The 218,170-nt window shown below is 33.5% G+C and carries 149 protein-coding genes, 1 tRNA gene, 1 rRNA gene and 1 pseudogene; 97 read left to right on the forward strand and 55 right to left on the reverse strand.

Features of this window, described 5'->3' with window-relative positions:
* Window positions 1–149: 149 nt before the first annotated feature.
* Window positions 150–257: ribosomal RNA gene (gene rrf, locus Q0739_RS09290) — 5S ribosomal RNA — on the forward strand.
* Window positions 258–572: 315 nt separating this feature from the next.
* Window positions 573–3,011 carry a helix-turn-helix domain-containing protein gene (locus Q0739_RS09295; protein WP_298238447.1) on the forward strand — a complete coding sequence of 813 codons (2,439 nt, stop codon included), beginning with the start codon at window positions 573–575 and terminating at the stop codon, window positions 3,009–3,011.
* A gap of 135 nt (window positions 3,012–3,146) precedes the next feature.
* Here Q0739_RS09295 and Q0739_RS09300 read toward each other — a convergent pair whose 3' ends face one another.
* Window positions 3,147–4,289 carry an acyl-CoA dehydrogenase gene (locus Q0739_RS09300; protein ID WP_298238448.1) on the reverse strand — a complete coding sequence of 381 codons (1,143 nt, stop codon included), beginning with the start codon at window positions 4,287–4,289 and terminating at the stop codon, window positions 3,147–3,149.
* Window positions 4,290–4,387: 98 nt separating this feature from the next.
* Here Q0739_RS09300 and Q0739_RS09305 point away from each other — a divergent pair, with 98 nt between their 5' ends.
* The 10 genes from Q0739_RS09305 (at window position 4,388) to Q0739_RS09350 (ending at window position 15,127) form a co-directional block, all read left to right on the forward strand.
* Entirely contained in the window at window positions 4,388–5,446 is a 1,059-nt protein-coding gene (locus Q0739_RS09305; RefSeq protein ID WP_366140785.1) for an anhydro-N-acetylmuramic acid kinase, read from the forward strand.
* Window positions 5,447–5,603: 157 nt separating this feature from the next.
* Complete coding sequence (locus tag Q0739_RS09310) at window positions 5,604–6,830, forward strand: Glu/Leu/Phe/Val dehydrogenase dimerization domain-containing protein (RefSeq protein ID WP_298238450.1); 1,227 nt, start codon at window positions 5,604–5,606, stop codon at window positions 6,828–6,830.
* Window positions 6,831–6,930: 100 nt separating this feature from the next.
* Window positions 6,931–8,331, forward strand: a complete 1,401-nt coding sequence (nhaD, locus tag Q0739_RS09315) for a sodium:proton antiporter NhaD (protein ID WP_298238451.1) — start codon at window positions 6,931–6,933, stop codon at window positions 8,329–8,331.
* A gap of 151 nt (window positions 8,332–8,482) precedes the next feature.
* Window positions 8,483–9,184: a MotA/TolQ/ExbB proton channel family protein gene (locus Q0739_RS09320; protein WP_298238452.1), complete on the forward strand. Its 702-nt coding sequence runs from the start codon at window positions 8,483–8,485 to the stop codon at window positions 9,182–9,184.
* Window position 9,185: 1 nt separating this feature from the next.
* Entirely contained in the window at window positions 9,186–9,578 is a 393-nt protein-coding gene (locus Q0739_RS09325) for a biopolymer transporter ExbD (protein WP_298238453.1), read from the forward strand.
* Window positions 9,579–9,642: 64 nt separating this feature from the next.
* Window positions 9,643–10,491: an energy transducer TonB gene (locus Q0739_RS09330; RefSeq protein WP_298238593.1), complete on the forward strand. Its 849-nt coding sequence runs from the start codon at window positions 9,643–9,645 to the stop codon at window positions 10,489–10,491.
* Between the two features lie 6 nt (window positions 10,492–10,497).
* Window positions 10,498–11,715 (forward strand): folylpolyglutamate synthase/dihydrofolate synthase family protein, encoded by a 1,218-nt coding sequence (locus tag Q0739_RS09335; protein ID WP_298238454.1) that lies wholly within the window; start codon window positions 10,498–10,500, stop codon window positions 11,713–11,715.
* A 62-nt stretch (window positions 11,716–11,777) separates the two neighbouring features.
* A tRNA-Val gene (locus tag Q0739_RS09340) sits at window positions 11,778–11,852 on the forward strand.
* Between the two features lie 257 nt (window positions 11,853–12,109).
* Entirely contained in the window at window positions 12,110–12,880 is a 771-nt protein-coding gene (locus Q0739_RS09345) for a LuxR C-terminal-related transcriptional regulator (RefSeq protein WP_298238455.1), read from the forward strand.
* Window positions 12,881–13,174: 294 nt separating this feature from the next.
* Entirely contained in the window at window positions 13,175–15,127 is a 1,953-nt protein-coding gene (locus Q0739_RS09350) for a T9SS type A sorting domain-containing protein (protein WP_298238456.1), read from the forward strand.
* Window positions 15,128–15,335: 208 nt separating this feature from the next.
* Here the strand turns inward: Q0739_RS09350 and murF are convergent, their stop codons facing one another.
* Window positions 15,336–16,610 carry a UDP-N-acetylmuramoyl-tripeptide--D-alanyl-D-alanine ligase gene (murF, locus tag Q0739_RS09355; protein WP_298238457.1) on the reverse strand — a complete coding sequence of 425 codons (1,275 nt, stop codon included), beginning with the start codon at window positions 16,608–16,610 and terminating at the stop codon, window positions 15,336–15,338.
* Between the two features lie 270 nt (window positions 16,611–16,880).
* A complete protein-coding gene (gene gldJ, locus Q0739_RS09360; protein WP_298238458.1) occupies window positions 16,881–18,569 on the reverse strand; it encodes a gliding motility lipoprotein GldJ in 1,689 nt (562 codons plus the stop codon).
* Between the two features lie 265 nt (window positions 18,570–18,834).
* Here gldJ and porU point away from each other — a divergent pair, with 265 nt between their 5' ends.
* From porU to Q0739_RS09385, 5 genes are all read left to right on the forward strand, one after another.
* Window positions 18,835–22,767, forward strand: coding sequence for a type IX secretion system sortase PorU (porU, locus tag Q0739_RS09365; protein WP_298238459.1), 3,933 nt, complete (start codon window positions 18,835–18,837; stop codon window positions 22,765–22,767).
* 84 nt (window positions 22,768–22,851) lie between these two features.
* Entirely contained in the window at window positions 22,852–24,090 is a 1,239-nt protein-coding gene (porV, locus tag Q0739_RS09370; RefSeq protein ID WP_298238460.1) for a type IX secretion system outer membrane channel protein PorV, read from the forward strand.
* Between the two features lie 98 nt (window positions 24,091–24,188).
* Window positions 24,189–24,671 (forward strand): cytidine deaminase, encoded by a 483-nt coding sequence (gene cdd / locus Q0739_RS09375; protein WP_298238461.1) that lies wholly within the window; start codon window positions 24,189–24,191, stop codon window positions 24,669–24,671.
* 175 nt (window positions 24,672–24,846) lie between these two features.
* Window positions 24,847–25,845: a pyruvate dehydrogenase (acetyl-transferring) E1 component subunit alpha gene (gene pdhA, locus Q0739_RS09380; RefSeq protein WP_298238462.1), complete on the forward strand. Its 999-nt coding sequence runs from the start codon at window positions 24,847–24,849 to the stop codon at window positions 25,843–25,845.
* 3 nt (window positions 25,846–25,848) lie between these two features.
* Window positions 25,849–27,489 (forward strand): pyruvate dehydrogenase complex dihydrolipoamide acetyltransferase, encoded by a 1,641-nt coding sequence (locus tag Q0739_RS09385; protein WP_298238463.1) that lies wholly within the window; start codon window positions 25,849–25,851, stop codon window positions 27,487–27,489.
* A 105-nt stretch (window positions 27,490–27,594) separates the two neighbouring features.
* Here Q0739_RS09385 and Q0739_RS09390 read toward each other — a convergent pair whose 3' ends face one another.
* A complete protein-coding gene (locus Q0739_RS09390; protein WP_298238464.1) occupies window positions 27,595–30,006 on the reverse strand; it encodes an outer membrane beta-barrel family protein in 2,412 nt (803 codons plus the stop codon).
* 140 nt (window positions 30,007–30,146) lie between these two features.
* On the opposite strand from Q0739_RS09390, the gene Q0739_RS09395 reads away from it, so the two are divergent.
* The 6 genes from Q0739_RS09395 to Q0739_RS09420 all read left to right on the forward strand — a co-directional run bounded on the left by Q0739_RS09395 (window position 30,147) and on the right by Q0739_RS09420 (window position 35,628).
* Window positions 30,147–31,079 carry a M28 family peptidase gene (locus Q0739_RS09395; protein WP_298238465.1) on the forward strand — a complete coding sequence of 311 codons (933 nt, stop codon included), beginning with the start codon at window positions 30,147–30,149 and terminating at the stop codon, window positions 31,077–31,079.
* The gene (locus Q0739_RS09400; RefSeq protein WP_298238466.1) at window positions 31,072–31,755 is read left to right on the forward strand and encodes an SDR family oxidoreductase; all 684 of its coding nucleotides are present in this window, start codon (window positions 31,072–31,074) and stop codon (window positions 31,753–31,755) included. Before Q0739_RS09395 ends, Q0739_RS09400 begins: the two co-directional genes overlap by 8 nt.
* Window positions 31,756–31,758: 3 nt before the next feature.
* Complete coding sequence (locus Q0739_RS09405; protein ID WP_298238467.1) at window positions 31,759–32,394, forward strand: HAD family hydrolase; 636 nt, start codon at window positions 31,759–31,761, stop codon at window positions 32,392–32,394.
* Window positions 32,395–32,478: 84 nt separating this feature from the next.
* Window positions 32,479–33,087, forward strand: a complete 609-nt coding sequence (locus Q0739_RS09410; RefSeq protein ID WP_298238468.1) for a SprT-like domain-containing protein — start codon at window positions 32,479–32,481, stop codon at window positions 33,085–33,087.
* The gene (locus Q0739_RS09415) at window positions 33,080–34,159 is read left to right on the forward strand and encodes a mannose-1-phosphate guanylyltransferase (RefSeq protein ID WP_298238469.1); all 1,080 of its coding nucleotides are present in this window, start codon (window positions 33,080–33,082) and stop codon (window positions 34,157–34,159) included. Before Q0739_RS09410 ends, Q0739_RS09415 begins: the two co-directional genes overlap by 8 nt.
* A 2-nt stretch (window positions 34,160–34,161) precedes the next feature.
* A complete protein-coding gene (locus Q0739_RS09420; protein ID WP_298238470.1) occupies window positions 34,162–35,628 on the forward strand; it encodes a DUF389 domain-containing protein in 1,467 nt (488 codons plus the stop codon).
* On the opposite strand, the gene Q0739_RS09425 is transcribed toward Q0739_RS09420, so the two are convergent.
* Window positions 35,625–36,392: an ATP-binding cassette domain-containing protein gene (locus Q0739_RS09425; RefSeq protein ID WP_298238471.1), complete on the reverse strand. Its 768-nt coding sequence runs from the start codon at window positions 36,390–36,392 to the stop codon at window positions 35,625–35,627. The two genes, Q0739_RS09420 and Q0739_RS09425, sit on opposite strands and share 4 nt — an antisense overlap.
* A complete protein-coding gene (locus tag Q0739_RS09430) occupies window positions 36,392–37,129 on the reverse strand; it encodes an ABC transporter permease (protein WP_298238472.1) in 738 nt (245 codons plus the stop codon). The genes Q0739_RS09425 and Q0739_RS09430 overlap by 1 nt, the downstream gene beginning before the upstream one ends.
* Window positions 37,130–37,237: 108 nt before the next feature.
* Here Q0739_RS09430 and pafA point away from each other — a divergent pair, with 108 nt between their 5' ends.
* The 3 genes from pafA (at window position 37,238) to Q0739_RS09445 (ending at window position 42,200) form a co-directional block, all read left to right on the forward strand.
* The gene (gene pafA, locus Q0739_RS09435) at window positions 37,238–38,899 is read left to right on the forward strand and encodes an alkaline phosphatase PafA (RefSeq protein ID WP_298238473.1); all 1,662 of its coding nucleotides are present in this window, start codon (window positions 37,238–37,240) and stop codon (window positions 38,897–38,899) included.
* Window position 38,900: 1 nt separating this feature from the next.
* Window positions 38,901–39,710, forward strand: coding sequence for a DNA/RNA non-specific endonuclease (locus Q0739_RS09440; protein ID WP_298238474.1), 810 nt, complete (start codon window positions 38,901–38,903; stop codon window positions 39,708–39,710).
* A 96-nt stretch (window positions 39,711–39,806) separates the two neighbouring features.
* Window positions 39,807–42,200 (forward strand): T9SS type A sorting domain-containing protein, encoded by a 2,394-nt coding sequence (locus Q0739_RS09445; protein ID WP_298238475.1) that lies wholly within the window; start codon window positions 39,807–39,809, stop codon window positions 42,198–42,200.
* Between the two features lie 142 nt (window positions 42,201–42,342).
* On the opposite strand, the gene Q0739_RS09450 is transcribed toward Q0739_RS09445, so the two are convergent.
* The 4 genes from Q0739_RS09450 to gcvP all read right to left on the reverse strand — a co-directional run bounded on the left by Q0739_RS09450 (window position 42,343) and on the right by gcvP (window position 47,834).
* The gene (locus Q0739_RS09450) at window positions 42,343–43,203 is read right to left on the reverse strand and encodes a glycosyltransferase family 2 protein (protein ID WP_298238476.1); all 861 of its coding nucleotides are present in this window, start codon (window positions 43,201–43,203) and stop codon (window positions 42,343–42,345) included.
* A gap of 24 nt (window positions 43,204–43,227) precedes the next feature.
* On the reverse strand, window positions 43,228–43,749 hold the full coding sequence (locus Q0739_RS09455; RefSeq protein WP_298238477.1) for a methyltransferase: 522 nt from the start codon (window positions 43,747–43,749) through the stop codon (window positions 43,228–43,230).
* Between the two features lie 74 nt (window positions 43,750–43,823).
* Window positions 43,824–44,882 (reverse strand): ketoacyl-ACP synthase III, encoded by a 1,059-nt coding sequence (locus Q0739_RS09460; protein WP_298238478.1) that lies wholly within the window; start codon window positions 44,880–44,882, stop codon window positions 43,824–43,826.
* A 102-nt stretch (window positions 44,883–44,984) separates the two neighbouring features.
* Window positions 44,985–47,834, reverse strand: coding sequence for an aminomethyl-transferring glycine dehydrogenase (gene gcvP, locus Q0739_RS09465; protein WP_298238479.1), 2,850 nt, complete (start codon window positions 47,832–47,834; stop codon window positions 44,985–44,987).
* 132 nt (window positions 47,835–47,966) lie between these two features.
* Between gcvP and Q0739_RS09470 the strand changes: the two genes are divergently transcribed.
* Window positions 47,967–48,779, forward strand: coding sequence for a hypothetical protein (locus Q0739_RS09470; protein WP_298238480.1), 813 nt, complete (start codon window positions 47,967–47,969; stop codon window positions 48,777–48,779).
* Here Q0739_RS09470 and Q0739_RS09475 read toward each other — a convergent pair.
* The 8 genes from Q0739_RS09475 to Q0739_RS09510 form a co-directional block, all read right to left on the reverse strand.
* Window positions 48,776–49,039: a hypothetical protein gene (locus Q0739_RS09475; RefSeq protein ID WP_298238481.1), complete on the reverse strand. Its 264-nt coding sequence runs from the start codon at window positions 49,037–49,039 to the stop codon at window positions 48,776–48,778. The genes Q0739_RS09470 and Q0739_RS09475 overlap by 4 nt on opposite strands.
* 1 nt (window position 49,040) lies before the next feature.
* Window positions 49,041–49,595: a sigma-70 family RNA polymerase sigma factor gene (locus Q0739_RS09480; RefSeq protein ID WP_298238482.1), complete on the reverse strand. Its 555-nt coding sequence runs from the start codon at window positions 49,593–49,595 to the stop codon at window positions 49,041–49,043.
* 63 nt (window positions 49,596–49,658) lie between these two features.
* The gene (locus Q0739_RS09485) at window positions 49,659–50,054 is read right to left on the reverse strand and encodes a hypothetical protein (RefSeq protein WP_298238483.1); all 396 of its coding nucleotides are present in this window, start codon (window positions 50,052–50,054) and stop codon (window positions 49,659–49,661) included.
* A gap of 11 nt (window positions 50,055–50,065) precedes the next feature.
* Window positions 50,066–50,815 (reverse strand): methyltransferase domain-containing protein, encoded by a 750-nt coding sequence (locus tag Q0739_RS09490; RefSeq protein ID WP_298238484.1) that lies wholly within the window; start codon window positions 50,813–50,815, stop codon window positions 50,066–50,068.
* The gene (locus Q0739_RS09495; protein ID WP_298238485.1) at window positions 50,806–51,531 is read right to left on the reverse strand and encodes a DUF2071 domain-containing protein; all 726 of its coding nucleotides are present in this window, start codon (window positions 51,529–51,531) and stop codon (window positions 50,806–50,808) included. The genes Q0739_RS09490 and Q0739_RS09495 overlap by 10 nt, the downstream gene beginning before the upstream one ends.
* The gene (locus Q0739_RS09500; RefSeq protein WP_298238486.1) at window positions 51,515–51,904 is read right to left on the reverse strand and encodes a DoxX-like family protein; all 390 of its coding nucleotides are present in this window, start codon (window positions 51,902–51,904) and stop codon (window positions 51,515–51,517) included. The genes Q0739_RS09495 and Q0739_RS09500 overlap by 17 nt, the downstream gene beginning before the upstream one ends.
* A 59-nt stretch (window positions 51,905–51,963) precedes the next feature.
* Window positions 51,964–52,467 (reverse strand): ArsR family transcriptional regulator, encoded by a 504-nt coding sequence (locus Q0739_RS09505; RefSeq protein WP_298238487.1) that lies wholly within the window; start codon window positions 52,465–52,467, stop codon window positions 51,964–51,966.
* A gap of 83 nt (window positions 52,468–52,550) precedes the next feature.
* Window positions 52,551–53,546, reverse strand: a complete 996-nt coding sequence (locus Q0739_RS09510; RefSeq protein WP_298238488.1) for a helix-turn-helix domain-containing protein — start codon at window positions 53,544–53,546, stop codon at window positions 52,551–52,553.
* Between the two features lie 126 nt (window positions 53,547–53,672).
* Between Q0739_RS09510 and Q0739_RS09515 the strand changes: the two genes are divergently transcribed.
* Genes Q0739_RS09515 through Q0739_RS09530 form a run of 4 tightly spaced genes read left to right on the forward strand, consistent with a single transcriptional unit; the run spans window position 53,673 to window position 55,450 of the window.
* A complete protein-coding gene (locus tag Q0739_RS09515; protein ID WP_298238489.1) occupies window positions 53,673–53,987 on the forward strand; it encodes a hypothetical protein in 315 nt (104 codons plus the stop codon).
* Window position 53,988: 1 nt separating this feature from the next.
* Window positions 53,989–54,651 carry a DUF2461 domain-containing protein gene (locus tag Q0739_RS09520; protein WP_298238490.1) on the forward strand — a complete coding sequence of 221 codons (663 nt, stop codon included), beginning with the start codon at window positions 53,989–53,991 and terminating at the stop codon, window positions 54,649–54,651.
* A complete protein-coding gene (locus tag Q0739_RS09525) occupies window positions 54,648–55,022 on the forward strand; it encodes a DUF1801 domain-containing protein (protein ID WP_298238491.1) in 375 nt (124 codons plus the stop codon). The genes Q0739_RS09520 and Q0739_RS09525 overlap by 4 nt, the downstream gene beginning before the upstream one ends.
* A gap of 56 nt (window positions 55,023–55,078) precedes the next feature.
* The gene (locus Q0739_RS09530; protein ID WP_298238492.1) at window positions 55,079–55,450 is read left to right on the forward strand and encodes a nuclear transport factor 2 family protein; all 372 of its coding nucleotides are present in this window, start codon (window positions 55,079–55,081) and stop codon (window positions 55,448–55,450) included.
* 102 nt (window positions 55,451–55,552) lie between these two features.
* Here the strand turns inward: Q0739_RS09530 and Q0739_RS09535 are convergent, their stop codons facing one another.
* The 3 genes from Q0739_RS09535 to Q0739_RS09545 all read right to left on the reverse strand — a co-directional run bounded on the left by Q0739_RS09535 (window position 55,553) and on the right by Q0739_RS09545 (window position 59,462).
* The gene (locus tag Q0739_RS09535; RefSeq protein WP_298238493.1) at window positions 55,553–57,592 is read right to left on the reverse strand and encodes a M3 family metallopeptidase; all 2,040 of its coding nucleotides are present in this window, start codon (window positions 57,590–57,592) and stop codon (window positions 55,553–55,555) included.
* Window positions 57,593–57,739: 147 nt separating this feature from the next.
* Window positions 57,740–58,219: a 5-(carboxyamino)imidazole ribonucleotide mutase gene (gene purE / locus Q0739_RS09540; protein WP_298238494.1), complete on the reverse strand. Its 480-nt coding sequence runs from the start codon at window positions 58,217–58,219 to the stop codon at window positions 57,740–57,742.
* A gap of 88 nt (window positions 58,220–58,307) precedes the next feature.
* Entirely contained in the window at window positions 58,308–59,462 is a 1,155-nt protein-coding gene (locus Q0739_RS09545) for a 5-(carboxyamino)imidazole ribonucleotide synthase (protein WP_298238495.1), read from the reverse strand.
* A gap of 139 nt (window positions 59,463–59,601) precedes the next feature.
* Between Q0739_RS09545 and Q0739_RS09550 the strand changes: the two genes are divergently transcribed.
* From Q0739_RS09550 to Q0739_RS09560, 3 genes are all read left to right on the forward strand, one after another.
* On the forward strand, window positions 59,602–60,711 hold the full coding sequence (locus Q0739_RS09550) for an adenylate kinase (RefSeq protein WP_298238496.1): 1,110 nt from the start codon (window positions 59,602–59,604) through the stop codon (window positions 60,709–60,711).
* Window positions 60,712–60,864: 153 nt separating this feature from the next.
* Entirely contained in the window at window positions 60,865–61,863 is a 999-nt protein-coding gene (gene obgE / locus Q0739_RS09555; protein ID WP_298238497.1) for a GTPase ObgE, read from the forward strand.
* A gap of 63 nt (window positions 61,864–61,926) precedes the next feature.
* Window positions 61,927–62,634: an ion transporter gene (locus tag Q0739_RS09560; protein WP_298238498.1), complete on the forward strand. Its 708-nt coding sequence runs from the start codon at window positions 61,927–61,929 to the stop codon at window positions 62,632–62,634.
* Between the two features lie 437 nt (window positions 62,635–63,071).
* Here Q0739_RS09560 and Q0739_RS09565 read toward each other — a convergent pair whose 3' ends face one another.
* The 3 genes from Q0739_RS09565 to Q0739_RS09575 all read right to left on the reverse strand — a co-directional run bounded on the left by Q0739_RS09565 (window position 63,072) and on the right by Q0739_RS09575 (window position 66,237).
* Window positions 63,072–63,947, reverse strand: coding sequence for an aldose 1-epimerase family protein (locus tag Q0739_RS09565; RefSeq protein WP_298238499.1), 876 nt, complete (start codon window positions 63,945–63,947; stop codon window positions 63,072–63,074).
* Window positions 63,948–64,390: 443 nt separating this feature from the next.
* Window positions 64,391–65,260 carry a hypothetical protein gene (locus Q0739_RS09570; protein WP_298238500.1) on the reverse strand — a complete coding sequence of 290 codons (870 nt, stop codon included), beginning with the start codon at window positions 65,258–65,260 and terminating at the stop codon, window positions 64,391–64,393.
* A gap of 17 nt (window positions 65,261–65,277) precedes the next feature.
* Window positions 65,278–66,237 (reverse strand): Ig-like domain-containing protein, encoded by a 960-nt coding sequence (locus Q0739_RS09575; protein WP_298238501.1) that lies wholly within the window; start codon window positions 66,235–66,237, stop codon window positions 65,278–65,280.
* Window positions 66,238–66,526: 289 nt separating this feature from the next.
* Between Q0739_RS09575 and Q0739_RS09580 the strand changes: the two genes are divergently transcribed.
* Both Q0739_RS09580 and Q0739_RS09585 read left to right on the forward strand, forming a co-directional pair.
* A complete protein-coding gene (locus tag Q0739_RS09580; RefSeq protein ID WP_298238502.1) occupies window positions 66,527–68,254 on the forward strand; it encodes a phospho-sugar mutase in 1,728 nt (575 codons plus the stop codon).
* 429 nt (window positions 68,255–68,683) lie between these two features.
* The gene (locus tag Q0739_RS09585; protein ID WP_298238503.1) at window positions 68,684–69,565 is read left to right on the forward strand and encodes an AraC family transcriptional regulator; all 882 of its coding nucleotides are present in this window, start codon (window positions 68,684–68,686) and stop codon (window positions 69,563–69,565) included.
* Between the two features lie 18 nt (window positions 69,566–69,583).
* Here Q0739_RS09585 and Q0739_RS09590 read toward each other — a convergent pair whose 3' ends face one another.
* Window positions 69,584–70,483, reverse strand: coding sequence for an AraC family transcriptional regulator (locus Q0739_RS09590; RefSeq protein ID WP_298238504.1), 900 nt, complete (start codon window positions 70,481–70,483; stop codon window positions 69,584–69,586).
* Window positions 70,484–70,590: 107 nt separating this feature from the next.
* Here Q0739_RS09590 and Q0739_RS09595 point away from each other — a divergent pair, with 107 nt between their 5' ends.
* From Q0739_RS09595 to Q0739_RS09615, 5 genes are read left to right on the forward strand one after another with little or no spacing between them, the layout of a single operon-like run.
* The gene (locus Q0739_RS09595) at window positions 70,591–71,325 is read left to right on the forward strand and encodes a hypothetical protein (RefSeq protein ID WP_298238505.1); all 735 of its coding nucleotides are present in this window, start codon (window positions 70,591–70,593) and stop codon (window positions 71,323–71,325) included.
* Between the two features lie 26 nt (window positions 71,326–71,351).
* Complete coding sequence (locus Q0739_RS09600; RefSeq protein ID WP_298238506.1) at window positions 71,352–71,849, forward strand: hypothetical protein; 498 nt, start codon at window positions 71,352–71,354, stop codon at window positions 71,847–71,849.
* 39 nt (window positions 71,850–71,888) lie between these two features.
* Window positions 71,889–72,101 (forward strand): hypothetical protein, encoded by a 213-nt coding sequence (locus Q0739_RS09605; protein ID WP_298238507.1) that lies wholly within the window; start codon window positions 71,889–71,891, stop codon window positions 72,099–72,101.
* Between the two features lie 26 nt (window positions 72,102–72,127).
* A complete protein-coding gene (locus Q0739_RS09610; RefSeq protein WP_298238508.1) occupies window positions 72,128–73,117 on the forward strand; it encodes an aldo/keto reductase in 990 nt (329 codons plus the stop codon).
* A 29-nt stretch (window positions 73,118–73,146) separates the two neighbouring features.
* Window positions 73,147–74,106 (forward strand): zinc-binding dehydrogenase, encoded by a 960-nt coding sequence (locus tag Q0739_RS09615; protein ID WP_298238509.1) that lies wholly within the window; start codon window positions 73,147–73,149, stop codon window positions 74,104–74,106.
* A 79-nt stretch (window positions 74,107–74,185) separates the two neighbouring features.
* On the opposite strand, the gene Q0739_RS09620 is transcribed toward Q0739_RS09615, so the two are convergent.
* Together Q0739_RS09620 and Q0739_RS09625 are read right to left on the reverse strand one after the other, a co-directional pair.
* The gene (locus Q0739_RS09620; protein ID WP_298238510.1) at window positions 74,186–74,608 is read right to left on the reverse strand and encodes a PIN domain-containing protein; all 423 of its coding nucleotides are present in this window, start codon (window positions 74,606–74,608) and stop codon (window positions 74,186–74,188) included.
* Complete coding sequence (locus Q0739_RS09625) at window positions 74,605–74,853, reverse strand: DUF6364 family protein (RefSeq protein WP_298238511.1); 249 nt, start codon at window positions 74,851–74,853, stop codon at window positions 74,605–74,607. Before Q0739_RS09625 ends, Q0739_RS09620 begins: the two co-directional genes overlap by 4 nt.
* Window positions 74,854–75,194: 341 nt before the next feature.
* Here Q0739_RS09625 and Q0739_RS09630 point away from each other — a divergent pair, with 341 nt between their 5' ends.
* The 21 genes from Q0739_RS09630 to Q0739_RS09730 all read left to right on the forward strand — a co-directional run bounded on the left by Q0739_RS09630 (window position 75,195) and on the right by Q0739_RS09730 (window position 104,555).
* Window positions 75,195–75,824, forward strand: a complete 630-nt coding sequence (locus tag Q0739_RS09630; RefSeq protein ID WP_298238512.1) for a copper homeostasis protein CutC — start codon at window positions 75,195–75,197, stop codon at window positions 75,822–75,824.
* A 182-nt stretch (window positions 75,825–76,006) separates the two neighbouring features.
* Window positions 76,007–76,213: a glycoside hydrolase family 47 protein gene (locus Q0739_RS09635; RefSeq protein WP_298238513.1), complete on the forward strand. Its 207-nt coding sequence runs from the start codon at window positions 76,007–76,009 to the stop codon at window positions 76,211–76,213.
* 354 nt (window positions 76,214–76,567) lie between these two features.
* Complete coding sequence (fucP, locus tag Q0739_RS09640; RefSeq protein WP_298238514.1) at window positions 76,568–77,872, forward strand: L-fucose:H+ symporter permease; 1,305 nt, start codon at window positions 76,568–76,570, stop codon at window positions 77,870–77,872.
* A gap of 310 nt (window positions 77,873–78,182) precedes the next feature.
* Window positions 78,183–80,672 (forward strand): glycoside hydrolase family 2 protein, encoded by a 2,490-nt coding sequence (locus Q0739_RS09645; protein WP_298238515.1) that lies wholly within the window; start codon window positions 78,183–78,185, stop codon window positions 80,670–80,672.
* A 29-nt stretch (window positions 80,673–80,701) separates the two neighbouring features.
* Window positions 80,702–82,282 carry a sodium/solute symporter gene (locus tag Q0739_RS09650; RefSeq protein WP_298238516.1) on the forward strand — a complete coding sequence of 527 codons (1,581 nt, stop codon included), beginning with the start codon at window positions 80,702–80,704 and terminating at the stop codon, window positions 82,280–82,282.
* Window positions 82,283–82,303: 21 nt separating this feature from the next.
* Complete coding sequence (locus tag Q0739_RS09655) at window positions 82,304–83,188, forward strand: carbohydrate kinase (protein ID WP_298238517.1); 885 nt, start codon at window positions 82,304–82,306, stop codon at window positions 83,186–83,188.
* Between the two features lie 18 nt (window positions 83,189–83,206).
* Complete coding sequence (locus Q0739_RS09660; RefSeq protein WP_298238518.1) at window positions 83,207–84,289, forward strand: ankyrin repeat domain-containing protein; 1,083 nt, start codon at window positions 83,207–83,209, stop codon at window positions 84,287–84,289.
* Between the two features lie 4 nt (window positions 84,290–84,293).
* Entirely contained in the window at window positions 84,294–84,860 is a 567-nt protein-coding gene (locus Q0739_RS09665) for a peroxiredoxin-like family protein (RefSeq protein ID WP_298238519.1), read from the forward strand.
* Window positions 84,861–84,882: 22 nt separating this feature from the next.
* Entirely contained in the window at window positions 84,883–85,398 is a 516-nt protein-coding gene (locus Q0739_RS09670) for a lactoylglutathione lyase family protein (RefSeq protein ID WP_298238520.1), read from the forward strand.
* Between the two features lie 15 nt (window positions 85,399–85,413).
* The gene (locus tag Q0739_RS09675) at window positions 85,414–86,682 is read left to right on the forward strand and encodes an AGE family epimerase/isomerase (protein WP_298238521.1); all 1,269 of its coding nucleotides are present in this window, start codon (window positions 85,414–85,416) and stop codon (window positions 86,680–86,682) included.
* Between the two features lie 252 nt (window positions 86,683–86,934).
* The gene (gene bglX, locus Q0739_RS09680) at window positions 86,935–89,247 is read left to right on the forward strand and encodes a beta-glucosidase BglX (protein ID WP_298238522.1); all 2,313 of its coding nucleotides are present in this window, start codon (window positions 86,935–86,937) and stop codon (window positions 89,245–89,247) included.
* 65 nt (window positions 89,248–89,312) lie between these two features.
* Window positions 89,313–90,827, forward strand: coding sequence for a calcineurin-like phosphoesterase family protein (locus Q0739_RS09685; protein WP_298238523.1), 1,515 nt, complete (start codon window positions 89,313–89,315; stop codon window positions 90,825–90,827).
* Window positions 90,828–90,860: 33 nt separating this feature from the next.
* The gene (locus tag Q0739_RS09690) at window positions 90,861–92,696 is read left to right on the forward strand and encodes a cellulase family glycosylhydrolase (protein WP_298238524.1); all 1,836 of its coding nucleotides are present in this window, start codon (window positions 90,861–90,863) and stop codon (window positions 92,694–92,696) included.
* Between the two features lie 322 nt (window positions 92,697–93,018).
* On the forward strand, window positions 93,019–94,419 hold the full coding sequence (locus Q0739_RS09695; protein ID WP_298238525.1) for a sulfatase: 1,401 nt from the start codon (window positions 93,019–93,021) through the stop codon (window positions 94,417–94,419).
* A 45-nt stretch (window positions 94,420–94,464) separates the two neighbouring features.
* The gene (locus tag Q0739_RS09700; RefSeq protein ID WP_298238526.1) at window positions 94,465–95,598 is read left to right on the forward strand and encodes a family 43 glycosylhydrolase; all 1,134 of its coding nucleotides are present in this window, start codon (window positions 94,465–94,467) and stop codon (window positions 95,596–95,598) included.
* A gap of 24 nt (window positions 95,599–95,622) precedes the next feature.
* The gene (locus Q0739_RS09705; protein ID WP_298238527.1) at window positions 95,623–97,095 is read left to right on the forward strand and encodes a sulfatase; all 1,473 of its coding nucleotides are present in this window, start codon (window positions 95,623–95,625) and stop codon (window positions 97,093–97,095) included.
* Between the two features lie 5 nt (window positions 97,096–97,100).
* Window positions 97,101–98,747, forward strand: a complete 1,647-nt coding sequence (locus Q0739_RS09710) for an arylsulfatase (protein WP_298238528.1) — start codon at window positions 97,101–97,103, stop codon at window positions 98,745–98,747.
* Between the two features lie 28 nt (window positions 98,748–98,775).
* On the forward strand, window positions 98,776–99,999 hold the full coding sequence (locus tag Q0739_RS09715) for a 1,4-beta-xylanase (protein WP_298238529.1): 1,224 nt from the start codon (window positions 98,776–98,778) through the stop codon (window positions 99,997–99,999).
* A 47-nt stretch (window positions 100,000–100,046) separates the two neighbouring features.
* The gene (locus Q0739_RS09720; protein WP_298238530.1) at window positions 100,047–101,534 is read left to right on the forward strand and encodes a hypothetical protein; all 1,488 of its coding nucleotides are present in this window, start codon (window positions 100,047–100,049) and stop codon (window positions 101,532–101,534) included.
* Between the two features lie 5 nt (window positions 101,535–101,539).
* Window positions 101,540–102,997: a sulfatase gene (locus tag Q0739_RS09725; protein WP_298238531.1), complete on the forward strand. Its 1,458-nt coding sequence runs from the start codon at window positions 101,540–101,542 to the stop codon at window positions 102,995–102,997.
* A gap of 31 nt (window positions 102,998–103,028) precedes the next feature.
* The gene (locus Q0739_RS09730) at window positions 103,029–104,555 is read left to right on the forward strand and encodes a sulfatase (RefSeq protein WP_298238532.1); all 1,527 of its coding nucleotides are present in this window, start codon (window positions 103,029–103,031) and stop codon (window positions 104,553–104,555) included.
* Between the two features lie 35 nt (window positions 104,556–104,590).
* On the opposite strand, the gene Q0739_RS09735 is transcribed toward Q0739_RS09730, so the two are convergent.
* From Q0739_RS09735 to Q0739_RS09745, 3 genes are read right to left on the reverse strand one after another with little or no spacing between them, the layout of a single operon-like run.
* Window positions 104,591–106,018 carry a sulfatase-like hydrolase/transferase gene (locus tag Q0739_RS09735; protein ID WP_298238533.1) on the reverse strand — a complete coding sequence of 476 codons (1,428 nt, stop codon included), beginning with the start codon at window positions 106,016–106,018 and terminating at the stop codon, window positions 104,591–104,593.
* Between the two features lie 8 nt (window positions 106,019–106,026).
* Window positions 106,027–108,060 carry a cellulase family glycosylhydrolase gene (locus Q0739_RS09740; RefSeq protein WP_298238534.1) on the reverse strand — a complete coding sequence of 678 codons (2,034 nt, stop codon included), beginning with the start codon at window positions 108,058–108,060 and terminating at the stop codon, window positions 106,027–106,029.
* A gap of 4 nt (window positions 108,061–108,064) precedes the next feature.
* Entirely contained in the window at window positions 108,065–112,078 is a 4,014-nt protein-coding gene (locus tag Q0739_RS09745) for a hybrid sensor histidine kinase/response regulator transcription factor (RefSeq protein ID WP_298238535.1), read from the reverse strand.
* Window positions 112,079–112,230: 152 nt separating this feature from the next.
* On the opposite strand from Q0739_RS09745, the gene Q0739_RS09750 reads away from it, so the two are divergent.
* The 6 genes from Q0739_RS09750 to Q0739_RS09775 all read left to right on the forward strand — a co-directional run bounded on the left by Q0739_RS09750 (window position 112,231) and on the right by Q0739_RS09775 (window position 122,359).
* Window positions 112,231–115,389 carry a TonB-dependent receptor gene (locus Q0739_RS09750; protein ID WP_298238536.1) on the forward strand — a complete coding sequence of 1,053 codons (3,159 nt, stop codon included), beginning with the start codon at window positions 112,231–112,233 and terminating at the stop codon, window positions 115,387–115,389.
* Between the two features lie 11 nt (window positions 115,390–115,400).
* Window positions 115,401–117,008 carry a RagB/SusD family nutrient uptake outer membrane protein gene (locus Q0739_RS09755; protein ID WP_298238537.1) on the forward strand — a complete coding sequence of 536 codons (1,608 nt, stop codon included), beginning with the start codon at window positions 115,401–115,403 and terminating at the stop codon, window positions 117,006–117,008.
* A gap of 181 nt (window positions 117,009–117,189) precedes the next feature.
* Window positions 117,190–118,164, forward strand: a complete 975-nt coding sequence (locus Q0739_RS09760; RefSeq protein WP_298238538.1) for a LamG-like jellyroll fold domain-containing protein — start codon at window positions 117,190–117,192, stop codon at window positions 118,162–118,164.
* A 189-nt stretch (window positions 118,165–118,353) separates the two neighbouring features.
* Window positions 118,354–119,535: an aldose epimerase family protein gene (locus Q0739_RS09765; protein ID WP_298238539.1), complete on the forward strand. Its 1,182-nt coding sequence runs from the start codon at window positions 118,354–118,356 to the stop codon at window positions 119,533–119,535.
* Window positions 119,536–120,095: 560 nt separating this feature from the next.
* On the forward strand, window positions 120,096–121,067 hold the full coding sequence (locus tag Q0739_RS09770; protein WP_298238540.1) for a phosphotransferase: 972 nt from the start codon (window positions 120,096–120,098) through the stop codon (window positions 121,065–121,067).
* Complete coding sequence (locus Q0739_RS09775; protein ID WP_298238541.1) at window positions 121,064–122,359, forward strand: ADP-ribosylglycohydrolase family protein; 1,296 nt, start codon at window positions 121,064–121,066, stop codon at window positions 122,357–122,359. Before Q0739_RS09770 ends, Q0739_RS09775 begins: the two co-directional genes overlap by 4 nt.
* Before the next feature lie 9 nt (window positions 122,360–122,368).
* On the opposite strand, the gene Q0739_RS09780 is transcribed toward Q0739_RS09775, so the two are convergent.
* Complete coding sequence (locus Q0739_RS09780; RefSeq protein ID WP_298238542.1) at window positions 122,369–122,959, reverse strand: RNA polymerase sigma-70 factor; 591 nt, start codon at window positions 122,957–122,959, stop codon at window positions 122,369–122,371.
* Window positions 122,960–123,079: 120 nt separating this feature from the next.
* On the opposite strand from Q0739_RS09780, the gene Q0739_RS09785 reads away from it, so the two are divergent.
* From Q0739_RS09785 to Q0739_RS09800, 5 genes and pseudogenes are all read left to right on the forward strand, one after another.
* Complete coding sequence (locus tag Q0739_RS09785; RefSeq protein ID WP_298238543.1) at window positions 123,080–124,213, forward strand: FecR family protein; 1,134 nt, start codon at window positions 123,080–123,082, stop codon at window positions 124,211–124,213.
* Window positions 124,214–124,315: 102 nt separating this feature from the next.
* On the forward strand, window positions 124,316–127,543 hold the full coding sequence (locus tag Q0739_RS09790) for a TonB-dependent receptor (RefSeq protein ID WP_298238544.1): 3,228 nt from the start codon (window positions 124,316–124,318) through the stop codon (window positions 127,541–127,543).
* A 27-nt stretch (window positions 127,544–127,570) separates the two neighbouring features.
* On the forward strand, window positions 127,571–128,944 hold the full coding sequence (locus tag Q0739_RS09795) for a RagB/SusD family nutrient uptake outer membrane protein (RefSeq protein ID WP_298238545.1): 1,374 nt from the start codon (window positions 127,571–127,573) through the stop codon (window positions 128,942–128,944).
* 657 nt (window positions 128,945–129,601) lie between these two features.
* Window positions 129,602–129,763 (forward strand): annotated as a pseudogene (locus tag Q0739_RS15060) (AraC family transcriptional regulator); the annotation flags it as partial.
* A gap of 191 nt (window positions 129,764–129,954) precedes the next feature.
* Window positions 129,955–133,926, forward strand: a complete 3,972-nt coding sequence (locus Q0739_RS09800; RefSeq protein WP_298238546.1) for a hybrid sensor histidine kinase/response regulator transcription factor — start codon at window positions 129,955–129,957, stop codon at window positions 133,924–133,926.
* A 415-nt stretch (window positions 133,927–134,341) separates the two neighbouring features.
* Here Q0739_RS09800 and Q0739_RS09805 read toward each other — a convergent pair whose 3' ends face one another.
* The 5 genes from Q0739_RS09805 to Q0739_RS09825 form a co-directional block, all read right to left on the reverse strand.
* Complete coding sequence (locus Q0739_RS09805; RefSeq protein WP_298238547.1) at window positions 134,342–135,874, reverse strand: RagB/SusD family nutrient uptake outer membrane protein; 1,533 nt, start codon at window positions 135,872–135,874, stop codon at window positions 134,342–134,344.
* Window positions 135,875–135,899: 25 nt separating this feature from the next.
* Window positions 135,900–138,944 (reverse strand): TonB-dependent receptor, encoded by a 3,045-nt coding sequence (locus Q0739_RS09810; protein WP_298238548.1) that lies wholly within the window; start codon window positions 138,942–138,944, stop codon window positions 135,900–135,902.
* 702 nt (window positions 138,945–139,646) lie between these two features.
* Complete coding sequence (locus Q0739_RS09815; RefSeq protein ID WP_298238549.1) at window positions 139,647–140,837, reverse strand: cellulase family glycosylhydrolase; 1,191 nt, start codon at window positions 140,835–140,837, stop codon at window positions 139,647–139,649.
* Window positions 140,838–141,204: 367 nt separating this feature from the next.
* Window positions 141,205–145,242, reverse strand: coding sequence for an FG-GAP-like repeat-containing protein (locus Q0739_RS09820; RefSeq protein WP_298238550.1), 4,038 nt, complete (start codon window positions 145,240–145,242; stop codon window positions 141,205–141,207).
* A 155-nt stretch (window positions 145,243–145,397) separates the two neighbouring features.
* Complete coding sequence (locus Q0739_RS09825) at window positions 145,398–146,801, reverse strand: TlpA disulfide reductase family protein (protein ID WP_298238551.1); 1,404 nt, start codon at window positions 146,799–146,801, stop codon at window positions 145,398–145,400.
* A gap of 370 nt (window positions 146,802–147,171) precedes the next feature.
* Here Q0739_RS09825 and Q0739_RS09830 point away from each other — a divergent pair, with 370 nt between their 5' ends.
* Window positions 147,172–149,988 (forward strand): M16 family metallopeptidase, encoded by a 2,817-nt coding sequence (locus tag Q0739_RS09830; protein ID WP_298238552.1) that lies wholly within the window; start codon window positions 147,172–147,174, stop codon window positions 149,986–149,988.
* Window positions 149,989–150,367: 379 nt separating this feature from the next.
* Here Q0739_RS09830 and gndA read toward each other — a convergent pair whose 3' ends face one another.
* The 3 genes from gndA to nagB all read right to left on the reverse strand — a co-directional run bounded on the left by gndA (window position 150,368) and on the right by nagB (window position 156,322).
* Window positions 150,368–152,248 (reverse strand): NADP-dependent phosphogluconate dehydrogenase, encoded by a 1,881-nt coding sequence (gndA, locus tag Q0739_RS09835; protein ID WP_298238553.1) that lies wholly within the window; start codon window positions 152,246–152,248, stop codon window positions 150,368–150,370.
* A gap of 96 nt (window positions 152,249–152,344) precedes the next feature.
* Window positions 152,345–154,381 carry a family 20 glycosylhydrolase gene (locus tag Q0739_RS09840; RefSeq protein WP_298238554.1) on the reverse strand — a complete coding sequence of 679 codons (2,037 nt, stop codon included), beginning with the start codon at window positions 154,379–154,381 and terminating at the stop codon, window positions 152,345–152,347.
* A 12-nt stretch (window positions 154,382–154,393) separates the two neighbouring features.
* Window positions 154,394–156,322: a glucosamine-6-phosphate deaminase gene (nagB, locus tag Q0739_RS09845; RefSeq protein ID WP_298238555.1), complete on the reverse strand. Its 1,929-nt coding sequence runs from the start codon at window positions 156,320–156,322 to the stop codon at window positions 154,394–154,396.
* Window positions 156,323–156,816: 494 nt separating this feature from the next.
* Between nagB and Q0739_RS09850 the strand changes: the two genes are divergently transcribed.
* Genes Q0739_RS09850 through Q0739_RS09865 form a run of 4 tightly spaced genes read left to right on the forward strand, consistent with a single transcriptional unit; the run spans window position 156,817 to window position 160,998 of the window.
* Window positions 156,817–157,779, forward strand: coding sequence for a histidine kinase (locus Q0739_RS09850; protein ID WP_298238556.1), 963 nt, complete (start codon window positions 156,817–156,819; stop codon window positions 157,777–157,779).
* A gap of 45 nt (window positions 157,780–157,824) precedes the next feature.
* Window positions 157,825–158,547 carry a LytTR family DNA-binding domain-containing protein gene (locus Q0739_RS09855; protein ID WP_298238557.1) on the forward strand — a complete coding sequence of 241 codons (723 nt, stop codon included), beginning with the start codon at window positions 157,825–157,827 and terminating at the stop codon, window positions 158,545–158,547.
* Window positions 158,548–158,570: 23 nt separating this feature from the next.
* Window positions 158,571–159,902 carry a sugar MFS transporter gene (locus Q0739_RS09860; RefSeq protein ID WP_298238558.1) on the forward strand — a complete coding sequence of 444 codons (1,332 nt, stop codon included), beginning with the start codon at window positions 158,571–158,573 and terminating at the stop codon, window positions 159,900–159,902.
* Window positions 159,903–159,912: 10 nt separating this feature from the next.
* Window positions 159,913–160,998: a heparan-alpha-glucosaminide N-acetyltransferase domain-containing protein gene (locus tag Q0739_RS09865; protein ID WP_298238559.1), complete on the forward strand. Its 1,086-nt coding sequence runs from the start codon at window positions 159,913–159,915 to the stop codon at window positions 160,996–160,998.
* A 7-nt stretch (window positions 160,999–161,005) separates the two neighbouring features.
* On the opposite strand, the gene Q0739_RS09870 is transcribed toward Q0739_RS09865, so the two are convergent.
* The 13 genes from Q0739_RS09870 to Q0739_RS09930 form a co-directional block, all read right to left on the reverse strand.
* Window positions 161,006–162,898: an arylsulfatase gene (locus tag Q0739_RS09870; protein WP_298238560.1), complete on the reverse strand. Its 1,893-nt coding sequence runs from the start codon at window positions 162,896–162,898 to the stop codon at window positions 161,006–161,008.
* A gap of 48 nt (window positions 162,899–162,946) precedes the next feature.
* Window positions 162,947–164,260 (reverse strand): gluconate:H+ symporter, encoded by a 1,314-nt coding sequence (locus tag Q0739_RS09875; RefSeq protein WP_298238561.1) that lies wholly within the window; start codon window positions 164,258–164,260, stop codon window positions 162,947–162,949.
* Between the two features lie 444 nt (window positions 164,261–164,704).
* On the reverse strand, window positions 164,705–165,634 hold the full coding sequence (locus Q0739_RS09880) for a glycoside hydrolase family 43 protein (RefSeq protein ID WP_298238562.1): 930 nt from the start codon (window positions 165,632–165,634) through the stop codon (window positions 164,705–164,707).
* A 101-nt stretch (window positions 165,635–165,735) separates the two neighbouring features.
* Window positions 165,736–167,346 (reverse strand): altronate dehydratase family protein, encoded by a 1,611-nt coding sequence (locus Q0739_RS09885; protein ID WP_298238563.1) that lies wholly within the window; start codon window positions 167,344–167,346, stop codon window positions 165,736–165,738.
* Window positions 167,343–168,794 carry a tagaturonate reductase gene (locus Q0739_RS09890; RefSeq protein ID WP_298238564.1) on the reverse strand — a complete coding sequence of 484 codons (1,452 nt, stop codon included), beginning with the start codon at window positions 168,792–168,794 and terminating at the stop codon, window positions 167,343–167,345. Before Q0739_RS09890 ends, Q0739_RS09885 begins: the two co-directional genes overlap by 4 nt.
* A gap of 8 nt (window positions 168,795–168,802) precedes the next feature.
* Window positions 168,803–170,098, reverse strand: coding sequence for a TRAP transporter large permease (locus Q0739_RS09895; RefSeq protein WP_298238565.1), 1,296 nt, complete (start codon window positions 170,096–170,098; stop codon window positions 168,803–168,805).
* Entirely contained in the window at window positions 170,098–170,562 is a 465-nt protein-coding gene (locus tag Q0739_RS09900; protein ID WP_298238566.1) for a TRAP transporter small permease, read from the reverse strand. Before Q0739_RS09900 ends, Q0739_RS09895 begins: the two co-directional genes overlap by 1 nt.
* A gap of 31 nt (window positions 170,563–170,593) precedes the next feature.
* Window positions 170,594–171,568: a TRAP transporter substrate-binding protein gene (locus tag Q0739_RS09905; protein ID WP_298238567.1), complete on the reverse strand. Its 975-nt coding sequence runs from the start codon at window positions 171,566–171,568 to the stop codon at window positions 170,594–170,596.
* Window positions 171,569–171,575: 7 nt separating this feature from the next.
* Complete coding sequence (gene uxaC / locus Q0739_RS09910; RefSeq protein ID WP_298238568.1) at window positions 171,576–172,982, reverse strand: glucuronate isomerase; 1,407 nt, start codon at window positions 172,980–172,982, stop codon at window positions 171,576–171,578.
* A 12-nt stretch (window positions 172,983–172,994) separates the two neighbouring features.
* The gene (locus tag Q0739_RS09915) at window positions 172,995–174,569 is read right to left on the reverse strand and encodes a solute:sodium symporter family transporter (RefSeq protein WP_298238569.1); all 1,575 of its coding nucleotides are present in this window, start codon (window positions 174,567–174,569) and stop codon (window positions 172,995–172,997) included.
* 36 nt (window positions 174,570–174,605) lie between these two features.
* Window positions 174,606–175,478, reverse strand: a complete 873-nt coding sequence (locus Q0739_RS09920; RefSeq protein WP_298238570.1) for an inositol oxygenase family protein — start codon at window positions 175,476–175,478, stop codon at window positions 174,606–174,608.
* Window positions 175,479–175,489: 11 nt separating this feature from the next.
* Window positions 175,490–176,671, reverse strand: a complete 1,182-nt coding sequence (gene uxuA, locus Q0739_RS09925) for a mannonate dehydratase (protein WP_298238594.1) — start codon at window positions 176,669–176,671, stop codon at window positions 175,490–175,492.
* Between the two features lie 23 nt (window positions 176,672–176,694).
* Window positions 176,695–177,567 (reverse strand): SDR family oxidoreductase, encoded by an 873-nt coding sequence (locus tag Q0739_RS09930; protein WP_366140788.1) that lies wholly within the window; start codon window positions 177,565–177,567, stop codon window positions 176,695–176,697.
* A 262-nt stretch (window positions 177,568–177,829) separates the two neighbouring features.
* Here Q0739_RS09930 and Q0739_RS09935 point away from each other — a divergent pair, with 262 nt between their 5' ends.
* The 8 genes from Q0739_RS09935 (at window position 177,830) to Q0739_RS09970 (ending at window position 196,991) form a co-directional block, all read left to right on the forward strand.
* Window positions 177,830–180,919, forward strand: coding sequence for a TonB-dependent receptor (locus tag Q0739_RS09935; protein WP_298238571.1), 3,090 nt, complete (start codon window positions 177,830–177,832; stop codon window positions 180,917–180,919).
* An 18-nt stretch (window positions 180,920–180,937) separates the two neighbouring features.
* Window positions 180,938–182,599 carry a RagB/SusD family nutrient uptake outer membrane protein gene (locus Q0739_RS09940; RefSeq protein WP_298238572.1) on the forward strand — a complete coding sequence of 554 codons (1,662 nt, stop codon included), beginning with the start codon at window positions 180,938–180,940 and terminating at the stop codon, window positions 182,597–182,599.
* 126 nt (window positions 182,600–182,725) lie between these two features.
* On the forward strand, window positions 182,726–184,807 hold the full coding sequence (locus tag Q0739_RS09945; protein WP_298238573.1) for a GH92 family glycosyl hydrolase: 2,082 nt from the start codon (window positions 182,726–182,728) through the stop codon (window positions 184,805–184,807).
* 3 nt (window positions 184,808–184,810) lie between these two features.
* Entirely contained in the window at window positions 184,811–186,436 is a 1,626-nt protein-coding gene (locus Q0739_RS09950) for a glycosyl hydrolase family 28 protein (RefSeq protein WP_298238574.1), read from the forward strand.
* Between the two features lie 11 nt (window positions 186,437–186,447).
* Window positions 186,448–188,754: a GH92 family glycosyl hydrolase gene (locus Q0739_RS09955; protein WP_298238575.1), complete on the forward strand. Its 2,307-nt coding sequence runs from the start codon at window positions 186,448–186,450 to the stop codon at window positions 188,752–188,754.
* Between the two features lie 107 nt (window positions 188,755–188,861).
* Complete coding sequence (locus Q0739_RS09960; protein WP_298238576.1) at window positions 188,862–189,929, forward strand: phosphatidylinositol-specific phospholipase C1-like protein; 1,068 nt, start codon at window positions 188,862–188,864, stop codon at window positions 189,927–189,929.
* Between the two features lies 1 nt (window position 189,930).
* A complete protein-coding gene (locus Q0739_RS09965; RefSeq protein ID WP_298238577.1) occupies window positions 189,931–192,891 on the forward strand; it encodes a glycosyl hydrolase 115 family protein in 2,961 nt (986 codons plus the stop codon).
* 98 nt (window positions 192,892–192,989) lie between these two features.
* Window positions 192,990–196,991 (forward strand): hybrid sensor histidine kinase/response regulator transcription factor, encoded by a 4,002-nt coding sequence (locus Q0739_RS09970; RefSeq protein ID WP_298238578.1) that lies wholly within the window; start codon window positions 192,990–192,992, stop codon window positions 196,989–196,991.
* Between the two features lie 42 nt (window positions 196,992–197,033).
* On the opposite strand, the gene Q0739_RS09975 is transcribed toward Q0739_RS09970, so the two are convergent.
* Both Q0739_RS09975 and Q0739_RS09980 read right to left on the reverse strand, forming a co-directional pair.
* A complete protein-coding gene (locus Q0739_RS09975; RefSeq protein WP_298238579.1) occupies window positions 197,034–197,630 on the reverse strand; it encodes a gluconate 2-dehydrogenase subunit 3 family protein in 597 nt (198 codons plus the stop codon).
* Window positions 197,631–197,641: 11 nt separating this feature from the next.
* On the reverse strand, window positions 197,642–199,366 hold the full coding sequence (locus Q0739_RS09980; protein WP_298238580.1) for a GMC family oxidoreductase: 1,725 nt from the start codon (window positions 199,364–199,366) through the stop codon (window positions 197,642–197,644).
* Window positions 199,367–199,615: 249 nt separating this feature from the next.
* Here Q0739_RS09980 and Q0739_RS09985 point away from each other — a divergent pair, with 249 nt between their 5' ends.
* The 8 genes from Q0739_RS09985 (at window position 199,616) to Q0739_RS10020 (ending at window position 213,623) form a co-directional block, all read left to right on the forward strand.
* Window positions 199,616–200,596: a sugar phosphate isomerase/epimerase family protein gene (locus Q0739_RS09985; protein WP_298238581.1), complete on the forward strand. Its 981-nt coding sequence runs from the start codon at window positions 199,616–199,618 to the stop codon at window positions 200,594–200,596.
* Between the two features lie 31 nt (window positions 200,597–200,627).
* Complete coding sequence (locus Q0739_RS09990; RefSeq protein ID WP_298238582.1) at window positions 200,628–201,791, forward strand: MFS transporter; 1,164 nt, start codon at window positions 200,628–200,630, stop codon at window positions 201,789–201,791.
* 11 nt (window positions 201,792–201,802) lie between these two features.
* Window positions 201,803–202,546, forward strand: coding sequence for a DUF1080 domain-containing protein (locus Q0739_RS09995; RefSeq protein ID WP_298238583.1), 744 nt, complete (start codon window positions 201,803–201,805; stop codon window positions 202,544–202,546).
* A 127-nt stretch (window positions 202,547–202,673) separates the two neighbouring features.
* Window positions 202,674–204,143, forward strand: a complete 1,470-nt coding sequence (locus Q0739_RS10000) for an FG-GAP-like repeat-containing protein (RefSeq protein ID WP_298238584.1) — start codon at window positions 202,674–202,676, stop codon at window positions 204,141–204,143.
* A 224-nt stretch (window positions 204,144–204,367) separates the two neighbouring features.
* Complete coding sequence (locus tag Q0739_RS10005; RefSeq protein WP_298238585.1) at window positions 204,368–207,589, forward strand: SusC/RagA family TonB-linked outer membrane protein; 3,222 nt, start codon at window positions 204,368–204,370, stop codon at window positions 207,587–207,589.
* A gap of 10 nt (window positions 207,590–207,599) precedes the next feature.
* Entirely contained in the window at window positions 207,600–209,348 is a 1,749-nt protein-coding gene (locus Q0739_RS10010; RefSeq protein WP_298238586.1) for a RagB/SusD family nutrient uptake outer membrane protein, read from the forward strand.
* A gap of 82 nt (window positions 209,349–209,430) precedes the next feature.
* The gene (locus Q0739_RS10015; protein ID WP_298238587.1) at window positions 209,431–212,718 is read left to right on the forward strand and encodes an FG-GAP-like repeat-containing protein; all 3,288 of its coding nucleotides are present in this window, start codon (window positions 209,431–209,433) and stop codon (window positions 212,716–212,718) included.
* Window positions 212,719–212,819: 101 nt separating this feature from the next.
* Window positions 212,820–213,623, forward strand: a complete 804-nt coding sequence (locus Q0739_RS10020) for an HAD family hydrolase (RefSeq protein ID WP_298238588.1) — start codon at window positions 212,820–212,822, stop codon at window positions 213,621–213,623.
* A gap of 19 nt (window positions 213,624–213,642) precedes the next feature.
* Here Q0739_RS10020 and Q0739_RS10025 read toward each other — a convergent pair whose 3' ends face one another.
* Window positions 213,643–214,818 carry an MFS transporter gene (locus tag Q0739_RS10025; RefSeq protein WP_298238589.1) on the reverse strand — a complete coding sequence of 392 codons (1,176 nt, stop codon included), beginning with the start codon at window positions 214,816–214,818 and terminating at the stop codon, window positions 213,643–213,645.
* A 523-nt stretch (window positions 214,819–215,341) separates the two neighbouring features.
* On the opposite strand from Q0739_RS10025, the gene Q0739_RS10030 reads away from it, so the two are divergent.
* The 3 genes from Q0739_RS10030 to Q0739_RS10040 form a co-directional block, all read left to right on the forward strand.
* The gene (locus Q0739_RS10030) at window positions 215,342–216,658 is read left to right on the forward strand and encodes a T9SS type A sorting domain-containing protein (protein WP_298238590.1); all 1,317 of its coding nucleotides are present in this window, start codon (window positions 215,342–215,344) and stop codon (window positions 216,656–216,658) included.
* Window positions 216,659–216,793: 135 nt separating this feature from the next.
* Window positions 216,794–216,928 (forward strand): hypothetical protein, encoded by a 135-nt coding sequence (locus Q0739_RS10035; protein WP_298238591.1) that lies wholly within the window; start codon window positions 216,794–216,796, stop codon window positions 216,926–216,928.
* A 4-nt stretch (window positions 216,929–216,932) separates the two neighbouring features.
* Window positions 216,933–218,170, forward strand: a 1,238-nt coding sequence (locus tag Q0739_RS10040) for a hypothetical protein (RefSeq protein WP_298238592.1), incomplete at its 3' end; no start/stop codon positions are given.

The following is a 218,170-nucleotide window of genomic DNA, read 5'->3' on the forward strand; positions in this document are numbered from 1 at the left end:
AGTAGTACTAATAACCCATAGGCTTATTGTACGCCTGTTTTTTTAGAGTACAAATAATTATTACAAACCATGTTCTTATTTTCAATATGTTAAGATATTTATCTTTCTTTAAAAGAAAGAGATCCCGCATCAAGTGCGAGATTAAAGCTTAAGGTGGTTATAGCGATGGGGCTCACCTCTTACCATTCCGAACAGAGAAGTTAAGCCCATTAGCGCCGATGGTACTACATTTGTGGAAGAGTAGGTCGTCGCCTTTTTTAGAGAGTCTAATTACAGTATGTAGTTAGACTCTTTTTTTTGTGATATACTTTAGCAAAAAGAAAAACTTCTTTTATTTAATACTGAACTCTAGCGGATAGTTGCGGGAGCGATAGTAACGGCATCCTTTTTATGGCTTGATATGTACTGTTGTTTGTTAGGAGGTAGGATTTGACAGATTGCTACGTCGGTTCCTCCTCGAAATAACATAATAAAAAGATACAGTGGATAGCGCGGTTTTAATTTTTCTTTAAAACCCGCCCAAAAAAATATTCAATATTAGTATCTTAAACATCTAAATTTTTAAGTGTTTGATGGCTAAAAATAAGGAACTAGAATTGGCGTGGGCATTTGTAAATAATACAAATCGATCTATTTTTTTAACGGGTAAGGCGGGTACTGGTAAAACTACTTTTTTGCATCGTTTGAAAATGAATAGTTTGAAACGTGTGGTGGTGGTTGCGCCTACGGGTGTGGCTGCTATTAATGCTAAGGGTGTGACGATACATTCGTTTTTTCAGATGCCTTTTGGTCCGATTTTACCTGATACGGATTTGAATGCTTCAAAAGGATTTAATAGAAAATTTAGTAAAACAAAAATCAATATTATTAAATCGATGGATTTATTGGTTATTGATGAAATTAGTATGGTTCGCGCCGATTTGTTGGATGGCATTGATAGAACCCTGCGACGTTTTAGAAATAGAGATAAAGTGTTTGGCGGTGTACAGGTTTTGATGATTGGTGATTTGCAACAACTATCGCCAGTAATTAAAGAGCAAGAGTGGGCGTTGTTGAAGCATGTGTATAGTAATGGCTTCTTTTTTAGTAGTCTGGCTTTCCAGAAATGTGATGCAATTACTATAGAGTTGAAACATATTTATAGGCAGGAGAACCCGAAGTTTATTGAAATCTTGAATGAGATTAGAAATAATAGCTTGACAGATGCAGGTGCTGCGGAATTGAATAAACGCTACGTTCCAGATTTTACGCCTGCACCAGATGCAGGGTATATATCCTTAACAACTCATAATAATAAAGCAGAGGCAACCAACAGGACGGAGTTGGAGAAGTTAAAAACCAAGACATTTACTTATAATGCTGAAGTGGATGGTAAGTTTCCTGAATATGCGTACCCTAATAAGGAGTGTTTGGAGCTTAAAGTTGGAGCGCAAGTTATGTTTGTAAAAAATGATAGTAGCCCAGAGAAGCGATATTTTAATGGTAAGATTGGTAAAGTAATGCATTTGGATGGTGATGAAGTGGTTGTGCATTGTCCTGAGGACGATTTTAATATTATTGTAACTCCTGAAATATGGGAGAATATAAATTATTCTGTAAATGCAGAAACTAAAGCTATTACTGAAGAGAAAATAGGGAGTTATACACAAATGCCATTGCGTTTGGCTTGGAGTATTACGATTCATAAAAGTCAGGGCTTAACTTTTGAAAAAGCAATTATTGATGCGCAGGGAGCTTTTGCTCATGGGCAAACTTATGTAGCGTTGAGTCGATGTAAATCTTTAGAAGGTTTGGTTTTGAAGAGTAAAATTCATTCCAATCAGATTATTAGTGATAAAAATGTAATGTCTTTTAACGCGCATGCTGAACAGCATGCGCCTGATGAAACAATTTTAAAGGATTCTCAAAAGAATTTTCAATTGGATTTAGTTGCTGAAGTGTTTGAGTTTTATGGGTTTTTATATCCTTTAAATAGAATTTTAGATATTTATTACAAGAATAGAACAGTTGTTGAAGGTTCGATTGAAAGTACTTTTTTACCAATTAAAGATTGTATAGCGAACTTTTTGAAAGTTGCTAATAGTTTTAATTCGCAGTTAAAACAACTTTCTGAGAGCGAAGGTCTAGCAGAAGAAAGTCCTGTAATTCAAGAGCGGTTTAAAAAAGCCATTGCTTATTTTAAAACTGAAACTGAAACAAAAATAGTAACACCTTTAAAAACATTTGGATTTACTACAGACAATAAGGCTGTTGGTGGTGAAATAACGAAGCATTTGGATGGTTTTGAAGATTTACTAACAGTAAAACAATTATTTTTTAAAGGTTTAGCTAATGGTTTTTCGGCAAAAATTTTTCTAGAGTTACGTGCTAAATCAATATTTACAGGGAAAGATAAACCAAAGAAACCTAGAAAGACAGTTATAGAAGGTACTAGTAATGTAGCGTTATTTGAAAAGCTTCGTATGCTTAGAAATGATATTGCTCACGAGAAAGATTTAATTCATTATCAGATTTTTGCACAAAAAACACTTTACGAAATGTGTGAAACCTTGCCAACTAACAAACAGGAGTTGCTTAAAGTGAATGGCATGGGAAAAACTCGTGTTGAAAAATATGGGGCTGCTATTTTTAAAGTGATTAAAGCGTATTGTGAAGAGCATGATATTGAAACGTCTAATGATGCCACCATTTTTGATGAACCTAAACCGAAACGCAAAAAAGGAGATACTAAAAAGGAATCGTTGCGTTTGTTTCAATCTGGAAAATCGGTTCAAGAGATTGCTGATGAACGAGAATTGAATACCAATACTATTATTGGACATTTAGCAAGTTTTATATCTTCAGGTCAGGTGAAAATTACAGACTTAATACCTGAGACTCATTATTTAGAGTTGAAAACTTTAATTCCTAAAAAGAAATATGAGAATTTATCGGATTTGAAGCAACAGGTTGATGAAAAATATAGTTATGGTGAGTTACGGTTGGTTTTAGAGGATTTAAAAAAAGAATAAAGCGTTGTTGTGAGAAATGTAATGACGTAAGAATCTTATCAATGTAAGTTCTATTCGAAATTAAGATTCATAAAAAATTTAGAAATATAATTAAAACAGATTCTTACCTCACTTCACTCCTTAGAATAGTGTAACTTAATCTCTCAAAATGCTTCTCGAGATTACAATCTTCTGGATTTCAGAAGTGCCTTCATAAATTTGGGTAATTTTTGCATCACGCATTAAACGCTCAACATGGTATTCTTTAACAAATCCATTACCTCCATGAATTTGCACCGCTTCAACGGTGTGTTCCATAGCAATTTTTGATGCGTATAATTTAGCCATGGCACTGGACATATCGTAATTATTTCCTTGATCCTTATCCCATGCCGCTTTCATAACTAAATGCCTAGCAGCAGCAATGTCTGTATACATATCGGCGAGTTTAAAAGCTATAGCTTGATGATTACAAATTTCAGTACCAAATGCTTTACGTTCTTTAGAATATTTTAAAGCCAACTCATAAGCACCCTGTGCGATACCCAAAGCTTGAGAAGCAATACCTATACGTCCACCAGATAAGGTTTTCATAGCAAACCGAAACCCAGAACCATTAGCACCAATTCTGTTTTCTTTTGGAATTTTCATATCATTAAACTGAAGTGTATGTGTATCACTCCCTCGAATACCAAGTTTGTCTTCTTTAGGGCCAATATGAAAACCTTCTGTGTCTTTTTCAACAATAAAAGCATTAATACCGTGTGATCCTTTATCGCGATCTGTTTGTGCAATTACTAAATAAACATCGGCGCGTCCACCACTTGTAATCCAGTTTTTAGTGCCATTTATTAAGTAATAATCACCTTTATCTATAGCAGTAGTTTTTTGTGAAGTAGCATCACTTCCTGCTTCTGGTTCACTCAAACAAAAAGCACCAACAAATTCACCTGTAGCAAGTTTAGTAAGGTATTTTTGTTTTTGTTCTTCAGAACCATAGGCTTCTAGTCCGTAGCAAACTAATGAATTATTAACAGAAACTATAACAGAAGCCGAGGCGTCAATTTTAGATAATTCTTCCATAATAAGAACATAAGAAATAGCATCCATACCACTTCCTCCGTATTTTGGATCAACCATAATACCCATAAAACCTAAATCGCCCATTTTTTTAACTAATGCATCTGGAAATTGTTGTTTATTGTCACGTTCAATTACACCTGGGAGTAGTTCGGTTTGAGCAAAATCGCGAGCCGCATCACGAATCATTATGTGTTCCTCTGAAAGACTAAAATCCATAACCTTAAAATATTATTGATATGATAAAAAATATGCACAAATATAAATTTTTAATGTGATATGTTTAATAGAAAATACTATTTTTACTTAATATGATAATGAAAGAATATAATGTGATTGGTGTCATGTCTGGAACATCTTTAGATGGTTTAGATTTAATTTATGTTTCCTTTAAATTCGACAAAAAGTGGCAATTCAAAATAAATAGTTATAAAACGGTTGAATATAACAAAAAATGGAAGGTTACTTTAACTACTTTGGTAGACTTAACTTCTGAGGAGCTAGAAGAAGTTGATAATGACTATACAAAATACCTAGCTAAGGAAATTAGGCAATTTATTGAAGAGACTAAGATTGATAAGTTAGATGTAGTTTCATCACATGGTCATACAGCATTGCATAAGCCAGATGAAGGAATTACATATCAAATCGGAAATAAAGCAATACTTTCAAAATTATTAGGCGAAGTAGTTGTTTGCGATTTTCGTGTTCAAGATGTATTACTTGGTGGACAAGGTGCTCCTTTAGTTCCTATTGGAGATAAATTATTGTTTTCGGCATATGAGTTCTGTTTAAACCTTGGTGGATTCGCTAACATTTCATTTGATAAAAGTAGCCACAGAATTGCCTACGATATTTGCCCAGTTAATATTGTGCTAAATCACTATATAAAGACTTTAGGATTCGATTATGATGATGAAGGGCAAATGGCTTCAACAGGAAAGATAAACACAAACCTATTAAAGAAATTAAACGAATTAACTTTTTATGAAGAAGCTCACCCAAAGTCGTTAGGGTTAGAATGGGTTAGTTTAAACATTTTCCCTTTAATTGATTCGTATAAATTAGAGGTTATAGATATTTTAAGAACGTTTATAGAGCATATAGCTATTCAAATTGCTTCAGCAATTAATGATAATAAAAAAGGCTCGGTGTTAGTTACTGGTGGTGGCGTATACAATAAGTTTTTAATGAAGAGAATAAAAACCCTTTCAGAAATTAAAACAATTGTACCTTCCCGAAAAATTATTGAGTTTAAAGAAGCACTTATTTTTGCATTCCTAGGAGTCTTAAAGCTTAGGAATGAGGTTAATTGCCTTAAAAGTGTAACAGGGGCTGTTAATGACCATAGTTCTGGAAATATTTTCTATCCATAAAGTTTTCATAATTTAATATTTAAGCTTTTTAGTTTTTTATATTTGTTACCTTAATATTTTAATCTTTTTTAGAATGAATCAGTTATAGCTACACTTAATCCTAAATCTCATGTATCATGAAGTGTTAAGTTAAATTGAATTAAAAATAAATCTAAAAATGAAAGAATTATTAAAAAAATATGAAAATAAAGACCCTGAGATTGTATTTAATTGGAAAGATCCAGAAACAGATGCCGAAGGTTGGACGGTTATAAATTCTTTGCGTGGTGGTGCAGCAGGTGGTGGAACTAGAATGCGCAAAGGTTTAGACATGAACGAAGTTTTGTCCTTAGCAAAAACTATGGAAATTAAATTTACCGTTTCTGGGCCTGCTATTGGTGGTGCAAAATCGGGAATAAATTTTGATCCAACTGACCCACGTAAAAAAGGAGTATTAGAGCGGTGGTATGCTGCAGTTTCACCATTGCTTAAAAGTTATTATGGAACAGGAGGCGATTTAAATGTAGATGAAATTCATGAAGTAATCCCAATTACAGAAGAAAGCGGTGTATGGCATCCCCAAGAAGGCGTTTTTAATGGTCACTTTAAACCAACGGAAGCAGATAAAATAAATAGAATTGGTCAATTACGGCAAGGGGTTATAAAAGTTATTGAAAATCCTGATTATTCCCCATCAGTTTCCAGAAAATATACTGTAGCAGATATGATTACTGGTTTTGGTGTTGCAGAAGCTGCCAAACAGTATTATGATATTTATGGCGGCTCAATTGAAGGCAAACGTGCTGTAGTACAAGGTTTTGGAAATGTAGGAGCAGCAGCAGCCTTTTACTTGTCTAAGATGGGAGCTAAAGTGGTTGGCATAATAGATATTGCTGGAGGATTAATTAAAGAAGATGGTTTTTCTTTTGAAGAGATTACTAACTTGTTTCTCGCAAAAAAAAGTAATACTTTAGTTAGCGATAATTTAATTCCTTTTAAAGAAATAAACGAGAAGATATGGTCAATTAAAACAGAAATTTTTGCACCATGTGCAGCATCTCGTTTAATTACTATTCATCAAATTGACGAAATGATAGATAGTGGTTTAGAAGTTATTTCATGCGGAGCTAATGTGCCATTTGCTGACAAAGAAATCTTCTTTGGGCCAATTATGGAACATACAGATTATCGGGTTAGTTTGATACCAGATTTTATATCAAACTGTGGAATGGCGAGGGTATTTGCTTATTTCATGGAACGTCGTGTGTTAATGACAGATGAAGCCATATTTAATGACACATCAAATAAAATTAGAGAAGCAATCCAAAAAGTGTATAATAAAAATCAGTCTAAAACTGGAATAAGTGAAGCAGCTTTTGAAATAGCTTTGGAACAATTAATTTAAAACAAAACAAGCACTAGAATAAGTTATTAATTAAATCAAAAAGGCGCATCAAAATTTAAGGCGAAAGACAATTTAACAACAACCAATAATATTTTAATTTATGGAAGCAGCTATTATTTTAGTATTTGTAATGGGCTATTTGGCTATTACTCTTGAGCATAGTATAAAAATAGATAAACTTATCCCAGCCTTGGTTATGATGGCCATATGTTGGGCATTAATAGCTTTGGGATTAGATACTTTTTCGCAATGGTTTGATTCGGGAAAACATGCATTATTAGATAATTTTGGGTTGCTTGGACATGAAGAGAAGATGCACCTTATGGAAGAAACACTCTTGCACCATTTAGGTAAAACGTCAGAGATTTTAGTGTTTCTTTTAGGAGCCATGACCATTGTAGAAATAATAGATTATTTCGATGGGTTTTCAACAATTAAGGACTTTATAAAAACTAAGAAAAAAAGCAAAATTCTCTGGATTTTTGCCATATTGGCTTTTATTTTATCAGCTATAATTGATAATCTTACTGCTACGATTGTACTTATTTCAATACTTCAGAAAATAGTTAAGGATAGAAATGTGCGTATATGGTATGCTGGTTTAATAATAATAGCAGCAAATGCTGGAGGTGCTTGGTCGCCAATTGGTGATGTTACTACTACCATGCTATGGATTGGTAAAAAAGTAACAACAGGGCATTTAATGGGGTATTTATTATTGCCTTCCTTTTTATGTATGGCGGTTCCAACATTTATAGCTTCATTTTTACCCGCATTTAAAGGCGATTTAGATATTGAAGAAATTGAAGAAAAAAAGAAGTCTAAGTTTAGTAGCACGATGTTGTATTTAGGTCTTGGTGCAATTGTATTTGTACCTATATTTAAAGTAATTACACATTTACCACCTTATGTAGGGATGATGTTGTCGTTAGGAGTTGTTGCTATTTTTGCTGAAATATATAGTAGTTCTAAATTTAGTATGACTATACATGACTCAGAAGAAAGCGATGCGCATGCTCAACATAGTCCTGTACATTACTCATTATCTAAAATAGAATTACCTAGTATATTGTTCTTCTTAGGTATTTTAATGGCGGTTGCGGCATTAGAATCTTTAGGTATCTTATTTAATTTTGCTGGCTCCTTGCAGGAAAATATGCCTATGTTAGGAACTGAATTGCATCAAGGAACTCATGAAGGTGTCTCAGATTTAGTAGTTTTATTATTGGGTGTTGGTTCTGCAGTTATTGATAATGTTCCTTTAGTGGCTGCAAGTTTAGGGATGTTTCATGAGCCTATCGATAATGAGCTTTGGCATTTTATAGCTTATTCTGCTGGAACAGGAGGTAGTATGCTAATTATTGGTTCTGCTGCTGGAGTTGTGGCTATGGGGATGGAAAAAATAGATTTTTTCTGGTATTTAAAAAAAATAGCTTGGTTGGCTTTAGTAGGGTTCTTAGTTGGAGCCGTTGCATTTATGTTTACAAGAACACTATTTTAATTAGCAATCAGTTTAGTATAATGAAAACAGAAATGTTAGTGTGAATTCACTAATATTTCTGTTTTTGTATTAAGATTATAAGCTGAAATGTATTTTTGTTATACTTTAGCGTCTAAACCAGCGTTATAAAATTGCAATAAATTAAAATTATATGCTAAATACTTTATTACAAAACTCCCAAGATGGGGCAGATGTGCTAACCGATGGCGAATCTGTTGAAAAAACACTTTCGATTATTGAATTAATTAGTAGCGGGGGCACTGCAGGACAAGTTATTATTGCGGTCCTTTTTCTATTGCTTGTAGGTGCAATATATATTTATTTTGAACGCATTTTTGCAATTAAAGCAGCATCTAAAGTAGATGCTAATTTTATGAATCAAATTAAAGACCATGTTAGCAATGGTAAAATAGATTCGGCACAAGTACTATGTGCTCAAGTAAATACACCTGTGTCTAGATTAATTGGTAAAGGAATTTCAAGAATTGGAAAACCACTAGCAGATATTAATACAGCCATTGAAAATGCTGGCAGATTAGAGATTTATGGATTGGAAAAAAACGTGAGTATTCTGGCAACTATTTCTGGAGCAGCTCCAATGATTGGGTTTCTTGGTACGGTAATTGGAATGATTTTAGCAATATTTGAATTAGCAAATGCTGGTGGTTCTATAGAAATGGATGTATTGGCAAGTGGTTTGTATACAGCAATGACAACCACAGTAGCAGGTTTAATAGTTGGTATTGTTGCATACATAGCATACAATCATTTAGTTGTAAAGACAGATAAAGTGGTGTATCAAATGGAAGCTAATTCGTTAGAGTTTTTAGATCACTTAAACGAGCCAACATAATATGAACTTTAGAGGAAGAAATAAAGTAACACCAGAATTCAATATGTCGTCTATGACGGATATTGTATTTCTACTACTTATCTTTTTTATGATAGCTTCTACATTGGTAACAACAAATGCTATTGATATTTTATTGCCAAAAGCAAGTGGTAAAACCGAAAACAAAAAGTCTGTGGCAGTTAGTATTAAAAAAGATTTGACCTATTATATCGATCAAAAACGAGTTGGTGAAAGTGTTTTAGAAAACGAATTATTAGCGTTGCTTTCTTCACAAGAAAAACCAACAATTGTTTTAAGAGCAGAAAAATCTGTACCTGTAGAACATGTTGTAAAGGTAATGGATATAGCAAATAGAAATAAGTTTAAAGTTATTTTAGCAGTAAAGCCTAATTAATAATTTGTCACTTCGATTGATGCTAATTTTTTAATCAGAATTGTATCGAGAAGTTTTTATAATGATGAAGTATTTCAAAACAAAACATGAAAAGAATTCGGCAAAGTTAACAGCATTAATTGCTGTTATATTATTGCTATTATTGTTTGTTGTTGGTACAACGTATATGGATCCGCCTGAAGAATATGGTGTTGCTGTTAATTTTGGTAATTCGTCATTTGGAAAAGGTAATGTTCAGCCATTAAAGCCTGTAAAGTCTGAACCGAAGAAAATTGAAGAACCACCTCAGCCAGATGTTTCTAAATCTGAGCCAACAAAAGCTTCAGAAACCAAAGAAGAAGTTCTCACTCAAGAAGATGTTGAATCCATTGCAATTAAGAAGCAAAAAGAAGCTGAAGCGAAAGCAAAGGCCATTGCAGATGCTAAAGCTAAAGCAGAAGCAGATCGAATAGCTAAAGAAAAGCGTGAGCAAGAGGAGAAAAAAAAGAAGCTAGATGCACTTATTGGTGGTGTTAGTAAATCTGAAGGTAGTGAAACTGGAAGTGAAGGTAACGATGATAGAGCAGGAGATAAAGGGCAATTGGATGGCGACCCATATGCTCCAAGTTATTTTGGTGGACAGGGAACTGGAAGTGGTGGCGTTGGTTACGGATTGAATGGTAGGGGCAGAGCTTCTTATAAAACAATTAAACAAGATTGTAATGAGTCGGGACGCGTTGTGGTTAGAATTGAAGTTGATAAAAATGGCAATGTAACAAAAGCAGAACCAGGTGTTAGAGGTACAACCAATAATGCAGCATGCCTTTTAGATCCAGCAAAAAAGATAGCACTATCTCATAAATGGCCATCAGATTCTAAAGCACCATCAAGACAAATAGGATTTGTAAGTGTAAATTTCAAATTAAGTCAATAGTAAGTAATGACATATCAAGATACGCTTGATTGGATGTTTTCTCAACTACCAATGTATCAACGACAAGGTAAATTGGCATTCAAGAAAGATTTATCTAACACCATAAAACTTGCAAACTATTTAAATAACCCTGAGCAGAAGTTCAAATCTGTTCATGTTGCAGGTACTAACGGCAAAGGGTCTACCAGCCATATGCTCGCTTCAGTACTTCAGGAAGAAGGGTATAAAGTAGGGTTATATACTTCTCCGCATTTAAAAGATTTTAGAGAACGCATTAAAATTAATGGCAAAACGGTTAGTAAGCAATTTGTAATTAGTTTTATAAAACGGAATAGGTCTTTTTTTGAAGATAATGAGATGTCTTTTTTTGAAATGACTGTTGGAATGGCCTTCGACTATTTCTCAAAACAAGAAATTGATATAGCAGTTGTCGAAGTCGGTATGGGCGGACGTTTAGACTCGACCAATATTATTACTCCAGAAGTATCTGTAATAACAAATATAGGATTAGATCACACACAGTTTTTAGGAGATACTTTAGAATTGATAGCACATGAAAAAGGAGGTATTATAAAAGCCAATGTGCCAGTTGTTATTGGAGAAACTCAAAAAGAAACAGCTCTAGTTTTTAAGGATTTAGCTAAGAAAAATAATTCTAAGATTGAATTTGCAGATAAAAATGTATTTAGCGAATATAAATCCGATTTGGTAGGTAGTTATCAAATTAAAAACACAAAAACAGTTGTTCAAGTAGTAAAAGAACTTCGGTTAATTGGCTATAATATTTCAGAGAAACATTTAAAAGAAGGGTTGCTAAATGTTGTAAAAAATACAAACCTATTAGGGCGCTGGCAAATACTTAAAAATATACCTAAGGTTATATGCGATACGGGACACAATAGAGAAGGACTTACCTATGTTATGACGCAACTCGAAAATGAGAATTTCAATAATCTACATATTGTTTTTGGTGTGGTAAATGATAAGGATTTAGATTCAATAATTGGTTTACTTCCTAAGCGGGCTATTTATTATTTCTGCAAACCAAATATTCCTAGAGGTATGGATGTGATGAATTTAAAGCAATATTTTAACGCACATAACATGTTAGGAGCGGCTTATGAGTCTGTAAAAGAAGCTTATGAAAGTGCTTTGAGAAAGGCTACACCTAATGATTTAATATTTGTTGGAGGAAGTACTTTTGTGGTCGCTGAAATTATTTAATTTTTTATTGAAAAAGTTTTTGCAATATTAAAAACTAGGTTATATTTGCAGTCCAATTTAGAGGGCGCGTAGCTCAGTTGGTTCAGAGCACTTGGTTTACACCCAAGGGGTCAGGGGTTCGAATCCCTTCGCGCCCACAAATAAATAGAGTCTGCTTTTTTAAGCAGACTTTTTTTATGGAACAAAATGAATGTATTCAGTTTTGTGAAATAAAAATATGCTCTCAAACTATGTTTGAGCAGGCTCTATTTTCAGAATGGAGTGTTTTGTGATATACAATCCCTTCGCAATCACATAAAAATCCAAGTAATTTTATCAGGATTTTTTTATATACCATTTTCTATCCCCTTGATACTAAAATTTTTTGCTTATTTTTAGGAAAAATCTCTCGTCTATGAATGGTAGTTCTATAAAAGAAGTCTACAAAGAAATATTCAAATCACACGATAACCCGTCACTCAAACAGCATATTAAAAAAATAATAGAACTGGATGTTTATCTTCCATATAGTTCCACTTTTTTTTGCATTACAAATACTCAAGATTTATCCTTTGAATATATAAGTAAAAATATGACTGCTTGTCTTGGATTAGATAAACAGGAATTGCAAATTAAGGGAATGCGATATTTGTGGAGTAGAATGCACCCTGATGATTTAGATAAATGGTTGAAAGCATTAAATGAATTAATGAATTTTACGATAAATGAAATTAGTGTTAATGATAGAGGTAAAATGAGTTATACTTGGAATTATCGATTAAAAAACGGTAAAGATGAATATGTTAATGTAGTACAGAATACAACGCCTCTGGAGTTTGATAGTAAGGATAAGCCCGTGATTGGTTTAGCGCACTATACAGTTTTGTCAGGAAGCCTTGAGATGCAAATTTCAGCCTCTGCTAAATTATTAAATAGTAATAATGAATATGAAACCGTATATTTTAACAATTTCTCACAGAAATTATTAACTGGAGGAATTAGTAATAGAGAGCGTGATGTTATTCGTCTTTTAGTTTTAAATTATTCCAGTAAGGATATTGCTAAAAAACTGAATATTAGCCCTAATACTGTAGATACCCATCGCCGTAATATCCTTAAAAAACTTAAAATTTCTTCAACCGGAGAACTTATAGGGATGTTAAAAATGAATAAAAACATCATTTAATTAAATTTTAAACTGCGACACAAAAGAGAATTTTAAAATTTCCTTTGTATTACATCTTAATAAGAAAGTCGTTTAACGAAAACTTTACGAAATTTTATTAAAATACTCAAAATGAGTATTGTGTTTTAAACAATTATATGAGAAATTACTGAATTATTTTAGCCATCTCTAAAATACCCAAAAGTTGGTATTTTTTGATGGGTAATGTATGATTAATTTTAAGAACCCCACCTACCTACTTGAATCTCCTTGTTTATGGGTTTTTGCTATTAACCCTAATTAAACACTATTCTTATGAAAAACATTTACCTTTTTTTTATTGCATTTTGTCTTTCTCTTACAAGTTTGGGGCAAGTAATTTTTAATCACAATTTCAACTTTGGAGATACCTCTGGCGATTTAGTAACAATAAGTTCTAACTTTTGGTTTGAAGGAAATACTAATTCACCAAAAGTAGGTTACCAAGAAGGAAGCCTTTCCCTGACTAATTATGAATATTTAGTAAAAGGAGGTTCTGCAACTATTAATAATGGTGTAATTGGAGAAAGTGTTGCGACAGGTTTTGGCTCGGTTAATTCTGGGGATGTCTTTTACAGTGCTTTGGTGAACTTAAGTAGTACAGGGACAGGAGATTCTGGGTTTTTTATGCACTTAAATACAACTGGTTCAGAAATTAGAGGGCGTTTATTTGCTAAGACTGATGGAGGTGGTTTCAAATTTGGTATCATTTCACAGGGTTCAAACGCAAACATTAAATATGGCACAAACATATATAGCTTTAACACGACATATCTTGTAGTTGTTAAATATGATTTTAGTAATGGTGTATCCACTTTATATGTATTATCAGCTCCGACAGCATTAGAATCTGGGGCAACGGTAGAAGCAATATCAGATGCAGTTACAGTAGTTGCTGCTATAGATGAAATTGGCATCCGCCAACACACAAACGGTCCTGTTGGAGCCATAGATAATATACGTGTTGCAACGACATGGGCAGATATCATGCAGACTTATTTTGATTCTGCTATTGATGGGTCTGATATGCCAAAAAATTGTTCCTTGCTTACTATAGATCCAGGAACAGCAGCTAGTGCTTCAGTTTTTTTTAATACCGCTAATTTTACGGCCTCAAATGATACAGGTAGCTGCACTAGCGAAGGGAATCAGGATGGTTACATTGCCTGGGAAATAGAAGATACAAGCGATAATAGTATAATTAATAGCGGCTGTATATTTAACTCAGATTTAAATACAGATGTTCCTATTCCAGGGATGTTGGATGGAAAAACATATAAGTTTACGGCGACATTGGTTGATAATTCTGATGTAGCATTAACTAACCTAGAAGCAGAGTATAGTTTAACTATTACAGTGATCCCTTATATAGATGTTACAAATATTGGTGATCTAAGAGGTCAAACAATAAGTGAAACTCTATTCTATAGCGTAACAGGGCAAGTGGTTCTTAGTTATGGAAACGATAGCGATGGTTTGTATTTTTTTCAAGATAATTCAGGAGGTATTACTGTAACTGATGAAAATGGATTTATGCCAGTCTTAACTGTAGGCGATGTTTTTGATACGCTGAGAGGGAATTTAAAAACAGGTTCAAATGGAGAATTGATATTAGAGATTACGCAAGAGGACAGAGCAGATCCCACAGTTAATAATGGAGATGTAGCTACTCAAGAAGTAACTTTACTTGATTTAAATAATAGTTATTCAGATTATGAATCTGAATTAGTCTTAATTAAAGATGTTGATTTTATAGGAGCATCTGGAGATTTTGCACTTAATGCAAGCTATGCTATAAATGATGGTTCTAGAGGGTTTAATGTCGATACATTTTCAGCAGATTTTGGTAATGCAGATTATATTCAATCTGCTTATGCTGTACCAACTGTACCGCAAGATTTGGTGGTTTTGGTGCGTTCTAATACAGGTTCAGCAGTTACAGTCACAGCAAGGAGTACTTCAGATATGTCTAATACTTTAAGTGTTGATGATTTTAATAAACAGAGCTTTAAACTCTATCCTAATCCAACTTCGTTAGGATATATAAACATTGCAAGTAAAAACCAATCTAGCTTAAAGATTTCTGTTTTGGATGTATTAGGGAAACAAATTAGCAGTGAATCTATAAAAAGTTCTAAGTTAGATGTTTCGCATTTAAAATCTGGACTGTACTTGCTAAAAATAGAGCAAGAAGGTAATGTAATAACCAAGAAGCTTGTAATACAATAAATTTGATAATGTTAAATAATTTCCACTATAGGTGATTCATCTAAAAATTAATTTCATACAACGAAAACTGTACGAAAATTAGTGAAAATACTCAAATTGAGTATTGTAGTATAAGCAATTAAATTGCAACTTTACATTGCTATTAATTAATTCTTAGGGAGAATTATAAGAAACTAAAGTCCGTTATGAGAATAACGGGCTTGTTTTTTTAAAGCAAATCTAGTACCCGCTCTAAAGCCATACCTCGAGATCCTTTTATTAAAAGAGTTGAATTTTGAATGCTAGAGAAGTTGAAGTCAGATTTAAAATCATCAAAAGATTTGTATTGGACCCCAATGCTTTTGGACAAGTTGGACTTGTGAAAATTCTCTCCAACAAAAATAACTTTATCAAAGTTTAGAGAAACCGCTAGGTTTGTAATTTCTTGATGTTCTAGTTCTCCATCATCACCCAGTTCAAACATATCGCCTAAAATAGCTACTTTCTTTCCAGACTGTTTTTCAAGATTTAGTAAGGCAGCTCTCATACTTGTAGGGTTGGCATTATAGGCATCTAGAATAATTTGGACACCTTCTTTTTTAATTATTTGAGACCTGTTATTACTTGGTTGGTAACTTTCAATGGCTAGTTTAATGCTTTCTTTATTAATTTTAAAATAGTGCCCAATAGCAATGGCTATGGCAATATTACCAAAATTATAGTCACCAATTAATTGGGTTTTAATTTTGAGTTCTTTATAGAGTAGGTTCACAAAGGGATTAGCCTCTTTAAATTTAATGATAACATCAGATTTTAATGAGCCAAAGGAGTAGATTCTGGATTTTTTTGTTTTCTCTACCTGAATAGGGTCATTATTATTCACGAAAACAGTTTTGTCATGCGAGATTAAATAATCGTACATTTCGCTTTTACCCTTAATAACGCCTTCAACACCACCGAAACCTTCTAAATGCGCTTTTCCAAAGTTGGTAATAAGTCCATAGTCTGGTTGCGCAATATTACATAAAAAGGCAATTTCCTTTTGATGGTTAGCACCCATTTCAACAATGCCAATTTCGGTATCCCTTGTCATTGAAAGTAATGTTAGAGGAACACCAATATGGTTATTCAAATTGCCAACTGTAGCCGTTGTTTTAAATTTTCTAGATAGTACGGCATTAATTAACTCTTTGGTAGTAGTCTTACCATTACTTCCAGTAAGGGCAATAATTGGAACCTTTAAAAAATTCCTATGATAGGTTGCAAGTTCTTGTAGTGTTTCTAAAACGTTTTCAACTAAAATGGTCTGTTCATTAATATTAAATTCAGCCTCATCTACAATGGCATATTTTGCTCCAGATTTTAGAGCTGCTTCAGCATACTTGTTTCCATTAAAATTATCACCTTTTAAAGCAAAAAACATGTCGTTTTTATTAATTTTTCGTGTATCAGTAGATACTGAATTACTATTTAGAAATAGTTTATGTAATTCTGAAATATTCAATTATTTATATTTTAAAAAAGTTTAGATTCCCGTCTTCACGGGAAAGACAATTTAACAGAAAGAGGCTGTCTAAAAAGTCATTTTTAATCTGTTTTGTCAAGTTGAGCTTGTCGAAATTAATATTGATTATAAGTAAAGTAAAAAATATTTCGACAGGCTCAATATGACTTTGAACCTACTTTTTAGACAACCTCATTTTTTTGATTTTTAAATGTAACAAAAAAAGTCCTAATCGAAATTAGGACTTTTAATTATTTTTTAAACTAAATGTTAGTTTTTAGTTTTGTTTTTTCTTTTTGTTTTAGAGCCTACTCTAGACATAGCACATCTAAATCCAATATAGTCTGTTGCCATATCTTCTGGATAATAGCGTCTCTGTGCTGGGTCTAACCAGTATTCTCTGTCTTTCCAAGAACCACCTTTATATACTCTCACTTGATCGTTAATTAAAGATGTTCTATTATTACTTTTATCGTATTCTCTAATAAGGTTACCTAAAGAATCTCTCTCTACACTATGCTTAGGAGAGTTGTACATTTTTCGGGTTTCTGTATCTTCATCAGATCCATCGTCCTCGTCAAAACTTTCAAAATATCTAGAAGAACGTTTGTCGCCATCTCTAAAGTTTATTTCGTTACTCTTATCGAAATTTGTTCTTAAATACGTTTCATTGTCATCAACGGCAACTTGTAAAATTTCACCTGGTAAGTTTCTAGCGACTAATTTACCAGTAGAAAGTGTGTCATAAACAATATCTTCAGAAGTAACAATTTCAACGGTTCCATCTTCGCTTATAGAGTTCTTTGTATAAACATTACCACGGTAGTAGTTAAAGTCGTTAAATTCATCATCTACAATAGGTCTGTAAACATCGGCAACCCATTCTGCAACATTACCTGCCATATCGTATAGGCCGTAATCATTTGGATCATAAGATTTAACAGCATTTGTAATATCTGCACCGTCATCAGACCAACCAGCAATTCCACCATAATCACCCTTACCTTGCTTAAAGTTAGCCATTTGGTCACCGCGTATTCTTCGTTTTCCAGCACGGGTGTATTGACCATCCCAAGGATATTTTTTACGTCCTCTATAAACATTATAACTACGTATTTCACTTAGACCAAGTGCGGCGTATTCCCATTCTGCTTCAGTAGGTAGTCTATATTTTAAAGGAAGAATTCCAGATTCTCTTTTAGCATAAATATTAATAGGATTACCATCTGCATCTACTTGTGCATTTCTGTTTCTACCACCTTCAGGGTTAATAACTTCTTCGTTACCTCCATAAGTTAGGGTAGGAGCATTTATATAAGTATCAATATTAAAAGTTGCATCGGCTGATACATCTGTTAAATGCGAACCTCTTTTAGTATAGCCTTCTTTTTGTAAAGCCATTTCACCTACACGGTCTGATCTCCAGTTAGCAAACTCAACTGCTTGAATCCAACTTACACCAACAACAGGATATTCTGCATAGCCTGGGTGACGTAAATAGTTTTCGGTCATAATTTCGTTAAAACCTAAACGGTTTCTCCATACTAAAGTATCTGGAAGTGCCCCATGATATATAGCTTTGAAATTTTCATCAGTTGGAGGGTAAACCCTTTTAATCCAATCTAAGTACTCCAAGTACATAACATTTGTTACTTCCGTTTCATCCATATAGAATGATTGCACGTGCTGTTGGTTTGGAGTGTTATTCCAATCATGCATAACATCATCTTGTACTTTACCCATGGTAAAAGTACCACCTTCAACAAATACTAATCCTGGAGACGTTTCTTGTTCTTCAAAGCGGGTGTTGTATTGAAAACCACCTTCTCTATCGTTAATTTGCCATCCTGTAGCTCTGGAACTATTTTTAGAGCTGGTAGACTTCTTACAGCTAACTGCTGCTAACGACAACCCTAGTATTAGGAGAGCTCTGAACGTTATTACTTTTTTCATATCCATATTTTTAAGTAAGCTAAAATTCTATTTTGGTGCTGCAATATAAGAATTAAACCCAAGATTGCAAGCTAATTTATGCATTTAAACTAAAAAAAAGTGTATTTCACCTTATTTTTTATGCATTTCGTCGATGTTTTTACTGTTTTTGCACACCGATTTGTGTTGTATTAACGTTCGTTTTCCTAATTTATTATTGTATTTTTGAACTCGTTTTTAAAATTGTTATTTTTTTTGATAATATCGGTTAATTAATAGCGTTATTCAAGGAATGAAAGAGAAATTATTAATTTTTTTATTGGGTTGTTCCCTAATTGCTTTTTCTCAACAAAAAAGCTTCAATATAAAATGGGAGGGTTTTCAAACCTTATCTACTGGAAGTTTTAGTTTTAAAGTGCCTGCATTTAATGAGGAAAATTTTAGCTATCAATATGAAGATGGAGTACTTTTTGTAGCTCAGTGGGAAAATAATAGTATTATTGATGAAGGTTCAGTAAATCTTAGCAATATTAAGTATGAAACGATTACCAAAAATAGTTTAGGTGACTTAAATACTGAGATTATTAGTACTAAGCTAAAGTATTATATTAAAAATTCAAAGGCTAGAAACAAGCAATATGCCTATTTTCAATTAACACCTATAATAAAAGAGGCTGATGGAACTTATAAAAGGGTGATTTCATTTCAAATTAATTATAAAATTGGTTTAGGAAGAAATAAATCTAAAGTTAGTAGCAAAAGTTTTAACAGTTCGCGTACAATTACTAATTCCGTTTTAAGTTCTGGTGAGTGGTACCGATTTTATGTTGATACTACGGGTGTTTTTAAACTGTCCAAAAGTTTTTTACAACGACTAGGTGTTAGTGTAAACAATGTAGACCCTAGAAATATTAAGCTATATGGAAATGGTGGTCGTATGATACCTTATTCTAATGCTGTTCCATATCCTTTCGACGTCGTTGAGAATGCTATAAAATTTGTTGGAGAAGAAGATGGTGTATTTAATAATGAAGACCATATATTGTTTTATGCTCAAGGACCTCGAGAATATAATTTAGAGAGTGATACAAATATCAATTGTTATACAGACAAGACATATTATTATATTAATGTGAGTGCTGGCAACGGAAAACGTATACAACCTTTTGTACAACCAACAGGAACCCCTAACTTAATTATTGATACCTACCAGGACTATCAATTTCATGAAAAGGATGAATACAATATTGCTTCTGTTGGAAGACGCTGGTTTGGTGATCGTTTTGATGTTGAAAATTTAAAATCATTTGAATTTGATTTTCCAGGAATAGTTACCTCAGAACCTGTGAATGTTAAAGTTAGTGTTGCAGCCACTTCAGAATCTCAAAGCTCTATGCAATTAAGCGTCAATGGATTACCTGTTGCTAATTTAAATATGGCAGGTTCTTCTCAAACTAATTTAGCAAGTGGTAATTCGTATAGTGGTAGCTTGGATGTGACTTCTTCAACTGTGACAGTCGATCTTAATTTTGATAATCAAGGAAATCCAAGCGCATTGGGTTATTTAGATTATATTTCTGTTGAAGCAACTCGAGCATTGAATTTTACAAATAAACAGTTTCAGTTTAAAAACAATAGTGTTATAACTTCATCTGGAATTGGTCAATATAATATTACAAATGCTTCGCAAATTTCTGAAATTTGGAATGTAACCGATATTTATAATGTATCAAATTTTATTAACCTAGATTCAAATACCAATTTAAGTTTTACTTCTTCATTAGGTACATTAAAAACTTATGTTGCATTGACACAACTAGATTATTTCGAACCAAAAGTTGATGCTACAACCAAGATAAGTAATCAAAATATAAAAGGAACTATTTTTAATAATGATCAGGGTCAATTTCAAGATATTGACTATATAATAGTGGCACCTAATAATATGTTGAATCAAGCAGAACGTTTAGCTAGTATTAATAAAAAGCAATACGGGTTAAACGTGAAGGTTTTAGGTTTAAACGAGATTTATAATGAGTTCAGTACAGGCAATCAAGATGTTGGTGCTATTCGAAATCTTGTAAAGTATGTTTATGATAATGCGAGTACACCAGAAAATAGAATAAAATATTTATGCTTATTTGGTGATGGGTCATATGACTATAAAGACCGAATTAGGAATAATACCAATATAGTGCCTTCATGGTACTCAAAAAATAGTTTTAGTCTTACATTTTCATTTGTGTCGGATGATTTTTATGGTATGATGGATGATAATGAAGGAACTATGGCTAATAGTGATAAACTCGATATAGCCGTTGGACGTATTCTAGCTGATACTCCACAGCGAGCTAAAGAATTGGTTGATAAAGTAGAGTTGTATTATGCCAAAGAGTCTTTAGGTAATTGGAGAAATAATTTTGTTGCTATTTCTGATGATGTAGATGTTGAATGGGAGGCAATATTACAAAAAACGACGAATAACTTGGGAGATATGGTTACTCAAGAAAAACCATTCATTAATGTTATTAAGCTGCATAGTGACGCTTTTCAGCAAAGCTCATCGGCAGGAGGAGATTCGTATCCAGAAGTTGCTGAAGCTATGGTTAATGAGATTGATAAGGGAGCTTTGGTGGTTAATTATTTTGGACATGGAGGAGAAGATGGATTAGCTGGCGAACGTATTTTGCGTAAACCAGATATTGAAAACTTTCAAAATGCTTGCAAGTTAACGTGTTTCGTAACCGTTACATGTGAGTTTACTAAATTTGATAACCCGCTTAGAGAAACTGCAGGAGAGTTAACTTATTGGAAGAAAGAAACAGGAGCCATTGGCTTAATTACAACTACAAGACAAGTATTTGTAACCTTTGGTACAGGCTTCAATATTATTTTAGAACAATATTTATTTTCTTTTAGTAATGATGATAACTTCAGTGATTTCGAGTACCCAACTATGGCAGAAGCTTTAAGGCTAGCTAAAAATGATCCTTCTTTATCTCGAGAAATTCAAAGACGCTTGGTGTTCTTTATCGGTGATCCAGCAATGAAACTAGCATTTCCAAAGCCTAATATTAGATTAACTCAAATAAACGATGTTCCTATTAATCAATCAACAGAGGTGCTTCAAGCATTAGGTTATGCTAAACTTAGAGGTGAAGTCATAGATGTTTCAGAAAATGTACTTACTAATTTTAATGGCACATTGACAACTACTATTTATGATAAATCAATTGAAAGACAAACTTTAGCGAATGATCGTACGAGAGAATGTCTTGAATATGAAACAATTAATGGGGTAAGTAGGTGTGTAAGGTTTGGAAATTTAATTAAGTTAGACTTTACAACTTTAGGAGCCGTAATATTTAGAGGGCAAGCATCAGTAGTTAATGGTGAATTTGAATTTGATTTTATAGTTCCCAAAGATATAGGAATCCCCGTTGGTTACGGAAAGTTAAGTTTTTATGCTAAAAATGAAGAATTATTGCTAGATTATGCAGGAGCTAGTATAAATACAGTAAGAATTGGAGGTTTAAACGAGAATGCTGAAGAAGATAATGTAGGCCCCGTCATTTCATTATTTATGAATGACGAGAATTTTGTATCTGGCGGCATAACTAACGAATCTCCAACCTTGTTAGCAAAGTTGGAAGACTCAAACGGTATTAATACAGCAAGTGGTATAGGTCATGATATAGTTGCTATTATTGATGGAGACGAAGCTAATCCATTTGTTTTAAATGATTATTACCAAACCGAAGTAGATAGTTACCAAAAGGGAATTGTAAGTTTTCCTTTTAGAGATTTAGAACCAGGACTTCATACCTTAACATTGAAGGCATGGGATGTTTATAATAACTCGTCAATATCTGAAATTCAGTTTGTTGTATTTGATAAAGATCAAGAATTAGTTATAAACAACGTATTAAATTATCCCAACCCATTTGTAAATTATACAGAATTTTGGTTTAACCACAATAGTTCTGATGCTTTAGACGTTTCTATACAGATATTTACCGTTTCGGGTAAACTTGTTAAAACCCTTAATGGTCAGACAACGGGCGGAACAAAGGTTACAAGCTCTTTATCTCGAGATATTATTTGGGATGGTAGAGACGATTTTGGAGATAAAATAGGAAAAGGCGTATACATTTATAAGTTAACTGTAAGGTCACCACTCTTAAATAAAAAGGTTGAAAAAATAGAAAAACTAGTCATTCTTTAACAATAACCGAAGTTTTTGGTAAGTTAAACGGATTTAGAAATGACTTTTAAAATAAAATATATATTTGTTAAATAAAATTGATCCATGAAGAACAAACTAACATTATTAATAGCGCTAGTAGTTATTTTAAAAATTGAAGCACAAACAACGATTATAGTACCAAATGAAAATGATTCAAGAGTAATAACTACTGGGATTCCATTTGTATTAATAGCCCCAGATGCGAGAGCTGCTGGTATGGGTGATATGGGGGTTGCGACCTCTGCAGATGCTTTTTCGCAACAATGGAATTCATCAAAATATGTGTTTTCTGAAACGAAATCGGGAGTTGGGGTAAGTTATACACCTTATTTAAGTAAGTTGGTTAATGATATTTTCTTAGGCAACATAACTTATTTTAATCGATTAGATGAAAGAAGTGCTTTTGCAGCTAGTTTAAAATATTTTTCATTAGGCGATATCGAATTTGTCCCAGATGAGTTTGCTACACCTTTAATACAAAGACCTAACGAATTAACAATTGATGCATCCTACGCGTTAAGGCTTACAGATCAGTTCGCAATGTCTGTAGCGATGCGTTACTTAAGATCAGATTTAAGACTTCAAGGTGTTGATGGTGATATTACTGCTGCTAGTACATTTGGTGTTGACGTCTCAGGTTATTACCAAAGTGAAGAAGAAGCCTATAACGATTTTAATGGACGCTGGCGAATGGGGTTTGCAATTCAAAATATTGGACCAAAATTTAAGTATGACGAGGGAGGTCAGGAAAATTTTCAACCAACGAATTTACGTTTAGGAGCTGGTTTCGATTTTATTTTCGACGATTATAATAAAGTATCGGTTACTGCTGAGGTTGCTAAACTGTTGGTGCCAACACCGCCAATTCTAGGAACCGAAATAGTTTTTGATGACAACAATAATAATGGTACATACGAGCAAGATGAGGACACACTTATAAGTGAAACGGATAATGTTATTTATCAAGGGCAAACACAAGACGTTAATTTCTTATCAGGTATTTTTCAATCATTTGGAGATGCTCCAGGCGGTTTTAGTGAAGAGTTAAAAGAATTTACTTGGTCCTTAGGTGCAGAGTACTTGTATCAAGATTCTTTTGCATTTAGAGCAGGGTATTTTAATGAATCAGAAGAAAAAGGCGCTAGAAAATTTTTAGCTTTAGGTGCTGGGTTTAAATATAATGTGGTTAATATAGATTTATCGTATTTATTTTCTGCATCAAAAGTGCAAAGTCCTTTAGAGAATACTTTACGTTTTTCGTTAACGTTTAATATTGGAGCTGGAGAATATACAGAATACTAGATTAAAAAAAGATTTATTATAAATAAATAAAAAACTATTGTTCAATGAACAATAGTTTTTTTGTTTAAATTAGTCACAAACTCGATACTTGTTAAATTATGAAGGAGATTAAAATAGAAGCTACATTGTTTGTTTTTGAAAGGTTAGATGAGCTTCCTAAGGCTATTCAATCGCTTATGCAAGTAGCTATAAAGGCCAGAGAACAGGCCTATGCTCCTTATTCTAAATTTAATGTAGGAGCAGCCATTCTTTTAGATAATGGAGAAGTTATTATTGGTAGTAATCAAGAAAATGCTTCTTACCCGTCTGGCTTGTGTGCAGAACGTACAGCTATTTATTATGCAGGGGCTAAGTACCCAGATGTCAAAATAGTGCAAATGGCAATTTCAGCAGCTTCAAAAAGAATACAAACCACCAAGCCAATACCTCCTTGCGGTGCTTGTAGACAAGCCATTGCTGAATATGAAACAAAACAAAATACACCTATAGAAATATATTTTATGGGAGAAACAGGTGCAGTTATGAAATCTAATTCTTTGAGTGATTTATTGCCGCTTACATTCGATAAATCACAGTTATAGTTTTAAATCATTTTAAAATTTTCAATATTTCATAGTAATCCTATTGAATAATTAAAAAACCTATTCAGGAGTAAGTTTTTTAATATTTTTTATACTTTAAACGAACATGTATTTTTGCAATAACTTACAATGTATTACTTTTGTATTCCGCATAATTAAAACCCTATATTAGACTATGCAAAAAATCACAAAAGAGGTCTACCTTAAATGGTATGAAGACATGTTATTCTGGAGAAAGTTTGAAGATAAACTTGCTGCAGTTTATATCCAACAAAAAGTAAGAGGATTTCTTCATTTATACAACGGTCAAGAAGCCGTATTAGCAGGCGCTTTGCATGCTATGGATTTGACAAAAGATAAAATGATAACTGCATATCGTAATCATGTACAGCCAATAGGTATGGGTGTAGATCCTAAACGTGTTATGGCAGAGTTGTATGGAAAAGTAACAGGGACATCCAAAGGTATGGGAGGCTCAATGCATATTTTTTCAAAAGAGCATCGCTTTTATGGTGGTCATGGTATTGTTGGTGGTCAGATTCCATTAGGAGCTGGAATAGCTTTTGGAGATAAATATCATGGAGTTGATGGTGTAACATTGTGTTGTTTTGGTGATGGAGCTGCAAGACAAGGTTCGCTTCATGAAACCTTTAACTTGGCAATGCTTTGGAATTTACCAGTGGTATTTGTTTGTGAAAACAATGGATATGCTATGGGGACTTCAGTCGAACGTACTGCTAATCATGAAGATATTTGGAAATTAGGTTTAGGGTACGAAATGCCAAGTGGTCCTGTTGATGGAATGAACCCAGTTAAAGTTGCAGAAGCTTTTGATGAAGCTATCAAAAGAGCAAGAAGTGGTGGTGGGCCAACATTTTTAGAATTAAAAACGTATCGTTATAGAGGGCACTCAATGTCTGATGCACAGCATTATAGAACTAAGGATGAGGTTGAAGAATACAAAAAAATAGATCCTATTACACAGGTTAAAGATATTATTCTTGAAAAGAAATATGCTACCGAAGAAGAGATAAAAGTAATTGATAAGCGTGTTAAAGCAAAAGTAACTGAATGCGAGAAGTTTGCTGAGGAATCTCCATTCCCAGAAAAACAACAACTTTACGATATGGTTTACGAACAAGAAGATTATCCATTTATTCAACATAAATTATAAGATATGGCAATAGTTGTAAACATGCCGCGTTTGAGCGACACGATGGAAGAAGGAACCGTTGCTACTTGGTTAAAAAAAGTAGGAGATAAAATTGAAGAAGGTGATATTTTAGCTGAAATTGAAACAGATAAAGCCACCATGGAGTTTGAATCTTTTAACGAAGGAACGTTGCTTCATATTGGTGTTCAAGAAGGGGAAACCACAAAGGTTGATGAACTTTTAGCAATTATTGGTGATGAAGGTGAAGATATTTCTGGGATTTTAAATGGAGGTGGTAACGCTTCCGCGGAGGCTAAAGAAGAAACCGAAAGTTTAAATGAAGATACTGATGTCACTCTAAGCGCAGTCGAAGAGTCTCAAACAGAAACTGCACAAGAATTACCAGAAGGCGTTATAGTAGTTACCATGCCACGTTTAAGTGATACCATGGAAGAAGGAACTGTAGCAACTTGGTTAAAGAAAGTTGGAGATACGGTTGAAGAAGGTGATATTCTTGCAGAAATAGAAACGGATAAAGCGACTATGGAATTTGAATCATTCCAATCTGGGACGCTATTAGAAATAGGATTACAAGAAGGAGAATCTGCAAAAGTAGATTCGCTTTTAGCTATTATTGGTCCTGCGGGAACTGATGTTTCGGGTGTTGCGGCAAACTTTTCAGCAGCATCTGCACCAGCTAAAAAAGAAGACGCTCCTAAAGTTGAGGCTAAGGCTCCAAGTAAAGCGCCTGCTGTTACTTCGAGCGCAGTCGAGAAGTCTCAAAAACCTATACCAACGCCTGTTACTGAAAACGGACGTTTATATGTATCGCCTCTAGCCAAAAAACTAGCAGAAGAAAAAGGCATCAACTTAACTAAAGTTCAAGGTTCTGGAGAAAACGGACGTATTGTTAAGCGCGATATAGAAAATTATGAGCCAGCTGCTGGAGCGGCATCGGTTGGTAAATTTGTACCAACTGGTCAGGAAGATTTTGATGATGTTGATAATTCACAAATGCGTAAGGCTATTGCAAAAGCATTAACAAATTCTAAATTTACTGCGCCACATTATTATTTAAGTGTTGAGTTTGATATGGAAAATGCTATGGCATTCCGTGCACAATTCAATTCGATTCCAGATACTAAAATTTCTTATAATGATATTGTTGTTAAAGCTTGTGCTTTAGCATTAAAACAACATCCGCAAGTAAACTCACAATGGTTTGCAGATAAAATGCGTTTAAATAACCATGTGCATATTGGAGTAGCTGTTGCGGTTCCTGATGGTTTGGTTGTGCCTGTTGTACGTTTTGCTAATGAGCAAAGTTTGCCTCAAATAGGTGCTGAAGTTAAAGAGCTAGCTGGTAAAGCTAGAAACAAAAAATTAACTCCTGACGAAATGCAGGGTAGTACTTTTACAGTATCTAATTTAGGTATGTTTGGTATAGATACGTTTACTTCTATTATTAATCAACCTAATTCGGCAATACTTTCTGTTGGAAATATTGTTGAAAAACCAGTGGTTAAAAACGGTCAAATTGTTGTTGGTCATACCATGAAATTGTCATTAGCTTGTGACCACAGAACAGTAGATGGTGCAACAGGAGCACAATTCCTTCAAACATTAAAAGGGTATATTGAGAATCCTGTAACGATGTTAGTGTAATAAATTGTTTTGTCATCCTGAACTTGTTTCAGGATCTCATCATATAAAAACTAAAACCTGTTTCATTTAATTGAAACAGGTTTTTTTATGAATTTAAATGAAATTTTAATTTACCCTACGTCGTTCTTCCTCCGAGCCTGTTTCACGTTTTCTAGCAGATTTTAACTTGCTATTTCCAAAGTTATGTGTATAAGAAAGCATATAAGAACGATATAAAAATTTAAAATTGCTTTCGAACTTAATATTTTCTTCAGGTAGATCAGTTGATCTTCTTATTTCATAAGTATTAAATACATCGTTAAGCGCAAACTTTAAAGAACCATTATCGCCTATTTTTTTTTGAACACCTAAATTCACTCTGTATATTTCTTTGCTTTTTGCAGTGCCAGAAATACTTGGCCCTATATAAAGTGTTGTGATCTCACCTGAAAATGTATCCGATATTTTAAAAGAACTGTTTGTGTTCATCCTTAAATATCCTTGAGATAATTTGGAAGGTACATTTGTAAAAGTAGCTTTGGTTTTTTGGTTTATATAAATAAAGCTGTTTTGCATGCGCCACCAACTACTTATTTTTAAAGGAAAACCTAGTGTTGCAGAAAATGTTTTAGTGTAATCTAGGTTTTCTGACCGAAGAATAAATAAATCTAAATCTTCATCAAAACTTCTTTGAAAACGTGCTATTGAAGATTCCTCATCAGTATATTGAAATGACATTATGTAAGATTTGTAATTAATGTCATATTTAACAGAATTAGAGATCCCTGGTTGTAATGCTGCATTTCCTATGGTAATAGTAGTTGGATCCCATAATATTTGAAAAGGAGCTTGTTCATCAAAAGTGGGTCTGGTAATTCTTTTGGTGTAGGATAGATTCATGTTAAAATCGTCTGTAAATTTTCTTTGAAAAAATAAACTTGGAAACCACAGACCATATTTTCTATCAACCACTTTGCCTTGAGTATTGGTTTCAAGTTGGGAGTCTGTATATTCATACCGCAGACCAATTTTAGAACTCCATTTTTTGTTAATGGTATAATCTAATGCAAAATATGAAGCTAGAATACTTTCCTTTAAATTACTTTTATTTGTGAATGCGGGATCGAATGTCCATGCATTGTTAATAAATTCCTCTAAAGAAACATTATTGTCAAAAGTAGCATTGGTTGCTTTTAACCCCGTTTCTAATTTTAATTTTTCATCAATTTTATTATTGTAATCAAATTTTCCAACTATAGTTTTAATAGGGGTTATTTTTTCAGTTCTTAGAAGTTCATTGTTTATTAAAATGTCATTTTCATCATAAAAAGTGTTGTTGTATTTAATGGGGTTATTGTCTTTATAATATAAATAATCTAAATTTAAGACAATAAATTTCTCTGGTTGAAAATCATGTTTTAGGTTGAGATTCACACCATAATGTTTCCATTGATTCAATTCATCAAGTATTAGTTCTACAGAAGAAATAGGAGTAGTGCTTTCGGTGGTATTACTGCTGGTAATGGCATCCATAGACCATTTATTATCATATCCATTTAGTAAAACACCAACAATGGTTTTGTCGGATACTTGATAATCGAGTCCAAACCTATAATTGTGTACAATTCGTTCGGGATCTCTATCGGATATTATTGCAGTGTTAATAATGGCGTTGTTATCTGGGTATTCGTTGTTAAATTGAAAAAGGTGTTTGGTGGTTCTTAAGGAATACGAATAATTACCATAAAGGTTTATTTTATTATTCCGATAATTAAAATTAATATTATTGGAGGTTATTTCACCGTTGCCCAGTCCTGCTGAAAGTGAATAAGCTCCATTTAAACCAATATCTGTTTTTTCTTTCATAACTATATTGATGAAGCCCGCATTTCCTTCGGCATCAAAATTAGCAGGAGGTGTGGTAATTAATTCTATAGATTCTATATTATTGGCACTTAAACCGTCTAATAGCTGAACTAACGCAGATGTGGGGACATAGCTTGTTTTTCCGTTAATCATAACCACAACACCATCCTTTCCTACCAAAGAAATGCTACCATTTCCTCTATCTACATTAACACCCGGTGAGCTTTCCAATACTTCTAATGCAGTGCCTCCAGCCGAAACAATACTGCTTTCTACGTTAATAACCATTCGGTCAACTTTTTGCTGATATAAAGGTTTGGTAGCTTCTACTAAAACTTCATCTAGTTGTTCGCCTTCATTTAAAAATAGAGTCTCAGTTATATAATTTTTGCTTAAAGCAAATGGTTTGGAATAAACGGTTTGGTAACCAACAGAACTGCACATAATTAGGTAATTGCCTTTAGATGCGTTTTCTATTATGTATGTTCCGTTCTCTTTACTAATAGTCCCTTTTGCTAAGGTAGAATCTGTAGCTTTTAATAACAAAATATTGACATAAGGGACGCCTTGGTTGTTAGAGTCGTTAACCAATCCAGAAATAGAGTATGTGTTTTGAGCAAATACATGAAATGAAAATGAAAGGGTAAAAACGAATAAAATAAGACGTTTCATATTGGTTTTAGTTTAGTTGGAAGGCTAATAAAATGTTTAAGCTAGATGTGATGGTACCACCAAGGTAGGAATTAATAAGTAAATTAGAAGTTAAATGTTTTATAAAGTAGATTTCTGTATCTTTAATTTTTTAAAATTTTATGATGAGATTATTAGGTTTTTTAGTGTTTACTACACTGTTAGCTTGTGGTTCCAAGAAAGTTGTTGTTGTAAAGGAAAACGTTAAAGCTAATTTAGAATATTTAGCTTCCGATGCATTAGAAGGTAGAAATACAGGAACAAAAGGTATTGAAAAGGCAGCTGTTTTTATTGAGAACTATTTCAAGAAAAACAAGGTAGAACCCTATTTTGAAACCTATAGAGATACATTTAATATAGAAGATATTATAGGATACAATGTGGTTGGATATATTGAGGGGAATGATGCCCAATTAAAAAACGAATTTGTGATCCTTGGTGCGCATTACGATCATATTGGCACTATAAAAGCGGTAAATGGAGATAGTATTGCTAATGGTGCTAATGATGATGCTTCTGGAACAGTAGCGGTTATGGAATGGGCTAACTATTTTGCTAAAACAAAAAGTAATAAGCGAAGTATGTTATTTACGCTGTATTCTGCAGAAGAAATGGGCTTGAAAGGTTCAGAGCATCTTGCAAAACGTTTAAAAGAAAAAGGTATTGATCTATATACCATGATTAATTTTGAAATGATTGGTGTTCCTAGAGCTAAAAACGAGATTATGGCTTACATGTCTGGTTACGAAAAATCAAATATGGCTAAAAAACTTAATAGTTACATAGGTTCAGAAAATATAGGCTTCTTTCCAAAGGCAAAATCTTTCAACTTGTTTATGCGTTCAGACAATTATCCTTTTTACAATGAATTTAAGGTGCCAGCACATGCCATTTCTACATTCGATTTTACTAATTTTGAGTATTATCATCATGTAGATGATGAGGTTGATAAAATGGATTTTAATCACATGACTCAATTTATTAATACAATGATTCCCGCTATTGAAGGTATGGTGAATTCAGCTTCAAAAGAAATTAAAATGAACAATGAGTAAACACATCATAATTACAGGCACAAGCAGAGGCATTGGTTTTGAATTGGTGCAGTTGTTTGCCAAATCAGGACATAAAGTATTGGCGCTTTCGCGGAATGAAACCCCTATTCAAAACTTAAAATTAGAAAACGTGACTTGCTTTTCTTTTGATTTGAATGATAATGAAGCGTACAAAAAAGTTGAAGATTTTATAAAAACAGAATGGCAGCATGTTGATGTTTTAATCAATAATGCGGGAGCACTTCTAAATAAGCCATTTGCCGAAACTACCATTAAAGATTTTGAGAGTGTATATAAAACCAATGTTTATGGCGTTTCTGAATTAACGCGAGTGGTATTGCCTTTTATGAAACCTAGCAGTCATGTACTTACCATAAGTTCTATGGGAGGCGTACAAGGTAGTATGAAGTTTCCTGGATTAGCAGCTTATAGTTCTAGTAAAGCGGCAGTAATTACATTAACGGAGTTGTTAGCAGAAGAATATAAAGATTCAGGGATATCATTTAATGTACTGGCTTTAGGAGCTGTACAAACCGAAATGTTAGAAGAAGCTTTTCCGGGATATGAAGCACCAACAACAGCTATAGAAATGGCTGAGTATATTTTTGATTTTTCTTTAAATGGGAATAAATATTACAACGGAAAACTGCTGCAAGTTTCTAATTCTACGCCCTGATTTATGAGTAAATACAAATGCATCATTTTTGATTGTGATGGTGTTTTAATTGATAGTGAATCTATAGCTATAAAGGTTTTAGTAGATATGGCTAATGATTTGGGTGCCTATATGGATTTTGAAGCGTCGCTTATTAGTTTAAAAGGAAAGGCACTTAATGTATGTATGGATGTAATTTCCAAGCGTATTAATAATCCATTACCAATTCACTTTGAACAAGATTACCGTATTAATACGTTTGAAGCATTTCGTAAAAGTATTCAGCCTATAAAGGGCATTAAAGACGTTGTTGAAAATTTAGATATTCCATTTTGTGTCGCATCAAGCGGGCCAGAAAATAAAATAAGATTGAATCTTGAAATTACAGGCTTATTACCTTTTTTTGAAACTAATATTTTTAGTTGTTATGCCATCCAAAAATGGAAACCAGAACCTGATATTTTTCTTTGGGCAGCCAAAACCATGGGATTCAAACCAAACGAATGTTTAGTTATAGAAGATAGTGTGTCTGGGGTTAAAGCAGCAAAAGTAGGCGGTTTTGATGTTTTTGGTTATACAGAACACGATTATAATAATGAACTTGAAGCTTTAGCTACCAAGACATTTAATAGTATGGATTCACTTTTAGGGATGATTTGATTTTTGGACGAAGTTATTTTTTTTCTGACAAAGTCAAAGAAAAATCAAGTTTGTGTTTTCAATAAATCTACTATTTTAGCAGTAATGGAAAACCAGCTTCAAGAATATATTCCAATAAACGCAATGCCTTCAGTTTTAAACCTTTTAGAGCACGAGAATCTTATTGTTAAAATAAAAAAGGAACGTAAAACACGTCATGGAGATTATAAATCGCTCCCAAACGGGAAGCATCAAATCACAATTAATTCAAATTTAAATCCTTATCGGTTTTTAATCACTTTAATTCATGAAATTGCTCATTTTGAGTCTTATAAAACCTATGGTAGGTTTATAAAACCTCATGGTGTAGAGTGGAAGCTCACATTTCAGCATTTAATGTTGCCTTTTATAAATCCAGAAATATTTCCAAACAATATATTACCATTGCTAGCAAGACACTTTAAAAACCCAAAGGCAAGTAGTGATACAGATACTAATTTAGCATTAGCTTTAAAACAATTTGATGAACCTAATGATAAGACTTATATTTATCAAATACCATTTGAAGGTATTTTTAAATTGTACAATGGCAAAGTATTTAAAATGGGAAAAAAAAGAGTTAAGCGTTATGAATGTATTGAGGTTAAAACAGGAAGGCTATATTTGTTTAACCCCAATGCTGAGGTAGAATTGATAAACTATAAAAATGAATAAAAATTATTACGCCATATTAATGGCAGGAGGTGTAGGGTCTAGATTTTGGCCAGTAAGTACAAAAGATTTCCCTAAGCAGTTTCATGATATGTTAGGAACTGGCGACACCCTAATACAAAAAACGTTTCAGCGTTTAGCAGATTTAATTCCAAAAGAAAATATTTTTATTTTAACTAATGAGCGTTACAATAATTTGGTTTTAGAACAATTGCCCGAAGTAGAACAACGACAAGTAGTTTTAGAACCTGCAATGCGAAATACAGCGCCTTGTATTTTGTATGCATCATTAAAAATTCAAAAGGAAAATCCTGATGCTATTATGATTGTAGCACCTAGTGATCATTGGATTGAAGATGAAAAAGCATTTTCAAAAAATGTACAGCAAGCTTTCAATTTTTGTTCAGCGCATAATGCACTTATGACTTTAGGCATTCAGCCTACATTTCCAAATACAGGCTATGGTTATATCGAATTTGATAAATCAAATTCTTCAAGCATTAAGCCAGTAAATCAATTTAGAGAAAAACCAGATTACGAAACAGCAAAAGAGTTTATTGCTCAAGGTAATTTTTTATGGAACGCAGGAATTTTTATGTGGAGTGTAAAAAGTGTGGTTGAAGCTTTTCAGAATAACCAACCTAAATTATATAGGCTATTTGAAAATGGTATTTCGGTTTACAACACTGATTTTGAAGACGATTTTATAAGAGATAATTACCCAAAAGCAGAAAATATTTCGGTGGATTATGCCATCATGGAAAAATCAACTAATGTTTATGTGATTGCTGCTGAATTTGATTGGAATGATTTAGGAACTTGGGGTAGTTTATATGATAAATTAGACAAGGATGCATCGGGGAATGCTGTTGTAAATTCGAGAACATTAGTAGAAGATGCTTCAGGGAATATGATAAGAACTAAAGACGATAAAATAGTAGTAGTTGATGGCTTGAGTGATTATATTATTGTTGATAAAGACGAAGTTTTACTTATCTTTCCTAAGTCAAAGGAACAAGATATTAAGAAAACACTCCAGCAAGTTAAAGACAAGTTTGGAGAGCAATACAGCTAATTATGAGCGAAGAAAGTAAATTCAATTTTTCTGAAGAAGAGACAAAAAAAGATCAAACGGTTGAAGCTTCAAAACAAGCTGTTAGAAAAGATGCTCAAGGTTTATTGCAGAGTGTTAAGACATTTTTTAGTGAATTACTGGATTTTCGAGAAGATACCGACAGAGATGCAACTATACAGGCAATAAAAGAGGATATTTCTTTTAAAGGTGCGACAGCTTGGATTTTAATTTGCTCAATTTTTGTTGCATCGGTAGGTTTAAATGCAAACTCCACAGCAGTAGTTATTGGTGCCATGTTAATTTCTCCTTTAATGGGGCCTATTTTAGGAGTAGGATTATCTATTGCAATTAATGATATTGATACGCTTAAGCGTTCATTAATAAACTTGGCTACTATGATTGCCTTAAGTTTGTTAACAGCTTTCTTATTCTTTTGGTTGTTTCCATTAAGTGAAGATACCTCAGAACTTTTAGGTAGAGTGCAACCAGATATTAGAGATGTTTTAATTGCCTTTTTTGGTGGTTTAGCATTGATTATAGCAAGAACAAAACGAGGTACCATTGCCTCGGTTATTTTTGGTGTAGCAATTGCTACAGCATTAATGCCTCCATTATGTACTGCGGGTTATGGACTAGCTAAAGGGAAGTGGGATTACTTTTTAGGCGCCATGTATTTATTTACAATTAATACCATTTTTATAGCTATGGCGACCTTTATAGTTTTAAAGGTTTTACGTTTTCCAATGCTTAAATATGTAAATTCTAAAAAGAGACAATTTATTTCTAGAATGGCAACTTTATTGGCAGTCGTTGTTATGATTCCTGCTGTTTGGACTTTTGTTAATGTTTTAAATGAAAGTAACTTTTCAAGAGATGCTAGAAATTTTGTAGAAAGCGAGCTAGATGCCTTACCTCATGCAGATTATTTAAAAAATAATGTCTCATATAAGTATGATAGAAAAGGTGTGTCTTTAATAGAATTAAACACCTTTGGTCTGGATGAAATTCCAGATTCTACAATCGATTTATTACAGGGTAGAATGAAGGATTATAGTGCTTTAGAAAATACACAGTTAGTAGTTAATCAGAATCGATCTAAAAATTTAGATAATTTCAAATATATGGAAGAGCTACGCACACGAGACTCTTTAGATTTATTATCGCAAACTCAAAAAATAGCTTTTCTTGAAAGTAAAGTAAAGCAATTATCTAAGTTAGAAAAAAATTATGTGGCTTTAGACGAACTGTTAGAAGAAGTAAAAATAAACTATGAAACTATTGAGCAGTTTTCTTATGCAAATGTAATTAATTCTAACTTTTTAAAAATGGATACGCTTTCAGTGTTTTCAGTAAAATGGGTGGATTCTTTAGCAAAAGAAGAGCTAAGAAAAAAGGATAAGGAAAAACTTGAAAAGTGGCTTAAGTTTAAATTGGATCTAGATACTTTGGTCGTTAGAAGAGTTAATTAACTATTCTCTTCTATATACATTTTTCTAACCTTTTTAAACAAGTTAGAAGAATAAACAAAGTCTGTAACAACAGCGTTGTCGGTTTTAAAAATGGTTTCTTTTGAGCCCTCCCAAGCTTTATGTCCATCTTTTAAGAACACAATCTTTTCGCCAATTTCCATTACAGAATTCATGTCGTGCGAATTAATAACGGTTGTTATTTGATATTCATCTGTAATCTCTTGGATTAAATTATCAATAACTATAGCCGTTTTTGGATCTAAACCAGAGTTTGGTTCATCGCAAAATAAATATTTCGGGTTGTTTACTATCGCACGAGCAATAGCAACACGTTTTTGCATGCCTCCAGAAGCTTCACTCGGCATTTTTTTATGTGCATCGTGTAAATTAACACGTTTAAGAACAAAGTTGGCGCGATCTTCCATTTCACTTTTATTCATTTTAGTGAACATTTGTAATGGGAACATCACATTTTCTGCAATTGTCATAGAATCGAATAAAGCGCTACCTTGAAATACCATGCCAATTTCGGCTCTTAAATTACGTTTTTGGTCTTCTGTTAGTTTAGAAAAAATTTTACCATCGTAAGAAATAGATCCTTCTTCATAATCAAATAATCCCAATAAACATTTTAGAAACACTGTTTTACCAGAACCACTTTGGCCTATTATAAGGTTAGTTTTTCCTTTTGAAAAAGAAGTGCTTATGCCTTTTAATATGTGGGCATCTCCAAACGATTTATGCAAATTTTTTACTTCTATCATTAGCCTAACATCATATCTGTTAATATATAATTTATAAGAATAATGGCAACACTTGTCCAAACAAAAGCGGTTGTACTTGCTTTACCTACCTCAAGAGCGCCCCCTTTCATATAATACCCATGAAAAGAAGGAATTGTGGCTAATACAAATGCAAAAACAAAGGTTTTTATAAATGAATATATTACATGAAAGTTATCAAAATCTGTCTGTATACCTAATATGTAATCTGCTAATGTTGAATAACCTCCAAAAACACATGCTGCCATGCCTCCTAGAATACCTAAAAACATCCCGATAGCAATAGCAAAAGGATATAGCATTAAAGCGATAGTTTTTGGAAAAACTAAATAGTTTAAAGAGTTAATACCCATAACTTCTAAAGCATCAATTTGTTCTGTAACTCTCATGGTTCCAATGCTTGATGTAATAAAAGATCCTACTTTTCCAGCCATAATAATAGATGTGAATGTTGGAGCAAACTCTAAAATAATAGATTGTCTTGTAGCAAAACCAACGAGGTATTTAGGAATAAGTGGGTTGTCAATATTAAGGGCTGTTTGTATTGTTATAACACCACCTACAAAAAATGATATAAATGCTATAATGCCTAATGAACCTATAATTAAATCGTTTATATCCTTGAATATTAATGTTCGCATTACAGACCACTTGGTTGGTTTGCGAAACATCTCTGCAATCATTAAAAAATAGACGCCAATATTATGGAGGTAACTCATACGAAAATTTGTTAGTGCTAAAGTAAAAAAAACTTGCAGGTATTTAACCTTAAATTTGAATTATGATATTTTAAAATATGTATTTTTGGTGATATAATTAATCAGGTTATGTTTAAAAATGTTATAGTATTAGTATTTGTAGTTATTTCAAGTTTTTCATGTAAAGCTCAAGATGCTGCTAATGATTTGAAAAATGACAATAAGGACACGAATAAACCTAAGCTTGTCGTAGGGATTGTAGTAGATCAAATGCGTTATGATTATCTAACTAGATTCTATTCTAAATATGGTGAAGGTGGATTTAAAAGAATGATGCGTGAGGGTTTTAATTGCAAGAACAACCATTTTAATTATGTACCAACATATACTGGTCCTGGGCATGCTTCTGTTTACACGGGAACGACACCCAAGTATCATGGAGTTATTGGGAATAATTGGTATAGTAAGGAATTAAGAAAAATGGTGTATTGTTCTGGAGATGATTCTGTGCAATCTGTTGGAACAAATGCGTCTTCTGGAAAAATGTCGCCACATAGAATGAAAACAACAACATTTGCCGATGAAAACAGATTATTTACTCAAATGAAAGGAAAAACTATTGGTATTTCAATTAAAGATCGCGGAGCTATTTTGCCAGCTGGTCATACAGCGAATGGGGCTTATTGGTTTCATGGTCAAGATGAAGGTGTTTGGGTTTCTAGTTCTTTTTATATGAATAAGTTGCCAAAATGGGTAAATGATTTTAATGCTACTAACTCAGTCAAATCTTATCTAAAAGATTGGAATACACTTTACGATATTGGAACCTATACAGAAAGTGGTACAGATTTAAATATTTTTGAAGGTGGTTTTAAAGGAAAAGAGTCAGCGACTTTCCCATATCCATTGGATGAACTAAAAACACAGAATGGAGGTTTTGATATTTTAAAGTCTACACCTTACGGAAATAGTATGATTACAGATTTTGCCTTGGCAGCAATTATGGGAGAACAATTGGGAAAGGATAATATTACTGATGTTTTAACGGTTAGTTTTTCATGTACGGATTATGTAGGCCATAATTTTGGAGTAAATTCTAAAGAAATTGAAGACACTTATTTGCGTTTGGATAAAGATTTAGAACGTTTATTTAAGTACTTAGATGTTCAAGTTGGCAAAGGTCTTTATACCGTATTTTTAACTGCCGATCATGGTGCTATTAATGTGCCGTCTTATTTACAAAGTGTAAAAATTCCATCAGGATACTTAAATAAAGAGGAGACTAAAAAGAAGTTTAGGGCATTTATGAAAGATACATTTAAGTCCGACAGTTTAATTGAAAATATAAGTTATAATCAAATATTTTTAAATAGAAGTGAAATCAAGAAGTTAGGTTTGAGTTTAGGATATGTAGAGGAGACAATAGTAGATGAAATAATTACTTATGAAGGAATTTATAAAGCATATTCAGCAAAAACAATAAACTCAACTTCTTTTACCAAAGGTTTGGAAGAACTGCTTCAAAACGGCTATAACCAAAAGCGTTCAGGCGATGTATTGGTTCTAGAAGAAATAGCATATATCTCTTATAAAAAAACAGGCTCAAACCATGGGAGTGGTTTAAATTACGATACCCACGTACCTTTATTGTTTTTTGGGAAGGGTATTAAACACGGGCAAACTTATCAAAAAACAGAAATTACAGATATAGCAGCGACCATGTCTGCACTTTTAGGAATTAGTTTTCCAAATGGCTGCATTGGTCAACCTTTGGAATTTGTGTTAAATTAAATTGAGCAAGAAAACACTTTATACAATCATTATAGTACTAATTTTATTAGGTGTTTACGGATACGAACATTTTTTAAAAGAAGAGGAGGTTCAGGTAGCTGTAGAAACTGGTAAAGCTGAAAAAAAAGACACAAATTCTTATTTTCTTCCAGCAAGTACAACAGGACTCGTTATACACCACGAAGGTTATTCGTTATCTTATAGTGAAACACATGAACAAGCAGAGTGGGTAGCATATGAACTAAAGAAATCACATCTTTCAAACACAAATCATAAACGCCCATATTTTGAAATTGATGAAGCTGTAAGCACAGGTGCAGCCCATTGGCGTAATTATAAAAATTCAGGGTATGATCGTGGACATTTATGTCCTGCCGGAGACAAACGGTATAGTCAAGTAGCACATGACGAAACTTTTTTAACGAGTAATATTAGCCCGATGGAACATCAATTTAATTCTGGTATTTGGAATAGGTTGGAACAGAAAATAAGGTATTGGACTCGAATGCATGATGGGGTTTTTGTGGTTACTGGAGGTGTTTTAAAAGGTAATATGGAGACTATTGGAGATGAATATGTATCTGTCCCAAATCAATTTTATAAAATAGTATTAGATAATAATTCAGGTAAGGTTAAAATGATTGGATTCTTGATGCCACATCAAGATTCTAAAAAGCCCATATCAGAATTTGTTGTACCGGTAGATTATATAGAAAAGCTCACTGGAATCGATTTCTTTCCAAACCTTGAAAACACTTTAGAAAATACACTGGAAGCCTCAAGCAATTATAAAGCTTGGAGTCTTTACTAATAAACGAGAATATTTGTAGTTCAAATGTTAGATAGCTAACATTTTATAAAGATTTTGTAATTTATGTTTGTATATAAAATTATAAATCAGATAGTTATGAAAGAAAAAGTACACAATGATTCCCCAAATCAGATTGTAAATTCCATAAAAACCTATCTATTTTTAGCTACATTCTTTTTAGGAGCTTTAAGTTTAGTTTCAGCTCAAAATTCTAATGCAAACGAAAATGCAACTGTTTATGGCGGCGAAATTACGTTTATTGATGGCGAAACTTATACCAGTGTTTGTGTTGGTGATGGTGAAGCTGATTATGTGGACGTCGTGCTTGAGAATGCCTCAGGACGATTAAAACAATGGATTATCACAGATGAAGAAGGCTATATTCTAGGGTTACCAGATAGTCCTTCCGATGTGAATTTTGATGGAGCAGGAGTAGGGATATGTTATATTTATCATCTTTCTTATAATGGTATGAAGCCCTTAGTTGACCCTTCAGGTCAAGGAAAGTTTAAATTACATATTGATGAAGTAACTGATAAAGGTAATGGTAAAGGTAGGTCTCACTTATCTGAACCTATTATGGTTGAAAGATTTCAGCAACCAACCGCAGGTACTTTAGAAGGAGGCCCTTTTGAGTTTTGTGTTGGTGATGGAGAAGCAGATAATATTGCAGATGGCGCTATTACCCTTTCTGGCAATATGGGTACTAATGCTGCTTGGGTTGTTACTGATTCTGATGGAAATATTTTAGGTTTACCACCATCGCCTTATGCTGTAAATTTTGACGAAGCTCCGGCAGGTACATGTTTAGTTTGGCACTTAAGTTATGAAAATAATGTAAGCTTAGATATTACAAATGCTAGTGAGTTAACAGGTTGCTTTGCATTATCGAATCCTATTACAGTAAATAGATACCAACAACCAGTTGGAGGAACTTTAGAAGGAGGTCCTTTTGAATTTTGTGTTGGTGATGGAGAAGCAGATAATATTGCAGAAGGCGCTATTACACTTTCTGGAAATAGCGGTACAAATTCTACATGGGTTGTGACGGATGATCAAGGAAAAATATTAGGAACACCGCCAAGTCCTTATGTTGTTAATTTTGATGAAGCTCCAGCAGGGACATGTTTAATATGGTATTTAAGTTACGAAGACAATGTGGATTTAAGTGTTGAAAATGCAAATGATCTAACAGGTTGTTATGCTTTAACCAATCCAATTGAAGTAAAGCGTTATGCTCAACCAGTTGGCGGTTCTTTAGAGGGTGGTCCATTTGAATTTTGTGTAGGAGATGGAGAAGCAGATAATATTGCAGAAGGCGCTATTACACTTTCTGGAAATAGTGGTACAAATTCTACCTGGGTTGTAACGGACGACCAGGGAAAAATATTGGGGACGCCACCAAGTCCTTATGTTGTTAATTTTGATGAAGCTCCAGCAGGTACATGTTTAATATGGTATTTAAGCTACGAAGACAATGTGGATTTAACTGTAGAGAATGCAAATGACCTGACGGGTTGTTATGCATTAACCAATCCAATTGAAGTAAAACGTTATGCTCAACCAGTTGGCGGTACTTTAGAGGGTGGTCCATTTGAGTTTTGTGTAGGCGATGGTGAAGCAGATAATATTGCAGAAGGAGCTATTACACTTTCTGGAAATAGTGGAACAAATTCGGCTTGGGTTGTGACAGATACAGATGGTAAGATATTAGGTTTACCAGGAACTTATTCGGATGCTAATTTTGATGAAGCTCCAGCAGGTACATGTTTAGTGTGGCATTTAAGCTATGAAGACAATGTAAGTTTTGATGGAGTTGAGAATGCCTCAGATTTAACTGGGTGTTTTGCCTTAACTAACCCTATAATGGTTATAAGAAATAAGCCGAACGGAGGAACACTAACAGGCGGAACAGATAATAATTTCGATTTTACGGTAGGTGACGGTACAGAAGATAAAATTCCTGCAGGTGCGATTACACTTGAAGGAAACGTTGGAACAAACTCAGCTTGGGTTGTTACAAATGAAGATGGAACTATCATTCTTGGGTTACCAGCTAATTATGCCGATGTTAATTTTGATGAAGCTCCTGCTGGTATATGTAAGGTATGGCATTTAAGTTATGAAGATGGTTTAACAGGAACAGAAGCTCCACCTGAAGGCGATCATCTTGTTTCAAGTTTATCAGGATGTTTTAGTTTATCTAATGCTATTACTGTTACCAGAACTGCACCAAGTGCAAGTAAAGTAGGTTTGTTTCCAAATCCAGCTAAAGGTTCTGTAAATGTTCAATTTTCAGGGTTTAGCAGTAATGAAATAAACGTTAGTATTTATAATTTAAGAAACGTTCAACTGAGCAATAAGGATTATAGCTCTTCAAGTAAAAGAGCAACATTAGATATTAGTACTTATGAAAACGGTCTTTATTTTATGCGTGTAACCGATAAACAAACTGGTGAAAGCACAATAAAGAGATTAGTAGTAAACTAAACTAGGAATTATTATTATATAAATAAAAAAGAGGCTGTCTAAAAAGACTTTGTAATTTGATTTGTCAGGTTGAGCCTGTCGAAACCGATATTGATTATTAGTAAGTTAAAAATATTTCGACAAGCTCAATATGGCATCGAATTTACTTTTTAGACAGCCTCTTTTTGTTTAGTATCCCTTTCCAACGTAAATTTCGTATAAACTTACCTTCGTCTTCAGAAACCAAGAATTTTATTTTTTCTCTTTTTGCTTTAAAGTAACCTGCCATATAATCTATAAAAAGGTGAAAGCTACCTTTTTTATAGGCTAATTTTAAAGCAGATAGTAAGGTGATAATAAAACCATAGCGCATTTTGTACATCGCTTCTCCTTGTAAATATTTAGAAGCTTTATTATAGCTTATCCCTGTTGGTTTTAAATGTTTTACATGAAGGGATTCATCGGTTAAAATATGCCATTTATAATATTTAACTAATAATTCATCTACGGTATCCCAACCCATAGATGGTTTTAATTTTCCTATTTCGAGAAAACATGCTTTCCTATATGCTTTTAAAGCACCTCGAATATGATCTTTACGTGTTAAATTTTCTAATACCCAATCGCTATTCTTCTCAATATAGCAGAACCCAGATGCCATACCTAATTCTTTATCATTATTAAAATGAAAAGAAAGTTGTTCTAAATAATTATTAGGAAAAATTAAATCGGCATCATATTTACAAATTACATCATAATTATTATCCAATGAATCGTACCCTTTGTAAAAAGCATTGATGATTTTTGTACCTGGTAAATGTTGGTTAGATGATATATTGTTTATTAATGAAATCCAGCTGTACTTTTCAACATAGGCTTCTACAATGTCTTGTGTATTATCAGTCGAGTTATCATTAACAACAACTACCCGCTTAGGTAAAAGTGTCTGATTTGTTAGCGAGTCTAACGTGAGTCCAATAGAACTCTCTTCGTTATGTGCAGGAATGATGATGTAAAAATCCAAAGGGTTTAATATTAAAATATAAAGTTAAACTCTTTCAGCATAAATAATGTAATATCGAGGTGTAAACCATCTTAAAATTGGGCGAATACCAATTTTTTTAGTTGGGTTGGTCCATTTTTGTCTATCTATAATTTTCCATCCAGCTTTTTCCAATAACCAATCGAATTGCCAGTCTTCAAATTCATGATAATGACGATCTAGCATATCTGTCTTACTCCTGTATGCCGATGAGAACCATAATTTTAGTGGAATACTAGCTACTAATTTATCCGCTTGAATAGATTTTAAAACCGTATATGGAGATAATAGATGCTCAAATATTTCGAAAGCTGTTACAACTTCAGCCTTAGAATTTAATATTGTTGAGGTGTCTTCATCTAAATCTTCCCCATTTGTGTTTTCAACTTTATAACCATGATCTTGCATGATTTTACTGAACGGATTTACAATACCCAAATCTAAAATAGTTTGGGTATTTGAAATATGCTTTTCTAAAAATTGAATGGTATGCTTAAAGCGTTTGTTAGGAAAGCTTTTTTCGTACATTAAATCATTCTGTTTTTTATTTCCGTAATCCAGACAGTTATTGGGACGGAAATCTCAAATAATTAATAAATATGTTATTGCTTATAAACAATAGCATTAATATTCATCCCAGCTCCTACACTTGCAAAAATAATGATGTCGCCTTTACTTATTTCTTGATTTTCCATAGAATTATTTAAAATCATATCATACAAAGTAGGTATTGTTGCAACACTAGAATTCCCTAGTTTACCAATAGACATAGGCATAATACCATTAGGCATTTCTTTGTCGTACAATTCATAAAAACGCTTTACAATAGCCTCATCCATTTTCTCATTTGCTTGATGGATTAATATTTTTTTAACTTCAGAAATATCAATTCCACTTTCGTCAAGGCAAGATTTCATTGCTAAAGGCACATTGGTAAGCGCAAACTCATAAATTTTACGGCCATACATTTTTATGTACCTACAACTATCATTTATTTCTTGATTGTTGGTTTCTCCAAAGTATATAAAATGAGCTTCATCTAATGCAAAAGTAGCTGAGTTGTGAGTAATTATACCGCCTTCGTCACTTGTAGATTCTAATACAGCAGCACCTGCGCCATCACTATAAATCATAGAGTCTCTGTCGTGCGGATCGATAACTCTAGAAAGTGTTTCGGCACCAATTACGAGGCATTTTTTTGCAATTCCAGATTTTATAAATGCATTAGCTTGTATTAAGCCTTCAACCCAACCTGGGCATCCAAAAAGTAAATCGTAACCTACACATTTTGGGTTTTTAATGCGCAAAAGGTGTTTTACTCTTGAGGCAATACTAGGCACCGTATCGCTTTGGTTACTATCATGCCTAACATCTCCATAATTATGGGCAACAATTATATAATCTAAATCTTCGCGGTCTATTTTAGCGTTTTCAATTGCTTTTTCAGCAGCAAAAGAAGCAATGTCTGAGGTGTTTAAATGATTCTTGGCATAACGCCTTTCGTCAATACCAGTAATAGCTTTAAACTTTTTTACAATAATTTCGTTAGGAGCATTTATACTAGAACCATCACTATTTAAAAATTCGTGATTGTAGAAGTCTTCATTTTTCTCAACATTAGCAGGAATATAACTTCCAGTCCCTGTTATTTTAATATTCATAAATCGAAAATTGCCATTAATTAATATAATACAAGCAATATAATTTCTTTTAATTTAAGGCTCAAGTAATTTGCGTTTAATTTACGATGTTCAAACCTTTATTTATGCTTCTGCGTAAGCCTCTATAGGTGTACATGAGCAAATTAAATTTCTATCTCCATAAGCATCATCAACACGCCTTACACTTGGCCAAAATTTATTATCTCTAACGTAGTCTAATGGAAATGCTGCTTCTTCACGGGAGTATGGGAAATACCATTCATCTGCAGTTATCATATTTAAAGTATGAGGTGCATTTTTTAAAACATTATTCAAATCATCTTTAGATGTGTTGTCAATCTCTTTTTTAATTGAAATCATAGCATCACAGAAGCGATCTATTTCAGCTTTACTTTCACTTTCGGTAGGTTCAATCATCATGGTTCCTGCTACAGGAAAAGAAACTGTAGGTGCATGAAAACCGTAATCCATTAAACGCTTAGCAATATCTGTAACTTCAATACCATGTGTTTTAAAAGGACGACAATCAATAATCATTTCGTGTGCTGCTCTGCCTTGTTCACCAGAATACAAGGTGTTAAAGCTGCCTTGTAAACGGTGCTTAATGTAATTGGCGTTCAAAATGGCAATTTTAGTAGATTCTGTTAATCCTTTTGCGCCAAGCATTTTTATATAGCCATAGGAAATTAAGCAGGCAAGTGCCGAACCAAAAGGAGCGGCCGAAATAGCTGAAATAGCTTTAGATCCACCAGTTTTCACTAATGGGTTTCCAGGTAAAAAAGGAACTAATTGTTTAGCAACACATATAGGGCCTACACCTGGACCACCACCTCCATGAGGAATGGCAAATGTTTTGTGTAGATTTAAGTGGCAAACATCAGCCCCAATACTTCCAGGGTTCGTTAACCCCACTTGAGCATTCATATTAGCTCCATCCATATAAACCTGACCACCATTGTCATGAATTATTTGTGTGATTTCTTTTATTGCCGATTCATAAACACCGTGGGTTGATGGATAGGTCACCATTAATGCAGCAAGATTATCTTTATGTAATTCTGCTTTCTCTCTTAAATCATTAACGTCTATGTTGCCTTCTTCCGTGGATTTTGTAACTACAACTTTCATGCCCGCCATAACAGCACTTGCAGGGTTAGTCCCATGAGCAGACGATGGAATTAGGCAAACATTTCTATGACCATCACCTCTAGATTCATGATAGGCTTTAATAACCATAAGTCCAGCAAACTCACCTTGTGCACCAGAATTTGGTTGCAATGAAGTAGCGGCGAAACCAGTTATTTCTGTTAATTGATCTTCTAGTTCTTTTAAAACAGTTAAATAACCCTTTGCTTGTTTTAATGGTGCAAATGGATGAATATTCCCCCATTTAAACCAACTTAAGGGTAGCATTTCTGAAGCAGCATTTAGCTTCATAGTGCAAGAGCCTAAAGAGATCATAGAATGATTTAAGGCTAGATCTTTACGTTCTAAAGATTTTATATAACGCATTAATTCGGTTTCTGAATGGTAGGTGTTAAATACAGCATCTGTTAAAAAATCTGATTTTCTTTGAACGTTTTCCGAAATGTTATTTGCTTTTTCAATAGATGAAATAACAATGGTTTCTTTATTGGCGGCTTCAGCGAAAATTAAAATCAAGTAATTAATATCGCGTAAAGTTGTTGTTTCATTTATAGAAATAGTTACAGTATCTGAATTTGGGTAAAATAGATTCACCTTTTTTTCAGATGCCACTTTTTTTATTTTTTTTGCCTTTGTTTTTATTTGTAGTGTATCAAAATAAGAAGTATTAATTTGCTTATAACCTAATTTTTCTAAAGCTTGAGCTAAAGATGCTGCTTTGTTATGAACATCATTTGCTATAAACTTCAATCCATTAGAGCCATGATAAACTCCATACATACTCGCCATAACGGCTAATAAAACTTGTGCTGTACAAATGTTAGAGGTCGCTTTGGCACGTTTTATATGTTGCTCTCGTGTTTGTAATGCCATACGTAGCGCTCTATTTCCATTAGCATCCTTTGTTACACCAATAATACGTCCTGGCAAATCACGTTTGTATGCTTCTTTAGTAGCAAAATATGCAGCATGTGGGCCACCATATCCCATTGGAATCCCAAATCGTTGAGTTGTGCCAACTACGACATCGGCTCCAAATTTACCCGGTGCTTCGAGTTTCACTAAACTTAAAATATCGGCTGCAACTGCTACTTTAATTTGAGCTTCATTGGCTTTACTAATAAACGTTTTTATATCTGTTACTTGACCATCTTTTCCTGGATATTGTAATATAGCTCCAAAGAATTCTGATGAGTAATTAAAATCATTTTCATTTCCAATAATTAATTCAATTCCTATTGGATTTGCTCTAGTCTCTAGAAGTGATAAAGTTTGAGGTAAAATGTTTTCTGAAACAAAAAATTTGTTAACACCTGCTTTTTTCTGGTCTCGTTCTCTAACAGCAAATAACAAACTCATAGCTTCTGCAGCAGCTGTGCTTTCATCTAGAAGAGATGCGTTAGCAATTTCCATTCCTGTTAAATTAATAACCATGGTTTGAAAATTTAATAAGGCTTCTAATCTTCCTTGTGCAATTTCAGCTTGATATGGCGTGTAAGCAGTATACCATCCTGGATTTTCTAGAATATTCCTTTGAATAACAGCTGGCAGAACCGTAGGGTGATAGCCTAATCCAATATATGTTTTACGTGCTTTATTTGTTTTTGATAACTCATGAATATGTAATAGATACTCATGTTCTGTCATTGGTTCATCTAAATTTAAGTCATCCTTTAGACGAATATCATCGGGAATAGTTTCATATAAAAGCTGATCTAAAGAGTCTAAACCAAGGGTTTTTAACATTAGGTTTTGGTCTTCTTCTCTAGGACCAATGTGACGCAATGCAAAGGCGTTTGTATTCATTACAATAAAATTGATTAAATAATTCGCAAAAATACGCAATATTTAGTGCATTATTTTGCGTAAAACGGAAAGTTTTTAACTATTCACGAACGTTATCAACACTAATAAAAAAGGGATAGTTACATTTGCTAAATGAAGTTAATAAAACAGCTTTTTAATTTTTATATAAATAGTAGTATTCATGTAGCATTAGCAGTTTTTTCGTTAACATGGATTACCCTATTAGAATTAGGTTTAGAGTATAATGAACCTGTATTATATTTTGTTTTTTATGCTTCGATTACAGGCTATAATTTTGTGAAGTATTTTGGTATTGCAAAATTTCATCATAGACAGCTTGCAAATTGGTTAAAATGCATTCAATTATTGTCAGTAATTTGTTTTTTATTAATGTGCTATTATGGCCTTCTATTAAAAGCAGAAACACTAGTTTGTATTGGTGTTTTTGCTGTTTTAACTCTTTTGTATGCTATTCCTCTTTTGTCGAAACAAAGTTTACGACACATTGGGGGATTAAAAATTTATATAATTGGTTTAGTATGGGTTGGCGTAACTGTATTTATTCCAGTGATTAATGAAAGTTATGGTATAAGTACTGATGTTATGATTATAGGGTTACAACGCTTTATATTTGTTTTGGTTTTAATGTTACCGTTTGAAATTAGAGATTTGAAATATGATAGTTTAACTTTGGCTACCATCCCTCAGAAAATGGGGGTCAATCGTACAAGGTATCTGGGACTACTATTATTAATGCTATTTGTGCTGTTGGAATTTTTTAAAGATGAATTAACAGTGCAAAGAATTTTAATTTTAGTTTTTATGTCAGCAATAACAGGATTGTTCTTGTACTTTTCTAAAATTAATCAAAGGAAATATTATAGTTCTTTTTGGGTAGAAGGATTGCCTATTTTGTGGCTTGTTTTATTGTTATTAATGCCTTAAGCAGATTGCTCGTTGATGGCTTGGTCTAACTCTTTTTTCATGGATTCTTTACACTTTTTATCCAGACAGTCTACTTTAGATTCTTTAATTTTTTTGGTTAGTTTAGCGTTGTTAGTAGTGTATTCTCTACACGCTCTACAATAAAGTAAATGTATATTTAGTTTTATTTTTTCCCATAAGGTAGCCTCCTTGTATTGTGTTTTATCACAAACATGATTAGCTTCGTCGCATGGTATTGTAATTTTTAGTTTACTACTCATTTTAAAACCAATTTTCTTTTAAACAACTTGCCATAGCAGTTCGCGCTCTATGAATAATTACCCAAAGGTTAGACGCCGTAATATTTAATTCATTACAAATAACTTCGGTTTCATGACCTAAAATTGTTTTCATCTTAAAAACGTCTGCTTGTTTTTGTGGAAGCTTGCTTAAGCAGTTGTGAATAGCATCTGCTAGCTCACTATTTTGCAATTTATCCTCAGCATTTTTGTCGAATGGGTCTGCAACTCGTTCTTCTAACCAATCTCCTTCAGATTCTGAGTCTCCATTATAGGTTATTCTAACTTCTGCTTTTCCTTTTTTAGAATTTATTTTACGGTAATGGTCAATAATTTTTCGTTTTAAAATCGAAATAAGCCAAGTACGTTCACTAGCCTCACCTTTAAAGTTTTTCATCGATTTTAAACCTGCCAAAAAAGTGTCTTGAACTAAATCTTGAGCGATTTCTCTATCACTAACTCTGGAAATAGTATAGTTGAATAGATAATCGGAATATAAATCAATCCATTTATTAGGATTTATTTCGTGTTTTGGCATTTAAGGCAAATGTTTTTTGAAAACCAAAAATAAGGTAAAAAAATGAATTACTAATAATCGATTTTATTTGTAATAAATGTATAAAAATATAACAGTTATATATATCCAAAGTAAGGTAAAAAAAATATGAGCAAAAGTTTCAAATCTTTTACCTTTCCATAATTTTGGTGAGTACACAAAAAGTTGAAAGATTAAACGTATCCCCCAGAATATTGCAAGACCTAAGCATAAGGTCTTACCAAGATGCGTTGTTGTAAGTTCTTTAAATGAAATGACACAAAGTAAACCCATTAAAGCAACAGTAAGTGCTATAAAAAATGTGTGTACTATAAACAGTTGTTTGTTTATTAAACTCATGAGTTCAAGGTCTGTTTTCCAACTAAAATATTTCGGAAAAGCGATATGAATTATGGCTAATGCAATGAGTAAATAACCAATTATTTGTAAATGAATAGTCATAGTTTATTGGTTTAATTGAATTTGAAAATAGACATGAAAGGCGTGAATTTAGTTTCAGTATATGAGTTAAACCCAGCACTTTTAAATGCGTTTATCCATGTTTTCTTTGAGAAAAAGTGTGTAAAACCAATTGAAAAAGCAAAAAAGTTAGGGATATCTCTTAAATGTTCAACTAAAATCACTTGTGCATTTGGTTTACAGATGCGTTTACACTCTTTTAAAAATGATATTTTTTCTTTGTTTGACCTAATTTCATGAGCTGCAGACAAAAGAAAAACCATATCAACCGATTTATCTTTTAAAGAAATGGCACTAGTTGTCATTTGTTTGGTATCAGGATATAGTAAACTAACTTTTCTGGCTCTAACAATGGCAGCTTCTGTGTGCTTTTCAGGATTATAAAAGTCAAAAACCTGTAAGTTGGTATTTGGAAACTTACTCTTTAAAATAAAACTTGTTTCATCAAATCCTGCATTAATATTAACGATGTGTTTATTATTGGAATTTAAGATGTTCAAATCCTTTAACCATTTAAAGTTATAATACCCCGAAAAATCATAAACATATGCAGATACAATCAAAGGCATAATTAAGCCATATAAAAAAGAAATGACTATTGTCCAAAACAATATAATATTCCAGTCAATTAATAGCCTGCTCAATAAGAGCAATACAATCATACTTAATCCTATCACGTAAAAATGACGGTTAAAACTCAAGATATTTAATACGCCTTGAAATGGTTTTCTTTTTAGTTCCATAAGTCTATTCTACCTTTTTTCCAGTAATACGGAATGTTATTAATTTTAAAAGCATTTGCTAGAACCATGTGATTCAATTTTAATTCATTTAAAAACTCAATGTTGTAATGCTCAACATGTATTGGGTTTGGTTTCCAATTTCGCCTTACACCTTCAATAATTAAAACTTCTTTTGTGTCTTTATTGTAAGTAAATGTAAACGGTAATGGTCCTGCGTATCTCCTAGCTTCTTTCCAATTTGAAAATGGAGATTTACTAGGTAGGACAATAATGTCCTTTTTAGAATTCAATTTAATTTTGAAATTTGATTTTATGGAACTCATCTCTTCTCCATCAATATTTATATCAGTTGATGTATAGTTGTAATGCGTAAATATGTTTCCAATAAAAGCCATTCTTTTTTTATCTGTCTCCGACTTTAAAATGTATAAACCTCTTAAGCGTTTTCCAGTACTTGTCTTATAACGAACAAAAATGCGGTAGCCAATTAGGAAGAAGTCATTCCCTAAAAAAGAAGGAGCTCCTTTTGGTTTAAGGTTTTTAGTTTGAACCATAGCAACAGCAATAAAAGCCCACTTATTATTGAATGTATCTAGTTCTAAACATTCAGGAATTAAAGATTCTAGTTCTTCTTTTGGTACGGCAAAAGTTAAAACTGTTGAGTTTTCAAAAAATGCTTCTACCGCAAATGGATGATTTTTAAGAGTTGAAAGCATGGTGTTTAGTTTTGAAGGGGTTATTTAAATGATAATTTGTTAAATAGATAATAAGAATTAGCAGTAGTGCAAAAACACTATTTAATCGTCCCCACAATAATAAATGTGGGACCATTATGAATTCTATAATGTTCATTAGAGCAATAATTCCTATTTGAATTGAGGCATTTAGTTTTGGGTGTATTTTGCATATAATCCAAAAGAACATGAGTATTTCTAGAACTCCAATCATTATTGTTATTTCTTTAGAATATTTAGAGTTTGTTATTTCTGAAACTATTTCTCGATGTCTAGGAATAAGATTTAAAACTTTACAAAACAATCCATTAATGAGCCATATAAGAGCTATAAAAATGTTTAGTGTATTTTTCATTATACATAGTTATTAAACTTTCAGAAAATATTGAAAGTTATGTTTAAAAAAATAGTATTCTACTTCATCAACTTAAAAACCGACTTTGTTAGCCAATTTTGTTTTTGGTTGACGAGCTTATTCATTAAAGTATCCAAATCGTCTGTTAGGTCTTTTAAAGCTTTGGTTTGCTTTATCAATTCTTTTGTTTTTGCTGTACCATCATCTTTAATAGAGGAGACGTCTTCTAGAACTTTAATAACAGGTTTTATTTCTCTTCGGCTACGTTCTTTTGCTACTATTCGAGCCAATTCTTGAACATCTTTTTCAGTAGTAAAAAACTCTTTGCGTTCACCTCGAATAATTTCTTTGGTAACAATTCCCCAATCCATTAACTGACGCAAATTCATACTTGTGTTGCCTCTAGAAATTTTCAATTCCTCCATAATCTCTTCCATAGATAATGGTTTTGTTGAAATAAAAAGTAAAGACTGTATCTGCGCCATCGCTTTATTGATACCCCATAACGTCCCCAAACTTCCCCAAGTATTAATAAATTTTTCTTTTGCTTCTTGATATTCCATGACACAAAGATATAAATAATTTCTAAACTTTCAATAATTACTGAAAGTTTATTTTTTTAGAATTATTAATTAATTCATATGTTTTAATAGCTAACCAATTCTCTGTTATATTTTTGTTTATAAGCTACTGGAGTTAAGCCAGTGTATCGCTTAAACAAACCTCTAAAGGCTTTGGTGTCAGAATACCCAATTGCAAACATTATTTCGTTTATTGTTTTTTGAGATGATTCTAATTCTTGTTTGGCAGTTTCTATTTTTACACGCTGAATATATTCTAAAGGAGTATTACCTGTAGCCTTTTTAAAACGACGAATAAAATTTCTAGAACTTATTGCGAGTTTTTTCGAAAGTTCTTCAATTGATATTTTATCTGAGATGTGTGCCTCAATATAAGTTTGTGCCTTTTTTATCGATGTGTCAGAATGTTCTTTTTGACTTTTAAAAATAGCAAACTGATTTTGGTTGTCTCTATCTATTTCTATTTCAAACATTTTAGATACATAAATGGCAACCTCCTTACCACAATATTTTTGAACCAGATGAACCATAAGGTTTAAGAAAGAATATGCGCCTCCACTTGAATAAATTCCTTCTTCATCGGTAATAATTTTTTCAGGCTTTATATTAATTTGTGGATAACGCTGTTTAAACAGTTCAATACCCGCCCAATGTGTTGTGCATTGTTTATGGTTTACCAAACCTGTTTCGGCTAGTAAAAATGCACCCATGCAAAGGCTCGCAATTTCTGCATTATGTAATAATCGCTGTTTTTTTATCCATGCAACAAAATCATAATTTACTTCTAATTCTTGAAGTACAAATTGAGGTAGCACTGCTGGAATAATAATTAAATCTGTTTTCTCTATCTGCTCTATTGTTGCCGTACAGTGTATTGAAAAAGCACCATCATACAAGACCGTTTTTTCATCAATACCTACTAAGTTTATATCAAAAAGGGGTGCATCACTTTTACCAGATTGCAAAAAGAAATGATTTACACTGCTAAATATTTTGTATGGTCCAACAATACTACTCAAAATGGCGTTAGCTTTTGGTACTAGAATGCTTACATGTTTCATCTTTATGATTTTTGCAGACTAAAATACTATTATTATTTGTCGAAAACAACACCTTAAAGTGTCATTTTTGACCATGCTGATTGGTTTAGTATTTTAATAAATTTGAATAGATGATTTACAAAGGGTATGGATGCTAAATTGTATTTTGAAGACATCAGAACCATTTTTTGCTCACAAAGTGAAGTTATTACAGTAGGTAAAATGATGAGTTCTGAAGCTATTCACTATAAAGGAAAAGTTTTTGCTTTTTTTTCAACTAAAGAAAAAATGGTTTTTAAATTGGGTAAAGATTTCAATCCTGAAAGTGATACACTTCCTTTAGAAGTATTTAGTCCTTTTAAAAGTAAAAAACCTTTATCTGGTTGGTTTCAACTTGACTATTCTTACAAGCAGTCATGGTATAATTTGGCAGAAAAGGCTTTACAATTAATTCAATCATAATATGATAACAAAAGCATACACAGATTTTTTTAATGAATTAAAGGAAAGTAATACTAAAGCATGGTTTCATGCCAATAAAAAGCGTTATGAAACTGATGCGAAACTGCCTTTTCTGAATTTGCTTTCAGAATTAATTCCAGAACTGAGAAATTGGGATTCCAGAATTTTGCAAGATGAAAAGAAAGCCATATTTAGAATAAACAGAGATATCCGTTTTTCAAAGGATAAAACACCATACCATATAATATTAAAAGCAGGTTTTTCGCCTAATGGAAAAAAATCGATGCTACCAGGTTATTATTTGGGTATTACTGCAGATACTATTCATGTAGGAGGAGGGCTTTTTATGGTGAAACCACCAGAACTAAAAATGGTAAGATCTCATATTACTAAGAATACTGAGGATTTTTTGGAAATAATAAATTCTAAAAATTTTATAGATAAATTAAAAGAGTTGAAGGGTGAAACTGCTAAACGCATAGATAAGTCCTTTGAAGCATTAGCGAGTAAAACGGAACATATTTATAAGAAACAATTTTATGCTATGACAGAACTGCCACTTTCAGCATATTATGATTCTCCAAAGTTGATAACTGTTATTAAAGCCCATTTTGAAGCCATAAGACCTTTAAATGAGTTTTTGAATGCGGCATTAATTAAATGAGAGTGCTTATGAATAAAAATGATTTAGTAGAAGGCTATTTAAAAAAGAAAGCACATCCTTTAACTCAAGAAATAGAGCGGGTGAGAGAGATTATTTTAAATACACATCCAAATATTGAAGAAACTATAAAACGGAGTAGCCCTACATTTATGTATAAAGGTAATATTGCCTCATTTTTTATGAATGCGAAAAAGCATGTGAGCTTGATGTTTCATAAAGGTGCTTTAATCGAAAACTCTAATGGTATCTTGGAGGGCGATGGTAAAGAAGCAAGAACTGCCAAGTTTAAAGATATGAAGAACATAGAAGATAGAAAAGAAGATCTTGAAGCAATAATATTAGCATGGGTGAAAATGAAAGATGAAGCATAAATTCATTTTTTAATCATTGAAAAAATTAAACAATTTTAAAACTTAAAATAAAAATTATGACAACACAAGAAGTAGCAGACAAATTAGTAAGTTATTGCAGACAAGGTCAGTATGCCGAAGCTATACAAGAGTTATATGCGCCAAACATTGTAAGTGTAGAGCCAGATGGAGCTCCAGTAAAAATTTGTGAAGGATTAGAAGCGGTTATTGCTAAAGGGCAACAATTTCAAGAGATGACTGAGGAAATTCACGGTTCTGTAATATCTGATCCCATTGTTGCAGATAATTTTTTTGCATGTACGATGAAAATGGACGTAACCTTTAAAGGAGCTCCAAGAACATCAATGGAAGAAGTTTGTCTTTATAAAGTTGAAGGCGGTAAAATAGTAAGAGAAGAGTTCTTCTTTACACCAATGTCTCAGGGGTGAATTTTTAAAATCCTATTCGATTTGTAAATGCAAATGCTCAACATGTCTAATGGATTGACATTGAGCTTAATTAGACCCCCTCGTTTTTCAAAATACAGAAACTTATTTCAATAACCCCGCCCGTTTCAACAAAGCCTCAGGTTTAGGTTCTTGTCCTCTAAAACGTTTGTAAAGTGTCATTGGATTTTCAGTGCCGCCTTTACTTAACACGTTATCTTTAAATTTATCAGCAACGGTTTTATTAAAAATGCCTTCTTCTTTAAAGTATTCAAAAGCATCAGCATCTAAAACTTCGGCCCATTTATAACTATAATAACCAGAAGAATAACCTCCTTGAAAAATATGTGAAAAGGCGGTACTCATACAATTTTCAGAGACATCAGGATAAAGTTTTGTGTTTTCAAAAGCTTTGCTTTCATGGGTTTTAACATCTTTTATTGTCTCTGGCGACTCACCAGCATGCCAGCTCATATCTAATAACCCAAAACTTAATTGTCTTAGGGTTTGCATGCCTTCATGAAAGGTTGCAGAGTCTTTTATTTTTTCAACCAAATCCATCGGAATGACTTCACCAGTTTCATAATGTGTTGCAAACAACTCTAGAGCTTCTTTTTCATAACACCAATTTTCCATTACCTGACTAGGTAATTCTACAAAATCCCAAAATACACTTGTTCCAGATAAACTAGGGTAGGTGGTATTGGCTAACATACCATGCAATGCATGACCAAATTCATGAAACAACGTAGTAACTTCGTTAAACGTTAATAATGAAGGTTTTGTTTTCGTAGGTTTCGTGAAGTTGCAAACTATAGAAATATGTGGTCTGCTGTTTTCGCTGTTTTTAATGTATTGTGGTTTGTAAACGGTCATCCACGCGCCATTACGTTTTCCTGCTCTTGGGAAAAAATCAGCATAAAAAATAGATATTAAATCACCATTGTTGTCTGTAACTTTATAGGTTAAAACATCTTCATGGTATTTATCAATGCTATCAATTTCTTCAAAATTTAAATCGAATAATTTATTAGCTATTGTAAACGCCCCATTAATAACATTTTCTAATTTGAAATAGGGTTTCAGCTTTTCATCATCCAAACTGAATAATTTCTGTTTTAATTTTTCAGAATAATAAGCTCCATCCCATTTTTCTAATCTGTCAATATTATCTAATTCTTTAGCAAAGTTCTCCAGGGTTTTAAACTCACGTTCTGCAGCAGGTTTCGCTTTTTCTAATAATTCATTTGAAAACTTAAGAACCGTTTCAGGCGTTTCTGCCATACGTTCCTCTAAAACAAAATGCGCATGAGTTTTATAACCTAGTAAGTTTGCACGTTCATGTCTTAGTTTTACAATTTGAAGCACATTATTTTGGTTGTCTAAATCATCCCCTTTAAAGGCTTTTGATCCAGCAGCAAGAGATAGTTTTTTTCTCAACTCCCGATTGTCAGCATAGGTTATAAAAGGAATATAACTTGGGTAATCTAAAGTGAATAACCAACCTTCTTTAACTTTCGATTCCGCCAATTGTTTTGCAGCTTCTTTAGCGCCATCTGGTAATCCAGCTAAATCTTCTTCATCAGTAATTAGCATTTCGAATTTATTGGTTTCCGCTAAAACATTTTCTCCGAATTTTAATTTTAATTGACTTAATGTTTTGTCAATCTCACGAAGTTGTTCTTTTTTATCTTCAGCTAAATTAGCACCATTCCTTGAGAAACTTTTATATTTTTTATTTAATAAAGTGGTTTGCTCTGTGGTTAAATCTAGTTCAGCTTTAGCATTGTAAACAGTCTTAACACGTTTAAAAAGTGCCTCGTTCAAGGTAATATCATTACTAAATTCAGAAAGTAGCGGCGAAACTTCTTGTGCTATCTTTTGAATATCTTCATTAGTTTCAGCAGAATTTAAGTTGAAGAAAATACTAGATATTCTATCTAATTCTTCTCCAGAAAAATCAAGGGCTTCGATGGTATTTTGAAACGTTGGAACTTCTGGATTGTTTACTATGTCATCAATCTCACCTTTAGCCTTTACTATGGCTTGTTTAAAACCAGGTATAAAATGGATAGTATTAATTTTTGAAAAAGGCGCTGTACTATAAGGCGTATTGTAGGAGTCTAATAATGGATTTTTTGTCATTGGTAAGAAAAAATGTTAAAATTTAATTATGTTATGCGTGCATAACATAATTTTTTTATATTTGCCGCGATAATTATAGGAGTGACTAACTCTAGGAATTATTGTTAATAGCTAAGAAACCTCGAATTTATTCGAGGTTTTTTTTGTTTAAAGGTCTTTTGCAGATTCGTTTACTTTTATTTTTAGCCCTTCTTTATAAGCAATAACTTTGTCAAGCACACACGAATCGTTAGATCCAATTATTTGAGCTCCAAGAATTCCAGCATTTTTTGCACCATTAAGTGCTACAGTGGCTACAGGAACTCCCCCAGGCATTTGTAAAATAGACAAGATAGAATCCCATCCATCTATGGAGTTACTGCTCTTAACAGGAACACCAATTACTGGTAATGGAGATAAAGCGGCAATCATACCTGGTAAATGTGCAGCACCTCCAGCACCTGCAATAATAACCGAAAAGCCTCTTGTGTGAGCATACTTACCATAATCGAATAGTTTTTCTGGTGTACGGTGTGCAGAAACAATATCTACTTCTACCTCAATATCAAATCCTTTTAAGATGTCTATTGCATCTTGCATAACAGGAAGATCACTTTTACTCCCCATAATAACGCCTACTTTGTTCATAAAATTCCAAATTTAAAATTCCAAAAACCAAATTTAATTTCAACTTTCATGTTATAAGAATTGGAGTTTGGTATATGTTTTTTGTGATTTAATCACTTATTACTTTAATCACTTTTTTGACTTCTTCTGCAACACGTCTTGCTTCATTCAAATCTTCATTTACAATGGTTACATGACCCATTTTTCGGAAAGGTCTGGTTTGTTTTTTCCCATAAATATGAGGTGTTACACCTTCCATATTCATTATGGTCTCAATATTTTGATAAACGACATTACCATTATATCCTTCGGCTCCAACTAAATTTACCATCACTCCGCCAACTTTATTATCTGTTCTTCCTAAAGGTAAGTTTAAAATGGCTCTAATATGTTGTTCAAATTGTGATGTGTAACTCGCTTCAATAGTTTGATGTCCAGAATTATGAGGCCTAGGAGCTACTTCATTAACTAGAATTTCATCGTCATTAGTTTGAAACATTTCAACAGCTAATAACCCTACATGGTTAAATGATTCTGAAACTTTTAATGCTACGCTCTGTGCTTTTTCAGCAATTTTCTTATCAATTCTAGCTGGACAAATAACATACTCAACTTGATTTGCTTCAGGGTGAAATTCCATTTCTACAACGGGATAGGTTTTTATGTCACCTGCTTCATTTCTAGCAACAATTACAGCTAATTCGTTTTTAAAATTAATTAAATCTTCTGCTATACATTCGCCTTTTGGTAAACCTTCAAGATCAGAAAGTTGTCTAACAAGTTTTACGCCATTACCATCATAACCAAACTGTGCGGCTTTCCAAACAAATGGAAACTCTAGTCCACCATTATCAATAGTGTCTTCAATTTCTGAAAGGTAAGCGAATCTTGTGAAATCTGAAGTTGGGATATCATGATCTCTGTAAAATAATTTTTGAGCTCCTTTGTTTTGAATAGTTCGTAAATTTTTGGAGGAAGGGTAAACTTTTATACCTTTTTTCTCAAGAGCTTCTAATGCATCTACGTTTACATTTTCAATCTCAAAAGTTAAAACATCAACTTGTTTTCCAAAATTATAAACCGCATCATAATCCATTAAGTCACCAACATGAAATTCATCGCAAGCAGTTTTGCAAGGAGCTTCGGGATTAGCTTCTAAAACACATGTGTAAATATCAAATTTTCTAGTATTGTAGAGTAACATTTTCCCAAGTTGTCCACCGCCAAGAATTCCAAGTTTAAAATTTGAAGAAAAATAGTTCATAAAGACCTGTTTAACTGAAACTAATTTATGTTATGGCAAAAATACATTTTAATATCAAATTACTTTAGAAATCGTAAATCAAAAAATCGGTATTCGTTAATCTATTGATTATCTTTGCATCTTTTAAAACATTAAGCTGGTGATAAAGCTTCACGACAAATATTTTAAACCTTTTATTTCGGCAAAAGAAATTGATAAAGCTATTGATAAAATGGTAGCTGAAATATCTAACGACTTGGGAGATGAAGTTCCTGTTTTTGTAGGGATTTTGAACGGGTCGTTTATGGTAGTTAGTGATTTTGTAAAAAAATATCCTAAGCCTTGCGAAGTTACCTTTATAAAATTAGCATCTTATGAAGGTGTTAAATCTTCTGAAGACATTCAACGTTTAATAGGTTTAACCCAGGATTTAACTGGAAGAACCGTTGTTATTCTTGAAGATATTATTGATACAGGTAAAACACTTGCAGAGGTACACCGCATTTTTAAAAATGAAAAGGTTAAATCTTTAAAGATTGCAACCTTGTTTTATAAGCCTGATGCATATAAAAAAGACTTTAAACTACATTACGTTGGTATAGAAATTCCTAATAAATTTATAGTAGGCTACGGATTAGACTACGATAATTTAGGAAGAGATTTACCAGAGATTTATCAAATAAAAGAAACGCAACACATGACAAATTTAGTGCTATTTGGCCCTCCAGGAGCAGGAAAAGGAACGCAAGCAAATTTTTTAAAAGAAAAATATAACTTAATTCATATTTCAACTGGCGATGTTTTTAGATATAATATCAAAAATGAAACAGCCTTAGGAATGTTAGCCAAATCTTACATGGATAAAGGCGAGTTAGTTCCAGATCAGGTGACTATAGATATGTTAAATGCCGAAGTTGAAAAAAACGCTGATGCAAATGGGTTTATTTTTGATGGATTTCCTAGAACTAATGCACAAGCAGATGCTTTAGATACTTTAATGGACAGTAAAGATTCTCTAATAAATGCTATGATTGCTCTTGAAGTTGATGATGAAATTTTAGTAAAGCGTTTACTTGAAAGAGGTAAATCTAGTGGAAGAGCAGATGATGCAGATGAATCTATTATAAGAAATAGAATTAAAGAATATTATTCTAAAACAGCTATACTAAAAGAGTATTATTCTGCGCAAAATAAATATTTTGGTGTTGATGGTGTTGGTAGTATTGAAGATATTACAGTACGACTGAGTGGAGTTATAGATAAACTTTAGATTATCATTTATGTTACCTTGAGTATTGATTGAGGTGAAAACACTTTTTCATTAAAAGAAAGCACCTTGTGAAGCAAAACGAAAGGTCTTAATAATAACAACATAACATTAAAAAAAAATACCACCTTCGGGGGATGGCAAATAAACAATACAATGACTGAAGGAAATTTTGTTGACTACGTAAAAATGTATGTTTGTTCTGGCAACGGGGGTAAAGGCTCTGTGCATTTACATCGCGAAAAATATATAACTAAAGGAGGTCCAGACGGTGGAGACGGTGGGCGAGGTGGCCATATTATCTTAAAAGGTAATTCTAATCTATGGACACTTCTTCATTTAAAATATGCAAGACATACTAGAGCAGGCCATGGTGGAGATGGAAGCAAAGGCAGAAGCACTGGTGCAGATGGTGAAGATTTTTATTTAGATGTTCCATTAGGAACCGTGGTTAGAGATACAGAGACCAATGAGATACTCATGGAAATAACCGAAGACGGTGAAGAGAAAATAATTGCAAAAGGAGGTAAAGGTGGTTTAGGAAATTGGCATTTTAAATCTTCAACAAATCAAACGCCTAGATATGCTCAGCCTGGGATGCCTTTAGAAGAAAAGTATATTACATTAGAACTAAAACTACTAGCAGATGTTGGGTTGGTAGGATTCCCTAATGCCGGAAAATCTACGTTGTTATCAGTAATTACTTCTGCAAAACCAAAAATAGCCGACTACGAATTTACAACCCTGAAACCTAATTTAGGAATTGTGAAGTATCGTGATTTTCAAACTTTTGTTATGGCAGATATCCCTGGTATAATTGAAGGCGCAGCCGAAGGGAAGGGTCTTGGTTATTATTTTTTAAGGCATATTGAGCGTAATTCTGTGTTACTATTTTTAATTCCTGCTGATGCTCCAGATATCAAAAAGCAATACGATATTTTATTAGATGAATTAAGACGGTATAATCCAGAGATGCTTGATAAAGAGCGAATTATAGCGATTTCAAAAAGTGATTTACTCGATGAGGAGCTAAAGGAAGAATTAAATAGAGAACTAGAGAATGAATTACCAATTCCTTATTTATTTATATCGTCTGTGGCACAACAAGGCATTGCAGAGTTGAAGGATGTCCTTTGGAAGATTTTGAATAATTAGAATACTACTGTTCTAAAAAATTGATAATTTTCGATTACTTTGTCAAGTATTCAAGGCTTAATTATGAAGCAAGTTATTAAAAGTATTGTAGAGATTAATGATAATAAAAGAAGTAAATATTTTGCCTTTTTTATTCAAGCATTAATTTTAATATCTGTAATTACTTTTTCAATAGAAACAATACCAAGCTTAAAACCTCAAACGAGATTAATTCTTCAATCGGTAGAATGGTTTAGTGTTGTAGTATTTACTATTGAGTATTTTTTAAGAGTATATGTTGCAGATAGTAAGCCAAGATTTGTTTTTAGCTTTTTCGGTATAATAGATTTACTGGCAATATTACCATTTTATTTATCCTTTGGAGTAGATTTACGATCACTAAGAGCATTACGTTTTTTAAGACTATTCAGAATTTTAAAATTAGTACGTTATAATAGAGCAATGAGTCATTTTACTCAAGCTATTAAATCTGCAAAGGAAGAGATTTTATTGTTTATATTCATTACCTTGATTCTTATTTATTTCTCAGCAGTTGGTATTTATTATTTTGAAAATCAAGCACAACCAGAACATTTTTCTTCGATATTTGATAGTTTGTGGTGGGCTATAATTACTTTAACAACAGTAGGCTATGGCGATGTTTATCCTATTACAGTTGGTGGTAAAGTTTTTACTTTCTTTATATTAATGATTGGCTTAGGTATCGTTGCAATTCCAACTGGGATAATTTCGTCGGCTTTGACAAAGTCGGTTGATAAAAAACAAGAGTAATAAAAGAATTATTTAAGTTCGAAATAAGTTTCAAAAAATAAAACTCACATAAATCATTAATAAACAATTTTTTGTTAAGTTGATAGAGCAAAGCTGTGAGCCTTTCGACTTTACTTAAGATAAACTTCAAGATATCTCATTCAAGCGAGATTTCTCATCACAAGATCCGCTTGGTATCTTTAAACAAAAAGATTTTGTTTTCGATAGCGTTCGGAATAATACCGTTTCTATATTAAAATAGTTTAAAATTTTGATTGTCAATATTTTAATATATTGAACTCACATTAGCTAGTACTTACCTAGTAAGATGTATTTTGCTAGTATTATATTATTGAAAGAAATATAAAGCCCAATAGAAACCTAACGCAATTAAGGTATAAGCTATCCTGTATTTTTGGAAATAATTTTACAAACTTGTGTATTCAACTCCTAATTTGTTATTCTATTTCAGTTTCAATAGCGATTGAAAACCTAGAGCCAGTTTCTAAAGTTTTAAAGGTTGATTTTTTGGTTATATCGGTAGATTCATTGTCACTGTCTGGTAACCCTAACCAAGGTTCTATACAAACATAATCTGCTAATGGTTTCGACCAAAGAGCAAGATGAGGGTAGTCTGTAAACCGAACGATGATTCCTTTTTCTTCATCTTTTTTACGCAGTCGAACCCAATCACAATCAATATTAGGGAATATTAATGCATCTTCGTTAAATAACGTGTCTGAAAGCGAAAGGCGGTTTTTATTAGTTTTAATTTCACGTTTGTATTCTGATAATAACCCCGAAGCACCTAATGTACTTGCTTCAAGATTTAATTGCTTGGGGAATTCTATAACATAGTCAGATAATTTAGTATTTTCGTTTAAAGGACATGCATATGCTGTGTGTCCTCCGCAAATAAGTTGTATAGGTACAGTATCTTTGTTCTCAACGTTGTATGTCATAACTAAGTGCTTATTAGCAAGTTCAAACTCTACAGAAAATAAAAATTTGAAAGGGTATTGTTTTAGTGTTTCTTTAGAAGAATTAAGAGTGAAAGAACACTTCGAAACACCATGTTTCTGGAAAAGAAGTTGCTTGTTATTTCTAATAATACCATGTTTAGGCATATTGTAATCTTTTCCATTGTATACAACCTTATCTTCTTTAATTTTTCCAATTGCTGGAAACAATATTGGTGAGCTACTTCCCCAAATAGAGGGCTTTATTTGCCATATATATTCTTCTCCAGTTATCTTATTTTTTAGAGAGCGAATTTCTGCTCCATTTGATTCGATTGTGCAAATAAGGTTTTCGTTTTCAATAGCGTGTAGCATATTTTAATTATTAAAATAAATGAAGAATTAATAGAGCAAATATTGTGAATTTTATGTGTTTTTAGTACAAGTATAACAGCTTGCTAAATATTTTAATGGCTAAGATATAAAAAATGAAAAACTATGAGCTTATGTATAAGACATTCAATAATTCAATTTTGTAGTCAATTTTATTTTGATTTCTGTGATTTGTTGATAAAGAGTTTATGTATTCAAAGGAAATAAAATAATTGCTAAAACTTCTTTTGGTATGGCTTTTAAAGAGTTAGAATGGTAATTTTAATGTGGAAGTTTTAAGAAAAACGCTAATAAATAATAACCTGTTGTATGTTTTTTGATAAAATATACACAACAGGCTATAACTGTTTAACTTTAACTATAATTTTAGAGTAGCTTTTATGTTTGATATACAGTATTATTTTCTAACTCTATTTAAAACCGAGTTATTTTATATCTAAAAACACCCCGCCAGAATATGCTGGTGCTGCATAGATAAGTTCACCAGAGATAGCACCAGTAAAGTTAAAAGAAATCCCTAGTTTTTTAGTAATATAATACGCAACTTCAGCACCTAAACTCACATATTCAATATTATTTGCAAAAATACTTCCCTGTGCAGTTTGTGCACTTAAATCTCCATTTTGAAAGGATTCTAATAAATCTGCACGCCCTATTAACCATAACTTATTTTTTAAAAGATTGGCACCTAACTCTAAACCACCTCTAAATTCATCAGAGAAATCTTCAGTTCTATTATTGAAACCCACATAGGTTTTTGCATAAAATGGAACTGCTCCTAAGTTAAAAGATGTTCCAAGGTTGGTTTGAATTAATTGATTAAATTCTCCGTCACCAGTTTGAAAACTACCATCGCTTCCTCCTGCATTATCACCTGTTGGAATACCTAACTTTAAAGAAACAGACAAGGCAAGATAATCTGTTTTAAGTAAGCCATATCTAGCACCTATTTCAATATCACCAATACTATTAAATGCTTCACCTTCATCGATAATTTGACCTGTAGTTCCTGAAACATCATCAAATTCGACTGCTCTTGAAAAAAATGGGATATAGGTTATGACATCTAGTTTGTCTAAAAGACCATATTCTCCATAAAAACTAATATTAAATTGGCTTCTTGTAATATTTGGATCTTTTTTACCTGTATCTGTGTAATGTTTATCAGCTTCTAAATACCAAGCAGATAGCTTATAATAGCCATTACCTTTCCCTTTATTCCATTGCGAAAAAACAGTATTAGAAGTTAAAAAGGCAAGTGTTACTATTAGTATAATCTTTTTTGAATTCATCATCTTAAAATCGTAAGTTATTAATCGTTTATTTTTCCTTCTCCTACTTTAACTCCAAAAGGTTTACACCAATACAAGACATAAGAATAATCATTAATTCCCTTGTTATTTATGGTGTAAGAATGTGCGCCGTTAAAAGTGGTTACAGCGCCAATTTCAAGAGCACTACCAATAGAATTTGGGTTGTTGCTTAAATAAATATAAAGCCCTGGTAAAGCTGTTGTAGCTTCATAATTACTTTCTATAGAAAGTTTTAGGTTGCTAGTGTTTTCTATTTCTGATAGTGTAAAATCACCCTTTAAAGTATAGCTACTTGTTGTTACTATAGTTCCTGATTTTGAATTTGGATTTTGTGAGCTTTCGGTTATTGTGATATCTGTAGTATTTTCTATAGTATTCCCATTTACAATCGTTTCTGCTTTTATGGTAGCAGATCCTGCGGAAACACCTGTAACTAGACCTGAGCTATTCACCGTTGCCACAGATGGGTTGTTACTTGTCCAAGTGATAGCTGCTGCTTCTTGTTCACCTAAATCATTATAATAAGCTACATTATATTGATAAGTTTCAGAAACTTGAATACTTCCTGTTGGGTTTAGAAAAACAATTTCTTCCATTTTTGGACCAGAAGTATCTGGAGTAATGGTTATAGAAATTGTATCATCTACAGTTTTATTATCTACTATAGCTTTAGCAATTATATTAGTTGTGCCTTCAGAAACACCTGTAACCAATCCAGTTGCATTTACAATGGCAATTGAAGGGTCTTCACTAGACCAATCTATATCAACTGTTGCTTCTTCACCAATATTATTGAAGAATTTAACGTTAAGTTGAAAAGATTTGTTAGCCTCAATAGTTTCTACAGTACTTAAAATACGTACTTCTTCAGCAATGGCATCGTCTCTGATATCTTCTCCAATACAGTTGTACAAAAGGGCAGTAGTAATTAAAATAAAAAGTAAATGTATTTTTTTCATGATATGGTATTTTGAAGATATAGGTCGTCACCATTAGTTTAGCATTACATAAAAAAATTAAAAAAAAATAAATTATATGAAAACGTATGAATAGTGTCGTCTTTTTAACGAAACACAAAAAGTCAAGATGACTTCTTAGTGAAAATTGAAAGTTTTGTACATAGAATTGATGATTTAACGTAAAATTTATTTTAAAATAGTTTTTATATTGCAAACCACTATTAACAACTAAATAATAAGCTATTAACCTTGTGTTTATAGCTTAATAAACAACTAAAACTACATTATTATGACTATTAATCAATCTGAAGTTTCGGATAGAATCAATTCATGGCTAATGCCAACATTTGATGCCGATACGCAAGCACTAATTAAAGATAGTCTTGCAAACAATCCTGAAGATATTCAAGAAAGCTTTTACAAAGATTTAGAATTTGGTACGGGAGGTATGCGAGGTATTATGGGTGTAGGAACCAATCGTATTAATAAATACACATTAGGTAAAAGTACCCAAGGCTTAAGTAATTATTTACATAAATCGTTTCCTAATGAAACACCGAAAGCTGTAATTGCCTATGATTGTAGGCACAATAGTAAATCATTAGCAAAGGTTGTAGCCGATGTGTTTTCGGCTAATGGAATTGAAGTTTATTTATTTGAAGATTTACGTCCAACTCCAGAGTTATCATTTGCAGTAAGACACTTAAACTCCCATTGTGGTATTGTATTAACAGCTTCTCACAATCCACCAGAATATAATGGCTATAAAGTATATTGGCAAGATGGCGGTCAGTTGGTACCACCTCATGATGATTTAGTTATCTCAGAAATAAATAGTTTAGATTATTCAGATATTAAATTTGAAGCAAATGCAGATTTAATTCATTTAATCGGAAAAGATATAGATGCTGAATTCATTAAAGCATCAGTCAGCAATGTGAGTTTTAATACGTCTCAAGAAGCAAAAGATAATACAACTATTGTGTTCACATCGCTTCACGGAACGTCAATTACAGCAGTTCCAGACACTCTAAAACAAGCGGGTTATAACAATGTACATATTGTAAAAGAACAAGAAGTGCCAGATGGAGATTTTCCAACAGTAGTGTCTCCAAACCCAGAAGAGCCAGAAGCATTAAAAATGGCACTTGAACTTGCTGATAAAGTTAATGCAGATATTGTTATAGGTACAGACCCAGATTGTGACCGTTTAGGAATTGCTATTCGAAATTCAGAAAATGAGTTGCAATTACTCAATGGGAATCAAACCATGTTAGTGATGACTAGTTTTTTATTAAAACAATGGGAAAAACAAGGTAAAATAAAGGGTGAAGAATTTATTGCATCAACTATTGTGTCAACACCAATGCTTACTAATTTAGCGAATCATTATGGTGTAGATAGTAAAATTGTACTTACTGGCTTTAAGTGGATTGCTAAGTTGATTAAGGATTATCCTGAGCTAGACTTTATTGGAGGAGGTGAAGAAAGTTTTGGGTATATGGTTGGCGATTTTGTAAGAGATAAAGATGCAGTTACGTCAACACTTTTGGCTATTGAAATTGTAGCTCAAGCTAAGGCTAATAACAGTTCTGCTTATGATGAGTTAATTGCATTATATGTAGAACATGGCTATTATAAAGAACGATTAATTTCATTAACTAAAAAAGGAATAGAAGGCGCACAAGAGATTAAACAAATGATGATTGATGCCCGAGAAAATCCTTTAAGCGAAATTAATAAGTCTAAAGTTGTAAAAATAGACGATTATCAATTATCCATTTCTAAAAACCCAATTACTGGAGAAGAAAAGTCAATTGATATTCCAAAATCGAATGTGTTAATCTATACTACTGAAGATGGAACACAATTAGCTTTAAGACCTAGCGGCACAGAACCAAAAATAAAATTCTACATCAGTGTAAACACTAATTTAGAAAGTGCTTCTGAGTTTAAAGAAACTGAAGCTGCTATTGAAGCTAAAATTGATGCTATTGTTAAAGATATGAAGCTTTAATAATGCTTTATAAGTAATTGAACTTAATCAATAAAGAGTTAGTTTCAATATTAAATAACTTTTCTTATCTCCCGCACCACTTGCATTAATGTAATTAAACACATTTAAAGTAAGCGGTTAAATAGACACAAAAGGTGTTAAATTGTTTAGTAATGCGATAGATTCGAAAAAAAATTGTAATTTGATAAAAAAAATGATGTTTCCTATTTCATACTTTTTTATCTAATATTGATGCTTATTTACCATTAATTTCTTTTTAAAAGTATTATTAAGGTAAATTTAGATTAGTTCTTTTTTGAATGAACCTTTATATTTTTTTTATATAATAGGTATAGTTGTATTTAGTTGGCCTTCTATTTAATATTAAATTGATAGAATTAATAGGCTATAATTGTATGTTAATCTCTCTTTAATAATTTAATTAATCTTATGAGTTTTAAAAACAAGAAAGTACATCGGGAAATAACGCCTTTAATTGCTCAGGATAGTTTTTTGGTTTTAGATAGAGTAAAGACTTTTTACGAATTCCCAATTCATTTTCATCCAGAATTTGAACTTAATTTTATTTCAAACGGAAAAGGAATCAAAAGAATAGTAGGGGATAGTGTAGAAGAAATTGAAGATTTAGAACTTGTTTTGGTAGGGCCAAATTTGTATCACGGTTGGAAACATCACAAATGCACATCCAACGAAATGCATGAAATTACCGTTCAGTTTAGTGAAGATTTATTTCATGATAAATTTTTGCAAAAAACAATCATGAAACCGCTTAGAGACATGTTTAACAAATCTAATAGAGGTATTTTGTTTTCTAAAGCGGCAAGTGAAGCTATGTATCCAAGACTATGCAAAGTAGCAAAACTTGATGGTATAGACCTTTATTTAGAAATGGTTTCTATTTTGTATGATTTGGCGAATTCGAAAAATCAAGAATTATTATCATCCTTAACACTTCATATTGATAGCTTTCAGAATAGTGAGAGGATTAAAATAATAAATGATTTTATCCATCAAAATTATGATTCTAAAATAACCTTAGAGCAAGTTTCCGTATTAGTAAATATGAGTTCTGTGTCTTTTAACAGATTTATAAAAAGCAGAACAGGTAAAACCTTTATTGAATACTTAAATGATGTTCGTATTGGGTACGCGTCTAGGTTTCTTGTAGAAAAAGATTTAAGTATTTCTGAAATTGCATTTACCTGTGGTTTCAATACGCTTACAAATTTTAATAGGCAATTTAAGAAGCAAAAAGGCTGTACACCTACAGCTTATAAAGAAAACTTTAATGGTTTAAAACGGGTTATTTAACTTGCTTTTACCAGGAAATTAATTGGTAGAAACACTTGCCGATGCATTAAACTGTTTTGCGTAATCTGAAGGCGATTTATGCATAATTTTTTTAAACTGTCTATTAAAATTAGAAATATTATGAAACCCCGAAGCTTCGGCAACCTCTTGGATGCTCATGGTTTGTAATTCATTTTTTCTAATTAAATCGCTAGCATAATTAATACGCATTTCCGCAAGAACTTCTTTAAAGGTTTTAAGGGTTCTTTTTTTGAAAAATCGACAAAAAGCAGTTTCAGATAAATTGGCTACTTCGGCAACTTGTTTTAGCTGAATATCGTTTTTGAAATTTTGAATCATAAAGTTATACACCTCATTCAATCGGTGGTATCCAACCGTATGGTATTGCTTTGTAAAATGACCAGAACTTAATGTTCTGTACTCATCAGATTCAGAGAGTATATTTAGTATTTCTAATAATAAAACCAAGCGGTTGGCGTATGTGGCGTCAACCAATTGGATCATTTTTTTCTTGATGCGCTTACTTGTTTCACCATAGATAGATAGCCCACGTTTAGAGGCGTGTACCATTGCTCTTATTTTAGAGCATTCGGGCAATTCTAAAAAGGAATCTCCAAATATTTCAAAATTAAATTGCACTACGGTTAAAGCAATTGGGATGCCATTCTTTTTTACTGTGCTGTCATTTTCCTCTTCAATAAAACAATGGGGCAAATTTTTGCCAATAAATACCAAATCGTCTTTTTCCATAAGCTCAACACTATTGCCAACAAAGCGTTTCCCGCTACTATTTTCGGTTAATGTTAATTCAAATTCTGGATGGTAATGATATTGCATATGCAAAGAGGCGCAGTAATCCTTTTTAACAAAAAAAGATTGATTTGATAATTTAGGTACTTTTTCAAAAAAAGGTTTCATGAATATACTTTTTTGGCTAATAATAATACTGGATTACCTAAAATTAATGATTAATTGCGGTAGTTTGCTAATTTTAGACTATAATTTTTAAAAAAAATGATTTTGGCATGGTAGCGAATAATGAAAATAAAGTAGCAGTAATGGATTATATGAAGGTTGTAAACAGATTACAAGACCCATATATTGCAGCAGAAAAAGCTTGGAAACCCATCCATCAAGAACGTATAAATCAAGATATTTTAACAGGTTGGTATTTGTATAAAGTGCATTTTGCTTACGAAGGAAATGACTATAACTATGCCACCATAAATACCTATGATGCATTTAGTAAATTAGAAGATCCTTACCCTAGAGAGATTATAGCAAATACCCACCCAGATAAAGGATATGATGGTTTTGAAGATATTACCGAAGAAGCTAGAAAAAAAGTGAGATCAGAAATGAGTTATTTGGTAAATAATGCCATTAAAACAAATCAAAAAACACCTTCAAAATACTTAAAAGTTGCTTTTATTGAAGTCCATGAAGCTAAAAAAGATTTGTATAAACAAAACGAGGATAGCCTTTGGAAACCTGTGCAAGAAAAATTAAACGCTGATGGTGTTCAAGATTGGTGGGCTGTTTATCAATTAGAGTTTCCACATGGTACAAATGCCAATTATCAGTTTATCACAGTTAGTGCGGTTTCAGAGTTTAAAAAACTTGAAGAACTGGACTATTTTGGAGCGTTTAAAGAAGTGCATCCAGACAAAGATTTTGATGAAGCTGTGGCAAAAACCTTAGATATACGGTCTGCATATCGCGCAGAATTATGGGAACTTGTTGATTTCTTAGAGAAATAGAAATAATATAATACGTTCAACTAAATATGAAACATCTTTTAATAGTATTTGTAGCGTTAATTAGCAATATTGCCATGTCACAAGGACTTCCAGACCAGATAGCAGTGATGGACTTTGTGAAAGTGGAGTCAGGTGAAAAAGAATCCTATCTTCAGATGGAGAATACTTGGAAAAAAGTGCATCAAGAAAGAATTAAACAAGATATTATAACGGGTTGGTATTTATATAAAGTGCGTTTTGCAGGAACAGAGTATAACTATGTAACAATAAATACCTATTCAAGTTTTAATAAACTTGAAAACCCATATCCAAACGAAATTATTGCAAATGTTTCTTCTGATAAAAATCTAACTGAGAAATCTGGAAGTAAGATAAAATCAGAAATGTCTAAATTGGTGGCGTTTACAGGTAAAAACAAGCCTTCTAAATATATGTTAATGGCTTTTATTGTTGTAGATGAAAAAGATAAAGGTGCTTACGTAAAAGGCGAGAATACCATTTGGAAACCTACCCATAAAGAGTAGATAGAAAACAGCTCTCAAGATTGGTGGGCAGTCTATCAATTGCAATTTCCTCATGGGTTAAATGTAAATTATCAGTTTGTAACAATTAGTGCCGTTTCAGACTTTTCAGATATCGATAAATTAGATTATTTAGGAGCATATAATAAAGCTCATAAGAATAGAGATTTCAAAACAGATGTTACCAATACGCTAAATACAAGAACTGCACATAGAGCAGAGCTTTGGGAGTTGGTTGACTATTTAGAGAAATAAATATTTAATTCAAAAGATTTTACAAGATGAAATATAAAACGTTTTCAAATTTAGGAGAAGATAAATTACCAGTCATAGGTTTTGGATGTTGGTCTATTGGTGGCGAATGGAATAATATTGAAGATAAAGAATCTATAAAAGCCATACATACAGCATTAGATTTAGGGGTTAATTTTTTTGATACAGCACCTGTTTACGGTAAAGGACATTCCGAAACTGTTTTAGGTCAAGCCCTTAAAGGAAAAGACCGAGAGTCCTTTTTTATAGCCTCTAAATGTGGTTTGGTTTGGGATGAAAACATGCATGTAGATGTGAATTTAAGTCGTGAAAGTTTAATTAAAGAAATCGATAGGTCTTTAAAACGTTTAGGTGTAGATTATTTGGATGTTTGGCAATGCCATTGGCCAGATGTGAATACCGATTTGAAAGAAACCATTGAAGCTATGGAAGAAATTAAACAAATGGGTAAAATTAGGCATATTGGATTGTCTAACTATTCTATGGATAATTTAAAATTAGCAAATAGTTATGGAAAAGTAGCCTCATTTCAAGGCTTGTATAATATGTTAGAACACAATCCGTCATCTTATCATAATATACCGTTAACCTATAAAGCAAAAGATGAAGTGCTGCCTTATTGCGAAGCACATGGAATGATGTTTTTACCATACAGTCCATTATTTCAAGGTTTGCTAACAGGAGCATTTAAAGCTACTGGTAATTTTGATGAAAACGATAAACGTTCAGAAAACCCAAAATTATTAGGCGATTCTTTAAAACAATTTCTTGCCATTGTTGATGAGCTGAAAGTTTTTGCAAATACTATTGAAAAACCACTATCGCAAATAGCCATTAATTGGCTTGTGAATCAAAAAGCAATCGGCCCCGTAATTGCAGGATTAGATAAAGAACTTTACGCTAAAGATACCGTAGCATCGTTAGACTGGGAATTAACTCCGAGCATGCAACAAGAAATAGATAAAATATTGAATAAGTATGATTTGGATGCGATTTAAATTCTAAATGACTACGATAAATCAGAAGAATGAAAGCATACATTTTAAGAGATAAAAAAATAAAACTTGAAGAGGTTGAAATTCCTAAAATAGGAGCAAATCAAGTTTTAATAAAAACAAAAGCCTTAAGCTTAAATCCTGTAGATTACAAAGTAACCCAAGGAGCCTTTAATCTTGAAACACCCAGAATAGTAGGGCATGACGTAGCGGGAGAAGTTGTTGCTATTGGAGAAAATGTCTCTCATTTAAAAGAAGGTGAGCGTGTGTTTGGTATGGTAAATATCTTTAAAACAGGAGCCTTTGCTGAATATGTATGTGTAGATAGTGCCATTGTGAGCCGTATTCCAGAACATTTAAGTTATAAAGAAGTTGCAGGTATCCCCTGCGCAGGATTAACAGCGTGGCAAGCTATTAATGAGAAAATCAATTTAAGGCCAAACCAAACTATTTTTATTACTGGTGGCGGAGGTGGTGTTGCTGGTTATGCTATTCAATTTGCTAAATTAAAAGGCGCATCCGTAATAACTACAGCCAGTAAAGATTTTGATAGAATACGTAGCCTTGGTGCAGATTATATTATCAATTACAAAGAAAAAGATGTGGCAAAAGAGGTGATGCGTTTAACTAACGATAGAGGTGTAGATTATATCATCAATAACATTTCATCTAAAGACATAGAACAATACACTTCGGTATTACGCTACAACGGTATTATAGTGGGAATTGCGGGCATACCAAAAACTTACCCTTTTCCACCGTTTACTAAAGCCGCAGGAATTATTGAAGTTGCCTTAGGCGCGGTATATACATCAGGTGATGTGCAACAAATGCAAGAAATAGCTCAAACAGGAGAGCAGATAGCAAGCTTGATTGCTGAAGGAAAAATCAATCCAAATATTACACAAGAAATTGTCTTCAATGAAATCCCAAAAGGCTTAAATAGATTTGCTGAGGGAAGGTCTGGAGGTAAAATGGTGGTTTCTTTGTAACTTGAATTAGATTTTTTAAGAATTACCATAACTCTACAAGGTCTTTTTCTAATCTTGCAGGAGTCATTGTTGGGTGTAGTTATTTTTTACTCAAAGATTTTAAAAATTCGTCAGCTGTCATAACGGGTAACAAAGATTTTTTAAAGTCCTTTCCGTTTCTTGTTATTATAATTTCGCATTCTGATTCGGTCGCACTAAAATATTGTAAAGCATCTTCAAAATCCTTTATAGAAGAATTAAGTCCCTTTTCAATCGTTTGTTCATTCAGAGGGCATATTTCGCTTATTATTTTAAATTTTCTTAGTTTTTCCTTCGATATTTTTTCATTCTCAAATTTTGAAAGAAAATAGTTTACTGTGGCGAATGAAATAGGAGAAACAACCATTATCAATTTTTCTTTTTCTGCTAGAGTTGCTATTTTCGCAATAGATTCATAAAAAGGTTTTCGCGCTCCTAAAAAATCCAACATTACATTGGTGTCTATAAAAATCCTTTTACTCATTTATATTTCTCAATTAAAAAATCAGAATATTCTTTTTTATAGTCCAAGTCTGCTGGAATTTCAGTTCCTGTTGTAATGCTTTTCACGAATGGTGAAATCTCATATTCAGCAATGTCGTTTTCTGAAGTCAAGGATTGTAAATAAGTCTCAACAATTCTTGATAAACTCATTTTTTTGTTAGAAGCATATTTCTTGGCTTTTTCAATAACCTTTTGATTAAGCTTTAAAGTCAATTTTGTATCCATAATCAATTATTTTATACGTACAAAAATATAAAAAAAACACGTATAAATCAATTTGTTTCGACTTTTTTCGGTAAAGTCTTATTATGGCTAACATAAAGTTATGTTGGTAAAATTCAGTTGATTAAAAATATTAAAAACTCTCGTGTTAAGCATATTTTTCATAAGGCTATTCTTCAACAATACTTCAATATAACTATCACCCATAAAGTAATAGTAATATCACTAACTTTTCAATTCAGTTTTTCAATTCATACTTTTATTAATCTTCCCGCAACTGTTGTTGGTCGATTAATTTAATCGTATAATTAAGTATTTGAATAAATTTACTTAGTTGCAGAAATATGATTTATATTAAAGAAGCTTGCGTAGAAAGTGTTAATGAGGCGGTAAAGGCTGAAGAATTGGGTGCCGATAGGATTGAACTTTGTAAAGATTTGGATGTTGACGGCTTAACACCTGATTTTTCTATCATCAGAGAAGTTTCAAAAAAAGTTAAAATTCCTATGAGGGTCATGATTCGTCCAAGGACAGGCAATTTTGTTTATTCTGAAGATGAAATACATCTAATGATAAAGCAGATTGAACAGTGTAAACAGATTGGAGTAGCAGGTGTTGTGTTTGGAGTTCTAAATGAAGACCGTAAACTTGATTTGAAAGCTATTAATAGGTTGATTAAAATAACGTTACCAATGGATGTTGTTATTCATAAAGCGATTGATGTAACACCAAATATTTTTGAATCGGTAAAAGTATTAGAATCCCTAAACCAGAAATTAACCATATTAACTTCTGGAGGAAAGGCAACCGCAGAAGAATCTAAAGAGGATTTAAAACTATTGGTAAATACAGTCAATAATAATATAGAAATACTTCCTGCTGGGAGCATTACTAAATATAACGTTGAAGCACTCCATAATTTTATTGGGGCAAAAGCGTATCATGGAAAAAAAATAGTAGGCGATTTAAATTAGTAAATATGAAGAAACCACTTTTATTATTGAGTCTAGTAATAGTGCTGTTGGCATGTTCCAAAGAACAGGCAAATGATTTGACAAACTATGTTGACCCAATTCAGAAATTAATGCAGAAACTATAGAATCAACCTATTATTTATATGAAATTACAGGAAAAGAGGAATGTTTAATATGGTCTGATGTTAAAAAGTATTAGAAATAATGCTGCGCTTAATTCCATAAAAGATATAAGAACTATGAAGTCAAAAGATTATTTAACGACCAATGTGTTTGCAGAAACCTTAAAATATTTTTACATTGCTTTCTCGCAAGGTGAATTTGATTTTGATGCACATGTTTTTAATCAAAAAGAATTCCTCGACGCTCTGCGTCGGGGTTTCCATTAAAATTGTCATTCCCGTGAAATCGAAGATTCATGAATCCAATGATTTAAATATGAATTAATGAATAAAACGGGAATCTAAATATAAAATTTCGATTTTTGACCATTAAAGGTCAAAATAAAACGAGTGAAATACCCCCTATGGCTCTGCCTCGGAGATAGTTCGTTTCAAGAAATTTTTTATTACAGAAGCACATACATTTAAAAAAACAGAGTTTGACCCTGAAGAAGCCAAAAAGCGTTTGGGGTATTAATTTTAATAATCCGATATAAACTATTTTGACCTTATTTTGAGTTTTTTTTAATAAGGTCTTTTTTATATAAAAACTAAAATAAGCTACCACTTAAAAATTAATTTATGCATAAAGAAAAAACAACTTTAGTTCCTAAAAATTTAATGCTTCCATTTATTATGGTAACTTCATTATTTGCGCTTTGGGGTTTTGCTAATGCTGTAACAGACCCTATGGTACAGGCGTTTAAGAAGGTGTTAGAGTTGTCAAATTCGCAAGCAGCTTGGGTGCAAATGGCTTTTTATGGCGGGTATTTTTGTATGGCATTACCAGCCGCTATGTTTATGCGTAAATATTCATATAAAGTTGGTATTTTAATTGGGTTGGCTTTATTCGCTACAGGTGCTTTATTATTCTATCCCGCAGCAAGTTCAGAAAGTTTTGTTTTTTTCTGTATTGGACTTTACATACTTACGTTTGGTTTAGCTTTTTTAGAAACCGCTGCTAACCCTTACGCCTTGTCTATGGGGCCAAAAGAGACGGCAACCCAACGTTTAAACTTAGCTCAAGCATTTAATCCAGTCGGACTTATTGCTGGTTTGTTTGTCGCCCAACAGTTTGTGTTAAAAAGACTAGAATCTGATGATATTGAAGATTTTTCTGCTTTAGATGAAGCATCAAAAATTTTAATAAAAACCTCTGACTTACTTGTTATAAGAAACCCTTATGTGATATTAGGGCTTGTGTTAATTGGTGTTTTTATAGTGTTTGCCTTAAGCAAAATGCCGCAAGGTAAAGCAGAGGGAGATATGCCTAGTATAGGCAACACGTTTGCCAATTTATTTAAGAAACCTAAATACGCCCTTGGTGTGTTATCACAAATATTATATGTTGGGGCGCAAATTATGTGCTGGACATATATTTATCAATATGCTGAGGCTATCGGAATGGATAGTGTAACTGCTGGTTATTACCAAATGGCTGCATTTATAATTTTTACCATTGGTAGAGCAGTAGGTACAGCCATGTTAAGAACAATGAGTGGTGGGAAATTATTAATGCTATTTGCTATTGGCGCAATGGTGTGTTTATTTGCTACCATCTTTATAACGGGTATGATAGGGCTTTACGCATTGGTTGGTGTCTCGTTTTTTATGTCCTTAATGTTTCCAACTATTTACGGTATAGCTTTGGGTGATTTAACTGAAGATGAATCTAAAGTAGGTTCTGCGGGGTTAATTATGGCTATTGTTGGTGGAGCTTTAATGCCTAAATTACAAGCTATGATAATGGATATCGGTGGCGAAAAGGTTAATGATACTATTATTCTTGGTGTTTCAGAAGTTAATTTCTCGTTTGTTTTACCCTTAGCATGTTTTGTGGTTATAGCATTTTATGGTAAAATGGCAAGTAGAATGGCTGTCGTATAAATTTTTAAACTGAGGAATACATATTTAAAAATTGATACATATTTATCTATCAATCTTTCATGTTTTAAATCCTTCAAGAATAGTTTAGTTGAATAAATTATTAGGGGTTATATCTTAATAAAAATCCCCTATTGAACTATATTTCTAATAGTTACTTACATAAATACACTTTAATAAATATACTTTTTTAACGCATAGTAATACTTATTTAGCTAAAACTATTAAACAAAAATGATAATTAGCTAATTTTGGAATAGAAAAGTCAAGATGAGTTCTTCACATTGAGTGCTTTATAAAGCGTATAGAACAAATGATAAAACTTAATTTAAACCAAAATTGGCAATTTAAACAACTTGAAAAACAAGAATGGTTACCTGCCAATGTACCTGGGTGTGTACACACAGATCTTCTCGAAAACAAAAAAGTAGATAATCCTTTTTATGGTACCAATGAAAATGCACAACAATGGGTAGAATATAGAGATTGGGAGTATAAAAGTACATTTAACATAAATGAAGACCTATTTAATCAAGAAAACATCAATCTTGTTTTTGAGGGTTTAGATACCTATGCCAAGGTGTTTTTAAATGATGCCGAATTGATTGAAACCGAGAACATGTATCGCACATGGACTGTTTCGGCTAAGGAAAACCTAAAGCTTGGTAAAAATACACTACACATCATTTTTAAGTCGGCAATAAATACAGCATTGCCCATTTTAACTGAAAAGAATTTTAGATATCATGCCTTGATGGATAATGCGGTGGAAGCATCGGCTGTTACAAGAAAAGCACCTTACCATTATGGATGGGATTGGGGGCCACGTTTTGTAACCGCAGGCATTTGGAAACCTGTATTTATAGAAGCATGGTCTGAAGCAAAAATTGATAATATTTTTATTCAGCAAGGAGCTTATACACCTGAAATAGCGAAACTATCCTTACAAACAGCATTTGAAACATCAAACCTTAAAAATGGTAGAATACGTATCATTAATATTCAAACTGAAGACATTTTAAAAGAAGCGTCTATTCAGATTGAAAAAGGATTAACAACGCAAACCGTTGATTTTACTATAACAAACCCACAAAGATGGTTTCCAAACGGATATGGAGATCCTTTCTTATATCAATTAAAAGTAGAATTACTAATTGATAATAAGGTAGTAGATACCAAAACAACTTCGGTTGGGTTACGAACCGTTAAACTAAATAAACAGAAAGACCAATGGGGAGAAAGTTTTGAGTTTATTGTAAACGATATTCCTGTTTTTATAAAAGGGGCAAACTGGATTCCAGCCGATAATTTTATTTCAAGAATACCCGATAGTCAATATAAAAACCTAATAAAGTCCAGTAAAGATGCACATTTTAATATGTTGCGTGTTTGGGGTGGTGGTATTTATGAAACCGAAACCTTTTATAAGTATTGTGATGAAATGGGAATTTTAGTATGGCAAGATTTTATGTTTGCTTGTTCGTTATTTCCTGGTGATGATACGTTTTTAGAAAATGTAAAACAGGAAGCTATACAAAACGTAAAACGTTTAAGAAACCATCCATCTTTAGTGCTTTGGTGTGGTAATAATGAAAACGAATGGATTTACGATTTTGCTGGTGGCGGTATGCAGAGACGTTTTGGAATTCCAAAAGAAGAGGTAGCGAGTTTCAAAGAAGCTTATGATAAACTATATCATCAGTTATTATCAGATGTTATTAACGAATATAATCCCAATTTAACGTACTGGCCAAGTTCCCCGAGTAGTGAAGGAAAGGCTCCTGCAAATGATGAAAATTATGGTGATATTCATCATTGGGATGTATGGCACATGGGCTATCCTATTTCCGATTATAAAAAATTAACACCTCGATTTATTAGCGAATTTGGCTTTCAAGGGATGCCTGCACCAAGCACCATAGATACATACTTAGAGGAAGAACAACGCTTTTTAGGTTCGCCAGCCATGGCAACACATCAAAAGCATGCCAGAGGTTACGAGCTGATAAAACATTATATGGAGCGTAGCTATGCACATCCAAAGGATTTTGATGGATTTGCTTATTTAAGTCAGGTGCAACAAGCCGATTATATGAAAATTGCTGTTGAGCATTTTAGAAGCCTCAAACCTAAATGTATGGGCATTCTCTACTGGCAATTAAACGATTGTTGGCCAGTATGCTCATGGGCAAGTATAGACTATAATTTACAATGGAAAGCATTTCATTATTACGCAAAAAAGTTTTATGCCCCTACTTTGGTGTATCCAGAATTGGTAGATGATAATGTAAGGGTGATGATTATTTCAGATAATGTAAACCCACAAGAAGCAATACTATCATGGCAACTAATTCATTTTAATGGAAATGTTTTAGAGAATGGAAACGAGCAGTATATTGAAATAGACGCATTGTCTTGTTTAGCGTTAGAAACAATTTCAGCGAAAGCGTTTATTGAAAATTATGATACTTCAAAAATGTATTTCCGTTTTGAACTTAAAGTTGATGATGAAGTAGTATCAAGTAATCGATTGTTTTTTGAAGAACCAAAAAGATTGCAGTTAGAGAACGCCCTTATTAATGCTGAGGTTGAAGTAGCTTCAGAAGCTATTTTCGTTCACCTGTCAACAAATACATTAGCAAAAAATGTGTTTTTAGATTTTGAAGGTGATAATGGTTTCTTTGAAGATAATTACTTCGATATGGATGGAAATCAAGAGCTTACCATAAAGTACATTCCAGAGAACAAGAATTTTAAAGGTGATTTGAAAGTGGTTTCGATGAAAGACATGATAGAATCATAAGCAGAATAAACTAAACTAAAACTAAATACATGGAAAATTTGAGTGCATCTTTAGGCTGGGTAGATTTATTAGTCATGGGCGTTTACGTCATTGGTATTATTTGGTGGGGCTTAAAAAAAGGAAAAAGTAAATCAAGCGAAGACTATTTTTTAGCAGGTAAGTCTATGACGTGGCCTATAATTGGTATTTCACTTTTTGCCGCCAATGTGTCAAGTTCATCATTATTGAGTTGGTCAGGAGATGCGTATAGCAGTGGTATTGCGGTGTTTAATTATGGTTGGGCTGCGGTAATTCCTTTGTTGTTTTTCTTGGTTTTTATTCTTCCGGTATATCTTAAAAAGAATGTATTTACCATGCCAGAATGGTTGGGTAAACGCTTTGATAACCGATCTCGATACTATTTAGCAACCATGAACATGATTGGTTATGTTTTTTTAGATATCGCCCAAGCCCTATATGCTGGGTCATTAGTAGTGCGTCTTATTTTTCCAGAATTAGAAATCTGGCAAATCGTGTGGATTTTAGCCATAGTAGTAGCGGCATATACCATTCCTGGTGGATTATCATCAGTAATTCATACTGAAGTTTTGCAGGCTATTATTTTACTTTTAGGCTCAACATTAGTAACTATTTTTGCTTTAAATGAAGCTGGAGGTTGGGCAGAAGTTGTAAAACAGACGGATCCTGATATGTTGAAGTTAATTCGCCCCATGGATGATGAATCCGTCCCTTGGTTAGGTCTTGTTTTAGGAATTCCATTGTTAGGGTTCTATTACTGGTGTACCAATCAGTCTATTGTACAAAGAACCTTAAGTGCAAAATCCATTAACGAAGGAAGAAAAGGTGCTATACTAGCCTCCTTTTTAAATTTCCCCATTCTATTTATTATGGTGCTTCCGGGAGTTTTCGGATTAATCATTTATCCAGAAATTGAAAGACCAGATCTTATACTGCCACATTTAATATTTGGCTTGTTACCTATTGGTATAAAAGGGTTGATGGTAACTGCTTTATTGGCGGCAATGGCATCTACACTAAGTGCGGTTTTAAATTCGGCTTCAACAGTGTTTTCGTATGATTTTATGCCGTTGTTCAAATCAAATATGAGCAATAAAATGATGGTAAGAAGCGGAAAAATATCAGCATTGGTGATGATTGTTATTGCTTCATTATGGGCGCCAGCAATAGGCGAGTTTGATTCTATTGTAAAATATTTTCAAAGTGTATTATCCTATATGGCACCACCAATTGTAGCGGTATTTTTGTTTGGTATGTTTTGGAAACGCGTTAACGGAACAGCCGCTTTTTCTGGTTTAATGGCAGGATTGTTAGGAAGTATATTTTTAGTGTTTTTTAAAGATGATACCATTTTAGCAAATTGGCACTTTTTATTGGTAGCACCAGTCATATTTGTGTTGTCATCATCAACTATTATAGCTGTAACATTAGCAAGTGCATTTAAAGTTAATCCAGAAACTGATGCGTGGATGTGGAATACATCGTATCTGGTTGAAGATGATTTACAAGGTGTTGTATGGTATAAAAATTACCGTATTATTTCGGTAATATTATTGGTATTCACATTATTCTTTGTGTATATATGGAGATAAAGTAATTTGTAATAAATAAAAATGTCTAAAATAGTTTGTTTTGGAGAGGTGCTTTGGGATGTATTTCCAACCTATAAAAAAATAGGAGGAGCACCTTTAAATGTAGCTTTGAGATTGCAATCATTAGAGAACGAGGTTTCCATGATTAGTAGCATTGGACATGATGATTTAGGAAAGGAAGTTTTAAAATATTTAGAGGCACATCATGTAGCTGTTGAAGCTGTTCAAGAAGCCCCAAACCTTCCAACTGGAAAAGTTAATGTGACTTTAGATGATAATGGTGTAGCATCTTATGAGATTGCTTATCCCTGTGCATGGGATGCTATTCAGTTGGATGATGCATCTATCAATATAGTAAAGCAATCAGACGCTTTTGTATTTGGAAGTCTCGTTGCCAGAGATGCCCGTTCTAAAAACGCCTTGTATGCATTATTAGAGCATGCTAATTATAAAATTTTCGATTTAAACTTAAGACCGCCTCATTATTCAAAAGACACCTTATTGCATCTTATGAATCAGGCTGATTTCATTAAGTTTAACGATGAAGAATTAGTAGAAGTCTGTACCTATTTAGGAGATGAAAAAAAGTCTATAGAAGAACATCTTTTATTCATTTCAAAAAAAACCAATACCAAACATGTTTGTGTTACCAAAGGTGCTCATGGCGCAGTATTATTTTATGAAGGCTTCTTTTATGCTAATAGCGGTTACCCAGTAAAAGTGGTAGATACGGTTGGGGCTGGCGATTCGTTTTTAGCGTCGTTAGTAAGTCAGTTACTTCATAGAAATTATCCACAAGATGCTATAAATTTTGCATGTGCAGTAGGGGCTATAGTGGCACAAAGTGAAGGTGCAAATCCTAAAATTTCTAATGCTGAAATTGATAGATTCATCAATCAGTACTAAGTATAATTATTGAAAACAATGACATTTATATACATGAAAAAGCAAATGCTAATTTTAGGACTATCTGTTTTATTTCTAATGAATTGTGCAGAAAAACAGAACCAGAAAGAACACATTGCACCAAAGGTTGAAACAAGCACAGGTTTACCATTGTTGCATCAAGCCATTGTTGATGGTGATGAAGCTCAAGTAATCAAACTAATTGAAGATGGCGCAGACATCAACCAACTGGATCGTCTTATGGGAAACAGTCCTTTGCATATTGCTTGTGAGCAGGAAAACGTAAGAATTGTGGAGTTACTTATAGAAAAAGGGGCTTTTGTAAACCTGATTACACCAAGGTCTGGGTTTACACCACTTATGGTAGCTGTTTGGCACAATCAACTCGAAAATGTAAAAGCACTCTTAAAGGCCAGAGATATTAATATTTATATAAAATCACCAAGTGGAGGGTCATCTGTAAGACGTATTATTGGAGGCTGGCACCAAACACCGAATGAGACTGATACCAAACGCTATAAAGAACTGTCTGATATTCTTGATGCTTACGAAACAGACTTAAAAGAGCAAGTTGCCAACCAAAAGATTTTTCAGGTGATAGCTGATCGAAGTTTATCGGAAATTGAAAAAGAAGACCAAATAAAAGCACTCATTGAAGCAAACGAACCAGTTAATACCGAATCTTTTGTGATGAGTAAGGGGTATCCACGACATTCACCATTACTATTAGCCGCAAGAGATAACTATATGGGCATCGTAAAATTGCTTTTAGATGCTGGTGCCGATATCGGACAAAGAGGTTATCAGATGAATGCTATTGCGTTTCATAAAAGCGCTTATAGCGGAAACACAGAGATAGTAAAACTGTTGTTAAATCATAAAGATGCATCAAAATATATTAATGACCAAGGGCCAAACAACGGTTATACACCATTACATGATGCTATTTGGCATGGACATACCGAAGCTGCAAAATTACTTATTGATGCTGGCGCGCGTTTAGATTTAAAGGCTTACGATGGTGATACCCCATTAGATTTTGCAAAGCGTTATCAGTATAATGATATTATAGCCTTAATTGAAAATAGGTTAAACCGTTAAGTTTATGAGTGAATTACAAGATTTTCAAAAGTTAGTAATAGCCAATGCTATTCATATAAAAGGGCTAAAAGTAGGTGATAAAGCACCCGATTTTATTTTGCCTAATGCCTTAGGGTATTCTATTTCGCTTTCCGAGAGTTTGAAATCGGGTCCTGTTATTTTAAAATTTTACAGAGGCGAATGGTGTCCTATATGTAATCTTGATTTGCGAGAGATTCAGCAATACATAAATCAGTTTAAAGAATTGAATACGGAAGTATTAGCAATAAGTCCGCAAAAACCAGATGATGCCTTAAGTATTACTCAAAAAAACGAACTTAAATTTGAGGTGTTGAGTGACAGTAATCAAGAAGTGATTAAGGCTTATAATTTACAATTTGACCCTGGAGACGATTACCATCAAAGACGAGACCTTTCAGTTCTAAACGGTGATGGTTCTGTGACGCTTCCCGTGCCAGCAACGTTTGTTATAGACACCGATTTTACGATACTGGCTGCTCATGTTGAGGCTAATTATACGGAGCGCATGTCTCCATTAGAGATTCTAAAAGTTTTAAAAAATAGAGCATAAACCCAAAAACAAAAAAAATATTATGAAAGAAACAAAATATCCACGAACATTTTCGCACATAGGAATAACAGTGCCAGATATCAATAAAGCATTAGAGTTTTATACCGAAGTTATGGGTTGGTATCACATCATGGGGCCCGCTAAAGTAGCTAAAGAAAAAGGGACTGCCATCGGGCAAATGTGTATCGATGTCTTAGGAGAAGATTGGGAAGAATTTGAAATCGTGCACCTATCAACTTCAGACGGTATAGGAGTAGAGTTGTTCTCCTTTCCTCACGGAAAAAAAGAAGCTCCAGAGTTCAATCCTTTTAATACGGGTTTATTTCACTTTTGTGTGCAAGACCCAGATATAGAGGGGTTAACTAATAAGATTGTGGAATATGGTGGCAAACAGCGCATGCCAATTAGGGAATATTATCCTGGTGAAAAACCATATAAAATGGTATATGTTGAAGACCCGTTCGGTATTGTTTTTGAAATTTATACGCATAGTTATGAGTTAACCTATTCTTCTGGAGCTTATCAAAATGAAGACTAATTTGAAAACATAAAAATGAAAAAAATATCAATTATAATACTTGCAATACCATTTTTAATGGCATCGTGCCATAATTCAAAAAAAGAACAACCTGAACAATCAAAAGTAATGGATGACACCCATGAAGCAGTAGCTAAAAACTTGATTGGGTTTTTCAATAAAAATGCTTATCAAAATGAATTAGAAACGTATCTGTCTGAAGTTGACAACACAGGAAAAGTAATGTCTAATAAAGTGTATAATGTAGCATTAAGTCGCTTGATTTATGGACTTTCTTATGCTTCAGTTATAGATACATCCTATTTAGATAAAGCAAAAAATGCCATGAAATTTCAAATGGATAAACTTGTAGCCCAAGATTCAATAGGCGGGTATTTCAATTCATTTGTTGATGCTCAAACTAACGAAACAGATGGTGGGACTTCTATGGATGTTTGGCAACAAAGTTATGGATTATGTGGTTTATCTGAATTATATAGAAATCAACCTAATGAAGCGTTATTATCCCAAATCCACAAATTACATGATGGTTTTACAAAACGATTTCATGATGAAAACCACGGTGGTTTTTATGGGAATTATGATAGCGAAAACGGCAAAGTTTCAGGGAGTAAATCACTACAATCCTTAATGTATCCCATTACGGCTTATATGGAAAATTTATGGCTGGCGGATACAGCAAACAGACAAAAATACGAACCTTTTCTAAAAGAAAACTTAGAGCTTGTTTATAAAAATGCTTGGAATAGTAATTTAGGTTGGGTGAATATTAAGTTTGATGATGAGTGGAATGCCTGCAAGCATGAATCTGCCGAAAACCCTTGTTTTAAGGTTACACCAGGACACAATTTTCAATTAGCATCTTTGCTTTTAAGAACCAAAAATTGGGGTTTCCTAACACTTGAAGAACGAGAAAAATATCAAAAATTAGGGATAGAGATTTTGACTGCTACATTAAAAAAACAAGTCTTCCCAAATGCTGATTTATCGCAAGGATTTTATAGTGAAGTAAACCCTGTATCTAACGAAGTGACTGACAAAAGAAAAACGTGGTGGCAACATTGCGAAGCATTAATTGCACTGTCTTTAGCTGATGGTCAATTTGAAAAAGAATTAGAAGCATTAGAGTCATTTTATTTTAGTGTTTTTCCAGATAAAACAAATGGTGGCGAATATTTTTTCTTAGATGAAAACAACACACCTCAAACAGACGAATTGAAAGGTGGTATAGGGAAATCCACCTATCATACCATAGAAATGATACGGTTTCTAAATGGTAAATAAGTCCTGTAAGGATTTTAGAATTTCTTAGGTTAGTTTTTGTTTTAGACCTGTCAGGTTTCAAAAACCTGACAGGTCTTTTTTCTTACCTCTATAAATGATTGCTCAAATATTGTCATTTATACAAACTATTTTTTCAATAATTCATATTTATTTCTAAACTAATTTTAAATGAATTAACTTGTATAGCTGTTTGCTATTTTGTCAGATGATGAAAGATAGAATGCTTCAAGAACAAACTTAAAATCTATAATTATGAATAAATTAAAGTATAGTATCCGTGAATTTAAAAGCATACTAATCTTATTCCTGTTAGTTGTAGTTACAGTTTTTAGTTGTAAAAATGAGAATAATATGAAACCAGATTCCAAAAAAGACCTTATTTCACATAAAGTTGATTCCCTTTTAAAACTGATGACTGTTGAGGAGAAAGTTGGACAAATGAACCAGTATAACGGTTTTTGGGATGTTACAGGGCCTGCCCCAGAAGGGGGGAATGCTGAAACCAAATACAAACATTTACGTAACGGTTGGGTGGGATCTATGCTAAACGTAAGGGGTGTTAAAGAAGTGAGAGCTGTACAAAAAATAGCGGTTGAAGAAACCCGTCTTGGTATTCCTTTGATTATTGGTTTTGATGTGATTCACGGTTACAAAACATTAAGTCCTATTCCCTTGGCAGAAGCTGCCAGTTGGGATTTAGAAGCCATAAAAAAATCATCACAAGTTGCTGCTGCCGAGGCTTCAGCGGTTGGGATTAATTGGACGTTTGCACCCATGGTGGATGTTTCTCGCGATGCCCGCTGGGGTCGCGTAATGGAGGGTGCAGGTGAAGACCCATTTTATGGAAGTAAAGTAGCTGAAGCTCGTGTGAAGGGCTTTCAAGGCGACGATTTATCGGCTGTAAATACTATTGCCGCTTGTGCGAAACACTTTGCTGCTTATGGGTTTATAGAAGCGGGTAGAGATTATAACACCGTTGATATTGGTACATCCACACTTCACAACGTCGTATTACCTCCATTTAAATCGGCTACTGATGCGGGCGTTAGAACTTTCATGAATTCATTCAACGAGATTAACGGTATTCCAGTAACGGGCAGCTCGTTTTTACAGCGCGATATACTAAAGGGTAAATGGGAATTTGATGGTTTTGTGGTATCAGATTGGGCGTCCATTAATGAGATGATTTCTTGGGGACATGCCAAAGATAAACGTGAAGCGGCAAAAATAGCAGCCACAGCGGGATCTGATATGGATATGGAAGGGCTTGTTTACATTGAAGAATTAGCAAAATTAGTAAAAGAAGGTGTTTTAAATGAATCGATTTTAGATGATGCTGTTCGAAGAATATTAACCGTAAAATTTGAATTGGGTTTATTTGATGATCCCTATAAATATTGTGATGAAGCGCGAGAAAAGGAAGTGATAGGAAACCCAAAACATCATGAAGCGGTTTTAGATATGGCGAAAAAGTCTATTGTGCTTTTAAAGAATGAAAATAACTTATTGCCTTTAAAAAAAGAAGGTCAAAATATCGCATTGATAGGCGCATTAGCAGCCGATAAAAATAGCCCATTAGGAAGTTGGCGAATTGCCGCAGATGATAATACCGCAGTATCTGTTTTAGAAGGGATGCAGCAATACAAGGGCAATATGTTAACCTATGAAAAGGGTGCCGATTTCTTCACCAATACACCTACTTTTTTAACAGAGGTAGTTCATAACACAAATACAGATGTTGATTTTAAAAAAGCCATTTCAGCGGCTAAAAAAGCAGATGTGGTGGTTATGGTTTTAGGAGAATACGGTTTTGAAAGTGGCGAGGCACGAAGCAAAACAAATATAGATTTACCAGCTATTCAGCAAGCCTTATTAGAAGCGGTTTATAAAGCAAATCCCAATATTGTTTTAGTGCTAAATAATGGGCGTCCATTGGCTATTACTTGGGCAGACAAACACATTCCTGCTATTGTAGAAGCGTGGCAATTGGGTACACAAACAGGAAATGCAGTCGCTCAAGTTTTGTATGGCGATTACAACCCGAGTGGCAAATTGCCCATGAGCTTCCCAAGAAATGTCGGGCAAGTGCCTATATATTACAACTACAAAAATACAGGGCGTCCTGTAAATAAAGAAGGTAATGTGTTTTGGTCACATTATAGCGATTCTGAAAAAACACCATTGTATCCTTTTGGTTACGGACTGAGTTATACCACTTTTGAATATTCCAATCTAAAGTTAAATGGAAATACCTTTAAAATAGTCGATGATGTCAATGTTTCGATAGATATAAAAAACACAGGAACTGTTGGTGGTAAAGAAGTCGTGCAACTCTACATAAGAGATTTAGTGGGAAGCATTACCAGACCTGTTAGAGAATTAAAAGGCTTTGAGTTGGTTGAATTAGGAGCAGGAGAAACCAAAACCATCCAATTTACATTGAACAACGAAACCCTCGGATTTTACAATAATGATGGCGATTATATTATTGAAGCAGGCGATTTTAAAGTGTTTGTTGGCGGCAGTTCCATGGCAACATTGGAAGCAAATTTTGAACTTAATTAATATCAATCATTTATTATCTAGCTGTATGGTAATACTGGTCGTTAGTTTTTAATTGTTATAGTAAGATGAAAAAAGTAAGTAGCTTTTTTACTTTAATGATATGTAGCTGTATTTGTGTCTTAGCACAAAACAATTCCATATCAGGTGTGGTGTTTTTAGATGAGAATAAAGACGGTATTTATAATGAAGGTGAACAAAAACTGGAAGGTGTTTCTGTTTCCAATCAAAAAGATATTGTACAGACCAATAAGGAAGGTCGATATACAATTGATTTGAGGGATGGCGCATTTTTATATGTTCTAAAACCATCGGGGTATCAGGTGTCTTTGAACGCTCAAAAATTTCAACAGAACTATTATTTCCATCATACCAAAGGTTCGCCAAAACATTTAAAATATCCTGGGGTTTCAGCTACTGGAGATGTACCAAAACAGATTAATTTTCCACTTTATAAAGTAAAAGAAGAAAAACCTTTTAAAGCATTGGTTATTGGAGATCCACAAGCTGCTGATAAAGAACGAATTGATTTTTTTAGAGATGGTGGTGTTACCGATATGCTAAGGCAAAAGGCCGATTTTTACATTGTTTTGGGCGATATCGCTGATGATTACTTGGACATTTACCCACGTGAAAAAGCCATTATAAGCATGCTGAATATCCCAGGGTATCATGTGGTAGGAAACCATGATATTAATTACAAATCTAATGATGAGGTCAATCATTTTGAAACTTTCAGAAAGGAATTTGGTCCAGATTATTATGCATTCAATTATGGTAAAACACACTTTGTAGTATTGAATAATATCAATTATTTTGGATGGAATGCGGAAGAAGATAAAAGAGGAAGCTATTTTGGAGGTTTGGATGAAGCCCAATTGGAATGGTTGAAAAAAGATTTGAGCTTAGTGCCAGAAGATTATTTAATTGTTCTAAATACCCACATTCCTTTTCTTGAAGATTTTACAGAAGCAACTATTTTAGAAGACCTAAAATCACTACTAAAAAACAGAAAGTCATTGTTGCTAAGTGGTCATACACATGCTGTAAAAACCTATTGGGATCATAATGAGTTAAGCGAAGGTGTTATAGCAGGGGCAAGCTGTGGTAGTTGGTGGACAGGGCCTTATGATGAAGAAGGTATTCCCGTTGCAACCAGTATGGATGGTGCACCAAAAGGGTATTTTGTATTTGAATTTTCGGGAGCCAATTACACCTATGAATTTATTCCAGAAAAGCACCCTCAAGATTATCAGATTAGAATTAATTTGACTTCAAAAGAAGATACGAAATATATTGTCGCCAATTGGTTTATAGGGAAACCACACGAAGAAGTAATGATTTCCATCGATAATGAAGAACCAATCATTATGGAAAACTATACGGGCTTTGACCCATTTATGGAGCTTACCTTAAAGGATAGAAAAAATAAAGACGATTGGTCGCCAGGGCTATCAGAAACCAATCATTTATGGAAGATACCAGTACCAAAAGATATATCAAAAGGCATGCACAAAATTGAAGTTACGGCTGAAACAGATTCAGGTAAAATCTATAAAGGCTATAAAATATTCGAAATTTAATAACAACAATATACTACTAAACATACTACTAAAATGAGACGAGCAAACATGCTTTTTACGCTAACACTATTTTTCATTGTAAATTTGATGAATGCGCAGGGTTTTAAAAACTTTGTAAGTGTTGATGGCAACAAATTGATGGACGGCGATAAGGAATACCGTTTTATCTCTTTTAACGTGCCAACCCTTAATTTTCAGGAAGATGAAATGAATTTCAAGGAAACCAATCCTTATGGGTTACCAACTGAATTTGAAATGCGCGATGTGTTTGCTACCGTAAAAGAAATGGGCGGACAAGCCATTCGTATTTATACCATTCCAGTAAAGCATACAGGGTTTCCTAAAAATGCACCAACGTATGTAGAAGCGCCTGGGCAGTTCAATGAAGCAGCCTTTAAAATAACCGATAAAATGTTGCAATTGGCAAACGAATATAACGTGCGTATCATTTTTTCGCTTTTGAATAATAGACAATGGATGGGTGGTCGTCCAAACTATGCGGCTTTTAGAGGAAAAACAGCTGATGAGTTTTGGACAGACCCACAGCTTATCGAAGATTTTAAGGCGACTTTAAACTTCGTCATCAACAGAAAAAATAGCTATACAGGTGTTAAATATAAAGATGATAAATCCATTCTGTGTTGGGAAACTGGGAATGAGTTAACCAGCCCTATAGATTGGACCATCAACATTACTCGATACATAAAAAGCTTGGACAAAAACCACTTGATAATGGATGGGTGGTATAGTGATGATTTAGATTTTCCGTTTGTGCGAGAAGCGTCGTTAAACGAATGGTCTATCGATATGGTATCATCACATCATTATGAACGTAATGCTATTGATGTTCCAAAAAACATCAAAAAGAACATCGAATTAATCAATAAAAGAAAACCTTATTTGGTGGGTGAATTTGGGTTTATAAGTACCTCGGGTATCGAATCGGTGTTGGATTTTGTAATCGATAATAAAGATGTTTCTGGAGCACTAATTTGGAGCTTAAGGCACCATAGAAAAGACGGTGGTTTCTATTGGCATTCCGAACCTTTGGGTGCCGGATTGTTTAAAGCCTATCATTGGCCGGGGTTTGTTTCTGGAGAAAAATACGACGAGAGTAACTTAATGACCATGTACAGAAACAAAGCTTTTGAAATTCAAGGCATGGAAACCCCTGCTGTTTCTGCGCCATTAGCACCAGAATTATTACCTATTGAAAAAGCACACGCCATCAGTTGGCGAGGGGCTATGGGGGCAACGGGCTATAATGTGTATCGTTCGGAATCCAAAGGTGATCCATGGAAGATTGTGGGATATAATATTTCTGATGCCGATGTACCCTATTTTCCATTGTTTCATGATAAAACTGCCCAATTAGGAAAATCATATTACTATAGTGTTGCAGCTATAAATGCTTCAGGAACTTCAGAAAGGTCTAATATTGTTGGTCCTGTTAAGGTAAATGAATTGGCTAAAATTGACACCATGAAAAATTTGGGCTTTGTTGAAGATAGTAAAGCCGTAATACCAGTTGTTGGTAGTGATAGAAATTTTAAGGAAATCCGTAACCGTTTGTATGGTGATTATGGTTCAGAATTAACGTATAGCATTCCCGGTAAGTTAGAGGAATTTAAGCTATTTGCTTTTGAGAAAAAACGTTTTAGATATATCGCTATTCATGGTTCAAACGATGGTGAAACTTGGGTAGATTTAGATATATTTCCAGAGAGTTTTACAAATAGAGATTCCAGCTACGGCTATTGGAAACCAAAAATTTATAGCTATTCAGGTGATAAAGATTATAAATACATAAAAGTGTTATTTAAAGGCGGTATTGCGCAATTGGCAAGAGTAGAAATTACATATAAATAAGCTTAACTTTTCACAATGAGTTTTATTACAAAGTTAATATAGGGTATTAATTTTCTTTTTATTTCGGTTATTTTTAAATGAGAAATGGTATTAATACTTGTTCTACTCATTTGATAATTATTTCACAAAATCTATAGGTATTTTTACGTATTTACTAATAAATCGTGCTCTTAAATATGAATCCTGATTTCAATTAATCAATTTTACCACTTTTTTAAATAAAATTACTGGTATGATGCTTGTATCATTATTAATATTGAATATTCAATAAAATATAAATGATATATTTTCAGAAACAACGAAAGCAACGATAGGTAATTTTATGATAAAGCATCAATATGCAATCTTAATAATAGCAATATTTTGGTTTAGTGGTCTTTCAGCACAAACCAGAAACCTTCCTAATATTGTATTTTATATCACAGACGACCAAAGTCAGTTGGATTGTTCGGTGTATGGCAATGATATTATAAAAACGCCCAATACAGCGCAATTAGCAAAAGATGGATTAGTGTTTGAAAATGCTTTCATCGCTTCACCTGCTTGTGCACCAAGTAGAGCAGCTTTGCTTACTGGATTGATGCCTTCAAGAAATGGTGCAGAATCAAATCATAGTTATCCCAAAAAAGGCACTCAAATTTTAATTAAAAATTTACAAGAAAGTGGGTATGATGTTCTAAGCTTTGGGAAAATAGCCCATGAAAAAATGGGGGAATATATAGGCTTTGATTATTATAGTGAAGATCCAACAAATTTGGCAAATCATGTGACTGAGTATTTTCAAAATAACACAACAAAAAAACCGATTTGCTTATTGGTTGGAGATCGTCGTCCGCATGTACCATGGACTACTGAAAAAACCTATAATTCTGAAGCATTAGACTTGCCTCCTTATTTTATAGATACCAAAGAAACACGAAGACTTTGGAACCAGTATTATTCTGATATTACTGGAGCAGATGCCGAAATGGGCAAAATATACCAATTGGCAAAAGAAAAGTTTGGCGATAATTTTATATTCATTTATTCTGCTGACCATGGCGGGCAATGGCCTTTTGGGAAATGGAATTTATACGATGCAGGAACCAAAGTGCCTATGCTTATGGTTTGGCCAAAGCACATAAAACCAAATACGAGAACTGATGCTATGGTAAGTTGGATAGATATATTTCCAACTTTGTTAGATATTGTGGATGCAGAATTACCAGTCAATATTGATGGTAAATCTTTTAAAAAGAGCTTGCAAAAACCGAATACTTCACATCGAAAATACATTTACACAACCCATAGTGGTGATAAAAAAATGAATGTATATCCTATTAGAAGTGTAAGGAATAAAAAGTACAAGTTCATCTTAAATCTATATCCAGAGAACTATCATTCTAATCATTCCGATATTTTAAGAAAAATACATGCAGGCGCTTATTGGGATTCTTGGGATGAAACGGCTAAAACAGATAAGCGTGCTGCCGATATTGTGCATAAATACTATGTGCGTCCTGCGGAAGAATTCTACGATATAGAAAACGATCCCTATGAACAAGTGAATTTAATTGATTCACCAAAAGGTGAAAAAGCATTAAACAAGATGCGTCTGCTGTTAAAAGATTGGATGATAGTGCAAAATGACAGTAAGGCTTTATTTGAAAAGCCATATCCCATTACAGGCAAGACGCCGCATGAAATTGTAGTAAAAAATAAAAACAAACAGACTAAATATTAAGGAAACACCTTAAGTTTTCCTTTTCAACCAAGAAAATTTTATGAGATGAAGCAATATAACTATAACGATCTAAAACGTGTGATAAAAAAAATAGCAATACCCTTATTTTCTGTTTTTATTATTAGCAGCTGCAAGGGGCAGTCTAGTCAGTCAAATTTTTCGGAAACAAATGTTTCTGCAACACCTTCACTACAAAAAAAGGTGGATCCTAAAACCATTATTACAGACTATCATCGTATTTCTTACGATTGGATGCGGGATACCTATGTAACCTATATAAAAGAAGATGGGTATTATTATTTAACAGGAACCACCAGAATACCTCATAAAGCGGCCTGTTGGGATTATAACGATGGCTTGTATTTATGGCGCTCTAAAGACCTTAAAAAATGGGATTCCTTAGGGTTGGTATGGAGTTTTAAAAAAGATGCCACATGGCAAAATGAATTTAGGCCATTACCAAAAGGTAGAAGTGGTGATCTAAGTGAAGAAAAAGGCGTAGGACGACGCGCTGTTTGGGCGCCAGAGTTTCATTATATTAATGGCGATTATTATTTCACAACGTGCATGAACTGGCACGAATACCTTGACAAAGAAAAAAACGGAAGAGTGTTTTTGCTAAAAAGTAAATCGGGTAAGCCTGAAGGGCCTTATATAGACCCCATAGGAAAACCACTTGCAAATCGTATTGATTCCTCCTTATTTCAAGATGATGATGGTACGGTGTATTTTGTATGGCAGGATGGAAAGATAGCCAAAATGAAAGACGATATGTCTGGTTTTGCAGAAGAACCAAGGGATGTGCTACAATCAAAGTATTCAGATAATCCCTATATTGAAGGTGCTTTTATTACAAAAAAAGAGGATAAATATTATTTAATTCAAGCTGCTTGGATTAAAGAGAAACCCAATGGTAAACGCGGGTATTTTTCAAAAGGGAAGAAGATATCCTATGATTGCGTAGTGTCTATTTCAGATAATATTTATGGACCTTACGGTCAAAAATTCACCTCTGCACAACATGCAGGTCATAATAATATTTTTGAAGATAAAGATGGAAACTGGTGGGGCACGATGTTTGGTAATCCAAGGTCAGGGATTACACCTACCGTATATGCTAACCCAACTATTTATCCTTTAGAATGGACAGAAGACGGGAAATGTTTTCCTAAAAAGTAATTGTAATTAATTTAAAAATTCAAAATGAATAAATCACTTTATATACTTGCCTTGTTTTTAACGACTATATCGTGCAAGGCGCAACAGCAAGATTCTAAATCAAATAATACGGATAAACCCAATATTGTTTTTATACTGGCAGATGATTGTACGCATTGGGATATAGGTGCTTATGGAAGTAAAGATGCCATTACCCCAAATATTGATAAATTGGCAAACGAGGGTGTTAAATTTAACCGTTGTTATCAGGCGGCACCTATGTGTTCACCTACAAGGCATAATATCTATACGGGGCTTTATCCTGTAAAGTCAGGAGCTTATCCTAATCATGCGTTTGCTAAAGAGGGCACAAAGAGTGTCGTACATTATTTAGAACCTTTGGGGTATCGCGTTGCCTTATCAGGTAAAAGACATATAAATCCTAAAGAAAGCTTTCCGTTTGAATATTTAGATGAGGAAAAAAACATAAACTTTAATAATGTTGAAAAATTCTTAGGAGAAGTAAAGTCTTCTAAAGAGCCTTTTGCTCTGATGCTTTGTTCTAACGAACCTCATGGACCTTGGAATAAAGGGGATGCTTCTAAATATAATCCAAACAAGATTACTTTACCGCCACATTATGTAGATAATATAGAAACAAGGAAAGCGTATTGTAGTTATTTAGCAGAAATCAATTATTTGGATGATCAGGTTGGTAAAACCATGGATTTATTAAAAAAGTACAACTTTGATGATAATACCCTTGTGGTTTTTGCAAGTGAACAAGGAAACAGTTTCCCGTTTGCTAAGTGGACCACTTATGAAGCTGGTGTAAAATCGGCATTAATTGCGCACATGCCAAGTAAGATTAAAGGTGGTAAGGAATCTGATGCTATTGTTGAATATACAGATTTAGTACCCACATTTATTGAAATGGCAGGAGGAGAACCTATAGCAACTTTAGATGGAAAAAGCTTAGTTCCCATTTTTAAAAATCCTAAAAAGGATAATAAAGATTACGCCTATAGTTTACAAACCACAAGAGGTATTATTGCTGGGGCAGACTATTACGCAATAAGATCAGTTGTTGGTAAGGATTATAGATATATTTGGAATATAACTCCTGAAGCCGAGTTTTTAAATGTAGTAAACAATGCAGATACTAATGGAAAAAAATGGTTCAGGTCTTGGGAAGAAGCTGCTAAAACAGATAAAAGAGCAGAAGAGTTACTTTACAAATACAAAAAGCGTCCCAAAGAAGAATTATATCATGTTAAAAATGACAAATGGTGTATAGCTAATCTTGCTGAAGACCCTAAATATGCTGAAGTTAAAAATGAATTACGAACCGAGTTATTGGCTTGGATGGAAGCCTGTGGCGATGAAGGGCAAGCTACAGAAATGGATGCTTTGAATCATAAATCTTCAACATTAAAAAAAGGAAAAGGAAAGAAAAATAAAGGAGATAAAAAATCCAAGAAAAAAGGAAAGAAAGGGAAAAAGAAAAAATCAGAATAAGTTATATGAAGTTATCCTTTAAATCTGTTTTAGTCATATTCTTAGTAACATTAATAAGCTCTTGTGGCGTTTCGCAAAATGAAAAAAAGTCAGTTGCAGAACGACCTAATATCATTTTAATCATGTCTGATGATATGGGCTATTCTGATTTGGGTTGCTATGGTGGCGATATCAATACACCAAACCTTGACGCATTGGCTAACAACGGACTTCGGTTTACACAATTTTATAATGCTGCCCGTTGTTGTCCAAGTCGCGCCTCATTAATTACAGGCTTGTATCCGCATCAAACGGGGATTGGTTATATGACCAATTCTCCAAAAAAGCTTACCGATCAGGATTTAGGTCTGCCAGCGTATCAGGGGCGTTTACATAAAAACAATGTTACCATTGCGGAAGTATTACAAAAAAGTGGTTATAGTACTTTAATGACAGGTAAATGGCATTTGGGTTTTACTAAAGATAATGCGCCCTTAGAAAGAGGATTCGATAAATTTTATGGTTTAATAGCTGGAGCGAGCAACTTTTTTAAACCAGAAGTTCCAAGAGGTATTACGTATATGAATGAAGCTGTTACTATTACAGATGAAGATTATTACACCACAGATGCTTTTACAAATTATGCTATCGATTTTATTGATGAATCTCAAAATGAAGATTCTAAAAAACCATTTTTTCTCTATTTAGCATATACTGCACCTCATTGGCCATTACATGCACCACAAGAAGATGTAGAAAAATATAAAGGAAAATACATGAAAGGTTGGGAGCAAATGCGAGAAGAACGCTTTGCAAAAATGAAAACCATGGGATTAATAGATGAAGATTGGAAACTGTCTCCGGATGATTTTAAACCTTGGGATGCTCTTAGTAATGAAAAGAAAATCGAAATGGATTTACGCAGAGCTATTTATTCTGCTATGGTAGATAGAATGGATCAAAATATAGGGAAACTGATAAAAAATTTAGAAAAAAAGAAGATCCTCGATAATACCATTATTATCTTTTTAAACGATAATGGCGCCTGTGCAGAAGGTGGGGATTTTGGTGCAGGACCTTCAGAACAATTGGAAACTAAAGAAGGCTATTTTTTATCCTACGGAAAATATTGGGCAAATGCCTCAAACACTCCATATAGAGAATACAAACATTGGGTACACGAAGGGGGTATTAGTACACCATTTATTGTGCATTGGCCTAAAGGAATAGCAAAAGAAGATCAAGGTAAAATTATTAACGAACATGCTTTTTTACCAGATGTAATGAGCACACTTGTTGATTTAGGACAAGCCGAATACCCGAAACAATTTAAAGGTAATGACATTCCGCCTATGGTTGGGAAAAGCTTAAAGCCTTTATTTTCTGATGCAGATGCATCCATACATAATGAGCCTATTTTTTGGGAACACGAAGGGAATAAGGCTGTTCGATTAGGAGATTACAAATTAGTCTCTAAATGGTCTAAAGCACACGAAGTACAATGGGAATTGTATGATATAAAAGCAGACAGAACAGAAACTAATAATTTGGCGTCTCAAATGCCTGAAAAAGTAGAGACGATGCATGAATTGTATGCAGATTGGGCAAAAAGTAATAAGGTAATGCCTTGGGCAGATATCAAAAAACGAATTAAAGAAAAAAGAAAATCATAAACACCATCATATTAAACTAAATAAAATCATGAAAATAAGAACTCAATATATAGTAGCACTTCTTTGTCTTGTTTTGTTTTCACAAAGCTGTACTTCGCAAAAAAAACGTGATTATGCAACACCGATAAAAGGGCAATGGTCTGTTGAAAAGATTAATGAATGGTATAGTGCGCAACCTTGGCTGGTTGGGGCTAATTATTACCCAGCAACTGCCATTAACCAAATAGATATGTGGCAAGCCTCTACTTGGGATCCAGAGCGTATCGATTTAGAATTATCTTGGGCAGCAGATATGGGGATGAATACTATGAGAGTGTATTTACACGATTTGGTTTGGGGTGATGATGAGCAGGGGCTATATCAGAGAATGGATGAATTTTTAAGCATTTGTCAAAAATATCATATTCGCCCTTGGTTTGTATTTTTTGATGACTGCCACTATCCAAATCCTAAATTAGGAAAACAACCTTTACCTGTAAAAGGGTTTCATAATTCAGGTTGGTTAAACTCTCCTGCAAGACCTTTAGCGGTTAAATATGCGAATGGAAAAGCAACTGCCGAAGAAGTAGCACACTTGAAAGGGTATGTACAAAAAACCATTGCCCATTTTAAAGATGATAAGCGTGTATTAATGTGGGAGCTATACAACGAACCTGGGAGAGGCAATGGCGATGGCGGTACTATGGAAGGTGAAGTAGTGAAAGCAAAAATTGGAGATAAGTCGAAAAAATTGGTATATGATTCTTGGGTATGGGCAAGAGAAATCAATCCCTCTCAACCAATAACATCCACCAGTGCGGGCAGCGTAGGAAAAACGAATATTCAAATCAATCAAGTAAACTCAGATTTGCATTCAATCCATTCTTATCAAAACGCAGAAGAACTTGAAGTTGCTATCAAAAATTATCAGGCAGATGGTCGTCCAGTAGTAGTCAGCGAGTGGTTGGGAAGAGATCAGGGGAGCATTGTAAGCGAGTGCTTGCCAGTTATGAAAAAACTTCAATCAGGTGCTATAAACTGGGGGTTTGTGTCTGGTAAGAGTGGTACTATTTGGAATTGGAAAAGCCGATTGGAACCAAATTCAAAAAAGAAAAGAAACTTAAAGCAAGAACGTTTAGATGGCAATGTGGTGAAGCCTGGAGAAGCTTTTCCTGAACCAGAAGTTTGGTTTCATGATTTGTTAAGAATGGATGGCACACCTTATAATGCAGAAGAGATTGAAGTTTTTAAGAAACTAACAAATACAAAATAATTTAGTATTGATGTTGCTTTATTCGAACTAAGAAAAAAACTAAAAAATTGAAGAAAACAATAAAATATATAAATGTAATTCTAAGTGCATTGCTAATTAATGTCATCTTTATTTCATGTTCTTCAGAAACTGGATTAACCGAATCTTCTGAAACTGAAAAGCCTTCTGAGTCTAAAGATGTTATTTCTAATTCGCAAGAGGCAAAGGTATTTACAGATGTTACTATAAATTCTTATCCAGAAAATTCAGCCATTACTAATGTTGACTATAGAAGAGGTTTGGCTGCCCAAGATATTGACGAACCAAGAATTGCAAGAACTATGGCTGTTGGTGGTAATATTGTAATGATTCCTATTGGTCTTCAAAAGAACTCAATGTCACCTGACTTTCCTACTAAAACAACAAATAGCCCTAGTCAAAGTATTATAGATGCATTAAATGTCATAGCAACACAAAGCGAAGGTAAGGTTGATTTGTATGTGCAGATATCAGGAACTCCTAAAATATATGATACTGAAGATGTTGAAAAACCAAATAATGGCAACTTTTATCCTTTGCCAACATCATCAGATAGGGATGCATGTGTTGAAAACATAGCTAGTTGGATGTACGCCATTGAACAGCAAGTCAACATGCCAATAACGTGGTTAGGTACACAAGAACCAGGGCATACTTTAGGTGAAGACTCTAATGCACCAGGTAATAAAAAGGAGTATAATTTGGATAAGTTTATCAGTTATTGGAATCAAATTGAAGATGAGCTAAAAACTTTAAATGCAAATGCCAAATTAGGAGGCATTCAATTAAACTCTGGAAATGATGGGTTATATGACTATACCATTAATAAAATAGAATCTGAAAATTTACAATTAGATGTCATTTGTTACCAATTATACGGCGTAGGAGGATTAACTGATGGTAGTATTGGTGATGCCGTAGCTGCCACAAATAGTTACAGTGGAAATGTTAAAATGGTAGCACATAGAACACTTTGGTTAAAGGAAATGCGAAGAGCTTTAGGTATTGACCCACAAGATGTTGATGCCTTAACTGAAGAAGGGTTTAATACCTCAGAGGGGATGATTTATTTTCTTCGAACAGAAAAGCAATACCAAGCTCATGCAAGTGGTGTAGAGGGCTATTGTGTTGGTAAACCTTCAGAAGATTTAGGAAGTATGGTTTACGATGTATTGGGCTGGTTACAGAATACACCTAAAAAATTACGCGAACTTACAGATTTACCCAATGGTGTAGATGGTTTTGTTTTAGCTATAGATAAAAAATACATGGCAGCATTGTACAATACTAGCGATGTTGATTATAATATTACATTAAATCTAAATACAGATCAATATGGAGAAGCCCCTGAACTTAACTCAACTTTATTTAGTGGTACTTCAAAAATTGAAAACGGATCTGGCATACTATATGATTATGCATCACAAGCTATTAAAGAGATTGAATTAGAGAAAAACGATGTCATTCTAATAGAGTTACTAAAAGACGGTACCAGTTTATCAATAACAAAATTTTAGACAAAATGATTAAAATAAAACCCTTCTTACTTTTTTTAATAGTGACATTATTTGCGCTCAAAGTACAGGCTCAAAAAAAAGAAAATGTGCTAATGATAGTTATAGACGATTTAAATGACTATCCGCTTGCGCCAAAGTTTAATAAGGTAATCACGCCTAATTTAGATAAGTTTACATCAGAATCATTAAACTTTTCTCAAGCCTATTGTCCAGCCCCCATATGTAACCCATCTCGGGCAGCTGTACTTAGTGGTGTAGCACCAAATAGAAGTGGTGTCTACAATAATAAAGATGCTTGGGAAACCAGTGCGCCAGTAAATAATAGTTTGCCCATGCCAATGGCTTTCAAACAAAATGGCTATACAACATTGTGGTCTGGTAAATTATGGCACGGACATACTACGCCTAAAAAAGCGATGCTGGATATTTGGTTTGATGAATATATAAAACATGAAAACTTTGCACCTTACCCTGTAAATCCAGGGATTCCTGTAGATATTCTTAGAAAAAAAGATGGAAATACCAATTTTGAAGCTATGGATTTGCCTGATGAAGAGTGGCAAGATACTCGAACGGCAAACGAAACGATTGAACGGTTAAATACAGATTATGATAAGCCTTTCTTTATGGTTTGTGGTTTTGTAAGACCTCATAATCCATGGACTGCTCCTGAGCGTTTTTTCGATATGTATAATTTGGATGATATCATTCGTCCAAACATGAAAGCTGATGATTGGGACGATATCCCAGCAATTGCTGAAAAAATAAGATCACACGGTTTAGATTTTGATAAATTGGTAGCCTCAGGGAAATGGGAAGAATTGATTCGGTCTTATCTGGCATGCATATCGTTTGTAGATTGGAATTTGGGTAGAGTTTTAGATGCTTTAGAAGATAGCAAATATGCCGAAAACACAACCGTTATTATATGGTCAGATCATGGTTTTAATGTTGGAGAAAAAACACACGTTGGTAAACAAGCACTTTGGGAACAAACTACCCGAACATTGTTAAAAATAAAAACATCTAAATTAAAGCATCAAGGAGAAACAAGTGATAAGACTGTAAGTTTGTTAGACCTTTATCCTACCATGGTCGATTTGTTTAAGTTAAAAGGTGTGCCAGAAAATCAGTTGGATGGAAAAAGTATTGCGCCTCTAATTAAATGTCCAGATAAAAAATGGTCTCAGCCCGTGGTGACTACTTATTTAAAGGGGAATCATGCGGTTAGAGATAATCAATTCAGGTACATCAAATACCGTGATGAAAGTGAAGAGTTGTATGACTTAAATAATGATCCTGATGAGTTTAATAATCTGGCTAACGATGCTAAGTATGCTTCCATTAAGGCGGCATTAAAAAAGCATATTCCAACAACCAATGCCGAACCTTCAGGACAAAATGCGAAACCAAAAGGTAAAAAAAAGAAAGGTGAAAAGCGAGGTGTTAAAAAGAAGAATTAATAGTAGAATAGCCTTTGTAAAAGGTTTAAAAATGAATTATACAATTATGAAAAATTATCTTTTAATGTTATGTATGGTGTTGCCTTTGTTGGGCTGTAAGGCTCAAGTTGATACACCAAATGCAAAACCTAATGTTCTGCTTATTATGGTAGATGATTTAAAACCTGCTATCAATGCTTTTGGAGATAAACATGCCTTAACCCCAAACTTAGATAAGTTAACAAAAAAAGGAATGCGTTTTGACAATGCTTATGCAAATCAAGCCGTTTGTGCGCCTTCTCGTTTCACACTTATGTTAGGGTCTCATGGTACCAATACAGGACTGTATAGTTTAGGAAATAAGTTAAGAGAAAAGATTCCTAATGCAGTAACTATGCCTCAATATTTTGCGAAGCATGGTTATAGAACCGAATCTTTAGGGAAAATATTTCATATCGGTCATGGAAATCCTGGGGATGATCAATCGTTTAGTGTGCCACATTTTAAAGATAAAGTGGTTGAATATGTGTTGCCTGAAAGTACAGATGGCGGACAGCTTACTATAGAAGAAGCTTATTTTCAAAATAAAGCAATATTAGATGATAATGGCGCTAAATTACCTAAGGGAGCTGCTTATGAAGCTCCTGAGGTTGAAGATGAAGCCTATGCCGATGGTAGAGTAGCGAATGAAACGATTAAAAGATTAAGAGAAGCAAAAGAAAGAGGAACGCCTTTTTTCATAGCATCTGGTTATGCCAGACCACATTTGCCTTTTTGTGCGCCAAAAAAGTATTGGGATATGTACGACCCGAATATGCTTCCTGTTACCAATATTAACCAAATGCCTAAAGGCGCCCCAGAAGGTGCAGGTAAGAATATTTTAAGTGAAATTGGGAATTACAAACCAACAACCGAAGCATTGTTGCATACCGAGGAATACAAAAGAAAATTAGTACATGGTTATTATGCTTCTACCAGTTATGTTGATGCTCAAATAGGTAAGGTAATTGATGAACTGGATCGTTTAGATTTAACCAAAAACACCATTATTGTACTTTGGGGAGATCATGGTTTTCATTTAGGCGAATTAGGCATTTGGACCAAACATGTCAATTATGAAATTGCAACCCACATACCAATTGTTGTTGTTGCAGAAGGGGTTACAAAACCAAATTCATCAACCCAACAATTTGCTGAAACTGTTGATGTTTTTCCAACGCTTTGTGAATTAGCAGGATTGCCCCAACCTAAAGAAAATGTAGTACAGCCTATTGATGGTGTTAGTTTAGTACCGGTGCTAAAAGATTCTGAAGCACGTGTTAGAGATTACGCGTATCACTATTATCCTAAAAAACAATTAGGGATTGGTAGAGCGATTAGAACAAACCAATACCGAATGGTAGAGTGGACAAAGAAAGGAAAAGAACCTGTATATGAGCTTTATGATTATACAGATGGTGATTTAGAAACGGTTAACATCGCTGAACAAAATCCTGAGATAATAGAAAAACTAAGCAGTATTTTGGCGCAATACCCAAAGCCTAAGCCTAAGTTTGGTAAGAAAAAAAATAATAAATAATATAAAATATTATTGATAAAAATAAGTCCAGTTAATTAATTAACTGGACTTATTTTTTGATACCATTTCTGTAACTGTTCAGTATATGTTTTTACCTTACTAGGGTGTTTTTTCGCGACATTATTATTTTCGCCTACATCCTTTTTTAGGTTGTATAATTGTGGGTTTGTGCCATCATAATCGCAGTAAAATTTCCATGCTTTATCTCTAATAGCTAAATCAGGTAGGTTGCTATGACCTTGATATGATTTTCTGTCAGGTGGTCTGCTAAAATAAATTGGTTTACAATTTTTTGAGTTTGATTTACCTAATAATACCTTACTAAAATCTTGTCCGTCAATGCTGTTTTGTTGCCATTTTTTACCAGCAAAAGCATTTGCCAAAGCAAGTAGTGAAGGTTTAATGTCGATAGCCGAAAACACTGTTTTTGTGTTTCGGGTTCCTTGTTTTGTTTCATCTATTAATGTTGGTGCCCAAACAATTAATGGAGAACGCACACCGCCCTCATAAAGCATTGCTTTTCCGCCTTTGAGGCCTCCTGTAGAGCCTCCTAGGCCATTTTCTTTTTCAGCAGGACAACCATTATCTGAAGCTATTAAAATAATGGTATTGCCTTTTAAATATGATGAATTCTGAATATAGTCAAATAGGGGTTTGAATTGTAAATCCATTTCTTCTAAAACGGTATTGTATCTGTTTGCTCTTTTATTCCAGTTTTTAATGGATGAAAACCAAGGCCTATGAATATCGTCGGGCCAGATGTTAACAAAAAATGGCGTTTCGGATTTTTCAGAAGTTTTGATAAAATCGATGGCGGCATTTGTAAAGCCTCCTGTAATTTTAGAACGTTGCATCCAAGTTATTGGACCTCCTAAAATTTCTGCGCTTTCCCAAAGTTTACCATCAATAATTTTATCAGGATTTTGAGAATCTGGGTGTTGCGTTAAAGGGAGTAATTTTGGCCCCAAACCTTCAAAGTTTGTTAAAGACTTATCAAAGCCATAGGTAGTAATTTCTGGTGCTTCTGTTACGTCTCGTTGACCGCCCATGTGCCATTTTCCAAAGTGTCCTGTCGCATATCCTAATTTTTTTAATTCACTCGCTATGGTCGAAACATTGGGGTCTAACCAATCTGACATACCTCGTTTTTTGTTGCTTTTCTTATTGTTTAAAAACGAAGTTATTCGATGTCTTTGCGGGTAATTCCCAGTAGTTAAAGCGACTCGTGATGGCGAACAAATAGGCGAGTTTACATAAAATTGGTCAAAACAAATGCCTTGAGAAGCTAAGGCATCTATATGAGGTGTTTTTGCGTCGTTATTTCCGTAGCAAGATAAATCTCCCCAACCCATATCATCAATAAAAATGACAACAATATTAGGTGGTTTCGCTTGCTGAGCATATGCACTTGCACTGATGAAAAAAATAAATATAAAATGTTTAATGGCGTTCCAGAGGTTCATAGTTGTTATTATTTATCAGCAAAAAGTTTTACTACTGCTTGAGATTCTTTTCCTGTGTCTTGCATACAAAATGATAGCATAACTCTTCTTGTTTTGTTAGATTGCCATTTTAATGGCGCATAGGTATTGATTGGTAAAGACCAAAGTTGATTGTTGCCTATTTTTGAACCCATATTAATAGACTCGTCTGCTATTGGGTTTTTATCACCCCAAGGAAATGCTGTAGCACGATTTTTATTAAAAGTGCCATTATGTAAGATTATAGATTTAATTGATTTTCCGTCAATCATATAATCAATTTTCATTCCTAATAGGGCGTCTTTGGTTTTTTGAATATCTAAGTTGTAAGCATTGTATTTTACTTGAATAGTATTAGGAACATTGTCTAAGGTAACTCCACAAAGCCCTTTTCCTAAATCTTCTTTTATGCCCATTCTTGCTGTCCAAGTACGCCAATCAAAATCGCCATAATCCCCTGAAATATCGCCTTCTTCTGTGCGACCTGTCCATTGCCAAGAACGAATGTAATCCGCATTAAAAGGCGTTGTTAAGTCTGTCTGCTCAGTTTTTGGTTTAAACTCCAAATACAAAATTCCTGGACTTGGAATGTCTAATTCTAAAATAGTTGATGTTGCCGTTAGTTTCTCTTTTACCAAAGCATCTGTGGATGATTTTTCTTGATAACTGGAATGATTGGCATCAATTCTGTACAAATACAAATCACCTTGTTTTAGGCTCAGTCCTTCTAAAGAAAGTGTAATGGGTGTACTTTTCTTTTTATTGGTATCATTCCATAGCAACACTCCAGTACCGTGTTCATCTGATGAAGCAAAACCATGGAGTCCATTCGGTTTGTTTTTTATGACCAGCGATTTTCTTTCGGTAGGCATTTTTCCGTACAAATAAAAGGCATGATAAATAGGACGCTTTTTTAATTTAGTGTCAATTAAACCGCCATAAATCATGTGTTCGTGGTGGAGGTAGCGATTCCAAGTTACAAAGGGTATGTCAGTCTGTTCTATAAAATAGTTGAGGTCTGATAAAAACTTAACAGCTCCTGTAGTTTCTTCTCTATTATAATGAAACGAATCTGATTTTCCCACCTCCTTTCCTGTAGCATAATGCTCATATTCAGTAAAAACAAGAGGTACCGTTTGAAAATCATCACTCAGATTACGTCTCGTAGTTTCAACAATCCACTTTACTCTGTCTGCAGGTCTTTGCTTGTTAGGCTGTTTTTTATTGCGTTTCACATTACTAAACCTTCCATAAGAATGGATGGAAAAATAATCAAGAGGTAAGTTTTTTGTCTTTACATTTTGAATAAACTCACTGCTGAATTCTTGGATATACTTTTCTGAATTTGCCATAGCAGGTCCAACAATTAAAGCGTCTGGGTCTGCTAATCTAATACTTGGTGCAACATGCTCGTAAATCGTATTATATGTTTCTATTTGGTTGCCATTATTGGTGTTTAAAAACTTGTTATTTTGGGGTTCGTTCCATACTTCCCAAAGTAATGGATGCATATTTTTATGCAATTTTACGTATTTACCAATACTTTTGCTGTACGCTTTGATGTTGTTAGGAATTTCTCTTTTTGATTCTGGAAATTTATTTGTTTTATCATTTCTGAAAACCAAAGGGGTTTGATATAAAGTTAGTATTGGTAAAGTGTTGTTTTTGTGTAACTCGTTGATATAATTTATGTTATCTTTATTTTTTTGGATTTCATTTTTAGAAATGATATCTCCATTTTGATTGACTAAGGCTCGAAAACTTCTGATTTTTAAATCTGAAAGCGGTTTCATCGCTTTTTTTACACCTAACTTTTTTAATCCTTTTATTTTTGGTACACCTTCTTGAAAAAGGCTGGCTTTTCCTTTTAATAAGGGGTAATAAGCAGGTTGAGACACATCAACATTTATGGTGGCAACCGCATTTGGTGTTGCGTTATTATTGACTACAGGGGTAACCGTTTTTTGTGCGCAAGAAGTGGCGAAAATCAATAAAATAATGATGTAAAAAGTGATGTTTTTCATAAGGCTATTTTTCAACAGATTTAGATTCTTCAATATAATTACTGGGTGATATATTAAACTCTTTTTTAAAGACTTTACTAAAATAATTAGGGTCACTATACCCCACCATATAGCTTACTTCTGAAACTGATTTACCGCTTTTTAGTAAAACAGATGCTTCTTGTAAACGTATGCGTTTTAAAAACTCAGAAGCGTTGGTTTTTGCTATTTTTTTAATTTTTAAATGCAACAACGCTCTACTAATCCCCATTTCTTTAGAAAGTTTTTCTATAGAAAAAGAAGCATTCATAAAATTATCTTTTACAATTTCGCTAAGCTTACGCATAAATTCTTTGTCATGGTTGTTTTCAGGTATAATAATCTCTTCATTTTTATAGATACTCAAAAAGCGTTCCTCAAAATTCTTTCTCGCTCGTATTAAGTTTCGTATAATTAAATCGAGCTCGTTTAAGTTAAAGGGTTTTTCTAAATAGGCATTGGCACCTAGTTTTAAACTTTGTACTTTATACAACTCCTTACTATTAGCCGTTAAAAGTAATAATGGAATGTGTTTGAATTCAGCACTAGATTTTAGTTGTTTACACAGTTCTAAGCCATTCATTTTTGGCATTTTTATGTCTGATATGATAATGTCTGGATATCTTCTGTTTATCTTTTCTAGGGCATCAAGACCATTTATTGCTTTGGTAACATTAAATTTTGAACTAAAATGCGAGCTTAAAAAACTCATGAGCTCTTTATTATCTTCTACAATAAGCATATTTGGATTTGTGGTTTTGCTAATAGAGGGTTCAATATGATTATCTTCCGTTTCTAATATCAAGTTGGGTTTAAATGATAGGGTTTTATTACCGTCTATAGTTTTAACACTTTTATCATTCATTTTTAAAACCAATGGTAGTTTTAAGGTAAACTGGCTGCCTTCATCTTCTTTGGATGTTACAGAAATTTGGCCTTCTAAAAAATTAACCAAACTTTTTACTAATGCTAAACCAATACCACTATTTTCAGAACTTTTTTCCTTGGCTTCATTATAAAAAGGCATGAATATTTTGCTAGCTTTTTCTTGAGACATACCAACACCTGTGTCAGTTAAAATAAATGTAATGGTGCTTCTTTTTTTACTATCTAATTTCGATTCAATTTGGCTTTCAAATCCTATGGTTCCTCCGTTTGGTGTGTTTTTAATAGCATTAGAAATTAGGTTGGTAATTATCATTTCTATTTTTTCAGCATCAAAATAACACAAGTATTCTTTGATGTTTGATTGAAATTTATGATGGATGTTTTTCTTTTCAAATAATGGATTAAAAGCTTCAAAAGTTTCTTTTATAAACAGGATGATGTCACCGCGTCTAAATTCAATATCGGCATGATGGGTTTCTATTTTTCTGAAGTGCATCAATTGAGACACCAAATGGTGCAGTTTGTTAGCACTTTTTTTAATACTAAACAGCTCTTTGGCAGTTTCTTGGTTGTAATTTCTGTACTTAACAAATTCTTCAACAGAGGCTATAATAAGCGTAAGTGGGGTTTTGAACTCGTGGGAAATGTATGTAAAAAAATCTATTTTGTTTCTGTTTATTTCTTCAATATTGGCTTTTTCTAAATTGGCTATTTCTACCTTGTGTTTTTGTTGGTGTATAAAACGTAAAAATCTAGAATACATAAATACGGACAATATAATTAAGAGTGTATATAACAAATAGGCGGTTTTGGTTTGCCAAAAGGGTGGTAAAATGGTTAAAGATATAGCACGTTCTGCACCATCATCTAAATTTTTAACCCTAAAAACATAATCGCCTGAGCCTATATTGGTATATGTGGCACTAGTTTTGTGCCCCACGTTATTATAGTTGGTTTCAAATCCCTCTAAAAAATAGGCGTAGTTGTTTTTGTCTAAGGTGTTGTAATTAATGGTATTGTAATCAAAAGTAATGACATTTTGATTGTGTTTCAAGGTGATGTGGGATGTTTGGTTGATTTGTTTTGAGAGGGTAGCCGAACTTGACTGGCTAGGAATAATTTCTGAATTAAACAATTTGAAGCTAGATATGATTAAAGGAGATTGTCCAGTTTTGGGCTTTATATTGTCAGGATGAAAATGTGTTAATCCTTTAACAGAACCAAAATAAATACCTCCGTTTTTGTCTTTAAATGATGATTTAAAGTTGAATTGATTGGCTACTAATCCATCACTTGTGGTAAAATTTGTGAAGTTGTTGTTGGTTATGTCTAATTTAGAAAGCCCTTTATTGGTAGAACACCAAATATTACCGTTATTGTCTTCTACAATACTGTAAACTGTTTCGTTAGGTAATCCATCTTTGCTGGTCCAGTTTTTAAATTTATCGGTCGTCTTATTCCATTTAAGTAGCCCGCCTTCTAAAGTTCCAAACCAAATATTGCCATTGCTATCTAAGTGTCCATCAATAATTTTATTGTTATTCATGCCTCCAAAAGTAGTTTCGATGGTGTAGTTTATTAAGGTGTCGTTTGCTGGATTGTAAACAAAGATTCCTGATGTTATAGTACAAAACCATAACCTCTTTTGGGTGTCTTCTAAAATATCGTACACAAATTTTCTACTCAGTTCACTTTTATGGAATAAGTCAAATGTGTTTCTGCTGTAATCAAAAACATTTAAACCCAAGTGTGTTCCAGCCCATAATTTTCCTGAGGAATCTTTAAATAAGGCATATACGTTATTATTGCTAATATGATGCTTTTTTCCTTTTGTGAATACTTCATTTTTTCCTGTTTTGGGGTTGTACCTGTTGAGTCCACCCTGAAAAGTGCCTATCCAAAACTGACCATCAGTGTCTTGTAGTAATGAATGTATGTTGGTGCTACTTAGCTTTCCAAGTGTTTTATTTAAGTAACTAAATGTATTTGTTTTGGGATGGTATATAGATACGCCTCTATCTTCGGTAGCTACCCAAAGATTACCTTGGTTGTCCTCTATGATTTGAGAAATGGCTTTTCCTGATAAGGAGTTTTTGTAATCATCAGGGAGTATTTTTTCAAAAGGTTTTGGGTGTAAATTAGTAAAATTCACACCTCCAAAATAAGTGCCAATCCATAAAAAACCATCGGGAGTTATATGGATAGCATGGATAGATTTATCGGATAAACTGTTTTTTGAGTTATTAAATGATTGTTTGAAGTGCTTTTTTGTTTTTTTAAAGCTATCGATAATGTACAAACCGTCTTCAGTACCAATTAAAAGTTCGTGGTTTTTAGTGCTGTTGATGCTTCTTACATTTGACCTTTCTAAGTTGATTTTTGGGTTAAAATATTTGAAAACATCTTGCTTAGAATCCAAATAATAAAGCCCTTTAGAAGTACCTGCCCAAATGGTATTGTCATTATCTTTATACAGAATATTTACGTTTAAGGTTTTTAAAAAAGAATTTGAAGCATCATCTTTTTCGAAGACATAATTTTTTACAGATGTTCCTAATGAGTCTAGTAAAATAATACCTCTAGCTGTGGCTAATAACAATGCATTGTTTTTATAAGGTAGGCAACTTTTAGCTATTTTTCGTTTTACCAAATGTTCTAGATGCTCTTGAGTGTTCATCTTAAACACGCCATTTTTTGAAGATATGTATAAAGTGCTGTCTGTATCTTTATAAAAATGATTGATTCTTCCTAAAGAATAACCATTTATTTTAATAGCCTTAAAGTTGTCTAGTTTTTTTATGTATTTAGCTAAACCACTATCAGTACCAATAAAAAGGTCGTTATTGCTAAATTCAATTTGAGTAATAACATTGCTTGGTAAACCAATTGTGTCTCCTTTTTTACGTTGGTAATAGGTTTTAATATGATACCCATCAAAACGGTTCAACCCTTCTCTTGTAGCAAACCACATATAGGTGTTATTGTCTTGGGTAATGTCGTAAACTGTGTTATGACTTAACCCGTTTTCAGAAGTAATTTTGTTGAATTCTATATCCTGAGAAAACCCTATTGTACTGAGGAGAATTAAAATTATCAATTGTAAAATTTTCATATTATTACTTTTATGCATATAAAAATCCGTAATATGTAATCATTAAACAAAATTACAGATACTTTGGACAAAAATAGAGATTGTAATTTGATTATTAAATTATTTTAGCTCAATAACTAAATCAATTCTAAACTAAATACAGGAAAATAATTATGGTTTTCAAAAAAAATCGACCGCTAAGAAATAGTTTGTTTTTATTTCTAGCCATGGCATTAAGTTTTTCAAATGCCTCTTTTGCCCAAAATCTTACTGTAACTGGTAATATAACATCTCAAGAAGATGGTTTGCCTCTAGCGGGAGTTAACATACTTATTGCTAATACTAATAAAGGTGCGCTATCCGATTTTGATGGTAATTATTCTATAAGCAATGTGCCTACTGATGCAGTATTTGAAGTGAGTTACTTAGGGTTTGAAACGCAAACCATTATTGTGGGAGATAGGAATACTATTAATATTGTGATGAAGGAAAGCACCGAATCATTAGATGAGGTTGTGGTAATTGGTTACGGAACATCAAAAAAATCTGAGCTTACCGAGGCTGTTAGTAGCGTAAAGAGCGATGAAATAATTCGATCTACAGGAACCTCTATAGAGTCAGCTTTACAAGGTAGGCTAAGTGGCGTTAGAGTTATTAGTAATGAAGGAACTCCGGGAGGTGGTTTAAATATTAATGTTAGAGGAACAACCAGTATTAATGGAAGCAATGACCCTTTATATGTAATAGATGGTGTGCCTATACTTAAAGAAAATGTTGTATCTGATCCAGATAATGACCCCATAGGGTATAATACATTACCTGCAGATCCACTTTCAGGATTAAATCCTGGAGATATTGCGTCTATTGAAGTATTAAAAGATGCCTCTGCAACAGCAATTTATGGATCGCGTGGTGCTAATGGTGTTGTTATAATAACTACAAAAAAGGGTAAATCTGGAAAGCTAAAGGTTGATTATGATGGTGCTTTCGGAATTTCAACGTTGTCCAATAAATTAGATCTTTTAGATGCTCCAGAGTACTATGAGTATCGGTTTTTAAAAGATCCAAATGATGGTGTATTTACCAATGAAGATAATAGGAACTATATAGGAGATAATCCTTTTGATAGTAATGGTTTAGGTATAGACTGGCAGGACGTAGTGTATAGAGAAGCCTATATGCAAAATCATAAATTTGGTTTTAGTGGCGGTAATGAAACGGTGCGGTTTTATACAAGTTTAGGGTATATGGACCAAGAAGGTATTATAGTAGGGAGTGAATTTAAACGATATTCGGGGTTAGCTAATATAAATGTTAATACCGAAAAATTTAGAATGGACGCTAATGTCAATTTTTCTCAAAGCATTAGAAATGGTGCGGTTTACGCTTCTGGTGGTCCAGCAAATGCATTTGTAGGAACTGTTAATAAAGTATTTTATGCGAGTCCATTAGGGGATGAAAATACTATTAATGATGTGTTTTTTGATGAAGATGATGATGAAGACGAGTTTTTTACAAACCCGTTTCTTTTTGCTACTGAAGCAAAAAATGATAATGTACAGACACGACTTACTGGTAATGTAACAGCATATTATGATATTGCAAAAAACCTCGAAGTACAGGCACGTATTGGAGGTAATATAAGTTTTAATTCACAGGAACAGTATTTTCCAAGAGAAACTACTTCAGCAGGAAGAAGGCTTAATGGCTTTGCGCAAATAAATAAAACAGATGCTACTCGATTTATATTTGAAAACTTATTGCGTTATAAGCTTGAAAAAGATAAACATAGCTTCAAAGCTATGGTTGGTTATACTCTTGAAAAGGGTACACGTAAAATTTTAAGGGTTGCTAATCAAGGGTTTGAAATTGATAATACGGGTGTGTTTAATATAGGTCTTGGTACAGATTTAATACCTCCAAGAAGTAATTACATAGAGCAATCTTTAAATTCATATCTGTCCAGAATTAATTACAACTACAAGAAAAAATATTTTTTAACCTTAACGGGTCGTATTGATGGCTCTTCAAAGTTTCCATCGGCTAATAAATACGCGTTTTTTCCGTCAGGATCGGTTGCATGGAATGTACACAGAGAAAACTTTCTTAAAAAATCAAACATTGTTAATAATTTAAAGTTGAGATATTCTATTGGTTCTACAGGAAATCAAGCGATACCAGCCTATTCATCGTTGGCATTATTGGATGATGTTACTTATAGTTTTGGAGGAGGTATTCAAACAGGATTAGTTTTTAGTCAATTGGCAAACGAAGATCTTAAATGGGAAACTGTGTATCAAAACAACGTAGGTATTGATATGAGTTTATTTAATAACCGTGTGGGTATATCAATTGATGCTTTTAATAAGAAAACTAAAGATGCGCTATTAGCAGTACCTGTTTCATCAGTTATTGGTTTGACAGATAGTAGCCCATTTCAAAATATTGGAGAGATAGAAAATAAAGGTATCGAGTTTAGTGTAAACACTACAAATATTCAAAAAGAGAAGTTTAGTTGGAATACTAATTTTAATATCTCTTTCACTGAAAACAAAATTGTATCATTAGGAGAAATATCAGAATTCTTTGCAGGTTTTGGAGATGACGCTTTTACTAATATTATTGCTTACAGAGAAGGAGGGGAAATAGGGGAGTTTTACGGTTTTAAAACAGATGGTATTATTTTAAGTCAAGACGAATTAGATAATGCGCCAACGTACACAAGCCATAGTATTGGTAGTTGGAGGTTAAAAGATATTAGTGGGCCAGAAGGTACGCCAGATGGTGTTATAGATGAAAATGACCGCACAATAATAGGCTCTAGTCAACCTGATTTTTTTGGAGGTATTACCAATAACTTCAATATAGGGAATTTAGATTTTAGTTTCTTTTTCGAATTTTCTGTGGGTCAAGAGTTATATAATGCTAACAATGCTAATCTAGAAAATCAATTAGGGAATAGAAACAAATTAAGCACAGTGTTAACCGATGCAACCAAATTTGATGAAACAGGGAATCTAATAAATGAAGGAAGGCTTCCAGCAATTGGCTCAAACGATATTCCTACACCTTTTGATGCTTTTGTAGAAGATGCTTCCTATTTACGATTACAAAATGTAACTTTAGGCTATACCGTGCCAGTTGCTGAAAAATTGAATATTACAAAACTACGATTCTATATAAGTGCTAATAATTTATGGTTATTAACAGACTATTCTGGATACGATCCAGATGTTAATACTACTAGAAATAGTGGTCTAGTGAGAGGTGTGGATTTTGGATCTTATCCAAAAAACAAAAACATCATTTGGGGCGTTAACTTAACCTTTTAAAACATTAAAAAATGAAAATATTTAATAAGATATATGTTGTTCTTTTTGCTTTTTCAATAATCGTTTCTTGTGATGATTTTTTAGAAGAAGATCCAAAAAGTGAAATTTCTGAATTTAAAACAGAAAAAGAATTAGAGCTTGGAGCAATTGGGCTCTATGAAGTGTTAAATGATAATTTTATGTACGGATTTAACCTAGGTATTCTAGGTGAGCTGGGTACAGATACATTTACAACTGAAAGTGCGAATCTAGATTTTGAAGCTTTGGATAGGTACGAAATATCAGATACTTATGGGGAGCTTTTGGAGACTTGGAGGTCGTCTTATAGAGGAATTGCAAGAGCTAACTTTTATATAGACCAATTAGAAGGTGTCAACTTCTCAGAAACTGTTAAAAATGCTTTTGTAGCAGAAGCTCGAGGTCTTAGGGCTTTGTACTATTTTCATTTGGTGCGTATGTTTGGAGAAATACCTTTAGAGACTGAACCAGCAAAAAACTTATCAAAAATATATACGCGCGCGCCAGTAGAAGATATTTATACTCAAATTGTAGCAGATTTACAATTTGCGAAAAGTAATTTACCCATTACGGCAGAATCAGCTGGAAGAATTACCTCTGGTGCAGCCCATGGTTTGTTGGTAAAAGTATATTTAACCATGGCAGGACAACCACTTAATAAAGGAGTAGAATATTATAACCTTGCTTTACAAGAAGCTAACGAATTTATAGCATTGGCTGATGGAGGTACTTACCCTTATGGTTTATTAGATCAATATGAAGAAGTTTTTAGGGAAACTAAGGAAAATAATAAAGAAATCATTTTTGATGCACAAACCATAGCAGGTGAGTTAGAAGGTAATCGTTGGGGTAAATGGGGTGGTTATGCAGGAAATAACGCTGGAGTAGTAAATGCTATTGATAACGCAGGATTTAAACAACCAAAAGTTATGCCTAGTTTTTATGAAAGTTATGCCAATGAAGATATTATCAGACAACGAAGAAATGCAACAGATTCTAGCTATAAAACAAATGGTACATTTAAAACAAGTAAAAAGGTAGAAACATTTACCATTGCTAAGTTTAGATTAGAGCCTGATAGTTTTGATATTAATGGTGAGTTTGTTGGGTTTCAGGCACCCTTAAATATACCAATTTTGCGTTTTGATGATGTGTTGCTTATGGCTGCAGAAGCTGAAAATGAAGTAAATGGACCAGCTAACGCTTATGCAAACCTTAATAGAGTTAGATCTAGAGTAAATTTAACAGCTTTTGATGGTTCTAATTTTTCAAGTTTGTATCCTGATTGGCAAGCTGAAGATGCTGGTATAAACTTAACCGACCCTCAAGATGCATTTAGAGAAGCTATTTTTTGGGAGCGAGCATGGGAATTGTGTTATGAAGGACATCGTAGATTCGATTTGGTACGTTGGGGAAGACTGGTAAGTACTGTAAAGAATGTGGTCAGGCCAGATTTTGTTACTAAGAATAACGGTTTTAGTGATAACCTAAAAGTAGTTTCACCAGAAAACATACAAGATTTTCATGTGTTATTTCCAATACCAGCTATAGAAATGAATATTAGTAACAATAATTTTGGGCAGAACAACCCTGGCTATTAATATTTTAAGGGTAATATGTAACTTAAGTAAATGTCTAAAGAAAAAAGTGTTGGTTACAATTAGTTTCGGTGTAATTCTTATAAGTTAAACATAATTACCCTATAAGTATGATATTTTACCATTAATAATTGGTCTAGTATCTTAATTTTAATAAATTATAACTAAATAATAATTAAAAATTATGAAAAAAACTTTACTTATTTTAGGATTGGCTTTTTTTGCTGTCCAATTAAATGCACAAACAATATCGGCGAGTGATGTGTTAATGTATCTAGATTTTGAAGATGATTTTGTTGACAGTGCAGGTAATTTTGCTTTTAGTATTAGAGATGGAGCGGCTACTGATGTAACTTATAATGTGTCAGGTAAGTTTGGTAAATCTGTAGCGTTTCCTGGTGCAGGAGGTTCTGCCTATACTTCTACATCTGCGAGTAATGGAACATTTGAGAATTCAAATTCTCACACTATTGCTTTTTGGATAAAGGTTCCTGCTTTACCAACTTCTAATAATGATTTTCTTCATCAGTTTGCTGGGGATGGAACAAACTCTAGAGTTCATTTTAGATACGGTAGTGCTAAATTCTCTTCATTTGGTAATGGTAGTGCTTCACTAGTTGAAAATAACCCAGCGGTTACAGCTAATACTTGGCATCATATTGTTATTAGATTAGATGTTGAAGGAGAAGCAAAACGTAAATTGTTTTTAGATGGTACACAAATAGCAACTAACCCACTTAATGATCCTTATGATAAAACAGGAAGCGGTATAATAACTGTAGGTTCAAATAATGCGGATAGCAATGTTGTAAATGGAGAAATAGATGATTTACTAATCACATCAGAGGTTTTATCCGATGCCCAAATAACACAGATTATGACAAATGGTGTACAGGCCTCTTTAGATGGTGCATTAAGTGTTTCAAGTGTGAAAAACGACAGTTCAGTTAAGGTATTTGTTAATAACGATATTTTAACATACCAAACACCATCAAAAGTTAACTCATCAGAAATATACAGTATTACTGGGCAAAAATTAATAGACATTAAAAATGCTAGTAATAATCAAATTGATGTGAAGCAATTAAGTACAGGCATTTATATTTTACGCTTAAGCTCTGAAGATAAAGTTTCGACTAAAAAGTTTGTAGTCAACTAATCTTATTAAAATAAATTTAGTAGTTTTAAAAAACAGGTAGAGCATAAATAAATGCTGCCTGTTTTTTTTATTAAAAGAACTTTTTATCATAAGAAAACTTTAAATTGAATGATTTTGAGTAAAAGTTGAAATAAAACAATATATTAATGAGCGTATTAAATTTTAATTTTAGCATAAACTAAATAAACCATGAAGATTAATAAAACTTTTTTTACCATTTTAACCATAGCAAGCTTGTCAATTGTATCATGTAAGCAAAAGCAAAAAGAAGAGAATGCGGTTAAAAATACTGATGCTGTAGAAAGCAATATTGCAGGAAGCAAGGTATTGAATTCTAAAGATTTTGATACTGTTATAAACAACAAAACCATAAAATTATACTGGCTTAAAAATAAAGATTTAGAATTGGCCATTACAAACTATGGCGGACGTTTTGTAGGGCTTTGGACGCCAGATAAAGATGGAAAAATGACCGATGTTGTTGTGGGTATGGGTAATATCAAAGATTTTGTAACTTCTTCTGAGCCGTATTTTGGAGCAACCATTGGTAGAGTAGGCAACCGTATTGCAAAAGGTAAGTTTTCAATTGATGGTGTGGAGTATAGCGTACCAACAAATAATGGAGAAAATGCTTTACATGGCGGTTATAAAGGATATCAAGATGTAGTTTGGGATGCAGAACAAACAAATCCTTATACATTGGTGTTAACCTATAATTCTCCAGATATGGAAGAAGGGTTTCCGGGGAATTTAAATGTTAAAGTAACATACACTTTAACAGATGCAAATACTGTGAATATGGAATATGAAGCCACCACAGATAAACCAACGGTGGTGAATTTAACCAATCATGCCTTTTTTAATTTGAATGGAGAGGGTAGTGGTACTATTTTAAATCACAAAGTTCAATTTAATGCTGATGCTTTTACACCAGTTGATGAGGGGCTTATACCAACTGGAGAACTAAGACCTGTTGCAGGCACACCTTTTGATTTTACAACACCACATACCATTGGAGAGCGAATTGGTGTTGAAAATGAACAGTTAACCTTTGGTGCTGGCTACGACCACAATTATGTATTAAGAGAACAAGGAGGAGAAAACATGATACATGCCGCAACAGCTATTGGAGACCTATCGGGTATTATTTTAGAGGTTTATACCCAAGAACCAGGACTTCAATTTTACTGTGGAAACTTTATGAAAAGTAACAATACGTTTAAAGGAGGTAGTAAAGATGATTATAGAACAGCCTTTTGTTTGGAGACGCAACATTATCCAGATGCACCAAACCAACCTGAATTTCCTTCTATACGTTTAAACCCTGGAGAAACATATCATACAGTGTCTGAATATAGATTTTCTAAATAAATCAAAATTTGAAAATATGTGAGTTGTCTTAAAAAACAGCCTACATTTAAGAATAAAATTTAGATGAAACCGTTGAAGCTTGCTTCAGCGGTTTTTTGTTGAGTCCTTAGTTGTTTTATCCAGAAAGGTTTTAAAAACTTTGTAGGTCTATTTTGCTAAATTCTATACATCCAAAATCAAGACAAGATCTTTCTGGATACAAATAGTTTTGTTTTTAAATAGATTTTAGGCTATAACATTTATTGAGTCCAAATTAATAAGATTTAACTTAAAGATACTTAACTTTGATGTTATAGCAATAACCCGTTATGTGCTTTGAGTTAAAATATCTTTCGAGATGTCAGTTCGAGTGATTATTTGATAAAATAATCGTATCGAGAACTCATTTTAATTGTGAAATTTATTCGAATTGATAAAATTTCAGTAAAATGCACAACAGATAGGCTAGTATATTTTAAGAGGAAATAGAAAAAGTCGAAATGCGTTGAATATTCATAAAAGGGTTTCACTTATAATCATGTTCATTCGCAAGCGTAGAAATAACTTATAAATAGAATAATTTGCAGTATTTTGATTTAACATCATCATTATCTGAGGTAGAAACCTATCTAAAAGAAAAGGGTTTGCTTCAATTAGATGAAGGGGTGATAACTATTGAAAAACCGGGTGAGGGTAATATGAATGTGGTGTTACGTATTAAAACAAACAGGCAGTCCTTCATATTAAAACAATCGCGTCCCTATGTTGAAAAATACCAGCAAATTGAGGCGCCTATAGATCGCATTGCTGTTGAAAATGAATTCTACAGAGCTATTCAAAATACAGCTTTAAATGCCCACACACCTAAAATTTTACATTTTGATGAAGTCAAACATATCCTGCTTTTAGAAGATTTAGGCACTTGTGAAGACATGGTTACTATCTATCAAAAAACAGCCATCTCAGAAAAAGAATTAGAGAAACTCATTTCTATTGCAGCTCTTATCCATAGAGCAGTAATACCTAAGAGTTTTCCTGATAATATGGAGATGCGTCAACTCAATCATCAGCATATTTTTGTGTTGCCATTTATGAAAGACAATGGGTTCTCTTTGGATACTGTTCAAAACGGACTTCAAAAAATAGCCGAACCTTATAAAAAAGATGAAGCTTTAAAGGCGATAATTCATAATATAGGAGAAAAATATCTAGAGGTAGGAGACACCCTTTTGCATGGTGATTATTACCCTGGTAGTTGGATGAAATCAGATGATAATCTATATATCATTGACCCAGAATTCGGCTTTGTAGGTTTTGCAGAATTCGATTTGGGTGTTATGGCAGCTCACTTAATTTTAGCCACTTCAAAAAAGAAGTATTTGAAAAAAATACAATCGAAATATGAAGGTGAAATAGATGAGAAATTAATGACTCAAGTGGCTGGTATCGAGATAATGCGTCGATTAATAGGTCTTGCGCAATTACCCTTAGAACGTACCATTGAAGAAAAAACGAAGCTTTTGAAAAAAGCATATAAAATGATAATGCTATGAAAAAGCAATTCGTACTAATAGTTTGTATTTTGATGCTAATTATTGCTTGCAAAAAAAAGGAATCAATAATTAATTTGAAATCGCCACTAAAAGTGGGGTATTTTAGTGATACCCTAAAGTTATCGGATGCTGAACGTTATGATAAAATTTTAGGAGCCTTGGTAGGGTCTGCTATAGGAGATGCCATGGGGGCGTCCACAGAAATGTGGCACAGATATGATATTCAACTTAAATATGGTTACATTAATGGATTAACACCCGCAATTCGTAATCAATCACCCGAAGGGACTTGGGCACACAATCTGATGGCAGGAGCAACCACCGATGATACCCGTTGGAAATACCTTATGGTGAAATATTTTTCGACTTATAAATCAGAATTAAATGCTACTAATTTTGCCAAATTTATTTCAGAGTATTACGAGCATTTGGTGAAGAATATAAGTTCTAAGGAAACTCAAAAAAATCCAGATGCATTAGATAATGAAGTTGAAAAATTAGATTGGATTAAAGAATGGGCGCGTGTTGCAATAGCTTATCAAAAAGGTTTTGAAACCTATCAAAAAGCGCAAAACAGGTTTTATGGTGGAGAAATGTCTTGTGCGGGGCAACTCTATACCCCTATGTTTGGTTTGTTGGCAAATACCCCTGAAGCAGCATATCATTTGGGTTATGAGCACACGCTTTTCGATTTAGGATATGCTAAAGACATATCAGCATTGGTAGCAGCAATAACCCATACTGCAATGCGAACTCAAAATATAGATTCTATCATAAATACCGTTGCTTTTGTAGATCCACACGATTATCAGAATAGCAGGTTAATAGGTAGAATTACCTATTCAATAACAGATGCATCCGTTAAAAATGTATTGAATGTAAAACAATCGCTTTCCACAGGCTCTTTAGAAGTTATAGATTCACTTATACCCAGCATGCCAAAAGGTTTTAAAGGCACTGAAAATGATTGGGTGTTTCAAGAACTAATTTACCAATCTTTAGAAGAAGATGAAAAAGCAATTGCTTTTCACACAGGTGAAATATGGCAAATCCTAATAACATCTTTACAATTTGGAGCAGGCGATTTTACAAAAACCATGCAATTCATAATTAATTATGGACGTGATAATGATACCGTTGCAGCAATTGCAGGCATGATTTTAGGCGCAAAAACGGGGTATTCAAATTTGCCTAAAGATTTAAAAGAAGAAGTTGTTAAAGTAAGTAAAGTATATATGGGCATTGATTTGGAAGCATTGGCAAAGGAAATGGCTAGTGTGAGTTATAACTAAATAACGAATTCAATTTATAATACAAAAATCGGTTTTAGTTATAAAAACCAAAAACAAATCATCATCCTTAAATGCTTCCCGTATTTTTTGATAAGCAATACGCATTTGCGATTCTACCGTTTTTATAGAAATTTTTAATTGATCAGCAATTTCTCGGTATTTAAGCCCTTCAATTTTATTCATTTGTAAAACCTCTTTACAGCGTTCAGGAAGTAATTCAATAACAGATTTTAACTTTAATATGCGCTGCTCGATAATTTCAGAATCGTCATTTATTCTACTGTTTAAAGCACGTTCCTTAATCTCGTCAAAAAAAGATTCTCTACGTTTTTGTTTTCTGTAAGTATCTATGTAAGTGTTGCGTGTAATACTGTATAAATAGCTTTTAAGAGATTTTTCAGCATTTATTTTTTGTCTATTGGTCCATAGAATTATAAAAGTTTGTTGCACAATATCTTCAGCTTCTTGCATGTCGCCAGTAAAGGTCATAGCATAATCTAGAAGCATTTTATAATAGCGTTTAAATAATGCCTTGAATGACTTCCTATCGCCCTTTTTTATGTTTTTAGCTAAAACCGAATCGTCTAAAGGTAGCTTCAAAATTTTGGATTAATTCTTTGGATGAAACAAAGGTGAAAAAAAAAAATTGAATTTTTATTAAGGGTTTAACAATAAATTAACGTATCGTTAGTATATAGTTTAAAGAAAAGCGAGTTCCCCTTGAAAAAAATAATTGTAAAATTTATAACCAATACCATAACAGATCAAGAGTTAAAGACCCTTAGAGATTGGTTGAAAAAGGAAAAAAATCAAAATACATTTGAGCATTATATTAAAGATTATTATGATGTTAATGTACTAATGACCAAACCAGATATTGATAAAGCCTATAAAAAATTATGGGAAACTATCAATAATGAAAAGAAAGTAAGAAAGATAGCTCCAGTTTGGTTTAGGTATGCAGCAGCGGCGGCTGTTGTATTAATGTTTTCTATAACATATACCTTTTTAAGTAAAAATGAACCTGTAATTGAGGTTACAGATACCATACAAGAATCTATTGCTCCAGGTACAGATAAAGCAACTCTAACGCTAGCAGATGGTAAAGATGTAGCTTTAGAAAAAGGACAGTTATATCAAGCCAATAGTGTTACCAGTAATGGTGAAGAAATAGTTTATAATAAAACAGCAACTGAAGTTATTGCATATAATTACTTGACTACCCCACGAGGCGGGCAATTTCAAATTACTTTGGCAGATGGGACACAGGTATGGTTAAATTCTGCCTCTAAACTAAAATACCCTGTAGCCTTTAAAAAAGGAGCACCTCGTGAAGTAGAATTGGTTTATGGTGAAGCTTATTTTGATGTTTCAACAAGCGAAAACCACAATGGGGCAACGTTTAAAGTACGATCTAATTTACAAGAGGTAGAAGTTTTAGGAACCGAGTTTAATATAAAAGCCTACCAAGATGAAACCGAGGTTTATACCACTTTGGCCGAAGGTAAAGTTGCTGTAAGCAATAATAAATTTAAAGAAAATTTAAGTGTAGGTCAGCAATCTGTTTTAAACAGTACAACAGAAAATATAGAGATTAAAGTTGTTAACGTTTACAACGAAACATCTTGGAGAAAAGGCATTTTTGCTTTTAGAGACAAACCTTTAAAAGACATTATGAAGGTTATATCCAGATGGTATGATGTAGATATTGTTTTTGAAGATAAAACATTAGAAACGATAACCTTTAACGGTGTTTTAAGTAAAAAAATGCCACTTGAGGATATATTAACACCCATAAAAAAGCACACGGATTTAAATTATAAAGTATATGACAAAAAAATAGTTCTAGACTAAAAAAATATAAAAGCAAAGGGACAAAGGTTATACCGCTCAAAGTACTCTACTTCATCCCTGATTATGTATTAATTAAATGTTTAACTAACACCTTACAAATTTATGAAAATTAACATTACTAAAGGGGTTTTCTTTTTAAGAAAGCAAACTCAAACTTTTATTATGAGAACAGCACTACTATTGTTTTGTTCCACAGTTTTTAGTTTTTCCCCAATAGACATTCTTTCACAAAACACCAAGATTGTGATAGATGAGGATAAAACGGTAACTGTCGATCAAATTTTTGATATGATTCAAGTACAAACGGACTACACATTTATTTACCGGTCCAATATGTTTAAAGATTACCCTAAGGTACATCTTAAAAAAAGTGTTATAGAAGCTAACGCTTTGTTGGAATATGCTATTTCTGATAACGATTACAGTTTTGAATTACTAAAAAACAACACCATTGTTATAGAGAAGAAGTCTGAAGATTTAAAAGTAGTCCAGCAAATAATAACAGGACGTGTTACAAATGAAAACAATACTCCATTAGCGGGTGCCACTATTATTATAAAAGGTACAACTAAAGGAGTTAGTTCAGATTTTGATGGTAATTATAATATTTCTGTATCCAATAGCAGTGCCGTTTTGGTGTTTTCAAGCTTAGGTTTTCATACACAAGAAATAACTGTGGGCAGTCAAACAGTTATAAATGTTATAATGAAAGAATCCGCAAGCGAATTAGATGAAGTTGTACTAATAGGTTATGGCAAGCAAAAAAAGAGGGATGTTATTGGTTCTACAGCAAGAGCTACAGCCAAAGATATTGCGTTACAGCCAACCAATAATGTATTATCAGCACTACAAGGGGCAGTACCAGGCTTAGAAATCTTTAGCGATGCAGGAGGGCAACCTGGATCACCAATAAGTGTACGTATAAGGGGTATCAATACTACCGACAATAGTGTTCAACCACTTATTTTAATAGATAACGTTCAGGGTGATTTATCATTGGTAGCACCAGAAGATATTGAGTCTGTTGACGTTTTAAAAGATGCAGCAGCAACCTCAATTTATGGTTCTAGAGGTACACATGGGGTTATATTAGTAACAACAAAACGTGGTAAAGACCAAAAAGGGAAACTTTCTTTCCAGGCCTATACTAGTTTTACGCAAGCTACAAAATTTATTGATGTATTAAATAGAGAGCAATATATAGAACTAAGAGAAGAAGCCTTTGCAAATGAGGGAGAAATCCTAGATGAATTTAGCGCACCAGATTTGTTTTTACCCTATGATGCTAATGTAAATACCAATTGGGCAGAAAACATATTCAAAGATGCTGTTGTAAAAAATTATAACCTTAGTTTTTCGGGTGGCTCTAATGGTATTAATTACTTCATCAGTGGTGGTTACCGAGATGAAGAATCTCATGCCATAGGTGATTTTGGGCTTGAACGATTCAATATGCGCGCCAATATAGATGCTAAAGTGTCTCAAAAATTATCAGTTGGTGCAAGTTTAGCTTATACCTCTACCAACAACAGAATGTTTGACCAATTTTTAACACCGTCAGTATTTCAAGCCTTACCTATGATTCCATTTAACGATGAATTTGGAAATACAAACTTAGATATCATACCAGATCGTATAGGCAATCCAAACCGTATAGCTACCCAATATACAGACATTAAAAGCACCCAGTTTTTAGGGAGTGTTTATATAGATTACAGTATTTTGGACAATCTTAACTTTCATACCGATATTAGTTTTAGTACAGGAAATACAAAGTCTGATAATATTAGACCAACAACATCTGATCGTACTAGGAATGACAGAGCCTCTGCAAGCTTTAATTTTTCAGATGCCAATACCTTTAATATAGAGCCTAGATTAACCTATACTAAGCAAGTAAATAAAAACCTGTTTACAGCATTGTTGGGAGGCACCTACTTAAGTAATGATGCCTCTAATACAGGAATAAATATAATTAACACCGAAAATCCTAACGATAATTTAAACACCATTTTAGAAGGCGAAGTTAATTTTAGAGATTATAATGAGTCGCCTTATCGTTTTAATTCTGTTTTCGGAAGACTTAATTACGATTATAATAAAACCTATTTTCTACAAGCATCCATTAGACGCGATGGGTCTTCTAGATTTGGAGACAATAACAGGTTTGGTAATTTTTGGTCTGTAGGGGGTAGCTGGATTGTATCAGAAGAAGCCTTTGCCAAAGATTTGTTGGGAGAAAACACCTTTTTAAAGCTATATTCTAGCTACGGTACTACAGGTACAGATGCCGTAGGTAATTTTAACTTTTTATCAACAAGCTCTTCGCCTTTTTTTGGTGGCTATAACGATGCCACCACCTTACAGGTAGATAGAATAGCCAACCCAGATTTAAAATGGGAAGAAACCAGTAAGTTTAATGTTGGGCTTACCCTTAACACTTGGCGTAATAGGCTAAATATAAATCTTGAGTACTACCGCTCTATCACTACAGACATGCTTTTTAATTCACCCATAAGTAATGTGGCTGGTTTTTCAAGAGCACAAGTTAATTTAGATGGCGAAGTTGAGAATAAAGGTATAGAGCTATCTGTAACAGTAAAGCCTATACAAACCGATAACTTTTTATGGTCTAGTACATTTACCATAAGCACCATTAAAAATGAGTTGTTGAGCTTGCCCAATATAGAATTTGCAAGAGGTTTTGTTCAAAACCGATTCAAAGTGGGCGAAACTTTAGAACGCATTGCTGGTTATAACTTCTTAGGGACAGACCCAGATACAGGAATTCCTTCGTTTGAAGATTTAGGCGAGCCTGGTTTAATGAGGGATTCTGAAGATTATGTAACCATTGGTAAAACACTGCCTGATAATTATGGAAGCTGGTTAAATACCTTTACTTATAAAGGTCTAGATCTTACCGTACAAGCACAATTTGTTAACGGCGTAGATAAAACTTATGGACTTGATCTTATTGGTGGAGATACTCGTAATACAAACACCTTGGTGCTAGACCGTTGGCAACAACCAGGTGATATTACAGATATTCCTAGAGCGTCATTACCTGGCTCTGAGGCATATACACAGACTGTTAATTTATTGCGTAGCTCTTTTGCTTATGATGATGCCTCTTATATAAGAATAAAAAACATTACGTTGGGTTATACGTTGCCTAAGTTGTTGGGTGAGAAAATAGACAATCTTAGACTATATGCTACAGGATATAACCTGTTTACCATAACAGACTTTAAAGGTGGCGATCCTGAAACAGGAGGTACTTTTGCACCAATGGCTAAAAGCTTCACTTTAGGGTTAAATCTTTCTTTTTAATTATTAAAAATAAAAATATACAGAAATATGAATTTTCACAATAAAATACTAAAAACAGTTACAGCATTTGTAGGGCTATCTATGTTACTGTGCTCTTGTGAGAGCAGTCTTGATGTAGATCCGCCTGGAACAACCTTAATAGGAGATTTGGCGTATGCTGATGAAAGTACCATAGCTGCCTCTATGAATGGTATCTATTTTACTATGGCAAGTGAAGGAAACTTCTATAGCGGTGCTTTTAATGGTGATCTCTCTAGTCTATCAGATCAAGCCAAATTAGCAACAACTACTGATGCCAATATTATACAGATTGCAAAAAATAACGTATTAGCAGATAATCTTACAGTACAATCTATATGGGAAAACAGCTATAGAACTATTTATCAGGCAAACGTTTTTTTAGAGAAAGTATCAGGTAGAACAGATATTGACATCACTCTTAGAGATCAATTTTTGGGAGAAGCTAAATTTTTACGTGCCTTATGTTATTTTCAGTTAGTGAATTATTATGGTGCAGTACCTTTAGCAACTACTTCTGATGCTATAACAAATGCCAATTTATCAAGAACAGCCGATACTGAAGTTTGGGATTTTATTCAGTCTGAGCTAGAGGCTTCCATAGGATTACTACCAACCAGTATTGATGCTCATGATTCTAGTCGTTCTAGAGCTACTAGTGCAGCAGCACAAGGCTTGTTGGCAAGAGTGCATCTATATAGACAAAATTGGCAAGATGCCATAACTATGGCAACCGCTGTTATTAATAACCCAGAGTATAGTATAGATTTGCCTGTTCCTGGCGATTTTATTTCGTTATATGATGACGACGTTCCAGAAACCGTTTTCGAACTGTTTATGGGGGAATTTGGAAATTTTGTTTCAGACATATTATTAGGTTCAGCATGGGATGATCCACAACTTTTTTTAAGAGATAAGTTTGTAAATAGTTTTGAGGCAGGTGATTTACGTGGCGATGCTTTTGTAGTTCCTGCAGCAGATGGTAATTTTGCTTATAATAAGTTTGACAATGACTCTGGTCTTAATGATGATCGCCAGAAAATTATTAGGCTTTCAGAAATGTATTTAATACGCGCAGAGGCAAGCTTGCAATTGCCATCTCCAGACCTTACTACTGCTACTGATGATATTAATGAAATTAGAAATAGAGCTGGTTTAGCTGATACTGCTGCAACTACCAAACAAGATTTGTTAGATGCCGTTGCGCAAGAGCGTTATATAGAACTAGCTTTTGAAGGACACCGTTGGTTCGATTTAATTCGTACTGGTAAGCTAGACGAAGTAATGTCTGCCGAAAAACCAGATGATTGGAATCTTGCAGATGATAGATACATGCCAATTCCAGATGCTGAAATTGGTGTTAATCCTAATTTAGGAAATTAGATTGCTATTATGTAGCCAATTTTTACCAGAAATGACCATTGGTGATTTCTGGTAATATTGTGAGTTCCATAGTTTTTTAAAAATTGACGAAGTATTGTCAAGATCTTAAGGCTGTTTTATAAATATAGAGTAACCTCTCAAATATGGCCTGTCTTGAATCTGAACAAAAAAATGAGGGATTATTTTTATATAAACCTGAGTTGGATAAATATTGATTACTCGAACTGAGGTTATAAAGACAAATAACTGTCACAATAAGATTGATGTTTTAAATAGAACATACAAATTAAATAAGGAAATAATTTGAGTTTAGAATTATTTGAGTTAGTTAGTAAAACCACCCATTTATTTTATGGGTGGTTTTTTATGTCCTGTCGCCTTCCTAAAAAGGTTGATATCCTTTAAATTGAATCAAAAAGGATAAGATGAGCTGTTGGCTTTTATTGATAAAAAAAGAATGAATGTCTTGTTAAATTTGTGAGTTTGAAATAAGTCTCACAAAACAAAACTCTTATAAATTACTGATAAATAGTGTTTTGTTATATCGATAAAGCAAAGTTGTAAGTCTTTCAACTGTGCTCAAGATAAGCTTGCCCCTTGAGAGTGCTTTAGGGGTGTTTTGAATTAATTCATTAAAACTCCAAAAAAGCGGCACTTTTACTATCGCAAGAAGATTATAAAATTTATGAAGTAGCCGAAATGGTTAGCTATAATTCTAAATCTAGTTTTGGTAGAAATTTCCAAAAGCAATTTAATATGACTCCAACAGAGTATAAAAAGACATTAACAAATACCAGTACTACGAAATTGGATGCTTAGTGTTTACTAAAAACTGATGGTTTTATAATATCTTAACCCCAATACGTTTTGTTTCAGAAAAGCTGTATTTTCAAGTTATATTAATCGTAATTGAATATCCTTTTAAACATAAAGTGTTTTTGACCCGAATCGCTGAAATATGAATTATTTTGTAGAACAAAAATTCTTATATTTCTTAAAATTTCCAAGAATTGAGAAAATTAGCTATCATATTATGGTTTTGCTTATTAGTTCCCAGCATAACTATGGGTCAAGAATATTATTTCAAGCACTATAAAGTAGAAGATGGGCTTTCTCATAATACGGTAACCAGTTCTATACAAGATGAAAATGGCTTTATGTGGTTTGGCACTAAAGACGGCTTAAACCGATTTGATGGTTATTCGTTTAGGCTTTTCCAAAACGATCCCAAAAAACCAAAAAGTTTACAAGGCAATTATATTGAATCCCTCCACGAATTTGATGGCACTATATGGGTAGGTACGCATAATGGACTATCTAGTTATAATGAAAAAAATGAAGAGTTTGAGATTTTAGAAGAAACCTATACAACTAATATTAAAGACATTGAAAACGACAACAATGGAAACTTATGGTATATAGCCTCTGGAAGCTTAAATAAATATAACACTAAAACCAAAAAAAATCATGTTTACCCAAAAGAACAATACTTTCGGGCCACAGCAATTGTTAGAACTTCAGATAATCAAATTTGGGTAAGCTCTATTAACCAATTGTATCAATATATTGAAGCAACCAATTCATTTAAAATTTACCCCCTAAATGTTACGGAAGATGTAAAGTATCCATTCAGAATCCACTCGCTTTTCAATCTAAACAAAGACACTATTCTTTTAGGAACACACAACCACGGCGTACTTTCTTTTAATTTAAAAGACACGCAAATTAAAAATATGTTTCCTAACTTAAAAAGCCCTATTTATGTAAAGGATATTGCCTTGAATGGAGAACATGAATTATGGATAGCCTCAGAATCGGGCATTCACATTTATAATTTAAAAACTCATAGTTATACCAACCTAATAAAAGATTACAACGATCCCTATGCGCTATCTGATAATGCTGTATATACCTTAACTTTTGATAAAGAAGGTGGCATTTGGGCGGGTACATATTTTGGTGGAATTAATTATCATACCATAGAATACTTACCTTTTAAAAAATTCTTTCCAAATGCCTCTAAAAACTCTATTAGTGGAAATGCTGTTAGACAAATTTGTTCAGATAAATATGGAAATATATGGATTGGAACTGAAGATGCTGGCTTAAACAAATACAATCCCAAAACAGGGATGTTTACCAATTATAAATCGAAAAGCAAAGGTGGTATTTTATCGCACCATAATATTCATGGTGTTTTACCTGTAGATGATAAAATATGGATAGGTACTTTTAATAATGGCTTAGATATATTGGATATAAAAAGTGGACAGCTAATTGGGCATTATGACAAAGGTGAATCGCATAATTTACTAGATAATTTTGGTTTTTCATTATATCAAACTCGAGCAAAAAAAACTATAGTAATTTCACCTTCAGCTATACAGTGGTACAACCCAGAAACTAAAAAGTTTTCCCACCTTAATGGGTTTCCAAAAAAAAATATTTACACCTGTTTATTAGAAGACAATGAAGGTGTAATATGGGTAGGTACAAATTTTAATGGATTGTATTATTACAACCCAAAAACAAATGAAAAAAGACACTTTAAACGTACTAATAATGACACCTTAGCTATAAGTAACAATAATATTAATAACATATTTCAAGATAGTAGTAATAGAATATGGATTACTACTGAAAATGGATTAAACCTATTTGATGATGATAAAAGAAAACTAAAAAAATACGGTGCAAAAGATGGTTTTCCAAGTAATGTATTTTATTCTATACTTGAAGAAGACACTAACAAACTTTGGATATCAACCTCTAATGGATTAGTTGCTTTTAATACAGAAACTGGCAACAAAAAGATTTACACAAAATCAAATGGCTTACTAACCAACCAATTTAATTACAACTCCTCTTATAAAGCCCCTGATGGCACCATGTATTTTGGTAGCGTAAATGGTTTAATTAGTTTTAACCCTAAAAACTTTATAAAAAAGGATTTTACACCAAAAATATTCATAACAGGGCTTCAAATAAACAAGCAAGAAGTTATTGTTAATGACACTAATTCGCCTTTAAAAAAATCGATAACCTTTCTAAATAAGCTAGAATTGAAACCAAATGAATCTTCTTTTAGCTTAGGTTTTGCTTCGTTAAGTTTTAATGGCTCAGAAACAACAGAATATTGGTATAAAATGAAAGGCATAAGTGATGCATGGATACCATTAAAGAATAACCATAGTGCTCATTTTACCGAATTACCAGCAGGCTCCTATAGTTTTAGCGTTAAATCTTTAAGCTATAATGGGGTTTGGAGTCATGAATCACCTCCATTAAAAATTGAGGTTTTACCTGTTTTTTGGAAAAGCAACATAGCCTATGCGCTCTATTCTATACTCACTTTACTTCTTGTTTTCTTTACTATGCATTACTATCATAAGAGAACTGAATCTATAAATCGTCAAAAAATAAAAGAATTTAGTAATAAAAAAGAAAAAGAAATTTATCAATCTAAAATTGAGTTTTTCACTAATATTTCTCATGAAATTCGTACACCTTTAACATTAATTAAAATTCCTTTAGATAAGATTATAAAATATGCAAATAACAACCCTGTTATAAAGGAAAACCTCTCCATAATGGAGAAAAACACATCACGTTTATTAGATCTAGTAAACCAATTATTAGATTTTAGAAAAACCGAAATAGAAGGTATAAGCCTTACGTTTGTAGAAACAAATTTTACAGCCTTAATAAAGAACACACATCATAGATTTACCGAAGCTATAAAGGATAAAAATATCGATTTTAAATTAAATTTTAAAGCTAAGGACATATATGCCTTTGTAGATGCTGAAGCTGTAAAAAAAATACTTAGTAACCTCATAGGAAATGCTATTAAATATGCACAAAACCAAATTAATGTTACCTTATCTAGCACTGATGAATTTTTACAGTTAAAAATTCAGAATGATGGAGAACTTATTCCAGAGCATCTTCATAAAAAAATATTTGAACCCTTTTTTAGAGGAACAGAAGATGAAAATCTAACAGGAACTGGCATAGGTTTATCATTAGCATATACATTAACCGAACTTCACAATGGAAATTTAACCCTAAATATAGAAGGAGAAAAATGGAACACCTTTTTATTAAAACTACCTATTCATCAAGAAAACGAATTTAAACTACAGGGGCAGAATGATATAAATGAAAGTGACTTTTTATTAAATATAAACGAGGACTCAGAAGAAAACCCTAATAAAGCAAAAATTTTGCTGGTAGAAGATAATATAGATCTATTAAATTTTGTTGCAAAAGACCTAGGTGAGCTTTATAACATTTACAAAGCAACCAATGGCTCTGAAGCTTTAAAAATTATAGAAGATAAGAACATTCAATTAATAGTAAGCGATGTTATGATGCCAGTAATGAGTGGTTATGAGCTCTGTAAGGCTATAAAATCAACATTAGAAACCAGTCATATTCCAGTTATATTCCTTACTGCTAAAAACACCTTAAATGCAAAAATAGAAGGACTCGAATTAGGTGCTGATGCCTATTTAGAAAAACCTTTTTCCATACCTCATTTAATAGTCCAAATAGATAATTTATTGGAAAACAGAAAAAATGTTTTATCACATTATACAAGTTCTCCTTTAGCACATCTTAAAAGTATTGCCCTTACGGAAACCGATGAAACTTTTATAAGCAAACTAGACAAAGTAATTTTGGATAACCTTTCAAATAGAGAATTAAATGTTGATACTTTAAGTGAGATTATGAACATGAGTCGTTCTACACTGTATAGAAAAATTAAGGAAATGTCTAATCTAAGTCCAAATGAACTTATTAATATTTCTAGATTAAAAAAAGCTGGTGAGTTATTAAAAAAAGAAGATTATAAAATTTATGAAGTTGCAGATATGGTTGGATTTAACTCTCAAACTAGTTTTGGTAGAAATTTTCAAAAGCAATTTAATATGACGCCTACAGAGTATAAAAATAATTTAAGTAAAAATCCTGTTTAGCAGTTTGGTTTTTTGGTAGAAAATTAACCGTTTACTTGTTAACTCTATTTTAGATCTCTAAAAAAACAGCAGTATCTAACTGCTACATTTTTGTAGATTGTTTTACCAACTAATTTCAACAAATTACTACACAAATAATTATACTATTTCTCGTTTAAAATGATCGAAATAAAAAGATCTTTTTATTTTACAGTACTTTCAATAATAAAATGGTATAAAAAACCTCTGGTTAAAAAACCTCTGGTTAAAAAACCTCTGGTTAAAAAACCAGAGGTTTTAAACTAAACTAAATTACTACTCTACTAATAAAACTAATTCAAATAAAATTATTGTTTCTCTTTTTAAACGTTATTCTGATGTCTTTTCTGTTTAGAAATTAACATCTAGTACGTTTAGGTATTTAAAAACCTAGCTATTATTGTATTTTAAATCCTTCAGGGTTTTGCTTTATTTTGCTCGTATTAATCGTTTCTTGAGGTATTGGAGCAATATAATTGGCTTCTGTTGGCTGTCTTACTAAAGCTATTTCCTCGGTTGGGTCTCTTCTTAATGTAACCTCTTGTACTTTTTCAGTTCTTACAAGATCGAACCATCTCTTGTACTCTCCTGCTAACTCCCATCCTTTTTCCGCAACGATTTCATCAGCGGTCATAGTCGCTACATCTACAGAGCCATCTGGTACATTATAAGGCAATCCCATCGATCTTCTTTTTACTTGGTTAAACGCCTCAATAGCTTGGGCATTTGCTCCAGATGCTCTGGTCTGAGCCTCTGCATAAAGCAATAATACCTCGGCATACCTATATACTTCTACAGCCCTAAAACTAAAAAGTTTATTACCTAAATCTTTTCGCTCTGCAATATTAAATTTACGATACATAGGGTGATTTCTTTGAGACTCTGGCCATGGTTTTGTTTCACCTGTTTCCGTCACTTGACCACCTCCACCTACTCTTTGGGGTATCTCGCTGTAAAAAGTAATATCTTTTCTAAAACCTTCGGGAAAATCAATAAAGAATTGCCTTTCTGGATAGGCATCTGACCAACCACCTGCAGAATGAAAATGAAAATTCTGAGGCCCTATATATCTAATATCCTCTGCTTCTGAAAACTGAACTGCAAATATTGATTCTAAGCTGTTCTGGTTTTCTTGCTTCCAAAGCTCATCAAAAGGAAGTAAGCTATAATAATTCATATCGATAACATCTTTTGATTTTTGAGCCGCCATAGCATACTTAGAAGCGTCTTTTACTGGCCAGCCACCCCATGTTAAGTATAAATCTGCCAATAATGTTTTAGCCCCTGCTAACGAAACTTTACCGACTGCTGTCACATTTTGTGGTGCAGGTAAGTTTGCCTCGGCAAATAACAAATCTTGTTCTATTAATTGATAGTTTTCCAGTACTGTAGCACGTACTTCATCTCCAGTTGGAGCAACGCCATCAACAATTATTGGCATGTTGCCCCAAGATCTAACCAAATGAAAATAAGCAAGTGCTCGTAAAAAACGTGCTTCACCTTCAGCTGCTAGAACCAAATTTTCATCGGCAGTAGAGCTTTTTAACCCATCTATAACTGTATTTGCAAAATAAATAGTTCCCCAGTACTGATCCCATGTATATTGTAACCATGGATGAGAAGAACTTTCTCCATTGCCATAATCAAACCTGTCAAATATTCTAAAAATTTCTTTATTACCACCCCACCAAGTTGTAAGATCATCTGCTCCATAAGTTATACATCGTTGCCTATGTGATTCTCTATAGGCTTCCATCATGCTTCTATAGGCTGGTGCCAAAGCGGCATCTATGTCAGATTGAGTATTTAATGACCCAATAGAAAATACACCACTTGTGTCTTCTTCTAAATCTAATACACAAGAACTTAAAAAGAAAGTCAATGTAAAAACCAGACCAGTCATCATTTTATATTTGTTCATTTTTTTCATAATATCACGTATGTTTTGAGTATTGTTAAAATGTTAATTGTAGTCCCGCTGAAAATGTTCTACTTATGGGGTATGTGTCTATATCAATTCCAATATCTAAATCTGCACTATAATCGCTTGAGCTTCCTGAAGCGGTTGATTCAGGGTCAAATCCAGAATAATCTGTAATTATAAACAAGTTTTCGGCACTTAACCTTAGATTAAGGCTTTTGAAAAATTTACTATTAGCAAGATCAAAATCATAACTTAAGGTTATATTCTTCATTGATATATATGATCCGTCTTCTAAAAATTGAGTTGAAAGCGTTTCGGTTCCACTTCTGGTTGCAGGAATACTATTGCTAGGGTTATCGACCGTCCAACGATCAAGATAATCTGCATGTGTAGCATGAAATTGTGCAGAGCCTAAAGCCAGCATTTTCATACGGGTAAAATTATAAATGTCGTTTCCTTGAGACCCTGTAAGCAGAAAGTCTAAATTGAAATTTTTGTATGAAGCTGAAAAATTCCAACCAAATGTAAAATCGGGATTTCCATCACCAACAATGGTAATATCATCTGCTGAAATAACACCATCTGGAACGCCATTTGGACCACTGATATCTCTATATTTTGCTTGTCCTGGTACACGTCCAAAATTTGCAGCTTCTGCTTCTTCTCCAAGTTGCCATATGCCATCAAAAATAAAGCCCCTGAATGAACTAATTGGTTGACCAACCTGAACTGCTGTAGGATTTGCAGGAAATGTGCCTGTAGGTCCTCCGAATCCAAGTTCTAAAAAGTCGTTTTCTCCATCCAGCGCAAGCACTTCATTTTTATTACTTGACAACGTAAACGTGGAGCTTATGTTCCAATCATCATTCCTAAATAATGTGGCACCAAGAGTTATATCAATACCTTTATTTTCTACTTCTCCTACATTTTCAAAAACAGATGTTGGTCCTACAAAGGCAGGCAATGTTTTTAATACAAGTAAATCATCTGTTTTTTTATGATAAAAATCGACTGAAAGATTAACTTTTGAATTCCATAAACCTAAATCAATAGCAAAGTTTCGTTGCGTAGTTGTTTCCCATGTTAAATTTGGATTTGCTAACCTATTTGGTGCTGCAACACCTACTGTAGCGCCATCTCCTCCAAACGGATAATTAACATTTGCTCCGATTATAGGTACTGGTATTGTAGCAAGTGGTTCAAGAGCTTGACTTCCAACTTGTCCGTAACTAAATCTAAGTTTTAAATTACTTATAGCACTAACGTCTTTAAAAAAGTCTTCATTAGAAACTTTCCAAGCTACCGAAGCAGAAGGAAAGTACCCCCATCTATTATCTTTTATAAACTTACTCGACCCGTCTGCACGTAAAGAAGCGGTGAATAAATAACGGTCAGAAAATGAGTAATTTACTCGCCCTAAAAACGATTGAATACTTTGACTAAATGAATTGTTTTCAGTTCTTTGAATAGGTGCTAATGCAAGGTTACCAAACGTAGTTTGATCTGAAAAGAAACCGCTTCCAGAAGCTATAGTTATATCTGTTTGTGTTTGCTGTTGTTCGTGCACTAAATCAACCCTTAAATTATGTTTTTCCTTTTCAAGGGCATAGGTTAACCTATTTGTATTTTGGAGGCTAACATCTTTTCTGTTTTCTACCGAAGCCCGAGCATTATTGCTTATGATTATAGAAGTATATCTATTTCTAACTCTGTCAAGAGTATTTAAACCTCCTAAGATATTAAAAGTAAGATTTTTAGCTATTTTAAAATCTACGTCTCCATTAATGTTAAACCTATCATCAAAGAATTCTCTCACATTGTTTTCTGGAGCAAGCAATGGATTATTGCTAGCGTTTCCAACACCTGGTTTAATAGTTGCAAAAACATAATCTCCATTATCATCAAATGCGGGAGTTGTTGGGTCTCTACTCAAAGCGGCAAAAAGATCAGCACGCTCACCCACGGTTTCTTCACGACTGTAACTCGTATTTAAACTCAGTTTGATTTTTGGAGAAACTACGGCATTCATATTTCCTCTAAACGTGTATCGCTTATAATCTTGATTAATAACGGTACCATCTCTATCTAGGTAACTTCCAGAAACAAAATAATCAACATCGTTGTTTCCGCCACTTACTGATAACTGTGTATTTGTAAAATAGCCTGTTTTAATAAGGCGGTCTTGCCAATTTTCACCTCCGTTGATTCTAAGATCTTCAATTTCACTAGCCGAATAGACGTCCATTCCTTCTGCAAAATTAACCCCTTCAGCAAACTGAGATGCGCTCATAAGAGGTAACTCTTGTATCAAATTTGAAATTCCTGAAACAGCAGTGAGTTCTATTTGAGCTTTACCTTTTTTACCCCTTTTTGTAGTTATAAGCACGACACCATTGGATCCTCTCGATCCATAAATTGCTGTTGCAGATGCATCTTTAAGTATTTCCATCGATTTAATATCGCTCGAATTAATAGATGAAATGTTACTTAATACAACACCATCAACAACATATAAAGGAGAGTTGTCTCCACTTATAGAATTTGATCCACGTACACGGATTTTAAATCCGCCTCCTGGTGCACCACTGGTTTGTACTACAGATACACCTGCAGCTCGACCTTGGAGGGCTTGATCAATTCGTGTAATTGGTTGTTTCTCAAAATCCTTCGCAGATATTGACGAAACGGCTCCTGTAAGATCACTTTTCTTTACAGATCCATAACCAATTACCACGACTTCATCTAGTGATTGGGTATCTTCTTCTAATACAATATTAATAGTGGTTTTCCCATTAACTTGTACTTCCTGTTTTATAAATCCAATATAGCTAATAACCAAAGTAGCATTAGATGCTACATTATTGATGGTGTAATTACCATCAAAATCGGTTTGCGACCCGTTAGTAGTCCCTTTGACAATAACACTTGCCCCTGGTAAAGTTGCATTATCTACAGCCGAAGTTACTACACCGCTCACTGTAATATCTTGTGCTAGCAAAACAGTACTGGATGTAAACGATATGATTAGAATTAAAATTCTAATCAGCTTAGTGTGTTTGAGAAAGTTTTTTTTCATAATTTCAATGTTTGACTTAGTTAATTTGTTAGTTTTAATGGTTTTTAAGTTTTCATTTTTTTAGAAGTAATAACCTTACATTACAATCTAGCTTTTAAGTATTTCTACCAAACAAAAAAATGATACAGCAATTAAATTAAAAACAAAATGATTCGTTCTACATATTGTGTCAATTTCTCATAAATACTAATCAAAATTTATGTATTTAATATATATAGTCAGTTTAGAGTGTGATATTCTAAATATTGTAGTAAATGACCTAATTAAAAATCTTAGATTATTTGAATAAGGAACTTTATACGTCATTATATTAGCAGGTTGTTCTATTTGCCTATAAAAACTTTAACCAAAAAGAATTACTTGATGCTTAGTGATAATGTCCCCGATGAATTTATCATTATTAATAATGCGGCAATCTAAATACTGAATATTGGTTTTTAACTAAAGTAAAATCTGTATTCAACTTTATCTGATGTAATACTATTTCTAAAATATTGAAATCGCCTTGACTTTTCCTTGCAACCGAAAGAAGAGAAAGTTTGTTTATACAGGATACTCATTAAAAAGCATAGTATGGTTAGAGATAAAAAAAAGAAATAATTATCGAATTTTATACATTGTCTAGAAAATAGAAAAAAGCAAGATTAGTTAATCACTATCTAAACTATAATTTAATAGAGTTTTGCTTTCTATATAACTTTCTTAATTAGAAATATCCCTGATTTTTTTAATCAATTCTACTTCGGTTTCATCATAGGGCGTACCGTCTTTTCTAAAAACATCATGAAACCATGGGTCTGGTTCTTCTGTAAATTTTTCTTTCCAAGAACTCCATGGGTAAATAGTTTGTGACTTCCCATCAAATAGCCCCCAATGTACAGCTCCTACCTTATTTTTATGTAATAAAGGCAGTGTATTTTGAAACGTAGATTTAGCAGAACGCGCCATATATTCTGTACAGAATATTGGTCGATTATATTTTTGTAAACCCGCAATCATTTTTGCAGTTTCTTCTGGTGCACTATAAGAATGAAATGAAATAACATCAGATTGTTCTATACTAAGTATTTCAATATCATCAGGCTGTTCTATCCAGTTAGGGTTACCCCAAACACCCGCTGTTAGTGGTTGTGAAGGGCTAATTTCCCTAGCCCATTTAAACGTTTTCTCTAACAGCTCCCTAGTACGGAGCAGTTTCTCTTCTTTTGGTAAATCTGGAGCTTTACTTCCGCCTCCAAAATTACCAGCATTAGTATTATCTGGTTCGTTAAATAAATCCCATACTAACACTCTAGAATCGTCCTTGTATCTTGAAATTACTGCTTGAACATACCCTTTTAATTCATCCTGTTTATTAGAATCTTCAAGAATTTCTCTACCTGGAGATTGCACCCACCCAGAGTTATGTACTCGTGGATTTGGCTCGGGTTGTTTACCTGCTTTTGGATACGGATTCCAAACACCATCAAAAATAACAAACATGGTATATATGTTATGTTTACTAGCTATTTCTAGGTATTTATCTACATTTTTTAAAAAGCCTTCAGCATCTTGTTTCCAAGCTAAATCGTGCAAAAACACACGCATTATGTTAAAACCATTTTGGGAAGCAATATTTAATTCAAAATCAATTCTTTCTGGATCAAACGTATCATTTTGCCACATTTCTAATTGATTAATTGCAGATGCAGGAACATAATTTCCCCCCATAGTATAAGGAATAGTATCATACCAAGTATTCGCCTTTTCTTCGGTCCATCTCGCTCCTAACTTTACAGGAGATTCCTCTACAGAAGATTCCGTTTTTACTGCTTTTTTACATGATGAAAAACTTAAAACAGCTATAATAAATACTGTTTTAAAAGTGTTTTTGGTAGTTAATCTGAAATTCATAATTGTTGTTTATTTTTTTGTTACAACCAAATTTTAGCTTTATGGAAAAATCTAGCAAAGCATCTTTCATTTTTTAGCTTAAATTTTTTACGGATAGCATCTAACAAACTATTACTGTTTTATACAGCAAAAGAATATTGAAGTAACAATTACCTTTAAATGTTCAACTAAAATGAAAAATTAGGACGTACCAATTAAATGAAATTTTAAGAAAATGATTCTACATATTGTGTCATTTTCTCATAAGTACCAATCAAACTGGGGATATTTAATCCTTTTATAAGATTACATGAAAACTATGCAATCTATATTGTTAAATTCTTTTTGGACTAAACACAAGAAGCACAAACAAGTTCACTGCTAATTATTACTTCACAATAATTTTCCAGCTAGTACCTTTAGTTTTAAGAATGTAAATCCCCGTAGTAAGATTAGGGATTTCTAATTTGGTTGTTTCATAAGCTTCAATAAACGTTTGCTTTGTTGGGATGTACCTACCTTCTATACTAAACAGTTCAAAACTAGTATTAATAGAAGTATGCGTTATAGAAAGCTCAGATAAACCCTGAATAGGATTGGGGTATAAGACCATACCGCTTTCTGTTACAGGCGTTTTTTGGAAATACCCAAGGGCTTTGTTAAAAGCATCAATGCCTATTTTTTCGCCAATGATTCTACCAGGGATATCGTCTGCAGGAGGATGTATCCCACCCCAAATTCTAGATAAACTACATTGGTCTGAAGCATCTCTATACGTTGCCCATTGCAAGACCACATCTGTAGAAGGCCCTTGTTCAAATACTAAAAATTCATCTTTCTTCGCAACAAATTCTCCCATACCATTAGGGAAATATTCGCTTCCTGTTAATAGCGTCATAACCTCTGCTGCAGCTCTGGAATAGGTGGAGTGACCAGACACATAGCCTGCAAAAGGTGGTGTTACAAAACTTGGGCGTTGGTAAGGCCACCAGTTATCAGCCAAGATCCAACCAACACCAGCTTCATCTGTAGCAGTATTTCCTATAAAATCATGACCTTTCCATGCAAATAACTTTATTTTTCCTATATGTTCATTATTCCTTCCTGCCAATGGGTCTCCTTCTCCTACTACTTCAATATAATCATCAATTAGGGAGATACCATTTGCATTAAAATTGGGTAAGTTTTCATTGGTGCTTTGTCCTTGACTTGCCATGTATCGTATTGCAGAAATGGGTCTGATATAATCATACCAACCCTTTATACTCCATGCTGATATGGCTGCATCATGCATAGCACCTCCCAAAGTAAAATAGCTTTTTACATCCCACTCCAAAGGTGTTAATACTTCACCCAAACCCTGTAACTTTTTAGTTAAAGCCGGATGATCGCTTACATAATTAAGAATGGTAAACCAGTGCCCAGGAGGGGTTTCTGAGTCTGGACCATCTGCCCAAAACTCTGCAAGTACCCTTGTATAATCTCCTCGGGGAACCATTTGGGTTTCATAAGGTGTATTGGTTATTGGATTGGTAGTATGTCCTGTACTAATATCACCACCATCAGTGAAATTGTAAAACTGGTCGAAACTCGCATAGCTAGACGGAAAATTTTCAATAGGAATGTTGCCAATAGATTTTGGTGAAATATCCCAAAGCACACCATCATACGGATTTAAATGCGCACTCCATACCGATACCATTGAGAACCCCCATTTATAGGCTTCAGTTGATTCTGGATTGGAACTCGTGATGTAAGGAGGTGCTGAGGGGTCATTATAAACCAGATAATCATTCCCATCTCTATTATATGTTACTACTTGCTCATTAGTCATAGCAAAAGGCAAGACATTACCCCATTCGGGACTTAAAAAATCTATAGAGGACCCTTCAATAAGGTTTCCGCTTTGATCTATATAGGTATCCAAACTTAAAGATTGCCATCTGTTAGGATCTGTAATGCTTGGGTTACCCGCCAATTCAGGAGCCAAAGTACTATTTACTGGTTGATAGTATGTATTCTCATATTGTGTTTGCTCATTTGATCCATCTGTTATACCATAAGTAATATAACTTTCGGCTATAAAATTCCCTAAGGCTGCGGCATCTCCAGTAGTGTAATCTGTAAGGCTTATATTTTTATCATAACCCAATTGGTTCATAAGTAAATCTAATTTAGCCAAGGTCGCTTCTGCGTTGGGGGAGTTTTTAAAACGATGGGACAATAATCTGTAAGCCGCATAACTAATGGCTTTATTTAAAACATCTTTTGAATTTTCATTAGAAGCTTCAAAGCCTGAAAATGTATTGTTAACGTTATTCAGTGTATTGCCAATAAGATAGGGTTTTGTATGGTTTACAATAGCCCAAGCATCATACATAGCAGCACTGATATGAAACAGGTTTCTGGCATGTACTGTAGGTCTTGCATAATCTCTACGAATGGCATAGAGTAACGCCTCGTTCCAAATTCTTGCAATAGAGGTGTTTTGATTCAGGTTTTCTAGTGATGATAGATTCACATTAAGCACTACATCTTCTGATGCACAACGACTGTTGCTAATAATGGCAGATACCGTACCTTGTACTGCTTCAAAGCCCCAGGTGACTTTAATACTATTGGTACCTTGTCCTGAAACGATGTCTCCGCCTTCTACATGCCAACTTATGCTATTGCCACTTGTTAACGGATAGGTATAAACTTCTGTATTTAAATAGGTCGTATTGCTAACTCCCGAAATGCTTGAATTCTGGTCTAAATACACGCAAGACCCATCATTTACTATAGCATTAGGGTTGTAATTACAGGAGTTGGGGTCTGTACAGCCTTTTTCTTTTTGGGTATCAAAATTGAGTTCGGTATAGCCTTGTCCTTCTACTGCTTTGATATGTGAATTATTAGATACCCCTTGGTGGGATTCCTGTAAACCTGATGGCCATTGTATATCTAAAGACACCACATCAGCATCCTGAGGGAGTCCAAAATGTACAGGCTTTAAACTCTGACCTAAAAAACCAACACCATTATAGTATCTTTTAATTTGACCGTTTGAGGTATGTAACGTTAAGATCGTGCCTATGGCATCTTTATTAGACGCTGTGCCTTCTAAAGACACCTTAAACCACTTTAAGTTAGTATTATCAGGATCAATAATGGTTCTGTTTTCAAACAAAGTGGAAACACCATGGGCGTTGGTAACAAAAACATCAAGGTCGCTATCGTTATCATAATCAAAATCTAAAGCTTCAACGCCTATTGTAAATTCTTCTAGACCGACTTCTTTTTCTGTAAAAGTGTTTTCTGCATCCGCGTAACGGTTTTCATAATATACATTAAATTCAGCATTTCTATTGGCAGTATCATAACCATTTACAACAAAAAGATCCTCATCACCATCTAAATCAAAATCTGCAAATTTAGTACCCCAAGACCAGCCTGTATTAGCTATATTGTTTGCCGTTGCATTTTCAATATAATTATTAGAACCTGTATTGGTTAGTAAAAAATTAAGGTCAATTGTGGTTATAAAAAAATCAAAATTTCCATCGTTATTATAGTCTCCTATGGTGATACCCATATCATCTCCTTTGGTATCTATACCATAATTTCTAGCATCATTACTAAATGTACCATCACCATTATTGATAAACAATTCGTTAGGCTTGTTAAAATCATTGAGCACATACAAATCCATCAGCTTGTCAGCATTAAAATCAAAAGGAAATGCGGTAAAACTAGGATATATTGTGTTTATATTTAAGTTAGATTGTATCGTAACATCTGTAAACGTACCATCTCCATTGTTTTTGTAAAGGGTATTGCCTTGGCAATCTTGTGGATTATTTACAGCGATATTGTCTAACCAGTTACTAATATAAAGATCCAAATAGCTGTCATTATCATAATCAAACCAAGTAGCACAGGTATTGCCACAGCCGTTATATTTATCAAGTCCCGCTTGATTGGTTACCTCAGTAAAGGTGCTATCGCCATTGTTTTTAAAGAGCTGTATTTTTCCGAAGTGCGTAAAGAACAAATCTGGAAAACCATCGTTGTTGTAATCGCCCCAAAACACGCCATATTTATACCCTGATAAGCCTTCATAGTCATCATAATCGTTCAGTTCAGACGATGAAAACTGGTTGTTAAGGTTTGCCTCAAGAGTAACTTCTGTAAAGGTACCATTACCGTTATTTCTAAATAAGCCTCCCCAAGTTTCAGGAAAATTATAATCGTCAAGCTCTTTGGTAACTACATATATATCCAAATCATTATCACCATCGTAATCGGCTACAGCTACACCATTATTATGACTGATTTGGGTGGAGAACACCTGATTAAAAACAGGTAAAAAATCTTGACTATGGCACAGACCATTACAGATTAAAACAAAAATAATGAGATAAAAAGTCTGGTGCTTGCGCATATTTTGGTAAAATATTATGTTTTATAACTTTAAAAAAATCAACATTTAGGTTTTCTGTTTGATTCTATACTAATTTTTATCAGTCTATATATTTAATACAATTTAATTCTTGCCTGCCCGTTTACAGGCAAGAAAATTTCTAAGTAAAATGGTTTTTAATGTGTTGTTAGTAACTCATCAAACAATTTTGTAAGCACTTCTTTTTGAGAAGGGTATGGTGCCTTCCCATCTACAATATTGCCATTAGGGTCAATCAATATAAAACGAGGAATACCCGATATGTCATATTTTTGAATAAAGCTTGATTTCCAATCTTTATCTGCAAGCAGTTGAATGCCATCTAATGCCTTGTCTTTAACTATTTTTCTCCATTTTGGGCGATCCTTTAATTTATCAATGCTCAAACCAACAAATACGATATTCTTGTCATGGTAAGTTTTTTCAATTTCCTTTAAATGTGGTATTTCAGCTTTACAAGGTCCACACCAACTTGCCCAAACATCAATGTAAACGTATTTTCCTTTTAAGTCGTCAAGAGACGTTGTGCCTCCTGCATAGTTTTCGTAATTGACGAATTTAGGAGAGGGTTGCCCTTTAGCGGTAACAATAACTTCATTGTATTTTTCTGTAATTTCTTTATTATAAGCTTCATTTGTGCAATTTTCCATATACATAGTGTATAAAGTCTTGAGATCATTTTTGGAAAATGGTCTAAATTCAAGTTCAGCAAATTTAAACAATAACACATTTTTGGCTTCTTGGTTGGGGTTAGCTAATATGGATTTTATGTAGGCTATATTGTAGTCTAGCGTATCATTTTTACTCATCTGCTCCTGAGCCATTTTTCTGCAATGCCTTCTGGCCATCCTTAAGTAAACTTCTGAGAATAATAAATCTTCAGCATTGGTATAATCCAACTTTTCTAAGTCCTTTAAAAATCCTTCCGAAACTTGGTAGTCTTTATCTTTGGCATAATAACGGTAGCTACTTTCATAAAGGCCTAAAGTGAACAGGTATTCATAATCAATACTTCTTTTTTCTTTGGTAACATAATCTTTAGGAATGTCTTTGTAAGACCCCAATAATGCCAGTTTATCTGCTTTTATTTTTGCAAGGTTTTCTTTATACTGGGTTTCATCTGATGAAAAGAACTTTTTGGGGTCTGAATGAATAGCTGTTCTTTCAATCGCTTTTTTATGAAATGTATAATTATTAATGGCCGATCCTTTTCCAGAAAAAGCCAAGGTGTTATTTACATCCTTTTCATCGAAATTAAGCACAAGATTATAACCATTTTCTAAGTAAAGTGGGATCCTTGTTGGGTCTTCTAAGTTATATCTTCCCTTTTTCAATTTAAGGGTGTCTAAAAAAACACCATCTTCATCTACGTCAATGTTTAAACGAACCAACCTACCGTAGTTAGTTAATCTAAGCATATCCATGGTGTTATTAGTAATTTTTCCTGAAAGGATAACATAATCTACAGGTGTAGATTCTTTTTGATTACAGGACATTAACGTAATTGTAATTAGGCTAAATAAAATAAATATTTTTTTCATTTTTATAGTTTAATGTTGCTGATATTACGCTGAAAAAAGTTTATACCCTTAAAACAAAATTCATTTATTGGGTTCTTGTGTATTCCCTTTTATACCTATTCTGTTTTTTTTGAAAACTTGAATGACTCAATTACATTAGTAAAACTTTAACATTTGTTTTATAAGGGTAATTTCTTTTTCAACGTAAAAGAAACAAACGAAGTAGAATAACTGCTTTTGTATTGTTTGTCTTAATAATATTTATTTGAGTTAGTCAGTCAATAAATAGGTATTAAAAATGATAAAGGGTTGTTTTTAACAGCCCTTTTGCAATATTTAGGTAAGAAGGCGTCGTTTATTTATGTAATCAAAAAAAATTAAACAAAAAAACATGATTAAAAACTTTTTTTTAGTACTCATAGCAGTAACATTTAGTGTAACTGCTACCGCTCAGAAATTAGACTTAAAGGCTCCTTTGCCTTTAGATACAAGCATAAAAAAAGGCGTACTACCCAATGGTATGACCTATTACTTATATAAAACAGATGTGGTAAAAGATGCAGCCAGCTACTACATCATTCAAAATGTGGGATCTATCTTAGAAAATGACAAGCAGTTAGGGCTTGCCCACTTTTTGGAACACATGGCCTTTAACGGTACCAAAGCTTTTCCTGGTAAGGCATTCCTAAACAAACTCCAGAAGAATGGTTTGGTGTTTGGTAAAGATATTAATGCCTACACCTCTTTTGATGAAACGGTGTATAATATTAATAATATGCCAACCACACCAGAACTTTCTGAAGTAGGTCTGCAAATATTGCACGACTGGGCAAATGACTTGCTATTGACTGAAGAAGAAATTGATGCAGAACGTGGCGTTGTTAAAGAAGAATGGCGTACCCGTAATAGTGCCTACATGCGTATTCTTAATGAAAAGCGAAACGCAACATTTGCCAATTCCAAATATGCAGATCGATTTCCTATTGGAGATATGGATATTGTAGAAAACTTTAAATATAAAGTGTTACGCGATTTTTATCACGATTGGTACCGAACAGACCTTCAGGCTATAGTGGTAATAGGAGATATTGATATTGATAAATTGGAAGACAGAATTAAAGCGAAGTTTTCGCCAATTCCAGCTGTTAAAAATCCACCCAAACGTTATACTGTTGAGATAGAAGATCATGAGGATATGAAATATGTGATGGCTAAGGACAAGGAAATTACATCTTCAGGATTGACATTAAATATTCGTTATAAGAAACCTCAGGATAATCAAAGTATTGGCTATTTCCGTGATGTTCTTTTAAACGGGTTGGTAACAGATATGCTAAATACGCGTTTTGACGCACTGTCCAATTCAACAGATTCACCATTTAATACTTCTTTCGCTCGTTATAGTAGTTTGGTAAGAAACCACGATGTTTTTTATTTATACGTAGCTCCTAAACCAGACAAACAACAACAAGCTCTTACTCTTGCTATGAACGAATTGAACCGAGCGGTAAAGTTTGGGTTTGCTAATTCTGAAATAAAAACAGCGATTACTGAGGTGAGTAATAGCTATAAAGATATCGTTGCAGAATACAGCAACCGCAAACACAGTGAGATTATTAATGGCATTAAGAGTAACTATTTAGAGAATGCCCACATGACTGATATTGAGCAGGAATATGAGATAGCTAAAAAACTCTTTAAGGAGTTCACCCAGACTGATTTTCTTAATAAAATACAGGAATTATATACACAAAAGAACAGAGTATTTACTATAACAGGCGTAGAAGGTGAAGAAAATCTAACAGAAGCACAGGTGCTCCAAACAATTAAGGCTGCTGAAAATAATACTGATTTGAAACCTTATGAGGAAGAGAAGGAAGATACACGCCCTTTGATGAGTGGTGTAGATTTGGTGCCTGGGAAAATCGTATCTGAAACCAAAAATGACGCTTTAGGTTTTACTACTTATACGCTTAGCAATGGTATAAAAGTGCATCACAAATTTGTGGATAAAGAAAAAAATGAGGTAAGTTTTGAAGCGGTAAGCAAAGGTGGCGAGTCGTTGATACCTCGAGATGCTATACGCTCTGCCAGTATGTTAGCCGTTCTATCAAGAAACTCAGGCTTGGGTGTATTTTCCAGAGATGAGTTAAAGAAAAAACAAGCGGGAAAAAGCACAGGAAACTATTTTCGTATTCGTGATTATAATGAGTACATAAGCGGATACGCATCAACAGATGATGTAGAAACCCTGTTGCAATTAACCAACCTCAGGTTTACCAAACCTCGATTTACACAAGAGGCTTTTGAGCTTAGAAAAGAGTCATTAGTTGAATTTATTAAAACGTCCCAAAACTACCTACCTTATCTTGTTGAGGGGAAGATAGCTACGGAGTTATACGGCCCTGATAATCCCTATAAATCGCATTACCGAGTAAGTGACCTTGAGACTTTAGATTTGGAAAAAGCGAAAAAGGCGTACAGTGAACGGTTTGGAAACCCTGCAGATTTTGATTTCTTTATTGTAGGTGATGTAACGGCAGATGCGTTAAGACCTTTGCTAGAGAAGTATTATGCCAGTATGCCAACTACAGATGAAAGGGAAACCTTTAAGGAAATAGATGATCTTAACTGGCTTTCTAAAAAATATGATAAAGACATTTATCTGGAAATGGAAACGCCAAAAAGCAAGGTCAATTTCCGTTTAAAAAAGGAAATTCCTTATAGCTTGAAAAACGAGTTTTTGATGGAGACTCTTGGTGGAATTTTAACTTTACGCTATACAGAAACTCTAAGAGAAGACGAAGGTGGCACCTATGGAGCCAACACGCAGGCGTGGTTTAATAAAGAGCCCAAGGCTGAGGCTAATATATGGATACGATTTGATTGCAATCCTGAACTGGCAGATAAATTGGTAAGTGTGATGCATGCCGAAATGAAAAAAATTAGCAAAGGCGACATACAACAAAAAGATTTAGATAAAACGTTGGAGAGTTTCCTTAAGAAAAGAGAAGATAGTAAAAACTCTAGTAGCTATGATTTGGACGCAATAATGCATTACGTATTGGATGGCTATAATATGGATGCTCCAGAAAATTTTGAAGATATTATTAACAATATCACCAAAAAAGATATTCAAGACTTGATGGCTAAATTATTAGAGGATAACCAGACAGCAGAATTTGTTATTAAGCCAAAAAAGGATTAGTAACACCTATTAAAATCGTTTGTTTAAAGGTCTTCTAAATCGCTATTTAGAAGACCTTTTTTTTATGTTAACGTGAGTTCGACATAAATTTCATCAAATTAATTGCATTTATAATTCTGAAAAATAGTGTTTTGTCATATCGACAGAGCGAAGAATGAGCGACGAGATATCTCAGTTTAATCAAAAAGAATTCCTCGACGCTCTGCGTCGGGGTTTCCATTGAAATTGTCATTCCCGTGAAATCGAAGATTCATGAATCCAATGATTTAAATATGAATTAATGAATAAAACGGGAATCTAAATATAAAATTTCGATTTTTGACCATTAAAGTTCAAAATGAAACGAGCGAAATACCCCTGTTCCAAAAACCTTAGGTGGCTACCACTCCGTATGATGAAAACCACCAGAGGCATCATCAGTCCTTTGATAAGTATGCGCTCCAAAATAATCCCGTTGCGCTTGAATGATACTTGCTGTGGAGTTAGCTACGCTATATCCATTAAAAAAGTTTATAGACTCACTTAAACAAGATATAGGAATACTATTTAAAATACATACTGAAATTACTTTTGAAGCACTTGGTTTTAAATGATTAATATGATTCGCAATGGACTTATTTGTTATTAAAGTATCGGTATCTTTTAAAATAGGAATTAGTTCCTCCATTAAGTCCGATTTTATAATACAACCATTCGTCCAAATACTGGCAATAGTACTTAGATTTAAAGACCAATCATAAGTGTTTGAAGCCTGTGAAATTAATTTAAACCCTTGATGATGATTTATAATTCTTGCAAACTGATACGCATTCAAAATAGCATCTAATTCTAAATCGATTTCATTCTGAGTATCATTTTTAAAAAGCTTACTGGCTGCAACACGCTCTGCTTTATAAAAAGAGGTGTATCTGGCAAACAGAGAGGATGCAATCATGGTACTAGGCATACCTAATTCTGCAGTAGCAATAGTTGTCCAGTTTCCAGTTCCTTTATTACCTGCTTTATCAACAATTTTATTGATGAGCCAATCGTTGTTTTCCTTTTTTCGTAAAATATCAATAGTAATCTCTAGTAAATAACTATTTGCGGAAGCTTTCCATGTTTCTAAAATACTTGCAATCTCATCTGGATTATGCCCCATAGATTTTAGTATGCCAAACACTTCGGCTAATAATTGCATTTCTACATATTCAATCCCATTGTGCACCATTTTTACAAAATGACCGCTACCATCTTTTCCAATATAAGCACAACAAGGTAAATCGTTTTTATCCTTAGCCGCAATGGCTTCTAAAAAAGCTTGTACTTGTTTATAGGCATCCATATTACCTCCTGGCATAATGGAAGGTCCTTTAAGTGCTCCTTCTTCTCCTCCAGAAACACCAACACCAATAAAGTTTATGCCTTTTGATTTTAAATAATCGTGACGTGCTTTGGTTTTTTTATAATGTGAATTTCCGCCATCAATAATAACATCGCCTTCTGATAAAAAAGGAATAAGGTCTTCAATAACAGCATCAACAATAGGGCCTGCATTTACCATGAGCATAATCTTTCGTGGTTGTTGCAAAGAATTTACAAAACTTTTAAGATTATCAAAAGGAAGGGCAGAAGCTAGTTCATTATGCTCATTTTTAAAATTAATAGCAACGTTTTCTTCTGTGCCTTCAACATGCCGGTTATACATAGATATTTTAAACCCATTTTGTGCCAGATTTCTACAGAGACTTTTCCCCATAACGCCTAATCCGAATAAGCCAAATTCTGATTTGTTTTTCAATGTATCCATGATTTTGCTAATTATTGTTTTTGGGGGTAATTGAATATTTAATTCTAAAGCCTCAAGAGGTGTTTCCAAAGTATCGAATTGCGATTTTAATAACGCAGGAGGCATAAAATGGTCTTTCCTGTTTTGTAATCGCTCTGAAATCAATTCAAAAGTTCCCGATAAATGAATCCACTTTACGTCCTTGGCAATGTCTTTGCTTAATATGTTTCTGTAGTCTTTTTTCAATGCAGAACACGCAATAATACAGCCTGTAGCATTTAGTTGTGTTTTTGCCAGTTGATTTAATGCTTGTAACCAACCCCATCTATCGTCATCGTTTAGCGGTTCGCCATCAGACATTTTTTTTACATTCGCTTCTGGGTGATAGTCATCGCCATCAAAAAATGGTATTTCAAGTGCTTTGGATAGTAGTTTACCTATGGTGCTTTTACCAACCCCAGAAACTCCCATAATATAAAATACATTTGCCATTTTATAATTTAGCTTTAAATATTTTTATACATCGCTAATTTTCTAAGCGAAAAGGGAGGAAATATAACCTATTTTCAGGAATTAAAATGGTACTATTTAGTCATTCTTGTTACTAAATTGTGATAGTTTTTCTAAGGATGTGATGATTACTAATTCTACATCCATACAAGGTTCTTTTAAAGATTTGATTGAAGTATTAAGGTCTTTTCTGTCTTCATTTGAAAGCTCTTTAGTTTGCAAAGACTTCAATAATAATCGACTTGCTTTTGATACATTTAATGACAAAGGTTTTAAGGCGTTAACCTTTGGATTGTTATTAATTTTTTCAAACTCTGCATAATTTGATGCCCATTTTTTAAGGTATTCTACTATGGGTGTTAGGCTTTCATTACTTACATTTTCAGTAAGTTGATGAACGAGTTTGTTAAATACAAAAGCATCTTCTGCATCGGTTCCACAAGCGTCAGCAAATAGTGTAAAAGGGGAGTATGTTTTGTACTCGGTGCCTCCTTCATTTCTAGTGTATGTCTTTAAGGGTTCACAAATTTTAGATAAATCTACCAATGCTGTAATATCTTGATTGTTGGTCATGCCTCTTAAAATTGCATCTTTATTTTTAATATGGGTAATGCCTAATTCTTCTAATTTATAACTGATATCTTTTAACCGAAGTTTCATGTTTTCAACATCGTTCACTTCCTTTTTAGACCATAAACGTTCTGCAATAGCAGCGGTTCGAGGCCAAATACGAGAATCTATGGTACGTGGCGTTACTAACTCACTCCACATGGTGGCTTCTCCTCCTAAAATGCGAGCGCGTTCCTCGGTAGTTAATTGAATATCACCTATAGGTTCATTGTTATAATGATCTTCTACAGCATACATTAAATCAATATAAAACCCATTAGATAAAACGGTATTATAACCTGCTTTGGCTGCACTAATTAAAGCACCACCTTTTGGTAAACCTTGACGCTCGCCTCTCCATGCATGTATTACTGCTGTTGTTGGCATGTTAGGCGTCATAATTTCATCCCAACCCATTAAGTTTTTTTCTGATTTTTTAAGAATTTTTTCAAGCTTAATGTTGAAATATGTTTGTAAATCGTGGTTGGTTTCTAAGTTGTTTGCTACCATGAAGGCTTGAATGTCTTCATTTTCATCCCAATGTTTTCCTTCGTTTTCATCGCCACCTATATGAAAATAAGCATCAGGAAATAATGCAGCCATTTCAGTAAATAGCTTATCTAAAAACACATAGGTGTCATCTATAGTGGGGTTTAATGTTGGATCGAAAATTCCAGAGTTTCTTTCAATAACGTATTGGGTGTCTTTTTTACTTCCCAATTCTGGATAAGCTGTTAAAAAAGCTGTAGCATGCCCAGGAACATCAAATTCTGGAATGACACGAATTCCTAAGTTAGCAGCATAATTTACGATGTCTTTAATTTGGTCTTGAGTATAAAACAAACCATCTGATGCCAATTCGTGTAACTTTGGATATACTTTAGATTCTGCTCTAAAACCTTGGTCGTCTGTTAAATGCCAGTGAAATACATTCATTTTTACAGATGCCATGGCTCTTAAATTTCTTTTTATGACATCAACTGGATGAAAATGTCTTGAAACGTCTATCATTAATCCTCTCCAAACAAATCTGGGGGCATCTTTTATGGTTACCCCTGGGAAGTAGTATGCTGTAGCGTTATTGGAAGTAAGTTGCAATAAAGTTTCTAAACCCCTTAAAATACCAACATCAGTTTTGGCATGAAGCTGAATGTTTTTGTCGTTTACAGTTAATTCATAGGATTCATCGGTATTAATAGATAAGTCTGAAACACTATCAAATGAAATAACAATAGTTCCATTAGTATTTGAAATAGGGAACCCTTCATCAATAAAAACACCTGTTCGGTCTGCAAGTCGTCTTAAAAAATTAACAGCTGCATTACGAACCCGTCCTTGGTCATTCCCATGAATGGAAATCGTAACGCTGCTATTAATTAAGAAATTTGATGAATTTTGAGTAATGTCATTGGGCCATGGCATTAAATTTAAAGTCTCATTTAGTTTATTTTGAGCATTTAATAACATACCGCTAATAAAGATTATGGTTACTATGGTGTTTTTCATTTTAAAATGATTTTAAAAATGGTAGCGCTTAAAGGCTTCAATAGCAGCATAATCTGCTAGACCAAGGTCGTTATATTTTTTTGCTGTTAATCTGTTTCTGTCTTCAACACGTACCCAGAATTCCCTAGAGTCATCACCCTGAAACATCACCCCATCTTTTTGCGATTGGTGGTAAAAAATAGCATGTCGTTTCTTAAGTACTTGGTCTGGACTCATTGGTACTGCCATTTCTATCTCGTATGATTCCCATTCGTGCCATGCACCGCGATATAACCATACCCAGCAATCGTTCATGTATGTATTATGCTTTAATGCTTTTAAGGCTTCAAACAAAGCATCAAGGCACACTTTATGTGTGCCGTGTGGGTCTGCGAGATCTCCAGCAGCATAGATTTGATGCGGTTTAATTTTGGCAATTAAATCACTCATGATATTAATATCCTCTTGTGATAGGTTGTTCTTTTTAATGGCACCTGTTTCGTAAAAAGGGAGGTCTAAAAAGTGAACGTTTTCATCGTTTAAGCCTAAATATCTGGTAGCAGCAAGCGATTCGCTTCGTCTAATAAATCCTTTTAGTTTTCGTACTTCTGGAGAATCTATGGCATTTGCCTTTTTTCGATTTAAACAATCAATGATTACTTCAGATTCATTACAATCTGGTGATAGTGACTTAGATATTTCTGCAAATTTTAAAGCTTCTTCATCTGAAACTGCGATGTTTCCTGAGGTTTGATAAGCAATATGTACATCGTGCCCTTGTTCAACCAATCTATCAAAAGTACCGCCCATAGAAATTACATCATCATCTGGGTGTGGACTAAAAATAATGACTCGCTTTTTTGGGATGTTAGCACGCTCTGGTCGGTTAGAATCATCGGCATTTGGTTTCCCACCAGGCCATCCTGTAATGGTGTGTTGTAACTTATTGAACATTTTAATATTCAAATTATAAGCAGTGCCTTCTTCAGCCAAAAGCCCAGACATACCATTATCGTTATAATCTTTGTCGGTTAATTTTAAGAATGATTTATTTGTTAACTCACTTAACCAAACCACAGCTTTTAATTTTAGAGCCTCGTTCCAAACACAGGATGTTACAATCCAAGGTGTTTTAATTCTTGTTAATTCTGATGAGGCACCTATGTCTAACACAAAGGTGGTGTTATTATGTTCTTGTAAATAGGTTGCAGGCACGTGAGAAGTTATATTGCCTTCAATGGTTTTTTTAATAATTTCAGCTTTACTAATTCCCCAACCTAATAATACAATTCTTTTAGCACTTCTTACGGTACCCACTCCCATGGTGATGGCTTTTCTAGGTACATTGTCTATACCTAAAAAAGCTGGTGCAGCATCCACACGAGTAATATGGTCTAAGGTAATGCATCGGGTGCCAGAATTAAAGTGAGATCCAGGTTCGTTAAATCCTATATGTCCTGTTCTTCCTATGCCTAATAATTGAAAATCGAGTCCACCAAGTGCTTTAATCTTCATTTCATAATCAATGCAATATTGGTATAAATCGTCGTTGCTTACAGTACCATTTGGGATATTAATATGTTCTGGTAATATATCCACATGATTAAAAAGGTGCTCATGCATAAAGTAGTGGTAACTTTGAATATTACTTTTATGCATAGGATAGTACTCGTCCAAATTAAAGGTGATAACATTGGCGAAGCTTAAGCCCTCCTCTTTGTGCATTCTTATAAGTTCTTCGTAAACTTTTATAGGAGAAGAGCCCGTGGCTAAGCCTAAAATACAATTTGAATTAGTCTTCTGTTTGTCTTTTATTAAGTTTGCTATTTCTTGGGCAACTATTATAGATCCTTCGGCGGATGAGTTTACACAAACGTTATGAATTTTCTCAAAACGTGTTTCCTCAAACTTACCTGGTTCTGTGTATTTAATGTTGGGATAGCTAGCAATATCTGCATTCATAAACTTGATTTTTAATCTATTAACTATATCAAAATTACGGGTTAAAAAATTTGATGCGAAAAAAAATATATGAATAACATCATTTTGCATGCAGACAGCATATTACAACCGATAAGTGATTTTAACTTAATAAACTATTGCCATTTTAATTGTAAGTTACCCATTATATCACTAAAATTGCTAGGGGTTAATACCCTAAAATACTAACTTAACCCGTTGCGTATTTTGAGGAGAATTTGTCAAAACGAGTAAAATTAGCTCATTTTTATGAGTAAAATTTGTATCGAGAATCCAAATTTTCCATTTTAAAACTTGTTCTCGATACGATTTTCTGTTGAAAATTACTCGAACTGACAATTTAGTTTAATAAAAAATAAAAATACCCAACGGGCTAACTTAAAAAGACTATTATTTCACTATTCAACAAAAATATAAGGCGCACTATACCACTTAAATATCATGTTTTATTTTGGCTTGGATATTTTACGTTTAATGTGGTTAGATGGGGAAGTTACTTTGATGACTATTGGTATTCGTTAAAATCTAATTTAGTTGAGTTCCCCATTCATATTATTGTTGTTTATATAAATGTGTATTACCTCATACCAAAATTCATTTTAAGAAAAAAGTACCTCACCTACATTGGGTATTTGGTACTGATGTTAATTTTAGTGTATTTGGTAAGAACTGGCTTTAATTACCTTTTAGTTTCAAAAGAGATATGGCCAGAAGCTGAGGAGGCTGGAAAATTTCTTGAAACTAACCATGTTATTGCGGTTGTTTTAGGAGAGCTTTATGTTTTAGGGTTTGTAACTGCCATTAAACTATTAATTGACTGGCCACTAGAATTAAGGCGGAACGAAGATTTAGCAAAGTTGCAATTAAGCACAGAATTGAAGTTTTTGCGTACCCAAATACAGCCACATTTCTTTTTTAACACATTAAATAATTTATATGCCTTAACTTTAAAAAAATCTGAGGATGCACCACGATTGGTTATTAAATTGTCCGATTTAATGCAATACGTTTTGTATGAAGTGAAGGGGTCTAAGGCAAGTTTGTTAGAAGAAATTAATCATTTAAATAATTATATTGATATTGAGCATATTAGGTTTAAGGATAGGATTGAATTAGAAATGGATATTACTGGTGATATTGAAGATGTAGAAGTGCCACCATTATTATTTTTAACCTTTGTTGAAAATTGTTTTAAACACGGTTTAAAGGATAACGATATTATAAAAATAAACATGAGTTTTGAGGTTGTTGCTAAGGCATATTTAGAATTTAAGCTCACTAATAATTTTAATCCTAATACAGATATAGAACTAAGAAAGGGTATAGGGATAAAGAACACAGAGCGTCGTTTAAAATTATTATTTGCCAACAATTTTGTTTTAAAAAGTACTATTGAAGATAATTTATATAGCTTATTTTTAAAAATTCCAGTGCGATAAACACGGGATGTCGAATGAAAATATTTAAAAAGTGATCATAATTAGATGAAAATTAAATGCATAATTATAGATGATGAACCATTAGCCATTGAGGTTATAGAAAATCATTTAAAGAATTTTGATCATGTTGAGGTTGTTGAAACATTCCATAACCCACTAAAAGCATATCGTGTTTTAGAGCAGGAAAAAATAGATGTCATTTTTTTAGATATTAATATGCCACAAATGACGGGATTCACTTTTATTGAAAATCTAAACCAAAAACCTTTAATAGTAATTACCACAGCTTACAGAGAATATGCGGTTAAGAGTTTTGAATTAAATGTGTTAGATTATTTAGTTAAGCCCATACCATTTAATCGCTTTTTAAAAACCATGAATAAAATTTATCAGCAGGTGTATATTAATGCATCTATGGGTGATACCAGTTTACAACAAGAGCCACATATTTTTTTAAAGGTGAATAAGAAATTGCTAAAAGTAAATCTTAATGATATTCTTTTTATAGAAAGCCTTAAAGATTATATAAAGGTGATTACTAGGTTAGGCGATTATGTGGTGCACAAATCACTTACAGCGATTACCGAAGAATTACCCCAATCTAATTTTTTACGAATACATAGGTCTTATACCATTTCAATAAATAAAATAGCTGCTATTGAAGGCAATACCATAGAGATTGCAAATAGAAGAATTCCTATAGGGAGAAACTATTTAAAGCAAACCAAAGAGCGAATATTAAACACCAATGATAATTCAGAAAAATAAAACACTAAAACAAATTAATAATTATGTCTAGCACAAATCAATCTTCATCACCAACCAAAAACAGCACATTTGTTCCAATACTAATTATAGCTGGACTATTCTTTATTTTTGGATTTGTTACTTGGATTAACGGTGCGTTAATTCCGTTTATGAAAACCATTAACGAATTAACCGATGCGCAATCTTATTTAGTGGCCTCTGCATCCTATATTTCTTTTGTAGTTATGGCGTTGCCAGCATCCTATGTTATTAATAAGATTGGTTATAAAAAAGGGATGTCTTTAGGTTTAGTTATTATGGGTTTAGGCGCGTTGGTTTTTATTCCTGCTGCCGAAGCAAGAACGTATTGGATGTTTTTAGCAGGTATTTTTATTCAAGGTGCAGGCATGACCTTGTTGCAAACCGCATCAAATCCGTACATCACTATTTTAGGGCCTATTGAAAGTGCTGCTAAACGTATTGCTATTATGGGAATAGCCAACAAAGTAGCGGGAGCCTTAGGGTCTGTTATTTTTGGCGCTATTTTATTATCTGGGATTGATGAAATAAAAGAAAAGCTAAGTACTGTTACTGATTCTGAAAAATCAGAGTTGCTAAATGTTATGGCAGATAGTGTTGTAACACCGTATATTGTTATGGCTATTGTGTTATTTATTTTAGGTGTTTTAATTAGAAAAGCACCATTACCACATGTGGAGGCAGAACCTATTGAAGCATCAAAAGATGGGGAAACAGCCAAAACAAGTATTTTTCAATTTCCACATTTATGGTTGGGCGTACTCGCATTGTTTGTTTATGTTGGCGTTGAGGTTATTGCAGGAGATACCATTATTTCCTATGGGATATCGTTAGATTTACCTGTGAGTCAAGCCAAATTTTTTACCTTATTTACCTTAATGGCTATGGTGGCTACATATTTTTTGGGAGTCCTTTTAATTCCAAAGTATATGTCACAGGCATTTGCATTAAAAGCTAGTGCCATATTAGGTATTATATTATCGTTTTGTATTGTGTTTTCTACAGGATTTACATCTGTTTTGTTTGTGGCTGCATTAGGAATAGCAAATGCTTTAGTGTGGCCAGCAATATGGCCATTAACTTTAAAAGGCTTAGGGAAATTTACCAAAACCGCATCAGCTTTATTGATAATGGCAATTTCAGGTGGTGCTATTATTCCACCTTTATATGGAAGACTTGTTGATACAAACAAAGCCGATTTATTGGCGCAGGGTATGGACGAAATTTCGGCATCTGCTGAAGCAGCAACAAACGGCTATTGGATTTTACTACCATGCTATATCATTATATTATACTATGCTTTTTGGGGGCATAAAGTAGGACTCAAAAAAGTGTAGATAATCTTTTATGAAAAAAAGAATTGAAGCCGTTGATATTTTAAGAGGATTTACCATTGCAGCAATGATTTTGGTGAATACCCCAGGCACTTGGAATCATGTTTACCCACCATTATTACACGCCCAATGGCATGGGTTAACACCAACCGATTTAATATTTCCGTTCTTTTTATTCATTGTTGGTATTTCTATTTACTTCGCTTATAAAAGCAAGCCTAATACAAAATCGACTTACAAAAAAATAATCATTAGAAGTTTAAAACTTATCGGTTTAGGATTGGTTTTGAACTTGTTTTTACCCTACATCCCCTTTTTTGAAGATTTAGAAACTGTGAGACTTCCTGGAGTACTGCAACGTATTGGAGTGGTTTTTTTAGTTACTGCCATTCTGTATATGAATTGTAATTGGAAAAAACTTATAGGGATTGGTGTAATTATATTATTAGTCTATTGGTTATTTTTAGGTTTTATACCGTTTGCAGATGGTACTGTGCCTACGTTTGATAGAGCGCCAAATAATTGGGCAAATTATATAGATTTAAATGTGTTAGGAAAGCACACATGGCAACCAGATTATGACCCCGAAGGGATTATAAGTACGCTCCCTGCAATTGTTAGCTGTATCTTAGGGGTTTTAATTGCTAAACTTTTAGATGGGTTTGCTCAAGTAAAATGGTTGTTTCTAGCTGCATTTTGGTTGTTAGTTTCGGGATATGGATTCCATGTACTATTTCCAATTAATAAAGCCATTTGGAGTAGTAGTTTTGTTTTGGTAACTAGTGGTTGGGGCACATTGATTCTGGCAATTATTTATTGTTTTACAGATGTTTTACGTTTAAAGTTTGGCACTATATTTAAGTATGTAGGTATGAACGCTATTACTATTTATTTTCTATCCAGTTTTATATCTAAATGTTTTTATCTTACTAAGGTGGAAGAGAATCATAATATCCATTCTTATCTGTATGATTCACTTTTTGAGCATACATTTTTAACAAATGAGATGTCGTCGCTCTTGTATGCGCTATCTGTAGTGTTTTTTTATATGATGCTTGGTTATTTTATGTATAAGAGAAAGGTTTTTATTAAGGTGTAAAATAGTTCTATTTTACCCTATAAAGCTGTATCGCAATAAGCTGTCGCTCTTGATGTTCTTTATGTTGAATTTGTTGCGGGCTAACATATAAAAAGCTGTCCGATTTGGTTAATTGTAGTACACCAATTTCAGATTTTATAATGTCCTTTTTAAAGGTTTCTGGTTTGTCAAAATCTTCCCAATAGGCGCTTTCACCTTCTAAAAGGGTTTCAAAATTTCTATGAGCACTATCTGTTAGTGTTGAGGTAATACTATTTTTTTCTGTTGAAACTGAAAATTGCACCTCATTAGGATTAGGCATTTTGTTTACCAAAAACACCTTGTACTTCCCTGGAGTATGTACTTTAATTTTATAAATAGCACTATCTGAAACTTTAGACCAACCTTGTAAATTATGATTTCTATTGATTAAACCGTTTGAAATATAACTAGGAGACGCTGCGTATATTTGGGTGAACGCTCTGTCCTTAAAACCAATTTGAAGCGTGGGCATATTAAACGAATTGGCTTTAAGAATACCTTGATACCAAATACTTAATTCTTTTTCAAGCTCTGACGTTTTTGCAGGTAAACTATCTATTAAATTGTGAAATTCCTTAGGGTCGTTGATAACATTGTAAAGTCCTTGTCTAATACGCCCTTGATTTTGAATGTATTTGAAGTCTCCTTTACGAATTGCTAAGCCTTGGTTTTTAAAATGAAATGTTGATTTAAAGTCTTTTGTTAGTGGTGAGCTGGCTGTAATCATAGCATCTTCGGTATTTTCAGTTGAAGAACCTTTAGGGCTATGATTAGCGAAGAATATTGGGTTTTTAACAACGTTTTTTCCATCAAATATGGGTGAAAAATCAGTGCCATCCAATGTTAATGATTCTGGTAATTCTATATGACTCATACTAGCCAAAGAAGGTAATATGTCTTCAATTTTAGCTAAATGGTTTACTTTTTTTGGAAGTAATTGGTCTTTCCATTTTACAAAAAGTGTTGATTTTACGCCGTTTTGCCAGTTTTCGCCTTTGGTACCTCGTAATCCTGATGGATTTCGCATTTGCCATTCCTTTTCGGTTAATCCAAAACGGTAACTTCTGGTCCATGGTCCGTTATCGCTCATAAAAACAATAATGGTATTTTCGGTTAAACCATTTTTATCCAAAGCATCGAGCAGTCTCCCAATATTATGGTCTAGATTATCTATCATTCCATAAAGGGTAGCCATAGGTTTTGATAGCCCTTTATCTTCATACTTTTTTATATAGGATTCTGGAGCGCGCCAAGGGTTATGTGGTGCTAAATGAGACATGTAAGCAAAAAATGGTTTGCCTTCTCTTTCTTGCGTTACAAAATCGATGGCCATATCGGTAAGAGCATCGGTAGTAAAACCTTTAGTCTGTATCGGTTTTCCGTTTAAAAGCCCTGTGTTGTTCCAGTAATTGTATAGGCAGGCATAGTAAGCTTCGTCAAAACCTCTGTCCCAAGGGAAATAGCCATCCGTTTTCCCAGAATGCCATTTGCCCCACATGCCTGTATTGTAACCATTCTTTTGAAATATTTCAGCTATCGTGGTTTCATCTAAATTCATAAAATCACGACCCGCATGAACCGATGTTACCCCTGTTCTTAAATAGTTTCGTCCAGTCAGTAAAGCAGCTCTTGATGGCGCACAAACATTTTGTAAATAGAATTGTTCGAATTGAACAGACTCATTTCCTAGTTTATCAAGATTTGGGGTTTCTAAATATGGATTTCCATGTAAGGATAAATCGTCGAATCCCATATCATCTGCTTGAATGATAAGGATGTTTGGTTGAGGCGTTTGCTTTTCTTCGGAAGTATCTTTACAGCTAACAAAAATAGTTGTTAAAATTATGATTCCTAGTCTGATAATATTTGCTTTTAACATGCCTTTAATAAATTTTGAAGCCTACTTCAAATGTCTAATTCTAATACTTTAAATAAATACATCTAATAATAATACCATCATTATACCAACAAGCCCAACAATGGTTTCCATAACAGTCCACGATTTAAAAGTGTCTTTAAGACTTAAATTAAAATATTCCTTGTACATCCAAAAACCAGAATCGTTAACATGCGAAAACATTAAGCTTCCTGCACCAATAGCCAATACCATTAGGTTTGGATTAGCGCCAGTTACGGTAATTAATGGCGCTATAATGCCTGCGGTAGTTAAACCTGCAACGGTAGCAGAACCTAAGCATACTCTAATAATAGTAGCCATTATAAAGCCTAAAAGGAGTGGGTTAACATCCCATCCACCTAATAAGTTGGCAATATCGTTACTTACACCACTATCAATAAAAACTTGTTTAAGAGCACCTGCACCAGCAACAATTAAAAGAATCATGGCAATATCTTTTACAGCATCGGCATACCCATCCATAATGGTCTTTATTTTCGTTTTTTGCTTTATACCAAGTGTATATGTCGCAATCAATAATGAAATAATCATCACAATAACAGGGTCTGCTAAAAACGTAAAAAGTCCTTCAAGAAACGTATTTCCAAACGATAAATAAGGTGCTAAAGAGGAGCCTGCCAATAAAAAAACAGGCAACAATGCTGTTAAGAAACAATTAATACCGCTTGGTAATTCTCTATTTAGATCGTCTTTAGGAATGAAAATATCTAAAGGTTTTGCTTCTATTTTTTTTAATGTTTTTGCAAAAAATGGACCTGCAATGACCATACAAGGTATAGCAACTATAAACCCATATATAAGGGTTGTACTTAAATTGGCATCAAAAAGATTAACTAAAGCTGTAGGTGAGGGATGTGGAGGTAAAAACCCATGCGTTACGGATAAGGCTGCTAACATAGGAATACCAATATAAACAGCAGGTATTTTGTATTGATAGACAACCGAAAAAATTAACGGGACTAAAAGCACAAAACCAACATTGTAAAATAGTGGAATGCCCACAATAAAACCAGTTATCATTAATGCCCATTGGATGTATTTTTCGCCAAAAGCATTCATTAAAACTTCTGTAATTTTTTTAGCGGCACCACTATCTGATATTAATTTACCAAACATGGCACCTAAACAAATAATAACAGCCAATGAACCTAACATACCACCTATACCTACTTCGAGGGATTTGGAAATATTTCCTAACGGAATACCTAAAAGGATTCCCGCCAAAATGGATACAATAAGAAAGGCTAAAAATGGATTGATTTTACCCCAAGTAATCAATAAGATAAGCACAAGTACACAGAAAACAACGGCTAAAATTGTCATAGTAAATACAGTTTAGTTGGTTTGTGTTAAGCATATAACTTTTAAAACTTACTAAATAAATGCACTTTGTATTACTGTTACTTTGGGTGAAAGCAAGAATATGCTAATTGAATTTTAAATTCAAGTAACTCTAGTATTTAAAAAGTAGTATGCTTTAGTTGTTGTAAAATTAGTTTTTTTAGCGGTTACTGTTTTGTACTATTTTGTCATTTAGTAGTTGTATAAAAATTAAAAGATGGTTTATTTACATAAATTGATTCTGTTTTAGTATGATATCTTGAGAAGTATTTATGTTTTGATATACTGTAATGAGGTGTCAGTTTAATAAACCCACATTACCCCATTCAATCCATTTTATACTTTTAGTTTAAAGCTTAATGGTCAAGAGTTAATTAGTATTACTAATCTATCAAGTTAGTAAAGATTACAGCTCTTAATGGTGAATTAATTTTTTTGAGATAAAATATTATCAAGAACACTTTGCTTTACCTTAAAAACGGTTCCATGTCTGGTACCTTCTGGGAAATCAAGTGTTTCGGTGATATCAGTCCAGTTTTTTAAATCTGGTGATTTTACAGCACCCATTTTATGGTCTTCGTACATATCAAAATATACCACCCATTCACCATCTATTTTAATACAAGTAGGACCTTCTGTCCAATGTGGGGTGATGGCTTCTGAAGGTTCAGAATAATTGCCCAAAAGTTCTTTACTTGTAGCAATATGAATATCTTTATGCAATGTATCGTGGTTGACTTCATTCTTTAAAAACATGATATAGCGTTCACCATCTTTTTTAATATGAGAATCAATGACAGTAAACCCTTTGTCATATAATAGTTTTGCCTCAGTAAAGTCAATAAAATCTTTTGTAGTCGTATAATACATTCTGTGATTACGCCCTTTAGGGTGAAATGATTTTGGAAACCTGCCAGGAATCGTACTAGCCCAAAAAATAGCATATTGCTTGGTAGTTTCGTCATAAAATATTTCTGGAGCCCAACAATTCATAACATTTGGCTCATGAGCCATAACAGGAATAAATTTCTGCTCAGACCAATGAATTAAATCTGTGGAATTTGCATAACCAATACCATTATCTGTCCAACCAGTTGTCCAGACCATATGAAATTTATCATCCTCTCCTTTAATTATGCATGGGTCGCGCATCAATTTATCTTCTCCTACCTCTGGAGTTAAGAAGGACTTATTATCATTAAGTGCAGACCATTTTAAACCATCCATACTTGAGGCTAGATGTAGTCCATCTTGCCCATTATCTTTAAAGAAAGAAAAGAGATAGACCTCTTCTTCTTTTTGTGAACAGCCAATCAAAGTGATTAGCATTAATACGATTAGTGATTTTTTATACATATCTATCAGTTTTTATACAATGATTAATTCTAATTATTGGTGTTACATCTAACTATGATGTTTTTTAATTTTTGACTTAAACTATTTTATAAATGGTATAATTAAAGGGATACACCTCGTTTCCAAGGAATAAAATCATCTTGATTCAATACCATTGCTTTTGTTTTAGTACCACTGGCAACTTCAATAATATAGTTTAATAATTCTTCTGCTTTGTCATCAATTGTTTTATCTCCTGTAATGATATCACCAGTATCAAAATCAATAATATCATTCATTTTATTCGCTAAATCTGAATTTGATGATACTTTGATAACAGGTGTTATGGGGTTCCCAGTTGGTGTTCCTAGTCCTGTGGTAAATAATACTAAATTGGCACCAGACCCTACCATGGCTGTAGTGCTTTCAACGTCATTTCCAGGAGTACATAATAGATTTAAGCCGTTTTTTGAAATGTATTCGCCATAATCTAAAACATCAACAACTCCTGAGGTACCACCTTTTTTTGCAGCCCCTGCAGATTTCATAGCATCGGTAATCAGGCCATCCTTAATGTTGCCAGGAGACGGATTCATATCAAAACCAGAACCCGCATTAACGACAGAAGTTTCATAAGCTTTCATCAAACTTAAAAACCGCTCACCATCTGCATCGTTAAGGCATCTATTTAATAATTCTTGTTCTACACCACATAATTCTGGAAATTCAGACAAAATGGCTGTACCTCCAAGAGCTACCAAATAATCGGACACCTTACCAAGAGTTGGGTTAGCAGAAATGCCTGAAAACCCATCAGAACCTCCACATTCTAAACCAATGGCTAATTTTGATAGTGGTGCCGGTTTACGTTGAATAGAGTTGGCTTCCTTTATACCTTCAAACGATTGTTTAATAACCTGCTGTAGCATGTTATCGATAGTACCCAATTTTTGTTGTTCAAAAATCAAAACAGGTTTTTTATTATTGGGGTTTATAGCATGCAAGGCATCTTCAAATATTTTGATTTGAAGGTTTTGGCAACCTAAGCTTAATACCGTAACACCTGCAACATTGGGGTTGTTTACATAACCTGCCAATAGTTTTGCTAAACTTTCGGCGTCTTGCCTAATGCCACCACAGCCACTTTGATGCGTGATAAATTTTACGTCAACATTATCAAAAACATTTTGTGAAACCTCATGTGCATCGTTGTTATCATTACTATTAATTAATGATCGGAGCAACAGTCTATTTTTATCTTCTTTGGTTTTTAATAGTTCTTTTTCAAAAATGTCTTTTAATCTTTCAATATTTTTATTCTCACAAAATACTAACGGAAAAAACAACCAGGTATTAGTGGTTCCTACTTGCCCGTCAGCTCTATGATAACCCATAAAGGTTTTATTCGCCCATTTTTCAACATTTGGTGGTGTCCAGCTAAATTTTTCGATTTTTCCAGATACTTTCCCACTTTGATGGATGACGTTTTCAGTTGTTAAAACATCCCCTTTAATAACCTGCGTATTCGCCTTTCCAACTAAAACACCATACATAAATATAGGGTCATTTTTTTGAAAAGTAACCAATGCTATTTTATGCTTTTCTTTGGTTTTTGATTGAATTGTTATGGTCTCATTTTGAAATACAATTTGCTCATTTGCCTCTAAAGTTCTCATGGCTACGGCTACATTATCTTTCTCATGTATTTTTATAAGTGGTGTATTTCTTTTCATGATTGGAAGCTTTTACGAAAATTATCATATCCTTTTTCAATTCCATTAGTATCAATTTCTTTCAAAGCATGAGTGATACCATCTGTTAAGTTTACTATTTGATTCAAATCTGAACCCCAAAAGTCAGTATTGCTTAAAACGTTTTGGGCAATGGAATGATAATCTGGATCCTTCCAAACATCATTAAAAAAGGCAACAACATTTTCAGCATCGTTTATAGGTAAAGAATTGTCTTTCCAATCTCCTTTATAAAAACGGATTAAACATGCTAAGGAAAACGTAAGATTTACAGGGAGTTTATTGAATTTTTCAACATAACCCAGTAAACTTGGTAATACACGTACTTTAAACTTTGAAACGGTATTTAAGGCTATACTTGCCAATAAGTGTTTTACAAATGGGTTTCTAAAACGGTCAAAAACGTCTTCGGCGAAAGCTTCAAGCTCGTTTTTATCTAAATCTAAGGTTTCAATAATCTCTTTGAAAACGGTATCTTTTATAAAGCTACCAGTAAAATTATTATCTATAGATTCTTTAACCGTTGTATTTCCGTAAAGCATGGAAAAGGGAACAAGAGCTGTATGGGCACCATTTAATATTCTCACTTTTCTGCTTCTGTAGGGTTGCATATCTTCAACAATTTTTACCTGAAGTTTGGTTTTGTTAAATGGTAACTTTTTGCTTAACGTTTCATCGCCTTCAATAACCCAAAGGAAAAATGTTTCGGCAGATACAATAAGATTGTCTTGGTAATCAAGTTGCTTGTTATAACTTTCAATATCATCTTTAGGATAACCAGGTACAATTCTATCAACTAAAGTATTATGGAAACTATTATGATTGATAATCCATTTACTAAAATCAGCTTCTAAATTCCAAAGTTTGCAATATTTTAAAATAATCTCCTTTAATGTATCGGCGTTGTAATTGATGAGTTCGCAAGGGATGATGGTTAATCCTTTGGATGAGTTGCCTTTAAAATGTTTAAATCGTTTATATAGAAATACGGTTAGTTTAGCAGGAAAAGAACTTGGAGGTTCCATATTGAGCGTATCGGTTTCAATGTACGAGATACCTGCTTCAGTGGTATTAGAAATTACAAATTCTAAAGTGTCTTCCTTTGCTAAATTGATATAGTCTTGAAAGTTTTTATACGGATTGATGCCTTTAACAATATTAGTAATAACTTGTTTTTCTTGGATTTCTTCACCTTTTTCTACACCTTTTAAAAAAAGGGTATATAGTCCATCTTGGTTGTTAAGCATGTTCACCATACCATGTTCAATAGGCTGTACAACCGCTACACCTGCGTTAAAATTTTGGGTATCGTTTAATTCTTGAACAGCGTAATTTACAAAGGCTCTTAAAAAATTACCTTCACCAAATTGCAATACTTTTATGGGAAGTTTTGTGTTAACGTTATAATTTGTTCTGTTTAATTTTTTCATATTTACTATTATAAATCGAATAGGCTAGGGAGCCATAAAGATAATTGTGGAAAATAGGTTACTAAAAACAAGGAAACTACCATGGCTATAAACAAAGGTAAGAGCGGTTTTACCACTTTTTCTATGGTGGTGTTAGCAATACCAACACCTACAAAGAGCACCGAACCGACAGGAGGAGTACATAGTCCTATACAAAGATTAAGTACCATGATGATGCCGAATTGAATAGGATCCATCCCTAGTTTTGTGATGATGGGTAAAAATATGGGTGTGAATATGAGTACTGCTGGTGTCATGTCCATAAAGATACCTACAAAAAGTAGTAGCAAGTTGATAATTAATAGAATGACAATAGTATTATCGCTTAAACCCAATAATAGATTACTAATATCTTGAGGAATATTTTCATAACTCATTACCCAAGACATACTCATAGATGCTCCAATTAAAAGCATGACAATAGCCGTAGTACCACAAGAATCCAATAAGATTTGAGGTAAGTTTTTTACCGATATTTCTTTATACCAAAAGGCTAAAATAAGTGTATATAATACCGCAATGGCTGAAGCTTCGGTTGCAGTAAAAATACCAACCACAATACCGCCAATAACTACAACTAGGAGCATTAAACTAGGAAAAGCATCAACAAAAGTTTTAAATATTTCTTTAAAAGAACTACGCTTACCAACTTTATAGTTTTTCTTTTTTGCCCAAACTGATGCAACAATCATCAAGAGTAAACCTGTTAAGATTCCTGGGATATAGCCTGCTAAAAATAAAGCGGCTATGGATACACCACCACTTGCCAAAGAATAGACAATTAAAATATTACTTGGAGGAATAATAAGCCCTGTAGTAGCAGAAGTAATATTAACGGCTGCCCCAAACTCTTTAGAATAACCTTCTTTTTCCATTTCTGGACCTAAGATGCTTCCCATAGCCGATGCCGATGCCATGGCAGACCCTGCAATAGCACCCATTAACATGGCAGCTATAACATTGATGAGCGCTAAACCTCCTGGTAAAGCGCCAACCAATGTTTTTGCAAATGCTATTAATCTATGAGCAATTCCTCCTTTATTCATAAGTTGCCCAGAGAGCACAAAAAAGGGTATGGCTAATAATGCAAAACTATCTAATCCTGTGCCTATTCTTTGAGAAACTGTAGTTAATGCTGGTAATGCTGGAATACTCGCCAGCATAGTTAATAATGATGAAATAGCGATACTCCATGCTACTGGAACACCAATTAATAACAATCCTAAAAAGCTAACTATAAGTACAATTATGGGTAAATATTCCATTAGATTTGTTTATTAATAATGTCCGAAATTTTATAAAAAATGATAAGTATTCCGCTTATGGGAATTACTAAATATACCGCTGCTAAAGGTATTTGAAGGGCAGGGGAGTACTGCTCTAAAGTATAGGTGATATACACTAGCCTAAATCCGCCAATAATAAAAGCGGCCAAACAAAATATAATGATAATAACGTTTACAAAAACCTTTAGTTTGTGTTGTCCGTCCTTGTTTAATCGCATGGGTAGTAAGTCAATGGCAACATGCATACGTCTTCCAGAAATGTAGGCAGCTCCCAAAACACCCACCCAAATCATTAAAAATCGAGCTAATTCATCTGTAAAAGAACTGGGCGTTCCTACAACAAAGCGTGTAAACACCTGCCAAAGTACATTAAGCACCATGATGGACATGATGACTACCAATGTGTTTCCTAAAATTTTATCAATTTTATGTCGTATTTCCATGGGTTTTTTAATTATCAATTAAAAACTTCAACTAATTTGTAGCCTGTATTCTACTTATTAAATCGGCTAAAAGAGGATCTTCATTAAATATTTTATAACTATTTTCTACTCTATCTTTAAATTTAGATTTATCTGGTCTGCTAATCGTTACACCTGCTTTTTCTACTTCTTCCAAAGCTTCTTTCTCTGCAACCGCCCAAAGCTTCCTTTGGTGTTTTATAGAGGCATCAACAGAGGCTTGTAACCAGTGTTGCTGTTGTTTATTTAAACTATTCCATAAATACGTTCCCATTATTAAAACATCAGGAATGGTGGTGTGTTCATCTAAAGCATAGAATTTACAAACCTCGTAATGCCTAGATAAATAAAAACTAGGGGGATTGTTTTCGGCACCATCAACAACACCTTGTTGTAAGGATGTATAGAGTTCTCCCCAAGAAATGGGAGTTGGTGAGCCACCTAAATTGCGTATCATATCCATAGCGGTTACGCTTTCCTGAACTCTTATTTTTAAACCTTTTAAATCTTCTGGAGATGTTATGGGTTGTTCTTTAGTATAAAAACTTCGGCTTCCAGAGTCGTAATAGCCCAAGCCTTTTAACCAATACTTTTTTCCACTATCTAATAATTCTTTACCGATGTCTCCATCTAAAACTTGAAAAGTGTGTGCCTTATCTCTAAATAAGAAAGGTATTCCAAAAACTTTCATACTTGGTGAAAAATTTTCCATAACAGATGCCGAAACCTTCGTCATACCCAAGCTTCCTATTTGAAGCAGTTCTAAACATTGACGCTCTGTACCTAATTGTTGGCTTGGGTAAATTTCAATAGACATTGTTCCATTAGAGCGTTGTTTTAAATCATCAGCCATAAATACCATAGCTTTATGTACGGGGTGACTAATATCTAAACCATGTGCAAGCTTTATCGATGTTTTTTCACTTGCTGTATTGCAAGTATTTAATAAAACCGTTAGGCATAATATGAGTATTAAAGGCTTCTTCATGGTGTGTTTATAGTTTAAAATCAAAATAAGATTTAGCATTATTGTAACATATATCTGCTACCATATTCCCAATCCATTCCATATCATTTGGTAGTTCTCCACGTTTAATTTCATCGCCTAAAAGGTTACAAAGAATACGACGAAAATATTCATGTCTGGGAAACGATAAGAAGCTTCGGGAATCGGTAAGCATGCCAATAAAGCAGCTTATTAAACTCATGTTAGATAAGGCGTTAAGTTGTTTAATGATGCCGTCTTTTTGGTCTAGAAACCACCACCCAGAGCCAAATTGTACTTTGCCTTTAATTTTTCCATCGTTAAAATTACCAATCATGGTTGCTAACACTTCATTATCGGCAGGATTCAAGTTATACAATATGGTTTTTGTTAACTTATCTTTACTATCTAATGCATTTAAAAAGTTTGATAACTTATGTGCTTGCGAATAATCACCAATAGAATCCCAACCCGTATCAGGTCCTAAGGCAGTTAGCATTCGCTTATTGTTATTGCGAAGTGCGCCTAAATGAAACTGCTGAATCCAACCAAAATCATGATAGGTTTCGGCTAAAAATAGGAGGGTCGCACATTGAAACTTTTCAGCTTCAGTAGTACTAATGGTTTTGTTATTTCTTTTCTTCTGAAAAATCTGTTCAATTTCAGATGCTGTAAAGGATTCAAAAGACATTTGATTTAATCCGTGGTCTGATAATTTACAGCCATAGGCATTAAAATAGGCAATGCGTGCTTTTAAGGCATCACATAAATCTGTAAAAGAATTTATGTTGATATCAGCCGATTTCCCCAATGCATTTATATAGTCGTTGTAACCTTCATTAGCAATTAAAATGGCCTTATCTGGACGAAATGATGTGCTTACTTTAACACTAAAATCACTTTTTGCTATTGTTCTATGATGCTCTAAAGTATCGGTAGGGTCTTCTGTAGTACAAACCACTTCGGCATTTACTGTTTTTAATAAATTTTGACAGCTATATACTTTAGTGTTTAGTTTTTCTGAAGTTTCATTATAGATGTTTTCTGCAGAAGCTTCATTGAGCATATCATAGATGTCAAAATAGCGCGCTAATTCTAAATGCGTCCAATGAAACAAGGGGTTTCGCATGGTATAAGGTACTGTTTTTGCCCAGTTTTTAAATTTGTCTTTATCTGAAGCTTGCCCTGTAATAAAATGTTCATCAATCCCTAAAGTTCGCATAGCGCGCCATTTGTAATGGTCGCCTTTAATCCAAACATCGGTGATGTTATTGAATTGTTTATCATCTGCAATTTCTTTCGGAGATAAATGATTATGATAATCTATGATAGGCTGGTGTTTAGCAAAGTCATGATAAAGTGTTTCTGCATAGTTGTTTTCTAATAAGAAATTATCATGTATAAATGCGTTTTTCATTTTGTTATATTTTTATGATAGTAGTACGTATATCAATATGGTTAAAAATACCAGTATAAATCCTGAAACATTAACTTTTGACCATGATTTAATTTCTGTATCTTCTTTTTCTTCGGAGGTTTCAATTTCTGTGCTAGGATAAACTTTAGATACCAGGAACATAATGATGAAATTCAACACAAATTCTATACCCCATAAATGCACAAAGTGAATGTCTAAATCGAGGATAAATGTGGTTAAAATATAAAAGGTAAATCCAAAAAACAAACCTGCTTTAGCGCCTTTGGTATTAATCTGTTTGAAAAATATTCCAGCAATTATGATTGATGAAATAGGTATGAAAAATATACCGTTCAACTCTTGTAGCAACATATATAAACCATCTGGCGCATAAGCAACCATGGGTGCAACAGCAATAGCAATTATGGCTAATACGACCGATGATAGTTTACCATATTTTACCAATTTGGCATCTGAGGCATTTTTATCGATTATTTTTTTATAAATATCTAAACAGAAAATGGTGCTGGCAGAATTTAAAACACTATTAAAAGTACTAAGTACTGCGCCTAGAATAACTGCCGCAAAAAATCCATATAAGTATGTTGGCAATACTTTTTTAACAAGCATGGGGTAGATTAAATCTGGTGTTTCGTAAAATTGATCTTGAAAATAGTAAAATGCAATAAGTCCTGGAAGTACTATGATTGCTGGTACAAACAGTTTTAAAACCCCTGTATAAATAAGTCCTTTTTGGGCTTCAACTAAATTTTTAGCACCAAAAGCACGTTGTATGATGGCTTGATTCATGCCCCAGAAGTATAATTGATTTATCATTAATCCAGTAAATAGCACCGAAAATGGAAGTACAGAATCTGGTTTTCCTATAATATCAAATTTGTCGGGGGCAAAATTATATACGGTTGATAAGCCGCTAAACATATCGCCATCTCCAATTTGATACAGCGCAATGGCTGGAATTAATAGACCTCCAAGCATCAAGCCAATACCATTTAGAGAATCTGAATACGCCACAGCCTTTAGTCCTCCGAAAATAGCATATAATGAACCAATGACACCTATAACAAGTACCGTATAAATTAAGGATTGTTCTTTTGAAATGTTGAATAAATAAGAAAAGTCGAATACACTTTCAATATTAATAGCTCCAGAATATAAAACGATTGGTAATAGTGTGATTACAAAAGAAGACATTAATAAAAAAGCAACTACAGAACGAATGGCTCCATCAAAGCGTTTTTCTAAAAACTCAGGGATAGTGGTTAATCCCATTTTAATAAATTTTGGGATAAAAAATATAGCTGCAATAACCAAGGCAATAGCAGAGGTAACTTCCCAAGCAATAACAATAATCCCATTTTTATAGGAGCTCCCATTCATCCCAATTAAATGTTCGGTAGAGATGTTGGTTAAAATCATAGACCCCGCAATAATAGGGCCTGTTAAACTTTTTCCAGCTAAAAAGTACCCTTTTGAGGTTGTGAATTTATCTTTTCGGAGTTTGTAAGTTGTATAGAATATTACAAATAATGTAAATCCGAAAAAGCCTAAATAAGTATATAACATTGCAAAAGGTGGTTTGTTTAGTTGGTAATGGTTGGATTAGAATTTTAATACATCTGGCAAATATTTTTTTACTAGTTTTTCGTAATACGGTTTTAGGGCTTTAACATCTGGTTTTACAGGTGCTTTGGTGTATAAATCGTAAGGGTTGAATTTTTTTACCCATTCGAACATTTCTATGTCTTTTTCATTCATTAAATGTGTATAAGCTTCCTCTCGATGTTGTGCATAGAATGAATGATATCTTATAATGTATAGAGCGGGTTCTGGTAAATAATCTTTTAAAATTTGATATAAATACTCATCATGACCCCAGCTCATTTTTACATGATCTAAACCACAATTTGGTGAATACACGCCATACTTTGTGTTGTATTTTGGGTTGGTATAATCTGCGTTTTCCTTAAAAAATTCAGGATACACGATGGTGTCTGAAAATTGACAACCCACAGGAAAGGTATCTCCAACAACAGCCCATTGTGGCTCGTCAAACAGACATAAAACTTTACCAATATCATGTAGAAATCCAGTAAGCACAAACCAATCTGGATGTCCGTCGGCACGAATAGCTTCAGAGGTTTGTAGTAAATGTTGTAACTGGTCTAAATCAATATCGGGGTCGCTATCATCAACTAAAGTGTTTAGGAAATCTACGGCTTCCCATAGTGACATTTCTTTTTTATCGAATTTTAAAAATTCTTTTTCCTTTTTACATACAAAATCATAAGTTTGATTGATGTGATTGATTCTGTAAAATTCTCTAACCGTATCAACACGTTCAGAATCAACATAATTTCTAAAAGCTTCCTTTTCTTTTACTGGAGTATTCGGGTCAGGGTAACGCTGTTTTAAGTTATCTTCCCAATCGTCAATATCATGCATGGGGTTTTTATAGTTTGTATCATTTTTCATAATTCAAAATTTTAAAGTGATAATGATTTACTAATTCCTAGTTCTAATCCTCGTAATTCGGCTAAACCTCGTAATCTTCCAATACCCGAATAGCCTGGATTCGTTTTTTTATTTAAATCATCAAGCATTTGATGTCCATGGTCTGGTCGCATTGGGATATGGTAATCCAATCTGCCAGATTGTTGTCTTTTATGTTGTTCTACCAAAATTTCCTTTACAATAGAGTACATATCTACATCGCCTTCCAAATGATTAGCTTCATAAAAATTACCTTGGGCATCTCGCTTTGTACTTCTTAAATGAATAAAATGTACTCGGTCTGCAAAATGTTTAAAGATTTGTTCTAAATTATTTTCGGGAATTACGCCCAAACTTCCTGTACAAAATGTCATTCCGTTATTATTGCTCGGGACTTGATGAAATAAATAGGCATAATCATGCTCCGTACTCACTACTCTTGGAAGTCCTAGTATTTGATAAGGTGGGTCGTCTGGATGAATACACATGAGTACTTTGTTCTCTTCGGCTGTTGGTATGATTTCTTTTAAAAAATAGACTAGATGTTCTTTTAGTTTATTGGCGTTAATTTGTGAATACGTATCTAAAATAGATTGGAACTGCTCAAGTGTATAACCTTCTTCAGCTCCTGGTAAACCAGCAATAATTGTATTAGTAAGTTTGGTTTTTTCATCGTTTGTTAATGCATCAAAATAAGCTTTGGCTTTGTTTCTTTGAGCTTGTGAATAACTAGCTTCTGCATTTGGTCTTTTTAAAAGATGCAGTTCAAAAGCAGCAAAAGCGGTTGTGTCAAAACGTAATGCTCTCGAACCATCTTCAACCTCATAATCTAAAGATGTTCTGGTCCAATCCAAAACAGGCATAAAGTTGTAGCAAACAATATGGATACCGCATGTGGCTAAATTTTCTATACTCTTTTTATAGTTTTCTATATATAGTTTATAATTGCCTGTTTGTGTCTTAATATTTTCATGTACAGGGATGGATTCTACAACACTCCATACCAAACCTGCATTTTCAATGGTTTGTTTGCGTGTATGGATTTCATCAATAGTCCATACTTCCCCGTTAGGGATATGATGTAACGCAGAAACAATGCCTGTAGCACCTGCTTGTTTTATATCTGATAGAGAAACAGGGTCATTTGGTCCGTACCATCGCCAAGTTTGTTGCATTTTCATGAATTAAAATTTTATAATTATACGCCACTAAAGGCACTAAATCCGCCATCTATAGGAATTACCGTGCCTGTAATAAATTTTGCTGCATTACTGCATAAAAAGTGAATAGTACCGTTTAGCTCTTCGGTATCCCCAAAACGTCTCATTGGGGTGTTTCTAATAATGGTTTCACCTCGTTCAGTATAAGAACCATCTTCATTAGTTAATAACGCTCTGTTTTGATTACCAATAAAAAAACCAGGTGCAATGGCGTTCACACGGATATTATTGCCAAATTTTGTTGCCATCTCTACAGCCATCCAACGTGTAAAATTTTCCATAGCTGCTTTTGAAGCTGAATACCCAACAACTCGAGTTAAAACACGATCTACAGACATTGAGGAATAGTTTATAATAACACCTTCTTTTTGTGCTGCCATAACTTCACCAAAAACAAGGGATGGTAATACGGTTCCGTTTAAGTTTAAATCGGTAACTTTTTGAAAATCGTCCATATTCAAATCAAAAATGGTTTGATGTTCTCCAATAGTAGCTCCAGGCATATTGCCTCCTGCTACGTTTAAAAGAATATCAATGCGCCCAAAATTAGATATTATTTGGTCTCTTGCATTTTGTAATGCTTCTTTATTTAAAACATTACAAACAATGCCTATAGCAGTTCCTCCCTTACTGCTTATAGATAATGCTTTTTTGTTAACAGCATCTGAATCTATTCCTAAAATAGCAATCTTGACTCCCGATTTTGATAAGCTATCAGCAATACTTCCTCCTAAAACACCAGTTCCTCCTGTAATTACAGCTACTTTATTTTCGATATTAAATAAATCCATTAATGGTTTGTTTGGTTTAATATTAATGTCACGTTTTCTTAAAGAAAAGTGTTCTTTCAAAGATACTATTTGTACTGCTTCAACAAAAGGACATTTTATTCAAAAGCATGGACATATTTTTCATTCAGCCTATTTATTCATCATGGTAAATGCTATTAATTTGAACACTTTTTTTAGAGTTATTAATATTCCTTTTTAAGCTAAAAAGATGTTCTTATCCATATTTTTGAATAAAATGTCCATTCCAAGTTGAGGTGTTCGTACTAATTTTAACAAAACAAAAAGAACCAAATTAAAACATTTATTAACTAAACAATTTAAAATGAAAAAAACTAAACTATTATTTATAGCCTTATTATTTGGCTTTTCATTTATTTCTTGGGCACAGTCCACAGAAGTGTCGGGTGTGGTTCTAGATGAACAAAGCATTCCGCTTCCTGGAGCAAATATTCAAGAAAAAGGAACTACCAACGGAACTGTTACAGATTTTGACGGAAACTTTACTATATCAGTTTCTAGTGCAAATGCTGTTTTAATAATATCGTACGTTGGTTATACTACGCAAGAAGTTGCATTAAATGGATCTTCAACATATTCTATTCAATTAGAAGTTGACGCAGAAGGCTTAGACGAGATTGTAGTGATTGGGTATGGCGCAGTAAAGAAAAGTGATGCTACAGGGTCTGTAGTCTCTTTAGATTCTGAAAAATTAACAGAAATGAAAAAGACTGACGTGGCTGAAGCTATTCAAGGTAGAATGGCTGGTGTAGATGTACGTCGGGTTAATTCTAAACCAGGAGCACCATTGTCTATTAAGATTCGTGGTAATACGGTTATTAGTAGTAGTCATGTTGGTAAGGATGGTGTTAGTGACAACCTTGGAGCTGACCCAAATGGACCGTTGTATGTAGTTGACGGTATTTTTGTGGATGACCTTAGTTTTATTAATCCTTCTGATATTGAGAAACTAGATGTTTTAAAAGATGCGTCTGCTACGGCTATATACGGTTCTAGAGGAGCTAATGGTGTAGTAATAGTTACTTTAAAAGCTGGAGTAGAAGGAAAAATGCAAGTAACTTATGATGCTACATTTGGTGTTAATAGTGTAGTGAACGAACCAGACATGTATGATGGCGATCAGTATGTGAATTTTGTGAACGATGTATTACGAGGTGAACAATGGCTTGGCGTTGTAAATGGTAGTGGAGGTACAGTAACTCCAGCGGATTTTAGTAACATTGTTATTGATACGGATAATGCATTCGTTGATGACAATGAACGTAATAATGTAGCCAATAGAAATTACACCAATTGGAGAGAACTTTTACGTAAGAATAATCAATTACAAACGACGCATACTGTAGCAATGTCAGGTGGTGGAAGTGGATTAGTCTATAATACCTCTATAGGATATACTAGCGATAAAGGCTTGATGGGGATAGAAGGATTTGAGCGTTATAATATATCGGCAGCTTTAACCAATAAAATTAACGACAAATTTACAGCGGGGGTAAAAGCTTACTTTTCCATGTCAGATAGAGAAGGTGGCTCTTTAGAGTTGTTTAGAAGCTCTATGCGTTTGGCACCAACAGTAAACCCTTACAATGCAGATGGGACTATAAAAGTATTACCTGATGCACAGGATGAACGCTTTATTAATCCTTTATATGAAGTAAATGGGTCTTGGACAACACAAACAAGAACCACAAGTTTTATAGCCAATGCTTTTTTACAATATCAAGCTACGCCTTGGTTAAGGTTAAAAACTAATTTTGCGCCAGAATTCTCAAACACAAGATACGGAGAGTATAGAGGATTATTAACAAAAGCCGCAAGGAATGACCCCTCAAGAACAAGGTCTATTTACAACACTTTTTATTCAAGAAAATATAACTGGGATAATACAGCAGATTTTAATTTCGATATTAATGACGATAACAACTTAAAAGCGACATTAATTGCAGCGTTCTCTTATGAAGATAATGAAGGCTCTGATATTCAAACACGAAATGTAAGTTCAGACCTATTTGATTTTTATAATACTGGCGCAGGTTCAGATATTAGAGGTTTTAACTCTTTCTTTTCAAAAGAAACAGTTGCTTCATTTGCAACACGTATAAACTATAGTTATAAAAATAAATATTTGTTAACCTTTACTGGACGTTATGATGGTGCTTCAAAATTGGCTAAAAACCATAAATGGGCATTTTTTCCATCTGCTGCTTTAGCATGGAAAGTATCTGAAGAGAAGTTTTTACAAGATGTTAATTGGTTATCTAGCCTTAAATTAAGAGTAAGTTATGGAGAATCTGGAAATTATAATTCTGTAAGACCTTATGATTCGCAAGCAACTTTAAATCAGGTTGACTACTTATATGGTGGTGCTTATGCACTTGGAAATACTATTGGTAACCTTGTTAATAACGAATTAACATGGGAACGTTCTAAAGAGTTCAATGTAGGTGTAAATGCAAGTTTATTTGGAGGTAGAGCAAGGTTAGAAGCAGAATTTTATAACAAGAAGACTATTGATGCTATTTTAGGAAGGCCCTTATTAGGATTAGTATCTTTTGATGCATCAATTGGTAATTATGGTTCTGTACGTAATAAAGGTATTGAGCTAGCTTTAACAACAGTCAATATAGACAATGGTAATTTTAAATGGGAAACCAGTTTAAATTTTGCAAAAAACACCAATGAACTTTTAGAGTTAGATGGTGATATAGATACCCAACCATATGTCAGACACGGTGTTAGAAAGATAGGAGAATCTTTAAATGCTATGTATAGCTATGAGAAATTAGGTATCTGGCAGTTAGATGAAGTCGATGAAGCAGCAGATTACGGTGCAGTACCTGGGATGTATAAGTTTAAGGATCAAAATGGTGATGGAGAAATTAATGAGGAAAATGATAGAGTTGTTATTGGTTCTCATGATCCAGATTGGATTGGAGGTATGACAAACAACTTTAGCTACAAAAATTGGGACTTTAATGTTATGGTATATACCAGACAAGGTGTTTTAGGACACTCAGAGTTTTATCAAAATTTTGCACCTCACCAAAATGACAAAGCTAAATTCAATAAGATTAATTTAGACTATTGGACACCTACAAACACAGGTGCTAAATATCCATTACCAGGAGCTGCGCTCTCAAATGGAGATGCTAACGAGTGGTATTTTGAAGATATGTCTTTTGTTAAAGTAGGTAATATTGGTATGGCATATAGCTTTACACCTCAAGTACTAGAAAAATTAAACTTATCTACACTTAGGTTATCGTTAGATATAAAGAACCCTTTCATTTTTACAGATTATGAAGGACCAGATCCAGAAACAGGATTGCAAAATTCTTATGGAATGGCGTATTCAACAAAATCAGTAATATTTGGATTAAAAGTTAAATTTTAAAAATAAAATTTTAAGAAGATGAAAATTCATAAAAAATTAAAATACATATTTGCAGCTATTGGCTTATCAATAAGTTTAGTAGCCTGTGACAGCTATCTTGAAGAAGAAAACAGGTCTAATGTTACTGCAGAAAACTATTATACCTCAGATAACGCTAATGAGTTGGTAACAGCTGTTTATCAATCTTTAAGAGAGGTTTATAATAACTATGATCAGGCATTTTACGGCACGGATATATTCACTCAACAAGGGCAATTATTTAACATTGATCCATTAAATGAGTACTCCAATATGTCTGGTACCGATGCCAACGACTCTTGGTACGACAATTATAAAGTAGTAAGTAGAGCTAATATTACTATTAATAGATACTTAAATCAAATATCTTGGGCAGACGCTCTTATAGGACAACGCGATTTAGGCATTGCAGAAGCTAAAGCATTACGAGCTTTGGCTTATTACAACTTGGTACAGCAATATGGCGGTGTAGTTATCTATTTAAATGAAGTAGATGAAATACGATACGATTATGCGCGATCTAGTGAAGAAGATACATTTGCCCAAATTATAGCTGATTTGGAAGAGGCTATTCCTGTTCTAGAGACAAGTCCATCAAATTTTGGAAGCTTTTCAAAAAGAGCTGCACAGCATTTATTGGCAGATGTTTATTTAACTAAGGCCTATAAATCTTTTGGAACTAGTACCGATTATGATATGGCTGCTTCATTAGCAGAACAAGCTATAGGCGGGTATGACATAAGAAGCCAAACCTATGCACAGGTTTTTGATTTTGGCAATCAAGAGAATGCAGAAGTTTTATTTTCTGTTCAATACGGTTCTGAAGGGACTGATAATAGAAGTAATACTAAAAATGGAATTTTGATGAATGTTGCCTATAATTATTTAGGTATTGCTAGAACAAATAACCCTTACGGAGAAACTCAAGAAGATGTACCTTTTATTATGCCAACAGACTTCTTATATAGCTTGTTTGCAGATAATGACACAAGGGATGCTGTGACTTTTCATCGTACTTTGTACGCTACTGAAGCATCCTTGGCTGCAGATAACGGATTAGAAGATATAGCCGTTGGTGATATTGTAGCGTACTTCCCTAAAGTAGCACTTTCAGATGTAGATTTGGCCAATATGTTAAATGAGCATTACGTATTTCAACCAACAGATTATGGTTTTGATGCGGCTGTAAATGTACCAGGAGCCTTATATCAATATTCGGCAAATTTAAATGATGTGAACTTTCCAATTTTTGCAAAGTTTGATGAAGAAGCACAAGATGGCAATGGATATAGAGATTTATTTGTGTTTCGCGTAGCAGAAACTCATTTAATTGCGGCTGAAGCTTTCTTAGGAGCTGGAAATACAACAAGTGCCTTATCTCATATAAATAGAGTTAGAGAAAGAGCGACAGGGGTTATGAACCATTATGCATCAATTACCATAGATGATATTTTAAATGAACGTGCGGTTGAATTGGCTGGCGAAGAAAATAGATGGAATGTATTAAAACGTACTGGTAAATTACAAGAACGTGTTGCCATGTATAACCCACATTTTCAAGACCATGGATCTTTTAATGCAGCAACACATTTGGTAAGACCAATTCCTTCAAATGAATTGGAGCTATCAGATGGTTCATTAGTGCCAAATCCTGGATATTAATTTTCATAATTTGTTTATATAAAGTTTGAGTTAGTAGTTAGTTGAGTTGATATAGGCAGGCGAGATTTTGTCTGCCTATATTTTTTAAGTGTATTTAAGGGAAAAATTTAATGGTGCCTGTTCGAAATGTTAAAATCATTTTTAAATATTATTTGCCTGTGTTTTGTAATTGTTGGTTGTAAACATAATAAAGAAAGCCTAGTAGTAAACAATCCAGAAAATGCAAGCTATATTAATCCGTTTATTTGTACAGCAAGTGATCACGGACAAACCGATGTGGCTGCAGGTGTGCCTTTTGGTATGGTAAAACCATGTCCGGATACCAAGCCCATTGCGCATTCGGGGTATGATTATGATGCTAAAGAAATCGTTGGGTTTTCAAACACAAGGTTTTCAGGAGTAGGCTGCCGAGGCGTAGGTGGCAACATACGGATTTTACCTTTTTCAGTTTCAGAAAATGATACACTACCAAAATCATTAAGCTATTCAAAAGAAAGTGAAAAAGCATTAGCGGGCTATTATGCAGTGACTTTAAATAATGGTGTTAAAGCAGAATTAACAGCTTCAAGACAAGTAGCCTATCATAAATACACCTTTCCAGAATCAAAACATTCAGGATTAAGCATCGATTTATCAAGTTCTTTTTCAGGTCATATTTCCGAAGCACATAACATATTAGAAAAAGGTGTTATAAGTGGTAAGATTACGACGGTTAATATTTGTGGAAATGGACAATATTCATTGTATTACGCCATTCAAATAGATAAAGACATTAAGGCTATAGTTGATAAGGATTCTAAGATGATCTTTAAATTTTCAACACAACAAAATGAAGAGGTATTGTTAAAATGCGCACTTTCGGTTGTTGATGAAAACAGCGCTATTAATAACTTAAAACACTCAGAGGGCAAATTATTTTCAGAAGTAAAAGAAAACGCTTTTAACAAATGGAACGACCTGATGCAGGTTGTAAATGTTGAAACCGAAAACGACACGTTAAAAGAATTATTTTATACCCATTTATACCACGCAACTCAATCGCCATTCGTTATAAATGACAATAATGGAACTTTTAGAGGAAGTGATGGAAAACAGTATAAAACAGATAAGCGGTATTATCATGGTTGGTCTATTTGGGATACATTTAGAAGTAAATTACCATTGTTTTCATTATTTTATCCAGAACAATATTCAGAAATGATGGAATCGTTACGATTACTTTATAAACAGGGAAAGGCAGATTGGACAACAAATACGGAGCCTTTTTTAACTATAAGAACAGAGCATGCTATTGTTATGCTATTAGAAGCCTATAAAAAGGGTGTGTTACCATTTTCTTTGGCAAATGTATATACAGAATTAAAAAAAGAAGCTGAACACTTACCTTTTAAATCACCCGATAATGTGTTAGAATCTAGTTTCGATTTATGGGCATTATCAGAAATAGCAACTATTTTAGGTCATCATGAAGATGCTAAACAGTATAAAGATATGGCGTTTGAGTACAAGGCTATATGGAAAGATAAGTTTTTAAACATGGATGAAAATTCAGATGTTATGCATGGTGATGGTTTGTATGAAGGCACTTTATGGCAATACCGCTGGTTTGTACCCTTTGATATTAAAGGCATTCAAGACTTGGTGGGAGGAAAGGATACTTTTGAAAAGCAGTTAGATTATTTTTTTGATAATGAGCTTTTTAATATGGGTAACCAACCCGATATACAAGTCCCATATTTATATGCCTATACCAATGCGCCATGGAAAACCCAGAAATTAGTTGATAAATTATTGAATAAAAAAACCAACAATTGGTACGGTACACACAAGAAATTTGAACGTCCTGTTGTTAAAAAAATATTTACTGCAACTCCAGAGGGGTACATAAAGGAAATGGATGATGATGCGGGTACTATGTCATCATGGTATGTGTGGTCCACAATGGGTTTGTATCCTGTTTTTCCGGGGAGTACACAATTGGCATTAACCACACCTCAGTTTGATAAAATAACTATAGAAACATCTGATAAACCTTTGCAAATAATAGCAAACGGACTGTCTTCAGATAATATATTTATACAAAGTGTAACGTGGAATGGAGAAGTCATCAACGAGAGTATTATCGACTTCAATCTAATTTCCAAAGGTGGTAAATTACAATTTGAATTAGACAATATGCCCAATACTAATTGGGGTAAACAAAATTAAATTATGATATTAAAATCAAAACATTTTCACCTTCTTCTAATGGGGCTTTTATTGAGCTTGTTTTTTGTTTCCTGCAAAGAATCGCCTAAAGTAGTCATAAAAACCACTGAGATTGAGGCTGTAAAAGATTATATAAAGAAAACCAATGACAAGGAATATATGGTTACCAAATATGGTGTGGTTGGAGACGGAACAACCCTAAACACCGAAGCCTTACAGAAACTGATTGATGATGTTGCTAGAAGTAATGGAGGTACCTTAGTTTTTCCAGAAGGTAAATACTTGTCGGGAGGACTTCAAATGAAATCCAAAGTAAGTTTGTATTTAACCGAGAAAGCGGTGCTTTTAGGAAGCACTAACCCTTATGATTATGAGGATGTTCCTATGCCAGATAGACCAGAATCACCCAAACGCGATGACTATTCTAATATGGCTTTTTTAGTAGCCTATAAAGCTAATAATTTTAAAATTTATGGTGAAGGTAAAATTGACGGACAAGGGCGTGCATTAGCCTTAAGTGTTGATAGTTTGCACCATACAGGACAACGAATAGACCCTAAATATAATTACCGTCGTATGCGCCCGAATGAAACAGCAAGACCGAAGTTGTTTAGATTTTCAATGTGTAAAAATGTAGAAATTCTAGATTTAAACTTACACAATGGTTCTTGTTGGGGACTTTCATTTGAACTTTGTGAGAAGTTAAAACTTGATAACCTAAAGGTAGTAAATAGAGCCTATTGGAATAATGATGGTATGGATATTACCGATTGCAAAAATGTACAGGTTACCAATTGTGATGTTGATGCCGCCGATGATGGGATTTGCTTAAAATCATATTTCCCAAAGTATTTTAATGATAGTATTTATGTGGCTAATTGCACCATTAGGTCTAGTGCAAGTGCCATAAAATTTGGTACAGCATCTTACGGTGGCTTTAAAAATGTAATCATTGAGAATATTAATGTGTTTGATACTTTTCGCTCTGTAATTGCCATACAAAGTGTAGATGGTGGAGTAATTGAAAATATAAAAGTCTCAAACATTACTGCAAAAAACACAGGAAATGCTATTTTTATCCGTTTAGGACATCGTGATGGAGAAAAACCAGGGTCTGTTAAGAATATTCATATTTCAGATATAAAAGTAGAAGTTCCTTTTGGAAGACCTGATATAAATTATGATTTAAGAGGGCCAGAAGTTAACTTTTTTCACAACCCATTTCCAGCTTCAATAGTTGGTATTCCAAACTATAATATTGAAAATGTACGTATTGAAAATATTGAAATCACCTACCCAGGAAGAGCGTCTAAAGGGATGGCGTATGTACCGCTAAGTAGATTAGATCAAGTGCCAGAAAAAATAACGGATTATCCTGAGTTTTCAATGTTCGGAGAGCTTCCATCTTGGGGCTTTTATGTAAGGCATGTAAATGGGATTTCATTTAAAAATATTAACCTGAAATTAGAAGCTGATGATTATCGTCCCGCTTTTATTTTCGATAGCGTAGAAAACATCGTTTTAGAAAACATCAAAGTTCCAGATGCGAATCATAAACAAATTGTTTTAAAAGATGTTAAGGAGGCTAACTTAGATTCAAAATTAACATTAGAAAAAGAAATACTATAGATTTATACGACATGAAAAGTTTCCGTTTTTTAAAATACGTTGTTGTTACATTGCTATGTATTGCTTGTCATCAAAAAGAAAAGCAATTAAAAAATAGACCATATGTAAACTACGTAAACCCATTAATAGGTACAGCACCTTCTACAACTATTAGTGCTTTAAAACACGGTCATGGTAAAGAAAACAACGCTCAGGTAGTCCCTTACGTAACTGTACCTTTTGGTATGACCAATTGGACACCGCAGACCAAGGCAACCGAAACCAAATGTCATGCACCTTATTATTATAAAGATTCTATTATTTCTGGTTTTAGAGGCAGTCATTGGCTAAGTGGTTCTTGCGTACAAGACTATGGTAGTATGACAATTATGCCCATTTCTGGGGATTTAAAATGCCTTCCAGAAAAAAGAGGTTCAACCTATTCTCATACTTCAGAAAAGGCAACACCTTACGAATATCAAGTGTTGTTAAATGACTATAATATTGATGTAAGAATGACAGCAACTAAGCGTTGTGGACTGTTAAAATTTACATTTAATAACGAAGGCGAATCACATATTGTTATTAATCCAAATAGTGATGAAGGTCAGGGATTTGTTAACATCGATACCCTTAGAAATGAAATTACTGGCTTTAACCCTGTACATAGAATTTATCAGGGATGGGGTGAAGAAGCAGGGTTTAGTGGCTATTTTGTAGCACGTTTGAGTAAGAAACCAAATAGTGTTGGCGTCTATCAAAATGAAACCATTTTTAAAGGCGATACAGAAATTTCAAATTTAGAAAACTTAGGAGCTTACGCATCTTTTAACTGTAAGAAAGGCGATATAATTTATGTAAGCATTGGCACCTCTTTTACAAGTATAGCACAAGCTAGAAAAAATTTGGAAGCAGAAGTAACTATTAGTCATGAAACCGCTACCAACAATTTAAAATCAACTTGGGAACAGTTACTTTCAAAAGTAAAAGTAGAAGGTAAAAACGAAGATGATAAAGTGAAATTTTACACCGCTTTATATCACAGTTTTTTACAACCAAGAACATTTAACGATGCAGATGGTACTTATGTAAGTTTTGCAAATGGCAAAAAAGAGTTAAACGCAGGCAACGTTGATTATTTTGTAGATTTCTCTATGTGGGATACCTATAGAGCATCACATCCATTGTTCAATTTAATCACACCAAAAGTTAGTGCAGACATGATGCATAGTCTGTTTTTAAAAGCAGAACAAGGGGAGTGGTTGCCCATTTTTCCGTGTTGGAATAGCTATACGTCTGCCATGATTGGGGATCATGTTATTGCTACTGTTGCCGATGCCTATATGAAAGATATTATTAATATAGATGATAAACAATATGCCTATTTGCTTAAAAATGCATTTCAAACACCATCAGATTTTAACGATTATAAAGATGGAAAGGGACGGCGAGCATTGAAATCATATTTAAAATATGGCTATATTCCTTTGGAAGATGAAGTAAAAGAATCGTTTCATACCAACGAGCAAGTATCACGAACATTAGAATATGCCTTTGATGATTTTACACTTAGTCAAGTAGCCACAAAAAAAGGCGATGTAAAATCTGCAAAAACCTTAAAGAGGAGAGCTTTAAATTATAAAAATGTATATAGCACTCAAGACAGTTGTGTACGCGCTAAATATGCAAATGGTAAGTTTATTGATTCCTTAGATAAATTTGTTAGACAACCCTATATTACGGAAGGGACACCATATCAATATACATGGTATGTGCCACATGATGTTAAGGGTTTGGTTAATTTAATGGGTGGAGATGATGGTTTTAATGCCAACTTAGATAATTTTCATGAGAAAGACCAATACTGGCATGGTAACGAACCTGGGCATCAAATCCCGTTTATGTACAACTATTCTGGGCAACCATGGAAAACCCAAGAATTGGTTTCAAATATCATGAAGACTGAATACAGTAGTGATGTTGGTGGGTTAAGTGGTAATGATGATGCAGGACAAATGTCTGCTTGGTATGTTTTTGCTGCTATGGGCTTTTATCCTGTAGCACCATCAGTTCCAGAATATGTGATTTCTGGTCCTCATTTTGATGACATTACTTTAGTATTAGACTCAGGGAAAACATTACGAATAAGAGCAGAAGGCACTTCCGAAGGAAAAAAATATATCCAAAGTATAACGTTTAATGGAGAACCATATCATAAAACCTATTTCAATCATTTTGATTTAATGAAAGGAGGAAACATTGTTTTCACCATGGGAAATACTATAAATACAGATTGGGGAACAAAAGCTAATAGCAGACCTTTTTCTATGAGCAAATAACAAAATTAGACTTACAATCATTACAGACCTGTCAGGTTTTCAAAACCTGACAGGTCTAGATATCAAAGCGAAGTTGAAGTATAACAATTGAAACGTAATATATACACATGAAAGGAAACGTTATTTTAATGATTTGTATGTGGTTGGTTTTTAGTTGTAGCCAAAGTTGTAAGGAACAAACAAAATTAAACGAGATCCAAGTAATTGGCAGTCATAATTCGTATAAACGCCCTATAGAAAAACCGCTTTGGGAGTATATATATGCTATAGATTCAGTTAGAGCATTGTCATTACAATACGGGCACATTTCCATAGAAAAGCAATTGGATTTAGGACTTAGAAACTTGGAGTTGGATGTGTTTTACGACCCCAAAGGCGGTCATTTTTCAAACCCAAAGGGATTAGAGATTGTAAAGAAATTGGGACAACAACCCTTAGCTTTTGATGAAGATAACAAACTAAGCAATTCTGGACTTAAATTATTCCATGTGCAGGATATTGATTTTAGAAGCCACCATTTATTATTTAAGGATTGTTTAAAAGAAATGAAATTGTGGTCTGATAAAAATTCAAACCATACGCCAATTATTGTTTTGATGAATACCAAAGACAAAATTATTGAGCGCCTAAAAGAACCAATACCTTTTTCAAAGGAAGCTTACAACGATTTGGATAATGAAATTAGTAGCATATTTTCAAAAGACCAATTAATTACTCCAGATTTGGTACGAGGAAAATTTAAAACCTTAGAAGAAGCCGTTTTAACAAAAGGATGGCCAAATTTTGACGATGTAAAGGGACGATTTCTATTTGTTTTAGATGAAAATAAAGAAAAGATAAACCGTTATTTAAAAGACCACCCCAATTTAGAAAACCGTATCCTTTTTGTAAATAGTAAAGAAGGGAACCCAGAAGCGGCATTCAGAATTGTAAATAATCCTATTAAAGATTTTGGTTATATTAAAACATTAGTAGCTAAAGGTTATATGGTAAGAACTCGTGCCGATAGTGGCACGAAAGAATCCCGCACTAATGATTATTCAAAATTTGAAAAAGCAAAAGCATCGGGAGCTCAAGTTATTTCAACAGATTATTACATCCCAACCACACTTTATAAATCAGATTATAAAGTGATTTTTGATGATGGCACATACGAAAGAATTCAAAAAAACTAATATGTTTTTAAAAGGACTAAAAATAAAGTTATGTATTGTTATGATGCTATTGAGTGTTAAAATCAATGCGCAAAAAAAGGCAAATTTCCCTATGGTTTCAAATGAAGGAGTAGCTTCCATTGTTACCGATGCCAAAGATGCTAAAGTAGTTGCAATAGCTTCAAAGATGCTTGCGGATGATGTTTTTAAAGTAACAGGAGAAACGGTCTTAATGAATCAAAAAAACGCAGCATTTCAAATTATAGCGGGAACCTTAGGAAAAAGTAAGCTTATTGATAAATTTATTGCTAAACAAAATATTGATGTTTCTAAACTAAAAAACAAATGGGAAACATTTAGTATTCAAGTTGTAGAAAATCCTTCAGAAGATATAAAAAAAGCATTGGTTGTTATTGGTTCAGACAGACGTGCTACCGCTTATGGTTTATTGGAGATATCTCGTATGATAGGGGTGTCCCCGTGGGAATGGTGGGCAGATGCTACTCCTAATAAAAAGGATGATTTGGTGATTTCGGTTGAAAACAAAGTATATGGTACGCCATCGGTAAAATACCGAGGCATCTTTTTAAACGATGAAGACTGGGGTTTACAACGTTGGTCAGCACTAAATTACGAACCCGAAACTGGAGATATTGGCCCTAAAACCTACGCTAAAGTATTTGAGTTATTATTGCGTTTACGTGCTAATACCATTTGGCCCGCAATGCATAAATGTACTAAAGCATTTTATCATTATCCTGAAAACAAAAAAGTAGCAGACAATTATGCCATAGTTATTGGAAGCTCACATGCCGAACCTATGTTGTGTAACATTAATGCGGAATGGCAGCATGAAAGTATGGGCGATTATCGTTACGATACCAATTCTGAAGCCATAAAAAAACTCTTTGTTAAACGTGCTAAAGAAACAGAAAATTTTGAAGGAATCTATACCGTTGGGATGCGGGGAGAACATGATTCCCCTATGATTGTTGGAGAACATGATACCGATTCGCAAGTAAATCTTTTAGAACAGGTTATTACAGACCAACGTGATATTCTTAAGAAACACTCCAAAAAAGGAGTCCGTAAACCACAGGCATTTGTGCCCTATAAAGAAGTGCTTCATTATTACCAAAGTGGTTTGGATTTGCCAGAAGATATTACCTTGGTTTGGACTGATGATAACTACGGGTATATTCGTCAGTTAAGTAATCCTGAAGAACAAAAACGAAGTGGAGGAGCAGGGGTTTACTATCATACCTCTTACTGGGGGAGACCTCATGATTATTTATGGTTAAATTCTACCAATCCTGTTTTGATGTGGGAAGAAATGTCTAAAGCCTATGAGTTTAAATCTCAGGACATTTGGATTTTAAATTGTGGCGATATTAAACCCCACGAGTATAATATGGAGCTGTTTTTAGATATGGCCTGGGATATGGCGCCTTTTAAAGATAGTAAAGCGGTAGGAATACATCATCTAAATTGGGTAAAAAGAGAATTTGGGAACAAACATGCTCAAGCAATTAATAAAGTAATACAAAAGTATTACACATTAGCTTTTAAAAGGCGACCAGAATTTATGGCATGGAGTCAGGTAGAACCAGTTACTAAAGCAGGTAAAACCGAATTGACTCAATTTCATTATGGTGATGAGGTTTCAAAACGTATTGATGCCTATGCTAATTTAATAGATGAAGTAAACAACATAAAGTCTCATATATCACAAGAAAAACAAGATGCTTTTTATCAGTTGATTTATTATCCAGTTATAGGTGCTTCAAACTTAAATCTTAAATGGTTGTATGCTTATAAAAATGAATTTGTAGCGAGTCAAGGCAGACAAAGTGCAGCTTTTTATGCTACGAAATCGCATGACGCCTTTAAACGAATTCAGCAAGAAACAGCATATTATAACGATACACTTAAAAACGGAAAGTGGAAGCATATCATGAATATGTCTCCAAGACATTTACCTGTATTTTCAGAACCAACAGCTTCTATACCTCTTAAGAAAAAGCGTAATGCACTTGGAATAGCACTAGAAAGTTATCAAATGGAAGTCAATCATAATATCATAAATAGTTATGCTGATGTGTTGCCCGTTTTTAATGCCTATACCAAAAACAGCTATTATGTAGATGTATTTTTAAAAGATAATGGAAATTTAAAATGGGAAGCAAAACCTAAAGCAGATTGGATTACAATCTCTAAAACCTCTGGAACCTTAAATAGTGATACCCCCGAAGAACGCCTTTGGGTAACTATTGATTGGGATAAAGTGCCTAAAGGCGAAAACAAAAAGGAAGCCCCATTGGGTCATGATTACCAATTGATACCACCGAGTTATAAGGTGAATTCGGCTATAGATTTTATATCTAATAATGAGAAAACAACTATTGGTGTGTCTGTTTTTAATCCGAAGTTAGAGGCACTAAAAAACTATAAAGATTTTGTTGAAGATAAAGGTTTTGTATCCATTTATGCTGAAAATTTCAGTAGAAAAAAGCATGGTACAGAAGCACATTGGGAAACTTTTGAGGGTATTGGTTATACAGGACAGGTAAGCGTAGCATTGCCACGAAGTGCAAATTCGGAATCTAATATTGATGATATTATTAAGAATAGCCCTGTTTTAGAATACGATTTTTATACCTTTAATTTTGGAGAAGCCAATGTATATGTTCAAGCCATTCCTACGCATGCGCCCAATAATACAAAAGGGGTAAAGTGTGTTGTTGCCATTGATGATGCAAAACCTGTACTCATTGACTTTGAAACCTTTGGAAGAAGCGATGTATGGAAACAAAATGTATTAAAAAATGCATCAGTACAAGCGGTAAAACAAATAGTCAATAAGGCAGGAAAACACACTCTAAAGATTTGGATGGTGGATCCAGGGGTTATGATAGACCAAATATTGATAGATTTAGGTGGTTGGAAAAGTTCGTATGCATTTCCTCCTGAAACTAAAATGTAATAAGGTCTTGGAGTAAGTTTAAAAAACTTAGAGAATCCTTCATCAATAGCACCAGACTTTAATCAATTTTATACTATTTTTAATAAAATTTAATTCGATTGATAACTAGAAAATTAATCATACTAATAATCTGTTTGGGTGCTTTTGTTTTACCTGCACAAGAATTATTTTTTGAGCATTATAATGAGGTTAATGGACTTTCTCATAATTCTGTTAGAAGTATTGTACAAGATGATAAGGGGTTTTTATGGTTGGGTACTTTTGGTGGTGTAAACCGTTTTGATGGTTATGACTTTAAGGTGTTTCATAGCGATATAAACAAGACAGACTATCTTCATAGCGATGACATTTTAGAAATTGTTTTAGACAAGCGAGACAACCTTTGGATTGCCACAGACTATGGGTTAACCAAATACAATATTCCAACATCTTCTTTTAAAACATACCACGCTAATAGCAAGGGTACATTTGCTTTAGTAGGCAATAATATAAGGTCGGTTTTTGCAGATGTTTCAGATAGAATATGGGTAGGAACCAAAGATAACGGCTTGTGTTATTACAGTTTTAAAAACGACCGATTTTACAAAATAAATATAGGAAATACAGACAATATCAGGTCTATTTATCAAACCCAAGATGGCAGAATTTGGTTTACAACCTTCAATCATGGGGTGTATAGCTTTTTTATTGATGAAGAAGGTAATGTGTCTCAAATAAAGAATTACGATTTACTACCAGCAGATACATTTCAAAACGACTCGGATGCATATTTTATATTAGAAGACAAGTTGCAAAATATTTATGTTGGAACTCGTGATGGACTGTACAAATTTGATAAAACCGAAAGTGCTTTTCAATTACTACGAAAGGATGATTCCATAAACGATTATTTTAGATGTTATACGGTTTCTCCAGATGGTACTTATTGGTTCGGAACTTCAAATGGTCTTATTGAATGTAACGATTTAGATGATATAGAAACAGGTCGTTTTAAGCGGCATATTCCAGATTTAAAGTCTATAAATTCTTTAGCAAATAATTATGTTATTTCATTGTGTTTTGATGATTCTGGAGTACTTTGGATTGGTACAGAAAATGGTTTAGACAAACTCGATCCTTTTGAAAACCAGTTTAAAACCATAAAGACCAACTTTACTTCAGATGGAAAAATTCCTATTATCAGCAGTTTTGCAAAAACCTATAATGATAAGCTTTTATTAGGGACACATTCTAGTGGCTTGTTTTTAAAAGAGGGTAATAGCTTTACGCAGGTTTTAAATAAATACAGAACTATTAGTAGTATATATACTGTTGATGATACCGTGTTTTATATAGGGCTATGGAATGGAAACGTGGTAGAATTTGATATCAAAAATAATACAGAGAAGCTTTTAGATGTTGGGTTTAAATCATCACCAGTACTGTCTTTTTATAAAGCGTCAAACAGCAGCCTTTTTATAGGTTCTGGTGGAGAAGGATTAATTCAATATAACTTAAAAACTGCTTCGCATGAAGTTGTTAAAGGTAATTTAAACACATTTAAGGACATTAATAAAATAGTCTCCTCTCATAATAATATTATATGGCTGGCTACAGAAGAAGGCGTTTTTAAATATAATACGATTAGTAAAGAAATAAGGCATTATGCTACCCAAGCCAATAAATCAAGTCTATCTAATAATAAAGTAAAAGATTTAATTATAGACAAGAAAGGTAAGGTATGGGTAGGAACAAGAAAGGGGTTAAACTATTACGATCCACTTTCTGATAATTTTGTGCTTCAGGAACAACCCATTGAACTAAAGAATAGCTGGGTTACAGATATAGCCATAGATAGCTTAGGGGTTATGTGGCTCAATATGAACTACAATAAAATAGCCAAGTATGATGTTAAAACCAATGAGTACCGATCATTTCATATTAATAATGGTGTAAGATCCAATCTCATTAATAAACGCGGGTTTTTATATTATGACAATTCTAGAATATATATTGGAGGCGATAAGGAAATAATATATTTTTCGCCAACAGGAATTAAGGAAAACACAAAATCGCCTGAGCCCATAATCACAGAATTTAAAATTCAAAATAAAGAGGTTATTCCTGGTGGTGAAATTGAAAAACAAACCATTTTAACCGAAGATTTAAATTATTCGAAAGCAGTCGAATTAAACTATAATAACAGAAATTTTTCCGTTCAATTTTCATTACCATCTTTTGCTAATGAACGTTTAAATGAGTTTCAATATAAATTGGAGGGTTTTGATGAAGATTGGAATACTACATCCAGTAGTTCAAGGGTAATTCAATATACAAACTTATATCCAGATGATTATGTTTTAAAGGTTAAAGGCGCCAATAATAATGGGTATTGGAGTAAGGAGTCCAGTTATAACATTACTGTATTACCTCCATTTTGGCTTACGTATCAATTTTTTATTATTGTTTTAATTATTATTTCGGCTTTAATTTATCTTATTCGGAAACAAATAAAGTACCGCATTAGTTTAAAACAAGAATTACTTTTGGAAAAGGTAAGACGAGAACGCGATGAAAAATTAAACAACGAAAAATTACGCTTTTTTACTAATATATCTCATGAGTTACGAACCCCATTAACACTTATTTTAGGACCAGTAAAACAGCTTCTAGGAAATGAAAATATAAGTACATACGATAAAGGAAGGGCTAATTTAATTCATCAAAATGCCAATAGATTATTACGTTTAGTAAATCAAATATTAGACTTTAGACGCGCCGAATCTGGAGAGTTAAAGCTACGTGTGGCAAAAACAGAGGTTTTACAGCACACAAAAAGTATTTTTAATTCTTTTATAGAACTAGCGCAATCTAAGCGTATAAGTATGAATTTAAATGTTGAACATACTACATTAGAATGTTGGATAGATTTAGATAAATACAACAAAATACTTTACAATTTACTCTCTAATGCAGTAAAATTTACAAATGATTATGGCAATGTCGATTTGTTTATTGGCGTTGAAGAAGGCGAACAAAGAAAACTTGTAGTTGAAGTTAGTGATGACGGTATAGGGATACCAGAAAGAAGTATTGATAAAATTTTCAACAGGTTTTATCAAGCTAAAAATAGTAAAGAGAACACCACAGGAACAGGTATAGGATTATCACTTGTTAAAGCATTGATAGAGATACATAAGGGTGATATAAAGGTTGAAAGTGAACCCGATTTTGGTAGTATTTTTACTGTAACATTTCCAATATATAAAGAAGCCTATAAAGAAGATGAAATTTTTGAGTTTACCCAGAATAAGGTTGATACTAGTGAGTTTGAAATAGTGAAGGCAAAAAAGGCTAGAAACAATACCGAGATAAAACATCGTGTTTTGGTAATAGATGATAACCGTGAACTAAGGAAGTTTCTAGTAGAATACTTATCTGATTTTTACAAGGTTTATGAAGCAGATAATGGCGAAAAAGGTTTAGAAGTTTGTAAAAAAGTAAAGCCCGTGCTTTGTGTAGTAGATGCTATGATGCCTGTAAAAGATGGTTTTGAATTTGTTGAAGCTCTAAAAAATGACCCTAATATTAGCCATACAGCGGTAATTATGTTAACCGCATTAGCAGAAAATGAGAACAGAATTAAAGGCTACAAAATTGGGGTGGATGGGTATTTAGTTAAACCATTTGACCCTACATTGCTAAGAACCAGAATAGACAATGTCATAAAAATTCATTTCGATTTAAAACAAAAGTTTTTAGGTGATGTAGAAAGTGATGTCATTACACTTGCCAATTCGCAAATTGATATAGATTTAATATCTAAAGTCACAAGGCTTATTGAAGAAAATATTGGAAATCCTGAACTTAGCACAAGTTTTTTGTGTAATGAATTAGCAATGAGTTCTTCCAAACTATACAGAAAGATAAAGCACTTAACAGATTTATCTCCAAATGAATTTATTAGGACTATTCGGTTAAAAAAATCAGCAACAATGCTAAAAACCAAAAATTATAATGTTTCAGAAGTATCTACTATTATGGGATTTAATGACCCATTATACTTCAGTAGGGTTTTTAAAAAACAATTTGGGTATTCGCCTAGTAAATTAATAAAGTGATTATTAAATGTATGTATTCATTAAATTATTAGGTCTTTGATTTTACAACGAATACGCCTTACCACCTGTAAGTTTCTCTAAGTCATCACAATAATAGGCAGAAGGTATGGGATCATAGACTAATACATTTTTGGCTATTTCTTGAGATTTAACATATCCAGTAACTGCTAATGATTTTAGAGTGTTTAAAAGCTCAGACGTTGTTATAATTAAAGCTTCAGGGTTTGCTTCCCGTGCTTCATCTACTTCGTCTTTTACTTTCATGTGATTATCTAGAAGTGATTTATAGTCCTCTTCAGTAACTTTATTTATACTCTCGTTAAATTCAGATTTAATAAGTGCAACGACCTTAGTAAATGAAGCTTTGACCTGTGCTTGCTGGTCATCTTCTAAAACTTTATCAAAGTACCTGTCAATAAATTGAGGCACATTAACTTCTGTAGCCGAAGGAATATCTGTTTTTGGTATAAAAACATCAACCAAATTAGTTATAATAATGCCTTGTTCAACACTTAAAAATTCTGGAATCCAAGTTTCAGAATCGTTGGTGCAACTTTGAAGCAAACTTGCAACGGTTGGTGTAACAACTAAAAAACCTGCTGATAAACCTAAACTTTTTAATACATCTCTTCTTTTCATTTTAAAAAATTTTAAGCGTTATTTTTTTTGAATTCCTTTGCAGCATGGTTTGCAGCTCTGGCTGTAAAAGCCATATAAGTTAATGACGGGTTTTGACAAGCAGATGAGGTCATAAACGCGCCATCTGTAACATATACATTTGTACAAGTATGTATTTGGTTGTATTTATTTAAAACCGAGGTTTTTGGGTCATGTCCCATTCTTGCTGTTCCCATTTCATGAATACCTAAACCTAATGCATGCGCTTCTTTTAAGTCATAGCCTTCAATATCTTTAAAGCCGCCAGCTTTTAAAACCTCTATGGCTTGCTCTTGAATGTCTTTACGCATAGCAAGTTCATTCTCTCCAAAACCAGCATCAAAGGTTACGGTTGGTAAGCCCCATTCATCCAGTTTGTCATAATCTAAATACATTCTATTGTTATGGTCAGGAAGCACTTCTCCAAAGCCTGTGAAATTAATCTGCCACTGTCCTGGTTTTAAAATGGCTTCTTTTAATTTAGGGCCATATTTTAATTCGGCAATGGTTTCAGTAACATCTGCTTTATACGCACCACCTTGTAACCCATAACCACGTTTAAATGTTTTTTGATCCGTTTTTCCACCAAGGTTTCTAAATCTTGGAATGTATATGGCGTTGGCACGTCTTCCTTTTACATATTTATCTTCAAATCCTTCGGCTACAGCTCTGGCACCTACACGGAAGTGGTGATCCATAATGTTATGCCCTAACTCACCACTATCATTTCCTAAGCCATTCGGGAAACGTTCAGATTTTGATTGTAGTAAAATGGATGTTGAAGCTATGGCTGATGCACATAAGAAAATAATTTTCGCTTTATATACAAAGGTTTCCCTAGTTTCAGAGTCAATAACTCTTACTCCTGTAGCTTTTTTTGTTTTGTCGTCATAAATAACTTCATGTACAATAGAGTTTGGTCTTAAAGTCATATTTCCCGTAGCGCCTGCAGCTGGTAATGTAGATGAATTACTGCTAAAATAAGCACCATAAGGGCATCCTCTCATGCATCTATCTCTATATTGGCAGGTACTTCTGCCTAAACCAGGTTTTGTGCCTTCGGTAATATGTGCAATTCTACCAATAGTTAAAACTCTATCATCATATTCTTCGGCAATTTTTTCTTTAAGATGCTCTTCAACACAGTTCATATTCATAGGTTTCAAATACTTACCATCAGGTAATTGTTCTAAACCTAAATTTTCACCGCTAACCCCAATATATTCTTCAACATGGTCATACCAAGGTGCAATATCTTTATAGCGTACAGGCCAATCTACAGCAATCCCTTCTTTTTTATTGGCTTCAAAATCTATGTCGCTCCATCTTAAACTAAGGCGTCCCCAAGTTAACGAGCGCCCACCCACATGGTAGCCTCTAATCCAATCAAAACGCCTGTCTTCATTATAATGGTGCTTTAAATCGTCAACAAAAAAGTGCTGATGACCCTCATTAGTCACATAATTGGTTCGGTGTTGTTTCGGTTTACGTTTTATAGTTTCGTTGGAGGCTATATCATCCCCATTAGGGAAATCCCACGGGTCTTTATGTGCGGTATGGTAGTCTTCAATATGTTTTATCATTCTTCCGCGTTCAAGAACCAGAGTTTTTAGACCGTTTTCACAAAGTTCTTTGGCGGCCCAACCTCCAGAGATTCCTGTGCCAACTACTATGGCATCATATTCTTCTTCAAGCGGATTATAGCAAGCTGTGTACATTTATTTAGTTTTAGTTTAGTGTTTTATCAAAAAGATGCAATGGTTTTTTGCATTTTGTCTCGAACGTAATTTGTGCAAGAATCGCATCAAATTTTATTAAGACAATTATAAATATATAAAGAAATACGTTTTTTAAGGCAGATAAATAAGAGACAGACAAAATAATGTTAAAGTACGACAATATAGTGTAGGCAAGCTGCTAAATGATTTATAAATTTACATGTTATAATACAACTAAATATACTAAAAATGAACGCTAAAACTTTCAAACCACTATTAAATATAACTCTTGGAGTTATCATGCTAAGCTTTTTTGCATGCAACAATAAAACTAAAAAACAGGGCGCTATGGAAACAAATGAAGTAAAAGAAGAAGTTGTTGAAGCAGCTCCTTTTTTTAAGGTGTCTTTGGCACAATGGTCTTTGCACAAATCTGTAAGAGAATCTGGTGTGAGCCCTTTTAATTTTGCAAAAGAAGCAAAATCTTTAGGTATTAATGCCATAGAATATGTAAACCAACTTTATACTAAAGAGATTGAAACATTAGGTTTTGATGCGGTGATAGATTCTCTTAAAGCTGAAAGTGAAAAACACGGTGTGACGAACGTTTTAATTATGATTGATCATGAAGGGTATTTGGCACATCCTGATGAAGCTAAACGTAATGAGGCTGTAGAGAATCATAAAAAATGGGTGGATGCTGCTAAAAAATTAGGTTGTCATGCTATTCGTGTAAATGCTTCAGGAACTGATAATCAAGAAGAATGGGATGTGGCTGCAATTGATGGTTTGAAACGATTAGCGGAGTATGCTGCTACACAAAATATTAATGTACTGGTAGAAAATCATAATGATTTGTCTTCAAACCCTGTAGGGTTAGCAAAAGCAATGAAAGCTATTAACCTACCTAATTGTGGTACTTTACCAGATTTTGGGAACTGGTGTATTAGAAAAGATGAAGCAGGAACATGTACTGAAAGATATCCAGATATTTATGAAGCCACACAAATGTTAATGCCTTTTGCAAAAGCGGTAAGTGCTAAAACCTATAATTTTGATGAAACTGGAAACGAAACAACTATAGATTTTGTTAAGATGATGCAAATTGTAAAAGATGCAGGCTATACAGGCTATGTTGGTATTGAATATGAAGGCGATGAGTTAGGTGAAAAAGAAGGTATAATAGCTACCATGAAGTTACTCGAAAAAGCAACAGCACAGCTTAAGTAAAAGAAGGATATAAACTAACGATACTATAACTATGGAAAACATTAAAAATAATAGACTTTTTATTGCAAGTTGTTTTGCTATGATTACTACTGCCATGACTTTTGCTATTCGAGCAAGATTAGAAACAGTATTTGGGCCAGATGGAGTTGGACTTACTTTAGAGCAGATAGGCTATGCATTTTCGCCTGCGTTTTTCGGATTCACCATTGCCATGATTATTGGAGGCCCATTAGTTGATATGCTTGGGATTAAAAAGATTACTTGGATGGCATTTATAACGCATTTAATTGGAATTATATGGACGCTAATGGCAGATTCTATGACCTCCCTGTTTCTAGCTACCCTGTTTATTGGTATCGGTAATGGTATGGTTGAGGGGGCTCTAAATCCTTTAATGACTGTTATGTATCCTAATGATAAAACAAAGATGATAAATAGGCTACATGTTTGGTTCCCTGGTGGTATTGTAATTGGGTCTATTATTGGTTGGTTAATTATGGACGTTATGGGAATGAAATGGGAAATAATGGTAGGTACGCTATTTATTCCATTGGCAATTTATGGTATTATGTTTTTTGGGCAAAAGTTTCCTTTAACAGAACGTGCAAGGTTAGGTATTAGTAGTAAAGATATGCTTAAAGGCGTATTCAGCCCTTTGTTTTTATTCATGGTATTTTGCATGCTTTTTACAGCTGCTTCAGAGTTAGGAACTACACAACGTATTGAATCTTTATTAAAAGAATCAGTAGCAGCCCCATTACTTGTTTTGGCCTTTATAAATGGTATTATGGCTTTAGGTCGATTATTTGCAGGACCAGCTATACATAAATTTAGTCCAGCAGGAATGTTATTATATTCGGCTATTTTTACTTTTTTAGGGCTTTGGTTATTAACTATTACAACAGGAGGTATGACTTTTGTTGCTGCAGCAATTTTTGCGATGGGCATCACTTTTTTCTGGCCAACTATGTTAGGTTTTGTGGCTGAAAATTTACCAAAAACTGGAGCCTTAGGCTTATCTATTATGGGTGGAGCAGGCATGTTTTCTGTATCTTTAGTTTTGCCAATAATGGGAAAATTAATGGATGATGCTAATGCAGCCGAAGCCTTAAGAACCATGTCTATTTTACCTGCATTTTTAATTGTGGCGTTTATAGGGTTAAATATTTATATGAAAAAAAGAAAAGCAGTATAATTTTCGGTTCAATGAAAAAGTGTCTATTTATTGTTTTGCTTGTTATTTGTTTCGTATCATGCAAAAACGAATCGAAAAACAAGAATAATGCAGTACCTAACTCGGTTAATGAAAGTATTGGTAATGAAATTTCGTCAAAGTGGATAGTGCTTTTTGATGGAACTTCACTTGATAGTTGGAAAGGGTATTTGTCGGATGATGTTTATGAAGAATGGACTATTGATGATGGTGTTTTAGTTTTTACACCAAGTAATGAAGGCGGAAAAAATATAATCACTAAAAATAAGTACACCAATTTTGTTTTGTCTGTGGAATGGAAAATTTCTGAAGGCGGTAACAGTGGCATATTTTGGGGTGTATATGAAGATGAAAAGTATAAGGAAGCCTATGAAACAGGCGCTGAAATACAGGTGCTAGATAATGATAAACACCCAGATTCTTTTGTGGCAGAAGACACACACAAAGCAGGTTCATTATATGATTTAATTGGTTATTCTTCAGAATTTATAAACCCTGCGGGCGAATGGAATGTATGTGTTTTAGAAATAAACCATAATACAAACCAAGGAAAAGTTTCAATGAATGGTCATGATTCGATAACATTTCCGGTTCATGGAGCAGATTGGGATGCTATGGTAGCCAAATCAAAATTTAAAGATTGGGAAGGTTTCGCAAAATACCAGACAGGACATATAGGTTTACAAGACCACGGAGATAAGGTGTCTTACCGAAATATCAAAATAAAAGAATTGTAGTGTCATTCTGGAATAATTCTAGAAGTTGAAAGCTAAATGTTATTATGGCGCATCATAAGGAAGGCATCATTTTTTTTGATGAGACTTCTCTAAACAATTAGCGTATATTTATGTGATAATTCCATTTATGAAACAATTAAAATCGTATTACCGTATCATGTTTTTTGTCAGTATAACTGTGATGTTTTTGGGTTGTCAGTCCGAACAAAAACAATCAAAGGGGGAGAGGCTTGCTAAAAATATGTGTAGTTCCTGTCATTTATTTACAGAACCTGCTCTATTAACAAAAGAGGTGTGGGATGCTAATACACTTCCAGAAATGGGATTAAGATTAGGGATGTCTAAACATGGTAAAAGACTTTATGCTAAAACAAAAGAAGGTGTTTATTTTCCTAAACAACCTTTATTGTCTCAAGAAGATTGGGATGCAATAGTAGCTTATTATATAGAAAGTGCCCCAGATTCAATTGTTACAAAAAAACAGCATATAGCTAATACAAGTAATCTGTTTAAGTGTCAGACTTTTTCTTATGGGTTTCAGCCATCAACAATCATTACAATGGCAGCTTTTAATAGTTACGACAAAAGTTTATACCTAGGTGATGGTAGATTATCGTCTCTTTTCGTAGTAGATATGGATGGTAAAATTATCAAAAAAGAAAAATTAGATAGTCCACCCGTTAAAATAACCTTTCAAGATTCAGTAAAATCTGTTTTAACTATAGGTTCTTTATATCCTTCTAATAGACCATTGGGAATTCTTAAACTCGGTGATAAAAAAATTGATAGCCTAACAAGACCTGTAGATTTTTTGGTTAAAGACATCAATTCTGATGGATTTGAGGATGTGTTGATTTCTGAATTTGGTAATAATATTGGGAGTTTAGTGTGGTATGAAAATTTAAAAGACAAAAATTATAAGAGGCATACAATTCTTAATTTACCAGGGTCTATTAAAATGGATTATGCAGATATAAATCAAGATAATGTTGAAGATTTATTAGTGCTAGTATCGCAAGAAAGCGAAACGTTATATGCTTTAAATTTTCATGACGGTGAGTTTCAACAGACCAATCTCATTCAGCATCAACCTGCTTTTGGAAGTAATGATTTTCAAGTTACAGATATTGATATGGATGGCGATAAGGATATTATTTTAAGTAATGGCGATAATGCAGACTATTCAACCATACTTAAAGATTTTCATGGCGTTCGAATATTTGTAAACGATGGCAAAGGGGAATTTTCAGAAACTTATTTTTACCCGTTTCATGGTGCTAGCAAAGTGGTTGTTGATGATTTTAATTTAGATGGAAAAAAGGACATGCTTGCCATAGCAAACTTTGGAGATTTTAATGACGAAAACTATACCAGTGTTGTATTATTGCTAAATCAAGGTGGTTTAAATTTTAAACCTTATGCTATACCAGATGTGCCAAAATACAGATGGCAAACCATGGATTTAGCTGATATAGATGATGATGGTGATAAAGACATACTCATAGGTGCTTTTAATATTAATATTGGGCCAGAGGAGTCTGTGCTAAAAAAAGTACCTAAGGTTTCGTGGATAAAATTGGAAAATACTGTGTATTAGAAGTTTTATCCTGTTTTTTAATATTTATCTTTTTGTTAAAAAAATATATACAAATATATCAATAGAGTAAATATTTAACATTATTTTAATAATATTTCAAGTAAATGACAAAATAGTGTCATTTAACGAATTACTGTTATTCTATTTTTACCATTGGTATTACTCAACTTTTTAACGTGCCATAAGGCACACTCTAAACTAAATTATTAACAAACAAAACAATTATGAAGCAAAAACAACTATTTTGTAAGACTTTTAGGTTTAAAAAAAAGCTGCATGCATGCGCTATTGGCCTATTGTCAACACTTATTTATTTTAGCACACAATTAGCAATTGCTAATGTGGAAAATAGCTTTGAAGCTACAAATGTGTCAGAAGATTTGCAATCGACGATTACAGGTGGTATTAAAGATGAAAGCGGAGTGCCTTTAATAGGGGCTAACGTTTTGGTTAAAGGGACTTCTACAGGAACAGTAACTGATTTTGATGGAAATTTTTCGTTAACTGCTGACACAAATGCAACTTTAATGATTAGCTATGTGGGATATGTGTCTCAAGAAGTTAGTCTTAATGGAAGAACATCTGTGGATATTGTCATGGTAGAAGATGCTAGTCAACTAGCCGAAGTTGTAGTTACTGGTTATTCTACGCAAAGTACTAGAGATATTACTGGGTCAGTATCTACTATTAAATCAGAAAATTTAGAAGCTACAGCACCTACTGGTATTGAGCAAGCTTTACAAGGTCAAGCGTCTGGTGTCGTTGTAGGCAGTCAGGGTGGGCCAGGTGGAGCTGCAGCGGTAAGAATTAGAGGTTTTGGAACAGTTAATGCAAATGACCCACTATACATTATTGATGGGACACCAACTGAGGCTGGATTAAATGATATAAATCCAAATGATATCGCCTCTATTCAGATTTTGAAGGATGCTTCTTCCGCAGCAATTTATGGTTATAGAGCAGCTAATGGCGTTATTATTATTACGACTAAGGGCGGAAAAAAGAATAAAAAGTTATCTTTTAGGGCTAATGCTTATGTAGGTATAGATTTTATTCCTAATTCGGCATTTCCAGATATGGCAAGCCCTCAGCAAGTAGCAGAAAGTGTTTGGAGAGAATTTACAAATGATGGTAATACTCCAGCAAATGCGCAGTTTGGAAGTGGGACTTCTCCAGTACTTCCTAATTATTTAATACCTCAAGGGGTAGCTACTGCAGATGAAAGCTTATATGATCCATCTTCCAGAGCAACATCTATTACAAGAGCTAACCAGAGTGGTACAGATTGGTTTGATGAGTATTTTGATGCGGCTATTACTCAGAGTTATAATATTAGTGCTACAGCAGGAGGAGAAAACTCAAGTTTCTTTGCTTCTATGAGTGTCTTAGATCAAGAAGGGGTTGGTTATGAATCTGGATTTACTAGATATACCTTGCGTGCTAACTCATCCTTCGATATAAAAGATAACTTTAGAATTGGAGAAAATATTACAGTATCTTATTCAGATCAAATTACACCTCCAGGATCAGATGAAAATAACGGTACTATAGTTAGTTTGTATAGGTTACATCCTTTAATTCCTGTAAGAGATGTTGGTGGTAATTTTTCAGGATCTGGCGTTGGTGGACTAGGGAATGGAAATAATCCTATTGCCATTGCAGATAGAAATAAAGATAATAGCAATATAACCTTTAGAGCACTTGGTAATGTTTATGCCGAATTAGACATAATTAAAGACTTAACTTTAAAGACAAATTTGGGGTTTGATTTACGATCATTCAATCAGGTTTATTTTCAGCCTCCTCAATTAGAAGGTGAAATTTTTAATCAGGAAAACTCATTGTTTGAAAGAAATGATTCAGACAATACATATACATGGTTCAACACTTTGAATTATAGTAAAACCATTGGTGAAGTTAAATTAAATGTATTATTAGGTAGTGAGTTTAATAAGAATACATTTAGAAGTACTACTATAAATAAACCTACTTTTGATTTTTTTACTCCAAATTTGAGATATTTTGACAATGCTAGTGGTGCGTTTGGTGGATATGGTACGGGTTTTACAGAGGCTTATTTTTCATTATTTGGTAAGGTAGATGCTAATATAAAAGATAAATATCTTATCAGTGCAACTATTAGACGTGATGAGACTTCTTTGTTTGACGAGGCTAATAGGGATGGAGTATTTCCTTCAGGTAGTATTGGATGGAGAATTAGTGAAGAAGATTTTATGAAAGATTCAGATGTGTTTAGTTCTTTAATGCTTAAAGTTGGTTACGGTGTAGTTGGTAATGATGGTGGCTTTAGAGTTGATGCTAGATCTACTACAATTGGTCCTAACGTTGGAACTTATAACTATGCTACAAGTACAACATCTTCCGATCCTGGTGTAGGTATTGATTTAAGAGGCAATCCAGATATAGGTTGGGAAATAACAAAAACTTTAAATTTAGGTTTTACTTCTAGATTATTTAATAAACTTACTTTTGATTTTGATTACTATGATGCTACTACTGAAGATATGTTACTAGCTGTTCCTAGAGATTTAACAGTTCTAGGGGATATTAACGTGGTTCCTGGTAATTTTGGAGAAATGAACAACAAGGGATTTGACGCTTCATTAGCTTATGATAATTCTCAGTCAAGTAGTGAGTTTCAATATAGAGTGGGCTTAAATGTTTCGGCATATAAAAATAATGTAAATTTTTTAGATCCAACAAATCCAGATAGTTTTAGAGACGGTGATCGTATAAGAGACCAGAATCCAACAAAAACTCAAGCAGGGTATCCAATATCATCTTTTTATGGAAACACTTGGGTAGGGATTGAAAATGGAAGAGTGGTATTTGATGAATTGGATGATGCTGGTAACCCTGTGCCAGGTTTTATTGGTAACCCACACCCAGATTTCACTTATGGTCTTACGTTTAATGGGGATTACAAGAGTTTTGATTTTTCACTTCTATTTCAAGGATCACAGGGTAATGATATTTATAATTTTAATAAGTTCTTTACCGATTTTAATAAATTTTCAGGAGCAAGAAGTTTAAATTATGTTAACGAAGTTGGGTTACCTGCGGTTACTGGTAATTCTACTCTTGTTGATCGTGAAGCTGCTGCATCTACATATTATGTTGAAGATGGATCTTATTTAAGATTAAAGAATTTAGTAATTGGGTATACTTTGCCTAATTCTGTAGCTGAAAAACTTAAAGTAGAAAAATTAAGACTTTACCTACAGGGTAAAAATTTAATTACTATTACGGATTATTCTGGTTTAGATCCTGAAATAAGTTTAAGAAGTTTTGAAGGATCCGTTGGGGCTCCAAGTGCTACTCCTCCAAACAGGACGGATCCAGGAGATAACTTGACCTTTGGTGTAGATACAGGTACTTATCCTATTAACCGATCAATAATTTTCGGAATTAATGTTTCATTTTAAAAAAAAAACTATGAAGAATATAATAAAAACATTTTTATTTTTTGCAATAGCAGTAAGTGTGTTTTCCTGTGATAAAGAATTAGATATTCCGCTGTCAACACTTTCTGAAAGTGAGTTGGTGCCAGATGTTGATTTAGCAGAAAAATTCACTGTGGCTGCTTATGGTGCTTTAGAAATGCGTCGAGAGGCTGCTGCCTCTAACTGGACGTTTGGAGGTACTGGTTCAGATAATGCCTATAAGGGGAGTACTCCAGGAGATCAATCTGAAATCACCCAAATGGAAGTTTATGAAGTATCTCCTAACAATGAATATGTAAGATTAAGGTGGAGAGGTCTTTATGAAGGTGTAGCAAGAGCTAATGCCGCAATAAATGTTGTAAATAGAGGTTTGGAATCTGGTGCTATTGATGCAGAATTGGGGAATACTTACTTGGGAGAGTTACGCTTTTTAAGAGGATTTTTTCATTTTCAAGCTAAGATGACTTTTGGCAATGTGCCTTATGTTGATGAAAATACTACAGAAAATCCTGGAAATGAAAATGATATTTGGCCGAATATTGAAGCCGATTTTCAATTTGCTATAGATAATTTAGATCCTGACCCTGTGCGCTATGCTGGTGCAAATCAATGGAACTCTAAGGCTTATTTAGCTAAGGTGCATATGTATCAGATGGATTACCCTGCTGCAAAACCAATTTTACAAGATATTATTGATAATGGACCTTATAATTTGACGCCTAGTTTCCATCAAAATTTTAACTATGCCTATAATAATAATGGCGAAACCGTGTTTGCAGTTCAATATGCCGTGAATGATGGATCAGGAGCTAGTCAAGATAATGGAAATCAGGGTGATGAATTAAACTATCCACATAGTGCAAGCCCTTTTGGATGTTGTGGTTTCTATCAACCTTCACACGATTTAGTAAATGCTTATTTAACAGATTCAAATGGGTTGCCATTAACAACACCAATATCTGATCCAGCTGATTATGTTGCTAATACAGATCCTTCGGATATTGTTTCTGGTTCTCCTAGAAATGTTCCTGTTGAAGATGGAGATGCTGGTACGTCGATTTTTCCTGAGGAGACTAGGACTCTAGATCCAAGACTTGATTGGACAGTTGCTAGAACAGGGATTCCTTTATTTGATCGTGGAGATTTTATGTTATCTTGGGCTAGAGATCCTGCAAACGGAGGCCCATATTATAGTAAAAAATTATTATGGTCTGAGGCAGATGATGGTCTTGCAAGAGTAGCAGGGGGATGGGGACAAAACATTGGTACCATTCAAACAAATCTTATTCGTTATGCTGAAATATTATTATGGCGTGCAGAAATTGCTGCTTCCGAAAGTGATTTGATGACAGCAATGAATTTAGTAGATGAAGTTAGAGCAAGAAATATGGATTCAGCAAATTGGGTCAAAGAAAATGATGGAGTTACAGATGCGGCAAATTATGCCATAGGGTTATATGAAGATACATACCCTGGAGGTTTTCCTGATGCTACCTTTGCTATGAATGCAGTGGTTATGGAATACCGTTTAGAGACTGCTTTAGAAGGTCATCGTTTCTTTGACTTAGTCCGTAGAGGCATAGCTGAACAAGTTTTAAATGGATATTTATCACGTCCACAATTTAGAGGTTATTTAAGTAGTGCTAGTTTTACCGTTAAAAGAAGTATTTATCCTTTACCACAAGAAGCTATAAATTTAGCTTTTGGTGCGTTAAATCAAAATGATTTTTCACAAAATTAGTTTAAGTTTATTTTGAGTTAGTTAATTAACAGGGCGTTTTGCGCCCTGTTTCTTATTTTTGTAAAACATTAAATGCATTAAAATGTTTAAAAATTCTTACCTAGTTGTTGTATTAATTATAGCCATATCTTCATGTAGTAAAACAAAATCATCTAAAAAAATATTTAGTCAATTAGGAGAAAAAGATACGCACATTAACTTTTCTAATAACCTTACTGAAAACGATTCTCTTAATTATTTTACCTACCCATATTTGTATTTAGGTGCTGGCGTTTCAGCAGGTGATATTAATAATGATGGGTTAATAGATTTATATTTTACCGGCAATATGGTTGAAAATAAACTATACCTAAATAAAGGTAATTTACAATTTGAAGATATAACAGATAAAGCAAAAGTTGCTGGAGACTCAAGGTGGTACACTGGTGTTACTATGGCTGATGTAAATAATGATGGTTTGTTGGATATTTACTGCTCAGTGGGTGGTAAATTTTCACCAAAACAGAATCAACTATTTATAAATAATGGCGATTTAACATTTACAGAACAAGCTTCAGAATATGGTCTTAACGATAGTGGAAATGGCATTCAAAGTACGTTTTTTGATTATGATATGGATGGCGATTTAGATGTTTATGTTGCAAATTATCCAGAAACGGCTTTTAATGCACCTCCAAGCCATTATGCATTTAAACTAAAATACCCGTCAGAGAATGAGACTGATAAGCTATTCAGAAATAATGGAGACAATACCTTTACAGATGTTACAAATGAATCAGGTTTAAAATCCTTTGGGCTCACTTTAAGCGCAACAGTTGCAGATCTTAATAATGATGGATGGTCAGACTTATATATTTCGAATGACTTTAGTTCGCCAGATTTTATGTTTCAAAACAATAAGGATGGTACATTTACCAATGTTCTAAAAACCGCTACTAAGCACACTTCTCATTTTGGTATGGGCGTTGATATTGCCGATTTTAATAATGATGGCCTTCTAGATATTATGCAGGTTGATATGGACGCTGCTGACAATAGGAGAGCAAAAGCTAATATGGCAAGCATGAACCCTAATCTGTTTTGGAAAACTGTAAATGCAGGCTTTCAATTTCAGTATATGCACAATACATTGCAACTAAATAATGGGATGTTACATGATAGTATTCCAGATTTTAGTAATGTTTCTAGATTATCAGGTTTATCTTCAACAGATTGGAGTTGGGGACCACTATTGGCAGATTTTGATAACGATGGATTTAAAGATGTATTTATCACCAACGGGACTCGACGAGAAATAAATAATAAAGATTATATAAAAAAGCTAGAGCGAAAGGTAAACAATAACGATAGTTTACTAGCATGGAATCTTGCCATGCCTACCGAAAAAATAGATAACTTCATATTTAAAAACAAAGGCGATTTAACTTTTGAAAAAGTAAATGACAGATGGGGGCTGACTTATGAAGGGTTTTCAAATGGTGCAGTTTATGTAGATTTAGATAACGATGGCGATTTAGAAATTGTAACCAATAATATTGATGATAACGCCTCAGTTTTTAAAAACAATAGCAGTAATAAGAATAATTATATTGTTTTAAATTTTAAAGGAACATCAAAAAATCCTTTTGGCTTAGGGGCAAAAGCTTATCTTATTCATGGAGAAAACCAACAGTTTCAAGAAATGACTCTAACAAGAGGTTTTCAATCCTCCATCGCGCCCCAATTACATTTTGGGATAGGAACCGAAACTGTTATTGATTCTTTAAAAATAAAGTGGCCAGATGGAAAAACACAAACATTTGCTAATGTTAATGCAAATCAGTTTTTAACTATTGATTATAATGATGCTATGGTAACTTCCGAAGTTATGGTGAGTAAACCTAAAGCAATTTTTAAAACAGTTAACGACTCATCATTAGTGTTAAAGCATAAGCATACTGAAAATATCTACGACGATTTTGAAAAAGAAATTTTATTACCACATCAAACATCGCGATTAGGTCCTTCAGTAGCTGTTGGCGATTTAAACGGCGATGGTGAAGACGATATTATTATTGGTGGCGCCTCAGAGTATCGTGCGGGAATTTATTACCAAACGCCAGAAGGTTTTGAAAAACAAACCATTGAAGCTATAGAAAATGATAGAAGAAGCGAAGATATAGGCATTCTTATTTTTGATGCAGATGGTGATGCTGATAATGATATTTATATAGTGAGTGGTGGTAATGAATTTAGGCCTATTGATAAAATTTTACAGGATAGATTATACATTAATAATGGAACTGGTAATTTTACAAAATCGCTCGAAGCACTTCCAGAAATGATTTCAAGTGGTGGTAGAGTACAGAGCGTAGATTTTGATAAAGATGGTGATTTGGATTTGTTTGTAAGCGGAAGGCTAGTGTCTCGTAATTACCCAATACCAGCAAATAGTTATATTTTAGAAAATGTAAGCACACCAAATACCCCAAAATTTATTGATGTCACTCAAAAAATGGCTCCAGATTTAACAGGTTTAGGAATGGCTACTGATGCCGTTTGGACCGATTATAATAATGATGGTTGGGTTGATTTAATAGTAGTAGGAGAGTGGATGCCTATTACTGTTTTTGAAAATAATGAGGGTGTTTTTAAAAACAAGACGAGATCTTTAAATCTTGAAGATTCCAATGGCTGGTGGTTTAGTATAAAAGAGGGTGATTTTGATGGTGATGGAGATAGCGATTATATAGTTGGTAATCTAGGTTTAAATTTTAAATATAAAGCCAATGAAGATGAAACATTCGATATTTATTTTAACGATTTTGATGGTAATAAAACCAACGATATTGTTTTAAGTTATGTTAATAATGGAGAGCAGTACCCTGTGAGAGGACGACAATGTTCGTCACAGCAAATGCCAGCAATAAAGAAAAAGTTTAAAGATTATGAATCGTATTCAATTGCGACTTTGGAAGATATTTATACAGATGACGTTTTAGAAAATTCATTACATTATCAGGTGAAATCGTTTGCCAGTATTTATTTGGAAAATAAGGATGGTAAACTTATAAAACATAATTTGCCTAATGAGGCTCAATTATCATCTATCAATCAAATATTAATTGATGATTATAATAAAGATGGTTTTTTAGATGCTGTTATCGCAGGGAATTTATATAGTGCAGAAGTTGAAACACCAAGAAATGATGCCAGTATTGGTTTATATTTAAAAGGGAATGGAAAAGGCGATTTCTTGCCAATTACTGCTTATGATAGTGGTTTAGTTATACCTGGGGATGTTAAAGATTTAGCAGAAATAAGTGTAAAAGGCAAAAAGTATATTGTAGCTGTAAAGAATAATGATTATTTGCAGTTAGTAAAGCTGTAAATAACTTTATTAATGTTTTTTATGAATTAGAGTAACAGTCAAAATAATTATTGGCTGCACCAGCTAAGAAATTCATATTTTCGCATCTTTAAAAACACAGTATGGATATCTCTAAGGTAAAGTTGGTAGTTTCAGATATGGATGGGACATTATTAAACCCTAAAGGTGAAGTAAGCAATCGTTTTTTTGAACTATTTAATGCCTTAAAAAAACAAGATATTCATTTTGTTGCGGCAAGCGGAAGACAGCATCAAAGCATACTACATAAATTGGATGCCATAAAGCAGGATATTTCAATAATTGCCGAAAATGGTGGTGTGATGCAGCATGATAATAAAACAGATATCCTTCTTAGGTTATCATCAGATGCCGTTCTAGAAGCTGTTAAAGTCTTGCGAACTATAAAAGACACCTACATTGTTTTATGTGGTAAAAAAGCCGCCTATATTGAAACGAATGATGAAGCATTTATTTCAAAATTTAGTGAGTATTATACATCTTATGAAGTTGTAAAAGATTTAACAAAAGTAAACGATGACGATTTTTTAAAAATTGCGGTATATCATTTTGAATCTTCTGAAACGTATATTTTACCTGCTATGGAATATTTGCAAGACCAAATGAAGATTATTGTCTCTGGACAAAACTGGTTAGATATTTCACATATTGATGCTAACAAAGGTTATGCACTTACAAGACTTCAAAAAACGTTAGGTATTTCTGAAGAAGAAACAATGGTTTTTGGAGATTATAATAACGATTTAGAGATGTTAGAATTGGCACATTTTAGTTATGCGATGGCAAATGCGCATCCTAACGTTAAAAAAGTAGCACGTTACGAAACTAAAAGTAATGCTGAAGAAGGGGTAGAAGCTGTACTTGAGCAGTTGGTAAATAGACTTTAGTTACACGTTTTTTTGGATATTAGTTTTGGCTAGTGATATACTTCTTTCTTAAATGAAAAATAACTATCATAAACGCTGTAAATACCAATGTCAATAAAAAGATATAGCTCATAATTAAATCACTCAAATTAGAGATAAAACCTAATAATACAGGCCCTATTAGAAAACCGACAAAGCCAATTCCAGAAACAACTGAAATAGCTACAGATGTACTAATATGCACTGCTCTACCCGCTAGTCTAAAAATTTCAGGAACGATTACAGAAAGTCCAAGACCTAAAACACCGTAACCTAAAACGCTAATATAGAAATTGGATACTAGTATTAAAGAATAAGCAACCATAGCAATAATACAACCATAAGCTATGGTTTTAACAGCACCTATTTTGTAACTAATTCCATCTCCTAAAAATCGTCCTAAGGTCATCGTTAAAGAAAAAGTTACAAATCCCAAACCCGCTTGACTTTCTGAAACTTGAACAATGTCAAACAAAAACAAATTGCTCCAATGCTCTACAGCACCTTCATTAAACATGATAATAAAAGCAACTATTGATAAACCCAGTACAGGCATTATATTTTTAAATATACTGGTACTTTCTTTATGCTCTTTTTGAGCAGGTTCTATAATGTTTTCGTAGTGTTTAGCTAATAATAATGTTGTTAAAATTATAAATGAAGTGATTAATAACATATGATAACTTGGGTTAGAAAATTTTCCAATCAATAGGCTGCCTATGCCCGCTCCAATAAATCCTCCTAAACTAAAAAAACCATGTACAGCAGACATGAGATTTAGTTTATCTCTTTTTTCTATTATTGAAACTAAAGCATTCATTGATACATCTGTAAAGCCAGAGAAAACCCCAGTCATAAACAAACTAGTGCATAATAGTGCATAATTTGGAGCTACTAATATTAAGTTATAAAGTAAAGCAGAAAGAATCATCCCCATTTTGGTTGAACGACCAGTACCTAGCAGCTTATTTATATAAGGAACCGCTGGTATTGAGGCCAATAAACCACATGCAGTAAAAAATAAAGCTAAACCAATTTGAGAATCATTCAACTCAAATTTCATTTTAATATGAGGCAAATAAAGTATCCAAGTCCCTACCAATATATTAGTTGAAGAAAACACCCAAGAAGGTGCAAAATATTTTAGATTTGAAAGAATAAGTTGTAGCGATTTCACTTGTATTATTTTTTTGTACAAAGAAACAACACAAGCTATTTGCAGACTAGAATTATATGCTCATTTGATAATACATTTTTTTCAGTAAGTAAGGCATTATTTTCATTAAGGACGAAGTTATTGATTGAATTTTGTATTTATTAATAGTTTGACTATCAATAAATATTTGTATTTGTTAACCTAACTGTATATAGTCCCTCTTTTTAGGCAGTTAAACCGATTTATTTTAACTGTATTGTGAATTCTTAAAAAGTTAAACAAAATTACCCTTTAAGTATGCTATTTTACCTTATGCCTTTTCTGGTTTACTATAGTTTTATAAAATCAAATAGTTTGTTAACCTATACCTATCTAATCATTTTTTGTTATACAAACTGATTTTGTGTAAATGTATTAAGATACACTTACAAGTTTTTTAAACTTAATGCCTCTCTTCTACAAATAGCCTTTTTAAAGTTTTGAATTAGACTAATATGTTGTGCGTGAAAATTAAATAACATTAACTGAATTAACTTTAAAAATCATGAAAAAAAATTACAATTTATTATTGTTGCTTACAGCTTTTGTAAGCGTTATGGCTTTTGGTCAGACTGCAACACATAAAACAAATGGAGTTGGCACTAGTTGGAATACTGCTGCTAATTGGATTTCGGTAACAGACCCTGTAGCTGATCCTGTAACAGTTCCTGGAACCTCTGCTTCTGATATTCCACAATTAACCCATGACATGACACTTGACATAGATGCTGCCGTTAAAGGCCTTGTTCTTAAAGGAAATACTTTATCTGGAACGAATACGTTAACAATAGATGTGAATTCTGGAACCAATAGTAATGATGCTGTTGTTATGAGTGCTAATGGAACAACAACAATTGGCGTGCCTATTGTGATAAATAATTCTGGAGGTAGTGCTACTAAAAAAGCAAGGTTTACGATTAACAACAAAGCTGGTAATAGTAGAAAAATTATTTTTAATGCTGACGCTTCAATTACAGTCACAACTGGAGCTGAATTAATAACTTCTAGCTCAGACGATACAATAGTTATAAGATGTAATGTTTCAGGAGGTGCTTCTTTACTTTTAGATGGTTATGTTACATTTGCCATAGCTTCAGATAACACTGGTTTTACGTCTTCATTTCAAGCAATTTCGGGTGCTGTAATTGCTAATAATGAAACTCTAGGAGGTTTTTTACCAGCTACAGCAACTAAATACCAAGTAAATGGTACTTCTAGCCTATCATTAAATAAGGTAGATATTATGAGAACTGGATATAATGTAGTAGATGGGGTAGTTTTTACATTAAACATAAACGCAAATCAACCATCTATGGGAGTTATTGATTTTGCTAATGGTGCTACTGCTTCAGCAATCTATAATATTGTTATTGATCCAGCTGTTACAAATATTGGTTTTGCTGATAGTTCTACGAAAAGCTGGGATGGTGGTGTAGTTAATATCACTGGATTTAAAAACAAACTTATTAAAGTAGGTGTAGGCGGTTTAACTGAAGACCAATTGGCTGCTATTACTGCGGATGGTCAAACAGGTATTACAATTGATACTCAAGGGTTTTTAAATAATCCAATTTTATCAACTAAAACTCAAGATGCATTCAAGTTTAGTGTGTATCCAAACCCTGTAAGTAATACGTTAAATATTAATAGCAAAGAAGTATTATCATCAGTTAAGGTTTATAGTCTTTTAGGGAAAAGAGTATTACAGTTAACTAATAATCTAGAAAGCATTAATGTATCTAGTTTAAGTAATGGTGTTTACATCCTGAAATTAGAAGCTAGAAATGGTGCTTCAGTAACAAGAAGAATTGTAAAACAATAAGTAAATTATTTATGGTAAACAAAACCGTAAATAGTTGATACTGTTTTTTATTTGAAAATAAAACATCCAAATTAGAAATAATTTGGGTGTTTTCAGTTAATAGAGCATTTACTTTAAAGGTGTTAATGCTAATTCTTGTTTGAAATTATTGTAAAAGAAAGTAGTTTTTTGTTAGAAGAAAAAATGAATGCACAGTCTCAACTACAAGATGCTTTTTATTTTGAAAATGGAAAGGAAGCAGGCGTGTTTTATTCCAGTGACTTTAAATAAGAATATGAGTTTAAAGAATATCGTTTCACTTATTGCGATTTTTGTTTTTGGTTTACAATTTATATGGAGCCAAAGCGGAAGTGCGAAATTTTGTGTTGATGCGGAACCCTTATGTAGTTCTGGTTTGTTTTCTTATCCAAATACCTCTGGCTTAAATTTTGCAGAAACAGGTCCAGATTATGGCTGTTTGTTTGCTATGGCAAATCCGTCTTGGTTTTATTTTCAAATAAATCAAGCTGGAAATATTACACTACAAATAGAACAAAGCGAATCACTTGGAGGAACACCAAATCTAGATGTTGATTATGTTATTTATGGACCTTTTAATGATCCAGTAACTCCTTGCGTAGTAGATTTAAATGCCTCAAATATTGTATCTTGTAGTTTTAAAACAGACGTTGTAGAGTTTGCAAATATTACAAATACCAATATAGGCGATTATTATTTGTTATTAATTACTAATTTTTCCACATTACCTGGCTTTATAACCGTAACACAAATTGCTGGTGCTGCAACTATAAATTGTAAATTATTAGACGCTCCTATCGTTTCAAGTAAAGTTGCTTGTCAAGGCGATGTACTTAATTTAGATGCCACTACAGCCAATGCCGTAAACTATGTGTGGTATCAAGACGATGGTAGTGGTACAAATACCGATGTGCTTATAGCGGGAGCTAATGGTGCCTCCTTAAATGTTACAGATACAAACGTTTATAAAGCAAAAGCTTTTGATGCCAATAATGTGTTTTTAGAAAGTTACGAATTCAATATAGAATTTTATGAAACACCAAATATACCTATAAACATTAGTCCTTATGCTGTTTGTGATAATTTTGGTGATAACGATGGTATTTGCGAATTTAATTTTAGCAGTAAAGATGCCGAAATATTAAATGGACGAAACCCTTCAGATTTTTTAGTGACTTATTATAATGAAGCGTCTAAAGTTATTCATGGCAACCTAACCGAATCAATAAGCAGTACCTATATTAATAGTTTGCCTAAAGAACAGATTTGGGTAAGGGTTGAAAATATTTTAACAAACGATATAATCTGTTATGACGTTGGGTCATTTATCATACAAGGCAATCTTTTGCCCGAAGCAAATCTAGAACCTGATTACCTGTTGTGTTTAAATACGAATGGAACCGAAGAGGTCGTTACCCCTCCCATTATAGATACAGGTTTAGATGTGGCTAATTTCAGTTTTATATGGAGGTTAAACGGAACAATTTTACCACT

The organism is uncultured Algibacter sp., from assembly GCF_947487605.1.
GTDB lineage: Bacteria > Bacteroidota > Bacteroidia > Flavobacteriales > Flavobacteriaceae > Algibacter_D.

Bases quoted from the DNA above. Each gene is read 5' to 3' on its own strand.
- Q0739_RS09490 (WP_298238484.1), bottom strand. From the start codon at position 50,815: ATGGAACTAAAAAGAAAACCATTTCAAGGCGTATTAAATATCTTGAGT.
- Q0739_RS09810 (WP_298238548.1), bottom strand. From the start codon at position 138,944: ATGAAAAAAAACTTTCTCAAACACACTAAGCTGATTAGAATTTTAATT.
- Q0739_RS09335 (WP_298238454.1), top strand. From the start codon at position 10,498: ATGACATATCAAGATACGCTTGATTGGATGTTTTCTCAACTACCAATG.
- Q0739_RS09840 (WP_298238554.1), bottom strand. From the start codon at position 154,381: ATGAAAAACACCATAGTAACCATAATCTTTATTAGCGGTATGTTATTA.
- Q0739_RS09870 (WP_298238560.1), bottom strand. From the start codon at position 162,898: ATGTTAAAAGCAAATATTATCAGACTAGGAATCATAATTTTAACAACT.
- Q0739_RS09820 (WP_298238550.1), bottom strand. From the start codon at position 145,242: ATGCGCAAGCACCAGACTTTTTATCTCATTATTTTTGTTTTAATCTGT.
- gcvP (WP_298238479.1), bottom strand. From the start codon at position 47,834: ATGAATACAAACGCCTTTGCATTGCGTCACATTGGTCCTAGAGAAGAA.
- Q0739_RS09965 (WP_298238577.1), top strand. From the start codon at position 189,931: ATGTTTTTAAAAGGACTAAAAATAAAGTTATGTATTGTTATGATGCTA.
- Q0739_RS09760 (WP_298238538.1), top strand. From the start codon at position 117,190: ATGAAAAAAACTTTACTTATTTTAGGATTGGCTTTTTTTGCTGTCCAA.
- purE (WP_298238494.1), bottom strand. From the start codon at position 58,219: ATGAACAAAGTAGGCGTTATTATGGGGAGTAAAAGTGATCTTCCTGTT.
- Q0739_RS09920 (WP_298238570.1), bottom strand. From the start codon at position 175,478: ATGAAAAATGATACAAACTATAAAAACCCCATGCATGATATTGACGAT.
- cdd (WP_298238461.1), top strand. From the start codon at position 24,189: ATGAAGGAGATTAAAATAGAAGCTACATTGTTTGTTTTTGAAAGGTTA.
- Q0739_RS09425 (WP_298238471.1), bottom strand. From the start codon at position 36,392: ATGATAGAAGTAAAAAATTTGCATAAATCGTTTGGAGATGCCCACATA.
- Q0739_RS09825 (WP_298238551.1), bottom strand. From the start codon at position 146,801: ATGAAAAAAATATTTATTTTATTTAGCCTAATTACAATTACGTTAATG.
- Q0739_RS09985 (WP_298238581.1), top strand. From the start codon at position 199,616: ATGAACGCTAAAACTTTCAAACCACTATTAAATATAACTCTTGGAGTT.
- Q0739_RS09960 (WP_298238576.1), top strand. From the start codon at position 188,862: ATGAAAGGAAACGTTATTTTAATGATTTGTATGTGGTTGGTTTTTAGT.
- Q0739_RS09755 (WP_298238537.1), top strand. From the start codon at position 115,401: ATGAAAATATTTAATAAGATATATGTTGTTCTTTTTGCTTTTTCAATA.
- Q0739_RS09345 (WP_298238455.1), top strand. From the start codon at position 12,110: ATGAATGGTAGTTCTATAAAAGAAGTCTACAAAGAAATATTCAAATCA.
- Q0739_RS09600 (WP_298238506.1), top strand. From the start codon at position 71,352: ATGAAACATCTTTTAATAGTATTTGTAGCGTTAATTAGCAATATTGCC.
- Q0739_RS09975 (WP_298238579.1), bottom strand. From the start codon at position 197,630: ATGAAAAGAAGAGATGTATTAAAAAGTTTAGGTTTATCAGCAGGTTTT.
- Q0739_RS09650 (WP_298238516.1), top strand. From the start codon at position 80,702: ATGGAAAATTTGAGTGCATCTTTAGGCTGGGTAGATTTATTAGTCATG.
- Q0739_RS09955 (WP_298238575.1), top strand. From the start codon at position 186,448: ATGAAAAGTTTCCGTTTTTTAAAATACGTTGTTGTTACATTGCTATGT.
- Q0739_RS09485 (WP_298238483.1), bottom strand. From the start codon at position 50,054: ATGACTATTCATTTACAAATAATTGGTTATTTACTCATTGCATTAGCC.
- Q0739_RS09775 (WP_298238541.1), top strand. From the start codon at position 121,064: ATGAAAAAGCAATTCGTACTAATAGTTTGTATTTTGATGCTAATTATT.
- Q0739_RS09685 (WP_298238523.1), top strand. From the start codon at position 89,313: ATGAAAAAAGTAAGTAGCTTTTTTACTTTAATGATATGTAGCTGTATT.
- Q0739_RS09740 (WP_298238534.1), bottom strand. From the start codon at position 108,060: ATGAAAAACATCACTTTTTACATCATTATTTTATTGATTTTCGCCACT.
- Q0739_RS09585 (WP_298238503.1), top strand. From the start codon at position 68,684: ATGAGTTTTAAAAACAAGAAAGTACATCGGGAAATAACGCCTTTAATT.
- Q0739_RS09320 (WP_298238452.1), top strand. From the start codon at position 8,483: ATGCTAAATACTTTATTACAAAACTCCCAAGATGGGGCAGATGTGCTA.
- Q0739_RS09610 (WP_298238508.1), top strand. From the start codon at position 72,128: ATGAAATATAAAACGTTTTCAAATTTAGGAGAAGATAAATTACCAGTC.
- Q0739_RS09525 (WP_298238491.1), top strand. From the start codon at position 54,648: ATGAGAGTGCTTATGAATAAAAATGATTTAGTAGAAGGCTATTTAAAA.
- Q0739_RS09980 (WP_298238580.1), bottom strand. From the start codon at position 199,366: ATGTACACAGCTTGCTATAATCCGCTTGAAGAAGAATATGATGCCATA.
- Q0739_RS09730 (WP_298238532.1), top strand. From the start codon at position 103,029: ATGAATTATACAATTATGAAAAATTATCTTTTAATGTTATGTATGGTG.
- Q0739_RS09885 (WP_298238563.1), bottom strand. From the start codon at position 167,346: ATGAAAAGAAATACACCACTTATAAAAATACATGAGAAAGATAATGTA.
- Q0739_RS09700 (WP_298238526.1), top strand. From the start codon at position 94,465: ATGAAGCAATATAACTATAACGATCTAAAACGTGTGATAAAAAAAATA.
- Q0739_RS09495 (WP_298238485.1), bottom strand. From the start codon at position 51,531: ATGCTTTCAACTCTTAAAAATCATCCATTTGCGGTAGAAGCATTTTTT.
- Q0739_RS09390 (WP_298238464.1), bottom strand. From the start codon at position 30,006: ATGAAACGTCTTATTTTATTCGTTTTTACCCTTTCATTTTCATTTCAT.
- Q0739_RS09725 (WP_298238531.1), top strand. From the start codon at position 101,540: ATGATTAAAATAAAACCCTTCTTACTTTTTTTAATAGTGACATTATTT.
- Q0739_RS09530 (WP_298238492.1), top strand. From the start codon at position 55,079: ATGACAACACAAGAAGTAGCAGACAAATTAGTAAGTTATTGCAGACAA.
- Q0739_RS09675 (WP_298238521.1), top strand. From the start codon at position 85,414: ATGAAAAAAATATCAATTATAATACTTGCAATACCATTTTTAATGGCA.
- pafA (WP_298238473.1), top strand. From the start codon at position 37,238: ATGTTTAAAAATGTTATAGTATTAGTATTTGTAGTTATTTCAAGTTTT.
- Q0739_RS09350 (WP_298238456.1), top strand. From the start codon at position 13,175: ATGAAAAACATTTACCTTTTTTTTATTGCATTTTGTCTTTCTCTTACA.
- Q0739_RS09310 (WP_298238450.1), top strand. From the start codon at position 5,604: ATGAAAGAATTATTAAAAAAATATGAAAATAAAGACCCTGAGATTGTA.
- Q0739_RS09300 (WP_298238448.1), bottom strand. From the start codon at position 4,289: ATGGATTTTAGTCTTTCAGAGGAACACATAATGATTCGTGATGCGGCT.
- pdhA (WP_298238462.1), top strand. From the start codon at position 24,847: ATGCAAAAAATCACAAAAGAGGTCTACCTTAAATGGTATGAAGACATG.
- porV (WP_298238460.1), top strand. From the start codon at position 22,852: ATGAAGAACAAACTAACATTATTAATAGCGCTAGTAGTTATTTTAAAA.
- Q0739_RS09715 (WP_298238529.1), top strand. From the start codon at position 98,776: ATGAAAATAAGAACTCAATATATAGTAGCACTTCTTTGTCTTGTTTTG.
- Q0739_RS09505 (WP_298238487.1), bottom strand. From the start codon at position 52,467: ATGGAATATCAAGAAGCAAAAGAAAAATTTATTAATACTTGGGGAAGT.
- Q0739_RS09545 (WP_298238495.1), bottom strand. From the start codon at position 59,462: ATGAACTATTTTTCTTCAAATTTTAAACTTGGAATTCTTGGCGGTGGA.
- Q0739_RS10015 (WP_298238587.1), top strand. From the start codon at position 209,431: ATGTTTAAAAATTCTTACCTAGTTGTTGTATTAATTATAGCCATATCT.
- Q0739_RS09400 (WP_298238466.1), top strand. From the start codon at position 31,072: ATGAGTAAACACATCATAATTACAGGCACAAGCAGAGGCATTGGTTTT.
- obgE (WP_298238497.1), top strand. From the start codon at position 60,865: ATGACTGAAGGAAATTTTGTTGACTACGTAAAAATGTATGTTTGTTCT.
- Q0739_RS09595 (WP_298238505.1), top strand. From the start codon at position 70,591: ATGGTAGCGAATAATGAAAATAAAGTAGCAGTAATGGATTATATGAAG.
- Q0739_RS09620 (WP_298238510.1), bottom strand. From the start codon at position 74,608: ATGAGTAAAAGGATTTTTATAGACACCAATGTAATGTTGGATTTTTTA.
- Q0739_RS09430 (WP_298238472.1), bottom strand. From the start codon at position 37,129: ATGAGTTACCTCCATAATATTGGCGTCTATTTTTTAATGATTGCAGAG.
- Q0739_RS09735 (WP_298238533.1), bottom strand. From the start codon at position 106,018: ATGAACCTCTGGAACGCCATTAAACATTTTATATTTATTTTTTTCATC.
- Q0739_RS09935 (WP_298238571.1), top strand. From the start codon at position 177,830: ATGAAAAAAACTAAACTATTATTTATAGCCTTATTATTTGGCTTTTCA.
- Q0739_RS09795 (WP_298238545.1), top strand. From the start codon at position 127,571: ATGAATTTTCACAATAAAATACTAAAAACAGTTACAGCATTTGTAGGG.
- Q0739_RS09895 (WP_298238565.1), bottom strand. From the start codon at position 170,098: ATGGAATATTTACCCATAATTGTACTTATAGTTAGCTTTTTAGGATTG.
- Q0739_RS09645 (WP_298238515.1), top strand. From the start codon at position 78,183: ATGATAAAACTTAATTTAAACCAAAATTGGCAATTTAAACAACTTGAA.
- Q0739_RS09475 (WP_298238481.1), bottom strand. From the start codon at position 49,039: ATGAGTAGTAAACTAAAAATTACAATACCATGCGACGAAGCTAATCAT.
- Q0739_RS09405 (WP_298238467.1), top strand. From the start codon at position 31,759: ATGAGTAAATACAAATGCATCATTTTTGATTGTGATGGTGTTTTAATT.
- Q0739_RS09575 (WP_298238501.1), bottom strand. From the start codon at position 66,237: ATGAAAAAAATACATTTACTTTTTATTTTAATTACTACTGCCCTTTTG.
- Q0739_RS09875 (WP_298238561.1), bottom strand. From the start codon at position 164,260: ATGACAATTTTAGCCGTTGTTTTCTGTGTACTTGTGCTTATCTTATTG.
- Q0739_RS09570 (WP_298238500.1), bottom strand. From the start codon at position 65,260: ATGATGAATTCAAAAAAGATTATACTAATAGTAACACTTGCCTTTTTA.
- Q0739_RS09695 (WP_298238525.1), top strand. From the start codon at position 93,019: ATGATAAAGCATCAATATGCAATCTTAATAATAGCAATATTTTGGTTT.
- Q0739_RS09865 (WP_298238559.1), top strand. From the start codon at position 159,913: ATGAAAAAAAGAATTGAAGCCGTTGATATTTTAAGAGGATTTACCATT.
- Q0739_RS10000 (WP_298238584.1), top strand. From the start codon at position 202,674: ATGAAACAATTAAAATCGTATTACCGTATCATGTTTTTTGTCAGTATA.
- nhaD (WP_298238451.1), top strand. From the start codon at position 6,931: ATGGAAGCAGCTATTATTTTAGTATTTGTAATGGGCTATTTGGCTATT.
- Q0739_RS09690 (WP_298238524.1), top strand. From the start codon at position 90,861: ATGAGACGAGCAAACATGCTTTTTACGCTAACACTATTTTTCATTGTA.
- Q0739_RS09515 (WP_298238489.1), top strand. From the start codon at position 53,673: ATGGATGCTAAATTGTATTTTGAAGACATCAGAACCATTTTTTGCTCA.
- gldJ (WP_298238458.1), bottom strand. From the start codon at position 18,569: ATGGATATGAAAAAAGTAATAACGTTCAGAGCTCTCCTAATACTAGGG.
- Q0739_RS09790 (WP_298238544.1), top strand. From the start codon at position 124,316: ATGAAAATTAACATTACTAAAGGGGTTTTCTTTTTAAGAAAGCAAACT.
- Q0739_RS09510 (WP_298238488.1), bottom strand. From the start codon at position 53,546: ATGAAACATGTAAGCATTCTAGTACCAAAAGCTAACGCCATTTTGAGT.
- Q0739_RS09880 (WP_298238562.1), bottom strand. From the start codon at position 165,634: ATGTATAAAAAATCACTAATCGTATTAATGCTAATCACTTTGATTGGC.
- Q0739_RS09710 (WP_298238528.1), top strand. From the start codon at position 97,101: ATGAAGTTATCCTTTAAATCTGTTTTAGTCATATTCTTAGTAACATTA.
- Q0739_RS09830 (WP_298238552.1), top strand. From the start codon at position 147,172: ATGATTAAAAACTTTTTTTTAGTACTCATAGCAGTAACATTTAGTGTA.
- Q0739_RS09305 (WP_366140785.1), top strand. From the start codon at position 4,388: ATGAAAGAATATAATGTGATTGGTGTCATGTCTGGAACATCTTTAGAT.
- Q0739_RS09630 (WP_298238512.1), top strand. From the start codon at position 75,195: ATGATTTATATTAAAGAAGCTTGCGTAGAAAGTGTTAATGAGGCGGTA.
- Q0739_RS10005 (WP_298238585.1), top strand. From the start codon at position 204,368: ATGAAGCAAAAACAACTATTTTGTAAGACTTTTAGGTTTAAAAAAAAG.
- Q0739_RS09915 (WP_298238569.1), bottom strand. From the start codon at position 174,569: ATGTTATATACTTATTTAGGCTTTTTCGGATTTACATTATTTGTAATA.
- Q0739_RS09295 (WP_298238447.1), top strand. From the start codon at position 573: ATGGCTAAAAATAAGGAACTAGAATTGGCGTGGGCATTTGTAAATAAT.
- gndA (WP_298238553.1), bottom strand. From the start codon at position 152,248: ATGGCAAATGTATTTTATATTATGGGAGTTTCTGGGGTTGGTAAAAGC.
- Q0739_RS09445 (WP_298238475.1), top strand. From the start codon at position 39,807: ATGAAAGAAAAAGTACACAATGATTCCCCAAATCAGATTGTAAATTCC.
- Q0739_RS09905 (WP_298238567.1), bottom strand. From the start codon at position 171,568: ATGAAGAAGCCTTTAATACTCATATTATGCCTAACGGTTTTATTAAAT.
- Q0739_RS09635 (WP_298238513.1), top strand. From the start codon at position 76,007: ATGTTAAAAAGTATTAGAAATAATGCTGCGCTTAATTCCATAAAAGAT.
- Q0739_RS09945 (WP_298238573.1), top strand. From the start codon at position 182,726: ATGTTAAAATCATTTTTAAATATTATTTGCCTGTGTTTTGTAATTGTT.
- Q0739_RS09995 (WP_298238583.1), top strand. From the start codon at position 201,803: ATGAAAAAGTGTCTATTTATTGTTTTGCTTGTTATTTGTTTCGTATCA.
- Q0739_RS09625 (WP_298238511.1), bottom strand. From the start codon at position 74,853: ATGGATACAAAATTGACTTTAAAGCTTAATCAAAAGGTTATTGAAAAA.
- Q0739_RS09660 (WP_298238518.1), top strand. From the start codon at position 83,207: ATGACATTTATATACATGAAAAAGCAAATGCTAATTTTAGGACTATCT.
- Q0739_RS10020 (WP_298238588.1), top strand. From the start codon at position 212,820: ATGGATATCTCTAAGGTAAAGTTGGTAGTTTCAGATATGGATGGGACA.
- Q0739_RS09815 (WP_298238549.1), bottom strand. From the start codon at position 140,837: ATGAATTTCAGATTAACTACCAAAAACACTTTTAAAACAGTATTTATT.
- Q0739_RS09565 (WP_298238499.1), bottom strand. From the start codon at position 63,947: ATGCTACACGCTATTGAAAACGAAAACCTTATTTGCACAATCGAATCA.
- Q0739_RS09590 (WP_298238504.1), bottom strand. From the start codon at position 70,483: ATGAAACCTTTTTTTGAAAAAGTACCTAAATTATCAAATCAATCTTTT.
- Q0739_RS09655 (WP_298238517.1), top strand. From the start codon at position 82,304: ATGTCTAAAATAGTTTGTTTTGGAGAGGTGCTTTGGGATGTATTTCCA.
- Q0739_RS09860 (WP_298238558.1), top strand. From the start codon at position 158,571: ATGTCTAGCACAAATCAATCTTCATCACCAACCAAAAACAGCACATTT.
- porU (WP_298238459.1), top strand. From the start codon at position 18,835: ATGAAAGAGAAATTATTAATTTTTTTATTGGGTTGTTCCCTAATTGCT.
- Q0739_RS09745 (WP_298238535.1), bottom strand. From the start codon at position 112,078: ATGAAAATTTTACAATTGATAATTTTAATTCTCCTCAGTACAATAGGG.
- Q0739_RS10010 (WP_298238586.1), top strand. From the start codon at position 207,600: ATGAAGAATATAATAAAAACATTTTTATTTTTTGCAATAGCAGTAAGT.
- Q0739_RS09410 (WP_298238468.1), top strand. From the start codon at position 32,479: ATGGAAAACCAGCTTCAAGAATATATTCCAATAAACGCAATGCCTTCA.
- Q0739_RS09560 (WP_298238498.1), top strand. From the start codon at position 61,927: ATGAAGCAAGTTATTAAAAGTATTGTAGAGATTAATGATAATAAAAGA.
- Q0739_RS09705 (WP_298238527.1), top strand. From the start codon at position 95,623: ATGAATAAATCACTTTATATACTTGCCTTGTTTTTAACGACTATATCG.
- Q0739_RS09855 (WP_298238557.1), top strand. From the start codon at position 157,825: ATGAAAATTAAATGCATAATTATAGATGATGAACCATTAGCCATTGAG.
- Q0739_RS09805 (WP_298238547.1), bottom strand. From the start codon at position 135,874: ATGAAAAAAATGAACAAATATAAAATGATGACTGGTCTGGTTTTTACA.
- Q0739_RS09890 (WP_298238564.1), bottom strand. From the start codon at position 168,794: ATGAAAAAATTAAACAGAACAAATTATAACGTTAACACAAAACTTCCC.
- Q0739_RS09665 (WP_298238519.1), top strand. From the start codon at position 84,294: ATGAGTGAATTACAAGATTTTCAAAAGTTAGTAATAGCCAATGCTATT.
- Q0739_RS09325 (WP_298238453.1), top strand. From the start codon at position 9,186: ATGAACTTTAGAGGAAGAAATAAAGTAACACCAGAATTCAATATGTCG.
- Q0739_RS09580 (WP_298238502.1), top strand. From the start codon at position 66,527: ATGACTATTAATCAATCTGAAGTTTCGGATAGAATCAATTCATGGCTA.
- uxaC (WP_298238568.1), bottom strand. From the start codon at position 172,982: ATGAAAAACGCATTTATACATGATAATTTCTTATTAGAAAACAACTAT.
- Q0739_RS09480 (WP_298238482.1), bottom strand. From the start codon at position 49,595: ATGCCAAAACACGAAATAAATCCTAATAAATGGATTGATTTATATTCC.
- Q0739_RS09385 (WP_298238463.1), top strand. From the start codon at position 25,849: ATGGCAATAGTTGTAAACATGCCGCGTTTGAGCGACACGATGGAAGAA.
- Q0739_RS09615 (WP_298238509.1), top strand. From the start codon at position 73,147: ATGAAAGCATACATTTTAAGAGATAAAAAAATAAAACTTGAAGAGGTT.
- Q0739_RS09420 (WP_298238470.1), top strand. From the start codon at position 34,162: ATGAGCGAAGAAAGTAAATTCAATTTTTCTGAAGAAGAGACAAAAAAA.
- Q0739_RS09750 (WP_298238536.1), top strand. From the start codon at position 112,231: ATGGTTTTCAAAAAAAATCGACCGCTAAGAAATAGTTTGTTTTTATTT.
- Q0739_RS09455 (WP_298238477.1), bottom strand. From the start codon at position 43,749: ATGTACGAAAAAAGCTTTCCTAACAAACGCTTTAAGCATACCATTCAA.
- Q0739_RS09535 (WP_298238493.1), bottom strand. From the start codon at position 57,592: ATGACAAAAAATCCATTATTAGACTCCTACAATACGCCTTATAGTACA.
- Q0739_RS09990 (WP_298238582.1), top strand. From the start codon at position 200,628: ATGGAAAACATTAAAAATAATAGACTTTTTATTGCAAGTTGTTTTGCT.
- nagB (WP_298238555.1), bottom strand. From the start codon at position 156,322: ATGAATGCAGATATTGCTAGCTATCCCAACATTAAATACACAGAACCA.
- Q0739_RS09950 (WP_298238574.1), top strand. From the start codon at position 184,811: ATGATATTAAAATCAAAACATTTTCACCTTCTTCTAATGGGGCTTTTA.
- Q0739_RS09395 (WP_298238465.1), top strand. From the start codon at position 30,147: ATGATGAGATTATTAGGTTTTTTAGTGTTTACTACACTGTTAGCTTGT.
- Q0739_RS09415 (WP_298238469.1), top strand. From the start codon at position 33,080: ATGAATAAAAATTATTACGCCATATTAATGGCAGGAGGTGTAGGGTCT.
- Q0739_RS09900 (WP_298238566.1), bottom strand. From the start codon at position 170,562: ATGGAAATACGACATAAAATTGATAAAATTTTAGGAAACACATTGGTA.
- bglX (WP_298238522.1), top strand. From the start codon at position 86,935: ATGAATAAATTAAAGTATAGTATCCGTGAATTTAAAAGCATACTAATC.
- Q0739_RS09670 (WP_298238520.1), top strand. From the start codon at position 84,883: ATGAAAGAAACAAAATATCCACGAACATTTTCGCACATAGGAATAACA.
- Q0739_RS10030 (WP_298238590.1), top strand. From the start codon at position 215,342: ATGAAAAAAAATTACAATTTATTATTGTTGCTTACAGCTTTTGTAAGC.
- Q0739_RS09330 (WP_298238593.1), top strand. From the start codon at position 9,643: ATGAAGTATTTCAAAACAAAACATGAAAAGAATTCGGCAAAGTTAACA.
- uxuA (WP_298238594.1), bottom strand. From the start codon at position 176,671: ATGCAACAAACTTGGCGATGGTACGGACCAAATGACCCTGTTTCTCTA.
- Q0739_RS09765 (WP_298238539.1), top strand. From the start codon at position 118,354: ATGAAGATTAATAAAACTTTTTTTACCATTTTAACCATAGCAAGCTTG.
- Q0739_RS09460 (WP_298238478.1), bottom strand. From the start codon at position 44,882: ATGAATATTAAAATAACAGGGACTGGAAGTTATATTCCTGCTAATGTT.
- Q0739_RS09470 (WP_298238480.1), top strand. From the start codon at position 47,967: ATGAAGTTAATAAAACAGCTTTTTAATTTTTATATAAATAGTAGTATT.
- Q0739_RS09500 (WP_298238486.1), bottom strand. From the start codon at position 51,904: ATGAAAAATACACTAAACATTTTTATAGCTCTTATATGGCTCATTAAT.
- Q0739_RS09940 (WP_298238572.1), top strand. From the start codon at position 180,938: ATGAAAATTCATAAAAAATTAAAATACATATTTGCAGCTATTGGCTTA.
- Q0739_RS09520 (WP_298238490.1), top strand. From the start codon at position 53,989: ATGATAACAAAAGCATACACAGATTTTTTTAATGAATTAAAGGAAAGT.
- fucP (WP_298238514.1), top strand. From the start codon at position 76,568: ATGCATAAAGAAAAAACAACTTTAGTTCCTAAAAATTTAATGCTTCCA.